Origin of the sequence: Pseudomonas sp. B23(2017), assembly GCF_002113725.1 — a bacterium.
Classification (GTDB): Bacteria; Pseudomonadota; Gammaproteobacteria; order Pseudomonadales; family Pseudomonadaceae; genus Aquipseudomonas; species Aquipseudomonas putida_Z.
Map to the genome: position 1 here is coordinate 1 of NZ_NEJM01000001.1, position 228,654 is coordinate 228,654.

General features: G+C 63.9%; 196 protein-coding genes, 2 tRNA genes, 1 pseudogene and 2 riboswitches (1 of these 201 only partly in view). Of the genes and pseudogenes, 81 read left to right on the forward strand and 118 right to left on the reverse strand.

Annotation, left to right across the window (positions count from 1 at the left end):
• On the forward strand, positions 1–1,206 hold a 1,206-nt coding region (locus CAG46_RS00005), incomplete at its 5' end, for a lytic murein transglycosylase (RefSeq protein ID WP_085707961.1).
• Positions 1,207–1,327: 121 nt separating this feature from the next.
• Here the strand turns inward: CAG46_RS00005 and CAG46_RS00010 are convergent.
• From CAG46_RS00010 to CAG46_RS00070, 13 genes are all read right to left on the reverse strand, one after another.
• The gene (locus CAG46_RS00010; RefSeq protein WP_085614817.1) at positions 1,328–2,266 is read right to left on the reverse strand and encodes an LD-carboxypeptidase; all 939 of its coding nucleotides are present in this window, start codon (positions 2,264–2,266) and stop codon (positions 1,328–1,330) included.
• A gap of 87 nt (positions 2,267–2,353) precedes the next feature.
• Positions 2,354–3,370 carry a lipoyl synthase gene (gene lipA, locus CAG46_RS00015; protein ID WP_003257574.1) on the reverse strand — a complete coding sequence of 339 codons (1,017 nt, stop codon included), beginning with the start codon at positions 3,368–3,370 and terminating at the stop codon, positions 2,354–2,356.
• 2 nt (positions 3,371–3,372) lie between these two features.
• Positions 3,373–4,020 carry a lipoyl(octanoyl) transferase LipB gene (gene lipB, locus CAG46_RS00020; protein WP_013974352.1) on the reverse strand — a complete coding sequence of 216 codons (648 nt, stop codon included), beginning with the start codon at positions 4,018–4,020 and terminating at the stop codon, positions 3,373–3,375.
• Complete coding sequence (locus CAG46_RS00025) at positions 4,020–4,295, reverse strand: DUF493 domain-containing protein (RefSeq protein WP_003249736.1); 276 nt, start codon at positions 4,293–4,295, stop codon at positions 4,020–4,022. Before CAG46_RS00025 ends, lipB begins: the two co-directional genes overlap by 1 nt.
• Before the next feature lie 73 nt (positions 4,296–4,368).
• The gene (locus tag CAG46_RS00030; protein WP_025340765.1) at positions 4,369–5,529 is read right to left on the reverse strand and encodes a D-alanyl-D-alanine carboxypeptidase family protein; all 1,161 of its coding nucleotides are present in this window, start codon (positions 5,527–5,529) and stop codon (positions 4,369–4,371) included.
• A 270-nt stretch (positions 5,530–5,799) separates the two neighbouring features.
• Positions 5,800–6,801, reverse strand: a complete 1,002-nt coding sequence (locus CAG46_RS00035; protein ID WP_046613225.1) for a septal ring lytic transglycosylase RlpA family protein — start codon at positions 6,799–6,801, stop codon at positions 5,800–5,802.
• Complete coding sequence (gene mltB, locus CAG46_RS00040; protein WP_025340767.1) at positions 6,801–7,811, reverse strand: lytic murein transglycosylase B; 1,011 nt, start codon at positions 7,809–7,811, stop codon at positions 6,801–6,803. The genes CAG46_RS00035 and mltB overlap by 1 nt, the downstream gene beginning before the upstream one ends.
• Before the next feature lie 17 nt (positions 7,812–7,828).
• Positions 7,829–8,932, reverse strand: coding sequence for a rod shape-determining protein RodA (rodA, locus tag CAG46_RS00045; RefSeq protein ID WP_015271941.1), 1,104 nt, complete (start codon positions 8,930–8,932; stop codon positions 7,829–7,831).
• Positions 8,933–8,970: 38 nt separating this feature from the next.
• Positions 8,971–10,860, reverse strand: coding sequence for a penicillin-binding protein 2 (gene mrdA, locus CAG46_RS00050; RefSeq protein WP_025340768.1), 1,890 nt, complete (start codon positions 10,858–10,860; stop codon positions 8,971–8,973).
• Positions 10,861–10,876: 16 nt separating this feature from the next.
• The gene (rlmH, locus tag CAG46_RS00055; protein ID WP_085614815.1) at positions 10,877–11,344 is read right to left on the reverse strand and encodes a 23S rRNA (pseudouridine(1915)-N(3))-methyltransferase RlmH; all 468 of its coding nucleotides are present in this window, start codon (positions 11,342–11,344) and stop codon (positions 10,877–10,879) included.
• 9 nt (positions 11,345–11,353) lie between these two features.
• Positions 11,354–11,773, reverse strand: a complete 420-nt coding sequence (gene rsfS / locus CAG46_RS00060; protein ID WP_013974359.1) for a ribosome silencing factor — start codon at positions 11,771–11,773, stop codon at positions 11,354–11,356.
• A gap of 43 nt (positions 11,774–11,816) precedes the next feature.
• The gene (gene nadD, locus CAG46_RS00065; protein WP_085614813.1) at positions 11,817–12,476 is read right to left on the reverse strand and encodes a nicotinate-nucleotide adenylyltransferase; all 660 of its coding nucleotides are present in this window, start codon (positions 12,474–12,476) and stop codon (positions 11,817–11,819) included.
• 1 nt (position 12,477) lies between these two features.
• Positions 12,478–13,749: a glutamate-5-semialdehyde dehydrogenase gene (locus CAG46_RS00070; protein WP_085614811.1), complete on the reverse strand. Its 1,272-nt coding sequence runs from the start codon at positions 13,747–13,749 to the stop codon at positions 12,478–12,480.
• 330 nt (positions 13,750–14,079) lie between these two features.
• Between CAG46_RS00070 and CAG46_RS00075 the strand changes: the two genes are divergently transcribed.
• Together CAG46_RS00075 and CAG46_RS00080 are read left to right on the forward strand one after the other, a co-directional pair.
• Complete coding sequence (locus tag CAG46_RS00075) at positions 14,080–14,748, forward strand: DNA-3-methyladenine glycosylase (protein WP_085614808.1); 669 nt, start codon at positions 14,080–14,082, stop codon at positions 14,746–14,748.
• Positions 14,749–14,751: 3 nt separating this feature from the next.
• The gene (locus CAG46_RS00080; protein ID WP_085614806.1) at positions 14,752–16,068 is read left to right on the forward strand and encodes a bifunctional DedA family/phosphatase PAP2 family protein; all 1,317 of its coding nucleotides are present in this window, start codon (positions 14,752–14,754) and stop codon (positions 16,066–16,068) included.
• Positions 16,069–16,196: 128 nt separating this feature from the next.
• Here the strand turns inward: CAG46_RS00080 and CAG46_RS00085 are convergent, their stop codons facing one another.
• From CAG46_RS00085 to CAG46_RS00095, 3 genes are read right to left on the reverse strand one after another with little or no spacing between them, the layout of a single operon-like run.
• On the reverse strand, positions 16,197–16,787 hold the full coding sequence (locus tag CAG46_RS00085; protein ID WP_085614804.1) for an LON peptidase substrate-binding domain-containing protein: 591 nt from the start codon (positions 16,785–16,787) through the stop codon (positions 16,197–16,199).
• 9 nt (positions 16,788–16,796) lie between these two features.
• A complete protein-coding gene (locus CAG46_RS00090) occupies positions 16,797–17,513 on the reverse strand; it encodes an LrgB family protein (RefSeq protein ID WP_013974365.1) in 717 nt (238 codons plus the stop codon).
• The gene (locus CAG46_RS00095; protein WP_084785276.1) at positions 17,510–17,872 is read right to left on the reverse strand and encodes a CidA/LrgA family protein; all 363 of its coding nucleotides are present in this window, start codon (positions 17,870–17,872) and stop codon (positions 17,510–17,512) included. The genes CAG46_RS00090 and CAG46_RS00095 overlap by 4 nt, the downstream gene beginning before the upstream one ends.
• Positions 17,873–18,015: 143 nt before the next feature.
• Here CAG46_RS00095 and CAG46_RS00100 point away from each other — a divergent pair, with 143 nt between their 5' ends.
• The 9 genes from CAG46_RS00100 to CAG46_RS00140 all read left to right on the forward strand — a co-directional run bounded on the left by CAG46_RS00100 (position 18,016) and on the right by CAG46_RS00140 (position 29,446).
• Positions 18,016–18,471 (forward strand): MaoC family dehydratase, encoded by a 456-nt coding sequence (locus tag CAG46_RS00100; RefSeq protein WP_085614802.1) that lies wholly within the window; start codon positions 18,016–18,018, stop codon positions 18,469–18,471.
• A gap of 249 nt (positions 18,472–18,720) precedes the next feature.
• Entirely contained in the window at positions 18,721–19,599 is an 879-nt protein-coding gene (prmA, locus tag CAG46_RS00105) for a 50S ribosomal protein L11 methyltransferase (protein ID WP_075046488.1), read from the forward strand.
• Positions 19,600–19,641: 42 nt separating this feature from the next.
• On the forward strand, positions 19,642–21,003 hold the full coding sequence (locus tag CAG46_RS00110; RefSeq protein ID WP_085614800.1) for a DUF3426 domain-containing protein: 1,362 nt from the start codon (positions 19,642–19,644) through the stop codon (positions 21,001–21,003).
• Positions 21,004–21,258: 255 nt separating this feature from the next.
• Positions 21,259–22,272, forward strand: coding sequence for a tRNA dihydrouridine synthase DusB (gene dusB, locus CAG46_RS00115; RefSeq protein ID WP_085614798.1), 1,014 nt, complete (start codon positions 21,259–21,261; stop codon positions 22,270–22,272).
• Positions 22,269–22,589, forward strand: a complete 321-nt coding sequence (gene fis, locus CAG46_RS00120; RefSeq protein WP_012274390.1) for a DNA-binding transcriptional regulator Fis — start codon at positions 22,269–22,271, stop codon at positions 22,587–22,589. Before dusB ends, fis begins: the two co-directional genes overlap by 4 nt.
• Positions 22,590–22,670: 81 nt before the next feature.
• Positions 22,671–24,278: a bifunctional phosphoribosylaminoimidazolecarboxamide formyltransferase/IMP cyclohydrolase gene (gene purH, locus CAG46_RS00125; RefSeq protein ID WP_063911866.1), complete on the forward strand. Its 1,608-nt coding sequence runs from the start codon at positions 22,671–22,673 to the stop codon at positions 24,276–24,278.
• 182 nt (positions 24,279–24,460) lie between these two features.
• A complete protein-coding gene (gene purD / locus CAG46_RS00130; protein WP_075046492.1) occupies positions 24,461–25,756 on the forward strand; it encodes a phosphoribosylamine--glycine ligase in 1,296 nt (431 codons plus the stop codon).
• A gap of 144 nt (positions 25,757–25,900) precedes the next feature.
• On the forward strand, positions 25,901–28,672 hold the full coding sequence (locus tag CAG46_RS00135) for a hybrid sensor histidine kinase/response regulator (RefSeq protein WP_085614796.1): 2,772 nt from the start codon (positions 25,901–25,903) through the stop codon (positions 28,670–28,672).
• Between the two features lie 177 nt (positions 28,673–28,849).
• On the forward strand, positions 28,850–29,446 hold the full coding sequence (locus tag CAG46_RS00140) for a MarC family protein (RefSeq protein ID WP_013974374.1): 597 nt from the start codon (positions 28,850–28,852) through the stop codon (positions 29,444–29,446).
• Here the strand turns inward: CAG46_RS00140 and CAG46_RS00145 are convergent.
• From CAG46_RS00145 to cobG, 6 genes are all read right to left on the reverse strand, one after another.
• Positions 29,424–30,107 (reverse strand): hypothetical protein, encoded by a 684-nt coding sequence (locus CAG46_RS00145; RefSeq protein WP_256575036.1) that lies wholly within the window; start codon positions 30,105–30,107, stop codon positions 29,424–29,426. The two genes, CAG46_RS00140 and CAG46_RS00145, sit on opposite strands and share 23 nt — an antisense overlap.
• A gap of 59 nt (positions 30,108–30,166) precedes the next feature.
• Positions 30,167–30,847 (reverse strand): hypothetical protein, encoded by a 681-nt coding sequence (locus tag CAG46_RS00150; protein ID WP_085614792.1) that lies wholly within the window; start codon positions 30,845–30,847, stop codon positions 30,167–30,169.
• A 93-nt stretch (positions 30,848–30,940) separates the two neighbouring features.
• Complete coding sequence (gene cobJ / locus CAG46_RS00155) at positions 30,941–32,638, reverse strand: precorrin-3B C(17)-methyltransferase (RefSeq protein WP_085614790.1); 1,698 nt, start codon at positions 32,636–32,638, stop codon at positions 30,941–30,943.
• Positions 32,626–33,360 carry a precorrin-2 C(20)-methyltransferase gene (locus tag CAG46_RS00160; protein ID WP_016712210.1) on the reverse strand — a complete coding sequence of 245 codons (735 nt, stop codon included), beginning with the start codon at positions 33,358–33,360 and terminating at the stop codon, positions 32,626–32,628. The genes cobJ and CAG46_RS00160 overlap by 13 nt, the downstream gene beginning before the upstream one ends.
• The gene (locus CAG46_RS00165; protein WP_003257545.1) at positions 33,357–33,983 is read right to left on the reverse strand and encodes a precorrin-8X methylmutase; all 627 of its coding nucleotides are present in this window, start codon (positions 33,981–33,983) and stop codon (positions 33,357–33,359) included. Before CAG46_RS00165 ends, CAG46_RS00160 begins: the two co-directional genes overlap by 4 nt.
• On the reverse strand, positions 33,976–35,307 hold the full coding sequence (cobG, locus tag CAG46_RS00170) for a precorrin-3B synthase (protein ID WP_178080666.1): 1,332 nt from the start codon (positions 35,305–35,307) through the stop codon (positions 33,976–33,978). The genes CAG46_RS00165 and cobG overlap by 8 nt, the downstream gene beginning before the upstream one ends.
• 243 nt (positions 35,308–35,550) lie before the next feature.
• Between cobG and cbiE the strand changes: the two genes are divergently transcribed.
• The 17 genes from cbiE (at position 35,551) to CAG46_RS00260 (ending at position 53,312) form a co-directional block, all read left to right on the forward strand.
• A complete protein-coding gene (gene cbiE / locus CAG46_RS00175; RefSeq protein ID WP_085614786.1) occupies positions 35,551–36,762 on the forward strand; it encodes a precorrin-6y C5,15-methyltransferase (decarboxylating) subunit CbiE in 1,212 nt (403 codons plus the stop codon).
• Positions 36,755–37,849 (forward strand): cobalt-precorrin-5B (C(1))-methyltransferase, encoded by a 1,095-nt coding sequence (locus CAG46_RS00180; protein WP_085614784.1) that lies wholly within the window; start codon positions 36,755–36,757, stop codon positions 37,847–37,849. Before cbiE ends, CAG46_RS00180 begins: the two co-directional genes overlap by 8 nt.
• Entirely contained in the window at positions 37,846–38,571 is a 726-nt protein-coding gene (locus CAG46_RS00185; protein ID WP_085614782.1) for a cobalt-precorrin-6A reductase, read from the forward strand. Before CAG46_RS00180 ends, CAG46_RS00185 begins: the two co-directional genes overlap by 4 nt.
• Before the next feature lie 253 nt (positions 38,572–38,824).
• On the forward strand, positions 38,825–39,262 hold the full coding sequence (locus tag CAG46_RS00195; protein ID WP_025340792.1) for an NfeD family protein: 438 nt from the start codon (positions 38,825–38,827) through the stop codon (positions 39,260–39,262).
• Between the two features lie 26 nt (positions 39,263–39,288).
• Positions 39,289–40,143: an SPFH domain-containing protein gene (locus CAG46_RS00200; RefSeq protein WP_075046500.1), complete on the forward strand. Its 855-nt coding sequence runs from the start codon at positions 39,289–39,291 to the stop codon at positions 40,141–40,143.
• A gap of 216 nt (positions 40,144–40,359) precedes the next feature.
• Positions 40,360–40,749: a DUF2946 domain-containing protein gene (locus CAG46_RS00205; protein WP_024087799.1), complete on the forward strand. Its 390-nt coding sequence runs from the start codon at positions 40,360–40,362 to the stop codon at positions 40,747–40,749.
• A 47-nt stretch (positions 40,750–40,796) separates the two neighbouring features.
• Positions 40,797–41,282 (forward strand): copper chaperone PCu(A)C, encoded by a 486-nt coding sequence (locus tag CAG46_RS00210; RefSeq protein WP_025340794.1) that lies wholly within the window; start codon positions 40,797–40,799, stop codon positions 41,280–41,282.
• 23 nt (positions 41,283–41,305) lie between these two features.
• The gene (locus tag CAG46_RS00215; RefSeq protein WP_025340795.1) at positions 41,306–41,737 is read left to right on the forward strand and encodes a DUF2946 domain-containing protein; all 432 of its coding nucleotides are present in this window, start codon (positions 41,306–41,308) and stop codon (positions 41,735–41,737) included.
• 68 nt (positions 41,738–41,805) lie between these two features.
• Positions 41,806–43,854 (forward strand): TonB-dependent copper receptor, encoded by a 2,049-nt coding sequence (locus tag CAG46_RS00220; protein WP_085614780.1) that lies wholly within the window; start codon positions 41,806–41,808, stop codon positions 43,852–43,854.
• A 58-nt stretch (positions 43,855–43,912) separates the two neighbouring features.
• On the forward strand, positions 43,913–45,280 hold the full coding sequence (locus CAG46_RS00225) for a PepSY domain-containing protein (protein ID WP_085614778.1): 1,368 nt from the start codon (positions 43,913–43,915) through the stop codon (positions 45,278–45,280).
• A gap of 233 nt (positions 45,281–45,513) precedes the next feature.
• Positions 45,514–46,920: a D-serine/D-alanine/glycine transporter gene (gene cycA, locus CAG46_RS00230; protein WP_025340798.1), complete on the forward strand. Its 1,407-nt coding sequence runs from the start codon at positions 45,514–45,516 to the stop codon at positions 46,918–46,920.
• Between the two features lie 186 nt (positions 46,921–47,106).
• Positions 47,107–48,372: an urea ABC transporter substrate-binding protein gene (gene urtA / locus CAG46_RS00235; protein WP_085614776.1), complete on the forward strand. Its 1,266-nt coding sequence runs from the start codon at positions 47,107–47,109 to the stop codon at positions 48,370–48,372.
• 86 nt (positions 48,373–48,458) lie between these two features.
• A complete protein-coding gene (gene urtB, locus CAG46_RS00240; protein ID WP_371917541.1) occupies positions 48,459–49,988 on the forward strand; it encodes an urea ABC transporter permease subunit UrtB in 1,530 nt (509 codons plus the stop codon).
• The gene (gene urtC / locus CAG46_RS00245; protein ID WP_085614772.1) at positions 49,988–51,067 is read left to right on the forward strand and encodes an urea ABC transporter permease subunit UrtC; all 1,080 of its coding nucleotides are present in this window, start codon (positions 49,988–49,990) and stop codon (positions 51,065–51,067) included. The genes urtB and urtC overlap by 1 nt, the downstream gene beginning before the upstream one ends.
• A complete protein-coding gene (gene urtD / locus CAG46_RS00250) occupies positions 51,064–51,921 on the forward strand; it encodes an urea ABC transporter ATP-binding protein UrtD (protein ID WP_085614770.1) in 858 nt (285 codons plus the stop codon). The genes urtC and urtD overlap by 4 nt, the downstream gene beginning before the upstream one ends.
• A 145-nt stretch (positions 51,922–52,066) precedes the next feature.
• Positions 52,067–52,765, forward strand: coding sequence for an urea ABC transporter ATP-binding subunit UrtE (gene urtE / locus CAG46_RS00255; RefSeq protein ID WP_085614768.1), 699 nt, complete (start codon positions 52,067–52,069; stop codon positions 52,763–52,765).
• 31 nt (positions 52,766–52,796) lie between these two features.
• Positions 52,797–53,312, forward strand: coding sequence for a GNAT family N-acetyltransferase (locus tag CAG46_RS00260; RefSeq protein WP_085614766.1), 516 nt, complete (start codon positions 52,797–52,799; stop codon positions 53,310–53,312).
• A 126-nt stretch (positions 53,313–53,438) separates the two neighbouring features.
• Here CAG46_RS00260 and CAG46_RS00265 read toward each other — a convergent pair whose 3' ends face one another.
• Together CAG46_RS00265 and cbpA are read right to left on the reverse strand one after the other, a co-directional pair.
• Complete coding sequence (locus CAG46_RS00265) at positions 53,439–53,744, reverse strand: chaperone modulator CbpM (protein WP_025340803.1); 306 nt, start codon at positions 53,742–53,744, stop codon at positions 53,439–53,441.
• A gap of 2 nt (positions 53,745–53,746) precedes the next feature.
• Complete coding sequence (gene cbpA, locus CAG46_RS00270) at positions 53,747–54,700, reverse strand: curved DNA-binding protein (protein WP_025340804.1); 954 nt, start codon at positions 54,698–54,700, stop codon at positions 53,747–53,749.
• Positions 54,701–54,864: 164 nt separating this feature from the next.
• Here cbpA and CAG46_RS00275 point away from each other — a divergent pair, with 164 nt between their 5' ends.
• The gene (locus CAG46_RS00275) at positions 54,865–56,136 is read left to right on the forward strand and encodes an Hsp70 family protein (protein WP_085614764.1); all 1,272 of its coding nucleotides are present in this window, start codon (positions 54,865–54,867) and stop codon (positions 56,134–56,136) included.
• 132 nt (positions 56,137–56,268) lie between these two features.
• On the opposite strand, the gene CAG46_RS00280 is transcribed toward CAG46_RS00275, so the two are convergent.
• From CAG46_RS00280 to CAG46_RS00290, 3 genes are all read right to left on the reverse strand, one after another.
• Entirely contained in the window at positions 56,269–57,276 is a 1,008-nt protein-coding gene (locus tag CAG46_RS00280) for an AI-2E family transporter (protein WP_025340806.1), read from the reverse strand.
• 71 nt (positions 57,277–57,347) lie between these two features.
• Positions 57,348–57,635: a PsiF family protein gene (locus CAG46_RS00285; protein ID WP_003258250.1), complete on the reverse strand. Its 288-nt coding sequence runs from the start codon at positions 57,633–57,635 to the stop codon at positions 57,348–57,350.
• 62 nt (positions 57,636–57,697) lie between these two features.
• Positions 57,698–58,486, reverse strand: a complete 789-nt coding sequence (locus CAG46_RS00290; RefSeq protein ID WP_085614763.1) for a helix-turn-helix transcriptional regulator — start codon at positions 58,484–58,486, stop codon at positions 57,698–57,700.
• Positions 58,487–58,648: 162 nt separating this feature from the next.
• Here CAG46_RS00290 and CAG46_RS00295 point away from each other — a divergent pair, with 162 nt between their 5' ends.
• Complete coding sequence (locus CAG46_RS00295; protein WP_085614762.1) at positions 58,649–59,521, forward strand: DMT family transporter; 873 nt, start codon at positions 58,649–58,651, stop codon at positions 59,519–59,521.
• Here the strand turns inward: CAG46_RS00295 and CAG46_RS00300 are convergent.
• A complete protein-coding gene (locus tag CAG46_RS00300) occupies positions 59,518–60,408 on the reverse strand; it encodes a triacylglycerol lipase (RefSeq protein WP_085614761.1) in 891 nt (296 codons plus the stop codon). The two genes, CAG46_RS00295 and CAG46_RS00300, sit on opposite strands and share 4 nt — an antisense overlap.
• Positions 60,409–60,531: 123 nt before the next feature.
• Here CAG46_RS00300 and osmE point away from each other — a divergent pair, with 123 nt between their 5' ends.
• Together osmE and CAG46_RS00310 are read left to right on the forward strand one after the other, a co-directional pair.
• Positions 60,532–60,873: an osmotically-inducible lipoprotein OsmE gene (osmE, locus tag CAG46_RS00305; RefSeq protein WP_015271980.1), complete on the forward strand. Its 342-nt coding sequence runs from the start codon at positions 60,532–60,534 to the stop codon at positions 60,871–60,873.
• Positions 60,874–60,921: 48 nt separating this feature from the next.
• Positions 60,922–61,452 (forward strand): bacterioferritin, encoded by a 531-nt coding sequence (locus CAG46_RS00310; protein ID WP_025340810.1) that lies wholly within the window; start codon positions 60,922–60,924, stop codon positions 61,450–61,452.
• Positions 61,453–61,581: 129 nt separating this feature from the next.
• On the opposite strand, the gene CAG46_RS00315 is transcribed toward CAG46_RS00310, so the two are convergent.
• Entirely contained in the window at positions 61,582–63,648 is a 2,067-nt protein-coding gene (locus CAG46_RS00315; protein WP_085614760.1) for an AsmA family protein, read from the reverse strand.
• 341 nt (positions 63,649–63,989) lie between these two features.
• On the opposite strand from CAG46_RS00315, the gene CAG46_RS00320 reads away from it, so the two are divergent.
• The 3 genes from CAG46_RS00320 to CAG46_RS00335 all read left to right on the forward strand — a co-directional run bounded on the left by CAG46_RS00320 (position 63,990) and on the right by CAG46_RS00335 (position 66,561).
• Positions 63,990–64,532, forward strand: a complete 543-nt coding sequence (locus CAG46_RS00320; RefSeq protein WP_085599702.1) for a phage infection protein — start codon at positions 63,990–63,992, stop codon at positions 64,530–64,532.
• 122 nt (positions 64,533–64,654) lie between these two features.
• Positions 64,655–65,287: an HTH-type transcriptional repressor FabR gene (gene fabR / locus CAG46_RS00325; protein ID WP_003259042.1), complete on the forward strand. Its 633-nt coding sequence runs from the start codon at positions 64,655–64,657 to the stop codon at positions 65,285–65,287.
• Between the two features lie 176 nt (positions 65,288–65,463).
• Complete coding sequence (locus CAG46_RS00335; protein ID WP_085614758.1) at positions 65,464–66,561, forward strand: AGE family epimerase/isomerase; 1,098 nt, start codon at positions 65,464–65,466, stop codon at positions 66,559–66,561.
• A gap of 98 nt (positions 66,562–66,659) precedes the next feature.
• Here the strand turns inward: CAG46_RS00335 and CAG46_RS00340 are convergent, their stop codons facing one another.
• The 6 genes from CAG46_RS00340 to CAG46_RS00365 form a co-directional block, all read right to left on the reverse strand.
• Positions 66,660–67,427: an SDR family oxidoreductase gene (locus CAG46_RS00340; protein WP_075046516.1), complete on the reverse strand. Its 768-nt coding sequence runs from the start codon at positions 67,425–67,427 to the stop codon at positions 66,660–66,662.
• A 637-nt stretch (positions 67,428–68,064) separates the two neighbouring features.
• Complete coding sequence (locus CAG46_RS00345; protein WP_015271986.1) at positions 68,065–68,781, reverse strand: ABC transporter ATP-binding protein; 717 nt, start codon at positions 68,779–68,781, stop codon at positions 68,065–68,067.
• Complete coding sequence (locus CAG46_RS00350; RefSeq protein ID WP_025340815.1) at positions 68,778–69,653, reverse strand: ATP-binding cassette domain-containing protein; 876 nt, start codon at positions 69,651–69,653, stop codon at positions 68,778–68,780. Before CAG46_RS00350 ends, CAG46_RS00345 begins: the two co-directional genes overlap by 4 nt.
• A complete protein-coding gene (gene livM, locus CAG46_RS00355) occupies positions 69,650–70,951 on the reverse strand; it encodes a high-affinity branched-chain amino acid ABC transporter permease LivM (RefSeq protein WP_025340816.1) in 1,302 nt (433 codons plus the stop codon). The genes CAG46_RS00350 and livM overlap by 4 nt, the downstream gene beginning before the upstream one ends.
• A 2-nt stretch (positions 70,952–70,953) precedes the next feature.
• Entirely contained in the window at positions 70,954–71,868 is a 915-nt protein-coding gene (locus CAG46_RS00360; RefSeq protein WP_013974411.1) for a branched-chain amino acid ABC transporter permease, read from the reverse strand.
• A 157-nt stretch (positions 71,869–72,025) separates the two neighbouring features.
• On the reverse strand, positions 72,026–73,162 hold the full coding sequence (locus tag CAG46_RS00365; protein ID WP_015271988.1) for a branched-chain amino acid ABC transporter substrate-binding protein: 1,137 nt from the start codon (positions 73,160–73,162) through the stop codon (positions 72,026–72,028).
• A gap of 524 nt (positions 73,163–73,686) precedes the next feature.
• On the opposite strand from CAG46_RS00365, the gene pncB reads away from it, so the two are divergent.
• Both pncB and nadE read left to right on the forward strand, forming a co-directional pair.
• Positions 73,687–74,892, forward strand: a complete 1,206-nt coding sequence (gene pncB, locus CAG46_RS00370; protein WP_025340817.1) for a nicotinate phosphoribosyltransferase — start codon at positions 73,687–73,689, stop codon at positions 74,890–74,892.
• Between the two features lie 3 nt (positions 74,893–74,895).
• On the forward strand, positions 74,896–75,723 hold the full coding sequence (gene nadE, locus CAG46_RS00375; protein WP_013974414.1) for an ammonia-dependent NAD(+) synthetase: 828 nt from the start codon (positions 74,896–74,898) through the stop codon (positions 75,721–75,723).
• Positions 75,724–75,834: 111 nt separating this feature from the next.
• Here the strand turns inward: nadE and azu are convergent, their stop codons facing one another.
• On the reverse strand, positions 75,835–76,284 hold the full coding sequence (azu, locus tag CAG46_RS00380; protein WP_015271990.1) for an azurin: 450 nt from the start codon (positions 76,282–76,284) through the stop codon (positions 75,835–75,837).
• 349 nt (positions 76,285–76,633) lie between these two features.
• On the opposite strand from azu, the gene CAG46_RS00385 reads away from it, so the two are divergent.
• Positions 76,634–77,221: a TIGR00730 family Rossman fold protein gene (locus CAG46_RS00385; RefSeq protein WP_025340819.1), complete on the forward strand. Its 588-nt coding sequence runs from the start codon at positions 76,634–76,636 to the stop codon at positions 77,219–77,221.
• 122 nt (positions 77,222–77,343) lie between these two features.
• On the opposite strand, the gene CAG46_RS00390 is transcribed toward CAG46_RS00385, so the two are convergent.
• The 8 genes from CAG46_RS00390 to rnr form a co-directional block, all read right to left on the reverse strand.
• The gene (locus CAG46_RS00390) at positions 77,344–79,644 is read right to left on the reverse strand and encodes a YgiQ family radical SAM protein (protein ID WP_025340820.1); all 2,301 of its coding nucleotides are present in this window, start codon (positions 79,642–79,644) and stop codon (positions 77,344–77,346) included.
• A 116-nt stretch (positions 79,645–79,760) separates the two neighbouring features.
• Positions 79,761–81,158, reverse strand: coding sequence for a replicative DNA helicase (gene dnaB / locus CAG46_RS00395; protein ID WP_009681285.1), 1,398 nt, complete (start codon positions 81,156–81,158; stop codon positions 79,761–79,763).
• A 113-nt stretch (positions 81,159–81,271) separates the two neighbouring features.
• Positions 81,272–81,718, reverse strand: a complete 447-nt coding sequence (gene rplI / locus CAG46_RS00400; protein ID WP_003249568.1) for a 50S ribosomal protein L9 — start codon at positions 81,716–81,718, stop codon at positions 81,272–81,274.
• A gap of 20 nt (positions 81,719–81,738) precedes the next feature.
• Positions 81,739–82,602: a hypothetical protein gene (locus tag CAG46_RS00405; RefSeq protein WP_003259010.1), complete on the reverse strand. Its 864-nt coding sequence runs from the start codon at positions 82,600–82,602 to the stop codon at positions 81,739–81,741.
• Between the two features lie 33 nt (positions 82,603–82,635).
• Entirely contained in the window at positions 82,636–82,866 is a 231-nt protein-coding gene (gene rpsR / locus CAG46_RS00410) for a 30S ribosomal protein S18 (RefSeq protein ID WP_003249563.1), read from the reverse strand.
• 28 nt (positions 82,867–82,894) lie between these two features.
• A complete protein-coding gene (gene rpsF / locus CAG46_RS00415) occupies positions 82,895–83,320 on the reverse strand; it encodes a 30S ribosomal protein S6 (RefSeq protein WP_013974420.1) in 426 nt (141 codons plus the stop codon).
• Between the two features lie 307 nt (positions 83,321–83,627).
• Positions 83,628–84,374, reverse strand: coding sequence for a 23S rRNA (guanosine(2251)-2'-O)-methyltransferase RlmB (gene rlmB / locus CAG46_RS00420; RefSeq protein ID WP_003259007.1), 747 nt, complete (start codon positions 84,372–84,374; stop codon positions 83,628–83,630).
• The gene (rnr, locus tag CAG46_RS00425; RefSeq protein ID WP_025340822.1) at positions 84,371–86,947 is read right to left on the reverse strand and encodes a ribonuclease R; all 2,577 of its coding nucleotides are present in this window, start codon (positions 86,945–86,947) and stop codon (positions 84,371–84,373) included. Before rnr ends, rlmB begins: the two co-directional genes overlap by 4 nt.
• A gap of 271 nt (positions 86,948–87,218) precedes the next feature.
• Between rnr and CAG46_RS00430 the strand changes: the two genes are divergently transcribed.
• The 4 genes from CAG46_RS00430 to CAG46_RS00445 all read left to right on the forward strand — a co-directional run bounded on the left by CAG46_RS00430 (position 87,219) and on the right by CAG46_RS00445 (position 90,373).
• Positions 87,219–87,305 (forward strand) — tRNA-Leu (locus CAG46_RS00430).
• Positions 87,306–87,393: 88 nt separating this feature from the next.
• Positions 87,394–87,480, forward strand: a tRNA-Leu gene (locus tag CAG46_RS00435).
• A 314-nt stretch (positions 87,481–87,794) separates the two neighbouring features.
• Entirely contained in the window at positions 87,795–88,808 is a 1,014-nt protein-coding gene (locus CAG46_RS00440) for an extracellular solute-binding protein (RefSeq protein ID WP_013974422.1), read from the forward strand.
• Positions 88,808–90,373 carry an iron ABC transporter permease gene (locus CAG46_RS00445; protein WP_085614757.1) on the forward strand — a complete coding sequence of 522 codons (1,566 nt, stop codon included), beginning with the start codon at positions 88,808–88,810 and terminating at the stop codon, positions 90,371–90,373. The genes CAG46_RS00440 and CAG46_RS00445 overlap by 1 nt, the downstream gene beginning before the upstream one ends.
• Before the next feature lie 176 nt (positions 90,374–90,549).
• Here CAG46_RS00445 and CAG46_RS29250 read toward each other — a convergent pair whose 3' ends face one another.
• The 13 genes and pseudogenes from CAG46_RS29250 to CAG46_RS00510 form a co-directional block, all read right to left on the reverse strand.
• Positions 90,550–91,434, reverse strand: a complete 885-nt coding sequence (locus CAG46_RS29250) for a methyl-accepting chemotaxis protein (protein WP_371034222.1) — start codon at positions 91,432–91,434, stop codon at positions 90,550–90,552.
• A gap of 21 nt (positions 91,435–91,455) precedes the next feature.
• Positions 91,456–92,148 (reverse strand): annotated as a pseudogene (locus tag CAG46_RS29255) (methyl-accepting chemotaxis protein); the annotation flags it as partial.
• Between the two features lie 632 nt (positions 92,149–92,780).
• A complete protein-coding gene (locus CAG46_RS00460) occupies positions 92,781–94,073 on the reverse strand; it encodes an adenylosuccinate synthase (RefSeq protein ID WP_013974430.1) in 1,293 nt (430 codons plus the stop codon).
• Between the two features lie 55 nt (positions 94,074–94,128).
• Positions 94,129–95,316 (reverse strand): ATP phosphoribosyltransferase regulatory subunit, encoded by a 1,188-nt coding sequence (locus CAG46_RS00465; protein WP_013974431.1) that lies wholly within the window; start codon positions 95,314–95,316, stop codon positions 94,129–94,131.
• A gap of 301 nt (positions 95,317–95,617) precedes the next feature.
• The gene (gene hflC, locus CAG46_RS00470; RefSeq protein ID WP_013974432.1) at positions 95,618–96,487 is read right to left on the reverse strand and encodes a protease modulator HflC; all 870 of its coding nucleotides are present in this window, start codon (positions 96,485–96,487) and stop codon (positions 95,618–95,620) included.
• Positions 96,487–97,668 carry an FtsH protease activity modulator HflK gene (gene hflK / locus CAG46_RS00475; RefSeq protein WP_025340824.1) on the reverse strand — a complete coding sequence of 394 codons (1,182 nt, stop codon included), beginning with the start codon at positions 97,666–97,668 and terminating at the stop codon, positions 96,487–96,489. Before hflK ends, hflC begins: the two co-directional genes overlap by 1 nt.
• A 96-nt stretch (positions 97,669–97,764) precedes the next feature.
• Positions 97,765–99,066, reverse strand: a complete 1,302-nt coding sequence (gene hflX, locus CAG46_RS00480; protein WP_015272005.1) for a ribosome rescue GTPase HflX — start codon at positions 99,064–99,066, stop codon at positions 97,765–97,767.
• A 12-nt stretch (positions 99,067–99,078) separates the two neighbouring features.
• Complete coding sequence (gene hfq / locus CAG46_RS00485) at positions 99,079–99,339, reverse strand: RNA chaperone Hfq (protein WP_003258160.1); 261 nt, start codon at positions 99,337–99,339, stop codon at positions 99,079–99,081.
• Between the two features lie 94 nt (positions 99,340–99,433).
• Complete coding sequence (gene miaA, locus CAG46_RS00490; RefSeq protein ID WP_085614755.1) at positions 99,434–100,405, reverse strand: tRNA (adenosine(37)-N6)-dimethylallyltransferase MiaA; 972 nt, start codon at positions 100,403–100,405, stop codon at positions 99,434–99,436.
• Between the two features lies 1 nt (position 100,406).
• Positions 100,407–102,302 carry a DNA mismatch repair endonuclease MutL gene (mutL, locus tag CAG46_RS00495; protein WP_085614754.1) on the reverse strand — a complete coding sequence of 632 codons (1,896 nt, stop codon included), beginning with the start codon at positions 102,300–102,302 and terminating at the stop codon, positions 100,407–100,409.
• Positions 102,299–103,729, reverse strand: a complete 1,431-nt coding sequence (locus CAG46_RS00500; RefSeq protein ID WP_075046528.1) for an N-acetylmuramoyl-L-alanine amidase — start codon at positions 103,727–103,729, stop codon at positions 102,299–102,301. The genes mutL and CAG46_RS00500 overlap by 4 nt, the downstream gene beginning before the upstream one ends.
• 11 nt (positions 103,730–103,740) lie before the next feature.
• Positions 103,741–104,199 (reverse strand): tRNA (adenosine(37)-N6)-threonylcarbamoyltransferase complex ATPase subunit type 1 TsaE, encoded by a 459-nt coding sequence (gene tsaE / locus CAG46_RS00505; RefSeq protein ID WP_153671421.1) that lies wholly within the window; start codon positions 104,197–104,199, stop codon positions 103,741–103,743.
• A gap of 2 nt (positions 104,200–104,201) precedes the next feature.
• A complete protein-coding gene (locus CAG46_RS00510; RefSeq protein ID WP_085614752.1) occupies positions 104,202–105,062 on the reverse strand; it encodes an NAD(P)H-hydrate dehydratase in 861 nt (286 codons plus the stop codon).
• 65 nt (positions 105,063–105,127) lie between these two features.
• Between CAG46_RS00510 and queG the strand changes: the two genes are divergently transcribed.
• A complete protein-coding gene (gene queG, locus CAG46_RS00515; RefSeq protein WP_085614750.1) occupies positions 105,128–106,192 on the forward strand; it encodes a tRNA epoxyqueuosine(34) reductase QueG in 1,065 nt (354 codons plus the stop codon).
• A gap of 290 nt (positions 106,193–106,482) precedes the next feature.
• Here the strand turns inward: queG and CAG46_RS00520 are convergent, their stop codons facing one another.
• Together CAG46_RS00520 and orn are read right to left on the reverse strand one after the other, a co-directional pair.
• Positions 106,483–107,094, reverse strand: a complete 612-nt coding sequence (locus tag CAG46_RS00520) for a trimeric intracellular cation channel family protein (protein WP_013974442.1) — start codon at positions 107,092–107,094, stop codon at positions 106,483–106,485.
• A gap of 99 nt (positions 107,095–107,193) precedes the next feature.
• Positions 107,194–107,736, reverse strand: a complete 543-nt coding sequence (gene orn / locus CAG46_RS00525; protein WP_025340831.1) for an oligoribonuclease — start codon at positions 107,734–107,736, stop codon at positions 107,194–107,196.
• A 143-nt stretch (positions 107,737–107,879) separates the two neighbouring features.
• On the opposite strand from orn, the gene rsgA reads away from it, so the two are divergent.
• A complete protein-coding gene (rsgA, locus tag CAG46_RS00530; RefSeq protein ID WP_025340832.1) occupies positions 107,880–108,911 on the forward strand; it encodes a small ribosomal subunit biogenesis GTPase RsgA in 1,032 nt (343 codons plus the stop codon).
• A gap of 184 nt (positions 108,912–109,095) precedes the next feature.
• Here the strand turns inward: rsgA and motB are convergent, their stop codons facing one another.
• A complete protein-coding gene (motB, locus tag CAG46_RS00535) occupies positions 109,096–110,109 on the reverse strand; it encodes a flagellar motor protein MotB (RefSeq protein ID WP_085587910.1) in 1,014 nt (337 codons plus the stop codon).
• A gap of 3 nt (positions 110,110–110,112) precedes the next feature.
• Positions 110,113–110,964, reverse strand: a complete 852-nt coding sequence (motA, locus tag CAG46_RS00540) for a flagellar motor stator protein MotA (protein ID WP_015272014.1) — start codon at positions 110,962–110,964, stop codon at positions 110,113–110,115.
• 130 nt (positions 110,965–111,094) lie between these two features.
• Between motA and CAG46_RS00545 the strand changes: the two genes are divergently transcribed.
• Genes CAG46_RS00545 through asd form a run of 3 tightly spaced genes read left to right on the forward strand, consistent with a single transcriptional unit; the run spans position 111,095 to position 114,357 of the window.
• Positions 111,095–112,630 carry an HDOD domain-containing protein gene (locus CAG46_RS00545; protein WP_085587908.1) on the forward strand — a complete coding sequence of 512 codons (1,536 nt, stop codon included), beginning with the start codon at positions 111,095–111,097 and terminating at the stop codon, positions 112,628–112,630.
• A gap of 44 nt (positions 112,631–112,674) precedes the next feature.
• Complete coding sequence (locus CAG46_RS00550; protein WP_085614748.1) at positions 112,675–113,484, forward strand: rhodanese-like domain-containing protein; 810 nt, start codon at positions 112,675–112,677, stop codon at positions 113,482–113,484.
• A 9-nt stretch (positions 113,485–113,493) separates the two neighbouring features.
• Positions 113,494–114,357, forward strand: coding sequence for an archaetidylserine decarboxylase (asd, locus tag CAG46_RS00555; RefSeq protein WP_085587903.1), 864 nt, complete (start codon positions 113,494–113,496; stop codon positions 114,355–114,357).
• Between the two features lie 131 nt (positions 114,358–114,488).
• Here the strand turns inward: asd and serB are convergent, their stop codons facing one another.
• A complete protein-coding gene (serB, locus tag CAG46_RS00560) occupies positions 114,489–115,703 on the reverse strand; it encodes a phosphoserine phosphatase SerB (protein WP_025340836.1) in 1,215 nt (404 codons plus the stop codon).
• Positions 115,704–115,838: 135 nt separating this feature from the next.
• On the opposite strand from serB, the gene CAG46_RS00565 reads away from it, so the two are divergent.
• Entirely contained in the window at positions 115,839–117,293 is a 1,455-nt protein-coding gene (locus CAG46_RS00565; protein WP_085614746.1) for an AhpA/YtjB family protein, read from the forward strand.
• A gap of 159 nt (positions 117,294–117,452) precedes the next feature.
• Here the strand turns inward: CAG46_RS00565 and CAG46_RS00570 are convergent, their stop codons facing one another.
• The 9 genes from CAG46_RS00570 to CAG46_RS00610 form a co-directional block, all read right to left on the reverse strand.
• Positions 117,453–118,163 carry a membrane integrity-associated transporter subunit PqiC gene (locus CAG46_RS00570; RefSeq protein ID WP_025340838.1) on the reverse strand — a complete coding sequence of 237 codons (711 nt, stop codon included), beginning with the start codon at positions 118,161–118,163 and terminating at the stop codon, positions 117,453–117,455.
• 172 nt (positions 118,164–118,335) lie between these two features.
• Positions 118,336–120,594: a DNA topoisomerase IV subunit A gene (parC, locus tag CAG46_RS00575; protein WP_075046538.1), complete on the reverse strand. Its 2,259-nt coding sequence runs from the start codon at positions 120,592–120,594 to the stop codon at positions 118,336–118,338.
• A gap of 10 nt (positions 120,595–120,604) precedes the next feature.
• Positions 120,605–121,123: a TIGR02281 family clan AA aspartic protease gene (locus CAG46_RS00580; RefSeq protein WP_025340840.1), complete on the reverse strand. Its 519-nt coding sequence runs from the start codon at positions 121,121–121,123 to the stop codon at positions 120,605–120,607.
• Positions 121,120–122,106 (reverse strand): esterase-like activity of phytase family protein, encoded by a 987-nt coding sequence (locus CAG46_RS00585; RefSeq protein ID WP_025340841.1) that lies wholly within the window; start codon positions 122,104–122,106, stop codon positions 121,120–121,122. Before CAG46_RS00585 ends, CAG46_RS00580 begins: the two co-directional genes overlap by 4 nt.
• Positions 122,103–124,007 (reverse strand): DNA topoisomerase IV subunit B, encoded by a 1,905-nt coding sequence (gene parE, locus CAG46_RS00590; protein ID WP_015272020.1) that lies wholly within the window; start codon positions 124,005–124,007, stop codon positions 122,103–122,105. The genes CAG46_RS00585 and parE overlap by 4 nt, the downstream gene beginning before the upstream one ends.
• Before the next feature lie 35 nt (positions 124,008–124,042).
• The gene (locus CAG46_RS00595) at positions 124,043–124,651 is read right to left on the reverse strand and encodes a YqiA/YcfP family alpha/beta fold hydrolase (RefSeq protein WP_025340842.1); all 609 of its coding nucleotides are present in this window, start codon (positions 124,649–124,651) and stop codon (positions 124,043–124,045) included.
• 241 nt (positions 124,652–124,892) lie between these two features.
• The gene (cpdA, locus tag CAG46_RS00600) at positions 124,893–125,693 is read right to left on the reverse strand and encodes a 3',5'-cyclic-AMP phosphodiesterase (protein ID WP_085614744.1); all 801 of its coding nucleotides are present in this window, start codon (positions 125,691–125,693) and stop codon (positions 124,893–124,895) included.
• 85 nt (positions 125,694–125,778) lie between these two features.
• Positions 125,779–126,231, reverse strand: coding sequence for a DUF1249 domain-containing protein (locus tag CAG46_RS00605; protein WP_016501905.1), 453 nt, complete (start codon positions 126,229–126,231; stop codon positions 125,779–125,781).
• The gene (locus tag CAG46_RS00610; protein ID WP_085614742.1) at positions 126,222–126,839 is read right to left on the reverse strand and encodes an NUDIX domain-containing protein; all 618 of its coding nucleotides are present in this window, start codon (positions 126,837–126,839) and stop codon (positions 126,222–126,224) included. Before CAG46_RS00610 ends, CAG46_RS00605 begins: the two co-directional genes overlap by 10 nt.
• A 185-nt stretch (positions 126,840–127,024) precedes the next feature.
• On the opposite strand from CAG46_RS00610, the gene CAG46_RS00615 reads away from it, so the two are divergent.
• The gene (locus CAG46_RS00615; protein WP_025340845.1) at positions 127,025–127,771 is read left to right on the forward strand and encodes an RsiV family protein; all 747 of its coding nucleotides are present in this window, start codon (positions 127,025–127,027) and stop codon (positions 127,769–127,771) included.
• On the opposite strand, the gene cytX is transcribed toward CAG46_RS00615, so the two are convergent.
• Both cytX and thiC read right to left on the reverse strand, forming a co-directional pair.
• Positions 127,740–129,023: a putative hydroxymethylpyrimidine transporter CytX gene (gene cytX / locus CAG46_RS00620; RefSeq protein WP_085614740.1), complete on the reverse strand. Its 1,284-nt coding sequence runs from the start codon at positions 129,021–129,023 to the stop codon at positions 127,740–127,742. The two genes, CAG46_RS00615 and cytX, sit on opposite strands and share 32 nt — an antisense overlap.
• A 165-nt stretch (positions 129,024–129,188) precedes the next feature.
• The gene (gene thiC, locus CAG46_RS00625; RefSeq protein WP_025340847.1) at positions 129,189–131,069 is read right to left on the reverse strand and encodes a phosphomethylpyrimidine synthase ThiC; all 1,881 of its coding nucleotides are present in this window, start codon (positions 131,067–131,069) and stop codon (positions 129,189–129,191) included.
• Between the two features lie 154 nt (positions 131,070–131,223).
• A riboswitch (TPP riboswitch) is annotated at positions 131,224–131,330 on the reverse strand.
• Positions 131,331–131,490: 160 nt separating this feature from the next.
• Here thiC and CAG46_RS00630 point away from each other — a divergent pair.
• A complete protein-coding gene (locus CAG46_RS00630) occupies positions 131,491–132,927 on the forward strand; it encodes a TolC family outer membrane protein (protein ID WP_025340848.1) in 1,437 nt (478 codons plus the stop codon).
• Between the two features lie 115 nt (positions 132,928–133,042).
• Here CAG46_RS00630 and CAG46_RS00635 read toward each other — a convergent pair whose 3' ends face one another.
• The 6 genes from CAG46_RS00635 to CAG46_RS00655 all read right to left on the reverse strand — a co-directional run bounded on the left by CAG46_RS00635 (position 133,043) and on the right by CAG46_RS00655 (position 145,211).
• Positions 133,043–138,397 (reverse strand): S8 family serine peptidase, encoded by a 5,355-nt coding sequence (locus tag CAG46_RS00635; RefSeq protein ID WP_256575038.1) that lies wholly within the window; start codon positions 138,395–138,397, stop codon positions 133,043–133,045.
• A gap of 71 nt (positions 138,398–138,468) precedes the next feature.
• Positions 138,469–139,236: a hypothetical protein gene (locus CAG46_RS27540; protein ID WP_143493365.1), complete on the reverse strand. Its 768-nt coding sequence runs from the start codon at positions 139,234–139,236 to the stop codon at positions 138,469–138,471.
• Positions 139,237–140,655, reverse strand: a complete 1,419-nt coding sequence (locus tag CAG46_RS00640) for an HlyD family type I secretion periplasmic adaptor subunit (RefSeq protein WP_085614736.1) — start codon at positions 140,653–140,655, stop codon at positions 139,237–139,239.
• Complete coding sequence (locus tag CAG46_RS00645; protein WP_085614829.1) at positions 140,652–142,799, reverse strand: type I secretion system permease/ATPase; 2,148 nt, start codon at positions 142,797–142,799, stop codon at positions 140,652–140,654. The genes CAG46_RS00640 and CAG46_RS00645 overlap by 4 nt, the downstream gene beginning before the upstream one ends.
• Before the next feature lie 238 nt (positions 142,800–143,037).
• Positions 143,038–144,309 (reverse strand): lipid IV(A) 3-deoxy-D-manno-octulosonic acid transferase, encoded by a 1,272-nt coding sequence (waaA, locus tag CAG46_RS00650; protein ID WP_085614734.1) that lies wholly within the window; start codon positions 144,307–144,309, stop codon positions 143,038–143,040.
• Positions 144,310–144,320: 11 nt separating this feature from the next.
• Positions 144,321–145,211, reverse strand: coding sequence for a LysR family transcriptional regulator (locus tag CAG46_RS00655; protein WP_085614732.1), 891 nt, complete (start codon positions 145,209–145,211; stop codon positions 144,321–144,323).
• A gap of 87 nt (positions 145,212–145,298) precedes the next feature.
• Here CAG46_RS00655 and CAG46_RS00660 point away from each other — a divergent pair, with 87 nt between their 5' ends.
• From CAG46_RS00660 to CAG46_RS00675, 4 genes are all read left to right on the forward strand, one after another.
• Complete coding sequence (locus CAG46_RS00660; RefSeq protein WP_008095055.1) at positions 145,299–145,631, forward strand: multidrug efflux SMR transporter; 333 nt, start codon at positions 145,299–145,301, stop codon at positions 145,629–145,631.
• Between the two features lie 199 nt (positions 145,632–145,830).
• Positions 145,831–147,006 carry an FAD-binding oxidoreductase gene (locus CAG46_RS00665; protein ID WP_085614730.1) on the forward strand — a complete coding sequence of 392 codons (1,176 nt, stop codon included), beginning with the start codon at positions 145,831–145,833 and terminating at the stop codon, positions 147,004–147,006.
• Entirely contained in the window at positions 147,003–147,815 is an 813-nt protein-coding gene (locus tag CAG46_RS00670) for an aldo/keto reductase (protein ID WP_085614728.1), read from the forward strand. Before CAG46_RS00665 ends, CAG46_RS00670 begins: the two co-directional genes overlap by 4 nt.
• A 50-nt stretch (positions 147,816–147,865) precedes the next feature.
• Complete coding sequence (locus tag CAG46_RS00675) at positions 147,866–148,834, forward strand: metal ABC transporter ATPase (protein WP_075046548.1); 969 nt, start codon at positions 147,866–147,868, stop codon at positions 148,832–148,834.
• Positions 148,835–148,970: 136 nt separating this feature from the next.
• On the opposite strand, the gene hldE is transcribed toward CAG46_RS00675, so the two are convergent.
• From hldE to CAG46_RS00690, 3 genes are all read right to left on the reverse strand, one after another.
• The gene (gene hldE, locus CAG46_RS00680; RefSeq protein WP_061550410.1) at positions 148,971–150,392 is read right to left on the reverse strand and encodes a bifunctional D-glycero-beta-D-manno-heptose-7-phosphate kinase/D-glycero-beta-D-manno-heptose 1-phosphate adenylyltransferase HldE; all 1,422 of its coding nucleotides are present in this window, start codon (positions 150,390–150,392) and stop codon (positions 148,971–148,973) included.
• A gap of 130 nt (positions 150,393–150,522) precedes the next feature.
• Positions 150,523–152,331 carry a lipid A export permease/ATP-binding protein MsbA gene (msbA, locus tag CAG46_RS00685; RefSeq protein WP_025340855.1) on the reverse strand — a complete coding sequence of 603 codons (1,809 nt, stop codon included), beginning with the start codon at positions 152,329–152,331 and terminating at the stop codon, positions 150,523–150,525.
• Between the two features lie 15 nt (positions 152,332–152,346).
• Positions 152,347–153,522, reverse strand: coding sequence for an O-antigen ligase (locus CAG46_RS00690; protein WP_085614726.1), 1,176 nt, complete (start codon positions 153,520–153,522; stop codon positions 152,347–152,349).
• 101 nt (positions 153,523–153,623) lie between these two features.
• On the opposite strand from CAG46_RS00690, the gene CAG46_RS00695 reads away from it, so the two are divergent.
• The gene (locus CAG46_RS00695; protein ID WP_015272032.1) at positions 153,624–154,229 is read left to right on the forward strand and encodes a toluene tolerance protein Ttg8; all 606 of its coding nucleotides are present in this window, start codon (positions 153,624–153,626) and stop codon (positions 154,227–154,229) included.
• A 3-nt stretch (positions 154,230–154,232) separates the two neighbouring features.
• On the opposite strand, the gene CAG46_RS00700 is transcribed toward CAG46_RS00695, so the two are convergent.
• From CAG46_RS00700 to putP, 9 genes are all read right to left on the reverse strand, one after another.
• A complete protein-coding gene (locus CAG46_RS00700; protein WP_085614724.1) occupies positions 154,233–155,324 on the reverse strand; it encodes a glycosyltransferase in 1,092 nt (363 codons plus the stop codon).
• 33 nt (positions 155,325–155,357) lie between these two features.
• Positions 155,358–156,131, reverse strand: coding sequence for a glycosyltransferase family 2 protein (locus tag CAG46_RS00705; RefSeq protein ID WP_085587870.1), 774 nt, complete (start codon positions 156,129–156,131; stop codon positions 155,358–155,360).
• A 66-nt stretch (positions 156,132–156,197) separates the two neighbouring features.
• A complete protein-coding gene (locus CAG46_RS00710; protein ID WP_025340859.1) occupies positions 156,198–157,154 on the reverse strand; it encodes a glycosyltransferase in 957 nt (318 codons plus the stop codon).
• 48 nt (positions 157,155–157,202) lie between these two features.
• Complete coding sequence (locus CAG46_RS00715) at positions 157,203–158,606, reverse strand: PIG-L deacetylase family protein (RefSeq protein ID WP_085614722.1); 1,404 nt, start codon at positions 158,604–158,606, stop codon at positions 157,203–157,205.
• On the reverse strand, positions 158,603–159,499 hold the full coding sequence (locus CAG46_RS00720; protein ID WP_085614720.1) for an antimicrobial resistance protein Mig-14: 897 nt from the start codon (positions 159,497–159,499) through the stop codon (positions 158,603–158,605). The genes CAG46_RS00715 and CAG46_RS00720 overlap by 4 nt, the downstream gene beginning before the upstream one ends.
• On the reverse strand, positions 159,499–160,629 hold the full coding sequence (locus tag CAG46_RS00725) for a glycosyltransferase (RefSeq protein ID WP_085614718.1): 1,131 nt from the start codon (positions 160,627–160,629) through the stop codon (positions 159,499–159,501). The genes CAG46_RS00720 and CAG46_RS00725 overlap by 1 nt, the downstream gene beginning before the upstream one ends.
• The gene (locus tag CAG46_RS00730; RefSeq protein ID WP_013974482.1) at positions 160,613–162,370 is read right to left on the reverse strand and encodes a carbamoyltransferase; all 1,758 of its coding nucleotides are present in this window, start codon (positions 162,368–162,370) and stop codon (positions 160,613–160,615) included. The genes CAG46_RS00725 and CAG46_RS00730 overlap by 17 nt, the downstream gene beginning before the upstream one ends.
• Positions 162,371–162,590: 220 nt before the next feature.
• Complete coding sequence (locus tag CAG46_RS00735; protein ID WP_085614716.1) at positions 162,591–163,427, reverse strand: 23S rRNA (adenine(2030)-N(6))-methyltransferase RlmJ; 837 nt, start codon at positions 163,425–163,427, stop codon at positions 162,591–162,593.
• A gap of 185 nt (positions 163,428–163,612) precedes the next feature.
• Positions 163,613–165,091 carry a sodium/proline symporter PutP gene (gene putP, locus CAG46_RS00740; RefSeq protein ID WP_015272040.1) on the reverse strand — a complete coding sequence of 493 codons (1,479 nt, stop codon included), beginning with the start codon at positions 165,089–165,091 and terminating at the stop codon, positions 163,613–163,615.
• A gap of 74 nt (positions 165,092–165,165) precedes the next feature.
• On the opposite strand from putP, the gene CAG46_RS27545 reads away from it, so the two are divergent.
• Positions 165,166–165,354 (forward strand): hypothetical protein, encoded by a 189-nt coding sequence (locus CAG46_RS27545; protein ID WP_143493363.1) that lies wholly within the window; start codon positions 165,166–165,168, stop codon positions 165,352–165,354.
• A 94-nt stretch (positions 165,355–165,448) separates the two neighbouring features.
• A complete protein-coding gene (gene putA, locus CAG46_RS00745) occupies positions 165,449–169,402 on the forward strand; it encodes a trifunctional transcriptional regulator/proline dehydrogenase/L-glutamate gamma-semialdehyde dehydrogenase (RefSeq protein ID WP_025340865.1) in 3,954 nt (1,317 codons plus the stop codon).
• Between the two features lie 101 nt (positions 169,403–169,503).
• Here the strand turns inward: putA and CAG46_RS00750 are convergent, their stop codons facing one another.
• The 3 genes from CAG46_RS00750 to CAG46_RS00760 form a co-directional block, all read right to left on the reverse strand.
• Complete coding sequence (locus tag CAG46_RS00750; RefSeq protein ID WP_085614827.1) at positions 169,504–169,755, reverse strand: DUF3077 domain-containing protein; 252 nt, start codon at positions 169,753–169,755, stop codon at positions 169,504–169,506.
• A gap of 268 nt (positions 169,756–170,023) precedes the next feature.
• Complete coding sequence (locus tag CAG46_RS00755) at positions 170,024–170,461, reverse strand: hypothetical protein (RefSeq protein ID WP_085614714.1); 438 nt, start codon at positions 170,459–170,461, stop codon at positions 170,024–170,026.
• Between the two features lie 105 nt (positions 170,462–170,566).
• Entirely contained in the window at positions 170,567–171,130 is a 564-nt protein-coding gene (locus tag CAG46_RS00760) for a hypothetical protein (protein WP_085614712.1), read from the reverse strand.
• 369 nt (positions 171,131–171,499) lie between these two features.
• On the opposite strand from CAG46_RS00760, the gene CAG46_RS00765 reads away from it, so the two are divergent.
• The 7 genes from CAG46_RS00765 (at position 171,500) to yccS (ending at position 182,800) form a co-directional block, all read left to right on the forward strand.
• Positions 171,500–173,302 (forward strand): acyl-CoA dehydrogenase, encoded by a 1,803-nt coding sequence (locus CAG46_RS00765; protein ID WP_085614710.1) that lies wholly within the window; start codon positions 171,500–171,502, stop codon positions 173,300–173,302.
• A gap of 32 nt (positions 173,303–173,334) precedes the next feature.
• A complete protein-coding gene (locus CAG46_RS00770; protein WP_085614708.1) occupies positions 173,335–174,777 on the forward strand; it encodes a TldD/PmbA family protein in 1,443 nt (480 codons plus the stop codon).
• Positions 174,777–176,096, forward strand: a complete 1,320-nt coding sequence (locus CAG46_RS00775) for a TldD/PmbA family protein (RefSeq protein WP_085614706.1) — start codon at positions 174,777–174,779, stop codon at positions 176,094–176,096. The genes CAG46_RS00770 and CAG46_RS00775 overlap by 1 nt, the downstream gene beginning before the upstream one ends.
• A 127-nt stretch (positions 176,097–176,223) precedes the next feature.
• Positions 176,224–177,651, forward strand: a complete 1,428-nt coding sequence (mdtD, locus tag CAG46_RS00780; RefSeq protein WP_085587851.1) for a multidrug transporter subunit MdtD — start codon at positions 176,224–176,226, stop codon at positions 177,649–177,651.
• 112 nt (positions 177,652–177,763) lie between these two features.
• Positions 177,764–179,101 (forward strand): ATP-dependent RNA helicase DbpA, encoded by a 1,338-nt coding sequence (dbpA, locus tag CAG46_RS00785; protein WP_233687397.1) that lies wholly within the window; start codon positions 177,764–177,766, stop codon positions 179,099–179,101.
• A 122-nt stretch (positions 179,102–179,223) separates the two neighbouring features.
• Complete coding sequence (locus CAG46_RS00790; RefSeq protein WP_039612469.1) at positions 179,224–180,405, forward strand: NAD(P)/FAD-dependent oxidoreductase; 1,182 nt, start codon at positions 179,224–179,226, stop codon at positions 180,403–180,405.
• A 211-nt stretch (positions 180,406–180,616) separates the two neighbouring features.
• On the forward strand, positions 180,617–182,800 hold the full coding sequence (yccS, locus tag CAG46_RS00795; protein WP_085614703.1) for a YccS family putative transporter: 2,184 nt from the start codon (positions 180,617–180,619) through the stop codon (positions 182,798–182,800).
• A 131-nt stretch (positions 182,801–182,931) separates the two neighbouring features.
• On the opposite strand, the gene CAG46_RS00800 is transcribed toward yccS, so the two are convergent.
• Positions 182,932–183,669 (reverse strand): ABC transporter substrate-binding protein, encoded by a 738-nt coding sequence (locus tag CAG46_RS00800; protein WP_085614701.1) that lies wholly within the window; start codon positions 183,667–183,669, stop codon positions 182,932–182,934.
• Positions 183,670–183,824: 155 nt separating this feature from the next.
• Between CAG46_RS00800 and CAG46_RS00805 the strand changes: the two genes are divergently transcribed.
• A complete protein-coding gene (locus tag CAG46_RS00805) occupies positions 183,825–184,277 on the forward strand; it encodes a GNAT family N-acetyltransferase (protein ID WP_085614699.1) in 453 nt (150 codons plus the stop codon).
• Positions 184,278–184,367: 90 nt separating this feature from the next.
• On the opposite strand, the gene CAG46_RS00810 is transcribed toward CAG46_RS00805, so the two are convergent.
• From CAG46_RS00810 to tkt, 9 genes are all read right to left on the reverse strand, one after another.
• Positions 184,368–184,664 (reverse strand): helix-turn-helix domain-containing protein, encoded by a 297-nt coding sequence (locus tag CAG46_RS00810; protein ID WP_075046570.1) that lies wholly within the window; start codon positions 184,662–184,664, stop codon positions 184,368–184,370.
• Positions 184,665–184,676: 12 nt separating this feature from the next.
• Positions 184,677–185,177: a M48 family metallopeptidase gene (locus CAG46_RS00815; RefSeq protein WP_085614697.1), complete on the reverse strand. Its 501-nt coding sequence runs from the start codon at positions 185,175–185,177 to the stop codon at positions 184,677–184,679.
• A gap of 39 nt (positions 185,178–185,216) precedes the next feature.
• Positions 185,217–187,349, reverse strand: coding sequence for a bifunctional diguanylate cyclase/phosphodiesterase (locus tag CAG46_RS00820; protein WP_085614695.1), 2,133 nt, complete (start codon positions 187,347–187,349; stop codon positions 185,217–185,219).
• Positions 187,350–187,657: 308 nt separating this feature from the next.
• On the reverse strand, positions 187,658–188,722 hold the full coding sequence (fba, locus tag CAG46_RS00825) for a class II fructose-bisphosphate aldolase (protein WP_016712383.1): 1,065 nt from the start codon (positions 188,720–188,722) through the stop codon (positions 187,658–187,660).
• A gap of 100 nt (positions 188,723–188,822) precedes the next feature.
• On the reverse strand, positions 188,823–189,152 hold the full coding sequence (locus CAG46_RS00830) for an MliC family protein (RefSeq protein ID WP_013974499.1): 330 nt from the start codon (positions 189,150–189,152) through the stop codon (positions 188,823–188,825).
• A 160-nt stretch (positions 189,153–189,312) separates the two neighbouring features.
• Entirely contained in the window at positions 189,313–189,564 is a 252-nt protein-coding gene (locus CAG46_RS00835) for a hypothetical protein (RefSeq protein WP_085614692.1), read from the reverse strand.
• The gene (locus tag CAG46_RS00840; RefSeq protein WP_075046574.1) at positions 189,564–190,727 is read right to left on the reverse strand and encodes a phosphoglycerate kinase; all 1,164 of its coding nucleotides are present in this window, start codon (positions 190,725–190,727) and stop codon (positions 189,564–189,566) included. Before CAG46_RS00840 ends, CAG46_RS00835 begins: the two co-directional genes overlap by 1 nt.
• Before the next feature lie 12 nt (positions 190,728–190,739).
• The gene (epd, locus tag CAG46_RS00845; RefSeq protein ID WP_013974502.1) at positions 190,740–191,801 is read right to left on the reverse strand and encodes an erythrose-4-phosphate dehydrogenase; all 1,062 of its coding nucleotides are present in this window, start codon (positions 191,799–191,801) and stop codon (positions 190,740–190,742) included.
• Between the two features lie 180 nt (positions 191,802–191,981).
• The gene (gene tkt / locus CAG46_RS00850) at positions 191,982–193,979 is read right to left on the reverse strand and encodes a transketolase (protein ID WP_085614690.1); all 1,998 of its coding nucleotides are present in this window, start codon (positions 193,977–193,979) and stop codon (positions 191,982–191,984) included.
• Positions 193,980–194,324: 345 nt separating this feature from the next.
• Between tkt and CAG46_RS00855 the strand changes: the two genes are divergently transcribed.
• The 4 genes from CAG46_RS00855 to CAG46_RS00870 all read left to right on the forward strand — a co-directional run bounded on the left by CAG46_RS00855 (position 194,325) and on the right by CAG46_RS00870 (position 198,897).
• A complete protein-coding gene (locus CAG46_RS00855; RefSeq protein ID WP_085614688.1) occupies positions 194,325–195,317 on the forward strand; it encodes a metalloregulator ArsR/SmtB family transcription factor in 993 nt (330 codons plus the stop codon).
• An 18-nt stretch (positions 195,318–195,335) separates the two neighbouring features.
• A complete protein-coding gene (gene metK, locus CAG46_RS00860) occupies positions 195,336–196,526 on the forward strand; it encodes a methionine adenosyltransferase (protein ID WP_015272060.1) in 1,191 nt (396 codons plus the stop codon).
• Positions 196,527–196,671: 145 nt separating this feature from the next.
• Positions 196,672–198,372, forward strand: coding sequence for an NAD-dependent DNA ligase LigB (gene ligB, locus CAG46_RS00865; protein WP_085614686.1), 1,701 nt, complete (start codon positions 196,672–196,674; stop codon positions 198,370–198,372).
• A 132-nt stretch (positions 198,373–198,504) separates the two neighbouring features.
• Positions 198,505–198,897, forward strand: a complete 393-nt coding sequence (locus tag CAG46_RS00870; protein ID WP_085614684.1) for a DUF1090 domain-containing protein — start codon at positions 198,505–198,507, stop codon at positions 198,895–198,897.
• A gap of 157 nt (positions 198,898–199,054) precedes the next feature.
• On the opposite strand, the gene CAG46_RS00875 is transcribed toward CAG46_RS00870, so the two are convergent.
• Positions 199,055–199,501 carry a cytochrome c gene (locus tag CAG46_RS00875; protein WP_085614825.1) on the reverse strand — a complete coding sequence of 149 codons (447 nt, stop codon included), beginning with the start codon at positions 199,499–199,501 and terminating at the stop codon, positions 199,055–199,057.
• A 119-nt stretch (positions 199,502–199,620) separates the two neighbouring features.
• On the opposite strand from CAG46_RS00875, the gene CAG46_RS00880 reads away from it, so the two are divergent.
• On the forward strand, positions 199,621–200,772 hold the full coding sequence (locus CAG46_RS00880) for a murein transglycosylase A (protein WP_085614682.1): 1,152 nt from the start codon (positions 199,621–199,623) through the stop codon (positions 200,770–200,772).
• A gap of 141 nt (positions 200,773–200,913) precedes the next feature.
• Here the strand turns inward: CAG46_RS00880 and CAG46_RS00885 are convergent, their stop codons facing one another.
• On the reverse strand, positions 200,914–201,300 hold the full coding sequence (locus CAG46_RS00885) for an MAPEG family protein (protein ID WP_025340889.1): 387 nt from the start codon (positions 201,298–201,300) through the stop codon (positions 200,914–200,916).
• 28 nt (positions 201,301–201,328) lie between these two features.
• Complete coding sequence (locus CAG46_RS00890; protein WP_025340890.1) at positions 201,329–202,162, reverse strand: EamA family transporter; 834 nt, start codon at positions 202,160–202,162, stop codon at positions 201,329–201,331.
• A 354-nt stretch (positions 202,163–202,516) separates the two neighbouring features.
• Between CAG46_RS00890 and CAG46_RS00895 the strand changes: the two genes are divergently transcribed.
• Together CAG46_RS00895 and CAG46_RS00900 are read left to right on the forward strand one after the other, a co-directional pair.
• Positions 202,517–203,332: a DUF3800 domain-containing protein gene (locus CAG46_RS00895; RefSeq protein WP_085614680.1), complete on the forward strand. Its 816-nt coding sequence runs from the start codon at positions 202,517–202,519 to the stop codon at positions 203,330–203,332.
• A gap of 142 nt (positions 203,333–203,474) precedes the next feature.
• A complete protein-coding gene (locus CAG46_RS00900; RefSeq protein ID WP_085614678.1) occupies positions 203,475–204,710 on the forward strand; it encodes a sodium:proton antiporter in 1,236 nt (411 codons plus the stop codon).
• A 110-nt stretch (positions 204,711–204,820) separates the two neighbouring features.
• Here CAG46_RS00900 and CAG46_RS00905 read toward each other — a convergent pair whose 3' ends face one another.
• Positions 204,821–205,222, reverse strand: a complete 402-nt coding sequence (locus tag CAG46_RS00905; protein ID WP_085614676.1) for an acyl-CoA thioesterase — start codon at positions 205,220–205,222, stop codon at positions 204,821–204,823.
• A 178-nt stretch (positions 205,223–205,400) separates the two neighbouring features.
• Positions 205,401–205,497, forward strand: a riboswitch (S-adenosyl-L-homocysteine riboswitch).
• 20 nt (positions 205,498–205,517) lie between these two features.
• On the opposite strand from CAG46_RS00905, the gene ahcY reads away from it, so the two are divergent.
• From ahcY to CAG46_RS00930, 5 genes are all read left to right on the forward strand, one after another.
• A complete protein-coding gene (gene ahcY, locus CAG46_RS00910) occupies positions 205,518–206,927 on the forward strand; it encodes an adenosylhomocysteinase (RefSeq protein ID WP_025340892.1) in 1,410 nt (469 codons plus the stop codon).
• 166 nt (positions 206,928–207,093) lie between these two features.
• The gene (gene metF, locus CAG46_RS00915) at positions 207,094–207,939 is read left to right on the forward strand and encodes a methylenetetrahydrofolate reductase [NAD(P)H] (protein WP_085614674.1); all 846 of its coding nucleotides are present in this window, start codon (positions 207,094–207,096) and stop codon (positions 207,937–207,939) included.
• 92 nt (positions 207,940–208,031) lie between these two features.
• Positions 208,032–209,108 carry a hypothetical protein gene (locus CAG46_RS00920; RefSeq protein ID WP_085614672.1) on the forward strand — a complete coding sequence of 359 codons (1,077 nt, stop codon included), beginning with the start codon at positions 208,032–208,034 and terminating at the stop codon, positions 209,106–209,108.
• A gap of 166 nt (positions 209,109–209,274) precedes the next feature.
• On the forward strand, positions 209,275–210,063 hold the full coding sequence (locus tag CAG46_RS00925) for an ABC transporter substrate-binding protein (RefSeq protein ID WP_085614670.1): 789 nt from the start codon (positions 209,275–209,277) through the stop codon (positions 210,061–210,063).
• Positions 210,064–210,282: 219 nt separating this feature from the next.
• Positions 210,283–212,178 (forward strand): DEAD/DEAH box helicase, encoded by a 1,896-nt coding sequence (locus CAG46_RS00930; protein ID WP_178080667.1) that lies wholly within the window; start codon positions 210,283–210,285, stop codon positions 212,176–212,178.
• Between the two features lie 139 nt (positions 212,179–212,317).
• Here the strand turns inward: CAG46_RS00930 and CAG46_RS00935 are convergent, their stop codons facing one another.
• The 3 genes from CAG46_RS00935 to CAG46_RS00945 all read right to left on the reverse strand — a co-directional run bounded on the left by CAG46_RS00935 (position 212,318) and on the right by CAG46_RS00945 (position 215,621).
• Positions 212,318–212,896 carry a YceI family protein gene (locus CAG46_RS00935; RefSeq protein ID WP_025340897.1) on the reverse strand — a complete coding sequence of 193 codons (579 nt, stop codon included), beginning with the start codon at positions 212,894–212,896 and terminating at the stop codon, positions 212,318–212,320.
• A 34-nt stretch (positions 212,897–212,930) separates the two neighbouring features.
• A complete protein-coding gene (locus CAG46_RS00940; RefSeq protein ID WP_025340898.1) occupies positions 212,931–213,482 on the reverse strand; it encodes a cytochrome b in 552 nt (183 codons plus the stop codon).
• 273 nt (positions 213,483–213,755) lie between these two features.
• Positions 213,756–215,621 carry a flavin monoamine oxidase family protein gene (locus CAG46_RS00945; protein WP_085614668.1) on the reverse strand — a complete coding sequence of 622 codons (1,866 nt, stop codon included), beginning with the start codon at positions 215,619–215,621 and terminating at the stop codon, positions 213,756–213,758.
• Positions 215,622–215,886: 265 nt separating this feature from the next.
• On the opposite strand from CAG46_RS00945, the gene CAG46_RS00950 reads away from it, so the two are divergent.
• Both CAG46_RS00950 and CAG46_RS00955 read left to right on the forward strand, forming a co-directional pair.
• Positions 215,887–217,293, forward strand: coding sequence for an adenosylmethionine--8-amino-7-oxononanoate transaminase (locus tag CAG46_RS00950; protein ID WP_025340900.1), 1,407 nt, complete (start codon positions 215,887–215,889; stop codon positions 217,291–217,293).
• Positions 217,294–217,422: 129 nt separating this feature from the next.
• Positions 217,423–218,142: a 16S rRNA (uracil(1498)-N(3))-methyltransferase gene (locus tag CAG46_RS00955; protein WP_085614666.1), complete on the forward strand. Its 720-nt coding sequence runs from the start codon at positions 217,423–217,425 to the stop codon at positions 218,140–218,142.
• Here the strand turns inward: CAG46_RS00955 and CAG46_RS00960 are convergent, their stop codons facing one another.
• From CAG46_RS00960 to CAG46_RS00990, 7 genes are all read right to left on the reverse strand, one after another.
• Positions 218,143–218,760 carry a hemolysin III family protein gene (locus CAG46_RS00960; RefSeq protein WP_013974522.1) on the reverse strand — a complete coding sequence of 206 codons (618 nt, stop codon included), beginning with the start codon at positions 218,758–218,760 and terminating at the stop codon, positions 218,143–218,145.
• A 158-nt stretch (positions 218,761–218,918) separates the two neighbouring features.
• Positions 218,919–219,392, reverse strand: a complete 474-nt coding sequence (locus CAG46_RS00965) for a chemotaxis protein CheW (protein WP_025340902.1) — start codon at positions 219,390–219,392, stop codon at positions 218,919–218,921.
• Positions 219,385–224,337, reverse strand: coding sequence for an Hpt domain-containing protein (locus tag CAG46_RS00970; protein WP_085614663.1), 4,953 nt, complete (start codon positions 224,335–224,337; stop codon positions 219,385–219,387). The genes CAG46_RS00965 and CAG46_RS00970 overlap by 8 nt, the downstream gene beginning before the upstream one ends.
• A gap of 48 nt (positions 224,338–224,385) precedes the next feature.
• Entirely contained in the window at positions 224,386–226,440 is a 2,055-nt protein-coding gene (locus CAG46_RS00975; RefSeq protein WP_025340904.1) for a methyl-accepting chemotaxis protein, read from the reverse strand.
• 11 nt (positions 226,441–226,451) lie between these two features.
• A complete protein-coding gene (locus CAG46_RS00980) occupies positions 226,452–227,006 on the reverse strand; it encodes a chemotaxis protein CheW (RefSeq protein ID WP_025340905.1) in 555 nt (184 codons plus the stop codon).
• A complete protein-coding gene (gene pilH, locus CAG46_RS00985; RefSeq protein ID WP_025340906.1) occupies positions 227,003–227,368 on the reverse strand; it encodes a twitching motility response regulator PilH in 366 nt (121 codons plus the stop codon). Before pilH ends, CAG46_RS00980 begins: the two co-directional genes overlap by 4 nt.
• Before the next feature lie 47 nt (positions 227,369–227,415).
• A complete protein-coding gene (locus CAG46_RS00990; protein ID WP_003257770.1) occupies positions 227,416–227,817 on the reverse strand; it encodes a PleD family two-component system response regulator in 402 nt (133 codons plus the stop codon).
• A 252-nt stretch (positions 227,818–228,069) separates the two neighbouring features.
• Here CAG46_RS00990 and gshB point away from each other — a divergent pair, with 252 nt between their 5' ends.
• On the forward strand, positions 228,070–228,654 hold the 5' portion of the coding sequence (gshB, locus tag CAG46_RS00995; RefSeq protein WP_085587811.1) for a glutathione synthase. Its footprint extends 369 nt past the window's final position; only the first 585 of its 954 coding nucleotides appear in the window; the start codon lies at positions 228,070–228,072; the stop codon falls past the right edge of the window.

Genomic DNA, 228,654 nt, shown 5'->3' on the forward strand with positions numbered 1-228,654 from the left:
CCGCTGGCCCCCGCCCAGCCCGCCCCGGTGGTGACCCTGCCCGGCACGACGCCCGACGCCAGCACTGAAATCCAGCCTCTGCAAACCTTCGCACAATGGCAAGCAGGCTTTCGCCAGCAAGCCCTGCAAGCCGGCATTTCGCAGGACACCTTCGACCGCGCCTTCCTCGGCGTCACCCCCGACATGGACGTGATCAAGGCCGATCGCAGCCAGCCGGAGTTCACCCGCCCGGTATGGGAATACCTCGAAGGCGCCCTGTCGCCCCTGCGTGTGCGCAACGGCAAGAAGCTGCTGGAGCAGAACGCCGAACTGCTGACCCGCATCGAGCAACGCTATGGCGTCGATCGCCAGGTGCTGGTCGCGGTATGGGGCATGGAAAGCAACTTCGGCCAGTTCCAGGGCAACAAGTCGGTGATCCGCTCGCTGGCTACCCTGGCCTATGAGGGCCGCCGCCCGCAGTTCGCCCAGGACCAGCTGATCGCTGCGCTGCAGATCATCCAGCATGGCGACATCCAGCCTGAGGCCATGCGTGGCTCGTGGGCCGGCGCCATGGGCCAGACCCAGTTCATCCCGACCACCTACAACACCCATGCCGTGGACTTCGACGGCGATGGCCGCCGTGACATCTGGAACAGCACGCCAGACGCCCTGGCATCGACCGCGCACTACCTGCAGAGCTCGGGCTGGAAACGTGGCCAGCCGTGGGGCTTCGAGGTCCAGGTGCCGCCTGGCTTCGATTACTGGCAGGCCGATGGCGCCCTGCGCAAGCCGGTGAGCGAGTGGCTGGCGATGGGCGTGAAACTGCCTGCCGGTACCCAGCTGCCAGTGGGCAGCAACCAGCTGTCTGCCGCCCTGCTGCTGCCAGCGGGCGCGCGTGGCCCGGCGTTCCTGGTGCTGGACAACTTCCGCGCCATCCTCAAGTACAACAACTCGTCATCCTACGCGCTGGCGGTAAGCCTGCTGGGTGATCGCTTCACGGGCTGGGGCTTCATTGCCGGCAGCTGGCCGAAAGAAGACCTGCCGCTCAGCCGCAGCGAGCGCATGGAGCTGCAGAACCTGCTGAACAGCAATGGGCACGAAGCCGGCAATGCCGATGGCATCATTGGCGCCAATACCCGCAAGGCGATCCGCAATGCCCAGCAGGGGTTGGGGTGGCCGGCGGATGGGTATCCGACCCACAAGCTGCTCGAGAGCCTGCGCAAATAGTGAGATTGCTGGGGGCGCGTTGCGCCCCTTTCGCGACACAAGGCCGCTCCCACAAGCGATAGCACTTCTCCTGTGGGAGCGGCCTTGTGTCGCGATGGGCTGCAAAGCAGCCCCGGCAATCTCAAGCCTTGAACAAATCCTGCTCCAACACCAATGTCTGCCTCCCGCTATCCAGCATTACCCGAGCCCCCAACGGCAAGCACACATTCGGGTCACAATGCCCACTGCGCCACCCGGCCAGCACCGGCACACCCAGCGGTGCGAAGATATCCTCCAGCAGGGGCGTCAACGCCGCAGTGGTAATCCCGGCAAAGTCCCCCACCAGCACACCCTTCACCCCCTCCAGCTTGCCCGCCAGGCGCAGTTGGGTCAGCAAGCGATCCACCCGGTACAGCGGCTCGTTGACGTCCTCGATGAACAGGATGCAACCCTGCGTATCCAGCTCGGCAATCGTCCCCAGGGTCGCGCCCAGCATCGACAGGTTGCCGCCCAGCAGCGGCCCGCTGGCCACCCCATGCAGCACGCTGCTCAAGGCGAAGTCAGCTGGGTGCACGATCTGCTCCCCTGCCCGCACATGCCCACCCAGCTGCGCCAGCAACGAAGTCTCGGTTGGCGGCAGCTTGGCCCCCAGCAGGTCGGCATTGAGCATCCCGCCATGGAAGGTGAGCAGCCCGGCATGCCGGTAGATCGCCGTGTGCAGCGCGGTGATGTCGCTGTAGCCGATCAGCGGCTTGGGGTTGCACCGGATAAGTTCGAAATCGAGCTGGTCGAGCAGGCGCATGCTGCCGTACCCCCCACGCATGCACAGAATGGCGTCGATGGCCGGGTCGGCAAAGGCATCATGCAGGTCCTGCAACCGCTGCCGGTCCGGCCCCGCCAGGTAGCCCTGAGCCTGAAGGGCACCCGGGTAGATGCGGCAACTGTAGCCTCGATCAACGAACCACTGGTTGACCTTGTGCGTATCCAGCCGCGCCGCGCCCGCCGGGGCGACAATGGCAAAACAGGCATCACGCGGCAGCGCGGCGGGCAGGCTGGGTTGGAAGGTTTCGGCGCAATTCATCGCGGCTCCTTGCAGCGCGTGTGGCACAAACAAAAATGCCGATGCCGCCCTTCGGCGCGCATCGGCATGCGTGGCTCTGTGCTTGGCTCAGAGCTTGATCTTGGCTTCGTGAGCCTGCTGGTCAGCGTGGTACGAAGAACGCACCAGCGGGCCGGAAGCGACGTTCTTGAAGCCCATCTTGTAACCTTCCTCGGCGAACCAGGCGAAGGTGTCCGGGTGGACGAAACGCTGCACCGGCAGGTGGCTGCGCGACGGCTGAAGGTACTGGCCGAGGGTGAGCATGTCGATGTCATGCTCGCGCATGCGGTGCATCACTTCGATCACTTCCTCGTCGGTTTCGCCCAGGCCGAGCATCAGGCCCGACTTGGTCGGTACGTGCGGCACCAGCTGCTTGAACTTCTGCAGCAGGTCCAGCGACCAGTCGTAGTCCGAACCCGGGCGTGCGGCCTTGTACAGGCGCGGTACGGTCTCGAGGTTGTGGTTGAACACATCCGGCGGCTCTTGCGCGGTGATCTCCAGGGCAATATCCATGCGCCCACGGTAGTCCGGCACCAGGGTTTCCAGCTGTACGCCCGGCGACAGCGCACGGATTTCGCGGATGCAGTCGGCAAAGTGCTGGGCACCACCGTCACGCAGGTCGTCGCGGTCCACCGAGGTGATCACCACGTACTTCAGGCGCAGGTCGGCGATGGCGATGGCCAGGTTCTTCGGCTCGTCCAGGTCCAGCGGTTTCGGCCGGCCATGGCCAACGTCGCAGAACGGGCAACGACGGGTGCAGATGTCACCCATGATCATGAAGGTGGCGGTACCACCGGAGAAGCACTCGCCCAGGTTCGGGCAGGATGCCTCTTCGCATACGCTGTGCAGCTTGTGCTTGCGCAGCAGCTGCTTGATTCGGTCTACCTCGGGCGACACCGGGATACGCACGCGGATCCAGTCGGGCTTCTTCGGCAGCTCTTCGGTGGGGATGATCTTCACCGGAATGCGCGCCACCTTTTCGGCACCACGCAGCTTGACCCCGGCTTCCACCTTCTTCGGCGCTGGGCGCGGGGTGGCATCCTGGGTAGGTATCAGGTTCGGCACGGCTTCTTGCACAGTTGTCATATTCAGTCGATTCCGCCCGTGAGGGTCGTCTGCTCAGCGTAGTCGAGGTGCTTGACCAGCTGTCCGCGCAGCCTTGTCCTGACCTCGTCGAGTTCGATCGGACCTGCCAGGTCGCGCAGCTGGGTCATCGCCAGCCCCGCATAGCCGCAGGGGTTGATTCGGCGGAATGGCGCGAGGTCCATGTCCACGTTCAGGGCAAGGCCGTGGAACGAACGGCCGTTGCGGATTCGCAGGCCGAGGGAGGCGATTTTCGCTCCGTCGACATAGACGCCCGGGGCATCGGGCTTGGCCGCGGCCTGGACATCGTAACTGGCGAGCAGGTCGATGAGGGTCTGCTCGATACGGCTGACCAGCTCACGCACGCCAAAGCCCAGCCGACGCACATCCAGCAGCAGGTAGGCCACCAACTGCCCGGGGCCATGGTAGGTCACCTGGCCACCGCGATCGGTCTGCACCACCGGGATGTCGCCCGGCACCAGCAGGTGCTCGGCCTTGCCGGCCTGGCCCTGGGTGAAGACCGCGGGGTGCTCGACCAGCCAGACTTCATCCTGGCTGTCCGGGCTGCGCTGCTCGGTGAAGCGACGCATGGCCTCCAGCACCGGTTCGTAGGGCTGCAGGCCAAGCTCGCGAAAACCGAGGCAGGCGGACATCAGAGCACCATTTTCACGATGCCGGTAGCGCGCAGGGCGCTGTTGATATCGTGAAGCTGGTTCTCGCTTTCGGCAACGATGTGCAATTGCACGGTGGTGTACTTGCCTTCCTTGCTCTGGCGCTCGGCCAGGGTGGAAAGGTCGACCTTGGCGTGCTTGCTCAGGATCTCGATCACCGTGTCCTTGAAGCCGACAACGGTGTCACCGATGACCTTGATCGGGTAATCGTCGCAGGGGAATTCGATCTTGTGCGACTTGACGTCTGGTTCGCTCATGGCGGAAACGGCCTCGTAAGCCGTGGCAACAACAACGCCCCCGCAGGATACGCGGGGGCATGCAGGTCACGTATCAGTTGAACAACCCGTAGAAGAATAGACGGATGCTATCCCACATACGGCGGAAGAAACCACCTTCCTCGACGCCATCGAGGGCGATCAGGTCGGCGCTGTGAACCACTTTCTCGTCCAGTTTGACTTCCACTTTGCCGATCACGTCACCTTTGGCGATTGGCGCGGTGAGCTGCGGGTTCATGGTCATCGAAGCCTGAAGGCGCTTCAATTGGCCTTTAGGCATAGTCAGGGTCAGGTCGTTGGCCAGGCCGGCTTTCACTTCGCCAGTCGCGCCCTTCCAGACCGGCGACTTGGTCAGCTCGGTACCCTTCTGGTAGAAGGTCTGGGTTTCGAAGAAGCGGAAGCCGTAAGTCAGCAGCTTCTGGGTCTCGGCAGCACGCGACTGCTCGCTGTTGGTGCCGAACACCACGGCGATCAGGCGCTGGCCATCGCGAACGGCTGAAGCCACCATGCAGTAGCCGGCTTCGTCGGTGTGGCCGGTCTTCAGGCCGTCGACGGTCTTGTCACGCCACAGCAGCAGGTTGCGGTTTGGCTGCTTGATGTTGTTCCAGAAGAACTCTTTCTGCGAGTAGATGGCGTAGTGGGCCGGGTCGACGTTGATGATCGCACGGGCCAGGGTAGCCATGTCGTGGGCCGACGAGTAGTGCTCCGGGTGCGGCAGGCCGGTCGGGTTCATGAAGTGGCTGTTGCCCATGCCCAGGTCGGCAGCGGTCTTGTTCATCATGTCGGCGAAGGCGTCTTCGCTGCCGGCGATGTGCTCGGCCAGGGCGACCGAGGCGTCGTTGCCGGACTGGATGATGATGCCGTGCAGCAGGTCGCTGACGGTCACCTGGCTGCCCACCTTGATGAACATGCGCGAACCGCCGGTACGCCAGGCGTTTTCGCTGACGGTAACCGGGTCGTTTTCACCGATCTGGCCGCGACGGATGTCCAGGGTGGCGATGTAGGCCGTCATCAGCTTGGTCAGGCTGGCTGGCGGCAGGCGCTCGTCACCGTTGTTCTCGACCAGCACGTTGCCGCTGGACGCATCCATGAGTACGTAGGACTTGGCTGCCAGTTGCGGTGGCGCCGGCGTCATCTGCTCAGCCGCGAAGGCGGCAGGCGTGATCATCAGCAGTACGGGCAGGCAAAGTCGTTTGGCAAGGTTGGTGATGTTCATCCGTCTCTCGAAAATCGCTAATGGTCTGATGTTCCCTGGGCAAGATCATGTGCCCAGCGCCAGTCAGTCTAGTTTTTGTGGCCGTAGGCCAGGCTCGCAAAGTGCGGCTTTATGTCGCTGCGGGCAAAAGCCGACATTGTACATGCCCACGCCCGGCAATTCATGACAAAACCGACAGTTTGGTGTTGCCTTCTTCGCGGGCGCGCCCGCTCCCACAGGGTTTCGCATGCCCCTGTGGGAGCGGGCGTGCCCGCGAAGAAGGCAACGCGGTCAGTCAGCTGTGACCAGCTTGGCCTGCCCAAGGTTCGCCAGGCGGATGCTGTCCTGCGCTTGCTGGATCTCGCCCTGGCTGTTGATCGGCCCAAGGCGCACGCGGTGCAGGGTCTGCTGGTTGCGCACGATCGAGCTGATGAACACTGGCGCGCTGACCATGCTGCTGAGCTTGGAGCGCAGCAGTTCGGCGGCGTCCGGGTTGGCGAAGGCGCCCACCTGCAGGAAGCTGCCGCCACTGCCGGCCGGCACGTTGTTGCCAGCCACCTGCACCGGCACCACCGGCGCCGCATGCTGCTGGGGCGGCGGAGTCCATTGCTCGACGCGCCCGGTACTGGCCGGGATTGCCTGGGTCTGGGCCACCTGCGGCTCTTTCAGCACCATCGGTGGCGTCTGGCCACGCTGGGCCCACCATTGCTGCGGGTCGATGCCTTCGACGCGCACGTGCGCGGTACCAATCTCGGCATAACCGAGCTTTTTCGCCGCGGCATAGGACAGGTCGATGATGCGGTCCGAATAGAACGGCCCACGGTCGTTCACCCGCAGGATCACGCTGCGGCCGTTGGCCAGGTTGGTCACCCGCACGTAGGCCGGCAGCGGCAGGGTCTTGTGCGCCGCGCTCATGCCGTACAGGTCATACAGCTCGCCGTTGGCGGTGTTCTGGCCGTGGAACTTGGTGCCGTACCACGACGCGGTGCCCTCCGCGCGATAGTTGCGCGAGTCCTGCATCGGGTAGTAGGTCTTGCCCAGCACCGTGTACGGGTTGGCCTTGTAGTTGCCGGTATGCACGGTTGGCGTGGCGTCGGGGATCTTGTTCACATCCACGTCCCACCACGGCGCGCCGTCCTTGTGCGCCCGGTTGATGTCCAGGCCCGGCTGGGTGCGCACCACGTTGCCACTGCTTTGCTGGGACGGGCGGTTGGACGAACAGCTGGCCAGCACCACGCCGACGGCGAGGCAGGTGAGCAGCTTGAAAGAGTTGCCAGAGAAGATTGCGCGCATTACTTGACGCCCCGTGCTTGAACCAGCTGTTCCGATAGCTGATGCACCGCCATGGCATACATCACGCTGCGGTTGTAGCGAGTGATCGCGTAGAAGTTCTTCAGGCCCATCCAGTACTCGGGGCCATTGTCGCCCTCGAGACGGAAGGCGGTAACCGGCAGATCATCGCGCAGCGAATCATGGACCGACCAGCCAAGCGTGCGCAACTCCCCAACGGTTTTTACCGGCTCGATGCCGGTAGTCAGGCCTTCGTCGGCGCGCCCACCGTCCACCCAGGCGCGGCTGACCACACCTTCGCCGGCCACCCAGCCGTGGCGCTTGAAGTAGCTGGCCACGCTGCCGATGGCATCGTCCGGGTTGTTCCAGATATTGATGTGGCCGTCGCCGTCGAAGTCCACCGCAAAGTTGCGGAAGCTGCTCGGCATGAACTGCGGCAGGCCCATGGCGCCGGCGTAGGAGCCCTTGAGCGTCAGCGGGTCGAGCTGCTCCTCACGGGCAAGCAGCAGGAACTCGCGCAGCTCCTTGCGGAAGAATTCGGCCCGTGGCGGGTAGTCGAAGCCCAGTGTCGACAAGGCATCGATCACCCGGTAGTTGCCGGTGTTGCGGCCAAAGAAGGTTTCCACGCCGATAATGGCGACGATGTACTGCGCCGGTACGCCGTATTCCTGCTCGGCACGGGCCAGCACCGCCTCGTGCTGGCGCCAGAAGTCCACACCGCGGGCGATGCGCGCGTCGGTGATGAACATCGGCCGGTAGTCCTTCCACGGCTTTACCCGTTCGGCCGGGCGCGAAATGGCGTCGAGGATCGACTGTTTGCGCTGCACCTCACTGAACACACCCATCAGCTGCTCAGGGGCAAAGCCATGGTCGCGGCTCATTTCGCCAACGAACTGGGCCACCTGGGGCGAGCCTTGGTAATCGCCGGCATGGGCCAGCTGTACAGCGCCGAACAGGCCCACCGCGCCGATCCACGGCGCACAACGGGCAGCCCAGTTACGCACTGCTTGCATGAAATTCTTCACCTTATTCAAACCTGAGCGATCCATTTGCGGTGCGTGTGGATCGACATCAGAACGCCAAACGCTGACAGCAGCGTCACCAACGAAGTTCCGCCATAGCTGATGAAGGGCAGCGGCACGCCCACCACGGGCAGAAGGCCGCTGACCATACCGATATTGACGAACACGTATACAAAGAAGGTCATGGTCAGGCTGCCCGCCAGCAGCTTGCCGAACAGGGTCTGCGCCTGGGCGGTGATCATCAGGCCACGGCCGATCAGCAGCAGGTAGACGATCAGCAGCAGGCAGATGCCGACCAGGCCGAACTCCTCGCCGAGCACGGCGATGATGAAGTCGGTATGGCTTTCCGGCAGGAAGTCCAGGTGCGACTGGGTGCCGAGCAGCCAGCCCTTGCCGAACACACCGCCCGAGCCGATCGCCGCCTTCGACTGGATGATGTTCCAGCCAGTGCCCAACGGGTCGCTTTCCGGGTCGAGGAAGGTCAGTACCCGCTGCTTCTGGTAGTCGTGCATGACGAAGAACCACATCGCCACCGCCACTGGCACCGCAGCCGCCAGTACGCTGAGGATCCAGCGCCAGCGCAGGCCGCCCATGAACAGCACGAAAGCCCCGGAGGCGAGGATCAGCAGCGCCGTGCCCAGGTCGGGCTGGCGCACGATCAGGATGAACGGCACGCCGATCAGCACCAGACTGATCGCCACATGTTTCAGATGCGGCGGCAACGTGCGCTTGGACAGGTACCAGGCGATGGTCGCCGGCATGATGATCTTCATGAACTCCGAGGGCTGGAAGCGGATCACCCCGGGGATGTTGATCCAGCGCGTGGCGCCCATGGCGTTGTGGCCCATCACGTCCACCACCACCAGCAACAGCACCCCGGCCAGGTAGGCCAGCGGCACCCAACGGGCCATGAAGCGCGGCTCCAGCTGGGCGATGATGAACATCGACACCAGGCCGATGCCGAACGAGGTGGCCTGCTTGAGCAGCAGGTCCCAGTTCTTGCCACTGGCCGAGTACAGGACAAACAGGCTGCCGGCCGCGAGGGTCAGCAGAATGATCAGCAAAGGGCCGTCGACGTGGATGCGCTGCAGAAAGCTGGCGCGCCGACGCATCACATCCTCGCTGGAGAGCATGCGATCGAAATTGTTCATCACAGGGCTGATTCCTGGGTAACGGTGGCAGGCGCGAACTCGGGCTTGAGCCGGCCGTTTTCGTCAAGCAGCCAGGCGTCCATCACCTGGCGCACCACCGGGGCGGCGACGCCCGAGCCGGACTCACCGTTCTCGACCATCACCGAAACCACGATCTTCGGGTCCTCGGCCGGGGCGAAGGCGACGAACAGGGCGTGGTCGCGGTGGCGCTCCTGGAGCTTGTTGCGGTCGTACTTCTCGCCCTGCTTGATCGCCACCACCTGGGCGGTACCGCTCTTGCCGGCAATGCGGTACTGCGAGCCGATGGCCGCCTTGCGTGCGGTACCACGGGCGTTGTGCATCACCTGCTCCATGCCATGGGTAACCTTGGCCCAGTCGGACTTGTCACGCAGCACGATGTTTTCCATGGGGTTGTCGTCCACCGGCGGCTGGCCTTCGATGGTCTTGGCCAGGTGCGGGCGGTTCCACACGCCCTTGTTGGCGATCAGCGCAGTGGCCTGGGCCAGTTGCAGCGGCGTGGTCTGCATGTAGCCCTGGCCGATGCCGAGGATCAGGGTTTCGCCGGGGAACCAGGCCTGGCGGCGAGTGGCGCGCTTCCATTCGCGCGACGGCATCAGCCCGGCGGATTCCTCGAACATGTCGAGGGAAACCCGCTGGCCGATGCCGAACTTGTTCATGTAGCTGGACAGCCGATCGATGCCCATCTTGTGGGCAAGGTCGTAGAAGTAGGTGTCGTTGGAGCGCATGATCGCGGTGTCCAGGTCGACCCAGCCATCGCCCGAGCGGTTCCAGTTACGGTATTTGTGGTCGTAGTTGGGCAGCTGGTAGTAGCCCGGGTCGAACACCCGGCTGCCGGCATTGACCACGCCGCTGTCCAGGCCGGCGATGGCCACCGCCGGCTTGATGGTCGAACCTGGCGGGTACAGGCCGCGCAGCACGCGGTTGAACAGCGGTCGGTCGATCGAGTCGCGCAGTTCGGCATAGGCCTTGAAGCCGATGCCGGTGACGAACAGGTTGGGGTCGAAGCTGGGCTGGCTGACCATCGCCAGCACCTCGCCGGTACGCGGGTCGAGCGCCACCACCGCGCCACGCCGGCCACCCAGGGCGGCCTCGGCGGCCTCCTGCAGCTTGATGTCCAGGCTCAGCACGATGTCCTTGCCCGGTTTCGGGTCGGTACGCTTGAGCACCCGCAGCACACGGCCACGGGCGTTGGTCTCGACTTCCTCGTAGCCCACCTGGCCATGCAGGTCGGCTTCGTAGAAGCGTTCGATGCCGGTCTTGCCGATGTGGTGGGTGCCGCTGTAGTTCACCGGGTCGAGGGTTTTCAGCTCTTTCTCGTTGATCCGCCCCACATACCCCACCGAATGGGCGAAGTGTGCGCCCTGCGGGTAATGGCGCACCAATTGGGCCACCACTTCCACGCCCGGCAGGCGGAACTGGTTCACCGCCACGCGGGCGATCTGCTCTTCGTTGAGTTCGAACAGGATCGGCACCGGCTCGAACGGCCGGCGGCCCTGGCGCATGCGCTTCTCGAACAGGGCGCGGTCGTCGGGTGTCAGTTCCAGCACTTCGACGATGGTATCCAGCACTTCCTGCCAGTTACCCGCACGTTCGCGGGTCATCGAAAGGCTGAAGCTGGGCCGGTTGTCGGCGACGATCACCCCGTTGCGGTCGAAGATCAGCCCGCGGGTCGGCGGGATCGGCTGCACATGCACCCGGTTGTTCTCCGACAGCGTCGAGTGATAGTCGTGCTGGATGACCTGCAGGTAGTACAGCCGCGCGATCAGCACGCAAATGAGCAGCATGATCGCCACTGCGCCGACCACGACGCGGTTGCGCACCAGACGGGCGTCTTTCTCGTGGTCCTTGAGACGGATCGGCTGCGACATCGGACTGCTTACAGGCTCATTTATGGTAAGGATGCCCGGACAACACGGTCCAGGCGCGGTAGATCTGCTCGCCGATGAGTATCCTTACCAATGGGTGCGGCAAGGTCAGCGGCGACAGCGACCAGCGTTGCTCGGCGCGCGCACAGACCTCGGGCGCCAGGCCTTCCGGGCCGCCCACCATCAAATTCACCGTGCGCGCATCCAGGCGCCAGCGGTCCAGCTCGGTCGCCAGTTGCTCGGTACTCCAGGGCTTGCCATGGACCTCGAGGGTGACGATGCGTTCCCCTGGCTGAACCTTGCTCAGCATGGCCTCGCCCTCCTGACGGATCAGGCGGGCGACGTCGGCATTCTTGCCACGGGTGTTCAGCGGGATTTCCAACAGCTCCAGCGACAGCTCGGCAGGCAGGCGCTTGGCATATTCATGCCAGCCTTCCTCGACCCACTTCGGCATGCGCGAGCCGACCGCGATCAGGCGCAGACGCACAGTGCTTCCTTATTCCCGGTCCTTGAGCTTGTCGGAGTACTCGTGGGCATGGTCCGGGCTGTGGTGCTTGCCATCGGCGGCACGGCTTTGCTCGGCACCCTGCCACAGGCGCTCCAGGTCGTAGAACTGGCGGGCAGCGGCGGTCATCATGTGCACGATGACGTCGTTCAGGTCCAGCAGCACCCAGTCGCTGTCGCCCTTGCCTTCTTCGCCCAGTGGCTGGGCACCCTTGGCCTTGACCGCTTCGCGGACCTTTTCCAGCATCGCGTTGATCTGGCGGTTGGAGGTACCGGTGGCAATGATCATGTAGTCGGTCAGGCTGTGCTTTTCGCGCACGTCGATGACCTGGATGTCCTGGGCCTTGACGTCTTCCAGCGCTGCCTTGGTCAGGGCGACCAGTTCTTCGCCGTGGATTTTCTGCTTGGTCATATAAAACTCGTTCAACTCGTTGGATGAGGCGCCAGAGGCACCGTCAGTTAGGTGCACGATACAGTTCGTGCGCCTCGATGTAGGCCAGTACGGCGTCCGGCACCAGGAACCTCACCGATTTGCCGCTGGCCAGCAGCTGTCGGATCTGTGTAGCCGACACCGCAAGCGGCGTCTGCCAGACGAACGAAATATTTCCCGCCGGGCCGGACATGGCGGTGGGATCGCTCTCCGAGCGCGCAGCCAGCAGGTTGCGCAGCTCGTCAGGGGGTTCTACGTCGGCATCCGGGCGTTGCAGCACCAGGATGTGACAGTGTTGCAGCAATTCTTCCCAGCGGTGCCAGCCGGGCAGGCCACAGAAGGCATCCCAGCCCAGCACCAGGAACAGCTGGTCGTTGGCGCCCAGTTCGGTGCGGATCGATTCCAGCGTGTCAATGGTGTACGACGGCTTGTCGCGCGCCAGCTCGCGGGCATCCACGCTCAGGCAGGGCACGCCCTGCACGGCGCCCTGCACCATGGCCAGGCGGTCCTGCGCGGCCACCTGCGGGGTGTCGCGGTGTGGCGGCCGGGCGTTGGGCAGCAGGCGCAGCTCGTCCAGCCCCATGAACTCGGCCACTTCCAGCGCGCTGCGCAGGTGGCCGATGTGCACGGGGTCGAAGGTGCCGCCAAGAATGCCGATGCGCCGGACTGCCTGGGCCTTGCTCAACTCAGCAGGACTCCTGGCCGCGCAGCTGGCCGTCGCCGATCACTACGTACTTCTCGCAGGTCAGGCCTTCCAGGCCGACCGGGCCACGGGCATGCAGCTTGTCGGTGGAAATGCCGATTTCCGCACCCAGGCCGTACTCGAAGCCGTCGGCGAAGCAGGTCGGGGTATTGAGCATGACCGACGCCGAGTCGACCTCGGCCATGAACTGGCGGGCTTCACCCTGGTATTCGCTGATGATCGAATCGGTGTGGTGCGAGCCATAGTGGTTGATGTGCTCGATGGCCTGGTCCAGGCCGTCGACCACACGGATCGACAGGATCGCGTCGAGGTACTCGGTGTGCCAGTCGGCCTCGGTGGCCGGTTTGGCCTCGATGATCGCCCGGGTGCGCTCGCAGCCACGCAATTCGACGCCCTTCTCCTGGAAGCGGCGGGCCATTTCCGGCAGGAAGCGCTCGGCCACCTGCTGGTCGACCAGCAGCGTTTCCATGGCACCACAGATGCCATAGCGGTAAGTCTTGGCGTTGAACGCCACGCGCCAGGCCTTGTCCAGGTCGGCATGCTGGCTGACGTAGACGTGGCAGATACCGTCCAGGTGCTTGATCACCGGCACGCGGGCATCGCGGCTGATGCGTTCGATCAGGCCACGGCCACCGCGCGGCACGATGACGTCGACGAATTCCGGCATGCTGATCAGCGCGCCCACGGCTTCGCGATCGGTAGTCTCGACCACCTGCACCACGGCTGCCGGCAGGCCGGCGGCGGCCAGGCCACGCTGGATGCAGGTGGCGATGGCGCGGTTGGAGTGGATGGCTTCGGAGCCGCCACGCAGGATAGTCGCGTTACCCGACTTCAGGCACAGGCTGGCGGCATCGATGGTCACGTTCGGGCGCGACTCGTAGATGATCCCGATCACCCCCAGCGGCGTACGCATCTTGCCAACCTGGATACCGGATGGGCGGTAGCTCATGTCGCGGATGGCACCGACCGGGTCCGGCAGGCTGGCCACCTGCCGCAGGCCGGTGATCATGCCGTCGATACGCGCCGGGGTCAGCGCCAGGCGGTCGAGCAGCGCCGGTTCCAGGCCGTTGGCACGGCCGGCGGCCAGGTCCAGCTCGTTGGCAGCGGTCAGCTCGGCACGAGCGGCGTCCAGTGCATCGGCGGCAGCTTGCAGGGCGCGGTTCTTCTGCGCGGTGCTGGCACGACCGATCACCCGGGAAGCCTCACGGGCAGCGCGACCCAGGCGGGTCATATAGTCAAGAACGGACTCAGTCATGGGTTCGGTGTCTTGGCGAAGGGGAAATCGGCTGATTATAACTGCCGCGCAGGTGTACGCCCAGCGGCGGGTGGCGGATGGTAGAAAATGGCTGGGGGCATTGTGTAGGAAAGATGTAACCGGGCTTATCGAAATTTCTATCTCCTGTTATGGCCCTTTCGCGGGTAAACCCGCTCCCACAGGGATTACACAAGGGCTGGGACCTCCGAGGTACCTGTGGGAGCGGGTTTACCCGCGAAGAGGCCGGCACTGCCAACATCCCACTCGATTCAGCCTCGATTAAGCCATTCATTGCTATCATCCCCGCCTTCCCAACCGCGAACCGCCCGCATGCCAGCCTTGCCCGACAGCTTTTTCGACCGCGACGCCCAGACCCTGGCCAAGGCCCTGCTGGGCAAGGTCATCCGCCATCGCCACGGCGATCTGTGGCTGGCCGCGCGCATCATCGAGACCGAGGCCTACTACCTCACCGACAAAGGCAGCCACGCCTCGCTCGGCTACACCGAGAAACGCAAGGCGTTGTTCCTCGATGGCGGGCACATCTATATGTACTACGCGCGCGGCGGCGACTCGCTGAACTTCAGCGCCCACGGGCCGGGTAACGCGGTGCTGATCAAGTCGGCCTATCCTTGGCAGGACGCCCGCTCGGGGCCGAACAGCCTGGCACAGATGCAACTGAACAACCCCGATGCCAGCGGCAACCTCCGCCCGGCCGAGCGCCTGTGCGCCGGCCAGACCTTGCTGTGCCGGGCCCTGGGCCTGAAGGTGCCACACTGGGACGCCCAGCGTTTCGACGCCGAGCGCCTGTACGTGGAGGATTGCGGCAACACCGTGCCACGGGTGATCCAGGCCGCCCGCCTGGGCATTCCGCATGGCCGCGACGAGCATCTGCCCTACCGTTTCGTCGATGCCGAATACGCCCGTTTCTGCACGCGGAACCCGTTACGTCGTGGCCAAGTCGAAGGCCGCGACTTCTTCATTCTCGAACAAGGAAGCTGAACCATGGGCCAATGGCTCGACAGCCTGACCGGCTGGCTCAGCGCCAACCCGCAGTGGCTTGGCCTGGCAATTTTCCTGGTGGCCTGCATCGAGTGCCTGGCCATTGCCGGCATCATCGTGCCAGGCACCGTGTTGCTGTTCGCGGTCGCGGTACTGGCCGGCAGCGGCGCCTTCAGCCTGGGCGAAACGCTGCTGCTGGGCTTTCTCGGCGGCCTGGTGGGCGATGCCTTGTCGTACACGGTGGGCAAGTACTTCCATCAGAATATCCGCCGCCTGCCCCTGCTGCGCCACCATCCGGAATGGATCGGCAGTGCCGAGGCCTACTTCCAGCGCTACGGCATCGCCAGCCTGCTGGTAGGGCGCTTCATCGGGCCGCTGCGGCCAATGCTGCCGATGGTCGCCGGCATGTTCGACATGCCACTGCCGCGCTTCATCGCCGTCAGCCTTGTGGCCGGTGCCGGCTGGGCGGTGGCCTACCTGCTGCCCGGCTGGGCTACCGGCGCGGCCATGCGCCTGCCCTTGCCGGAAGGCTTCTGGCTGGATGCCGGGATCATCGCCGGCACCCTGGCTGTCATCATCGGGCTGAGCCTGAACACCAGCATTCGCGATCAACGTCACGGCACCCGGCTGATCGCCGGCATGAGTTTCCTGGCCTTGGCCGGGGTCTTCCTCGGCTGGCCCTACCTGCACGAATTCGACCAGGGCGTGATGACACTGGTGCAGGAACACCGCAGCCAGGCCATCGATGGCGCCGTGGTGCTGGTGACCAGGCTGGGCGATTTCCGCACCCAGTTGTTCCTCGGCGGCCTGCTGACGGGCCTGCTGCTGCTTGCCCGGCAGTGGCGGCATGCCATGTTCGCTGCGGGCGCGCTGATGGGTACGGCGCTTGCCAACGGCGCGCTGAAGTGGCTGTTCGCCCGGGCCCGCCCGGAAGTGCTGAGTGACCCGCTGACCAGCTACAGCATGCCCAGCGGGCACAGTTCGGCGTCGTTTGCGTTCTTTCTGGTGATGGCGGTGCTGGCCGGGCGCGGGCAACCGCCGCGGATGCGCCTGACCTGGGTGATGCTGGGCTGTATTCCAGCGCTGGCGATTGCCTTGTCACGGGTGTACCTGGGGGCGCACTGGCCGACCGACATCCTCGCCGGGGCCTTGCTGGCGTGCTGTGTGTGCGCGCTCAGCCTGGCACTGGTGCAGCGTCACCAGACCCTGCCGGCCTTGCCGCTGCGGGTGTGGTGGCTGGTGTTGCCGGCGTGTGTCGCATTGCTGGCGTTCTTTGCCATGCATGCGCTGCCGCAGGCTTTGCTGCGGTATCAATATTGATACCGCCTGTACCGGCCTCTTCGCGGGTAAACCCGCTCCCACAGGTACTGCATCAAGCCTGAGAACGGCGCTATCTCTGTGGGAGCGGGTTTACCCGCGAAAAGGCCGGCACTGGCAACACATCACTATCAGGCAAACAATTCACCCTGAATCCGCTCCAGCAGCTTCTGGATTTCCCCCAACCGCTCCTGTGGCGAGTCGAGGGTCAGCAGATCCAGCTTGTCCTCCTCCATGAACGGCAGCAGGTACGCCAGCTGGTTGGCCAACGCCTGGCGCCCGTCCACCGGGCGCGGCATGTCCAGGGCTTCGACCATCGGGTGTTCGCCCAGGGCCACCAGCAACGCCAGCAGGTCTTCGTCCGCCTCGAGCAACGGGCTGTCCGCCTGCTCCGGCAGCCATTGCACCTGCCCCACCAGCAACTGGTCCTTCTGCACCTCGGTACTGTCCAGGCTGAAGCGCCGCACACCTTCGACGCGGATCCCCAGCAAGCCGTTATCCTGCTGCACGAAGTCACGGATCACCGCCTCGCAGCCGATCGAGGCAACCACCGGCGGCGCCTTGCCGACCTGCTCGCCTTCCAGGATGCACACCACACCAAAACCTTCGCCCCGTTTCATGCAGCGCCCGATCATGTCCAGGTAGCGTGCCTCGAAAATCTGCAAATCGAGGAAACAACCAGGAAACAGCACGGTATTGAGGGGAAACAGCGGTAGCGTCATCACAAGTCCTCAAGCCACCAGGCTGACCGCCAGCGGCAGGAACACCGCCGTGGCCACCCCCATCAGGCTCATCGCCAGCGCGGCAAAGGCGCCGCATTCGTCACTTTCCTGCAGGGCCACCGAAGTGCCCACCGCGTGCGCGGTCACGCCCAGAGACATGCCGCGCGCCTCGGGGCTATGCACGCCAAAACGGCTCAGCAGCGCCGGGCCGAAGATTGCCCCGATCACCCCGGTAATCAGCACGAACACCGCCGCCAGGGCCGCCACGCCGCCAATCTGCTCGGCCACCAGCATGGCGATCGGCGAGGTCACCGATTTCGGCGCCATGGTCATCAGGATCATGTGCTCGGCACCGAACCACCAGCCCAGCAACAGGCAGCACAGCGTGGCGAACAGGCCTCCGACTACCAGCGTAGTAAATGTGGGCCAGAACAGCTGCCGGATACGTCGCAGGTTGAGGTAGAGCGGCACGGCCAGGGCCACGGTGGCAGGCCCCAGCAGGATGTTCATGATTTCAGTGCTCTTGCGGTATTCGCTGTAGTCGATGCCACACACCAGCAACACGCCGATCACCAGCAGCATCGACACCAGTACCGGCTGCAGGAAGATCCAGCGGGTCTTCTCATAGGCCGCCAGCACCACCTGGTAGGCCCCAAGCGTGATGCCGATACCGAACAAGGGATGATGAACGACCGCATCCAGTGCGCCTTGCCAGTCGAGCATCATGGCTGCTCCTCGCGCCGGCCCTGGCGGTGGATGAGCTTTTGCATCAACACGCCGACGAACACCAGGGTCACCAGGCAGGAGATCAGCAAGGCACCGGCAATGGCCCAGAAGTCGGCGGCGATATCCCTGGCATACACCATCACCCCCACCGCTGGCGGCACCAGCAACAGCGGCAGGTAGCGCAGCAGGCTGCTGGCAGCCTCGTTCAGCGGCTTGCCCACCTCACCACGGGCCATGAGGAAGAACAACAGCAGCAACAGGCCGATGATCGGCCCCGGCAAAAACGGCACCAACAGGTGGTTGATTGCCGTCCCCAGCAGCTGGAACAGCACCAGCCAGGTCAAACCACGCAACAGCATAAGCATCTCCCTCGGGCATGGCCGCCATTATAAGCACGTGCCGCCATATACCGATATTCGTCGAAAAGCGCGCAACTTGACTGAAACGGTTCGCCGTGCTGATCTTGCACTTTCGTACCAACTGACAACCTGGAGAGTCCGCGATGCCCCATGTACCGGTTACAGAGCTTTCGCAGTACGTTGGTAAGGAACTGGGCCACTCGGCCTGGCTGAAGATCGACCAGCAGCGCATCAACCTGTTCGCCGAAGCCACGGGCGATTTCCAGTTCATCCATGTCGACCCGGAAAAGGCGGCGAAAACTCCGTTTGGCAGCACGATCGCTCACGGTTTCCTGACGTTGTCGCTGATTCCCAAGCTGATCGAGGACATCCTGGTCCTGCCGGAAGGGCTGAAGATGGTGGTGAACTACGGACTGGACAGCGTGCGGTTCATCCAGCCGGTCAAGGTCGACAGCCAGGTGCGGCTGAAGGTGGACCTGGCCGAGGTGACCGAGAAGAAGCCTGGGCAATGGTTGCTCAAGGCGATTGCCACGCTGGAGATCGAGGGAGAAGAGAAACCTGCTTATAGAGCTGAGTCGCTTTCCCTCTGTTTTGTCTGATGCACCACAGTTTCTGTGGGGGCGGGCAAGCCCGCGAAGCAAGCACCGCGGTGGATGGCACGGGCTTCGCCCGTGTTCGCGGGCGCGCCCGCTCCCACAGGGTGCATGCCAGGATTTCAATGTTGTGCAAGGCAGTAGCCCCAACCATGTCCGTGCCTGGCCTCCTCTACAAACCCACCGCACTCGCGTAAACTGCCAGCCTTCGCGCAGCCTAGGGCTGCCCCTGTCGATTTACCAAAGGTGCCCGCCATGCCCTGGCTGCAAGTACGCCTGGCCATCAGCCCGGAACAAGCCGAAACCTACGAAGATGCCCTGCTCGAAGTGGGTGCCGTCTCGGTCACGTTCATGGACGCCGAGGATCAACCGATCTTCGAGCCAGACCTCAACACCACCCCGCTGTGGTCGCACACCCACCTGCTGGCCCTGTTCGAGGCCGATGCCGACCCTGAGCAGGTATTCGCCCACCTGCGCCTGCTGACCGCTGCCGAGCTGCCCGAGCACCAGGCCGAGGTGATCGAGGACCAGGACTGGGAACGCAGCTGGATGGACAACTTCCAGCCGATGCGCTTCGGCCGCCGCCTGTGGATCGTGCCCAGCTGGCACGAGGCCCCGGAACAGGACGCGGTGAACCTGCTGCTCGACCCGGGCCTGGCATTCGGCACCGGCACCCACCCGACCACCGCCCTGTGCCTGGAATGGCTCGACGGTCAGCAACTCGAAGGCACCCAGGTACTGGACTTCGGCTGCGGCTCGGGCATTCTGGCCATCGCCGCGCTGCTGCTGGGCGCCCGTGAGGCGGTTGGTACCGACATCGACGTGCAGGCCATCGAGGCTTCGCGCGACAACGCCCAGCGCAACGGCATCGCCGATGAGAAGCTGGCGCTGTACCTGCCCGAGCACATGCCGGCCATGCAGGCCGACGTGCTGGTCGCCAACATCCTCGCCGGCCCGCTGGTGTCGCTGGCACCGCAACTGTCCGGCCTGGTCCGCCCAGGTGGCCTGCTGGCGCTGTCGGGCATCCTCGCCGAGCAGGGTGAGGAAGTGGCCGCGGCCTATGCCGCCGACTTCGAGCTGGACCCGATCGTCGTGCGCGACGGCTGGGTGCGCATCAGTGGTCGCCGCCGTTAAGCGGGCCTAGAATACTTTTCTGCACAGCTCCCGGATTGCCGCATGACCGACAGTTTCGTCACCCAGTGCCCGCATTGCCAGACCAGCTTTCGCGTCACCCACCACCAGTTGAGCGTGGCCCGCGGTGTAGTGCGCTGCGGCCACTGCCTGCAGGTGTTCAACGCCGCCAAGCAGCTGCTGGAGCAGAACCGCGCCGGCGGAGCCAGCGCACCTGCGGTGCCGGCACCGATGCCTGCCGCCCCTGCCGAGCCGCTGGCCGAACCGGTGATCGCACCCGAGCCTGTCGCCAGCGAACCCGGCACCACCCCGGACGAGGACTGGGCACTCACCAGCCAGGCGCTGGACGCGCTCGACCTCGACATGGAACTGGAGCGCCTGGAGCGCCGCGGCCAACCGGCCACGGCTCGCCCGGCCAGCCAGGATGACGGCCTGCAGGCGCGGCGTGACGAACTGCACCCGGACGAACATGCCGACGACCTGTTCGGTACGGCTACCGACGAACCGTTCGAACCGCAACCGGCGGTAGAAACCGCGCCCGTGCTGCGGGAGCCGGAGCCCTTGGAGCTGGACCTGGAGCCCGCCCCTGGCGAGCGTACCGAGCCGACGTTAGGTGGCAATCTGGACCTGGACATCGACGACGAGCCGCCGGTACACCGTGCCGCCGAAATCGATGACCACCCCGAATTCAACGAACCGCTGCGTGCCAGCGATGATGAAGCCCCGGAACAGGGCCTGAGCGCCCGCGACGACGAGCCGCTGGAGCTGCACCTGTCGGCGCGCGATGACGAGCCTGTCGAGCCGCTGCCCGGCGAACGCCTGGAACCAGGCCTTGCCGGCAAAGCCGAGCGCCCGGCGCGCAAGGAGCCGCTGGTCGACGTGGTCGACGACCCGCTGCAACTGGGCTGGGAAAAACCCGCACCCAACTGGGGCAAGCGCCTGCTGTGGGGCTTCCTGACCCTGCTGGCCGCTGGCTTGCTGGCGTTCCAGTACGTGTGGTTCCACTTCGACGAAATGGCCCGCCAGGACCAGTACCGGCCGCTCTTCCAGCAAGTCTGCCCGTTGGTCGGCTGCGAAGTGCCGACCCGCGTCGATATCGCCCGAATCAAGAGCAGCAACCTGGTGGTACGCAGCCACCCGGACTTCAAGGGCGCACTGATCGTCGATGCGATCATCTACAACCGCGCGCCGTTCGCCCAGCCGTTCCCGCTGCTGGAACTGCGCTTCGCCGACCTCAATGGCCAGCTGATCGCCAGCCGGCGCTTCAAGCCCAGCGAATACCTGTCTGGCGAACTGGCCGGGCGCGGCGAAATGCCCAGCCAGACCCCGATCCACATCGCCCTGGACATCCTCGACCCGGGGCCGAAGGCCGTCAATTACAGCCTGAGCTTCCGCTCGCCGGAATAACCACCAACCCTGTGGGAGCGGGCGTGCCCGCGAACACGGGCGAAGCCCGTGCCATCCATTGCGCCGCCTGCTTCGCGGGCACGCCCGCTCCCACAGGGGCCGCGCAAGGTCCTGGATCCTCCCCCCATACCAAATGTCATAAGCCGACAACTGTTCAGATTTTATCCAAATCCATCTTTATCCGGTCACCGAGAGCGGGTATCATGCCAACCCTTTTTCGAACTCCAAGATTCGGCCCCACAACAGGGATCACCTATGTCGGCGGTACGCATCGGCCCATACACACTACGTAACAACCTGATCCTCGCGCCCATGGCCGGGGTCACGGACCAGCCTTTCCGTACACTTTGCCAGCGCCTGGGCGCCGGCATGGTGGTGTCGGAAATGGTCTCCAGCGACATGAGCCTGTGGAACAGCCGCAAGTCGAGCCTGCGCCGCATCCATGAAGGTGATCCCGAGCCACGCTCGGTACAGATCGCCGGTGGTGATGCGCAGATGATGGCAGCGGCGGCAAAGGCCAACGTCGAAGCTGGCGCCCAGATCATTGATATCAACATGGGCTGCCCGGCAAAAAAAGTCTGCAACAAAGCCGCAGGCTCTGCTTTATTGAGAGATGAAGCCTTGGTCAGCGAGATTCTCCACGCCGTGGTCGGCGCCGTGGACGTCCCGGTGACCCTGAAGATCCGCACCGGCTGGGACCGGGCGAACAAGAACGGCCTGAACGTGGCGAGGATCGCCGAGCAGGCCGGCATCCAGGCGCTGGCGGTGCATGGCCGCACACGCGCCGACCTGTACACCGGCGAAGCCGAATACGACACCATCGCTTCCATCAAGCAGGCGGTGTCGATCCCGGTTTTTGCCAACGGCGATATCACCTCGCCAGAAAAGGCCCGGGCGGTGCTGGACGCCACCGGGGTAGACGGCCTGTTGATCGGCCGGGCCGCCCAGGGGCGGCCATGGATCTTTCGCGAGATCGAGCATTACCTGCGCACTGGCGAACACCTGCCAGCGCCGCAGCTGGACGAAGTGGAACGCATCCTGCTGGAGCACCTGGCCGCGCTGCATGCCTTCTATGGCGATGTGATGGGCGTACGTATCGCCCGCAAGCACGTTGGCTGGTACCTGGCAACACGACCCGGTGGCAAGGAGTTTCGCTCCCGGTTCAACGCTTTGGAAGACACACAAGCGCAGTGCGCCAACGTTCGCGCGTTTTTCAGCGAACGTCGACAGAGCCTTGAGACAGAGGACGGACAAGGGGTGGCCGCATGACGATGATGACCGAGACATTTGTGAGTGGAACAACGCCCGTGAGCGACAACGCCAACCTGAAACAGCACCTCAACACGCCGAGCGAAGAGGGCCAGACCCTTCGCGACAGCGTCGAGAAGGCGCTGCACAACTACTTCGCCCACCTGGAAGGCGCGACCGTGACGGACGTGTACAACCTGGTGCTCTCCGAAGTCGAGGCGCCCCTGCTCGAAAGCGTGATGAACTACGTGAAGGGCAACCAGACCAAGGCCAGCGAGATGCTCGGGCTGAACCGAGGCACCCTGCGCAAGAAGCTCAAGCAGTACGACTTGTTGTAAGCCAGAATCCCAACCAGAAAAGGCGGCTCCCTGAACAGAGGCGCCTTTTTTGCTGACTCCACCGCGTTATTGGAACCCGAAATGACCGACCAGACTACCCGCCTGCCAGTCCGCCGCGCCCTGATCAGCGTCTCCGACAAGACCGGTATCCTCGAATTCGCCCGTGAGCTGCAGCAGCTCGGTGTCGAGATCCTGTCCACCGGCGGCACCTACAAGCTGCTCAAGGACAACGGCGTCAACGCGGTGGAAGTGGCCGACTACACCGGCTTCGCCGAAATGATGGATGGCCGGGTCAAGACCCTGCACCCGAAAATCCACGGTGGCATCCTCGGCCGTCGCGGCACCGACGACGCCATCATGAACGAGCACGGCATCAAGCCGATCGACCTGGTAGCAGTCAACCTGTACCCGTTCGAAGCCACCATTTCCAAGCCTGGCTGTGATCTGCCGACCGCCATCGAGAACATCGACATCGGCGGCCCGACCATGGTCCGTTCGGCTGCCAAGAACCACAAGGACGTGGCCATCGTGGTCAACGCCAGCGACTACGCCGGCATCGTCGAAGGCCTCAAGGCCGGTGGCCTGACCTACGCCCAGCGCTTCGACCTGATGCTCAAGGCGTTCGAACACACCGCCGCCTACGACGGCATGATCGCCAACTACATGGGCACCATCGATCAGGCCAAAGAGACCCTGAGCACTGAAGGCCGCAGCGAATTCCCGCGCACCTTCAACAGCCAGTTCGTCAAGGCCCAGGAAATGCGCTACGGCGAGAACCCGCACCAGAGCGCGGCGTTCTACGTGGAAGCGAAAAAAGGCGAAGCCAGCGTTTCCACCGCCATCCAGCTGCAGGGCAAGGAACTGTCGTTCAACAACGTGGCCGACACCGACGCCGCACTGGAGTGCGTGAAGAGCTTCGTCAAGCCGGCCTGCGTCATCGTCAAGCACGCCAACCCATGCGGCGTGGCCGTGGTACCTGAAGACGAAGGCGGTATCCGCAAGGCCTACGACCTGGCCTATGCCACCGACACCGAGTCGGCGTTCGGCGGCATCATCGCCTTCAACCGCGAACTGGACGGCGAAACCGCCAAGGCCATCGTCGACCGCCAGTTCGTCGAAGTGATCATCGCCCCGAAAATCTCCCAGGCTGCCCGCGACGTGGTTGCCGCCAAGCAGAACGTACGCCTGCTGGAATGCGGCGAGTGGCCAGCCGAGCGCGCTGCCGGCTGGGACTTCAAGCGCGTCAACGGTGGCCTGCTGGTGCAGAGCCGCGATATCGGCATGATCACTGCCGATGACCTGAAGATCGTCACCAAGCGCGCGCCGACCGAGCAAGAGATCCACGACCTGGTGTTCGCCTGGAAAGTGGCCAAGTTCGTCAAGTCCAACGCCATTGTCTACGCCAAGCAGCGCCAGACCATCGGCGTCGGCGCCGGCCAGATGAGCCGCGTCAACTCCGCGCGCATTGCTGCAATCAAGGCCGAGCATGCCGGCCTGCAGGTGCAGGGCGCAGTCATGGCGTCGGACGCGTTCTTCCCGTTCCGTGATGGCATCGACAATGCGGCTAAAGTGGGTATCAGCGCCGTGATCCAGCCGGGTGGTTCGATGCGTGATGCCGAGGTGATTGCTGCTGCTGACGAAGCCGGCATCGCCATGGTCTTCACCGGTATGCGCCACTTCCGCCACTAAACAGATGCAGGGCCGATCGCCGGCCCTTGTAGGAGCGGCCTTGTGTCGCGATAGGGCCGCAAGGCGGCCCCGGCAATTTCTGCTGCGAAGCTGAAAACCTGGGGCCGCTACGCGCCCCTTTCGCGACACAAGGCCGCTCCTACAGGAAGCGGGATCGGCCAGACAGAATTCGAGGTTTTGACATGAAAGTTTTGATCATCGGCAGCGGCGGCCGTGAGCACGCCCTGGCCTGGAAAGTCGCCCAGGACCCACGCGTGGAAAAAGTCTTCGTTGCCCCGGGCAACGCCGGCACCGCCATTGAAGCCAAGTGCGAGAACGTCGCCATCGACGTGTGCGCCCTGGAGCAACTGGCTGACTTCGCCGAGAAGAACGTCGACCTGACCATCGTCGGCCCGGAAGCACCGCTGGTCATCGGCGTGGTCGACCTGTTCCGCAGCCGCGGCCTGGACTGCTTCGGTCCGACCAAGGGCGCGGCCCAGCTGGAAGGCTCCAAGGCCTTCACCAAGGACTTCCTGGCGCGTCACAAGATCCCGACCGCCGACTACCAGAACTTCACCGAAATCGAGCCGGCGCTGGCCTACCTGCAGGAAAAAGGCGCGCCGATCGTGATCAAGGCCGACGGCCTGGCCGCGGGCAAGGGCGTGATCGTCGCCATGACCCTGGAAGAAGCCGAAGCCGCCGTGCGTGACATGCTGGCCGGCAACGCCTTCGGCGATGCGGGCTCCCGCGTGGTGATCGAGGAGTTCCTCGACGGCGAGGAAGCCAGCTTCATCGTCATGGTCGACGGCCAGAACGTGCTGCCCATGGCCACCAGCCAGGACCACAAGCGCGTCGGCGACCAGGACACCGGCCCGAACACCGGCGGCATGGGTGCCTACTCCCCTGCCCCGGTGGTCACCGCCGAAGTGCACCAGCGCGTGATGGACCAGGTGATCTGGCCGACCGTGCGCGGCATGGCCGAGGAAGGCAACGTCTACACCGGCTTCCTCTACGCCGGCCTGATGATCGACAAGGCGGGCAACCCCAAGGTCATCGAGTTCAACTGCCGCTTCGGCGACCCTGAGACCCAGCCAGTCATGCTGCGCCTGGAGTCGAGCCTGGTGCTGCTGGTCGAGGCCGCATTCGCCAAGGCGCTGGACAAGGTCGAAGCACAGTGGGACCCGCGCCCGAGCCTGGGCGTGGTACTGGCTGCCGGCGGCTACCCGGGCGACTACGCCAAGGGTGACGTGATCAACGGCCTGGACGCTGCCGCGAAGATCGAAGGCAAGGTGTTCCACGCCGGTACTGCGCTCAAGGATGGCAAGGTGACCACCAACGGCGGCCGCGTGCTGTGTGCCACCGCCATGGGCAGCACCGTTGCCGACGCGCAGCAGCAGGCTTACCGCCTGGCCAAGGAAGTAAGCTGGAACGGCAGCTTCTACCGCACCGACATCGGCTACCGGGCCATCGCCCGCGAGCGCGGTGAGCACCAGCAGTAAGTTGTACCGGGCTGCCGCAGCGCGCTCCAGCACCTTGCGCCTGCGGCATCCGGCTCGTCGACAGGGCCCCGAGGGGCCTTGCCTTCGACTTGGCGCGCCGCGCATAGTTAATACCCGGCACCTTGGCTAAGAAGGGATTTCGTAGTGCGTCGGCTTCGGATTGCCTCAGCTCTGATCGTCAGCTTGCTGACCTTGCTCTGCATGTTCCCGGCTGCGGCCGAACATGACGGAGGCTGGGCCGTTCTGCTCGACGAACAGGCCAACCTGCAACTGAGCGACGTGCGCTCCGAGCGTTACCGCAACCAGTTCAGCCCGCTGGTACTCGCCGACCTGGATGCCGCCCCTGCGGAACAGGCCCTGTGGCTGCACTACCGCCTGGAGCCCGGCGAGCAGGAACAACTGCTGCGGGTTTTCGCCCCAGACCTTTCTGGCCTGGACCTCTACGCCCTCGAGGGCGACCAGCTTCTGCGTCAGCTGCACCACGGGCGCCAGGCCGGCAATGCCAGCCCGACCCTGCGTGGCAGCGACCATGTACTGCCCCTGCCCAACAGCAAGCAACCCCTGGATATCTACCTGCGCCTGGTTTCCGAGCACCAGCTGCGCCCGGCCATCAGCCTGGAGCCTGCGGCCGTGGCAGCCTCCGACCAGCGCCAGCCACTGCTGTTCGGCATGCTGTTCGGCGGCCTGGTGATGCTGATCATGCACAACCTGATCCGCTTCCTCTACAGCCGCTCCAGCACCACCCTGATCCTGGCGCTGTACCACGGCCTGATGCTGCTCAGCGGCCTGATCCTGCTGAACCTCAGCGGCCCCTGGTGGCACGTGTGGCACAGCGCGCAGACGCCCGCCGCATACCTGACGCTGGTCCTGGCCGGCCTGGCCGGGCTGTGTTTCACCCAGCATTTCTTCTCGCCATGCAACTCGCCACGGCTCAACCGCCTGCTGCAGGGCGAGATGCTGGTGGTCGGGTTGAGCGGGTTGGTGCTGCTGTTCGTCGACACCCTGCCCCTGAACCTGATGACCTACGCCCTGATGGCCCTGGGCAGCGTGAGCATGCTGCTGGTCAGCAGCTACCACTGGTACAAGGGCTATGCACCCGCACGCCTGTTCAGCCTGGCCATGGTGGTGTTCAACCTCGGTGGGCTGGTGCTGCTGCCAGCGCTGCTGGGCCTGACCCGTACCTCGACGCCCTGGCTGCTGTGCATCTTGCTGGGGCTGACCGTGACCAGCGGCCTGCTGCTCAACCTGGCAGTCAGCGAACGCCTGCGGCGCATGAGCGAAGAGCGCTTCAGCGCCAGCCGCGCCCTGGCCGCCAGCGATGCCGAAATCAACGCCAAGGCCGAGTTCCTGGCCAAGATCAGCCACGAAATCCGCACTCCCATGAACGGCGTGCTGGGCATGACCGAGCTGCTGCTGGGCACGCCGCTGTCGGTCAAGCAGCGCGACTACGTGCAGACCATTCACAGCGCCGGCAACGAACTGCTCACGCTGATCAACGAGATTCTCGACATTTCCAAGCTGGAATCCCGGCAGATCGAACTCGATGACGTGCAGTTCGACCTCAACGCGCTGATCGAGGATTGCCTGAACATCTTCCGCGCCAAGGCCGAACAGCAGAACATCGAACTGATCAGCTTCACTCAGCCGCAGGTACCACGGGTGATCAGCGGCGACCCGACGCGCCTGCGCCAGGCCTTGTCGAGCCTGCTGGAAAATGCCCTGAAAAACACCGACCAGGGCGAGATCCTGCTGGTAGTGGCGCTGGACCAGCGCGGCGAGGTACCGCGCCTGCGCATCGCCGTGCAGGACAGCGGCGAACCGTTGCCCGCCGCTGACCGCGAAGCCCTGCTGCAGGCCGAGTTGCACAGCCACCACTTCCTGTCCAGCAACAAGCTGGGCGGCCACCTGGGGCTGGTCATCGCCAAGCAGCTGATCGGCCTGATGCAGGGTGAGTTCGGCATCAAGAGCAGCACCGGCATGGGCAACACCCTGTGGCTGACCCTGCCACTGGACCCTTCGCGCCTGGAACAGCCACCGGCCGACCTGGACAGCCCGCTGCGCGATGCTCGTGTACTGGTGGTGGACGACAACGACACCTGCCGCAAGGTGCTGGTACAGCAGTGCAGTGCCTGGGGCATGAACGTCAGCGCGGTCCCGTCGGGCAAGGAAGCCCTGGCCCTGCTGCGCACCAAGGCCCACCTGCGCGACTACTTCGATGCCGTGCTGCTGGACCAGAACATGCCAGGCATGACCGGCATGCAGCTGGCCGCCAAGATCAAGGAAGACCCGAGCCTGAACCACGACATCCTGGTGGTGATGCTCACCGGCATCAGCAACGCGCCGAGCAAGGTCATTGCGCGCAACGCCGGGGTCAAGCGGATCCTCGCCAAGCCGGTGGCCGGCTACACGCTGAAAACCACCCTGGCCGAAGAACTGGCCCAGCGCGGCCGCGAGCAAGCCATACCAGCCAGTTTGCCCGGCATCCCCCAGGCACTGGACCTGCCCGGCGATTTCCGCGTGCTGGTCGCCGAGGACAACAGCATCTCGACCAAGGTGATCCGCGGCATGCTCGGCAAGCTCAACCTCGAGCCCGACACCGCCAGCAATGGCGAAGAGGCCTTGCAGGCGATGAAGGCGCAGCGCTATGACCTGGTGCTGATGGACTGCGAAATGCCGATACTGGACGGTTTCTCGGCCACCCAGCAGCTGCGCGCCTGGGAAGCCGCCAACCAGCGCCAGCGCACCCCGGTGGTGGCGCTGACCGCGCACATACTTGCCGAACACAAGGAACGCGCCCGCCTGGCGGGCATGGACGGGCACATGGCCAAACCGGTGGAACTGTCGCAGTTGCGAGAGCTGATCCAGTACTGGGCCAATCACCGGGAAGCCAAGGTGGATCCGGTGCATAGTTCCTGATCTGAGGCGCCTGTGCCGGCCTCTTCGCGGGTGAACCCGCTCCCACAGGGATAGCATTGCCTTCAGGCCTTATGCAGTACCTGTGGGAGCGGGTTCACCCGCGAAAAGGCCGGTACAGGCTATCAACAGAATCTGCTGATAAACTCTGCCCAGCCATAACTGCCTGGACTAGCCCCCATGCTCCATGAGTTGTTCAGCGTCTACCTGAAAATGCTCGTGCTCTACAGCCCGTTCTTCGTGCTGTCGTGCTTCATCAGCCTGACCCGCGGACACTCCAGCAAGGAGCGCAAGCAGCTGGCCTGGAAGGTGGCCATCGCCGCGCTGATCGCCAGTGTCCTGCTGTACCTGTTCGGGCGGGCGATCTTCGGCATCTTCGGCATCACCGCCGACGCCTTCCGCATCGGCGCTGGCAGCGTGCTGTTCATCTCGGCACTGGGCATGGCCCAAGGCAAGTCCGCGGTACAGGCCGACAACGTGCAGCAGGATGTCACCATCGTGCCGCTGACCATCCCGCTCACCGTCGGCCCCGGCACCATCGGTGCACTGCTGGTAATGGGCGTCGGCCACCCGCACTGGGACGACAAGCTGTTGGCCATCATCAGCATCGCCCTGGCCAGCTTTACCGTCGGCCTGGTGCTGTACCTGTCACACCGTATCGAGCGCATCCTCGGCGACCAGGGCCTGCAGATCGTCAGCCGGCTGATGGGACTGTTCGTCTGCGCCCTGGCTGCACAAATCATCTTTACCGGTATCAAAGGCTACCTGGCGCCCTGACCATCGCCGCATTGAGGTCGAACCGATACTCCCCCTGCGCATCCTTGGTTTTCATCAATGCCTGCAGTTCATCTCGCTGGTGTTGGAAGCGCCCGTTATCCAGCTGCAAGGAAACGCCATTGAACCCGGCTTCGCCCTCCAGCGCCTTTTCGACCAGCAGCATGTCCTGAGAGATGCCGGCGATCGGCTTGTCGAACTGCAGGGTGATACTGCAAAGGTCGAGCGCCGGCCCCGGCTTGAGCAGGCCAAGCTCGATCACCAGCTGCGAACCCTGCGTGCTGAACTTCAGCTGGTGGCGAAAACCTTCGATCGATCGGCCCAGGCCGCTTCTGACTGCAGCCAGCACGGCCTCATGACGGATCGAGCGCATCTTCAGCCACGCCTCGAGCGGCTGTATCTGCGCGCTGCGCGCGGGTTGCCCCAACTGTTTCAGGTCATGCGTACTGGCCAGCTTGATCCAGCCCAGTTGCCGATATGCCTCGCGATAGGCGTCATACCAGGCTTCATAGTTGTCAAAGCGTGACCCCGCATTCCTGTTGGCCACCAACTGGGCGTAAAGGATGGAGTCGAAGGCAGCCTGGCGTTGAGTCTGGCCAGCGTCCGCGCGATACAGTAATGCCGTCCCGCCAATCAACATCAGTTGTTCAGCTGTTCTGTCCATTGCGTTGCCTCGTCACAAAGAGCCGAACAAGGCGGCGTTGCAACAACGCCGCCTTGCAATCAGATGTCGTACTGGAGAACGTTCTCGACGCTGCGCACGCCGAGTTTGTTTTCCACGGTTTCGCGGACCTTGTCGTAGACGAAAGTGTTGAGGGTGAGCACAGCCATGCCGGCGTAGTACTCGGTCTTTTCCAGCTTCCACTGGATACCCAGGATGTCATCATCCAGTTGTGGGGCAGACGCCTGGATGCAGCTCACCACCATGACCACATCGTTGTTGTCGGTTTCGACGCAGGCGGCCATCCCGACCATGCCCCTGACCTTGTTCTTGCGCTTGTGATCGACCACCTTGAGGTCATTTTCGACGGTGGTGAGTTTGTCGAAGGCCGCCTTGGCCAGCACACCCAACTTGGTACCACCCAGCACCGCATTACCGACCGCACCAATCGCCCGTACAGCGACAGCACCTATGGTGACAGACAGCTCGGCAGAGGTTTCCAGCTCGAAGGTGCGACGAGGGATGGTAAAGCCAAGATCACGCATGACATCGATGAACCGGTCGTACCACTCCCTGCTCTGTTTTTCGGCATCGAAGGACTTGTCAGCCACCAAGGTGGCAAAGTGGAAGGCGTTCTTTACGTCATGACGGCTTTGCGAAGACATGCCTGCGCCGCAGGCCAGCAGGTTGCCTTCGACCAGGATGGCTGTGTCGGTTGCAGTGACTTGTGTTTCTGTGGACATGTGGAAACTCCTAGATAGTTGCCCCCCGAGTCAGGGGCGACCACCTTAGCCAGCGCGCCCAGGATGCAGCGCGCTGAAGGGTTTCCGGTGCAACTAGTCGGCCGACGGGTACCAACGCGGCGTGTAGGCCCACACCCCACCCGAGAGGCGAGGAAACACGCAGGTTGTAGATGAACCCACCAGCACCATGGTGCGCATGTCGACCATTTCCGGCAGCAGCTCGGCCAATGTGACGACCTTCAGCGTCTGCCCCGGCCTACCGATGTCACGGCCAAGGACTACAGGCGTGTTCCCCTCGCGGTGCCGACGCACGACCTCCAGCGCTACCCCGAGCTGGTACGGCCTTGCCTTGGAGATCGGGTTGTAGAACGCCAGCACCAGGTCGGCCTGGGCCGCCAGGTCCAGGCGCTTTTCAATGATCGACCATGGCTTGAGGTTGTCCGACAGCGACATCACGCAGAAGTCATGCCCCAGCGGCGCGCCCGCCTGGGCAGCGGTCGCGAGCGAGGCCGACACCCCCGGCAGGATCTCGAGATCCACCCGGTGCCAGGCCGGCTCAGTGGACTCGTGCAACGCTTCAAGTACCGCAGCTGCCATGGCGAACACACCCGGGTCACCCGACGACACCACCACCACCGAACGGCCCTGGGCTGCCAGTTCGAAGGCATGCCGGGCACGCTGCATCTCTTCACGGTTGTCGGTGCAGTGCAGCACCTGGTCGTCACGGAACGGGCCGGCCATGCGCACGTAGGTTTCGTAACCGAGCACATCCTCGGCTCGCGCCAGTTCGGCCTTGACCGCCGGCACCATCAGCTCGGCTGCACCCGGCCCCAGGCCGATGACCGCCAGGCGACCCCGACGACGACCGATCTGCGCCACCTCGACCGGGGCAGGCGCCACCGCGATGACCACGTCTGCCACCTCGATCAGCTGCGCAGCAGGCAATGCCGCAGCAACCATCCCGGCTAGATCATGCGTCTTGGCAGCAAAGCGCAAGGCAATCCCCAGGGCCTGTGCGGCCTCGTGCAGGGCATTGTCGGCCATGGCTTGCTCGTCGGCCAGCAGGCAGGCCACTGCCGGCTCGGCGATGCCGGCCTGCTGCAATGCCGCACGAATACTGGCCAGGCTGCCGCCAGCAACACCCACTACCACCGAACGCGGGTGGATCAGCAGCTCGTCGCGGCTGGCCGGGCGGGCCTGGTGCCCCACATGGATGGTACGCCGAGCCGCCTCGCTGGCAGGCAACTGCGCCTGTTGCAGCCACGGCGCGTCACCTTCGATGCGCACCGCCTCGCCAGCCAGCAGGTCGGAGACAAAGCGCTTGCCTTGCTCGATATCCGCCAGCGCATAGCCCTGTGGCGGGTTCAGCAGACAGGTGCCGAAACGCAGCTCGCCGCTGGTGGTGATGGCCGCAGCAACGCCCAGTGCTTCAGCGATTTCACGCGCCATCACGTTCACACCGCCAAGGCCACCGAGCAACGGCACTACGGCACTGCCGTCTTCGGCCACGGCCAGTACCGGTGGCTCGACACCTTTCTCGCTGAGCAGGCTGGCCAGGCTGCGGATGACGATACCCGCCGCGCACAGGGCGATGATCGGCGTGTTCTGCTGGTACAGCCCACGCAGGGTATCGCCGAACGCGGTGTAGCAAAGATCGGCACCCTCGACCCGGCCTTCCAGGCCATGGATCGATGCTTGTGGATAACACTGCTGGATACGCTGCGCCGTGGCCAGGCTGCCCTGGCCAAGGATGACGATCGCCGGTGCCTGATGCATGCTCAGCCCTGCCATTTTTCACCCGGCACGATGATCAGCGAGAAGTACGGCGACGACTGTGGGTCGACCTGGTCCAGCGGCACGATCTTCTGGTTGGCCATGGTCGCCCGCTCCACATACAGCGCGCGCCCGTCCAGGCCCAGTTCGGCCAGCACTTCGCGCACCTTGGGGAAGTTGCGGCCAAGCTTCATGATCACCGCCGCGTCGGCGTCGGCCAGGCGACGCTTGAGCTCTTCGGCTGGCAACACGCCAGACAGCACCGACAGGCTCTGGTTGCGGTAAACCAGCGGCGCGCCCAGTACCGAGGCGCCACCGAGCATCGAGCAGACGCCGGGGATCACTTCGGCCTCGTAGCGCTGCGCCAGGCGGTCGTGCAGGTACATGTAGGAACCATAGAAGAACGGGTCGCCTTCACAGATCACCGCCACGTCGCGGCCGGCATCCAGGTGCTCGGCTACCTGCACGCTGGCCTCGTCGTAGAAGTCGCTGATCACCTGTTCATAGGACAGCGGCGCTGGCAGCGCTTCGGTGGTTACCGGGTAGACCAGCGGCAGCAAGGTCTGCTCGGGCTGCAGGTGCGCCTCGATGATGCCGAAGGCGTTGCCGCGCTTGCCCTTGGCCACGAAGTAGCCGACCACGGGCGCTTCACGCAGCAGGCGCAGGGCCTTGAGGGTAATCAGTTCAGGGTCGCCAGGGCCCACGCCCAGGCCCAGCAGACGTCCACGCGGCGCCATCATTCCACCTCCGTGGCGAGGGCGTTGACCGCAGCGGCGGCCATCGCGCTGCCGCCCAGGCGGCCTTGCATGATCACGAACGGCACGCCACGGCTGTCGGCGGCGAGCATCGCCTTGGACTCGGCGGCACCGACGAAACCGACCGGGAAGCCGAGGATCAGTGCTGGTTTCGGGGCGCCGGCGTCGAGCATTTCCAGCAGGTAGAACAGTGCGGTAGGCGCGTTGCCGATCACCACCACACTGCCTTCCAGGTGCGGTCGCCACAGCTCCAGGGCCACGGCGGAACGGGTGTTGCCGGCGTCTTTCGCCAGGCCCGGTACGCTCGGGTCGCGCAGGGTGCAGATGACCTTGTTGTCGGCGGGCAGGCGGGCGCGGGTAATGCCTTCGGCGACCATGTGCGCATCACACAGGATCGGCGCGCCGTTCAGCAACGCCTCGCGCCCGGCCCGGCCGGCGCCTTCGGAGAACTGCAGGCCATCGATGGCGTCGACCATGCCACAGGCGTGGATCACGCGCACGGCGAGCTTTTCGAGGTCTGCGGGGATCCGCTCGAGTCGGGCTTCCTCGCGGATGATCCGGAAGGAATTGCGATAGATCTCCTGACCATCGCGGATGTAGTCAATCATCAAGGTGCTCCGTCGGCAGGTCGAGCATGGCGCCTGCTTCATTCAAGGTAAGGTCGGTGGCGCGCAGGGCGCCGAAGCCCGGCAGGCGCGCATCACGCAGGTACAGGTCGTAACGGCCCGGCGCGCGGGCCAGCAGGGTGGCCGGGGCAACATGGGCCACGGCGCAGGATCGGGGGCAACCGGACAAGTGCACGCTACCGGGCACGCCAGGGCCGAGCAGTGCAGCCAGGGTGACGGCGTCGGCCTTGGTCTCGCCCAGGGCCTTGGTACAGCCACTGGCGCCGGTACAGGCGCTTATGCGTGCCAGTGGCTCATGGTCGTGGCATAGCAGGCCCAGTGCGGACAACCCGGCCTGGGCGTGATCGATGTGTTGGGCTTGCAGGTTGGTCAGCACCAGGCTTTGCCAGGGGCTCAGGCGCAGGCTGCCATCGCCATGTTCACGGGCAACGCGCGCAGCGCCACGCAGCATGGCCGGGGTCAGGCGCCCCTGCGGCGGGGCAACGCCCAAGGCGACGCCCTGCGCCTGCGGCAGAACGCCCAGCCACGAGACGTTGCTGGGTGCACGCCGCCATGCGAGCACGGCGGCATCGCGGCGGATGGCCAGGCCGAGCCCGTCGATGAAATCGGTTGCCGAACACACCTCAAGCAACTGGCGCATGCGCGACTGTGCCGGGGTGGCCAGGTCGAGGAAGCGCTCCAGCACCGCACGCACCAGTGCCAGGCCTTGGTCCGCCGGCACCGCACCGAGCACCTGGCCGTCTGCCGGGCAACCCGCCAGGCCGAACGCCAGCCAGGTCTGCTGCTCCAGGCGCAGGGCCGACAGCCACAGGTCATGGGGGTGTTCAAGCATGGCCAGGTTTTCGCCGGCATCCAGCTGCACGGCGAACTTGGCCGACAACTGATGAAAACGCGGGGTGCCTTCCAGCAGGTCGAGGATCTGCCCGGCCAGCGGCCGAGCGTCCAGCAGCATCGCCGGGTCATGCCCGGCCAGCGGGCTGAGCATCAGGTTGCGTACATCGTCACCGGCGGCATCACGTGGGCCCAGGCCGGCAGCGAGCAGTGTCTCGACCAGGCCGCGATGCTCGCTGCCGATGCCGCGAATCTGCAGGTTGCCGCGGTTGGTGGCCTCGATCACGCCACCGGCGAAACGCTCGGCAGCCGCCGCCACTGCGTCGGCCTGGTCGGCCAGCAGCAGGCCGCCCGGCAGCTTGATGCGGCAGATGCCGCCATCACGGGCACTGACGATGCGCCACAACCCCGGGCAGGCCGAGGGACGGGGCGATACATGGGAGGCATGGGCCTGGGTCAAAGGGGCGTCCGGCAATCTGTGAAAATGCGCTTGAGTGTAGAAGGCGCGGTATTATGCCTGCTTTGTCCGGCGGCATGAAAAGCCGGTGGTCGAGCATCATCGACGATCGAGTAGAAATTCAGGACCGCGTCGCCTTCTTCGCGGGCTCGCCCGCTCCCACAGGATCACCGCTGCCCTCAACGGCTGCGCTGTACCTGTGGGAGCGGGCGAGCCCGCGAAGGGGCGCGCAGCGGCCCCAAAAATGGCGGAATGAAATACATGGCACCCTGGCTGACAGTTGTAGGTATCGGCGAAGACGGCTTCAGCGGCCTGGGCAAGCAGGCCCGGCGCGCGCTGCTGGGCGCTGCGCGGATCTTCGGCAGCCCGCGCCAGCTGGCCTTGCTGCCACGCTGCGTGGTCGGCGAACGGCTGGGCTGGCCAAGCCCGTTCTCGCTGGCCCCGGTACTGGCCCTGCGCGGCCAGCCGGTATGCGTGCTGGCCAGCGGCGACCCAATGTTCTACGGCGTCGGCGCCAGCCTGGCGCGCCAACTGCCCGCCGCTGAAATACGCGTGCTGTCGATGCCCTCCTCCTGCGCCCTGGCCGCCGCCCGCCTGGGCTGGCCACTGCAGGACGTACAGGTGGTATCGCTGGTCGCTCGGCCCCTGGCAGCGCTCAATGCCCACCTGCACAGCGGCGTGCGCCTGCTGGTGCTGAGCAACGACGGCGACAGCCCGGCAGCAATTGCCACGCAGCTGCGCGAGCGGGGCTTCGGGCCAAGCCGCCTGCGGGTCTTCGAACACTTGGGTGGCGTGGACGAACGTGAGTTGGCCGGCACCGCCCAGGACTGGCCGCACAGCGACGTCGCCGCGCTCAACCTGGTAGCCATCGAGTGCCTGGCCACACCCGAGGCGCCGCGCCTGCACCGGCTGGCCGGGTTGCCGGACAGCGCCTTCCGGCATGACGGCCAGCTGACCAAACGCGATGTCCGCGCCATCACCCTGGCCCGCCTGGCACCACAGCCCGGCGAGCTGCTGTGGGACGTGGGTGCCGGCTGCGGCTCGATCGGCATCGAATGGATGCGCGCCCACCCGGCCTGCCGCGCCTTGGCCATCGAGGCCGACGAAGGCCGCCAGGGCTTCATCGAACACAACCGCGATGCGCTGGGTGTACCCGGCCTGCAACTGGTCCGCGGCAAGGCACCGGCAGCGCTGGAGGGCCTGGAGCAACCGGATGCGATCTTCATCGGTGGCGGCGTCACCCGCGAAGGCGTGCTCGACCTGTGCTGGGCAAGCCTGCGCCCCGGCGGCCGGCTGGTAGCCAATGCGGTGACCCTGCAAAGCGAACTGGCCCTGGCGCATTTCCGTGAACGCCACGGTGGCGAGCTGACCCGCATCCATGTCGCCCATGCCCAGCCATTGGGCGCGTTCGACACTTGGCGCCAGGCGCTGCCGATCACCTTGCTGGACGTGGTGAAACCCGCCGATGCGTGAAGAAACCCGCGAACAGCCCGCTCCCCTGCGCAGCGGCCTGACCACCGGCAGCTGCGCCACCGCCACCAGCCTGGCGGCAGCACGCTTGCTGCTTGGTGGCGAGAGCAACGACGCCGTCAGCATCACCCTGCCCAAGGGCAAGGTGGTGCAGATGCGCCTGGAGTTCTGCCGCCTCACCAGCCAAGGTGCCGAAGCGGGCACGCTCAAGGACGCCGGCGACGACCCGGACGTGACCCACGGCGCCCTGCTCTATAGCCAGGTGCGCCTGCTGGCCGAACCGGGCATCCGTTTTGTCGCCGGCACCGGCGTCGGCACTGTGACCCGCCCGGGGCTGGTGCTGGCGGTGGGTGAGCCGGCCATCAACCCGGTGCCACGGCGCATGATCAGCGAACACCTGCAACGCCTGGCGGACGAATGCAGCTACCCCGGTGGCTTCGAGGTCACGGTCAATGTGCAGGGCGGCGAGCAACTGGCCCTGAAGACCATGAACCCGCGCCTGGGCATTCTCGGCGGGCTGTCGATCCTCGGCACCAGCGGCATCGTGCGGCCGTTTTCCTGCGCGGCCTACATCGCCTCGATCCACCAGGGCATCGACGTCGCCCACACCAACGGCTACACACATATCGCCGCATGCACCGGCAACGCCAGCGAGGACACCATGCGCCGCGTCTATGGCCTGCCGGAAATAGCCCTGATCGAAATGGGCGACTTCGTCGGTGCGGTGCTCAAGCACCTGCGCAAGGTGCCGGTGCCACGCCTGACCCTGTGCGGCGGTTTCGGCAAGATCAGCAAACTGGCTGCCGGGCACATGGACCTGCATAGCCGCCACTCCAGCATCGACCTGCCGCAACTGGCCGGCTGGGCGGCGGACATCGGCGCCGACGAGGCGCTGCAGGCATCGATCATTACTGCCAACACCAGCCAGCAGGCCCTGGCACTGGCCCATGCAGCCGGCATCCCCTTGGGTGACGCGGTGTGCGGCCACGCCCTGGCCTTTGCCCGCAGCGTGGTGCCAGCGCAGGTGCAGGTGGAGGTGTTCGCCATCGACCGCCAGGGTGGCATCGTCGGCCGGGCAGGTGTGCAATGAACGGGCGCATCCTGCTGCTGGGCGGCGTCACTGAAGCCCTGGCCATCGCTCGCCGCCTGGGCCCGCAGCACGTCTACAGCCTGGCGGGCATCGGCCGGGTGCCGCAGGACCTGCAATGCCAGGTTCGGGTCGGCGGCTTTGGCGGCGCCGAAGGGTTGGCCAGCTACCTGCACGAGGCAGGCGTCACGTTGCTGATCGATGCTACACATCCCTATGCCGCACAGATCAGCCGCAATGCGGCCAACGCCGCACGCATGGCCGGTATCCCGTGCTGGGCCTTGCGCCGCCCGGCCTGGCAGGCGCAAACGGGGGACGATTGGCGCGAGGTCGAGGACTGGGCGGGGTTGATCGAGGTACTCAAGCCGTTTCGCAGGCCATTGTTCACGCTGGGGCGTGAGCCGCTGCAACATCTGGACGAGATACCGCCGGAGCAGTTCTGGACCTTGCGTGCGCTGGAGGCGTGCCCTGGCAATGATCGCTGCGAAGTGATTGGCGCACGCGGGCCGTTCCATATCGAGGATGAGCGGGCGTTGTTCCAGCGCCGCAAGATCGATGTACTGATCAGCAAGAACAGCGGCAGCGTGGCGACCGAACCGAAGCTGGAAGTGGCGCGGGAGCTGGGGATACCTGTGCTGATCCTGAAGCGACCGGCGTTGCCGGATGTGGACCGGGCATTCGACTCGCCAGCCGACCTGGCTGCGGCACTCGACCTGCGCGGATAACAAATTCCGTAAGCGCACCGCAGATCCCTGTGGGAGCGGGTTTACCCGCGAAGAAATCAACGCGGTGCATGGCACCGGCTTCGCCGGTGTTCGCGGGTGAACCCGCTCCCACAGGGGACGCGGCAACTTTCATGTATTTGCACAAGACAGTTGCTCCTACAGCCATTTCGGACTTTTCTTGCAAACCATGAAGTGGCCATGTGCCGCACTGCTACCTTAAACTCGGCACTCTCTCCCGGAAGGCGCTACCCATATGGAAATGCAATGGTGGATCTGGCTGGTCTTCGGCATCGCGCTGATCCTGCTCGAACTGGTCCTGCCGACGTTCTTCATCCTCTGGTTCGGCATCGGCGCCGTGCTGGTGTCGCTCATTTCGCTGGCCGCCCCCAGCCTGCAACTGGACATGCAGGTGCTGCTGTGGGTGCTGATGTCGTCAGTCACCACGGCACTGTGGTTCAAGCTGTTCCGGCGCAAGCAACCAGACGTGCGCTGGACCGCCGAAAGCGTGATCGGTGAAGTAGGGCTGCTGACTGCTGGTGTGTCGGAGTTCCAGAAAGGCCGTGTGCGCTTCCAGAAGCCTATCCTCGGCAACGAGGAATGGACCTGCGTCGCCAACAGCGAGATCGCGGCCGGCGAGCGGGTACGCCTGACCGCCATCGAAGGGAACACCGCCCGGGTCATCCGGGCCTGAATCCGCACTAAAAGGAATTTCGCATCATGACCAGCCTCATCGTCGTCGTCGCCATCGCCCTGTTCGTCCTGATCACCGTGTTCAAGGGGGTGCGCATCGTGCCCCAGGGCGAGGAATGGGTCGTCGAGCGCCTGGGCCGCTACCAAAGCACGCTCAAGCCCGGCCTGAACATCGTCATCCCGTACATGGACGTGGTCGCCTACCGCCTGCCGACCAAGGACATCATCCTCGATGTGCAGCAGCAGGAAATCATCACCCGGGACAACGCGGTGATCGTCGCCAACGCCCTGTGCTTCGCCAAGGTGGTCGACCCGCAGAAGGCCTCCTATGGCGTGCAGGATTTCTCGTTCGCCGTCACCAGCCTGACCATGACCTCGCTGCGCGCCATCGTCGGCGCCATGGACCTGGACGAAGCGCTGTCCAGCCGCGAGCAGATCAAGGCGCGCCTGCGCGAGGCGATGTCCGAGCAGACCGAAGACTGGGGCGTGACCGTACGCTCGGTGGAAATCCAGGACATCAAGCCCTCGGAGAACATGCAACTGGCCATGGAGCGCCAGGCGGCAGCAGAGCGTGAGCGCAAGGCCGACGTGACCCGTGCCGAAGGGGCCAAGCAGGCGGCGATCCTGGAAGCAGAAGCACGCTTGCAGGCTGCCAGGCTGGATGCCGAAGCGCAGATCAGCCTGGCCGAGGCCTCGGCGCGGGCGATTACGCTGGTCAAGGACGCGGTCGGCAACGAGACCGTGCCGGCGATGTACCTGCTGGGCGAACGCTATGTGGGGGCGATGGAGAACCTGGCGGGCAGCAGCAATGCCAAGGTGGTGGTGCTGCCGGCGGACCTGCAGGAGACCGTGCGTGGGCTGATGGGGCGTGGCAAGGCTTGATAATGCTGGGGGCGCTTTGCGCCCCATCGCGACACAAGGCCGCTCCTACAGGTTACCCGCTGCCCTTGGGCCGGTGATAATCCTGTGGGAGCGGGCGTGCCCGCGAAGCAGGCGACACCGCTTCAACAGCATGCCTGCGTCACTTCACCGCACCCCGCCATTTTTACCTATACTCCGCCTTACAATACCCACCACGATTCCTGACCGGATCTCTCCATGCCCCCACGTCGGCACATCGCCTGGATAGCCTGCCTTGCAGTGCTGTTCAACCTGCTGGCCATGCCGCTGTCTTCCGCCGCGCCCAAGGGCCCGGCCGAGCAGCTGCTGTGGGGGGCCTTCTGTTCCAGCATGGCCAACAAGGCCAAGGTCGACGTCCAGGCCCTGGCCAAGATCGACCTCGGCCCGCAAAGCGACGACAGCGCCAGCATGATGAATTGCTGGTGCTGCTCCGGTGCCGCGCCGCTGCTGGCCCTGCCCGGTTACCCGCCGCAGCTGCACAACCCGCCGATACTGCTCGCCGGCCTGCTGCCGCCACCCGCCGACTACCACGCCACGCCGCGCCAACTCTGGCCGGCGCTCAATCCCCGTGCCTCTCCGCTGGCCTGAGTTCTTCACGCTGTCTGCCTGAACCTGAACAGAAACGGAGATTCACCATGCTCAAGCACGCCCTCGTCATGGCCGCCCTGCTGCTGCCCGGCGCCTTTGCCAATGCCCACGAATACAGCGTGGGTGACCTGCACATCGCCCACCCCTGGTCACTGCAGCTGCCCCCCAACGCCCCCAACGTCGCGGCGTATTTCGTGGTGCACAACAACGGCCAGGCCGACGACCGCCTGCTCAGCGTCGACAGCCCCATCAGCGATGACGCACAACTGCACGAGCATGCCATGAGCGCCAGCGGTGCCATGAAGATGCAGCAGGTGCCCAGCGTGGTGGTGCCCGCAGGCAAGGACCTGACCTTCGCCCCCAGCGCCTACCATGTGATGCTGATGCAGCCCAAGGACCGCAGCCTGCTCAGCGACGGCAAGCGCTTCCCGTTGACCCTGCACTTCGAAAAGGCCGGCGATATCACCGTCGATGTGGCCGTGCAGAAGCAGGCGCCGACGGACCAGCCGCAAGCCCACGAACACGCGCACTGATCACCCGCTGAAAGGCACTCGCCATGAGCCTGCCGCGCAACAGCATCAGCCGTACCACCCGCCCTGACCGCAGGCGCGCCGGTGGCGGATGGCTGAGCCTGTTCGCCATGTGGATGATCTTCATCGGCCCGCTGATTTCCCAGTCGATGCCGATGGACCACCACGCCGGCATGAGCATGCCGATGGACATGCCGATGGCCACCGCCCATCAGCATGGCGGCGACACCCATCACGGCCAGGCTGGCGATGGCCAGCTGCATGTGATGTGGGAAAAGTGCGGTTACTGCAGCCTGTTGTTCAACTGCCCGGCCCTGCCCCAGGCCCTCAGCCCGCTCAGTGCCGGCAGCGTCGTACCCACCACTCACCTGTTCGCACCCACGCGCCAGGGCCATGCCCGGCAGGCTGTATTCCCCGGCGCGCGCAGCCGCGCCCCACCTTCCTCGATCAACGTCTGAACCCACATTTTTTGCGCACGGAGCCAGGAGGCTTCGCGCTGACTCATGACTGATCGACTGGAATCATTATGTCCGGCTGCACCCCTGTTTTTGCCTTGTCCCTGCGTGGGACCATCGCCGCCGTGTGCGGCTCGCTGCTCGCGCCCGTGGCCCTGGCCGCCGACCCAGGCCATGAAGGCCATGCACACGACGCCCCCGAGCTAAACCCGACGGTGATCACCGCGGTGGCCCCGAGCTCGCCGCTGACCGTGGTCACCAACCCGAAAGACCCGCGCCAGCCGGTGCCGGCCAGCGATGGCGCCGACTACCTGAAGACCATCCCCGGCTTCTCGGCCATCCGCGCCGGCGGCACCAACGGCGACCCGGTACTGCGCGGCATGTTCGGCTCGCGCCTGAACATCCTCACCAATGGCGGCCTGATGCTGGGCGCCTGTCCCAACCGCATGGACGCCCCCACGTCGTACATTTCGCCGGAAACCTACGACCGCCTGACCGTCATCAAAGGCCCGCAAAGCGTAATCTGGGGCCCGGGCGGCTCGGCGGGCACCATCCTCTTCGAGCGCGAGCCGGAAAAGTTCGGCACCCTCGGCAGCCGGGTCAATGCCAGCCTGCTGGCCGGCTCCAACGGCCGCTTCGACAAGGTGCTGGACACTGCCGCCGGCAACGACCAGGCCTACGCCCGCTTCGTCGGCAACCAGTCGCGCTCGGACGACTACCACGACGGCGGTGACAACACAGTGCCGTCACGCTGGGACAAGTGGAACGGCGATGTCGCTCTCGGCTGGACCCCCGACCAGGACACCCTGCTGGAACTCACCGCCGGCAAGGGCGATGGCGAGGCCCGCTATGCCGGCCGCGGCATGGACGGCTCGCAGTTCAAGCGCGAAAGCCTGGGCCTGCGTTTCGAAAAGTCCAACCTCGGCGAGGTGCTCGACAAGGTCGAGGCGCAGGTCTACTACAACTACGCCGACCACGTGATGGACAACTACAGCCTGCGCACGCCTTCGGGCAGCGGCATGATGGGCATGCCGATGGTCAGCAACGTCGACCGCCGCACCATGGGCGCACGCATCAAGGCCACCTGGCGCTGGGCTGATGTTCAACTGATCGGCGGCATCGACGCGCAGACCAACGAACATCGCAAGCGCGGAGGCATGGGTGTGGACGCGCACAAGGGCCAGGCCTGGACCAAGGACGCCGACTTCCACAACTACGGTGCCTTCGGCGAGCTGACCTGGTACGTCAGCGGCGAGGACCGGTTGATCAGCGGTGCCCGCCTGGACCGCGCCTCGGCCCGCGACTTCCGCGCGACCAGCGCCACCAACGGCGACACCCGCGCCGACACCCTGCCCAGCGGCTTCGTACGCTACGAGCACGACCTGGCGGCGCTGCCAGCCACCACCTACATCGGCCTCGGCCATGCGCAACGCTTCCCCGACTACTGGGAGCTGTTCTCGGCGGGCGGCCCCACCGGCTCGGTCAATGCCTTTGACAGCATCAAGCCGGAGAAGACCACCCAGCTCGACTTCGGTGTCCAGTACCGCGACGAGCGCATGGAAGCCTGGGCTTCCGGCTACGTGGGGCAGATCCGCGACTACATCCTGTTCGACTACCAGGGGATGAGCTCCCGGGCCCGCAATATCGACGCCCGCATCATGGGCGGCGAACTGGGCGCGGCCTACCAACTGACGGAAAAATGGAAGGCCGACGCCACGCTGGCCTACGCATGGGGCAAGAACAGCAGTGACGGCACAGCACTACCGCAAATGCCGCCCCTGGAAAGCCGCCTGGGCCTGACCTACAGCCGCGATGTGTGGAGCGTCGGCGCACTGTGGCGGCTGGTGGCGGCGCAGAACCGCATCGCCGAGAACCAGGGCAACGTGGTCGGCAAGGACTACGACAAGAGCGCCGGCTTCGGCGTGTTCTCGCTCAATGGCGCCTACAAGGTAAGCAACCACCTCAAGCTCAGCGCAGGGGTCGACAACCTGTTCGACAAGACCTACGCCGAGCACTTGAACCTGGCCGGGAACGCCGGGTTCGGCTACCCGGCTACCGATCCACAGCCGGTCAACGAGCCAGGCAGGACCTTCTGGACCAAGGTCGACTTCAGCTTCTGACAACAACAACGGGCGCGGCGCAGGTCGCGCCCATCTGCTGGTCAAACAGGAGGTTCCCATGAGAGGAACACGCATCAACTTCTACAACCTGGCCTGGCGTTGGCACTTCTATGCGGGGCTGTTCGTGGCCCCGTTCATGATCCTGCTGGCAATTACCGGGATCATCTACCTGTTCAAGCCGCAGCTCGACCCGCTGCTGTACCGCGAGCTGATGGTGGTCGAAGCCGGCCACCACCGACAGGGCGCGGACACGATGCTGGCCGAGGTGCGCAAGGCCTACCCCAAGGGCCACGTTGGCCAGTACCTGCCGCCGCTGAACGCCGAACGCAGCGCACAATTCGTGGTGCATGACGCCGGGCGCGAACTGAACGTGTTCGTCGACCCCTACAGCGGCAAAGTCCTCGGCGAACAGGATGGCAAGCAGAACCTGCAGGCCATCGCCCGCGCCCTGCATGGCGAACTGATGGTCGGCACGGTCGGTGACCGTTTGGTGGAACTGGCTGCGGGCTGGGGCATCGTGCTGGTGGTGTCGGGCCTGTACTTGTGGTGGCCACGCGGGCGCAATGGTGCTGGCGTGCTGTGGCCACGGCTGTCGGCACGCGGCCGACTGTTCTGGCGCGACCTGCACGCGGTAACCGGTTTCTGGGGCTCGGCCTTGTTGCTGCTGATGCTGGTCAGCGGCATGACCTGGACCGGCCTGTGGGGCAAGCAGTACGCCGACTTGTGGAACCGCTTTCCGGCGGCCATGTGGAACGACGTGCCCAAGTCGGACCAGCAGGCGGGTGAACTCAACAGCGCGCACCGCCAGACCGTGCCTTGGGCGATTGAGAACACGCCGATGCCGCAGTCCGGTGCACACGCCGAACATGCCGGGCATCACATGATGTCGAGCGCGCCGGCAGCGCCGCAGATAAGCCTGCAGCAGGTCGAAGATATCGCTACCGCGCGCCAGGTCGAACCGGGTTACAGCATCACCGCGCCGACCACGGCCGATGGCGTGTTCACCATCGCCGTATTCGCCGACGACCCGCGCAACGACGCCACCCTGCATGTCGACCAGTACACCGGCAAGGTGCTGGCCGATGTGCGCTGGCAGGACTACAGCCCGGTCGCCCGGGCCACCGAGCTGGGTGTGATGCTGCATGAAGGCAAGATGTTCGGGGCGTTCAACCAGATCATCATCCTGCTGGTGTGCCTGATGATCTTGCTGGGCTCGGTGAGCGGGCTGGTGATGTGGTGGAAGCGCAGGCCAGCCGGCGGGCTGGGTGTGCCGCCGCTGCGCCATGACCTGCCGCGCTGGAAAGTAGCGGTGGGGGTGATGCTGGTGCTGGGGTTGATGTTCCCGCTGGTGGGGGTGTCGATGGTGGTGATGTGGCTGGTGGATAGCTTGGTGGTGAGGCGCGGCCGGGTGCTGGCCAGCGCTTGAGTCTTGGCCTGTACCGGCCTCTTCGCGGGCTTGCCCGCTCCCACAGGGTCACCACAGATTTCGAGGCCTGTGGTGTACCTGTGGGAGCGGGCAAGCCCGCGAAGAGGCCGGCACAGGCACAACACTGCTCCCCAAAAGTCGAGTCGATCTGTCGCGCCCCGAACTGGAACGCGCGTGTTAGCCTAGCCGGCTACCTCTGACAAGACGACCGACCGTCCAACGGAATGCAGCCTATGACGCAAACCTCACCCACAGCGCCAGATGAACAGCATCTGCAGCGCAACCTGACCAACCGCCACATCCAGCTGATCGCCATCGGTGGCGCGATCGGTACCGGCCTGTTCATGGGCTCGGGCAAGACCATCAGCCTGGCCGGGCCGTCGATCATCTTCGTCTACATGATCATCGGCTTCATGCTGTTCTTCGTCATGCGCGCCATGGGCGAACTGCTGCTGTCGAACCTCAACTACAAGTCCTTCATCGATTTCTCCGCCGACCTGCTCGGCCCCTGGGCGGGCTACTTCACCGGCTGGACCTACTGGTTCTGCTGGGTAGTCACCGGCATCGCCGACGTGGTCGCGATCGCGGCCTATACGCAGTTCTGGTTCCCCGAACTGCCGCAGTGGATACCGGCGCTGACCTGCGTAGGGCTGCTGCTGTCGCTGAACCTGGTGACGGTGAAGATGTTCGGTGAAATGGAGTTCTGGTTCGCCCTGATCAAGATCGTCGCCATCATCGGCCTGGTCGTCACCGGCCTGTACATGGTCATCACCGGTTTCACCTCGCCCAGCGGGCGCACCGCGCAACTGGCCAACCTGTGGAATGACGGTGGCATGTTCCCCAATGGCCTGATGGGCTTCTTCGCCGGCTTCCAGATCGCCGTGTTCGCCTTCGTCGGCATCGAGCTGGTAGGCACGACCGCCGCCGAAGCGAAGAACCCGGAACGCACCCTGCCACGGGCGATCAACTCGATCCCGGTACGGATCATCGTGTTCTACGTGCTGGCGCTGATCGCGATCATGGCCGTGACCCCATGGCGCGACGTGGTGCCAGGCAAGAGCCCGTTCGTGGAGCTGTTCGTGCTGGCCGGCCTGCCGGCGGCGGCGAGCATCATCAACTTCGTGGTGCTGACCTCGGCGGCCTCGTCGGCCAACAGCGGCGTGTTCTCCACCAGCCGCATGCTCTACGGCCTAAGCCAGGAGGGTGACGCACCCAAGGCCTTCGAGAAGCTGTCGAGCCGCTCGGTACCAGCCAACGGCCTGTACTTCTCCTGCACCTGCCTGCTGCTGGGCGCAGTGCTGATCTACCTGGTGCCGAACGTGGTCGAGGCATTCACCCTGGTCACCACCGTTTCGGCGGTGCTGTTCATGTTCGTCTGGACACTGATCCTGCTGTCGTACCTGAAGTACCGCAAACACCGCGCGGCACTGCACCAGGCCTCGAAGTACAAGATGCCGGGCGGGCGCTTCATGTGCTACGTGTGCCTGGTGTTCTTTGCCTTCATCCTGGTGTTGCTGAGCCTGGAGGACGATACCCGTGCGGCGTTGCTGGTGACGCCGATCTGGTTCGTGCTGCTGGCGGTGACCTATCAGGGTGTGCGCAGCAAGCGTCATCCGCGCACGGCTGTGCGTAACGGCTGATGGCCTCGGGGGCTGCTTTGCGGCCCCAATCCTGTGCACACAAATCCATCAGGCACCAACCTGGATCCAGCCAACGCCCCAACACCTCGCACAACCCCTCTATTGCGCACCTTCCGCCGTTAGGCACACCCCTTGCAACACCCCTCCCCGCTTGCCCAACACATAAAAACTCAGCGGAGAGAGCACATGAAGCGACGCAGTCTGATCAAGGCCTTCACCCTTAGCGCATCGATTGCCGCAATGGGCCTGAGCTGGAGCATCCAGGCCGCCGAAACCATCAAGGTCGGCATCCTGCATTCGCTGTCGGGGACCATGGCCATTTCCGAGACTTCGCTCAAGGACATGGCGCTGATGACCATCGAGCAGATCAACGCCAAGGGCGGCGTGAACGGCAAGCTGCTCGAACCGGTGGTGGTCGACCCGGCCTCCAACTGGCCGCTGTTCGCTGAAAAGAGCCGACAGCTGCTGACCCAGGACAAGGTGGCAGTGGTGTTCGGCTGCTGGACCTCGGTATCGCGCAAGTCGGTACTGCCAGTGTTCGAGGAACTGAACGGCCTGCTGTTCTACCCGGTGCAGTACGAAGGTGAAGAGATGTCGCCAAACGTGTTCTACACCGGCGCCGCGCCCAACCAGCAGGCCATCCCGGCCGTGGAGTACCTGTTGAGCGAAGACGGCGGCAGCGCCAAGCGCTTCTTCCTGCTGGGCACCGACTACGTCTACCCGCGCACCACCAACAAGATCCTGCGTGCCTTCCTGCACAGCAAGGGCGTGGCCGACAAGGACATCGAAGAGGTGTACACGCCGTTCGGCCACAGCGATTACCAGACCATCGTCGCCAACATCAAGAAGTTCTCCGCCGGCGGCAAGACCGCGGTCATCTCCACGGTCAACGGCGACTCCAACGTGCCGTTCTACAAGGAGCTGGCCAACCAGGGCCTGAAGGCCACCGACGTGCCGGTGGTGGCGTTCTCGGTGGGCGAAGAAGAACTGCGCGGCATCGACACCAAGCCGCTGGTGGGCCATCTGGCGGCGTGGAACTACTTCGAGTCGGTGGATAACCCGGTCAACCAGAAATTCGTCGCCGACTGGAAGGCCTACGCCAAGGCCAAGGGCCTGCCAGGCGCGGACAAGGCGGTGACCAACGACCCGATGGAGGCCACCTACGTGGGCATCCACATGTGGGCGCAGGCGGTGGAGAAAGCCAAGTCCACCGATGTCGACAAGGTGCGCGAGGCACTGGCCGGGCAAAGCTTCGAGGCGCCGTCCGGTTTCACCCTGACCATGGACAAGACCAACCACCACCTGCACAAGCCGGTGATGATCGGCGAGATCCAGGATGACGGGCAGTTCAGCGTGGTGTGGGAAACCGAGCAACCGCTACGGGCGCAGCCATGGAGCCCGTTCATTCCCGGCAACGACAAGCGCCCTGATTACGCCGTGAAAGGTAACTGAGTGCACTGGGGCTGCTTTGCAGCCCATTCGCGGGCACGCCCGCTCCCACAGGTTCGGTGCCAGGTTCGAAACCTGTGGGAGCGGGCATGCCCGCGAAGAATCCAACGCCGATTTTCAGGATTACTCGCATGCTCAGACTGCTGCTCACCCTGCTCCTGCTGATGCCCTTGGCAACCCAGGCCAGCGAGGGCGAATTCTTCCTCGCTGCCAAGCCCGCCGAGCAAGCCCGCCTGCTCGAAGGCTGGGCCGCGCAACCCGATGCCGCCCGCCTGCCGCTGCTGGACAACCTGCGCCAAGGCCGCATCGCCGCCGACGACACGCGCAAGGTGCGCCTGAACAACCGCCTGCGTGGCCTGATCGACAATGCCCTGGCCAGCCACCAGTTGCTCAGCGACAACAGCGACATCCGCCTGGCCGCTGCCCAACAACTACAGAAAAGCGCGCAACCGGCGCAAATGGCCTTCCTCGACCGGCGCTTCGCCAGCGAACCGGATGCCGCCGTGCACGCTGCCCTCGGCCTGGCCCTGGCCAACCTGCAACTGGGCGCCAGCGAACCGGCAGTACGCCTGGCCGCCGTTCGCCTGCTCGGCGAAACCGGTGACCCGCTGGCCCGCACCCGCCTCGAAGCCTTGCTGCAACCCAACGCGGAAACCGACCCGGGCGTGCGCACCGCCGCCGAAACCAGCCTAGCCCAGGTGCAGCGCAAGCTGCTGGTGGGCGAACTGCTCGGCCAGGCCTTCAGCGGCCTGTCGCTGGGCTCGATCCTGCTGCTGGCAGCCCTTGGCCTGGCCATCACCTTCGGCCTGCTCGGGGTGATCAACATGGCCCACGGCGAGATGCTGATGCTCGGCGCCTACAGCACCTACATGGTCCAGGTACTGCTGCAGCGCTACGCCCCCGGCGCCATCGAGTTCTACCCGCTGATCGCCCTGCCGGTGGCGTTCGCCATCAGTGCCGGGGTCGGCATGGCGTTGGAGCGCACGGTAATCCGCCACCTGTATGGCCGCCCACTGGAAACCCTGCTGGCGACCTGGGGCATCAGCCTGATCCTGATCCAGGCCATCCGCCTGCTGTTCGGCGCGCAGAACGTCGAAGTCAGCAACCCGGCCTGGCTGTCGGGGGGCATCCAGCTGCTGCCCAACCTGGTGCTGCCATACAACCGCCTGGTGATCATCGGCTTCGCCCTGGCCGTGGTACTGCTCACCTGGCTGCTGCTCAACCGCACACGGCTGGGCCTGAACGTGCGCGCAGTCACCCAGAACCGCAACATGGCCGCCTGCTGCGGCGTGTCCACCGGGCGCGTAGACATGCTCGCCTTCGGCCTCGGCTCGGGCATCGCCGGGCTAGGCGGCGTGGCCCTGAGCCAGGTCGGCAACGTCGGCCCGGACCTGGGCCAGAGCTACATCATCGACTCGTTCCTGGTGGTGGTGCTCGGCGGCGTCGGCCAGTTGGCCGGCAGCCTGTGGGCAGCCTTCGGCCTTGGCATCGCCAACAAGCTGCTGGAACCGCAGATCGGCGCCGTGCTCGGCAAGATCCTCATCCTTGCGTTGATCATTCTGTTCATCCAGAAGCGCCCGCAAGGCCTGTTCGCCCTCAAGGGACGGGGAATCGACTGATGAACCAGCCACTGCTTGTCACCGTTACGCAAAAGGCCGGGCCACGCCTGACCCTGGCCATCGGCGCCGTCGTCGTCCTGCTGCTGGTGGCCCTGCCGCTGCTGTCGTTGCTGCCGGCGGACCATGCCCTGCAAGTGTCGGCCTACACCCTGACCCTGGTCGGCAAGATCCTCTGCTACGCCATCGTCGCGCTGGCCCTGGACCTGGTCTGGGGCTACGCCGGGCTGCTGTCGCTGGGCCACGGGCTGTTCTTCGCCCTCGGTGGCTACGCCATGGGCATGTACCTGATGCGCCAGGCCGCCGGTGACGGCCTGCCGGGGTTCATGACCTTCCTGTCGTGGAGCGAGCTGCCCTGGTACTGGGCCGGCACCCAGCATTTCGCCTGGGCCCTGTGCCTGGTGGTGCTGGCGCCCGGGCTGCTGGCGCTGGTGTTCGGCTGGTTTGCCTTCCGCTCGCGGATCAAGGGCGTGTACTTCTCGATCATGACCCAGGCGCTGACCTTCGCCGGCATGTTGCTGTTCTTCCGCAACGAAACCGGCTTTGGCGGCAACAACGGCTTTACCAGCTTTCGCACCATCCTTGGCTTCGACATCGCCGCCCAAGGCACCCGCGCAGTGCTGTTCCTGCTCACCGTCGGCCTGCTGCTGGCCAGCCTGTACCTGTGCTGGCGCCTCACCCGCAGCAAGTTCGGCCGTTTGCTCACCGCCGTGCGCGACGCCGAAAACCGCCTGATGTTCTGTGGCTACGACCCGCGTGGCTTCAAGTTGCTGGTGTGGGTGCTCAGCGCCGTACTGTGCGGCCTGGCCGGTGCGCTGTACGTACCGCAGGTGGGCATCATCAACCCCAGCGAGATGTCGCCGACCAACTCCATCGAAGCCGCCGTGTGGGTGGCCCTGGGCGGGCGCGGCACCTTGATCGGCCCGCTGCTCGGCGCCGGCCTGGTCAATGGCATGAAAAGCTGGTTCACCGTGGCCTTCCCGGAGTTCTGGCTGTTCTTCCTCGGCGCGTTGTTCATCCTCGTCACCCTGTACCTGCCCAAGGGCGTGGTCGGCCTGTTGAAGAAAAGGAGCCAGCCATGAGAGGCGTGCCCCCGGTCCACCCGGAATTCATGCTCGAACCGGTGTTCGACAACCTCGGAGCCGGCCGCGACGCCATCGGCCTGGGCCACAGCCGCAAGGCCGGCCTCGATACCCGCCATGGCACCGTGCTGAGCCTGGAAGACATCAACGTCAGCTTCGATGGCTTCAAGGCGCTGAACGCGCTGAACCTGTACATCGGCGTGGGCGAGCTGCGCTGCATCATCGGTCCCAACGGGGCCGGCAAGACCACGATGATGGATGTGATCACCGGCAAGACCCGGCCCGACAGCGGTACGGCCTATTTCGGTGACACCCTCGACCTGACCCGCATGAGCGAATACCAGATTGCCCAGGCCGGCATAGGCCGCAAGTTCCAGAAGCCCACGGTGTTCGAGGCGCTGACGGTGTTCGAAAACCTGGAGCTGGCGCTGAAGACCGACAAGTCGGTATGGGCCAGCCTGGCAGCGCGCCTGGGTGGTGAGCAGCGCCAGCGCATCGAGGAGGTGCTGGGCACCTTGCGCCTGCTGCCGCTGGCCCAGCGCCAGGCGGGCTTGCTGTCGCATGGGCAGAAGCAGTTCCTGGAGATCGGCATGTTGCTGGTGCAGGAGCCGCAACTGCTGTTGCTGGACGAGCCGGTGGCAGGCATGACCGATGCCGAGACCGAGTTCACCGCCGAGCTGTTCAAGGGGTTGGCTGGCAAGCATTCGCTGATGGTGGTGGAGCATGACATGGGGTTTGTCGGCAGCATTGCCGACCATGTGACTGTGCTGCACCAGGGCAGCGTGCTGGCGGAAGGGTCGCTGGAGCAGGTGCAGGCGGATGAGCGGGTGGTCGAGGTGTATCTGGGCCGCTAGATATGGATACCTGTGCCGGCCTCTTCGCGGGTAAACCCGCTCCCACAGGTACGGCACAGGCCTGAAGAGCTGCGCGGTCCTTGTGGGAGCGGGTTTACCCGCGAAAGGGTCGGCACAGGCAAAGCAGATTTCCCAGGAACCACACATGCTGAAAATCGACACCCTGCACCAGTACTACGGCGGCAGCCATATCCTCCGGGGCCTGTCCTTCGAGGCCAAGGTCGGCGAAGTCACCTGCCTGCTGGGCCGCAACGGTGTGGGCAAGACCACCCTGCTGCGCTGCCTGATGGGCCTGGTCCCGGCCCGCGACGGCAACATCGAATGGGAAGGCAGGCCGATCACCAACCTCAAGCCCCAGCAACGGGTTCACGCCGGCATCGCCTACGTGCCCCAGGGCCGCGAGATCTTCCCGCGCCTCACTGTCGAGGAAAACCTGCTGATGGGCCTTTCGCGCTTCCCCGCCCGTGAAGCTCGGGAGGTACCGCCCTTCATCTACGAACTGTTCCCCGTGCTGGAACAGATGAAACAACGCCGTGGCGGTGACCTGTCCGGCGGCCAGCAGCAACAGCTGGCCATCGGCCGCGCCCTGGCCAGCCGCCCGCGCCTGCTGATCCTCGACGAGCCCACCGAGGGCATCCAGCCTTCGGTGATCAAGGAGATCGGCGCAGTCATCCGCCGCCTCGCCGAGCGTGGCGACATGGCAATCCTGCTGGTGGAGCAGTTCTACGACTTCGCCGAGGAGCTGGCCGACCAGTACCTGGTGATGGCCCGTGGCGAGATCATCCAGCGGGGGCGCGGTGAAAACATGCAGGCCGAAGGTGTGCGCGGGCTGGTAACCATTTAATCTGCAAGCAACAACCCTGCGAGACGCTGTCATGAGTCATGAAATCCGCGACGCCCTGCCTTCCGACGTGCCGGGCATCCTCGACATCTACAACGACGCGGTGCGCAACACCACGGCGATCTGGAACGAAACCCCGGTGGACCTGGCCAACCGCCAGGCCTGGTTCGATGCACGGGCGCAGCAGGGTTACCCGATCCTGGTGGCGGTGGATGAGAGTGGGGTGCTGGGCTATGCGTCGTTTGGCGACTGGCGGCCGTTCGAGGGTTTTCGCCTTACCGTTGAGCATTCGGTGTACATCCGCGGCGACCAGCGTGGCAAGGGGCTGGGGCCGGTGCTGATGGCGGCGCTGGTCGAGCGTGCGCGCGCGTGTGGCAAGCATGTGATGGTGGCGGCCATCGAGAGCGGCAATGCAGCGTCGGTGCGCCTGCACGAGCGGCTGGGCTTCGTGGTGACCGGGCAGATGCCGCAGGTGGGGGTGAAGTTTGGCCGGTGGCTGGACTTGACCTTCATGCAGCTGGTGCTGAACCCGGGGGCAGAACCAAGCTGAATTTGATTTTGCCTGTACTGGCCTCTTCGCGGGTAAACCCGCTCCCACAGGTACTGCACACATCTCAGGAATCGTGCGATCCCTGTGGGAGCGGGTTCACCCGCGAAGAGGCCGGGCCTGCAAACCTCACATCTGGGTAAACCTGCCCAACCGCTGCCTCAGCATGTTGTTCTCGCTGCGCAACTGCTGCACTTCCTGCAGCAGTTCCAGCGCCAGCGCCACCCCTTCCCACTCCAGTTCCAGCTCCTGATGCAGCTTCGCCGCGCGTTTGGCCAACAACGGCGCCTGATCGTCGAACAACCAGTCCTCCGGCGTTCGGCCGGAAGGTTCGACAATGCCGTGCTCGACGATTTCGATCACGCAGTCAGCCGTGATATCGGCCTCCTGACACAAGGTACGCATGTCCAGTTGAACGATCAGGGTGCTGCTCATGATCACTTACTCCATTGTGTCCTCGGGTTGAACGCAGCCTTCTCGGAAAGCTTGGTCCACAATTCGCGGGCAGACTCGTCGGATGCTGGCGGCATGACCACTTTCAGCTGCGCGTAAAGGTTGCCGCGCTCGCCACTCTTGTTGGCCAGGCCCTTGCCCGGCACGCGCAGGCGCTGGCCGCTCTGGCTGTCGGGGCGTATGGTGAGGTTGATCTTGCCGTCCAGGGTCGGCACGGCCACCTTGGCGCCCAGTGCTGCCTCCCACGGTGCCAGCGGCACGGTGATGATCAGGTCATGACCTTCGACATCGAACAGCGGGTGCGGTGCCATGCGAATGGTCAGGAACAGGTCGCCATTGGCCCCGCCACCACTGCCCGGCGCGCCCTGGCCCTTGAGGCGGATGCGCTCGCCGTCGGTCACCCCTGCCGGGATCTTCACGTTCAGGGTCTTGGTAGTGAAGCCGGTGCGCTGGCCCATGGCATTGGTCTGCGGCACCTGGAAGCTGATCTGCTTGGACTCCTTGCTCAGGGTCTCTTCAAGGAATACCGCCAGTTCTAGCTCCACGTCCTGCCCCCGCCTGCCGGCGCTGCGTTGCTGCTGCCGGGCACCACCGAACGGGTTGCCACCCCGGCCACCAAAGATCGAGCTGAAAAAGTCGGAAAAATCACCGCCTTCGAAACCACCGCCACCGCCGCGGCTTTCCCAGCCCGGTGGTGCCTGGAACGGCCGGCCATGCTGGCCGCCGTACTTGCGTATTTCGTCGAATTCGGCACGTTTCTGCGCGTCGCCCAGCACTTCGTAGGCCTCGTTGGCCTCCTTGAATTTTTCCTCGGCGTCGCGCTCCTTGCTGACATCGGGGTGATACTTGCGCGCCAGCTTGCGGTACGCGGCCTTGATCGCCTTGTCGTCCGCCGTGGGCTCTACGCCGAGTATCTTGTAATAGTCTTTGAAGTCCATCTATGGATCACCAATGTGAATGTGCGTGTTGCAAAAGAAGATAGGGGTCAAGCATAGCCTTTCAAGACCGCCTTGGGTTTGCTCCATGGCAGACGACCGGTCTTGATTCTGTAGCCAACTGGCATACACTGCGCGGCCGTTTTGCCTCCGGAAGCTCATTCCCCATGTCTGACGTATCCCCGGCCCGCGCCCTGGGCATCGACTTTGGCACCTCCAACTCCACGGTCGGCTGGCACCGCCCCGGCGTCGAGTCGCTGATTGCCCTGGAAGACGGCAAGATCACCTTGCCCTCGGTGGTGTTCTTCAACATCGAGGAGCGTCGCCCGGTATATGGCCGCCTGGCACTGCACGAGTACCTGGAAGGCTACGAAGGCCGCCTGATGCGTTCGCTGAAAAGCCTGCTGGGCTCCAAGCTGATCAAGCACGACACCAGCGTGCTGGGCAGCGCCCTGCCGTTCAAGGACCTGCTGGGCATGTTCATCGGCGAGCTGAAAAAACGCGCCGAGGCCGCTGCCGGGCATGAGTTCGAGCAGGTGGTGCTGGGCCGTCCGGTGTTCTTCGTCGACGAAGACCCGGCCGCCGACCAGGAGGCCGAGGACACCCTGGCCGAAGTGGCGCGCAAGATCGGCTTCAAGGATGTGTCGTTCCAGTACGAGCCGATTGCCGCGGCCTTCGACTACGAGTCGAGCATCAGCCGCGAAGAGCTGGTGCTGATCGTTGACATTGGCGGTGGTACCTCGGACTTCACCCTGATCCGCCTGTCGCCCGAGCGCCACCTGGTGGCCGAGCGCCAGAGCGACATCCTCGCCACCGGCGGCGTGCACATTGGCGGTACCGACTTCGACAAGCAGCTGAGCCTGCAGGGCGTGATGCCGCTGTTCGGCTACGGCAGCCGCATGAAGAGCGGCGCGCTGATGCCGACCAGCTATCACCTCAACCTCGCCACCTGGCACACCATCAACGCCCTGTACTCGCAGAAGTCGCAGCTGGCGCTGGGCAGCATGCGCTATGACATCGAGGACACGCTGGGCATCGACCGCCTGTTCAAGCTGATCGAAGAGCGTGCCGGGCACTGGTTGGCGATGGAAGTGGAGGCCAGCAAGATCGAGCTGACCGAGCAGCAGAGCCGCCACGTCGACCTCGGCCGCATCGAGCGCGAGCTGGGCGTGGACCTGTCACGGGCGCTGTTCGAGGGGGCTATCGAAGGGTTGCTGGAGCGGGTGCGTGGTAGCGTGAGCGAACTGCTGGTCAAGGCTGGAGTGAGCGAAACACAGGTCGATACGGTCTTCTTCACCGGCGGTTCCAGCGGGATTCCGGCGCTGCGCAACAGCGTGTCGGCGATGCTGCCGAATGCGCGGCATGTGGAAGGCAACATCTTTGGCAGCATTGGTAGCGGGCTGGCCATCGAGGCGCGCAAGCGTTACGGCGTAGCCTGAGCCATCCCTTTCACCTGTGCCGGCCTCTTCGCGGGTAAACCCGCACACAGGGTCCCCGCAAGTCTTGAGAGAAGTGGCGAACCTGTGGGAGCGGGTTTACCCGCGAAGAGGCCGGTACTGGTCAATAAAGAATCAGACCAGTTCGGCCCGCTTCAGCTCACTCTTCAGGTAGGCATAGTAGATCGGCCCCGCCACCACCCCCGGCAGCCCGAACGCCGCTTCGAACACCAGCATCGCCAGCAGCAGTTCCCACGACTTGGCACTGATCTGCCCGCCCACGATCCGCGCGTTGAGGAAGTACTCGACCTTGTGGATGACGATCAGGTAACCCAGCGCCGCCGCCGCCACCCAGATCGACAGCGACAGGCCGACGATGGTGATCAGGGTATTCGACATCAGGTTGCCGATCACCGGCAGCAGGCCCAGCAGGAAGGTCAGCACGATCAGCGTCTTGGTCAGCGGCAGGTGCACGTCGAACATCGGCAGCACCACGGCCAGGAAGATGCCGGTGAAGGTGGTGTTGAGCAGCGAAATCTTGATCTGCGCGAAGACGATGTTGCGAAACGCCTGCACCAGCAGGCTCAGGCGCTCGAACAGCGCCGCCGCCAGCGGCTTGCGCCGGGAGATGTCGGGGATGCGCTGCAAGGCGACGATGGCGCCAAGGATCATGCCGATCAACAGGGTGACGAACATGTGCGCCATGCCCTTGCCCACCAGCTGCAGGTCGCTCAGGTGGCTCTTGATCCAGTCACCGATGGCCACCTTGAACTCCGCCGCACTGGCCGGCAGGTAGCCTTCGATAAACGGCGGCAGCTGCCCGCGGGCGCGCTCCACCAGGGCCATGAACTTGTCCAGCGAAGCCCCGGGGTTTTCCGCCTCGTGCAGCAAAAAGCTGAAAGCACCGGCAAACAGCAGGGTCAGGGTGCTGACCACCAGCGTGCCGAGCAGCGCTACAGCCAACCAGCGGGCGCGCTGCCCGGCAATCAGCGGCTGCAGCCGCGGCGTGAGCATGTTGACCAGCTCGAACACCAGCAGGCCGGCCAGCAGGCTCGGCAGCAATTTCAGGGGCAACGCCAGCAACAGGCCGGCAAACACGATGATCCAGCTGGCCAGGGTGACCTGGCGGGGGGTGAAGGTCATACAGCCTCAACGGCAGACAACGGGAAAGACCCGCAGTCTGCCAGCCTTACGTCTGCAGGCATAGGCGCAGGTCATTTCTTCTTCAGGCAGTCGCTCATGAACGCTTTGCGCTCGTCACCCTTCAGGGCCTTGGTGGTGGCGTCGGCGTTGCAGGTTTTCATCTTTTCTTGCTGGGTTTGCGGCACATCCTTCTTCAGGCAGGTGCTCATGAAGGCTTTGCGCTCATCGCCCTTGAGGGCCTTGGCGGTGGCGTCGGCGTTGCAGGTTTTCATCTTTTCCTGCTGCGCGGTATTGGCGGCGAAGCCTTGGGCGCTGAACAACACCGCCAATACCAGTAAGGGGATTTGCAGCACTTTCATGGAGTAGTCTCCTTGGCTCCGCGCCCGATGCACGGGGGTCGAGCTGAGTGTAGCCAAGAATTTCAACGCCCTGCCCGTGCCTGGCGGCGGTATTGCTCGGGCGTGCACTGGGCCTGGCGCTGGAACATGGCGATGAACGCCGAGGCGCTACTGTAGCCCAGGTCGAAGGCGATGGCCTGGATCGGCTGGCCGGCCACCAGCGCTTCGATGGCGCGCAGAAAGCGCAGGCGCAGGCGCCATTCGCCAAAACTGATGCCCAGTTCACGCAGGAACTGGCGGGCCAGGGTACGTTCGCTGACATGCACCTTGGCGGCCCAGTCGGCTAGCGGGCGGTTGTCGCCCGGCTCGGCACCGAGGGCATCGAGCACCTGGCGCAAGCCTTCGCTGTGGGCAAACGGCAGGTAGCAGGCCTGGGTGGGCGCCAGCAGCAACTGGTCGAGCAGCACTTGCAGCAGGCGCTGGTCGCGCTCGCCCTCGGCCACCCGCAGGTCGCGCCGGGCGAAGTCGGCGAGGATGGCCTTGAGGATGTCGCTGATCATCAGGCTGCACGGTTGCTGCGGCAGTGCGGCGCACAGGCTGCGGTCCAGGTAGACCGAACGGTAGACGATGGCCTGCGGGTTGTAGCAGCCATGCTCGGTGTCGGGCGGCACCCACACGGCGTATTGCGGCGGCGACAGGAAGTGCTGGCCAGCGACCTCCAGGTGCATCACGCCGTGGGCGGTGTAGTTGAGCTGGCCCCAGGCGTGGCGATGCAGGGCGCTGCGGGTGTCGGCACCGAACTCGTCGTGACGGAAGTACACCGGGGCCGGGAGCCGGGTGAACTGGGGAATGTCGAGGTATTTGCGCGACATGCTGTCTGCTTTGCGGGGTGGGTTGTCTGGATAGGAGTATAGGCTTGTTGACAGACAGTTGATAATGGCTGCCATCGGGGCCTGCTGCGCAGGCCTTCGCGGGCAAGCCCGCGAAGGGCTGCAAAGCAGCCCCAACCCAAGCCCCAACGAGTAACCTGCTACATGAACTACCTGTTCCCCCTGACCGCCATCCTGATATGGGCCGGCAACACCGTGGTCACCAAGATGTCCGCCGGCGCCATCCACCCCGCCGAGATCGGCTTCTACCGCTGGCTGCTGGCCGCGCTGTTGTTCACCCCGTTCCTGCTGCCCGCCGTGTGGCGCAATCGCGCGGCCATTCGCCCGCACCTGGGCAAGGTTTTCGTGCTGGGCGTGCTGGGCATGGCGCTGTACCAGAGCCTGGCCTACTTCGCCGCCGGCATCACCAGCGCCACCAACATGGGCATCATCCTTTCGCTGATGCCACTGATGTCACTGGCACTGTCCATCGCCTGGCTGGGCCAGCGCCTGAGCTACGGCGCCCTGCTGGGCGCGCTGGTGTCATTTTTCGGCGTGCTTGAAGTGGTCAGCGCCGGCCACCCCGCCAGCCTGTTGCAACAAGGCCTGAACAGCGGCGACCTGCTGATGCTGGTGGCCACACTGGCCTACGCGCTGTACAGCTTCCTGCTGAAGAAATGGCAGCTGCGCCTGCCGCCGATGCAGCTGCTGTACCTGCAGGTGCTGGTAGCCATCGTCGTGCTGCTGCCGCTGTTCCTGCTGTCGGACAAGACTGGCCTGAACAGCCGCAACATCGGCCTGGTGCTGTACGCCTGCGTGCTGGCCTCGATGATCGCGCCCCTGGTATGGATGCAGGCCGTGCACCGCCTGGGGCCCAGCCGCACCACGCTGTTCTTCAACCTGCTGCCGCTGGTCACGGCACTGATCGCCGCCGTGGTGCTCGACGAGCAGCTGGCCCGCTATCACCTGGTCGGCGGCCTGCTGACCCTGGCGGGCGTGGTGCTGGCCGAGCGCTGGACCACACCGATCCGTCGTTAGAGCCCTGCCGCCTTGAGCCGGGCTGCATGTTCGGTGAACAGTCGCACCGGTTCGGCACCCTTGCCCACCGCACCAAGCGACTGGTTGACGATATCCAGGTGGTCGAGCGGGTAATCGTCGCCGATCACCTGCCCCAGGTGCGAACTGAAGCGCCCGACCATACCGTCGCAATGGCCCTTTTCCTTGACGAAACTGCGCGCGAACAGGCGGCAGAAGTGGCTGCTGCCGTCGAAACGGTTGCGCCGCTGGTCGGTCAGGCCGGGCTGCAAGGTGCCGGACCAGGAGTAATAGCGCACGCCATCGACCTCATAGGCCCCTTCCCCGCCCCAGGTGTCTGGCAACCCCTGTGGATAAGCCTGGTTGAACAGCGCCACCCCGGCGCTGGTCAACGACTGGTGCGAGGCGTGTACATCCAACGGCAGCGGGTCGCGGCGCCAGCCGGTTTCCAGCCACACCAGCAGCACGGCCAAGCCATGCAGCACAGCCTTCAGGATGCGCCCCTGCGGGGAATCGCCCGGTGCCGTACGCTCCAGGTAGTCGGCCAGTTCCGAGCCATGGTTGGGCCCCGCCACCGAAGTGACCGAAGCCACCCGCCCGGGCCGCCTGGCAGCCGCGTAGCGCGCGCTCAGGGCACCCTGGCTGTGGCCGATGAGGTTGACCTTTTCCGCTCCGGTGCGCAGGCAGATGTCTTCGATGATGGCCAGCAACTGCTCGCCGCGCACCTCACTGGAATGCAGTGGCGAAACCTGCACCGGGAACACCCGCGCCCCGCCCTTGCGCAGGGCCGGCACGATGCCGAACCAGTAAGGGTAGAGCACTACCCGGACAAAACCGAGCATGCCCGGCACCAGCACCAACGGGTATCGCGTGGCCAATTCCTGCTGCATTGCCCCAGCCCCTTTCCGTGGACGACCGGCCAACACTACAGCGGCCTTGATGACCATCGCAATCGAACTCCCGGCGCGCGCTGCGGTTCCAAACCACACATACCCTTTGCAAGGAGCGGGACCATGTACAAGCAGACCCTGGCAATCCTTCTGGCAAGCGCCACCCTCGCCGCCTGCGGCAGCCGCCCGGAAAACCCGGTGGACTACGTCACCTACCGCGACGAGCCGCTGGTCAAGCAGGTGGAAAAAGGCATGACCATGCAGAAAGTCATCGCCATCGGCGGCAGCCCGTCCAACGTGATCGACCTCCCCCATGGCGGCACCTGCAACGACTACATCCTCAACCACGATGGCCACCAGCAGCCCTACTACGTGCGCTTCGACGCCACCGGCCATGTCGACGCCAAGGGCTTCAAGACTTGCAAACAACGCGAAGAAGACAGCGACGCCGTCCACGGCGCCTGAGCCTTCCAGGCCATATCCATGACCACCCTGATGTTCCAGGAGATGAACATGAATGCGACTGAACTGACCGATGTGCAAACCCTGCGCGAACGTGCCCGCCAGCATGTCGAGCAAGGTGCGGTGACCGAGGGTTACGATGCTGATCGCCAACAGATCCTGCGCCTGCTCAATGATTCACTGGCCACCGAGCTGGTCTGCGTGCTGCGCTACAAGCGTCACTACTTCATGGCCAGCGGCATCAAGGCCAGCGTGGCTGCCGATGAATTCCTCGAGCATGCCAACCAGGAAGCCGAGCACGCCGACAAGCTTGCCGAACGGATCGTGCAGTTAGGTGGAGAGCCGGATTTCAACCCGGACAACCTGAGCAAGCGGTCTCATGCCCAATATGTGGCGGGTACTTCATTGAAGGAGATGGTGCTGGAAGACCTGGTGGCGGAGCGGATCGCCATCGATAGCTATCGCGAGATCATTCGGTACATTGGGGATAAAGATCCGACTACGCGGCGGATTTTTGAAGACATCCTCGCGCAGGAAGAAGAGCACGCGGACGATATGTCCGACCTGTTGCAAGGCTTGTGATTGCTGGGGGCGCTTTGCGCCCCATCGCGACACAAGGCCGCTCCTACAGAGGGATCGCGTCTCGGCAGATTTGCGCGATTCCCTGTAGGAGCGGCCTTGTGTCGCGATGGGCCGCGAAGCGGCCCCCTGCTATTTCCGCTCTTTCACCACCGCCGGCGCCTTGCCCGCCTTCATCTGCTGCAACAGCGGCGTGCACTGGTTGGGATCATCCCCGCTGCTAGGCGCAATCAGCGCCAGCAACCCCGCCGCCGGCCCGGCCACCACACCCAACGCCACCATCCCCGCCCCGCGCAACGCCAGCGGCACCGCCTGCACCCCGGCACTGGGCTTGGCGAACGGCCCGCGCACATACAGCGGCGAGCGCAGCGAGAACAGCCGCAGCCCTTTCGATTCAGGAGTAATTTTCAGGTCCAGCTGCTCCGTGGCGAAATTGGCCGTGCCGTTGATGTAGATAATCGCGTTCTCGGTATCGAAGATGAACAGGCGCGTGGTCGCCAGGCCATCCTTGATGCCCACGTCAGCCGCTGCACAGTTGATCTTCACATCCTCATCACCAAACAGCTTGCCGACCACATAGTTGCCCACGTTCAACCCGGCAATCTCCATCAGGCTGCGGCTGATGGCGCCATCGTTGATCAACATGCGCAGGTCGCCATTGGCCGTGCCCAGCAAGGCGGCCACCGAGTTGCCCCGGCCAGTGATATCGGCATCGCCATTCAACTCACCGAAGCTGGTCTGCATCGGCGCAAAGGAGGGGAACAACTGCTTGAGCTTGAAGCCCCGCGCCGTCAGCCGGGCACGCCCTTGCAACGGTACGTTGCGGCCATCCAGGCGGATCCTGGAAGCCAGGTTGCCGCCAGCCACGCCAAAACGCAGGGGCTCCAGGCGCAGCAGGCCGTCCTCCAGTATCACGTGGGCCGACAGGTCGTTGAACGGCAGTTGCGCGCTGTGCACGATGCGCTTGCCGGCGAAGGTGACGTCGGCGTCCATCGTGCGCCAGCGCTCGGTGCGGAACTCTTCCACCGGCAGCACCTTGCCCGCCGGCTGTTTGCTGGCACCCCCGCGGGCCTTCTGCTCGGCGTTGGAGTCGGCGCCGATCAGCGGCGCCAGGTCCTTGAACAGCAACTGGTTGGACACCAGGTTGCCGGACAGCTTGGGCCGTGGCTGGCTGGCAACGAAGGCCAGGTCGCCGTGGATATCGCTGTCACCGATCTTGCCGTTGAAGCCCTGGTAGTTGAAGGTCGCCCCTTGCTCCGCGTGCAGGTTGGCGCTGAGGTGGCCGTCGGTGGAATAGGCCGGGGTGTCAGGCAGGGTTACGCCGGTCAGCGGGTAGAGGTTGCCCAGGCTGGCCCCGGACAGGCGCAGGCGCAGGTCGAGGGCGCCGAGGTTGCGCGGGTCGGTCAGGGTGCCGGCGAGCACCACATGGGTGTCGGCGATGCGCACGTCAGCCTGCAGCGGGAACGGCTGGCTGGCGTCCTGCAGGGCCAGCAGGCCGCCGATCTTGCCGGTGCCGGACACTGGCTGGCCTTTGTAGCGGCCCTGGGCCTTGAGCCCGAAGGCGTAGTCCTGCGCGGCACCGGCCTTCTCGGCGCTGGCCTTGCCAACGATGTCGCTGAACGGGACAGGCTTGCCCAGCGGGTCGATCTGCACCTTCATGCTGGTTTTCAGGGTTTGGTCATCGAAGCTGACATTGCCCTGGTCGAAGCCGATGGCGCCAATGTCCAGCTGCCATTTGGAAGGCTCTGCGTTTTCATCCTTGGGGCCGAAGTCGAAGGCCCAGTTGGCGCGGCCATCGGCCAGGCGGGTGAGGCTGGCTGTAGGCTTGGTAAGGTCGATGCGCGGGATGCTGATCTGCTGGAACAGCAGCGGCAGCGGCGCCAGGCGGAACGCCACGCGCTCCAGGCCGACCATCTTCGGTTCCTTGAGCCACTCGGGGTTGCCCAGGGTCAGGTCTTCGGCAATGAAGTGCGGCCAGGGCACCCAGGCACGCCAGCCCCCCTCTTCTGGTTCGGTGCGCCAGTCCACGGCAAGGTTGCCATTGATCGCGAAGGGCCGCTGCAGGGCCTCGGATACTTTCTCGTTGAGCAGGGGCTTGACGCGGTTCCAGTCGAAGGTGGCGATCACCACCACCAGGATCGCCAGCAGGGTCAGCAGGCTGGTGAAGGTCCAGAGGAGGATTCTGGCGGGACGCGTCATTGCGTGATTCTCCTTGCGGTATGGCACAGAACAGGTGCAGCGGTGGCACTCAATATCTCGGACTGATGAAAACCCGTGGGGTTTTATCGATGGCGCCATGATAGCGAAGTTTTTCCTGGCCTTTTGCTCAGCAATTCGTCGCGCCAGGCTATACGTGTTACCCGTAATCTTCGCCATCAAATTGCCACCTTGCGGCCTGGAAAGTGCTGTCTAGAGCACCTTGAAACCTCTATCAATACGGTCGATTGTTACCATTACCCGTATGAACTTCTCTCTGGCGTTACCCGGCGTAGCATTGGCTCCGTACCCACTTTCCAGCCCCCGAGAGGAGCACCGAAATCATGAAACGCCATCTGCTGACCCTGACCCTGTCCATCCTGGCCGCCAACGCTTTTGCCCTGCCAGCCGACGAGCAACACCTGACCGCCGAATCGCGCTCCAGCGCTGCCGAAATCGCCCAGCCGCTGAAAACCGTTGCCGAAGGTGGCGCTGATCGCCTGATCGAACGTAGTGGCCGTGTTGCCGAAGGTGGCTCCGATCGCCTGATCGAACGTAGTGGCCGTGTTGCCGAAGGTGGCTCCGATCGCCTGATCGAACGTAGTGGCCGTGTTGCCGAAGGTGGCTCGGATCGCCTGATCGAACGGAGTGGCCGCGTTGCCGAAGGTGGCTCCGATCGCCTGATCGAACGTAGTGGCCGTGTTGCCGAAGGTGGTTCCGATCGCCTGATCGAACGTAGTGGCCGTGTTGCCGAAGGTGGCTCGGATCGCCTGATCGAACGGAGTGGCCGTGTTGCCGAAGGCGGCTCGGATCGCCTTATCGAACGTAGTGGCCGCGTTGCCGAAGGTGGCTCCGATCGCCTGGTTGAACTCAGCCGTGTGAGCTGATCACCATGGCCGAAAAGAACAACCTCTGTCACAACGCTTGCTCCCCTCCAGGCCCGGTCCATTGACCGGGCTTTGTTTTTTTAACTAGAGTGCCCAGCCTTACCGCCACAGAAGCCCGCACCATGCTGCCGCGCGCCGAACAGAAGCTACAGACCCGCCAGGCCCTGCTCGATGCCGCCTGCCAGCTCATGGAGAGTGGCCGTGGTTTCGGCAGTATCAGCCTGCGCGAAGTGGCGAAGACGGCCGGCATCGTACCCACCGGCTTCTACCGGCATTTTTCCGACATGGACGCCCTGGGCCTGGCCCTGGTTGCCGAGGTCGACACTACCTTCCGCCAGACCATCCGCCTGGTGCGCCAGAACGAATTCGAACTGGGTGGCATCACCGACGCCTCGGTGCGCATCTTCCTCGACGTGGTCGCCGCCCACCGTGCGCAGTTCCTGTTCCTCGCCCGTGAGCAGTACGGCGGTTCACAGGCCGTACGCCAGGCCATTGCCCGCCTGCGCCAGGACATCAGCGACGACCTGGCCACCGACCTGGCGCGGATGAAGCGCTGGCAGCACCTGGACAGCGCCGCGCTGGCGGTGATGGCCGATCTGGTGGTGAAAACCGTGTTCGCCACCCTGCCAGAGCTTATCGACAGCCCCGAAGCGGGTTATCCACAGGCGTTGACGCCGCAGGAAAAGATCACCCAGCAGTTGCGCTTCATCTTCGTGGGGGCGCGGCATTGGCAGGGGCTTGGCAACCCGAGCTGATCGGTAGCCTGTGCCGGCCTCTTCGCGGGCATGCCCGCTCCCACAGGTACCCCGCATTGCTCGAACCTTGTGGTGATCCTGTGGGAGCGGGCGTGCCCGCGAAGAGGCCGGCACAGACTACCCACAACCCCAGTTCTGCTACCATGGCGCCCTGCCCGACAGCGACGAGCGCCGAAATGTCCGACCCCCGCCCCACCCTGCCCGAACTGGCCCGCTTCAACCAGCACTTCGCCGAACGCATCGTGCCGTTGTGGCAAGGCCCGGGCTGGAACGCCGACATGGCCCTGCCCTACGAGGCCCTGGACGCCCAGCACCAGCCATTGCCGGTGCAGCGCTACCGGGCCATGGCCTGCGCGCGTCAGCTGTACCTGTTCAGCAGCCGCATCGGGCAACCGGGCGCAGCCGAGCGTGCGGCCGCCTTGTTCCGCTCGCTGCAGAAGCACTTCCACGACGCCGAACACGGCGGCTGGTTCTACAGCATCGACGCCCAGGGCAAACCGCTGGACCGGCGCAAGGACCTCTACACCCACGCCTTCATCGTCTTCGCCTGTGCACATTACTGGGGCAAGGTGCGTGAAAACCTGGTGGAGTCCACGCTGAACGCCGCGCTGGACATCATCGACCAGCAGTTTGCCCGCGACGACGGCCTGTACGAAGCCAGCCTCGCTGAAGACTGGGCCGACCTTGGCAGTGGCCCGCTGCAGAACCCGCAGATGCACCTGGCCGAAGCCTTCCTGCAGGTGCTGGCGGTGCGTGACGACGAGCATGCCCAGCAGTCGTTGCTGCACCTGTGCGCGGCGCTGCAGGAACACTTCATCGACCCCGCCCACGGCCTGATGCTGGAAAAGCCACGCGGCACTGTGGATAACTGGTTCGAGCCGGGGCACCAGTTCGAGTGGTTCTACCTGCTGCATACCTCGCCACTGCTGCGAGATACGCCGCTGCATGCGTCCATCGACCGGGCTTTCGGCTACGCCGAGCAGTACGGGGTGAAGGACACCGCGGTACTGGCGATGCTGGATGTGGATGGCCAGGTGCTCGACGCCACCCAGCGGATCTGGGCGCAGGCGGAATACCTGCGGGCGCTGGTGTTGCGGACAGGGGACGAGGCGAAGCTGGCCGGGCAGTTGCAGGCGCTGGAAGCGCGGTTCCTGCGTGAGGCGGGCTGGTATGAGTGCCGGGATGGGCAAGGTAGTGTCAGCCGGCATGATATGCCTTCTACTACGCCCTATCACTTGGCGACTTGCCTGGAAGGGTTGCAGCGCCTGAGCTGACGCATTCGCGGGTGAACCCGCTCCCACAGGGATAGCGCCTGCTCCGAAACCGGTGCAGTACCTGTGGGAGCGGGTTTACCCGCGAAGAGGCCCTCGGATCAGCCTTTGACCGATCGGTCGATCGAGAACCCTGCCCAGTCCTGGCTCACCGGCATCAGCTCCAGGCTGTTGATGTTGATATGCGCCGGCTGGTTGAGGATCCAGAAGATGGTCTCGGCAATGTCCTGCGGCTGGATCGGCTCGGCACCGGCATAGGTGGCGTCGTATTTGGCCTGGTCACCGCCGAAGCGCACCAGCGAGAACTCGCTCTCGCACAGGCCCGGCTCGATATTGCTCACGCGCACGCCCGTACCCCGCAGGTCGCAGCGCAGGCTCAACGAGAACTGGCCGACGAAGGCCTTGGTGCCGCCGTACACGTTGCTGCCCGGGTACGGGTAGTTGCCCGCCACCGAACCTACGTTGAGGATCGACGCCCCACGGCCATGGGCGATCAGCCGTGGCAGCAGCAGGCGGGTGGTGTACATCAGGCCCTTGATGTTGGTGTCGACCATGGTTTCCCAGTCGTCCAGGCTGCAGTTCTGCGCCGCGTCCACACCCAGCGCCAGGCCTGCGTTGTTGACCAGGCCGCGCAGCTTGTCGAAGCCGGCCGGCAGGCTGGCGATGGCCTGCTCCATGGCCTTGCGGTCACGCACGTCAAGCACCAGGCCATGTACTTCGGTCTTGGCCGACAATTCGGCGCACAGGGCGTCCAGGCGCTCCTTGCGGCGGCCAGTGAGCACCAGCTTCCAGCCGGCTTCGGCGAAGCGGCGGGCAGTGGCCTCGCCGAAACCGGAAGTCGCGCCAGTGATGAATACGGTGGACGTCATGCTCTGTTCCTCACGGTGGATTGTCATCGGCAGGCTTGCAGCATGCCCGCGCCGGGCGCTTGCAGCAACCCGCCCGGGGCACTGTTCATTTTTTGATCATATGCGGCAAACCCTTGCAGCAGAGGGCTCGGCACCAGCTATGCGCATGTTATCCACAAGGCTTTCCCCACGGATTGGGGGCAACTTGTCCACGGTGCGGAACCCTTTCAGCGACCTGTGGTCGGTGGATATCTTTTCGGTGATGGCGCAAGGCTTTCAAGCATGCCGTCTGCAGCGGTCTGTCCAAGGTTTTTTCACAGGGTTATCCACAGGTTTTGCGCGAGCCTTGGAATGAATGCAGGGCTTTGAAAAACCTGGGAAAATCATCCACAAGGTGCCTGTGATCAAAAAATGATCATGAAGCTGCAGGGCTTGGTATCAAAGGGCTTGAGCGAGATGCCACCATGTTTTCCACAGGCGGTTCCACATTATCCGTGGAAAAAAATGGTCCTGTGGAAACAAGGGTTTGTAGAGGGGTTGTGGAGTAATTGGGGAGAGGTGTTCAAAAGGTTGTCCACATTGGCTTCGGGGGCCGCTTTGCGGCCCATCGCGACGCAAGGCCGCTCCCACAGGCCGCAAAGCGGCCCCCGAATGCAACTCAATGCCCGCCGAGATAGGCGTTGCGCACTTCCTCGTTGACCAACAGCTCCTGCCCCGTGCCGCTCATGCGTATCTGCCCGTTGACCATCACATAAGCCCGGTCCGACAGTTTCAGCGCATGGTTGGCGTTCTGCTCCACCAGGAAGATGGTCATCCCGGTCTTGGCCAATTCACGCAAGGTCGAGAAGATCTGCTTGACCACGATTGGCGCCAGCCCCAGCGATGGCTCATCCAGCAGCAACAACTTTGGCCGGCTCATCAGCGCGCGGGCAATGGCCAGCATCTGCTGCTCGCCACCGGACATCGTCATGGCCCTCTGGTTACGCCGCTCTTTCAGACGCGGGAACAGCTCGTACATGCGCTGCATGTCTTCGTCGGCATGCTTGTCGCCGATGGGGATGGTACCCATCATCAGGTTCTCCTCGACGGTCATGTCGGGGAACACCCGGCGCCCTTCCGGCGACTGGGCGATGCCGTTGGAAGCGATGTAGTGCGACGACTTGCGAGTGATGTCGGTGCCGCGGTACACGATATGCCCCGACGCCGCCCGCGGCTGGCCGAAGATCGACATCAGCAGGGTCGACTTGCCGGCACCGTTGGCGCCGATCAGGCTGACCGTCTCGCCCTCGTTGATGTGCATCGAGACCTTTTTCAGCGCCTGGATCGGGCCGTAGAACACGTCCAGGTCCTTCAGTTCGAGAATGGGTGCACTCATACCAGTTCCTCTTCATCGGCACCCAGGTAGGCGGCGATCACCGTCGGGTTGTGGCGGATATCCTGCGGCGCGCCTTCGGCAATCACGTTGCCGTGGTCGAGCACCACGATATGGTCGGAAATGCTCATGACCATGCCCATGTCGTGTTCGATCAGCACCACGGTGATGTCGTGCTCGTCGCGCAGCACGCGGATCATGCGGCTGAGAGCTTCGGTTTCCTGTGGGTTCAGGCCAGCCGCCGGTTCGTCCAGGCAGATGATCTTCGGCCGCGTGCACATGGCCCGGGCGATTTCCAGGCGGCGCTGCTGGCCGTACGACAACTCGCCAGCCAGGCGGTTGGCGCAATCGACCAGGTCGACCACCTCCAGCCAGTAGAACGCGTGGTCCAGCGCGTCACTCTCGGCCTTGCGGTAGGCCTTGGTGTTGAGCACCCCGGCCAGCAGGTTGCGGTTGACCCACATGTGCTGGGCCACCAGCAGGTTCTCCACCACCGACATTTCCTTGAACAGGCGAATGTTCTGGAAGGTGCGTGCCAGGCCGGCGCGGTTGACCAGGTGGGTACCGCCGAACATCTTGTAGTACATGCGGTTGGCAAAGCGCGCCGGCGAGACGAAGTCCGCCACCTGGAAGCGCTCGCCGAGCAGCTGGATGACATTGGTGTGGCTGCCGCGCACGTTCAGCTCGATGCGCCCGCCACTGGCCTTGTAGAACCCGGTCAGGCAGTTGAACACGGTGGTCTTGCCCGCACCGTTGGGGCCGATCAGGGCGAAGATCTGGTTGCGCCGGACCTTCAGGCTGACATCGCTGAGCGCCTTGATGCCACCGAACTGCATCATCAGGTTGTCGACCGAGAGAATGATATCGTCGCTCATGGCGCCACTCCTTTACGCGGGGTCACACCGGTACGGCTGATGCGGATCAGCCCACGCGGTCGCCAGATCATCATCAGCACCATCAGCACACCGAACAGCAGCACGCGGTATTCGGAGAAGCTGCGCAGCAGCTCGGGCGCCACGGTCAGCACGAAGGCCGCGATCACCACACCTACGGTCGAGCCCATCCCACCGAGCACTACGATGGCGAGGATCAGCGCCGACTCGAAGAAGGTGAACGACGACGGGTTGACGAAGCCCTGGTAGGTGGCAAAGAACACCCCGGCCAGGCCGGCGGTGGAGGCACCCAGGGTAAACGCCGAAAGCTTGACCAGCACGTGGTTCAGGCCCATCGAGCGGCAGGCGATCTCGTCTTCGCGTAGCGCTTCCCAGGCACGGCCGACCGGCATGCGGGTCAGGCGATGCTTGATGTACAGCACGGCCAGCACAACGATGAACAGCACTGCGTAGATGAACACGAACTTGAGATTGGCGTTGTAATCGAAGCCGAAGAACTCGTGGATCGGTACCCCACCGTCCTTGGCCCTACGGCCGAACTCCAGGCCGAAGAAGGTCGGCGCCGGTGCCGGCATGCCGTTCGGGCCGCCGGTGAACGACAACCAGTTGTTCAGCACCAGGCGGATGATCTCGCCGAAGCCCAAGGTCACGATCGCCAGGTAGTCGCCGTGCATCCGCAACACCGGGAAGCCGAGTATGCACCCCGCCAGCGCCGCGGCGATGGCCGCCAGTGGCAGCACGCTCCAGAAGCCCAGGCCAAGGTACTGGTAACCCAGCGCCAGGCCGTACGCACCGATGGCATAGAACGCCACGTAGCCCAGGTCGAGCAGGCCGGCCAGGCCGACCACGATGTTCAGCCCCAGGCCCAGCAGCACGTAGATCAGACCGAGGATGACCACGGTCAGCAGGTACTTGTTGGCGAAGATCGGGAAGACGATGGCAATCACCACCAGCGCAGGGATGATATAGCGCAGCCGCGATACGTAGTCCGGCGCGCGTACATGCACGCCCGAGCCACCGCTTTCGAACCCCTGGAGCATGCGCGAGCCGGCGGCCGTCTGCAGGTACAGGCTGAGCAGGAAGCGCCCCAGCATCACCCCGCCGACCAGCCAGGCCACACGCCGCGGCTCGGCATTGAAGGTGTAGCCGTCGAGCACCACGCCGACCACAGGGCCAAACACGATGAGTGCCAGCAGGCCGGCGACGATGGTCTCCAGCAGGCTGCGTTTGATGTCGAAACTTCTGGTTTCAGTAACGGAGGCAGTTTTGGCAATGGACATGTTCACACCTTAGCCACGAGCGGGCGACCCAGCAGGCCTTGTGGGCGGAAGATAAGGATCATCACCAGCAGCGAGAAGCTGAACACGTCCTTGTAGTCGGAGTTGATCAGGCCAGAGAACAGCGACTCGGAAATACCCAGGATGATCCCGCCGAGCATGGCGCCAGGCAGCGAGCCGATACCGCCGAGCACCGCGGCGGTGAACGCCTTGATGCCGATGATGAAGCCGGCGTAGAAGTCGAAGGTGCCGTAGTTCATGGTGATCAGCACGCCGGCCAGGGCGGCCATCACCGCACCGATGACGAACACGTAGGAGATCACCCGGTCGGTGTTGATGCCCAGGATCGAGGCCATCTTGCGGTCTTGCTGGGTGGCACGGCACATGCGGCCGAGCTTGGTGTACTTGATCACGTAGGTGAGCAGGCCCATGCCAACGAAGGCTGCCACCAGGATGAAGATTTTGGTGTAGGTCAGTTGCACGAAGCCGGTGCCCACTTCGACACGCCAGGCACCTTCCAGCAGGGTTGGCACGCCTTGCTGGCGGGCGCCCTGGCTGATCTGCGCGTAGTTCTGCAGGATCAGCGAGATGCCGATGGCACTGATCAGCGGTGCCAGGCGGGTGGAGTTGCGCAGGGGTTTGTAGGCGATGCGTTCGATGGTGAAGCCGTACACGCCGGTGACGACGATGGTGAACAACAGGGTGCCCAGCATCAACAGGGGGAACGACTCGATACCGAAATATGCCAGCAATGCCAGGCTGATCGCCGCGAGGTACGCGGAAATCATATACACCTCGCCGTGCGCGAAGTTGATCATGCCGATGATGCCATAGACCATTGTGTAGCCGATGGCGATCAGGCCATAGACCGACCCGAGGGTCAGGCCGTTGACCAGTTGCTGCAGGAAAATACCATCCATAACGCAATCTCACCTGATTGAGATTGCACGAGCGCCGACCACGGCGGGCCTGGGACAAGGCGGCCCTCGCAGCGCAGTACTGTGCAGATCTACGGATAAAGACAGGTACCGCGGGGCTTTGGCCCGGGGGCTGACGCGCCCGGGCCGTGGGCCGTTGTTATTTTTGTTTTTCCAGCTGGTGGTACTTGCCTTGGGCATCCCACTGGTAGACCACATAGTCGGACACGGTCAGGTCACCCTTCGAGTCCCACTTTTTCTCGCCCATGACGGTCTGCACCGGGTTGGCCTTGAGCCACTTGGCAGCGTCTTCGCCCTTGTTCGACTTGGCGCCGTTGAACGCGGCAGCCAGGGCCTGCAGCGAGGCGTAGGCGTACAGGGTGTAGCCTTCAGGTTCGGTACCGGCCTTGCGGAACTCCTCCACCACCGCCTTGCTGTCCGGCAGCAGGCGCGGGTCGGCGCCGAAGGTCATGTACACACCATCGACGTACTGCGCGCCGCCGGCGGTGGACACCAGTTCGTCGGTGACGATGCCGTCATCGGACATGAACTTGACGTCCTTCAGGCCCTGCTCGCGCAGCTGGCGTACCAGCGGGCCGGCTTCCGGGTGCAGGCCGCCGAAGTAGACCACGTCGGCACCGGTGGAACGGATCTTGGTGACCACGGCGCTGAAGTCCTTCTCGCCGCGGGTCAGGCCTTCGTACAGCACCGGTTTGACGCCGCGTTTCTCCAGCTGTGCCTTGGTCGCGTCGGCCAGGCCCTGGCCGTAGGTGTCCTTGTCGTGCAGCACCGCGACTTTCTTGCCCTTGAGCACGTCGACGATGTAGTCGCCGGCGACGATGCCCTGCTGGTCGTCACGGCCACACATGCGGAACATGGCGCCCAAGCCGCGCTCGGTGACCTGTGGGTTGGTGGAGCCCGGGGTGATGGCGATGACGCCAGCCTCGTCATACACCTCGGAGGCCGGGATGGTGTTGGAGGAACAGAAGTGGCCGACCACGCCGATCACCTTGTCCTGGTCGACCAGACGGTTGGCCACGGCCACGGCCTGCTTCGGCTCGCAGGCGTCATCGCCCTTGACCAGCACGATTTTCTCGCCGTTCACGCCACCGGCGGCGTTGATCTTGTCGGCCGCTGCCTGCGCACCTTTCATGTACTGCTCGCCAAACGCTGCGTTAGCCCCGGTCATCGGGCCCGCTACACCGATCTTGACGTCGGCCTGAACATACGAAGAAACACCCAGTGCCGTAGCTACGGCCAGAGCCAGGAAACCTTTCTTGTAAAACGTCTGCGACATGAGGTGGTGCTCCTAGAGTTTTTTTGGTTGGCACTACAACTTCTCAGCCCTGTGCTCTGAGCAAGGGCCGTGCCATAGGTTTTGTCTTCCGGGAAAACACACTGTACAGGTTGCCGGCAGGCGACCGACGGCCTTTTCTTTATTGAGCGTGCAACCGTCTGCCACGCGGCAGGCGCCACCACACGTACAGACAAGGAGCAACCATCGAGTGCCATCATTGCAACCCTGGCAAGTGTTTACGTGCAACCGCCCTGTAACAGCGGACGTCACCGAACTGCACACAGCTGGTGCGCGACTGCTACAGGCGGCACCGTTTCAAGGCTAGCTGGTGCACGAAAAAACACCTCTGTTTTGGCAGTTCCGGCCCTATCGCCGGCAAGCCAGCTCCCACAGGAACACTGCAAATTTCGGCCGTGTGGGTTACTTGTGGGAGCTGGCTTGCCGGCGATAGGGCCGCAACAGGCACAACAAGGCCGAAAAGGCTGGCACAATGTCCGCCATTCGCCGCTTCCGGAGCCCCATTGATGAGCGAGAGCGCATTCGCCGAGCGCATCGTGCACAACCTGCTCGACACCGACTTCTACAAACTCACCATGATGCAGGGCGTGCTGCACAACTACCCGGACGCCGACGTCGAGTGGGAATTCCGCTGCCGCAACGGCGAGGACCTGCGCCCCTACCTCGGCGAGATCCGCAACCAGCTCGAACTGCTCAGCGACCTCACCCTGGATGACGGCCAGCTGGCCTTCCTCGAACGTATCAGCTTCCTCAAGCCTGACTTCCTGCGCTTTCTGCGCCTGTTCCGCTTCAACCTGCGCTACGTACGCCTGGGGATAGAAAACGACCAGCTGTTCCTGCGCCTGAAAGGCCCGTGGCTGCATGTGATCCTGTTCGAAGTGCCGCTGCTGGCGATCATCAGCGAAGTGCGCAACCGCCATCTGCACCCGCGCATGCGCCTGGCCGAGGCCCGCGACCAGCTGTACCGCAAGTTCGACTGGCTGCGCGCACATGCCAGCGACGATGAACTGGCCGAACTGCAGGTGGCAGACTTCGGCACCCGCCGGCGCTTTTCCAGCCGTGTGCAGGAAGAAGTGGTGCGTGTGCTGCGCGACGATTTCCCGGGCCGCTTCGTCGGCACCAGCAACGTCGACCTGGCATGGAAACTGGATATCAAGCCGCTGGGCACCATGGCCCATGAATGGATCATGGCCCACCAGCAACTCGGCCCGCGACTGATCGACAGCCAGATCGCCGCGCTGGACTGCTGGGTGCGCGAGTACCGCGGCCTGCTCGGCATCGCCCTGACCGACTGCATCACCATGGATGCCTTCCTCGGCGATTTCGACCTGTACTTTGCCAAGCTGTTCGATGGCCTGCGCCACGACTCGGGCGAACCGGTGGCCTGGGCGGAAAAGGCCATTGCCCATTACCAGAAACTGGGTATCGACCCGATGACCAAGACCCTGGTGTTTTCCGACGGTCTCAACCTGACCCGCTCGCTGGAAATCTTCCGTGCCCTGCGCGGTCGCATCAACGTCAGCTTTGGCATCGGCACCAACCTGACCTGTGATATCCCGGGCGTGGCCCCGATGAGCATCGTGCTTAAAATGACCGACTGCAACGGCGCGCCGGTGGCGAAGATCTCGGACGAAGCCGCCAAGACCCAATGCCGCGACGAGAACTTCGTCGCCTACATGCGCCATGTATTCAAAGTCCCCAGCAAGGAGTAACCCATGCAAGCGGTTCAGCAAGAGATTGCCCAGGCGCTGAAGGTACAGCCGCCATTCGCCGACGCCGCCGCGCTCGAGGCCGAAGTCGCCCGGCGCGTGGCGTTCATCAAGGATTGCCTGGCCAACGCCCGGCTCAAGACCCTGGTGCTGGGCATCAGCGGCGGCGTCGACTCGCTGACCGCCGCCCTGCTCGCCCAGCGCGCCATCAACGAGCTGCGCGCCGAAACCGGCGACAAGGCCTACACCTTCATCGCCGTGCGCCTGCCTTACCAGGTCCAGCATGACGAGCATGACGCCCAGGCGTGCCTGGAAGTGATCAAGGCCGACGAAGTACACACCGTGGATATCGCCCCGGCAGTACGGGCGCTGGCGGCTGAAGTGGTGGAGTTGAAGAACGGCTCGCCGACGCTGGTGGACTTCGTGGTCGGCAACGTCAAGGCGCGTACCCGCATGGTCGCCCAGTACACCATCGCCGGTGCCCGCGCGGGCCTGGTGATCGGCACCGACCACGCCGCCGAGGCGGTGATGGGGTTCTTTACCAAGTTCGGTGATGGTGCCTGCGACCTGGCGCCGCTGAGCGGGCTGGTGAAGAACCAGGTGCGGGCGATTGCGCGCAGCTTCGGTGCGCCGGAGTCACTGGTGGAGAAGGTGCCGACTGCGGACCTGGAAGACCTGGCGCCGGGCAAGCCGGACGAAGCCTCCCATGGCGTGACCTACCAGCAGATCGATGCCTTCCTGCATGGGCAGCCGGTTGACCAGGAAGCGTTCGATATCATCGTCGCCACCTACCGCAAGACCCAGCACAAGCGCGAACTGCCGTTCGCCCCTTGATAAGGCTATAGACGGACCTGTGGGAGCGGGTTCACCCGCGAATGCCATGGTGAAGCCACCGACGCATTCGCGGGTGAACCCGCTCCCACAGGGCTCACCGTCAGCCTTTGATTACTTGACGACGACCTTGCCCTTCATCATCGAGATGTGGCCCGGGAAGGTGCAGAAGAAGCTGTAGTCGCCACCGGCTTCCAGCTTGGTAGCGTCGAACTTCACCTCGGTCTCCTTCTCAGGAGCACCAATCATCTTGGTGTGGGCGATGATCGCGGCGTTGTCAGCTTTGATGTAGTCCTTTTCCAGCCCCTGGCTCATGCCTTCGGTGGCAATGCCCTGCATGTCGGCAGTCTTGCTGATCACCAGGTTGTGGCCCATTACGTTCTTCGGCAGGTTGCCGGAGTGGGTCAGTTTGACGGTGAATTCCTTGCAGCTCTTGTCGACAGTGATTTCCTTGGTGTTGTAGGACATCTGGTCGGTGGAGTCGACAGTCACCGAGCACTCGGCTGCGAAGACAGAAGCGCTGGCGAGGGTCAGCAGGGATACCGCTACAGCTTTCGCAAACATCATGAATCTCCTTGGCAGGGTTTTATCAATTGCGAGACTGCCTGAAACCGTTCAGCCCCTTGCTGATATGGGTCAAGGGGCTGTCAAGAGGCCAGCCAGTAGAATTGTTCAATGGATTGTATACAACCAATCTAAGGGCACATCATGCCCTTTTATTGGACGATGGGACAACCTCTCATTTAGGAGCAATACGAAATGACCCTTGGTAGCCTGATGAACAGCCTGCTGGCGGCCTACGCCCATGGAGCGACCGGCGCCATCTGCGAATTCTCCCGACCGGAGTGAAACCAGCCTTGGAACTGTAGGACATGGGCCTTACCCTGTCAGCCTGAGTGACTGGAGATGAGCAATGCCCGTACGTTCCGTTTGTGTGTTCTGCGGCGCCAGCATTGGTGCCAACCCTGCCTACCGTGAAGCAGCCATCGCCCTGGGCCAGGCGATTGCCCGTCGCGGCCTGACCCTGGTCTATGGCGGTGGCGCGGTCGGCCTGATGGGCACCGTCGCCGACGCGGCCATGGCGGCCGGTGGCGAAGTGATCGGGATCATCCCCCAGAGCCTGATGAATGCCGAAATCGGCCACAAGGGCCTCAGCCGCCTGGAAGTGGTCGACGGCATGCACGCGCGCAAGGCACGCATGGCCGAGCTGAGCGATGCCTTCATCGCCCTGCCCGGTGGGCTGGGTACGCTGGAGGAGTTGTTCGAGGTATGGACCTGGGGGCAATTGGGCTACCACGCCAAGCCGCTGGGGCTGCTGGATGTGAACGGCTTCTACGAGAAGCTGGGCGGGTTCCTCGACCATATCGTCGAAGAAGGCTTCGTGCGGCCGCAGCATCGGGCGATGTTGCTGCTGGGGCAGCAGCCTGATGAGCTGCTGGACGGGATGGACAGCTTTGTTGCGCCGGTGGCGCCGAAGTGGGTCGACAAGAAGCCCGACTGATCTCGATTGATGGGCCTGACACCTAACCTGTGGGAGCGGGTTTACCCGCGAATACGTCGGTAAATCCACCATCGCATTCGCGGGTAAACCCGCTCCCACAGGGTTCTATGCCAGGCTCTCGATCAACGCGGGATCACTGGCTGACGCGGCTTCTTGTTGCCCTTGCCACCCTTGGCCGCTTCCTTGCGCTCCTTGGCCGCCTGCTGGTTACGCGCAAACGCTTCGGCCTTGGCTTTTTCACGCTTGTCCCACGGCTTGCTGCCATCACTGCCACGCGGCGGCAGGCCGGTGTGCTGGGTAAGAACCTTCTGCTCCTTGCCCACCTTGTGGCTACCCGCAGGGGTCGAGTTCTTGCGGCGTGCACTCTGGTAGGTATCGGTCTGCGGCTGGTGCAGCGGGATCAGCTGGTGCTTGCCCGGCCCGATCAGGTCGGCGCGACCCATGCGCTGCAACGCCTCACGCAGCATCGGCCAGCCCTTCGGGTCGTGGTAACGCAAGAACGCCTTGTGCAGGCGGCGCTGCTCCTCGCTCTTGACGATATCCACACCTTCGCTCTTGTAGGTCACCTTGCGCAGCGGGTTCTTGCCCGAGTGGTACATGGCCGTGGCCGAGGCCATCGGCGACGGGTAGAACGCCTGCACCTGGTCGGCACGGAAGCCGTTGCCCTTCAGCCACAGGGCCAGGTTCATCATGTCTTCGTCGGTGGTGCCCGGGTGCGCGGCGATGAAGTACGGGATCAGGTACTGTTCCTTGCCCGCCTCTTTCGAGAACTTCTCGAACATGCGCTTGAAGCGGTCATAGGTGCCGATGCCCGGCTTCATCATCTTGTCCAGCGGGCCACGCTCGGTGTGCTCCGGGGCAATCTTCAGGTAACCGCCGACATGGTGGGTGACCAGTTCCTTGACGTACTCCGGCGACTCCACCGCCAAGTCATAACGCAGGCCAGAGGCAATCAGGATCTTCTTCACACCCGGCAGGGCACGAGCCTTGCGGTACAACTCGATCAGCGAGCTGTGGTCGGTGTTGAGGTTTTCGCAGATGCCCGGGAACACGCACGACGGCTTGCGGCAGTGCTTCTCGATGTCATGGCTCTTGCAGGCGATGCGGTACATGTTGGCAGTCGGGCCGCCAAGGTCGGAGACCACGCCGGTGAAGCCCGGCACCTTGTCACGCATCTCTTCGATTTCGTGCAGGATCGACTCGTGCGAGCGGTTCTGGATGATGCGGCCTTCGTGCTCGGTGATCGAGCAGAAGGTGCAGCCACCAAAGCAGCCACGCATGATGTTCACCGAGAAGCGGATCATCTCGTAGGCCGGGATGCGCTCCTTGCCGTAGGCCGGGTGCGGCACACGGGCATAGGGCATGCCGAACACGTAGTCCATTTCCTCGGTGCTCATGGGGATGGGTGGCGGGTTGAACCACACATCCACTTCGCCATGCTTCTGCACCAGGGCGCGGGCGTTGCCCGGGTTGGTCTCCAGGTGCAGCACCCGGTTGGCATGGGCATAGAGTACCGGGTCGTTACGCACCTTCTCGAACGACGGCAGGCGGATCACCGACTTTTCCCGGGTCATGCTCGGGCTGTCGAGAATCTGCACGACCTTGGCTTCGTTCGGGTCCTCCTGGTCGCCCTTGGCCTGCTCGATGGCACAGGCCTGGGTGTCCTGGGTATTCACGTACGGGTTGATGATCTTGTCGACGCGGCCCGGGCGGTCGATGCGGGTCGAATCGATCTCGTACCAGCCCTGAGGCGTGTCACGACGCACGAAAGCAGTGCCGCGCACATCGGTGATGGTCTCGATCTTCTCGCCGTTGGACAGGCGCTGGGCCACCTCGACCACCGCGCGCTCGGCGTTGCCGAACAGCAGGATGTCGGCGCTGGCATCGATCAGGATCGAGTGGCGGACCTTGTCCTGCCAGTAGTCGTAGTGGGCGATGCGGCGCAGCGAGGCCTCGATGCCGCCGAGCACGATCGGCACATGCTTGTAGGCTTCCTTGCAGCGCTGGCTGTACACCAGGCTGGCGCGGTCCGGTCGGCTGCCGGCCAGGCCACCAGGGGTGTAGGCGTCGTCGGAACGGATCTTCTTGTCCGCGGTGTAGCGGTTGATCATCGAGTCCATGTTGCCCGCGGCCACGCCGAAGAACAGGTTCGGCTCGCCGAGCTTCATGAAGTCGTCTTTCGACTGCCAGTTCGGCTGGGCGATGATGCCCACGCGGAAGCCCTGGGCCTCCAGCAGGCGGCCGATGATGGCCATGCCGAACGACGGGTGGTCGACGTAAGCATCACCGGTCACGATGATGATGTCGCAGGAATCCCAGCCGAGCAGATCCATCTCCTCCCTGCTCATCGGCAGGAAAGGTGCTGGCCCGAAGCATTCGGCCCAGTACTTGGGATAGTCGTAGAGTGGTTTGGCTGCTTGCATGTCAGTGACCGGTTCTGGTGTGCAGGGAAATCGCGGGCGCGGAATATAGCACAAATTTTGACCAAATCCGACGATGGTTGTCGGATTCATGGCTTGCCGGCGATGAGGCCGGTGGCTTATTCGTCGTCGTCGAAGTTGTACATGCCCGGCGCAAGGTTCTCGAAGCGGGTGTATTTGCCGATGAACGCCAGACGCACGAAGCCGATGGGGCCGTTACGCTGTTTACCGATGATGATTTCCGCCACGCCCTTGTGCTCGGTCTCAGGGTGGTACACCTCGTCGCGGTACACGAACATGATCACGTCGGCGTCCTGCTCGATCGCACCGGATTCACGCAAGTCGGAGTTCACCGGGCGTTTGTTCGGGCGCTGTTCCAGGGAGCGGTTCAGCTGCGACAGGGCGATGACCGGGCAGTTGAACTCCTTGGCCAGGGCCTTGAGCGAGCGGGAGATCTCGGAAATTTCGTTGGTCCGGTTGTCGCCGGCCGAACCCGGGATCTGCATCAGCTGCAGGTAGTCGACCATGATCATGGCGATCTCGCCATGCTCACGGGCCAGGCGGCGGGTACGGGCGCGCATTTCCGAAGGGCTGATACCGGCGGTATCGTCGATGAACAGCTTGCGGTCGTTGAGCAGGTTCACCGCCGAGGTCAGGCGCGGCCAGTCGTCGTCGTCCAGCTGGCCGGAACGCACCTTGGTCTGGTCGATACGGCCCAGGGACGAGAGCATACGCATGATCAGCGATTCACCTGGCATCTCGAGGGAGAACACCAGCACCGCCTTGTCGGTACGCAGTACGGCGTTTTCCACCAGGTTCATGGCGAAGGTGGTCTTACCCATCGACGGACGGCCCGCGACGATGATCAGGTCGGCAGCCTGCAGGCCACTGGTCTTCTCGTCGAGGTCGGTAAAGCCGGTGGACACGCCGGTGATGTCACTGTCGGAGTTGAACAGCGTGTCGATACGGTCGATGGCCATGGTCAACAGTTCGTTGACCCCCACCGGGCCGCCGGTTTTCGGGCGGGCCTCGGCGATCTGGAAGATCTGCCGCTCGGCGTCGTCGAGAATCTCTTCGGCGTTGCGCCCTTGCGGGTTGAACGCGTTGTCGGCGATATCGGTACTGATGCTGATCAGCTGGCGCAGGGTGGCGCGCTCGCGAATGATCGCGGCGTAGGCCTTGATGTTGGCTACCGACGGGGTGTTCTTGGCCAGCTCGGCCAGGTACGCCAACCCACCGACTTGCGAAGAAAGGCCTTCCTTGTCCAACTGCTCGTGCAGGGTCACCACGTCGAATGGCTGGTTGGCGTCGGCCAACTTGTGCACGGCACGGAAGATCAGGCGGTGGTCATGCCGGTAGAAGTCGCCATCCGATACCTGGTCCAGCACCCGCTCCCAGGCGTTGTTGTCCAGCATCAGGCCACCGAGCACGGCCTGTTCGGCCTCGATGGAATGCGGCGGCACCTTCAGGGCTGCGGTTTGCAGGTCTAGCTGTTCGGAGGTGGTGATCTCGTTCATGGCCACGAAAGAATTCTGGAGGATGAAAAAGACAAAGGGCACGGCCTGTCGAAAACAGGACCGTGCCCGATGTTAACCGCCTGACCCACAAGGAGCCAGCCAGTCAGCGCAGCTTAGGCAGCTACGACGACCACGCGTACGGTGGCTTCAACATCGCTGTGCAGGTGCACGGCTACGTCGTATTCGCCAACCTGACGGATGGTGCCGTTCGGCAGACGAACTTCAGCCTTGGCCACTTCAACGCCGGAGGCGGTCAGGGCGTCAGCGATGTCGTGGGTGCCGATCGAACCGAACAGCTTGCCTTCGTCGCCAGCGGTGGCAGTGATGGTCACTTCCAGCTCGGCCAGTTGGGCAGCGCGGCTTTCAGCCGAAGCTTTCTTGTCAGCAGCTGCTTTTTCCAGCTCGGCGCGACGCTCTTCGAACGCAGCCAGGTTGGCGGCGTTGGCAACGGTGGCCTTGCCGAATGGCAGCAGGAAGTTACGGCCGTAACCAGCCTTAACTTTTACTTTGTCGCCCAGGTTGCCCAGGTTAGCGACTTTTTCCAGCAGGATCAGTTCCATTTGGTAAAACCTCTTAACTTTTAACCTTCACCGTTCGCGGAGTCATTCCCCTTGGGGGACTTGCGACCGCGAAAATCAATCAGGCTGTCGACAATGGCCAAAACCACCAGCAACGGATAAATCAGCTGCATGATCAGCGGCAACGTCACGTACATGCCCACCAGCCAGAAACCGGCCAGTCGCCCCTGCGCCACCAGCCCGTGCATCAAGGCGATGCCGGCCAGCACCAGTACCAGGCTCGAGGCCGATGCCAGGACGATGAACTGCGGCCCGATGAACGGGGCCACCACCATCACTGCCACCAAGACCGCCATGGTCTGTTTCGGCAACTTCAGGGCGCGAAACTCGCGACCGAAGCCTCCAGGGTTGTACAACGCTGCCTGCCAGTAGCGCGCCAGCACCAGGGCCAGCACACTGAACAATTGCACCGTCACTGCTGTGGAAGCGACCAGCACAGGGCGGATCAGCTCACCGGAGAGCACCGGTTGCCCCTCGATTTTCGGCATGGCTTCGGCAAACGCCTTGGCCAGCACATCGAAGGTTTGCGCCAGCGCCAGATCGAGCACGAGGCTGAAAGCCACGGCGAACACGGCACTGACCAGCAACACCCGGCTCCAGGGATGCTCGGCGCGCAACAGCGCAGCCAGGCCCAGGGCACCCGCGATCACCAGAAAGGTGATGGGATCGCCCATGACCCACACGGCCAGCCCGGCCAGCAGGCCGCCGGCGATGACCGTTGTAGCATCCTTGAACCCACGCCGCAGCAGCACAAGGCTGCCGGCAGCGGCACTCAACCAGAACAGCAGCGGCAGTACCGCGCTGATGACCACCACCAGGGTGGCCTGCACACGACCGCGCATGATGAAACTTGCTAACGCTCGCATGCTAATCCCTTACTGCTTGTCGACGACCCGGTCTCAGCGGCCGTGGCTGTCGGTGTAGGGCAGCAGGGCCAGGAAGCGGGCGCGCTTGATAGCGGTAGCCAGCTGACGCTGATAACGAGCTTTGGTACCGGTGATACGGCTTGGAACGATCTTGCCGGTTTCGGATACGTAAGCTTTCAGGGTGTTGAGATCTTTGAAGTCGATCTCTTTCACGTCTTCAGCAGTGAAGCGGCAGAATTTACGACGACGGAAGAAACGTGCCATTTAATAGGCTCCTCTAAAGGTCCGTGGATTACTCGTCAGCGTTATCGCTGGAGTCGCTGTCATTGCTGTCGTCGCCGTCGGCGGATTCAGCATGCTCAGGACGCTCACGACGCTCACGGCGCTCGCTGCGGTTTTCTTCAGCCTTCAGCATCTCGGACTGGCCGGTAACGGCTTCGTCGCGACGGATGACCAGGTTACGGATAACGGCATCGTTGTAGCGGAAGTTGTCTTCCAGCTCGGCCAGGGCCTTGCCGGTGCACTCAACGTTCAGCATCACGTAGTGAGCCTTGTGAACATTGTTGATTGCGTAGGCCAGTTGACGACGGCCCCAGTCTTCCAGGCGGTGGATCTTGCCACCATCTTCTTCGATCAGCTTGGTGTAACGCTCAACCATGCCGCCGACTTGCTCGCTCTGGTCCGGGTGAACCAGGAAGATGATTTCGTAATGACGCATGAATGCTCCTTACGGGTTAGTAGTCTGCCAGCGAATCTGGTCAGACAAGGAGTGAATGACACTGTATGTCTTGCACGGAGGGGAGGCACATGTGCGCCTGCCAGCTCGGCAAGGGGCGCAATTGTAGAGAAGGCGAGGCGTACAAGCAAGGTGATTGGTGAATATTTGAACAGCCTGAAAAATATTCAGAATGTGTCAGGCCCGATTCGCGGGCACGCCCGCTCCCACAGATCAACTGCTGCCTTTGGCATTGCAGATTACCTGTGGGAGCGGGCGCGCCCGCGAAGAGGCCGGCGCAGGTTATAGATCAGCGCTTGGCCTGACGCTGACGCACAGCCTCGAACAGGCACACGCCAGTCGCCACCGACACGTTCAGGCTACTGACACTACCGCCCATCGGCAACTTCACCAGGAAATCGCAATGCTCGCGGGTCAGCCGGCGCATGCCCTTGCCTTCCGCGCCCATGATCATCACCAGCGGCCCGGTCAGGTCCTGCTGGTAGATTTCCTGCTCGGCCTCGCCGGCGGTACCTACCACCCACAGGCCACGCTGCTGCAGTTTTTCCAGGGTGCGCGCCAGGTTGGTCACGGCCACCAGCGGGATCACCTCCGCAGCGCCACAGGCCACCTTGCGCACGACCGGCGTCAGGGTTGCGGACTTGTCCTTGGGCACCACCACTGCCGTGGCACCGGCGGCATCGGCGGTACGCAGGCAGGCGCCAAGGTTGTGCGGGTCGGTCACGCCATCCAGCACCAGGATCAGCGGGGGTGTTTCGGTGCGTTCGAGCAATTCCTCGAGCATCAACTCGCCCCAGACCTGGCTCGGGCTCACCTCGGCGACCACACCCTGATGCACGCCCTCTACCCAGGCATCCATCTCACGGCGCTCGGCCTGGCCGACCGCCACGCGATTTTCCGCGGCCAGCGCCAGCAGCGCCTGCAGGCGCGGCTCGCTGCGCCCTTCCGACAGCCAGATCTGCTTGACCCGCTTCGGATGGTGCTGCAGCAATGCCTGCACGGCGTGCACGCCGTAGATCTTTTCCAGCTGACTCATGACTTGCTCTTGCTCTTGCGTGGCGCGCCGGACTTCGACGGGCCTTTACGGTGCTTGGTCGGCTTGCCGGAGGCCTTGCCACCCTTGTCCGACTTGCTGCTGGCATGGCCGCCACTGCGCGCCTCGCTCATCAGCGCCTTCTTCATTTCGCGGCTCTTGCGTACTTCGGCGTTACGCTGCACAGCGTCTTTCGGGAAGTACGCCTCGGCGGTCTCGCTCTTGCGGCTGCGCGGCTTCGGCGTGGCCTTGGCCTCGACCGGGGCCTGCTCGGCCTGGCCGGCAGCCGGTGCGGCACCACGCTGCTTGCGGCCGATCGGGGCGGCGAGGGTCTTTTCCGACACTTCGAAGTCGATCTTGCGCTCGTCCAGGTCGACGCGCATGACCTTGACCTCGATCGTGTCGCCCAGGCGGAAGCTGCGACCGGTACGCTCGCCAGACAGGCGGTGGTGCACCGGGTCGAAGTGGTAGTAGTCGCCCGGCAGCGCACTGACGTGCACCAGGCCTTCCACATAGATATCGGTCAGCTCGACGAACAGGCCGAAACCGGTCACCGCGGTGATCACACCCGGGAAGGTCTCGCCCACGCGGTCCTTCATGAACTCGCACTTGAGCCAGTTGACCACGTCACGGGTGGCTTCATCGGCCCGGCGCTCGGTCATCGAGCACTGCTCGCCGAGCTGTTCGAGGGTGTTCTCGTCGTACGGGTAGATGCGCGCCTTGGGGATGCTCATGGCGCCGGCACGCTTGACGTGCGGGGTTTCGACCCTGGAACGGATGATGCTGCGGATGGCGCGGTGCACCAGCAGGTCCGGGTAGCGACGGATCGGCGAGGTGAAGTGGGTGTACGCCTCGTAGTTCAGGCCGAAGTGGCCGTTGTTGTCGGTGCTGTACACCGCCTGGCTCAACGAACGCAGCATCACGGTCTGGATCAGGTGGAAGTCCGGGCGCCCGGCGATGCTCGCCAGCAGTGCCTGGTAATCCTTCGGCGACGGGTCCTTGCCCTTGTGCAGGGTCAGGCCCAGTTCGCCCAGGAAGGCGCGCAGCTTTTCCAGACGCTCCGGCGGCGGGCCGTCGTGCACGCGGTACAGGGCCGGCACGCCATGCTTCTGCAGGAACTCGGCGGTGGCCACGTTGGCCGCCAGCATGCATTCCTCGATCAGCTTGTGGGCGTCGTTGCGCACGGTCGGGCGGATTTCCGCGATCTTGCGCTCGTCACCGAAGATGATGCGGGTTTCCTGGGTCTCGAAGTCGATCGCGCCACGGGTGTGACGGGCCTCCACCAGCACCTTGTACAGGTTGTACAGGTTCTTCAGGTCCGGCACGACTGCCTTGTACTCCTCGCGCAGCGCCTTGCCCTCACGGGTGCGGGAGTGCTCGAGCATGCTGCTGACCTTGTTGTAGGTCAGGCGGGCGTGGGAGTGGATGACGCCTTCGTAGAACTGGTAGTCGACCATCTGGCCGGCTTTGTTCATGGTCATTTCACAGACCATGGCCAGGCGATCGACATGCGGGTTCAGCGAGCACAGGCCGTTGGACAGCTCTTCAGGGAGCATCGGCACCACGCGCTCGGGGAAGTACACCGAGTTGCCGCGCTGCTGGGCCTCGACGTCCAGGGCCGAGCCCAGGCGCACGTAGCTGGACACGTCGGCAATGGCCACATACAGGCGCCAGCCGCCGGAGAACAGGCGCAGCTTGCCCAGCGGCTCGCAATAGACGGCGTCGTCGAAGTCACGGGCGTCCTCGCCGTCGATGGTGACGAACGGCAGGTGGCGCAGGTCGACGCGCTTCTCCTTGTCCTTCTCTTCGACTTCGGAGCGGAACTTGCGCGCTTCCTTGATCACGTCCTTGGGCCAGACGTGCGGGATATCGTAGCTGCGCAGGGCAACGTCGATTTCCATGCCCGGCGCCATGTAGTTGCCGATGACCTCGACCACATCGCCTTGCGGCTGGAAGCGCGGGGTCGGCCAGTGGGTGATCTTGATCTCGACGAACTGGCCGATCTTGGCACCGCCGTTGCGCCCGGCGGTGACCAGCACTTCCTGCTGGATCTTCGGGTTGTCCGGGGTCACGTAGCCGATACCGCCTTCTTCGAAGTAACGGCCGACCACGCTTTCGTGGGCACGGGAGATGATTTCGACCAGCACGCCTTCACGGCGGCCACGGCGGTCGACGCCAGATACGCGAGCCAGGCCGCGGTCACCGTCGAACACCAGGCGCATCTGCGACGGGCTGAGGAACAGATCTTCGCTGCCGTCGTCCGGAATAAGGAAGCCGAAGCCGTCGCGGTGACCAGAGACGCGGCCGCAGATCAGGTCCAGCTTGTCTACCGGGGCATAAGTGCCGCGCCGGGTATAGATAAGCTGGCCATCGCGCTCCATTGCACGCAGACGGCGGCGCAGGGCTTCGATCTGGTCTTCGTCGTAAAGACCGAACTCGGCCGCCAGCTCCTCGCGTGCGGCCGGTTCGCCACGGTCGGCGAGGCGCTGCAGGATCAGCTCACGGCTGGGAATGGGGTTGTCGTATTTTTCCGCTTCGCGAGCGGCCTCGGGATCGAGGGATTGCCAATCGGCCATCAGAAGGGGTTCACCTTGGGGTATATAGATAGGAATTCTGGCATAGGCGTATTGAAACCGGAAATGTCAGCCTTGGACAGCCCCACCGGCGCCTCCGGCGAGCAGGAATAGGCCTGCGGAATCAACAAGTTGAATTTTTTGAAATTTTTTTCGCTTGGGGGGTTTACAGCCTCCCGGACCGTCCGTATAGTGCGCACCACAACGACGGACAACCCCGAAGTTGTAGTAGAGATGAGCGGCGCTGTAAAGCATCAAGTAATCTCGAATGTGTGCCCAGGTGGCGGAATTGGTAGACGCGCTGGTTTCAGGTATCAGTGGCTTAACGGCCGTGGAAGTTCGAGTCTTCTCCTGGGCACCAAATATTTTCAAGTAACAGATGACCAAGGATCTGTTACTACTGTGTGAAAGCGAACGATCGTCGCCTTCTCCAGATGATGTAAAGCTTTGCCCAGGTGGCGGAATTGGTAGACGCGCTGGTTTCAGGTATCAGTGACTTAACGGTCGTGGAAGTTCGAGTCTTCTCCTGGGCACCATACAAAAACCCACTAGCTTGCTAGTGGGTTTTTTCTTGCCTGCGATTTTTGTATCCCTCCTCTTTCGGTCATAGGTGCAAACCTGCACCGGCCTCTTCGCGGCTAAAGCCGCTCCCACAGGTATTTCACTCCCCTCAAGACCTGTGATGCCCCTGTGGGAGCGGGTTTACCCGCGAAGAGGCCAGCACAGCCAACACACCTTCAGCCTCTTGCACCATGGTCTGACCATGAATTTCTCGTCACCCGGCCACTTGAGAAACGATTTCGTTTACCATTGTTTCCAAATATGTAGCCGTAAGCGAGGAAGTACCCGCATGACGATCCGCCCGCAACCGCTGATGCGTACCTTGGCCGCCGCCGTGCTGAGCCTGGCCATCGGCGCTCCGGCCGCCATGGCAGACGCACCGGTCACCCTGACCATGTACAACGGTCAGCACAAGGAAATCGGCGAGGCCATCGCCAAGGCCTACGAGGCCAAGACCGGCATCCACATCGATATCCGCAAGGGCAGCAGCAACCAGCTGGCCAGCCAGATCATCGAGGAAGGCGAACGCTCGCCGGCCGACATCATCTATACCGAAGAGTCCCCTCCCCTGAACAACCTGGGCGAACTGGGCCTGTTGGCGAAGATCGACGACGCCACCGCGAACATGATGCCCAAGGAGTACGTTGGCGCCAACGGCACCTGGATGGGCATCACCGCCCGTACGCGCATCGTCGTATTCAACCCGAAGAAGGTCGACGAGAAAGACCTGCCGACCACAGTGATGGACTTTGCCAACCCCGAGTGGGAAGGCCGTGTCGGCTATGTGCCCACCAGCGGCGCCTTCCAGGAACAGGCCGTAGCCATCCTGAAGATGCACGGGCGAGAAGCCACCGAAGAATGGCTGACCGGCCTGAAGGCATTCGGCAAGACCTACACCAACAACATGGTCGCCCTCAAAGCCGTGGAAAAAGGCGAAGTGGCTGCGGTACTGGTGAACAACTACTACTGGTATGCGCTTGAGCGCGAGCGCGGCAAGCTGGACACCAAGCTCTACTACCTGGCCGATGGCGATGCCGGCAACCTGGTCACCATTTCCGGTGCAGCCGTGGTCAAGGCCAGCAAACACCCGAAAGAAGCCCAGGCCCTGCTCAACTGGATGGCCAGCGAAGAAGGCCAGCGCGTGATCACCCAGACCACCGCCGAGTACCCGCTGCACAAAGGCATGGTCTCCGACCGTGGCCTGAAGCCGTTCGAAGACCTGCGCCCACCGAAGATCTCACCAGCCGACCTGGGCAATGCCGAGGAAGCGATCGAGCTTGAGCGCGAGGTCGGCCTGCTCTGATGACTGCCGCCCTGTCCGAGCCGGTGCCGGTACGCTTCGTACCGCGCCGCAAGCGCCCCTCCGTCTGGGTGGTGCTGCCTGTGCTGTTCCTGGTAGCGATGAGCTTGCTGCCTTTGCTGTACGTTGCCATGAAAGCCTGGGAGGCCGGCTGGCGCGAAGCCCTGCACCTGCTGTGGCGGCCGTTTGTCTGGGGGCTGATGCGCAACACCCTGATGCTGATGGTCGGGGTGACGCTGACCTGCATGGTGGTCGGCCTGGCCCTGGCCTGGCTGCTTGAGCGCAGCAACCTGGCCGGCCGTCGGCTGTGGGGCGTGGTGCTGTGCCTGCCGTTCGCCGTGCCGTCGTTCGTCAGCAGCTTCACCTGGGTGTCGCTGAGTTCGGACTTCGAAGGGCTGGGCGGGGCGATCATGGTCATGGCCCTGTCCAAGTACCCACTGGTGTTCCTGCCGGTGGCCGCGACCCTGCGCAACCTCGATACCTCGCTGGAGGAATCGGCACGTACGCTGGGTTGCAGCCGCTGGGGTGTATTCATCAAGGTCACCCTGCCGCTGCTATGGCCATCGATGCTGGGCGGCGCGCTGCTGATCGCCCTGCACATGCTGGTGGAGTTCGGCGCCTTGTCGATCCTCGGCTTGCAAACCTTCACCACGGCGATTTACCAGCAGTTCGAACTGGAGTTCAGCAATGCCAACGCAGCCATGCTGTCCGCCGTACTGTTGGCGATGTGCCTGGTGATGCTGTGGCTTGAACTGCGGGTACGCGGCAAAGCCCGTCATGTGCGCATCGGCCAAGGTGTGGCGCGGCGAGCACAACCGGTGCGGCTGCGTGGCTGGGCAGTGCTGGCGCAACTGTTCTGCGTGGGCCTGGCGGTGTTGGGCAGCGGTATTCCGCTGGCCATGCTCGGCTACTGGTTGAGCGTGGGTTCATCGGCGGCATTCCCTGTGGCAGCCATTTCCAAGGCGCTGTTCACCTCGTTATCGGTGTCGCTGGGGGGGGCCAGTTTCTGCGTGTTGCTAGCCCTGCCAATCAGCTTCCTGGTGGTGCGCTACAAGGGCCGCCTGGCAATCTGGGCCGAGCGCCTGCCATACCTGTTGCACGCCCTGCCCGGCCTGGTGATTGCCCTGACCCTGGTATTCTTCGCCCTACATTACGTGCCGTCGCTGTACCAGACCACGGCACTGTTGCTGCTGGCCTATGCGCTGCTGTTCCTGCCGCTGGCGCAGTCGCCGGTGCGCACCGCACTGAACAAGGCTTCACCTACCCTGGAGGAAGCGGCACGAACCTTGGGCGCGAGCAGCTTTGCCGCGTTCTGCCGGGTGACCCTGCCGATCATCTTCCCGGCCATGGCGGCAGCCTTTGCCCTGGTGTTCCTGGATGCCATGAAGGAACTGACAGCTACCTTGCTGCTCAGCCCGACCGGCATGACCACCCTGGCCACCGAGGTGTGGGCGCACACGGCCAACGTCGAGTTCGCGGCGGCAGCGCCTTATGCGGCGTTGTTGATTGTGGTTTCGGGGTTGCCGGTGTATCTGCTGACTACGCGGATGTATCTGAACAAGGCGTAACCTTCTTCGCGGGCTTGCCCGCTCCCACAGATACCGCGCAGCCCTGCTGCCCACAGAGGCAAGGGCCCTGTGTCGCGATCGATGTGGGAGCGGGCATGCCCGCGAACACCGGCGAAGCCGGTGCCATCCACCGTGTCGCCTGCTTCGCGGGCACGCCCGCTCCCACAATGATCGGGTCAGGCTCTGAATTGGCCCAGGCTGGCACGCAGCTGTGCAGCCAGGTCATCCAGCACCTTGCTGCTGGCGGTGGTCTGCATCACCACCTCGGCCGAGCGTTCGGCCTGGGCGTGTATGGTTTCCACCCGTCCACGCACTGCCTGCGCCCCGCTCGCCTGCTGCTCGGCCGCCCGGGTGGCCAGGCCGATGGCCGCGTGCACCTGCTCCACCGCTGCCTGCACCGACTGCTGGCGGCGCTCGTTGTCACGCAGCACCAGCAGCCCTTCGCTGGCCTTGAGCCCGGCCTGGCTGATGGTGGCCACGGCCTCCTTGGCCCCCTTCTGCAGCGCGGCGATATGCGCCTGGATATCTCCCGTGGAACTTTGCGTCTTGCTCGCCAACGCCCGCACCTCATCGGCCACCACGGCAAACCCGCGCCCGGTTTCGCCAGCACGGGCGGCTTCGATGGCCGCGTTCAAGGCCAGCAGATTGGTCTGTTCGGCGATACCGTGGATAACCGTCAGCACCACTTCGATCTGCTCGCTCTGCTTGGCCAGGCGCTCGATCACCTGGGAGCCGGCCTCCACCTGCCCGGCCAGGTTTTCGATCAAACCAGCTAGCTGGGTCGATGTGCGGCTGTTTTCGTCAGTTGCCTGGCGGATATCCACCACCTGCTGCAGGGCTGCCTGCATCGCGTGGCTTTCAGCCTGGGCCTCGTCGGCCATGCTCGACAGGTCGCGCAGGCTGGCCGCCACTTCGTCGCGTTGCAGTGCAGCGGCAGCATCGGCGCCGGCATTGCGCTGGGCCATCGCGCCAATCTCAACGCCGGTGCGCTGCGCCACCTCGCCCGCCTCGCGCACGATGGGTTGCAGCTTGTCGACAAAGCGGTTCACCGCCGAAGCCATGTCGCCAATTTCGTCTCGGCTGTCGAGGGGCACACGCTTGGTCAGGTCGCCTTCGCCAGCCGCCAGGTCATCGAGGGCGGCAATAAGCAGGCGCAGCTTGCTCAGCACTCGGCGACCAAGTACCACAGCCACCACCACCAGCACACCCAGGCCGACCAGCATCAGGCCCAGGCCGATACGCCAGCGCAGTTCGGCGGCAGCATCGCGCACGGTCTGTGCGGTATTGGCCTGCATCGCGGCTGCGCTGCCCTGCGCCTTTTCCAGGCGCTCGCGCAAGGTCTTGCCACTGTCGGCTGCAGCACCGACCAGGCTGTCGCCGACCAGTTGCTCGCCGCTGGCGATCAGGGCGGCGAAGCGCTGGTCGAGGGCCTTGAGCTCCTGGTCAATGCCGGCGGTGGAAACGCCCATCACCACTTTGCCGATCTCTGCACCATTGGGGTTGATCGAGGCCTCGACGAAGTACACCGCCGGGTCGCGCCGGGCCGCGTCGATCACCTTGTCCAGCGCACGTTCGCCCTGGCCCTTGTCCATCAATGCCTGGTTGATCGGGTTTTGCCGGTTCAGGTAGCGAGTCAGGTGCTGGCCCTGGGCGTCATCGTAGACCACGAACAGGACGTTGGGGTTGCGCTGCGCACGCCGGGCGAAGTCGGAGAGCACCGGCACGTCGTTGTCCCATATCGCCCGCGGTGCGACCGACGCCAGCAGCTCGGCCATATCGTTGGCGGAGTCCTTGAGGTTCTTTTCCAACGTGCTGCGCAGCTGCTGCTGCTCGCTTTGCAGGCGCGCCGACAAACCTGCGCTCAAGCGCTGGCGGGTGCTGCTGGAGAGGCTGTCGAGGCCTGAGCGCACGTCTTGCCCGGCTTGCTCCAGCTCACTGGCGAGCTGGCGGCTGTCATTGCCCAGGCGTTCGCCCAGGTCGGCTTCCAAGGCGGTGACCGTGCTTCGGGTAAGCGCAACGGCGACCAGCACCTGCACCAAAAGAGCGATACCAAGGGCAACAAACACAGGCCGCAAAAGGCGGCTTCGTAACAGTGAGAGGATGGCAGACACGGTGTAACCCTCGTGTTTTCTGGCGCCACTATTTTGATGGCATCTTCAGAAACTTCTTACAGCAAGGGTTGTGCCGGGGTCAGCAGGGAAATGTGCCAAGGTCTAGCAATGAGGTTGCCCGCACGGGCCTCTTCGCGGGTGAACCCGCTCCCACATGGACCGCGCAGGTCCTGAGGACTGTGCGGTACCTGTGGGAGCGGGTTTACCCGCGAAAGGGCCGGGACAGGCATACCCCACAAATGAAAACGCCGCAGCCCCTTTCAGGGCCACGGCGTCAGATCAGCCTGGAAGGCAGATCAGGCGAACGGATGACGCAGAACGATGGTCTCGTTGCGGTCCGGGCCGGTGGAGATGATGTCGATCGGCGCGCCGATCAGCTCTTCGATGCGCTTGATGTAGGCGCGAGCGTTGGCTGGCAGTTCTTCCAGGGTTTTCACGCCCAGGGTCGACTCGCTCCAGCCTGGCATCTCTTCGTACACCGGCTCCAGGCCGATGTAGCTGTCGGCATCGGAAGGCGCGTCGATGACGGCACCGTTCTCGTTCTTGTAGCCAACGCAGATGTTGATGGTTTCCAGGCCATCCAGTACGTCCAGCTTGGTCAGGCAGATGCCCGAGATGCTGTTGACGTCGATGGCGCGACGCAGGATCACGGCATCGAACCAGCCGCAACGGCGCGCACGGCCGGTGGTGGAGCCGAACTCATGGCCACGCTTGGCCAGGGTAGCGCCAGTCTCGTCGAACAGTTCGGTCGGGAACGGACCGGAACCTACGCGAGTGGTGTAGGCCTTGGTGATACCCAGGATGTAGTCCAGGTACATCGGGCCAACGCCAGAACCGGTGGAGATGCCGCCAGCGGTGGTGTTGGAGCTGGTGACGTACGGGTAGGTACCGTGGTCGATGTCCAGCAGCGAGCCCTGGGCACCTTCGAACATGATGTCCTTGCCGGCGCGACGCAGGTTGTGCAGCTCGGCGGTGACGTCGAGCATCATCGGCTTGAGCTGTTCGGCGTAAGCCATGCATTCGTCCAGGGTCTGCTGGAAGTCGATGGCCGGCTCTTTGTAGTAGTTCACCAGCTGGAAGTTGTGGTAGTCCAGCAGCTCGCCCAGCTTGGCAGCGAAACGCTCGCGGTGGAACAGGTCGCCCACGCGCAGGCCGCGGCGTGCGACCTTGTCTTCGTAGGCTGGGCCGATACCACGGCCGGTGGTGCCGATCTTGGCTTCGCCACGGGCTTTTTCGCGGGCCTGGTCCAGGGCAACGTGGTACGACAGGATCAGCGGCGCAGCCGGGCTGATGCGCAGGCGCTCGCGCACCGGCACGCCCTTCTCTTCCAGCTTGGTGATTTCACGCATCAGGGCATCCGGGGCAACGACCACGCCGTTGCCGATCAGGCACTGTACGCCTTCACGCAGGATACCGGACGGAATCAGGTGCAGAACGGTCTTTTCACCGTTGATCACCAGGGTGTGACCCGCGTTGTGGCCACCCTGGTAGCGCACTACGGCGGCAGCATGTTCGGTCAGCAGATCGACGATCTTGCCTTTGCCCTCATCACCCCACTGGGTGCCCAGGACGACGACATTCTTACCCATTACATTGGTCCTCATTCACGCAACTTGGTTGCCGGCCTACTGCCGGCGCAGAAACTCACTGGGCCAGCGGCAGAACCTGCCAGCGCCCGTCTTGCTGAATCAATTGCCGATCACAATCCGCCTCGAGAGCAGCACTCAACGGCTGGCCAGGCAGGGCCTGGACCACACGCTGGCCCTCGTTGCGCAACTGGCAGACTTGCTGCCAGAGGGCCGCGTCGCCACTGTCCGGCATCCAGATGCCGCCAGTTGGCAATACGACCTCCGCTCGCCCCAGTGTGACCAGGGTCTTCAAATCCGTGGAGAAACCGGTGGCCGGGCGAGCCCGGCCGAAGTCGGCGCCGATGTCGTCATAGCGCCCGCCCTGGGCGATCGATTGACCTTCGCCCGGCACGAACACGGCGAACACCACGCCAGTGTGATAGTGGTAACCGCGCAGCTCGCCGAGGTCGAAGTACAGCGGCAGGTCCGGGAAGCGCGACGCCAGGCGATCGGCGATCGCCAGCAGGTCGTCCAGCGCCGCCAGCACGCTGGCCGGGGCACGGCCCAGGCGCACGCGGGCTTCGGCCAGCACTTCGCGGCCACCGCACAGCTCGACCAGCGCGCGCAGCATGTTGCCCAGGTCCTTCGGCAGGTCGGCGGTCAGCACCTGAACTTCATCCACGGCCTTGCGCTGCAGCGCGTCGAACAGCTGCTGCTCGACCGCACCGGACAGGCCGGCAGCACGGGCCAGGCCGCGGTAGATACCGACGTGGCCGAGGTCCATGTGCACATCCGGCACATCGGTCAGTTGCAGCGTGGCGAGCATCAGGCTGATGACTTCGACATCGCTGGTGGGGCTGGCGTCGCCGTACAGCTCGGCACCCAGCTGGATCGGGCTGCGCGAGGTGGACAGGGCACGCGGCTGGGCGTGCAGCACGCTGCCGGCATAGCACAGGCGGCTCGGGCCTTCACGGCGCAGGGTGTGGGCGTCGATACGCGCCACCTGCGGGGTGAAGTCGGCGCGGAAGCCCATCAGGCGGCCGGACTGCGGGTCCACTACCTTGAAGGTGCGCTGATCCAGGTCCTGGCCGGCGCCGGTGAGCAGCGACTCCAGGTACTCGATATGCGGGGTGACGACCAGTTCGTAGCCCCAACTCTGGAACAGGTCCAACACCTGGCGGCGCGCGATCTCGATACGCGCAGCCTCAGGTGGCAGTACTTCCTCGATGCCATCTGGCAGCAGCCAGCGGTCTACCGTTGCCATTACGCCATTTCCCCTCTGGTCCGGGCGGCTTGCCAGCAGGCTAGCCGTCAGTAAAGCCGGTATCGCGCACAGCAGCGGGCAGCACTGATCCCAGCGCAGCCACCGTACCCGACACCCTCGAATTGCCTTGCGACCTGACCAAACCGTCAACTGGCGGTTTGCCAATCAACCTTGCAGACGCAAAAAAGCCGGGAAATTTCCCGGCTGCCTCATCATACACCCCTTTTCATTCAGGATGCACCCCGCCTGGTGTTTTAGCTGCCAGGCGGGGCGCCGCTGCATGGAAATCAGGGCCTGAGCATCACGGCCTGCTCTTGTCCAGGAAGCGGAAGAACTCGTTCTTCGGGTCCAGGACCAGCACGTCGCTCTTGCTCGAGAAGCTCTCGCGGTACGCCTGCAGGCTACGGTAGAACGCATAGAAATCAGCGTCCTGGGTGTAGGCCTTGGCGTAGATGGCGGCCGCCTGGGCGTCGCCGTCACCGCGGGTTTCCTCTGCTTCGCGATAGGCCTCAGCCAGCAATACGCGGCGCTGACGGTCGGCATCGGCACGGATACCTTCAGCCAGCTCGTTACCCTTGGCGCGGTGCTCGCGGGCTTCACGCTCACGCTCGGTGCTCATGCGGTCGAACACGCTGCGGTTGACTTCCTTCGGCAGGTCGATGGCCTTGACGCGCACGTCGACCACCTCGATACCCAGCTCCTTGGCGGCCATGCGGTTCAGCGATGCAGTGATGTCAGCCATCAGCGCGTCACGTTCACCGGAAACCACTTCGTGCAGGGTACGTTTACCGAACTGGTCACGCAGGCCGCTTTCCAGACGACGCGACAGACGCTCGTCGGCGATCTGCTTCATGCCGGACGTGGCGGTGTAGAAGCGTTCGGCGTCCTTGACGCGCCACTTGGCGTAGGCGTCGACCATCACCGCTTTCTTCTCCAGGGTCAGGAACCGCTGGGTCGGGGCGTCGAGGGTCATCAGGCGGGCGTCGAACTTGCGCACCTGGTTCACGTACGGAATCTTCACGTGCATGCCAGGCTGGACATCCGCCTGGACCACCTTACCGAAGCGCAGCAGTACCGCACGCTCGGTCTGGGACACGATGTAGAAGCTGTTCCAGGCCACGATGGCCAGGACCACGGCGGCGATCAGGGCGATCAGCGATCTGTTGCTCATCAGCGGCTCTCCCTAGTGCGCAGCGGCTGCTGTTGCTGTTGCAGGTCCTGAGCCGCACGCGCGGCCGCATCGTTGACCGATGGCGACACACTGGCGGTCGGCGCGGACGGGTTGCGGCTGCCTTCGACCATCTTGTCCAGCGGCAGGTAGAGCAGGTTGTTCTGCCCGTCCTTGGTCGCCACCATGACCTTGCTCGAATTGCTGTAGACCTCTTGCATGGTCTCCAGGTACAGACGCTGACGGGTCACGTCAGGTGCCTTGCGGTACTCGGCGACCAGCTTGGTGAAGCGGTCGGCCTCACCCTTGGCGCGGGCGATGACTTCGTCGCGGTAACCGTTGGCGTCCTCGATGATGCGCTGGGCCTGACCACGGGCTTCCGGCACCACGCCATTGGCGTAGGACTCGGCCTGGTTGCGGGCACGCTGCTCGTCTTCGCGGGCACGGATCACGTCGTCGAAGGCTTCCTGCACTTCACGCGGGGCTGCCGCGCTCTGCACGTTGACCTGGGTAACGCTGATACCGGTGCGGTAGGTGTCGAGGAAGCGCTGCAGGCGTTCGCGGATATCCACGGCCATCTGCTCGCGGCCTTCGGTCAGCACCTGGTCCATCGAGGTGGAACCCACCACGTGGCGCAGGGCACTGTCGGTCGCGTGCTGCAGGCTGACCTCAGGCTGGTCGACGTTGAGCACGAAGTCCTGCAGGTTGCTGATCTTGTACTGGACGGTCAGCGGTACCTCGACGATGTTCTCGTCTTCGGTCAGCATCTGGCCCTGCTTGGTGTAGGCACGCTCGCGCGTGACGTTCTCCATGTACTTGCGATCGATCGGCGGGAAGTAGATGTTCAGGCCGGGACCGACCGTCTCATAGTACTTGCCGAAGCGCAGCACCACGGCCTGCTCCTGCTCGTCGACCACGTACACGGCGCTGTACAGCCAGATAGCAGCCAGCACAGCCAGGCCGATGCCCAGCAGGCCCAGGCCACCGCCCTTGCCGACATTGCGGTCACCGCCGCCACGTTTCTTGCCACTGCCGAACATGCCGTTCAGGCTGTCCTGCAATTTGCGGAAGGCCTCGTCCAGGTCCGGTGGACCTTTCTTGTCACCACCGCCGCCACCGCCATTCCGGCGACCGCCCCAGGGATCCTGATTGTTCGAGTTGCCACCCGGCTCGTTCCAAGCCATAGCGCTCTCCATCTGATAAAGCAAAGACGCGCCCACGGCGCGCCGTCCAATGCTACAGAATGCCTGTCACTGCTGCCCGGCGACCTCGACGAGCATTTATTGCAAAGTGTGTTGCTCGACAAACACTTGCGGCTCCATGCCTTCGCGGCTGACCAGGCGATTCAGTTCGACCATGGGCAGTCGCACGCTCAGCAGGCTGCGCCCTTCTTCATCATGCTCTTCACTCTGCACGGCACCCAGGGCAAAGAATTGCGCGCGCAAGCGGGCAAAACGCTGCTCCAGACACAGGGTACCGACAAACAGATCATCCCCCAGCAACTCGGCAATCGCCTGGCCGACCAGCTCCAGGCCACGCCCATCGCGTGCCGATACCCAGACCCGTTCCGGCTTGCCATCGGCATTGCGCTGGATCTGCGGCTCGACATCTTCGAGCAGGTCGAGTTTGTTATACACCTCGAGGATCGGCAACCCTTCGGCACCAATCTCGCCCAACACCGCCAATACCTGCTCGATCTGCTCCATGCGCTCAGGCTCATGGGCGTCGATCACATGCAGCAACAAGTCGGAGTTGCTCGACTCTTCGAGCGTAGCCCGAAATGCCTCGACCAGCTTGTGCGGCAGGTGGCGAATGAAGCCCACGGTGTCGGCCAGCACGATCGGCCCCAGGTCGTTCAGCTCGAGCCGGCGCAGGGTCGGGTCGAGGGTGGCGAACAGCTGGTCCGCGGCATACACCTCGGATTCGGTCAGGGCGTTGAACAGCGTGGACTTGCCGGCGTTGGTATAACCCACCAGCGATACCGACGGAATGTCCGCACGCTTGCGCCCACGGCGCGCCTGCTCGCGCTGGCTGCGCACCTTCTCCAGGCGTGACTTGATCTGGCGAATGCGCACCCGCAACAGGCGGCGGTCGGTTTCCAGCTGGGTTTCACCCGGGCCACGCAAGCCGATACCACCCTTCTGTCGCTCAAGGTGGGTCCAGCCGCGCACCAGCCGCGTGCTCATGTGCTCGAGCTGGGCCAGTTCGACCTGCAGCTTGCCTTCATGGGTACGCGCCCGTTGGGCGAAGATATCGAGGATCAGCCCGGTACGGTCGAGCACACGACACTCGAACACACGTTCGAGGTTGCGCTCCTGACTGGGCGTGAGGGTGTGATTGAAAATCACCAGGTCTACCTGTTCGGCATGGACCAGGTCGTGCAACTCTTCGACCTTGCCACTGCCAATCAGGTATTTGGCGGAAGGCTGATGCCTTGCCACCGTGACCAGCGAGACGATGTCGGCACCGGCCGACAATGCCAGCTCCTGGAACTCCTGCGGGTCTTCGCGCGCCTCAGGGTTCTGACCTTCCAAGTGAACGAGCAACGCCCGCTCACCACCACCGTGGCGCTCAAAGAACAATGCAGGCTCCTATCAGGCGTTGCCTGGCTCGCTGTCGCCGTGTTCGGAATCGGACGGGCTTGGCAGACGAACCGGACGGGCAGGAACCACGGTCGAGATGGCGTGCTTGTAGACCATCTGGCTGACGGTGTTCTTCAGCAGTACCACGAACTGGTCGAAGGACTCGATCGAACCCTGCAGTTTGATGCCGTTGACCAGGTAGATGGATACCGGGACCTTTTCTTTTCTCAAGGTGTTCAAGTAAGGGTCTTGTAGCGAATGCCCTTTTGACATATGCCGCACTCCTGTAAGGATAAATAATAGAAAATCAAGAAAATCGATAAATTAGGCCGCCCCTTCGCAAGAATAGACGGCAATCAGCAGGGACTCAGCTCAATATGGAGATGGCCCCAAGGTATTTCAAGGTGCGGGACAGATTGTCGCAGGCCAGGCTGTCAAGCCAGTGTACTTCGGGCCAGCCACGCAACCAGGTGAACTGCCGCTTGGCCAGCTGCCTGGTGGCAATGATACCGCGTTCACGCATCTCATTCTCAGTCAGCTTGCCGTCCAGGTAATCCCAGACCTGCCGATACCCCACTGCCCGTATAGACGGCAGCCCGGCGTGCAAGTCACTTCTGGCTCGCAGCGATCGGACCTCGTCGACGAAGCCCTGTTCCAGCATCTGTGAAAATCGTAACGCAATTCGCTGATGCAAAATGTGACGATCTGTAGGAGCAATCGCCAAACTCGCGACAGTATAGGGCAAATGTCCGCCAGCGCCTGCGTCTGCGCCGCGACTTTCCGCGAATTGACGCTGTCGATGTGCCGTCATGCTCTCGCCACTCACCCGGTACACCTCCAACGCCCGGATCAACCGCTGCGGGTCGTTGGGGTGGATGCGCGCCGCCGACTCAGGGTCAACCTCGGCCAACTGGCGGTGCAACTCGGCCAGGCCCAGCGCCTCGGCCTGGGCTTCCAGCTCGGCACGCACCGCGGCATCGGCCGCCGGCATGTCGGCCAGGCCATCGATCAACGCCTTGTAATAGAGCATGGTGCCGCCCACCAGCAGCGGGATCTTGCCGCGCGTGGTGATCTCGGCCATGGCCTCCAGGGCATCGGCACGGAACTGCGCAGCCGAATAGCTCTCGGCCGGGTCGCGAATATCGATCAACCGGTGCGGGTGAGCGGCGAGGATTTCTTTCGACGGCTTGGCCGAGCCGATGTCCATGCCGCGGTAGACCAGCGCCGAATCGACGCTGATCAGCTCGCACGGCAGTACTTTGGTCAGCTCGATGGCCAGGTCGGTCTTGCCGGCCGCCGTCGGGCCCATCAGGAATATTGCAGGGGGCTTGCCGCTCATTTCATCGACCGCGCAGGAAGAGTTTGTCCAGGTCATCCAGGCCCATCTGGGTCCAGGTGGGGCGACCATGGTTGCACTGGCCGCTGCGCTCGGTGTTTTCCATGTCACGCAGCAGGGCGTTCATCTCGGGGATCGCCAGGCGCCGGTTGGCGCGCACGGCGCCGTGGCAGGCCATGGTGCCGAGCAGCTCGTTGAGGTGCGCCTGGATACGGTCGCTGGTGCCGTATTCCATCAGGTCGGCGAGTACATCCTGCACCAGGCGATTGGCCTCGGCCTGCTTGAGCAAAGCCGGGATCTGGCGGATGGCCAGGGTCTCGGGGCCCAGCCGCTGCAGTTCGAAGCCCAGCCGCTGGAACCACTGCGCGTGCTCTTCGGCGCAGTCTGCTTCGCGCTGGCTCAAGGCAAGGGTCTCGGGCACCAGCAGCGGCTGGCCGCTGAGGCCTTCGCTGGCCATGGCTACCTTCAGGCGCTCGTACATGATGCGCTCATGGGCCGCATGCATGTCTACCAGCACCAGGCCGATGGCGTTCTCGGCCAGGATATAGATGCCCTTGAGCTGCGCCAGCGCGTAGCCCAGCGGAGGAATGTCACCCTGGCTTTCGGGCAACGCCGTCGGCGCCGCGCCTTCATCCAGCGGTTTGTAAAACTCGCGATACACCGCCTGTGCCTCGGCGGCTGGCAGCGGCTGCGAGGGGCGCGGGGTGTACTGGTACTGGTAACCCGCGCCACTGCCGCCACTGGAAAACGACTGCTGCGGGGCTCGCGACTGCTCGAGCACCGGCGAGGCCAGGCGCATTTCGCCCTGGGGGCCGAACTCACCGGCCTGCTGGCCCGTGGGGCGGACCACTTCGGGCACGGCAGCAGGCGCCGCCAACTGGTCTTCCGGGCGTACATCGGCCAGGGCGCGATGCAGGGTGCCATACAGGAAGTCGTGCACCGAGCGCCCCTCGCGGAAACGCACTTCGTGCTTGGTCGGGTGCACATTGACGTCGACGCCGTTGGGCTCCAGCTCCAGGAACAGCACGAAGGTCGGGTGCCGACCATTGAACAGCACGTCGCGGTAGGCCTGGCGCACGGCGTGGGCGACCAGCTTGTCGCGCACCGCACGGCCGTTGACGAAGAAATACTGCAGGTCTGCCTGGCTGCGCGAGAAGGTCGGCAGGCCGACCCAGCCCCACAGGCGCAGGCCATTGCGTTCCACGTCGATCGGCAGCGCCTGCTCCATGAAGCCCGGGCCGCAGATGGCGCCCACCCGCCGCGCACGGGCGGTTTCATCGTGGGCCTCGTGCAGGCTGAGGATGCTCTTGCCGTTGTGGCGCAGGTGGAAGCCGACATCGAAGCGCGCCAGCGCCAGGCGCCGTATCACTTCCTGCAGGTGATCGAATTCGGTTTTCTCAGCCTTGAGGAACTTGCGCCGGGCCGGGGTATTGAAGAACAGGTCGCGCACTTCCACCGAAGTACCCACCGGGTGCGCCGCCGGCTGCACCCGCGGGGTCATGTCGCGGCCTTCGGTTTCCACCTGCCAGGCCTCGGTAGCGCTGGCGGTACGTGAGGTCAGGGTCAGGCGCGCCACCGAGCTGATCGAGGCCAGGGCCTCACCACGGAAGCCCAGGCTCAATACCCCTTCCAGGTCTTCCAGCTCGCGGATCTTGCTGGTGGCGTGACGGGCCAGGGCCAGCGGCAGGTCGTCGGCGGAAATGCCGCTGCCATCGTCACGCACCCGCAGCAGCTTGACGCCGCCCTGCTCCACTTCCACGTCGATACGCCGGGCGCCGGAGTCCAGGCTGTTCTCCAGCAACTCCTTGGCGACAGAGGCCGGCCGCTCGACAACCTCACCGGCGGCAATCTGGTTGGCCAGCCGCGGGCTGAGCAGCTGGATGCGCGAACCGCCACTCATTGCGAGGCCAACGTGGTAGCGGGGATATCGAGGCGCTGGCCGACCTTCAGTTCATCGGTCTTGAGGCTGTTGGTGCTGCGCAGGCTGGTCACGCTGACCTGGTAGCGCACGGCAAGCATCGCCAGGGTCTCGCCAGGGCGTACCGTGTGCTCCCGCGGGCCAGCGGCGATCTTGCCGGTGTCGCGCAGCCAGGCGATGTAGGTGCCAGGCGGCGGGTTCTGCTGGAAGTACTGGCGCACACCGGTGTGGATCGAACGTGCCAGGGCCTGCTGATGGCTGGCGGTGGCCAGCTTGGCGGCTTCGTTGTTGTTCGAGATGAACCCGGTTTCAACGAGGATCGACGGAATATCCGGCGACTTCAGCACCATGAAGCCGGCCTGTTCAACCCGCTGCTTGTGCAGCGAGGTAATGCGGCCCATGTTGCCCAGCACCTTCTGCCCGACATTGAGGCTGGAGCTGAGCGTGGCGGTCATCGACAGGTCGAGCAGCACGCCGGCCAGCATGCGGTCCTTGTCGTCGAGGCTGACGTTACCGGCACCACCGATCAGGTCGGAACGGTTTTCCGTGTCGGCCAGCCAGCGCGCGGTCTCGGAGGTAGCGCCGCGGTCGGACAGGGCGAACACCGAGGCGCCAAAGGCGGCGCGGGACGGCGCGGCGTCGGCGTGGATCGAGATGAACAGGTCGGCGCCCTTCTTGCGGGCGATTTCCGTGCGCTTGCGCAGTGGGATGAAGTAGTCGCCGGTACGGGTCAGCTCGGCCCGGAAGCCTTTTTCGCTGTTGATCTGGCGCTGCAGTTCCTTGGCGATCTGCAGCACGATGTCTTTTTCATGCTGGCCACGCGAGCCGGACGCACCCGGGTCTTCGCCGCCGTGACCGGCGTCGATGGCAACCACGATGTCACGCTTGCCGTTGGGAACCGGCGGCAGCTTGATGGCAGGCTGGGCCGGGGTCACCGGCACTGCCGGCGTGGTTGCAGGCGTTGGTGCCGGAGTCGGGGCCGGCGCCGGCGCGCTGGCCGCAATGGCGTCAGCCTCCTGGTCGTACAGGTCGACCACCAGGCGGTTGCCGTACTGGGCGTTGGGCGCCAGGGTGAAGCTTTTTGGGGTGACCGACTTTTTCAGGTCGACCACCACGCGCAGGTCGGTCGGGGTGCGCTGAGCCGAACGCACGCTGCTGATCGGCGTATTGGAGGTAGCCACGTTCAGTGGCGCGGCCAAGGTCGCGCCATTGATGTCGATAACCAGGCGATCAGGTGCGCTCAGGGTGAAGACGCTGTGCTGCACGGGGCCAGACAGGTCGAAGACCAGCCGCGTGTTGTCCGGCGCGCGCCACAGGCGCATGCTCTTGACTTGAGTGACGGCCAGAGCGTCAACGGTCACCGTTGTCAGCAGCAGCCCAACGATGGCGACCAGTGCGCGTATGCGCATACCTACCCCACTTACTGTTTATAGTGTTCGGCCAGTGCAACGCACCAGGCCTCGCCGCGAGCCCCCTGCGGCGAAAGGATCAGCGAGCGTCCGCCCGCTTGGGGGCTTATGGTAATGGTCAGGTCGGGCTTTGGCAAAACGCCCGCACCCTTTTGTGGCCACTCGAACAGGCACAGCGGGTCGCCCTCGAAATAGTCACGAATGCCCATGAACTCCAGCTCTTCCGGATCGACCAGGCGATACAGGTCGAAATGGAACGCCCGCACCTCACCGATCTCGTAAGGCTCGACCACGGTGAAGGTCGGGCTTTTCACTGCACCAGTATGGCCCAGGCCACGAATCAGGCCACGCGACAGCGTGGTTTTGCCCGCGCCCAGGTCACCTTCCAGAAAAATCACGCCGTGACCGCCGGTCACCTCGGCCAGTTGTGCGCCGAATTTGACCGTGGCCGCTTCATCGGCCAGAAACAGGTTTAAGCCAGACACGCAGAATGCTCCTCCAACAACTCACGAATGACCGGCGCCAGATCGCTGGCAGCCAGGCCTCTACCTTTAACGCCCAGACGCTCGCCGGCACAGGCGTGCAGCCATACCCCCAGCCCCGCGGCATGCCAGGCATCCAGGCCCTGGGCCAGCAGCGCCGCCAATACACCGGTCAGCACATCGCCCAGGCCGGCACCGGCCATGGCAGGGTGGCCACGTTCGCACAGCAGCAGCTGCCCGGCTGGGTCGGCCACCAGAGTGCCAGCCCCCTTGAGCACGCAGACGCTGTTGTAACGGCGCGCCAGCTTGAGTGCGGCGCCCGCGCGGTCCGCCTGCACAGCCTCGGTGGAAATGCCCAGCAGCCGCGCCGCCTCCCCGGGGTGCGGGGTAAGGATGCTGCCACTGGGCAGGGCCAGCGGGGTGCGCGCCAGCAAATTCAGGGCATCGGCGTCCCACACCTGTGGGCGCTCGGCATTGGCCACCGCCGACAGCAGGCTGCGGCCCCAGGCTGCCTGGCCCAGGCCAGGGCCGACCACCAGCACCGAAGCGCGCTCCAGAACACCCATCAGCTGGTTGGCCGAAGTGGCGCCCAGGCACATTACCTCGGGCAGGCGCGCCAGGCTGGCAGTCACGTGTTCAGGCCGGGTCGCCACGCTGACCAGCCCCGCGCCACAGCGCAGGGCGGCCTCGGCACTGAGCAGCACGGCGCCGCCGGTACCGAGGTCGCCACCGACCACCAGTACATGGCCGAAGTCGCCTTTATGGGCATGCGCATGCCGTGCCGGCAGGTGCGCGACAGTCACGCTGCTGAGCAATTGAGGGGTATGGCCGGGGTGTTTGGTCTGCGGCATGGGGTCAAAGGCTCCAATGTCTGGCAGAATTATACGCACCTGAGCCCGTATTGCCTTGCCCATCCATGTCCGCCTGTACGCCTGACCTCGCCAAACTGGCCCAATCGATCAAGATTTGGGGCCAAGAACTCGGTTTTGCCCATGTTGGCATCGCCGGGGTCGACCTTGGCGAACACGAACACCACCTGCAGCGCTGGCTCGACGCCGGCTACCAGGGCGAGATGGATTACCTGGGCGCCCACGGCAGCAAACGCGCGCACCCCGAGCAACTGATCCCCGGCACGGTACGCGTGGTATCGCTGCGCATGGACTACCTGCCCGGCGACACGCAGATGGCGCAGCGCCTGGCGCAGCCGGAAAAAGCCTACGTATCGCGCTACGCCCTGGGCCGGGATTACCACAAGCTGGTGCGCAAGCGCGTGCAGTTCCTGGCCGATCGCATTCAGGAAGCCATCGGCCCCTTCGGCTACCGCGCCTTCGTCGACAGCGCTCCGGTGCTGGAAAAGGCCCTGGCCGAGCAGGCCGGGCTGGGCTGGATCGGCAAGAACACCCTGCTGCTCAACCGCAAGGCGGGCAGCTACTTCTTCCTCGCCGAGCTGTTCGTCGACCTGCCGCTGCCGGTGGACGAAGCCACCACCAGCGAACACTGCGGGCGCTGCCAGGCCTGCCTGGACATCTGCCCGACCCAGGCCTTCGTCGGGCCGTATGTGCTGGATGCACGGCGCTGCATCTCCTACCTGACCATCGAACTGCGGGGGCCGATCCCCGTCGAGTTGCGTTCGAAGATGGGCAACCGGGTGTTCGGTTGCGATGACTGCCAGATCGTCTGCCCGTGGAACCGCTTTGCCAGGCACAGCCAGGAACAGGACTTCCAGCCACGGCACGGGCTGGAGAATGCCGAGCTGGCGGAAATGTTCCTGTGGGATGAAAGGACCTTCCTGCGCAAGACCGAAGGCGGGCCATTGCGCCGGGCCGGGTATGAGCGCTGGTTGCGCAACCTGGCGGTGGGGCTTGGCAATGCGCCATCGACGATCCCGGTGATCGAAGCGCTGAAGGCGCGGCGCGAGGATGCCTCGGAGCTGGTGAGGGAGCATGTGGAGTGGGCGCTGGCGCAGCACGGCATTTCGTAGCCCCCCCTGAGGGAGTTTGCCCAGCCCTTTGGGCTGCGTTGTCGCACAGATAACTGAATTCGCAAGCGATCCTCGTACCCTGTGGGAGCGGCTTTAGCCGCGAAGAATCCAACGCGGTGCATGGCACCGGCTACGCCGGTGTTCGCGGCTAAAGCCGCTCCCACAGGGTCCCCGCTAATTCAATGAGTTATGTACAGTTCTATGAAAGCGGGTTTACCCGCGCGGTGGATGGCACGGGCTGCGCCCGTGTTCGCGGGTGAACCCGCTCCCACAGGGGGCGCATGTCAAGGCTACTGCTGGTCGTTGTAGTGGAACTTGGGCATTTCCCAATGGAACCGAATCGCCAGCAACCGCACCAGGAACCCGCCAAACAAGGTCAGCAGCATCGCCTGCTCCGCCGGCACCTTGAAATACACGCAGCCCAGATAGAACCACGCCGCGGCAAACGACACGCTGGCGTACAGCTCGCGGCGGAATACCAGGGGAATGTCGTTACAGAAGATATCTCGCAAGATCCCGCCAAATACCCCGGTGATGACCCCGCTGATCGACGCCACGAGCATGCCCTGCCCCATCTCCAGTGCGGTCATGCAACCGATCAGGGTAAAGGCCACCAGCCCCAGGGCATCGAGCACCAGGAACAGCGAGCGCAGGCGGCGCATCATTGGCGCGATGAAGATGGTCAGCAGCGCCGCACAACTGGTCAGCACCAGGTACTCCGGGTGCTTCACCCAAGTCAGCGGGTAATGCCCGAGCAGCACGTCACGCACCGAGCCGCCACCCAGGGCGGTGACGCAGGCGATCAGCACCACGCCGAACCAGTCCATGCCGCGGCGGCCAGCAGACAACGCGCCGGTCATGGCTTCGGCGGTGATGGCGATGAGGTAGAGCATCAACAACATGGTGCGGGGTCCGTGCGGGCGGGCGAGAAGGCGCGCAGTCTAACCAGTTGCCCATGGCACCAAAAGAGGGCGCAGATACAATATCTGCGCCTTTTCGGCTCATACCTTGATGAAGTGCTCGCGATAGTGGCGCAGTTCGGCGATGGATTCGCGGATGTCGTCCAGCGCCAGGTGGGTGTTGCCCTTCTTGAAGCTGTCACGCACATCAGGCGCCCAGCGTGCAGCCAGCTCCTTCAGGGTCGAGACATCCAGGTTGCGGTAGTGGAAGTAGTTTTCCAGGTTGCGCATGTGCCGGTAGAGGAAGCGGCGGTCCTGGCAGATGCTGTTGCCGCAGATCGGCGACTTGCCTTTCGGTACCCACTGCTCGAGGAAGGCAATGGTCTGCGCCTCGGCTGCGGCCATGTCGACCTTGCTCTCGCGTACGCGCTGGGTCAGGCCCGAAGCGCCATGGGTGCGGGTGTTCCACTCGTCCATGCGCGCCAGCACTTCGTCACTGTGGTGGATGGCGATCACCGGCCCTTCGGCCAGGGTGTTCAGTTCGCTGTCGGTGACGATGGTGGCCATCTCGATGATGACGTCGCTGTCCGGATCCAGGCCGGTCATTTCCAGGTCGATCCAGATCAGGTTCTGTGGGTTTTGCATGCGGGGGCTCCTCGTATAGGCCGTCATAGTAGCGTAGTGGCCAAGGCACGCCCATTCACGGCGCGAAGGTAAGCCAAATGGTCCGGCGCCTGGCGTGCTAAACTGCCTGCCGTTTTCAACCTGCCCCCACGCACGGAATCTTCATGGCCAAACGCCAGCTCAATCGCCGCCAGAACTGGCGCATCGAAAAAATCCAGAACGAGCGCGCCGCGCGTGCGGCCAAACGCGAACAGCACGTGCTGCAGGAACTGGAGGGTGGCGACCTGGGGCCGGAACAGCTGGGCCTGGTGATTGCGCACTTCGGTGTGCAGGTAGAAGTGGAAGCCCAGGACGGCGAAGCCGCGGGCCAGGTATTCCGCTGCCACTTGCGCGCCAACCTGCCGGCGCTGGTTACCGGCGACCGCGTGGTATGGCGCTCGGGCAACCAGGGCATTGGCGTGATCGTCGCGCAGATGCCGCGCAGTACCGAGCTGTGCCGGCCGAACAACCACGGCCAGCTGAAGCCGGTGGCGGCCAACGTCGACCTGATCGTGATCGTCTTCGCCCCCGCGCCCGAGCCGCACCCCAACCTCATCGACCGTTATCTGGTGGCGGCGGAGCACGCCGGCATTCGCCCGCTGCTGCTGCTGAACAAGGCCGACCTGATCAACGACGAGAACGGCCCGGGCCTGCATGCGCTGCTGGAGGTTTACCGCGAGCTGGGCTACCCGCTGCTGGAGGTCTCGGCCCACCACGGTGACGGCATGCAACGCCTGCAGCAGATGCTCGACGGCCACATCAGCGTGTTCGTCGGCCAGTCGGGGGTGGGCAAGTCGTCGCTGGTCAACAGCCTGCTGCCGGACGCCGGCACCCGTGTCGGCGACCTGTCGGAGTGGTCTGGCCAGGGCACCCACACCACCACCACCGCGCGGTTGTACCACTTCCCCAATGGTGGCGACCTGATCGACTCGCCGGGCATCCGCGAGTTCGGCCTGGGTCACGTCAGCCGCAGTGATGTGGAGGATGGTTTCATCGAGTTCCGCGACCTGTTCGGCACCTGCCGCTTCCGCGACTGCAAGCATGATCGCGAACCGGGCTGTGCGCTGCTCAAGGCGCTGGACGAGGGGCGTATCAAGCAGCAACGGATGAACAGCTACCGCTCGATCATTGCCAGTTTGCCGGAAGACGCTTACTGACCGCTTGCGCCACAGGTTCTGCGCCGGCTTCAGCTACGGCGCGATCCTGTGGGAGCGGCCTTGCGTCGCGAAAGGGGCGCGCAGCGGCCCCAGATATCAGCAGCAAATATTGCCGGGGCCGCGTTGCGGCCCTTTCGCGACACAAGGCCGCTCCCACAAGGGACCGCGCCGGACGAAAAACGGTTTACTGGTCCTTGGCCTCATCCATCTTCAGCGTCCCCTCTTCGAAGATGTTCAGCTTCTGGCGCAGTTCACGCGGCTGCATGGGGGCCTGCCCGGCCTCCCCTGGCGCCGCCGGTGCCGCAGCGGCCGGCGGCGCAGGCTCGGCAGCCGGTGCTTCCGGCGCGCCCTGCTCGCCTTCGATATTGCGCTGGGCCTTTTTGGTCAGCACGATGATGTCGATGCGGCGGTTGACCGGGTTGAACGGGTCCTTGCGATCGAACAGCGACGACGAGGCATAACCCACCACCCGCGCCACCTGGTCATCCGGGTAGCCGCCGGCCACGAGTGCACGGCGCGCGGCGTTGGCGCGGTTGGCCGACAGTTCCCAGTTGCCGAACTCGCCACTACCGGCATAAGGCTTGGCGTCGGTGTGGCCACTGATGCTGATCTTGTTCGGCACCGCCTTGATGGTGTCGGCCATGGCCAGCAGGATGTCCTCGAAGTACGGCTGCAGGCGCGCGCTGCCAATGTCGAACATCGGCCGGTTCTCGGCGTCCATGATCTGGATGCGCAGGCCGTCCTGGGTGATCTCGAACAGGATCTGGTCCTTGAACTTCTGCAGCTGCGGGTTCTCTTCCACCTTGTTCTGCAGTTCCTGCAGCAGCAACTCCAGGCGCTCACGCTCGACCTGCTCGGCCATGGTCTCCACCTGGTCCTTGTCCAGCTGGATGCTGGTATCAGGCGTCGGCTCCGACTTGGCTTCGGGGTTGATGGTCTTTTCCGGCGCCAGCTGAGGCGAGCCGCCCAGGTCGATGACGTAGGGCGTTCCGCTTTCCGAGAAGCCGATCGGGTCCTTGAAGTAGCCGGCAATGGCGATCTTCTGTTCCGGTGTGGCCGTGGACAACAGCCACAGCACCAGGAAGAACGCCATCATCGCCGTGGCGAAGTCGGCGAAGGCGATTTTCCAGGCGCCGCCGTGATGGCCGCCGCCAAAGCGCTTGACGCGCTTGACGATGATGGGCTGATTGTTCTCCATGACTCAGCGACCGCGAACCGCTTGTTCCAGTTCGGCGAAGCTTGGGCGGTGCTTGGGGTACAGCACCTTGCGCCCGAACTCGACCGCCAGCGAAGGCGGCATGCCCGAGGCCGAGGCCACCAGCGAAGCCTTGATCGATTCGTAGAGGTTCAGCTCTTCCTTGGCATCGTGTTCCAGGCACTTGGCCAACGGGCCGAAGAAGCCGTAGGCCGCCAGGATACCGAAGAAGGTACCCACCAGTGCCGCACCCACATGGAGGCCGATGGAGGCCTGGTCACCGTCGCCGAGCGAGGCCATGGTCACCACGATACCCAGTACCGCCGCAACGATACCGAAGCCGGGCATGCCGTCGGCAATGCCGGTCACCGCATGGGACGGGTGCTCCAGTTCTTCCTTCATGCTCAGCAGTTCCATGTCGAACAGGCCCTCGAGCTCGTGCGGGGCCATGTTGCCGGTGGACATGATGCGCAGGTAGTCGCAGACGAACGCGGTCATGCGCTCATCGGCCAGCACCGTCGGGTACTTGGCGAAGATCGGGCTGGCGGCGGCATCCTCGATGTCGGCCTCGATGGCCATCATGCCTTCGCGCCGGCTCTTGTTGAGGATCTCGTACACCAGGCCCAGCACTTCCAGGTAGAAGGCATGAGTGAAGCGCGAGCCGAACATCTTCATCGACTTCTTGATGACGTGCATGGTCATGTGGCCAGGGTTGGCCTGCAGGAATGCACCAAAGGCCGCACCGCCGATGATCAGTACTTCGAACGGCTGGATCAGCGCCGCAATCTTGCCGTGGGAAAGCACGTATCCGCCGAGCACGCTCGCGAATACGACGATGATGCCGATAATTTTAGCCATAGGTTCAAAGCACTTGCTGTCGTGGTCAGGGGAAGAGACGGGAGCTTTAAAACTCTTCTTCTACTTATCGGCAGAACTGCGCCAGACTATAGCCACTCAATGCGAAAAGCCAGTTCGGACTGATGTCAAAATGCCAATTGAAACCAAGGTGCCCGCTCAGGCTCCACGTACGCTAGAGGCCTGGGTAAAGCTGCTCGAGAGTGTTCGCATCCCCGTGCCGAAGCACAGCTACGACCGGGTCATGGCCGCCATCCACGATAGCCGCCGCTCGCTGCGCGATATCGCCGAACTGATGCAGGATAGCCCGGCACTGGTGCTGTCGGTGATGCGCGAAGCCAATCACCCCACCAATGCCAGCCTGGCAGAGCCCGCCGAAAGCCTGGAAGTCGCCCTCAACCGCCTGGGCCTGGAGCGCAGCGAACAGCTGCTCAAACGCCTGCCAGCTGTGCCCGTCGAAGAAATCCCACCGGTACTGTGCCAGTTCCAGCTGATCAGCCAGCACGCCTCGCAGCAGGCCAGCGGCCTGTTCGCCAGCCGCCTTGCACGGCTGTGGCAGGAAATCCACTGGGGCAGCCTGTTGTTCCTGTCGCCACTCTGGCCGCTGGCGCTGGCCTACCCCAAGCTGCTCGATACCTGGGAGCTGCGGGTTATCCACAAGGGCGAAGACGCCGCCCATGTCGAGGAAGAACTGTTTGGCGTGCGCATCATGGAGCTTTGCCAGACCATGGCGGAGTACTGGCGCCTGCCACAATGGGTGACCCAGGGTTACCGCCTGTTGCTGGAAGAACGCGAACAACTGGCCCAGGTGCTCAGTATCGCCCGCGACCCGGACCTGCTCAGCCAGCAACACCGCCTGGACGCCGAGCCTGGCCTGCGCCGCTGGTTCAACCAGCCGGCCAACACCGTGCTGCTGGCCAACAACCTGGCCCTGGCGGCACAGGTGGGCTGGGACAACCCACACCTGCTGCGCTGGCAGCTGTTGACCGCACTGTACCTGCAGACCTCGCTGGAAGACGTGCAGCAGCAGGTGCACCAGCAGGCTGCGGCCAGCGCCCGCCGCCATGCCCAGCATGCCCTGTTCCACCCTGCCGAAGCGCTGATCTGGCCCTGGCACCAGCGCCGCCCGCACCCAGACATGCTGGCTCCGCCACCGCCCACCAGCGACGAACTGGCGCGCTGGCGCAAGCTGTGCCAGGACCTTCTGGCCCAGCCCAGCCCGTTCACCAACAGCGTGCACCTGGCCACGCAGGTTATCGAGGCCCTTCTGGCCTCTGGCATGCAGCGGATCCTGCTGCTGAGCCTGGACAAGGCCAACGACCAGCTGCGCGTGCAGCAGATGGCCGGCCTGCCCAAGGAAGCCGGGGCGCTGGTACTGCCGGTGGCGCAGAACAAACTGCTGCAAAAGCTGCTGGCCAAGGCCGGGCAATTGCGTATCACCCCGGAAAACCACAGCCAGTTCTCGGCCCTGCTGCCGGCCCCGCTGCGTGCCTTGTTCCGCAGCGAACACGTGCTGCTGCGCTCGCTGGCGGTGGCGGACCAGGTGCTGATGCTGATGGTGGCTGACCAGGGCTGCCGGCCGCTGGCCGATATCAGCGTGCAAGCCTTCGGCAAGACCGCACAGTGCACCGAACGGGCGCTGTCGGTGTTTGCCAACCGCAAGGCCTGAGCCTTGCGCTACAATCGCCCCTCTTTCCACACTGGAGACCGTGGATGACTGACTTTTCCGGCCTGCCCCTGGTGATCGAAGCCGCGGACCTGCTGCCGCGCCTGGATTCGCCACAGCTGATCCTGGTCGACCTGAGCAGCGCCAACCGCTATGTCAGCGGGCATATCCCCGGCGCACGCTTTGTCGAAGGCAAGCGTACCCAGCTTGGCCAGCCCCCCGCCCCCGGCCTGCTGCCGGCCCTGGGCGAGCTGGAAAAACTGTTCAGCGAACTCGGCCACCGCGACGATGCCGTGTATGTGGTGTATGACGATGAGGGCGGCGGCTGGGCCGGGCGCTTCATCTGGCTGCTCGACGTGATCGGCCACAAGCGTTACCACTACCTCAATGGCGGCATCCAGGCCTGGCCCGCCGACAAACTCTCCACAGAAGTGCCCGCCAGCGGCAACACGCCGGTGCACCTGCGCATCGACAGTTCGCCCACCGCCACCCGCGAGTACCTGCAAAGCCGCCTGGGCGCCGACGACCTGGTCATCTGGGACGCCCGTGGCCCGCAGGAATTCAGCGGCGAGAAAGTGCTGGCAGCCAAGGGCGGCCACATCCCCGGCGCGATCAACTTCGAGTGGACCGCCGGCATGGACCTCAACGACCACCTGCGCATCCGCCAGGACATCGCCGAAGTCCTGCTGAACCTGGGCATCACCCCCGACAAGGAAGTGATCACCCACTGCCAGACCCACCGCCGCTCCGGTTTCACCTACCTGGTGGCCAAGGCCCTCGGCTACCCGCGCGTCAAGGCCTACGCCGGCTCGTGGAGCGAATGGGGCAACCACCCGGACACGCCTGTAGAAGTCTAAGGAACCTGCATGAAATCCCGTTTGTTCATCATCAGCCAGTACCTGCTGCCGCACCACCTGCTGTCGCGGCTGGCCGGCTGCATCGCCGAGTGCCGCGTGCGCTGGTTCAAGAACGCCTTCACCGCCTGGTTCGCCAAGCGTTACCAGGTCAACATGAGCGAAGCGCTGGTCGAGGACCTGAGCGCCTACGAGCACTTCAATGCATTCTTCACCCGCGCCCTGAAGCCGGGTGCCCGCCCGCTGGACGAGACCCCGGGCGCCATCCTGTGCCCGGCCGACGGTGCCGTCAGCCAGCTTGGCCCGATCGAGCACGGCCGCATCTTCCAGGCCAAGGGCCACGGTTTCAGCGCACAGGAGCTGCTGGGCGGCGACCCGGCCATGGCCGCGCCGTTCATGGGCGGCGAGTTCGCCACCATCTACCTGTCGCCCAAGGATTACCACCGCGTGCACATGCCGCTGGCCGGTACCCTGCGTGAAATGGTCTACGTGCCGGGCCGCCTGTTCTCGGTCAACCAGACCACCGCAGAGAACGTCCCCGAGCTGTTCGCCCGCAACGAGCGTGTGGTCTGCCTGTTCGATACCGAGCGCGGGCCGATGGCCGTGGTACTGGTTGGCGCGATGATCGTCGCTTCGATCGAAACCGTGTGGGCCGGGCTGGTGACGCCACCCAAGCGTGAACTGAAGACCTTCCGCTACGACGAAGCCAGCCGCGCGCCGATCCACCTGGAGAAAGGCGCCGAACTGGGCCGTTTCAAGCTTGGGTCGACTGCTATCGTGCTGTTCGGGCCGGAGCAGGTGAAGTGGGCGGAGAACCTGGGTGCTGGTTCCGCGGTGCGCATGGGCCAGCAGTTGGCGGTGCCTGTGCAGGCTTGATTGCCTGATGGAACCTGGGGCCGCTTCGCGGCCCTTTCGCGACACAAGGCCGCTCCTACAGGAGATATGCGATTCCCTGTAGGAGCGGCCTTGTGTCGCGATGGGCTGCGAAGCAGCCCCGGATTCTCAGATCAGCCGCGCGCGTCGCGGTCCCGCAGGCCCAGCAGATACAACACCCCATCCAGCCCCAGGGTAGAAATCGCCTGCTTGGCCGACTGGCGCACCAGCGGCTTGGCGCGGAACGCCACGCCCAGGCCGGCCAGCGACAGCATCGGCAGGTCGTTGGCACCGTCACCCACGGCAATGGTCTGCTCCAGCTGCAAGCCTTCTTCGCTGGCCAGTTTCTGCAGCAGCTCGGCCTTGCGCTGGGCATCGACGATCGGCTCCACAGCCACGCCGGTCACCTTGCCGTCGACCACTTCCAGCTCGTTGGCGAACACATAGTCGATGCCCAGGCGCGCCTGCACCTGGCGGGCAAAGTAAGTGAAGCCACCGGACAGGATCGCCGTCTTGTAACCCAGGCGCTTGAGCTCGGCAAACAGGTTCTCGGCACCCTCGGTCAGGCGCAGCGACGCACCGATCTCGTCCAGCACGCCCACATCCAGGCCCTTGAGCAGCGCCATGCGCTCCTTGAAGCTGGCGCGGAAGTCCAGCTCGCCACGCATGGCACGCTCGGTGATCGCGGCCACCTGCTCACCCACGCCAGCGGCCTTGGCCAGTTCGTCGATGACTTCGGCTTCGATCAGCGTCGAGTCCATGTCGAACACCGCCAGGCGGCGGTTGCGGCGGAACAGGTCGTCCTTCTGGAAGGCGATGTCGATGCTCAGCTCTTCAGCCAAGGCGAAGAAGTCGGCACGCAGCGCCTGGGCATCGCTCGGCACGCCGCGCACGGAAATCTCGATGGCCGCCTTGCCCTTGTCGGTCTCGGCATCCAGCGCCACACGGGCCGACAGGCGCTCGATGCGCTCGATGGTCAGGCCGTACTGACTGATCACCGCACTCACCCGCTGCAGCTGCTCGGGGGTGATCTTGCGGCTGAGCAAGGTGACGATGTGGCGCGCCTCGCCGTGGCCATCGGCCCAGTGCTGGTAGTCCGCCTCGGAAATCGGCGTGTAGCGGGCCTGCAGGTTCAGTTCGTGGGCCTTGGCCTGCACGCTCTGCAGCAGGGAGGTGGCCACTTCGTTGTCCGGGATATCGACCAGGATGCCGAACGACAAGGTACCGTGCATGACTGCCAGGCCAATGTCGAGGATGCTCACACCGCCCTGCAGCAGGACGCCGGTGATAGCCGCAGTGAGACCGGGACGGTCCTCACCGGTGATGTTGATCAGGACGATTTCGCGCACAACCTGGCTCCGACTTCGATGAAAAATGCGCATTCTACCGATTTTCCGTGACCGTCGGGCGCCAACGATACTTTGCCGACAAAACCCGGCTCGCTATACTGCCCCACACTTTCATGCCATTAAGAGCCGAGCTCAGTGAACCGGCCCACGCCCGTCAAAGCAGACAACTTCTTCCTGATGATCTATCGCGCCCTGAGTCAACGTCGCGTGCCGCTGGCACTGCGCATCGCCTGCACCAACATTTTCCTGGTGGCGCTGGCGTTGGTGATCTACGCCTGCGTGATGGGCCTGCAGTTCAAGCAGGCCATGCACGAGCAGGCCGATGCCCTGGGCCAGAGCCTGACCACCCAGACCGCCACCTCGGCGACCGAGCTGCTGGTGGCCAACGACATCCTCAGCCTCAACGTGCTGCTCGGCAACCTGGTGAAAAACCCGCTGGTGGCCCATGCGGCGATCTACAGCGTGGACAACCGTATCCTCGCCGAGGCCGGCCAGCGCCCGCGCAACAGCCTGCTGGGCGAGGCCGAAGGCCTGTACCAGACCAAGATCACCTTCCAGGACGTGACCGCCGGGCAACTGCGCATCAGCCTGGACATGAGCCAGTTCCAGCAGCCGATGCTGATCAGCCTGCAGAGCATGGGCATCCTTGCCGCCATCCTGCTGGTGCTGGCACTGACCCTGAGCCTGCGCCAGGGCCGCTTCATCACCCTGCCGCTGCTGCAGCTGCGGGTGTGGCTGCGCGACCCGCAACCCTATACCCCGGCCACCGACCGCCAGGACGAGATCGGCGACATCGCCCGCCAGCTGCACGCGCGCCTGGCCCCGCCGCCGCCACCTGAGCCGGAGCCCGAAGAAGAAGACGAGCAGTTCGACGACCTGCACGACGCCGCCCCGGCAGCCAAGGCCGCGCCGCGCGCCAAGCTTGCCGCCCAGGCGGACGAGGATGACGATGAAGCCTTCGCCGGCCTGCTGGACGACGAAAGCGCGCCCAAGGCCGCCGTGGTCGAATCTGACGAGCCGCAGTACAGCGCCGTGCTTGCCGTGCAACTGGGTTCACAGGAGCAGCTGCGTCGCCTGCCGCGCACGCGCCTGACCGAGCTGACCGAGCGCTACCGCGATTGCCTGGAGCACGCCGCCTCGCTCTACGACGGCGAAACCCACACACTCAACGACGGCAGCACTCTGGTGCTGTTCCACAGCCGCGACTGCGGCGAGGACTACCTGACCAACGCCATCTGCTGCGGCGAGCTGTTGCGCGCCCTGGGCCATGCCCTGCAGATCGAGGTTGCGGACAGCGGCATTACCCTGCAGCTGCAACTGGGCTTGGCCCTGGGCAACGACCTGCAAGGGCTGGAGCTGGTAGACCTGCTGATGGCCGAAAAGGCCCAGGACGCCCTGGCGCTGTCGCAGCACAGCCGCAACCTGTTGCTGGTGGAGCGGCAGATCAGCGATGACACGCTGATTCGCCAGCGCGCCCGCATTCGCCCGATTGCCAGCCCTGAGGGCGCCTGCTGCGTGGAGCGCCTGATGGAGCCCTACCCGTCGATGCTGGAGCGGCAGTTGGCGCGGATGCACGAACGCCGGGTCTGATATCGGGCTGGCCTCTTCGCGGGTAAACCCGCTCCCACAGGGCCTGCACCAACCTGTGGGAGCGGGTTTACCCGCGAAGAGGCCAGCACAGACAGTACAAAAACTGCAGATACGAAAAAGCCCGCATCGTTGCGGGCTTTTTCGTATCTGGCAGCTGGATCAGAACCGGTAGACTTCCATATCGGTTCGAATCGGCGCAGCCATCGGGATCTTGGATTTCTCCGGCGTCTTTTTCACCTGCACCGGAGCAGCCGGCTTTTTTGGCGACTCTTCGGCAATCGCCGGCTGGTTGGCCAACGGCTTGACCGCAGTGCTCAGCTGTTCGGCCAGCTTCTGCAGCAACTGGCCCTGGGCCTGTACCTGCGACGCCTCGCTGCCCGCGTGTGGCTGCTCGAGGTGAACGATGCGGTTGTCACGCACATGGCCACGGCGGTCCAACAAGCGCCACTGGGCATCCAGGACGGCCGGCTGGTCCTTGCCCGAGTCCAGGCGAGTAATCGACAGCAGTACTTGTACATCCGGGTTGAAACCGGTCGCCGCCGGGGCCAGCACCACGCGCTGGCTGTCCAGGCGCCAGGCGAGTTGGCGCACCAGCAGCTGGTCGATATCCGACGAAAGGCTGCCGGCCCAACGACCGTCGGTCGCCGAACTCAGGCTGCCATCGGCCTGACGTTGCAGGAACGTTTCACGTTGCAGGTAATCGGCAACCGATACCGGGCCGAGCACCACGGCCATGCCCGCACTCTGCGAAGGCTGGCCAGGATCACCACTGTCGAGCTGGTACAGGGCAACCGGCTGGTGCATGGTGCACCCGCCAAGGCCCAGCAGGCCAGTCATCAACAGCGCAAATGGAAGGCGCAGAAATTTCATCATCCCATCCAGGCGGTCGCCAAAAGGCCAACCGCAGTGATACACATAGATTCAAACGGGCACACGGCAACGCCGGCACCGCAAGGGCCATATCATCCGCGAAATAACCGTCCGACTCCAGCATTTCTGCCCGGAACGACGCTGAAATTGCCGTTCCAGACATTTCAACCGGTTACGCCGGCACTTCCACCTGCAACCCATCGACGCGCTGGAACCCGCGTGGCAGCTTGCTGCCGCGCCTTCCGCGCTCGCCCTTGTAATGCTCCAGGTCGTCCGCTTTCAGAGATAGGGTACGCTTGCCGGCTTGCAATACAAGTGTCGCGCCATCGGCAATCACAGCCAAATCGGTAACAAATTCTTCACGGCTGGCTACCCGGTCGCCCGGCACCCCGATGATCTTGTTGCCCTTGCCTTTGCCCAGCTGAGGCAGGTCGCTGACCTTGAACACCAGCAGACGGCCTTCGGTAGTCACCGCCGCCAGCCAGTCCTGCTCGCGGTTGGCCACCGGGCGCGGGGTCATGACCTTGGCACCGTTGGGCAGGCTGAGCAAGCCCTTGCCGGCCTTGTTCTTGGCCTGCAGGTCTTCACCCTTGACCACGAAGCCATAGCCGGCGTCCGAGGCCACCACGTACAACGCATCGTCGTCCGGCAACAGCACGCATTCGAAGGTGGCCCCCGGTGGTGGCGTCAGGCGGCCGGTCAGCGGTTCGCCCTGACCACGCGCCGACGGCAGGCTGTGAGCGGCCAGCGAGTAGCTGCGGCCAGTGGAGTCGATGAGCACGGCAAACTGGTTGGAGCGCCCGGCGGCGGCGGCCTTGAAGCCATCGCCGGCCTTGTACGACAGGCCGGTGGCATCGATGTCGTGGCCCTTGGCGCAGCGCACCCAGCCCTTCTCAGACAGCACCACGGTGACCGGCTCGGTCGGCATCAGTTCGTTTTCCGACAGCGCCTTGGCCTCGGCACGCTCGACGATCGGCGAGCGGCGGTCGTCGCCATAGGTTTCGGCATCCTTGATCAGCTCGCTGCGTACCAGTTTGCGCAGCTTGGCATCGCTGCCCAGCAGGGCGAGCAGTTTGGCCTGCTCTTTCAGCAGCTCGTCCTGCTCGCCACGGATCTTCATCTCTTCCAGGCGCGCCAGCTGCCGCAGGCGGGTCTCGAGGATGTAGTCGGCCTGGATTTCGGTCAGGTCGAAACGGGCGATCAGGGCTTGCTTGGGCTGGTCCTCGGTACGGATGATGTGGATAACTTCATCCAGGTTGAGGAACGCGGTCAGCAAACCTTCCAACAGGTGCAGGCGCTTCTCCACCTTGTCCAGGCGGTGCTGCAGCCGGCGACGGACGGTAGTGGTACGGAACTCCAGCCACTCCAGCAGCAGTGCTCGCAGGTTCTTCAGCTGTGGCCGGCCGTCCAGGCCGATGATGTTGACGTTGACTCGGTAGCTGCTTTCCAGGTCGGTGGTGGCAAACAGGTGCTGCATCAGTTCATCGGCATCCACGCGGTTGGAGCGCGGGATGATAACGATGCGGCACGGGTTCTCGTGGTCCGACTCGTCACGCAGGTCGGCGACCATCGGCAGCTTCTTGGCCTGCATCTGCGCGGCGATCTGCTCCAGCACCTTGGCCCCGGAGACCTGGTGCGGCAGCGCGGTGACGACGATGTCGCCATCCTCGACGCGGTACACGGCGCGCATGCGGATGGAGCCGCGGCCGCTTTCGTACATTTTGAGGATTTCTGCCCGCGGGGTGACGATCTCGGCCTCGGTCGGGTAGTCCGGCCCCTGAATGTGCTCGCACAGCTGCTCGATGGTGGCCTTGGGCTCGTCGAGCAGGCGCACACAGGCCGTGGCCACTTCACGCAGGTTGTGCGGCGGCACGTCGGTGGCCATGCCCACGGCGATACCCGTGGTGCCGTTGAGCAGGATGTTGGGCAGGCGCGCAGGCAGCACGGCCGGCTCCTGCAGGGTGCCGTCGAAGTTGGGCACCCAGTCCACGGTGCCCTGGCCGACTTCGCTGAGCAGCACTTCGGCGTAGCGCGAAAGACGCGCTTCGGTATAACGCATGGCAGCGAACGACTTCGGATCGTCCGGCGCACCCCAGTTGCCCTGGCCGTCGACCAGGGTATAGCGGTAGCTGAACGGCTGCGCCATCAGCACCATGGCCTCGTAGCAGGCCGAGTCGCCATGGGGGTGGAACTTGCCGAGCACGTCACCGACGGTACGCGCCGACTTCTTGTGCTTGGCATCGGCATCGAGCCCCAACTCGCTCATGGCATAGACGATGCGTCGCTGCACCGGCTTCAGGCCATCGCCGATGTGCGGCAGGGCGCGGTCCATGATCACGTACATGGAGTAGTTGAGGTAGGCCTGTTCGGTGAAGTCAGCCAGCGAGCGGCGTTCCACGCCATCCAGGCTGAGTTCCAGTGAGTCGCTCATGCGGGCCTCGTCATTTCAGGTTCTGGCGCAGCAGCATGGTGCCGCCGCGCTGGGTAAATTCAAGTTGTTTCAGGGCACTCATGCCCAGCAATACGGTCTGCCCGTCCAGGCCCGGCACCACGATGGCGCGCACGTCCTGCAGGCGGATATCCCCCAGCTGCAGGCTGGCCAGGCGCGTGCGGTAGCCTTCGGTACGGCCGTTGGCGGTACTGAGCTGCACCGGGCTGCCACGCTCCAGGCCCAGCTCGCGGCCCAGCGCCTCGGGGATGGCCACGTCGGTGGCACCGGTGTCGAGCATGAAGTGCACCACCTGACCGTTGATCGCGCCATCCATCACGAAGTGGCCCTGGCCGTTGCCCAGCAGGCGCACCTCGATAAAGCCTTCCCCATGCGACGACTGTACCTGGGCATTGGGGTTGCGCTGGCTGTCTTCCCATTGGCCGAAGAAACGCGTGGCAAGGAACAGCGCCGCCGCCCAGGCGACGATCATCAATACCTTGCCAGCCCGCTTGCCCGGTGCCTGGCTCATGGCTTGGCGCTCCATCCGCCTTCCGGCGCATCGAAGCGCCAGACGATCGGGCGTGCCTCGCCATCGGCGCGGGCGCCGTTGTTGTTGTCCACACCGATCCAGGCGCCCTTGGCATCGATCACCAGGGCCTCGGCCAGGCCGAACGGCTGTTGATAGCGGCGCGACTCGACCAGGGCATCGGCAGCGAACGACCAGCAGCGCTCGACTTTGCCACTGTCGGTATCCCGACGGCAGACCCGGTAGGCGTTGCGTTCGAGGGTGAACAGCTTGCCTTCGAACCAGGCAAGGTCAGCGAAGTCGCGCGACAGTGCCTGGGCATTGGGCATCTGCGCCGGCTGCATTTCGACGCCAGCCTCGCTCAGCAGCACGCAACTGCGGCCGCAGGTCCACACCGATTGCTGGCGCTCGATGGCCACCAGGCCCCGCCGCTCGCGCTCGGCGGCCAGCCACAGGCGGTCGCCCGCCGGGTTGATCGCCAGGCCTTCGAACAAGGCGTTGAAGTTCAGCAGCATGCCGCTGGCACGGGCCTGACGAACCATGGCCGGGTCGATCTTCAACCAGTCCGCTTCGCCTTCCAGCGGCAGTTGCAGCACTGCGGCATGCGCCTCGCTGACCAGGTACAGGTTACCCGCCTGGTCACAGCTGATGCCTTCGAAATCCAGCTCGCCACCACGAATATACGACGCCGCCCAGTTGCGCGACTTCAGGCCCCACGGCAGGCCACTTTCCGGCACCGCTGGCGGGGTGAAGGTGAGCGGCTGCGCGCGCCAGGTCGGGTTTTGCTGGTCGAAGCGGTAGATACGGTCGTCGTCGCGGTCGGACACACCCCACAGCCCGCCCCGGCATTCCACCAGGCCAGACAGGTTGCCACCGCGCATGCCTTCGATCGGGTGCTCGGCGCTCAGCTTCAACTCTGGCCAGTTGCCCGCCAGGCTCGGCAGGGCAACCAGCGCCAGACAGGCAGCCAGAAGCCGCCGAATCAAACCATGACCTCGGCCAGGTTACCCTTGGTTTCCAGCCAGCTCTTGCGGTCACCCGCGCGCTTCTTGGCCAGCAGCTTGTCCATCAGCTCGCAGGTGGCCTGCACATCGTCCAGGGTCAGCTGCACCAGGCGCCGGGTGTTCGGGTCCATGGTGGTCTCGCGCAGCTGTGGCGGGTTCATCTCGCCCAGGCCCTTGAAGCGGGTGACCTGTGGCTTGCCGCGTTTCTTCTCGGCCACCAGGCGATCGAGGATACCGTCACGCTCGGCCTCGTCGAGGGCGTAGTAGATTTCCTTGCCCAGGTCGATGCGGTACAGCGGCGGCATGGCCACGTACACATGCCCGGCCTCGACCAGCGCGCGGAAGTGCTGGACGAACAGCGCGCACAGCAGCGTGGCGATGTGCAGGCCGTCGGAGTCGGCGTCGGCGAGGATGCAGATCTTGCCGTAGCGCAGCTGCGCTAGGTCGGTGGCCCCCGGGTCGACGCCAATGGCCACGGCGATGTTGTGCACTTCCTGGCTGGCCAGGACTTCGCCACCGTCCACTTCCCAGGTGTTGAGGATCTTGCCGCGCAGCGGCAGGATCGCCTGGAATTCCTTGTCGCGTGCCTGCTTGGCCGAGCCACCGGCCGAATCACCCTCGACCAGGAACAGTTCGGCGCGCATCGGATCCTGGCCGGCGCAATCGGCCAGCTTGCCGGGGAGTGCCGGACCCTGGGTGATGCGCTTGCGCTCGACCTTCTTGCTGGCCTTGAGGCGACGCCCGGCGTTGCTGATGGCCAGCTCCGCCAGTTGCATGCCCAGCTCGGGGTGGGCGTTGAGCCACAGGCTGAAGGCGTCCTTGACCACGCCGGAAACGAAGGCAGCCGCCTCGCGCGACGACAGGCGCTCCTTGGTCTGCCCGGAGAACTGCGGGTCCTGCATCTTCATCGACAGCACGAAGGTGATGCGTTCCCAGACGTCTTCCGGCGCCAGCTTCACGCCGCGCGGCAGCAGGTTGCGGAACTCGCAGAACTCGCGCATGGCATCCAGCAGGCCCTGGCGCAGGCCATTGACGTGGGTGCCGCCCTGGGCGGTAGGGATCAGGTTGACGTAGCTTTCCTGGATGCTGTCGCCGCCTTCTGGCAGCCACAGCAAGGCCCAGTCCACCGCCTCCTTGTTACCGGCCAGGCTGCCGCAGAACGGCTCGTCGGGCAGGCGCTGGAACTCGTTGACCGAGTCGACCAGGTAGGAGCGCAGGCCGTCCTCGTAGTGCCATTCGACCTTCTCGCCGCTGGCCTTGTCCTCGAAGCTGACCAGCAGGCCCGGGCACAGCACGGCCTTGGCCTTGAGCACGTGCTTGAGGCGGCTGATGGAGAACTTCGGCGAATCGAAGTACTTGGGGTCGGGGCTGAAGTACACGCTGGTACCGGTGTTGCGCTTGCCGACCGAGCCGACCACTTCCAGCTCGCTGGCCTTGAAGCCATCGGCGAAGGTCATCTGGTATTCGTTGCCGTCACGTTTGACGCGCACGCGCACCTGGGTCGACAGGGCGTTTACTACCGAGATGCCCACGCCGTGAAGGCCACCGGAGAACTGGTAGTTCTTGTTGGAGAACTTGCCGCCGGCGTGCAGTTTGGTGAGGATCAGCTCGACCCCGGAAACGCCCTCTTCCGGGTGGATGTCCACCGGCATGCCGCGGCCATCGTCGCTGACTTCCAGCGAGTGGTCGGCATGGAGGATGACCTGCACCGAACGGGCGTGACCGGCCAGGGCTTCGTCGACACTGTTGTCGATGACTTCCTGGGCCAGGTGGTTGGGGCGGCTGGTATCGGTGTACATGCCCGGCCGCTTGCGGACCGGGTCAAGGCCCGAGAGGACTTCGATGGCGTCTGCGTTATAGGCGCTAGCGCTGGGAGTGGCCATAGGGTCTCGTCGTCAGTCTGGTGAATGCAAAAAAGTCAAAATACAGAAAAATCGAGCGCTGCGTACTGCCCACGGGCAATGCCGGCGAAGGCCAGCAGTGCCGGCAGGCGCTCGGCGAAGCCCTGGAAGCTGTGGTCGCCACCGGCCTGGATACGCAGGGCACAAGCACGGTAATAGCGCTCGGCGTGGCGATAGTCCAGGGTTTCATCGGCGGTCTGCAGCCACACTTGATAGCGGCTGGCGTCCACCGGCGCTGGTACTTCCAGCTCGGCCAGGGCCTGCACATGATCGTGGGTCAGCTCCCAGGCTTCACCGGTGTAGTGATTGTGCTGGGTGCCCAGGTAGCCGTCGAAATGCTTGTGCGGTGTTACCGCCGGGTTCACCAGCAGGGCCTTGAGGCCGTGGCGCTCGGCCAGACAGGTGGCATAGTAGCCGCCGAGCGAACTGCCCACCAGCAGTGGCGCGCCCAGCTCGGCGATGGCCGCTTCGAGCTGGGCGATGGCCTGCCGTGGGTGGTGGTGCAAAGCGGGCACCCGCAGTTGGGCCGACAGGCCCAGTTGCTGCATCACGGCCTCGAGTTGGCGCGCCTTGGTCGAAAGTGGCGAGCTGTTGAAGCCATGGATATAGAGGATGGAACCCGACATGCTGCCCCCGGAATCTGTGGCTTCGCGCCCGGTGATATGGGCGCAGGGACGCGCAGTGTAGCGCGTTCGCCGGGTTTTGGCGCCGCACAGGGGTTTTAGCAACAAATTCTTCAACAGCTTTGAGAGTGCCGGGGGCGCTTTGCGCCCCTATCGCGACACAAGGCCGCTCCCACAGGGATACGCGATCTCCTGTGGGAGCGGCCTTGTGTCGCGATAGGGGTGCGCAGCAGCCCCAAAATCCTCAATAACCAGGGCTATCGAAGTCGAGCTTCACTTCGAAGTCCAGTGCCCGCTCCACCCCGGTCTCCAACCGCCCGTCGGCGTGCAGGCGCAGCCAGCGGTATCCAGGCTGCTCCTCGCTCACTTGAAAATCCTCGCTACGCGCCGCGAACTGGATACAGGTCGACGGAGTGGCCAGCAGGCGCAGGCCGCCACGCACTTCATCCCATTCCTGGTGCACATGCCCCCACAGCAGCGCCCGCACCTGTGGATAACCCTCGACGATATCGAACAGCGCCTGGGCGTTGCGCAAGCCGATCGGCGCAATCCAGGCACAGCCGATATCCACCGGCTGATGGTGGAAGCACACCAGGCAATGCCGTTCGCGCGCCCCTTTCAAGGCTGCGTCCAGTACCGCCAACTGGTCATCCGCCAAAAAACCATGCGTCGCCCCGGGTACGGCCGTGTTGAGCATGACGATGCGCCACGCACCGATATCGGTCACCGCCTGTACCAGCTTCGGCGCCACTTGCGCCATGACTTGGGCCTCGTCATGGTTGCCAGGCAACCAGCGGGTGGGCACGGCAAACGGTGCGGTCAGCTCACGGAATGCTTCATAGGACGCCACGCTGGCGTCCTGGGACAGGTCGCCAGTGCACAGCAGCAGGTCGACAAGCGGTTGCTCCCGCCGCACCTGGGCCACTACATGGCGCAGGCTGTCACGGGTATTGAGGCCCAGCATGCTGCCGGCCGGGTCGGCGAACAGGTGGGCATCGGTCAGTTGCACCACATGCACGGGGCGCGATTGGTCTGGCTGCGGCAACGGCCGTCTCCTCGAACGGATTCAGCGCGAATTATGGCTGCACAAAGGGTGCGAGCAAACACCCACGAACGACCTGCGTCACACTTCAGCGAACGCTCGCCAGTTCGTGACCACAAGCCAGGCAGTGGCTCAGCCATTCACCGAGGAACAGGTTGAGCTGGGCCTTTTCGTCCGGCTGGTGCATGGCCTCGTTCGGATACGGGTAGATGCTGCGCAGGCGCCGGGTGTGTTCGGCACTGACCACTTCGGCCATGCGCGCATCGTGGTACACCTGCACTTCCAGGTGCGGCACCGGCAACCATGGCAGGCTGTGCTCCTGGCGCACGTGCAGGGTGGTGGTGTACGGGCAGGCCAGCACCACGTCGAGTACCAGCACGCCGAGCATCTGGTCGCCCTGGGTCATGCCGATGCGGCGCGAGCTCTGGGTGGTGCGCATGTCGGGCAACAGGCGCATCAGCCGGGCGTAGTTGGCCTCGCAGGCTGCCTGCAGCCCGACCAGGTCGACCCGATAACGCTCGCGCAGCAGGTTCACTTCCACATACCTCGTACTTCATCACGGTTCAGCGCCAGCCATTGCAGGCCGATGATGGTCGCCGCATTGCAGATGCGCCCGTCGCGCACCGCCTGCATGGCATCCTCGAACGACCACACGCGCACGCGAATGTCCTCGCCCTCTTCTTCCAGGCCATGCAGGCCGCCCGCCCCTTCGCTGCTGCAACGGCCGAGGAACAGGTGAACGTATTCGTCACTGCCGCCGGGCGACGGGAAGTAACGGGTCATCGGCCACAGGGCGCTGAAGGTCAGGCCGGCTTCTTCTTCGGCTTCGCGGTGGGCGACTTCCTCGGGTTGCTCGTCCTTGTCGATCAGCCCGGCCACCATCTCGATCAGCCAGGGGTTGTCGACCTTGTCCAGTGCACCGACGCGGAACTGCTCGATCAGCACCACTTCATCGCGCAACGGGTCGTACGGCAGCACGCACACCGCATCATGGCGCACGAACAGTTCGCGGCTGATCTCGCGGCCCATGCCCCCGGCAAACAACTCGTGGCGCAGGCGTAGCTTGTCGAGCTTGTAAAAGCCCTGGAAGCAGTTGGCCCGCTCGATGATTTCGAAGCCCTTGGGCACTGAGTTCAACGCGTCTGACATGGAAATCCTCATTACCTCGAATACCGCATCGCGCCATCCTACTCTGCACGCCTGCCGGTTTCATCCCTTTCCGGCAACCGTTCGCGCACTCGGGACAGCGCGCCTTCTCTCTGTTAGCTTAGTGGCGAACTGAAGGCCGCGCAGACGGTCAAAGGCCGACTTTTCCCTGTTCTGCAAGGATCCTCATGACACTTGTCAAACTGACTTCCGTGGCTGTGCTGGCCCTGGCCCTGGGTGCCTGCCAAAGCCTGTTCACGCCCAACTACCGGGCGCCGCTCGAGGTCAAGCGTGATGCCTGGGAGCATGTCAAACCCGGCTGCAGCGAAAGCGACTGCCCGCTGGTGAACATCGACATGATCCACTTCCCGGCCTTGCCCAAACTCGATGGCATCGTCGAGAAACGCCTGCTGCAACTGACCGAAGACAACCAGCGCGGCAACGCACCGACCAGCCTGCAAGCCTACGAGCAGCAGTACCTGGCCAGTGCCGACAAGCGCAACAGCAGCTACCTGCAGGCCAAGGTACGCGAGCAGCATGACGGACTGGTGATCATCGAACTGTCCAGCTACCTGGACAGCGGCGGCGCCCATGGCATGCCCGGGCGTGGTTTCATCAACTATTCGCGCAAGCTGGACAAGGTGCTGACCCTGCAGGACATGCTGGTGCCTGGCCAGGAAGACACCTTCTGGAAAACCGTCGAGGAGTCGCACCGCGCCTGGCTGATCAGCGTAGGCATGGACAAGGACGCCGAGTTCATCAAGACCTGGCCGTTCAAGCAGTCGCCGCACGTCGCCCTGACGTACGGCGCGGTGGTGGTCAAGTACGAGGTCTATTCCATCGCGCCCTACTCCATGGGCCACGTGGAGTTGAAGATCCCGTACCCACGCCTGAATGGCGTGCTCAAGCCCGAGCTGTTTCCCGGCCGCGGCTGAAGCTCAGCAGCCCGTGCAGTAGCCCTGCCAGCAGCAATGCCGGCAGGGTCGCACCCAGGTCGGGCGCTTGCGCGGCGATCAGATGGTACGCGGCAACGCCCACCGCCCAGGCCAGCAGTGCCTGCCAGTGCAAGCCATGCACCTGTGCCGGCAAGCGGCGGCGACGGATCACGTAATGGTCCATCAATACCACACCGAACAACGGTGCAAACACCGAGCCGATCAGCAGCAGGAAGTTCTCGTACTGTGCCAGTGGCGCCAGCAAGGCGATCAGCGTGCACAGCACGCCAATGGCCAGCGCCAGGTGCTCGACCTTCAGGCGCACCAGCACACCGGTGGAAACGGCTGCCGAGTGAATGTCGGCAAAAGCCTTTTCCGACTCGTCCAGCAGAATCAGCAGCAGTGGAATGCCCATGCCGGCGCCCGCCAGGGCCAGCAGCAGGGCGTTGGCTTCGCCATTGCCGGCGAAGGCCAAGGTGTAGCCCACGCCCAGGCTCATCAGCCAGGTGTTGCCGATGAAGTAGCCCACCACCGTACCGCCGAATACATGTTTGCCGTTACGGGCAAAACGCGAGTAGTCGGCGATCAGCGGCAACCAGGACAGCGGCATGGCGATGGCGATGTCGAAGCCCACGGCCAGCGACATCGAACCGTCACCGGCACGGTCCCACAGTGCCGCCAGGTCGGCCTTGGCGAACAGGTTCCAGGTCAGCCACAGGCAAGCGCCCAGCAGCAGCCAGATGCCCCAGGTGCGCAGCACCTTGCGCACGAACGCCAGCGGGCCACCGACCGCGAGCAGGGTGGCCAGGGCGCCGAAGCACAGGGTCCAGAGCATAGGGCTGTTCCAGGCGCTGGCTTCGCCGAACGCCCGCGCGCCCAGCAGGCTGGCGGCATCGCGCATGACGATGATCTCGAACGCGCCCCAGCCCACCAGTTGCAGCAGGTTGAGCATCGCCGGCAAACGCGCGCCATGGCCACCCAGGCTCAGTTTCAGGGTGCCCATGGCCGACAGGCCGGTATCGCTGCCGATGACACCGGCAGCCCCCAGCAGCAGCACACCCACACCGGTGCCCAGGGCGATAGCCAGCACCGCGCCGGCAAGGCCCAGGCCAGGGGCCAGCATGGCGCCGACCTGCAGCACCATCAGGCCGATGCCGAGGGAGAACCATAGCGAGAACAGGTCGCGCGCGCCGAAGATGCGCTGGACGGTGGGGACCGGGTGGTCGGGGGAGAATTGGCTGGGTGATGTCATGGTTGGCGCTCGCCGGCAATGTTGTTGGTGTTCCTGGCGAGGACTGCGTCCTCGTATCGCGACACAAGGCCGCTCCCACAAAAACCGCGCTGGCCTCAAGCCTTGCGCGGTCCCTGTGGGAGCGGCCTTGCGTCGCGAAAGGGCCGCAAAGCGGCCCCAGCGGTCTTAGACTTTGTGATACAGCTGGCTGCCTTCCTGGCGGAACCGCTCGGCCTGCTCACGCATGCCTTGCTCGACCGTCACATCCACGGTTTCGATCTTGGCGGCGTATTCACGCACTTCCTGGGTGATCTTCATCGAGCAGAACTTCGGCCCGCACATCGAGCAGAAGTGCGCGACCTTGGCCGATTCCTTTGGCAGGGTCTCGTCGTGGTAGGCACGGGCAGTGTCCGGGTCCAGGCCGAGGTTGAACTGGTCTTCCCAACGGAACTCGAAGCGTGCCTTGGACAAGGCGTTGTCACGAATCTGCGCACCTGGGTGGCCCTTGGCAAGGTCGGCGGCATGAGCGGCGATCTTGTAGGTGATGATGCCGGTCTTCACATCATCCTTGTTCGGCAGGCCCAGGTGCTCCTTGGGCGTGACGTAGCAGAGCATGGCGCAACCGAACCAGCCGATCATCGCCGCACCAATGCCCGAGGTGATGTGGTCGTAGCCAGGAGCGATATCGGTGGTCAGCGGGCCGAGGGTGTAGAACGGCGCCTCGTCGCAGCACTCCAGCTGCTTGTCCATGTTCTCCTTGATCAGCTGCATCGGCACGTGGCCGGGGCCTTCGATCATGCACTGCACGTCGTGCTTCCAGGCGATCTTGGTCAGCTCGCCAAGGGTTTCCAGCTCACCGAACTGCGCGGCATCGTTGGCGTCGGCAATCGAGCCGGGGCGCAGGCCGTCGCCCAGCGAGAAGCTGACGTCGTAGGCCTTCATGATTTCGCAGATTTCGTCGAAGTGGGTGTACAGGAAGTTTTCCTTGTGGTGCGCCAGGCACCACTTGGCCATGATCGAGCCACCACGGCTGACGATGCCGGTGACGCGCTTGGCGGTCAGCGGCACATAGCGCAGCAACACACCGGCGTGGATGGTGAAGTAGTCCACGCCCTGCTCGGCCTGCTCGATCAGGGTGTCGCGGAACAGCTCCCAGGTCAGGTCTTCGGCCACGCCGTTGACCTTTTCCAGGGCCTGGTAGATCGGCACGGTACCAATCGGCACCGGCGAGTTGCGGATGATCCACTCACGGGTTTCGTGAATGTGCTTGCCGGTGGACAGGTCCATGACCGTGTCCGAACCCCAGCGGATGCCCCAGGTCAACTTGGCCACTTCTTCCTCGATCGAGGAACCCAGGGCGCTGTTGCCAATGTTGCCGTTGATCTTCACCAGGAAGTTGCGACCGATGATCATCGGCTCCACTTCCGGGTGGTTGATGTTGGCAGGGATGATCGCGCGGCCACGGGCGATTTCCTGGCGAACGAACTCGGGGGTGATTTCTTTCGGGATGTTGGCCCCGAAGCTGTGGCCGGCGTGCTGCTCGTCGAGCAGGCCGGCGGCGCGTGCCTCTTGCAGCTTCATGTTTTCGCGGATGGCAACGTATTCCATCTCGGCGGTGATGATGCCCTGGCGGGCATAGTGCATCTGCGAGACGTTGGCGCCCGCCTTGGCACGGCGCGGGTTGCGAACGTGGGCGAAACGCAGCTTGGCCAGTTCGGCATCGTTCAGGCGCTGCTGGCCGAAGTCGGAGCTCAGGCCGGCCAGGCGCTCGGTGTCACCGCGTGCCTCGATCCACGCCGAACGCACGTCGGCCAGGCCCTTGCGCACGTCGATGACAACGTTGGGGTCGGTGTACGGGCCGGAAGTATCGTAGACCAGCACCGGGGCATTGGACTCGCCACCGAAATCGGTCGGGGTGTCGTCCAGGCTGATTTCACGCATGGGCACACGGATGTCCGGGCGCGAGCCTTCGACATACACCTTGCGCGAACGCGGGAACGGTTGCACGGACTGCTGATCGACTTGCGCCGATTCGCTGAGGTTGATCGCTTTTTCTTGTTTGGTCATCACAGGCTCTCCAGACGGCTTCCTAGCAGTGGAATGTCGGGGTGAACCTGAAAGGCGCGGACGCACCCTTGATGGGTGCAGTGCCGGATATGGGGGTGCCTGAAGCTGCATGCAGCTGCGACATTCCCGGACCTGGCACAAGAGGCTCCCCGGGAAGGCGAGCAATCTTGTTCCCTACGCAGGCGCTAACCTGATCAGGTTCAACGGGATCCGCAACTTTGCGATCTCAGCCTTTGCTTCAAGGCACCCCGACAAGAACATGCGCAGTCTAGACTGGAGTGGTCGGCAAAGCCAAGCAGGTAAATGCGCGGATGATGAAAGGCACCCCGAGCGATTGTTGCCGGGTGCGCATGGCACTACACTGGCCCATCGCTCGATACTCAACAGTTCAGTAATTCAATTTCGTACAAGGATTGCCTCTATGCTGCGCAAACTCTCACTGGCAATAGCCGTGTCTTGTGCGTCCAACGGAGTGGTCTGGGCAGCGGACGTGCCCACTACAGTGAAAACCGACCTGGTCAGCGTCTATCAGGAAGCGGTCGACAACAACGCTGACCTGGCTGCGGCCCGCGCCGATTACGGCGCCCGCCGTGAAGTGGTACCGCAGGCTCGCGCCGGGTTGCTGCCCAACCTTTCGGCCGGTGCCGAAATGCTGAACACCCGCACCAAGCTGGACGAACCATCGGCCACCAGCAACCGCAGCGGCAATACCTGGAGCGCGACCCTGGCGCAGCCTATCTTCCGCGCTGACCGCTGGTTCCAGTTGCAGGCGGCCGAGGCGGTCAACGAACAGGCAGCGCTGGAGCTGTCGGCGACCGAACAGAACCTGATCCTGCAAACCGCGCAGAATTACTTCGCCGTGCTCCGTGCCCAGGACAACCTGGCTGCGACCAAGGCCGAGGAAGCTGCCTTCAAGCGCCAGCTGGACCAGTCCAACGAACGATTCGACGTCGGCCTCTCCGACAAGACCGACGTGCTGCAATCCCAGGCCAGCTACGACACGGCGCGGGCCAACCGGATCATTGCCGAGCGCCAGGTACAGGATGCCTTCGAGGCCCTGGTGACCCTGACCAACCGGGAATACACGTCGATTCAAGGCGTGGTCCATACCTTGCCGGTGCAGGTCCCTACGCCCAACGACGCCAAGGCCTGGGTCGAAACCGCCGGGCGCCAGAACCTCAACCTGCTGGCCACCAACCACGCGGTCGTCGCTGCCGAGGAAACGCTGCGCCAGCGCAAGGCCGGCCACGCGCCGACCCTGGACGCAGTTGCCAAGTACCAGAAGGGTGACAACGACAACTTCGGTTTCACCAACCCCGCACCGGCCCCCGTTTCGCGCTATAGCGGCGACGTCGAGCAGACCAGCATCGGCCTGCAGTTGAACATCCCGATCTACAGCGGCGGCCTGACCAGTTCGCAGGTGCGCGAGGCCTACCAGCGCCTGAGCCAGAGCGAGCAGCAGCGTGAAAGCCTGCGCCGCCAGGTGGTGGAAAACACCCGCAACCTGCACCGCGCGGTAAACACCGACGTGGAACAGGTGCAGGCGCGCAAGCAGTCGATCATCTCCAACCAGAGCGCGCTGGAAGCCACCGAGATCGGCTACCAGGTGGGTACCCGCAATATCGTCGACGTGCTTGACGCCCAGCGTCAGCTGTACACCTCGGTGCGCGACTACAACAACAGCCGCTATGACTACATCCTCGACAACCTGAGCCTGAAGCAGGCAGCCGGCACCTTGAGCCCGCAGGACCTGCAGGACCTCAAGCGGTACCTGAAGCCAGACTACAACCCGGACAAGGACTTCCTGCCACCGGACCTGGCGGCTGCAGCGGCGAAGAACTTCGAGCGCAGGCCTTGAGATAGGTGTTGGATCAGTCGCGGGCAAGCCCGCTCCCACCGCGGGGTAACCTGGGGGAGTTGGCGTGCCGGCGATAGGGCCATCAAATATCACTCCAGCCGCTACAGGACAGCGACTAGGCCGCTACGGCAATCGTCGAGTCGATGCGTTGAACCGACATATCCCCGATCAGCGCAGAGCCAGCCGGCTCAGGGGCGAACGCAGCCATTGCATCAACAAGATTTCCCAGGCTCGGCAGCGAGTGCTCGACAGCAAACAGAGATGCCCCCGCTGAAAGGGCCAAGGCCTCAGGCATGGCAACCATTTCAGAGGTGACTATTGCCGGCTGCGCAAAGATGAAGTCCTCCGCTGTCACTTGCGCAACTTCGAGCGCATCCAGGTACAGTATATTCACGATACCTTCCTGCCCCGGCACTGCCTGGGTATCAACGGCCACACCATGAATCTGTGCAAAGTCATTTAGCATGAAGCGCTCGACTTTGCTGACCTGCAGATCCTCGAAGCGACTGATGCCTACCTGGCTGAGGTCAATCTTGTCGATACCGTGCCGGAACCCCCGCAGGGTGTTCTTGTAATCGCTCACACCTTCTTGTTTTGTCACCAGGAACACGCTGGGCGCAACCGTTGGCGGGGCATAGATCGTGCCTGTCAGAGAAGCCACCAACTGCCCCGATTCGTCGCTGGCAAGCGACACGCCATCTGCACCACCGGTAAGCAGAACATTCGCGTTGGCAGGCGGCGACGTCTGCACTTCAGGGTTGCCCTCGAAGTAACCTGGCGCAGCAGTGAATGCGTCAAGGAAGCGAAAGTTCGCTGGCTGCAGTTCGGCGATCGGTTTGTCCGCAAGCGTGAGCTTCTGCCCATCGCCAAGGTCTAGCACAGCCGCATTGCCGTCCTGTCGCATCTGCAGGTCAGCAAACCCTAAACCACCAAAACCGACCAGATCGATCACTTCACGCGAAGTTTCGAAGTGCTCGAGTACATCGTTTCCGGCTGCACGCCTGTGGATAACATAGCGGTCAGTACCCTCCCCGCCCTTGAGCAGGTTGTATCCACGGCCACCATCCAGTAATGCCCCGGCGGGCCCAGCGATCAAGGTATCGTCGCCGTCGCCACTGATGAGGTTCTGCACCGAACCAGAGGCTATGGTCAGCGCCACTCCGGCGATATTGGCACTGCCACTGGCCAAATCCACCGAAATACTGCGACTTACCGCAGCCGCATTCAACGTATTACGCCCGCCAGCGGTGCCGCTGATTGCGTCGTCAAGCAGCGCTCGCCCGGCGTTTTCTGCCACCAGGTTCGCATAGTCATCGGTGAAGTAATAAGTATCATCGATGGTGCCGGGGCTGCCAACGAGGCGCAACGTCCAGCGATCGAGTGTCAACGGCAAACCAGCATCGGCATTGCGCACCTCGAGTTTCCACTCCCCTGCTGAGCGCTCTGCGCGATGATGGGTCGACATGAACCCATATTTGAACGCTCCTGAGCGCGAATCGCCCAGATCGTCATCACCGGAGCCCGGTGCCTTGCCCGTGCGATCGAGCAGCACGCTCCTCGTGCCGCCAGGCGACACCAGCGTGAGCGTCATGTCACCCAGACGGCCCACCATCGAATGGATATCGACCTCCACATGCTCCACCAGCACATCAGCCGGCAGGGTCAAGGACAAAGTCGCGACCTGCCCCGCCGCAACTTGGTGGGCAAGCGGCTCACTGGCAGCGGTCAGCACCCGTTCATTGGCCTTGGTCGCCTGGCTACCCCATGACTCGGCAAGACGCACAGCCGCACGGGCGTCGACCATACCAAAACCGTAGTCGTGACTGGTGTGCATGCCACCGCCATTCCAGTTGCGCCCTGCGTTGTAGGCCCATTGGGTGGATGCGTCATCCACCTTGCGCGCAGACAGTGCGAGGATCTGCTGGACGTCCCGATAACCGAGCCCCGGATTGGCCTGCAGCATCAACGCCACCACGCCTGATACAATCGGCGCAGCGAAACTGGTGCCCTGGGTCGTGCTATAGGCGCTGCCCACCGATGCACCGCGCTCCGCTTCAAGGCTGACGCCAGTGGACAACACATGGCTTCCTGGTGCAGCGACCAGCAAGCTGGAACCTGGGTTGGAAAAGGGTGCAGTGGCAGCTTGCAGCACCGAGAGGTCTGCCTTTGCATTGATCGCCGCTACTTCGATGGCGTGGCGGTTGTTGTTGGTCAGCGAGCCCTGGGCACTACCACCTTTGTCGCGCTGGTTGCCGCCAGAGGCGACGACGATGGTGCCAAGCCCGCCACGACCATTGGTGGCCGCAAGCGTAGTACTGAAAGCGAGCGCCAGAGCGGTATCGACCTTGCCTTCCGGAACATTCCCCAATGCGAAGTCCTTTTTGAACCCCCAACTGTTGTTGGCAATGTCGTAGTTGACCATTTGCCCCAGGTTGGTCAGGTCGTCGCCTTTGTTGGCCAGGTAGTGCCCGCCGATCTTCGCATCGTATGCAATGCCGATTCCCCCTTGATCATTGCGCGCTCCAACCATGACACCCGCCACTTGGGTGGCATGATTGGACGCCAGGGCAGCCAGCGTGCCATTGGTACGTTGGGTTTGCAGCCAGATTGGGTCGATATTCGGCTTGAGATCGGGGTGCTCGATATCGAAGATTTCCGGCGCGACGGCAAATTCACCGCCAGGCTCGAACTGCCCGATCCTCACGCCCTTGCCCGTGAAGTCACGCCATACTGGCGCGACATCGATCTCGTCCAGATACCACTGCCGCCCAGAGAGCGGGTCACCAGGCGATTGCTCATGGCGCAACGTTACCGTCGCGTGCAAGGGTGCCGATGCACCGCTGCCCACCTCGGTAACACTCATGGAGGCGTTGCCGGCCGCATCGACCAGGTCGTAGCGGAAACTGACATCACCGTCATGGCCAGGCAACGGCGTGACCTCCACATCACCCTGCTCGTTCAGCCGCACTGTAGCGCCCTTGCCAGCACTGACCGACGCGATGCGCAACGGCCCACTGCTGTTGAATGGCTGGTCGTTGGCCAGCAGCGCCGTCGCAGGGACTATCAGCGCGGTGTCAGTGGTGGTGAAGGTAGCCAGTTGCTCAGGCGACAGCCTGTCGCCGATTGGCATGGCGCCCGCGCCGAGAAGATCGATAGCGGCAATATCGGCGAAGCTGAGCTTCTGGATGTTGCTCAGGGTCAGGCGGCCGTCTCGCCCCGCCACGGTGTCGGTGATCTGGTGACCCGATTCGGTACGCGTGATCAGGTACTCGTCGTGTGCACCATGCAAGCTGACCAAGTTGGTTCCCGCGCCTCCATCGATCGTGGCATCGCCCCGACCGGCTTCGATCACGTCATCGGCCGCCCCACCCGTAATCCGATCCGCCCCACCACCAGCGTAAATAATGCTGCCGCCCGCCGAGGCCTGGATGCGATCCCCATTTGGACCTGCGTAGATAACGGACTTGCCGGTACCACCAATGATGTCGTTGCGGCCGCTGCCACCGACGAGCACATCGTCGCCACCACCACCGATCAGCAAGCTATCGCCCGAGCCGCCCTTGATGAAAACTCCGCGTTGACCGCCGCTGGCGATGATGTCCCTACCCCGCCCTCCTTGCGCGATGGTCAACCCGGCCTTGGCCATGTTCAGCCCAACGCCCTGCTCCCCCACGATCAGCGCCGTGTCACGCCCGCCATTGCCGTGCATGTTCGCCCAGTCGTCACTGGCACTGATCACGAATACATCATCGCCCGCCCCGCCGTGATAGGTATTGCTGCCAGCGCCGCCGACCAGCCAGCTGCCGACCGGGGCTGCGGTCAAGACATCATCGCCTGCGGCGCCGTACAGCGTGTCCACGCCGAGCGCGGCGGCGTCCAGAGTGCTGCCTTGAGGACTCTGGCTGATGTAAGCCCGCCGGGAAGTGGGCCCGCTTGATGAAGTCAGTACCGTACCATCCCCCTGGGCCTCGATCCGATTGCCGACGGTATCGGCGAGGAACCTCACCGCCAGTACTTCCCGGTCCTCGCCATTGACGGTGAATGCACTGCGGGAGATGACCTGGTTACCCTGACGTGCCTCTCCCACCGGTTCGACCTGACCTAGCTTGATTTGGCTGATGCCATGTTCCTGCAATGCCTTCAATTCTCCGGCATCGGCACGCCCGTCGTGGTTGCCATCGACCCACACCTTCAATTGTGCCCAGACAGCATCTTCAACGTTGATAGCGCCATCGGCGTTGGCGTCCACGCTTGCCAGGGCGGTGAAGCCATCTTTGAACGGTGTTTCGCCGGAGTTGCCATCGCTACCGGCTTTGCCTCCGTAGTATTCGGAAAACAGTTGGCTGATGTTGCTCACCTGCCCGGTGCCGTTGTCATGTACCAGCATGCCGGTCACACGATCTGCCCAGCCTGTACGACGTAACGTACCGCTGTTATCGACATCGAACAGCACGCCGTCCTCGATACCGGCCAAGCCCACACCTTGCCCGCTCAGATCGAGTAACAGAGGATCGACGAAGGTGTTCACGGTAGTCATCGCCGCCAGCCCGTTGAGCACCACTGCGTTACGCAGGCTGAAGTCCGGCTGTTCGCTACCCTCCCGATAGAACTGGGCCAGATGCTGGTTCGGCCGCACGTTGGGGTCGAGCTGGATCTCGCCAGGGCGGATACCACCGGTGGCCAGGCTGCCCAACTGGGCGGAGGTGAAGTCGGTGTTGTCGAGGGTGCTGTCGGTGAAAGCGATGCTGTGGGTCAGGCGGCGGTTGACGTAGCCGCTGGAGACGTCGTTGCGGATGTCGTCTTGGCCTTGCAGGTCGCGACGGGATTCGGTTGCGGGGGTAATTTCGATTTTAAGGGATGGGTTTGTTGCGTCTGTTTCATTCGCATCTATAAAGTCGGATACTAGTCCGACAATACCGGTCCCTGTGGCCTCAGCAGCAGAATAAATAATCGATGCCAAGCCACTGAGTGAGTCAATGCGTTCTAGCCAGTACTTTGCCATAGGGCGTAAGTGTTGCGGAGCAATCGCCGAGGCTGTGGACAATTTCCTATCGGTTTCGATCGATAGCCAAACCTCGCCAGCGGGACTACCAGCCGAGTCAAGCACGCTTCTCCAGTATGTTTCACGATCGCTTGGCACCATCAACTCGAATACAGAATTCAGCGTCCAGGCATCTCGGGATCTGCCCAATTTCTCAAATACTTCATTGTGAAACCCCCAAACTTCCTTATGATCCAACGTGACACCAATCGAGTCACTCTTGACTTTATCTTCAAGCAAGCCCAAATAGGCTTTTGCCATCTCCACTCGCACAAGCTGAACGTCCCGTTCATCCATTACGCGTCCGGCATCACGCTCAGTGCGTTTCATAAACTCTAGCGCGGCAAGCCCAGCAATGGAGTTACCCTTAGCAACTCCATTGGCGAGCAGCGCGTATTTATCTCCCCTGCCTGCCAAGTAGTCATACATACCACCAGGCCCCTGAGATTCAAAAATCTCACGAGCACGCCTTACGTCACCCTCAACTAGAGCAGCCATTGCTACCTCGCTTTTTTACTATTCAATAGAAAACGTTCTAATGAAAACTTAATCTGCGACCAATACATTAACTTATCAGGCCGCATTATAACTCTAACCAATACATCACCCTCAAAAACGTAAATCATTTCGCAATAATAATAATGAGGCTTCCGAGGCCGCCAACTACAGTAACCCACCGAACCAAGGCTATCTAATTCTCCCTCCCAATAAAATAATTGCTCATCTTTCTCAAATACTCTATGACGCCCTTTCACCTTATACAATCCGACACTTTCATCAAACTTAGCAAGATCAACTAGTCCAGATGAACTGCTTCTCATCAGACTATCCAGTGTATTGCGCAAGTCGCCTTGCCTACCCACAACAGGAGAGTATGAGACCAACAGCCCTTCATGTTCTAAGCCCTGTCGAAAGATCAGACTGTCATCCGCCGGAGTAAGCCCAGGCCAGGTCATTGACAAAAAAACAGATACAAGATTTGCGTCACAGCCTTTCTTGTTATTCACAAATCCGGAATCAAAAGAACTTTTGCCCTCGTATTCCGGCCAGAACGGAAAATACGATCTAGGAAATTCATATACCACCCCCGATATTTTTCCGCATACTATCGGATCTGCCGTTATCCTCTCTCGCCTATTCCAAGGCTCACCTTGCCAAACCATATCAATTACAGCCAATACAGGAACCAGCAAGAGCACAGCGGCACAAACTCTTAGAGAACTCCAAACCAACACATACAAGCAATAGAACAGTCTCTTGATATTCATTCAGCGCTCCGTCAAACTTTCCTGCACATGCCGCTGCAAAGGACTTAGGAAGTAACTTATAATTTTGCGCTTATCTACAATAACCTCCGCACGCACTGACATGCCCGCCATCAACGGCATATCCTTTTTTCCTACACGCAATATTCCTTTACCCAAACGGACCCGAGCGCTATAAACCAACCCCCGCTTCTCATCTTCAATGGCATCATCAGAAACACTCTCCACCACCCCCGGCACAACCCCGTACTTGGTAAACGTGAACGTCTCGACTTTCACTTCCACTGGCTGCCCCGGATACACAAAGCCGATATCCTTGTTCTCGACTTTCACTTCCACTTCCACCGGCTGGCCCGTTGGCACAATGACCATCAATGTCTGCGCGGGTGTAACCACACCACCTTGGGTATGGATGGCCAGTTGCTGGACGGTACCGTCAACGGGTGATGTCAGAACCTTGAGGCGATGGCGCTGCTCGGCCTTGTTCAATTCTTGTTCAAGGGTTGCAATGCGCCGCTGCGCATCACCGTGAAGATCGAGCATGGCTCTGCGCAGCTGGGCAATGGCACCGCTTCGACGGTGCTGAGCAGCAAGCCGTGCAGCGTTCAACTCGTCGATGCGTGAGCGCTGGAGTGCCAGTTCGCGCTCTTGCTCCAGGCGGGCCTGTTCCTTTTCCAGGTAGGTGTGCTTGGCCACGGCCGATTCACTGAACAAAAGCTTGTAATCCGCCGTCAGTTGGCGGGTGATAACCAGCAGTTGCCGGAGCGCGTCAGCCCGGCCTTGGGCAGAACGGATTTCGGCAGCGCGTTGACCGATTTCGGCATCAGCCTGTTCCAACGTGGCCTGAAGCTCGAGGTACTGCCCTTCCAGCCAGCGTTGCGCGCTTGCCTGCTGCGCGGCCGTGGCCTGCGGTATCAGTGGTGCCAGGGAAGCAGGCGCGTCATCGCCGTCCAGCGCACTCAGCAGTGTGCTGGCTCGTGCCTGGTCGATCCGCGCCGCCAGCAGTTCGCTGCCCAAGCGCTTTACATCGGCCTCGGTCAACTGCCCTTCCAGCTCGACCAACGCATCGCCTTTGCGCACTGTCTGGCCATCGACGACGTGGATCGCCTGCACAACCGCGACCTCGCTGGCCTGGATCAGCTTGCTTCTGCCGCTGGGTACGATCTTGCCCTCGGCACTGGCAACGACGTCGATCTCACCGATGCAAGCCCAGACAAGTGCCAGCCCGATGAACGTCAGCAGACTCCACTGCAGGTAGCGCGGCAAGGGATGTACTGGTGTTTCCTGCAGGGACAGTGCCGCTGGTAAAAAGGCCAGCTCATCCGGCTCATGGATGGGACCATCCATGCGTCGGCGCTGTCGCCAGGCCCCTCGCCACGCTTCCCGATAGCGCTCGAAAAGCTCCTTGAAGGCCGTGCTCATACGGGAGCCCCAAGTTGCAGCCGATACAGATAGGCGTAGGTGCCTTGTGGCTTGCCCACCAACTCGTCATGAGGCCCTTGCTCGATGATCTGCCCGCGCTCCATGACCACGATACGGTCGGCGTGACGTACAGCCGAAAGCCGGTGGGCAATTATGATCACCGTGCGCTGCGCGCAGATCCGCGCCATGTTCTGCTGGATGATCCGTTCGGACTCATAGTCCAGCGCGCTGGTGGCCTCGTCGAAAATCAGGATGCGTGGGTTGCCGAACAGCGCCCGGGCGATGGCAATGCGCTGTCGCTGGCCACCTGACAGGCTGGCACCGTGCTCGCCGACCAAGGTTTCATAGCCATCCGGCAATTCGAGGATGAACTCGTGGGCCCCCGCCAGCGTCGCTGCGGCGATGACCTCTTCAAGCGGTGCCGCCGGCTTGCCAAGGGCGATGTTCTCGCGCACGGTGCGCCGAAAAAGCACGTTCTCCTGCAGCACCACACCGATCTGCCGACGCAGTGAAGCCACATCGGCTACCGCCAAGTCGGCACCGTCGAGCAATACCCGCCCCCGCTCGGGTGAGTACAACCTCTGGATCAGGCGTGTCAGCGTGCTCTTGCCTGACCCCGAGCGACCTACAATGCCAACCACTTCTCCGGCAGCAATCTTCAGGCTGACATCGCGCACGACTTCGCCCCCGTCCGGCCGGTAGCGAAAACACACACGATCGAGCTCGATCTGCCCGGCTAGTGCTGGCAGCACCGTACCCTTGCCCTGGTTGACCTCGGTACGGGTGTTGAGAATGTCGCCCAGGCGTTGAATCGATACGCCTGTCTGCTGGAAGCTGGTCCAGAGTTGAGCCAGCCGGATAATGGGTTGCGAGACGCGCCCTGCCAGCATGTTGAAGGCGATCAGTTCGCCCACCGTGAGTTCGCCGTCGATGACCAGGCGAGCCCCCAGCCACAACGTGGCGACCGTGACCAGCTTGCCGATCAGGCCTACGCTCTCATTCGCGAGGTTGGAAAGGTTCTGGGTCTTGAAGCTGGCCGATACATAAGCAGCCAACTGATTGTTCCAGCGCCGGGTAATCTGCGGTTCCACGGCCATCGACTTCAGCGTATCGATGCCGTTCACCGCCTCCACCAGAAATGCTTGATTCTCGGCGCCGCGCTGGAAACTCTGATCGATCCGCGCCCGCAACAGTGGGGTAACGACCAAGGATACGAGAAAATATAAAGGCAATGAGCCGACGACCACCAACGTCAACCAGCCGCTATAAAGGAACATGACAGCGATGAAGACCACCGTGAACACTGCATCCAGCAACAGCGTGACACTGTTGTTGGTCAGGAAACTTCTGATGTTCTCCAGTTCTCGTACTCGGGCAACCGAGTCACCGACTCGCCTGGCCTGAAAGTAGGCGGCGGGAAGATCGATCAAGTGCCTGAACAGTCTTGCACCTAGTTCGACATCAATCCTTGACGCTGTATGAGCTGCCACATAAGTACGCAAACCACTCAGCAATGTTTCAAATAGAACCACGACCAACAAGCCCAGGGCGATAACATCCAGTGTGGTCAACCCACGATGCACCAGTACTTTGTCCATTACCACCTGGAAGAACAGAGGTGTCAGCAACGCCAATATCTGAATGACCAAGGAGACAACAAGCACTTCGCCAAATAGCCGCCTGTACTTCACCACGGCCGGAATGAACCAGGTCAGATCGAAACGCGACAGCCCATGCGGCAACTGGGCATCGGAGCGAACCAGAATGAGTTCTCCCGACCAGCGCATGGCAAGTTCTGCCAAGGTCAGCGCTTGTGGTGCACGGGAACCTGGGTCTTGCACCAGAACCTGCTCACCTTCCGCGCGAGCAATGATGAAATACTCACCACGCGTATCCACGGCTATGGCAGGCAATGGCGCATGCTTAAGCCGATTCGGATCGATGCTGCGATGCTTGGCCTTGAGACCTAGTTGCTGAAATGCCCGGAGTATTGCGCCAGTCGAGAATCGCTCACCCGCTGGTGCATGGTCGTGCTGCAACTGCTCGGCAGAGACGGCTATATCATGATAACGCGCCAGCGTGATCAGACAGACCAGCCCACTTTCAATAGCGCTGGTATTACACCCATAAGACAAATCAGGCACCACGCCACCTCATATAAAAACTGAACATGAGGCGATACTAGCCTGAAGCAATAGGACAAGCGTCCTACAAGGCTCCGACAGATGCGTGGGACACTTCTGACTTTAAAGCAATATTCGTAGGAAATTTCCTATCGACAATAGATTCAATGTAGGAAGTTATACCTAGCGTCGTAGGAAAGAATGACTAAAATTAATCATATCCACTCTAGAATGGGCATTTGAGTGGATATGTCGGTAATCAACGGATCAAGGCACCCAACCCATCGAGCAACCGCTGCAAAGCCCCTTGATTGGCCCGCATTACCGCCCTGCCCGCCTCGCCCATGCGCTGCGCGTCCTGCGGCAACTCGACCAGCCGCCGCACCGCTTCGGCCAGCCCGTCGGCATCGTCCACCTGCTGCAACGCCCCCGCCTCGCGCAGCATCGCGCTGATTTCGAGGAAGTTGAACACATGCGGCCCCATCAGCACCGGCAAGGCCAGCGCCGCGGGCTCCAGCGGGTTGTGCCCGCCGGTCGCCACCAGGCTGCCACCGACGAAGGCAATGTCGGCCAGGGCATAGAGGAACAGCAGTTCGCCCATGGTATCGCCGAGCAATACGCGAGTCTGCGCATCAACCGGCGTGCCGGCAGAGCGCCGCACGGTGGTGAACTGTTCGCTGCACAGCGTATGCACCGCTGCGAATCGCTCGGGGTGGCGCGGCACCAGGATCAGCAGGGCATCGCCATGCACCTGCAACAACTGCCGATGTGCCTGCAGGATCAACGCATCTTCACCTTCGTGGGTGCTGGCGGCGATCCACACCGGGCGCTGTTCGGCCCCCCACTGTTCACGCAATGCCTTGGCACGCGGCAACAGTTGCTCATCGATCTTCAGGTCGAACTTGATCGAACCGGTGACCTGCACGCACTCCGGACGCGCGCCCAGGTCACGAAAACGCTGGGCCTCGGTTTCGGTCTGCACGGCAATCAGGCTCATCTCGGCCAGCATCGGCCGGGTCAGCCTGGCAAAGCGCCCATAGCCACGGGCCGAGCGCTCAGACAAGCGTGCGTTGGCCAGCGCTACTGGAATGCCGCGCTTCGCACACTGGTGAATGTGGTTGGGCCACAGCTCGGTTTCCATGATGATGCCCAACTTCGGCTGCACATGGTCGAGAAAGCGCCCTGCCGCCCAAGGCAGGTCGTAGGGCAGGTAGCAATGCTGCACGCGAGGTTCGTCAGCGAACATGGCGCGAATGCGCTCTGAACCGGTCGGGGTCATGCAGGTAAGCGTGATCGGCAATTCCGGGTAGGCCTTGAGCAAGGCACGCACCATCGGTGCCGCCGCAATGCTCTCGCCCACCGATACCGCATGTACCCAGATGCCGCCCCGGTGCATGGCCGGCAGCCTGAGAGCAAAGCGCTCGCCGATGCGTTGGCCATAGGCCGGCGCCTTGCGCGCGCGCAGGTACAGGCGCAGCGCAACCAGCGGCAGGCCCAGGTGAAACAACAAGGTATAGAGAGTTCTGTTCATGGCCGCGGAGTTTACCCGATCGCGCGCAGGTGCACCGCAAAGCGCTCGGCCAGCCACTGCGCGGCAGGCCCCAGTGGCTCGTCGCGGCGCCAGGCCAGTTCCACCACCAAGGCCGGTGGCCGCCACTCGCTGTCCAGTTCGACCATGTGCGCCTGATAGGTCGGATACTGCACCACGTGCCGCGGCAACCAGGCCCAGCCCAGGCCGCGCATCAGCAGTTCGGCCATGGCATAGAAGCTGTCGGCGCGCCATACCTGCGGGCTGATCGCTTCGCCGCCGGGGTAGCCGCTTTGCTGCGGGGCAATCAGCAATTGTCGGTGACGCGCCAATTGCTGCCGAGTAACCCGGCCTTCGCCGGCAAGCGGGTGGCCGACCGCGCACACCGTGACCATTTCCACACTGCCCAGGGCGCGCCGTTCCAGCGAGGCCGGGATACTCTCGTGGTGGAAGAACAGGCCAAGATCGGCGCGCCGCTCCACCAGCTTGCGCGCCACATCGCCCTGGGCACCGCTGGCCAGCTGCACCTCCAGGAACGGGTAGCGGCTGGCCAGCTCGTCGAGACTGTCAATGACCGGCTGGTAGGGCATGGCTTCGTCCTGGGCGACCCGCAACAAGGCCTCCTGCCCGCGCATCAGCGCCAACGCACGACCATCCAGGCGCTCGCACTGGCGCAACAGTTCGTGGGCATCTTCCAGCAGGGCGCTGCCGTTCTCGGTCAGCTTGGGTTGCCGGCCACTGCTGCGCTCGAACAAGGTGACCCCCAGGTCGGTTTCGAGCAGGGCGATCGCGCTGCTGATCGCCGACTGGGCCTTGCGCTGCTCGCGGGCCACAGCAGAGAACGAGCGCAGTTCTGCAACGCGCAGGAAGGTACGCAACTGTTCAAGGCTCCACTGCTCGGCCATCGACCTATCTCCAATAGTGATAGGTAATGACTTTACCCCATCCAGGTTACGTCTAGAATGCCCGACCAGTTACCGGAGGATCCCGCCATGAATGCCTACACCTACCTCGCGATCGCCATCTGCGCCGAAGTCATCGCCACCGCTTCCATGAAAGCGGTAAAAGGCTTGAGCACGCCCTTGCCGTTGCTGCTGATGGTGGTTGGCTATGGCATTGCGTTCTGGATGCTGACCCTGGTGGTGCGCAGCATTCCGGTGGGGATCGCCTATGCCATCTGGTCGGGGCTGGGGATTGTACTGATCAGTGTGGCGGCGCTGGTGATCTATGGGCAGAAGCTGGATGTGCCAGCGATGCTGGGGATGGCCATGATCGTGGGTGGGGTGGTGGTGATTCAGCTGTTTTCGAAGACTGCTGGGCATTGATGTTTGCCTGATGGATTTTGGGGCCGCTTCGCGGCCCTATCGCGACACAAGGCCGCTCCTACAGGGACCGAGGCATACGCGGGGCCTGTAGGAGCGGCCTTGTGTCGCGATAGGGCTGCGCAGCAGCCCCAGGATCGCAAAGCCCACATCGGCCCGACCCTGTATACTTGCCAGCTGTCCCAGTCTTCGAGGTACCGCCATGCCATCCGCCATTTCCACTGACGTGCTGATCGTCGGCGCCGGGGTCGCAGGCCTCTGGCTCAATGCCCGCCTGCGCCGGCTGGGCTACTCGACAGTACTGGTGGAACGCGCCAGCCTTGGCGGCGAGCAGACCATCAAGTCCCAAGGCATCATCCATGGCGGCACCAAGTACGCCCTGCACGGTGCCCTGACCGGCGCCTCGGAAGCCATCGCCGACATGCCGCGACGCTGGCGCGAAGCGCTGAGCGGCAGCGGCGAGCTGGACCTGACCCGCACCCACCTGCTGTCCGACGCCCACTACCTGTGGTCACCAGGCACCCTGGCCGGCAACCTCACCAGCTTCTTCGCCAGCAAGGCCGTGCGCGGCCGGGTCGACCAGGTGAAGGGCGAGCAACTGCCGCCGGCGCTGCAGGACCGCGCCTTCAAGGGCAAGGTCTATCGCCTGGCCGAACTGGTCATCGACGTACCCAGCCTGCTGGCCAACCTGGCCGAACTGGCAGGCGACAGCCTGCTGGCCGGTGAGCGCATCGAGCCACTGCGCGAGGGAGACGACCTGGTCGGCCTGCGCGTCGACGAGCGCGACATCCGCGCCCAGCGCATCGTGCTCAGCGCCGGCGCCGGCACCGAAGAGCTGCTGCATGCCCTGGGCCTGAACCAGCCAGCCATGCAGACACGCCCGCTACATATGGTGATGGCCAAGGGTGCCAACCTGAAACCGCTTTACGCCCATTGCCTGGGTGGCGGACCAAAGCCACGGATGACGGTTACCACCCACCCCGCCGCCGATGGCCAGTGGGTCTGGTACCTGGGCGGCGACCTGGCCGAAGCCGAAGGCGTTGCCCGCGAGCCGGCTGCGCAAATCGCCGCGGCACAGAAAGAAATCGCCAGCCTGCTGCCATGGGTCGACCAGAGCCAGGTGCGCTGGGCCACCCTGCGGGTCAACCGTGCGGAACCGGCGCAATCGGGCCTGGTACGCCCGGACAACGCCTTCCTCGCCGATCAGCAACGCCTGCTGGTCGGCTGGCCGACCAAGCTGGCCCTGGCACCGGACTTCAGCGACCGGGTCATCAGCCACCTGGAGCGCGACGGTATCCGCCCACAGGCGCAGGCCGACCTGGCCGACCTGCCACGCCCACCGCTGGGCGTACCGGCCTGGGAGCAACTGCTGCCATGAGCCTGCCGACCCTGCACGACTTCCATCGCCCCTTGGGCAACACCGGTTTCAAGGTTTCGCCGCTCGGCCTGGGCACGGTCAAGCTGGGCCGCGACCAGGCCGTGAAGTACCCCACCGGCTTCACCATCCCCGGCGATGACGAAGCCCGCCTGCTGCTGGCCCAGGCCCGCGAGCTGGGCATCAACCTGATCGACACCGCCCCGGCCTACGGCCGAAGCGAAGAGCGCCTGGGCCCGCTGCTGCGCGGCCAGCGCGATGAATGGGTGATCGTCAGCAAGGTTGGCGAAGAATTCGACAATGGCCAATCGCACTTCGATTTCAGCGCCGCCCACACCCGCCGCTCGGTGGAGCGCAGCCTGCGGCGCCTGGAAACCGACCGCATCGAGCTGGTGCTGGTGCATTCCGACGGCAACGACCTGGCGATCCTGGAACAGCAGGAGGTCTACCAGACCCTTGCCGAGCTCAAGCAGGAGGGCAAGATCCTCGGCTTCGGCCTGTCCGGCAAGACCGTCGCCGGCGGCCTGAAGGCGCTGGAGCAAGGCGACTGCGCCATGGTCACCTACAACCTCAACGAACAGGCAGAACGCCCGGTGCTGGACTACGCTGCCGAACACGGCAAGGCCATCCTGGTGAAGAAGGCCCTGGCCAGCGGGCATATCTGCCTGGCCCCCGGCGTTGACCCGGTGCAGGCCAGCTTCGAGCTGCTGTTCGCACACCCCGGCGTCAGCAGTGCTATCGTCGGCACCATCAATCCGTTGCACCTGGCCCACAACGTGGCCACCGTCGCCCGTATCCTGGGCCAGCATTGAGTTGCCCCAGGCCCGCGGGCCTGGACTGACCCGACGCAAGGAGGAGCCTCGTGGCGCGAACGCTGATCCGCAAGAACCCGAGCAACTTCAAGACACTGCCGCTGCATGTCGAGGCCACGCCCGAAGGGCTGATCTATCAGAGCATCGGCATGCCGCTGAACTTTGCCCAGATCCAACAACGGCGCAAGGCCATCCAGTTGCCCGACGTGCAGCGCTTCGTGATCGAACTGGCCAACCTGGGCGTGTCGGTGCGGCTGACCCTGCATTGGCAGAACCGCGATTATTGGGTGCTGGTACGTCAGCGCCGGCAAGACCGTGGCGATGTGGTGCTGAAACTGATTTCCGGCTATGTGCCGGCGCAGGAGCTGAACCTGCCATTGCACACGGCCGTGCAGGAAGTGGCCGAGGAATGCCTGCTGGAAACCCCGGAAGGCTGGCTGGGCGGGCGCTTCAACGACACCTGGTTGCCGGTGCCCTACGCTGCCGCCCTGCACTACCGCGAAACGCCGCACTTCGTGCTGGCCCCGGAGTCCGGTGCCGCGCGCCCGGTGCACTGCGGCAAGCTGATGCTGCTGGAACGGCCACGGGCGTATGTGCACCTGCCCACCGCCTCGCTGCAACTGATCTACGACATGCGCCTGCAGGTACCCCGGGACGCCAAGAAGCTCAGCCTGTTCCACGTTGATGAGCGGCTGGAGGGCGACCAACTGGTGGCGCGGCTAAACCGCAAACGGCCAGACCTGTACCTGATGCCATTGAAGGACGGCCAGCCACTGGCTGAGCTGTATACCGTAAAGAAGGATGAACTGGTGCCGGCGAGCACGCGCGGGCTGTACCTGGCCGAAAGTTTTGCAAGGCAGGAAGGCTGGGTGGTCACGGACGAGCGGGTGCGCTGGAAGGATTGGGTGAAGCAGCAGGGGTTGGTGGAGAACAAGCCGGTGCGGGCATCGCACCTGCAGCGGTTTGGCGACAAGGCGCGGGAACTGCTGGAGCGGGCGCGGACCTCATTGCACAAGTAAGACTCTGGGGCTGCTTCGCAGCCCATCGCGACACAAGGCCGCTCCTACAAAGGATCGCGCAAGCCTTGAAGTTGCGTGGCCTGGTGTAGGAGCGGCCTAGTGTCGCGATGGGCCGCAAAGCGGCCCCCGGGGTCGATCAGTTCTTGCGAATTTTCTCGACGATCGCCGTGGTCGAGCTGTTCTCGACCAGCCCCAGCACCTTCACGGTACCGCCATAGGCCTTGACGATATCGGCACCCACCACCTGATCGATGCCATAGTCGCCACCCTTGACCAGCACGTCCGGCTTGACCTGGCTCAGCAGGTTCTCCGGCGTGCCCTCGGGGAAGCTGATGACCCAATCCACTGCCCCCAGCCCGGCCAGTACGGCCATGCGCCGGTCGACGCTGTTGATCGGCCGGCCCGGCCCTTTCAGGCGGCTGACCGAGGCATCGTCGTTGACCGCGACGATCAGGCGATCGCCCTGGGCCCGCGCCTGCTCCAGGTAGGTGACATGCCCGGCATGCAGGATGTCGAAGCAGCCGTTGGTGAAGACGATCTTCTCTTTGTGCGCCCGCGCGTCGTCGATGGCCAGCAGCAGTTGCTCCAGGCCCAGCACGCCGCGCTCGGAGCCTTCCTCACGCTGGATCGCCCGGCGCAGCTCGGGGGCGCTGATCGCAGCCGTACCCAGCTTGCCGACCACGATGCCCGCCGCCAGGTTGGCCAGGGCCACGGCGTGGGGCAGGTCCTCGCCGGCAGCGATGGCCGCGGCGAGGGTGGAGATGACGGTATCACCGGCACCGGTCACATCGAACACTTCACGCGCCCGCGCCGGCAGGTGCAGCGCCGGCTGGCCGACGCGCAGCAGGGTCATGCCGTGCTCGCCACGGGTCACCAGCAAGGCGCCAAGGTCCAGGTCCTGCAGCAGCTGCAGGCCCTTGGCGACCAGCTCGGCCTCATCGGCGCAACGGCCGACGATGGTCTCGAACTCGCTGAGGTTGGGGGTGATCAGGCTGGCGCCACGGTAGATGGAAAAGTCCTTGCCCTTGGGGTCGGCCAGCACCGGAATACCTTTGGCCCGCGCCGCCTGGATCAGGCTCTGGTGGTTTTTCAGTGCGCCCTTGCCGTAGTCGGACAGGACCAGCACCTTGACGCCCTCGAGCAGGCTGTCGACCTCCGCACCCAGCGACAGCGGGTCGGTGGCGAACGGTTCTTCGAAATCGATGCGCAGCAACTGCTGGTGACGGCTCATGACCCGCAGCTTGACGATGGTCGGCTGGTGCGCGATGCGCTGGAACACCGAGCGCACGCCTGCAGCCTGCAGGCTGTTGGCCAGGCTGTCGGCGGCCTCGTCCTGGCCGGTGACGCCAATCAGCGAAGCCGGCGCGCCCAGGGCGGCGATGTTCAAGGCAACGTTGGCCGCGCCGCCGGGGCGATCCTCGATCTGATCGACCTTGACCACCGGGACTGGCGCTTCAGGCGAGATACGCGAAGTACCCCCATGCCAGTAGCGGTCGAGCATGACATCGCCGACCACCAGTACCGGGGCTTGATCGAAACGCGGCATGGACAACTTCATGGGCAACCCATATGGAAATAATGAACAGGGGCAGGATATTAGCACAGGGTAGACGACGGCTTTATGGCCAGATCACCCCAGGAAAATTCCCGTGACAATCGGGGCCGCGATGGCCCCGATCAACGAGGGGTCAGGTGATATCGGCCTTGGCCGGCTCATCCAGGCCCATGGCATGCAGGCGGGCATAATGGCCATTGGCCGCGAGCAGCTCGGCATGGGTGCCGCGCTCGACCAGCCGGCCCTGGTCCATGACCAGGATCTGGTCAGCCTTCTCGATGGTCGACAGGCGGTGGGCGATCACCAGCGTGGTACGGCCCTGCATCACATGGTCCAGGGCAGCCTGGATATGCCGCTCGGACTCGGTATCCAGCGCCGAGGTGGCTTCGTCGAGGATCAGCAGCGGCGCGTTCTTCAGCAGTGCCCGGGCGATGGCCAGGCGCTGGCGCTGACCGCCGGAGAGCAGCACGCCGTTTTCACCCACTTCGGTATCGAAGCCTTTTGGCAGCCGGTCGACGAACTCCTTGGCGTAGGCATCGGCCGCAGCGGCTTCGATGTCGGCGCGCGGGGCGCCGGCCAGGTCGCCATAGGCGATGTTGTTGGCCACGGTATCGTTGAACAGGGTGACATGCTGGGTCACCTGCGAAACGTGACGACGCAGGTTGCGCAGGCGATAGTTCTCGATCTCCACGCCATCGAGCAGGATCTGCCCCTGGTCGTGGTGATAGAAGCGCGGGATCAGCGCCGCCAGGGTCGACTTGCCGCTGCCGGAGCGGCCGACCAGGGCAATCATCTGGCCCGGCTCGGCCACGAAGCTGATATCGCTCAGCACCTCACGCTCGGTACCCGGGTAGGTGAAGCTCAGGTTGCGCACTTCCAGGCGCCCTTCCACCCGCTCCTTCTCGACGGTGCCGCTGTCCACTTCAGGCGCTTCGTCCAGCTGCTCGAAGATGCTTTCGGCACCGGCCAGGCCCTTCTGGATGGTCGAGCTGACTTCCGAAAGCTGACGAATCGGCTTGGGCAACAGGCCGGCAGCGGTGATGTAAGCCACCAGGTCACCGGCAGTGGAGTCACCGCGCAGGAACAACACCAGGAACATCAGCGCGGCCATGGCGGTGTAGATCACCAGTTGCAGCATCGGCGTGTACAGCGAGCCGGTCTTGGTCATTTGCAACTGCTTGTCGGTGTTGCTCTGGCTGGCCTTGCCGAAACGCTGCTCTTCGTAGGCCTCGCCGCCAAAGCTGCGCACCACGCGGTAGCCCTGGATGGTTTCCGAGGCAACGTGGGTGACGTCGCCCATGGCCACCTGGATCTTCTTGCTCTGCTTGCGGAATTTCTTGCTGGCGACGCTTACCATCACTGCAATCACCGGCAGGATGGCGACCATCACCAGGGTCAGGTGCCAGTTCATCCACAGCAGGTAGCCGAACAGGAACACCACGGTCAGGCCTTCGCGGATCACCACCTTGATCGCATCGGTGGCGGCACCGGTGACCATGGTCACGTTGAAGGTGATGCGCGAGATCAGGTGCCCGGAGTTGTGGTTGTCGAAGTAGCGGTTAGGCAGCACCAGCAGCTTGTTGAACAGTTCCACACGCAGGTCGTGCACCAGGCACAGGGAAACCTTGGCCAGGAAGTAGTTGCCGAGGAACGAGCCCAGGCCCTGCCACGCGGCGATCAGGATGATCAGCAGCGGTACAGCCTGCAGCAGTTGCAGGTCGCGCAGGTAGGGGACGTTGGGGAACAACACCGCTTCGGGGTTGCTCAGCCCATCGACGAAATATTTCAGGATCCCGGCCAGCATCGGCTGGGTCGAGGCAAAGATCACGAAACCGATGATGCTCAGCAGGAAAATGCCGACATAGGGTTTCACATAGCTCAGCAGCCGGAAGTAGATCTTCAGGCTGGAGGTGTGTTCCGCCGGTCGCGGTGTTTCGGCCATTATCAAGCTCGCTGTTCAGGTTGAACCGGAAATTTTACCACAGGCATCATTTTCGGCACGCCCCCATGGCAGCAACATGGCCAGGCCCACGGGCAGCCAGCTGATGAACCATTCGGCACGTGGCGTACCGGTAAGGCTGGCGGCATCGAACTGCATGGCCAGGGTGGAGTACACCCAGAAACCAAGCAGGATCTTGCCGAACAGCGTGCCGCGTGCGCGGACGATTTCGCCCAGGGTGTACAGCCACACCATGACCCACAGCAGCATACCGGGCAGGCCCATCTCCACTGCGATGTGCGTGAACATGTTGTGGGTATGGTCGAAGTGCTTGCCCACTGCACTCACGTCGTAGGCAGCGCCCAGGCCAAGGCCGGTCCAGGGATGCGCGGCGATCATGTCGACCACGGCATGGAAGATTTCCGGCCGGTAGGACGAACCGCGCTGGGCGATCAGGTCGTACACGAGATAGAAGGCCAGGCCGGTGGCGATGGCCGCCAGCACGGCAAACACCCGGCTGTGGCGGTCACGGAACCACAGCGGGGCCAGGATCACGGTGAGCACAAGGGCCAGGATTGCCCCACGGCTCTGGCTGAGCATGGCAAACAACCCCAGGCACGCCAGCGCTGCCAGCCACAACAACTGCAGGCCACGTTGCCGCGGCGGCTCGTAAAGCAGGAAGAGCACGGCCGCACCGATGACGTAGGCGCCCAGGATCGGGTGCGATATCTCGCCGATGCCCTCCAGGCGGGCCAGCAAAGGCATGCCCAGCACGCCGTAGAAATGGATGACCGAGACCAGCGCGGCAACGGCCAGCAAGGCGCTACCGGCCAGCAGCAGCTGACGAATGCGGGCCTGGCCAAGCTGGCCCAGCAGCGGGAACGCCAGCAGGAATACCAGGATGTAGAGCAGGCGCTTGGCCTCGCGCCCCGGGTTTTCTGCGGCCGACCAGACCAGGCTGAGCCCGCTCCAGGCCAGCAGCAACAACACACTCCCCCACAAGGCCGGCTGACGCCGCCAGGCCTGCACTATTACTTGCCTTGCGGACCACGCCATTACCAGCGTCGGCAACCACAGGAACAGCACCAGGCCTTGCTGATAGACCTTGTTGCTCGGTGCCAGGGCAATCGCTGCCAGGAACCAGACCAGACCAAACCCCAACCAGGCTTGCGCCCAGTTTTTTTGATACAACATCCTTTCCCCCGATGAATCAAAGACACCATCCAATGGTGCTACAACATTATTTTCGGCATTATTGCCGGTCATTCTGTTCGCCCGACGACAAGGCTCTATTCATGCAATGCTCCCGGCTCCCCCAGGTCGACTTCGATCAGCTGACACAAGGCGCACAGGTGCTTGAGGCAGATAGCCATGGCGCCAAAGTCTACCTGCTCGCGGATGGTAATTTCCTCAAGGTTTTTCGTAGGAAGCGGCTGATTTCATCTGCACTGCTACGCCCGTACTCGCAGCGCTTCGTCGACAACGCCGCACGCCTTGCACAACTGGGCATCCCCACCCTGGAGGTGATCAGCCAGCACAAGCTCGACCTGCCAGGGCGTACCGCCGTGCTGTACCGCCCGCTGCCAGGGCGCACCTTGCTGCAGATGTCGCGCGATGAGGGTTTCAGCTGGGACACCTACCTGCCGCGCCTGATCGAACTGATCCGCCAGCTGCATCGCAGCGGCGTGTACTTCCGCTCGTTGCACCTGGGTAATGTGGTAGTCACCCCCGACCAGCAACTGGGCCTGATCGACGTGGCCGACATGCGCTTCCTGCGCCCGCCGCTGTCGGCGCGCATGATTCGGCGCAATGTGCAGCATATGGTGCGCTACATCGAGCGGGAGAACCTGGGCGACCGCTTCCCCCTTGCCGCTTTCGAGGCAGCCCTGCTGGCGCGTTGAGCGTCAACTGCGCAGCAGGCTCTGCGAACCGCTGCAGAATGCCTGCCAGGCCTGCTCCGGGGCCAGCGCCTGGCGCTGCCGCGCGGCTACCGCCGGGGCACTGAGCGACGCACAACGCTCGATTGCCTCGGCCCAGGCATTTTCATTGGTAACGGGCAGGTAGCCACCGGTGTCCTGCAACTGCTCACGGAACACCTGCAGGTCGCTGCACACCACCGGCACGTCGGCCATGACCGCCTCCTGCACCACCAGCCCCAGGCCTTCGGAGCGCGAAGGCACCAATAGCCAGTCGAATGCCCGGTACAGCTGCTGCAGGTCGTCTCGGTGACCACTCAGGTGAACACGACCAGCCAGGCCAAGCGCATCGATACGAGCCTGCAGCACCGCACGCAGAGGGCCTTCGCCGATGATTGCCAACTGCAGGTCCGACTGGCGCGCACTGGCCTTGGCGAACGCCTCGATCAGCATCTCGAAACCTTTGCTCTCCACCAGCCGCCCGACCGCGCCCAGCATCACTCCTGCTACCTGTGGCAACTGCAGGGCCTGCCTGGCTGCGTCCCGACTCAACAACGGTTCGGCGAAAGCCAGCGGGTCGAGGGCCATGCGCAAGGTCTGCACCGGCCTGCCCAGGTCGTGTTCGAGTGACGTGGCAAGTGTCTGCGAAACGGCGGCGATGCTCAGCCGCTCGGCCGGGAACATGCGCAACAGGCGAACGTCGCTGGCACTCAGGCGCGTCTTGCCGTGGAACAGCACCTTGGCACGCACCTGCGGAACCTGCTGCAACAACGGCAACACCAACCGCGCCACACCGACACCGTCGAGCAGCACGACTTCAGCCTGGGCCTCGTTCAGCGCCTTGCGCAAGCGCATGCGCAACCATGGGCGCAACAGGCGCCAGAAGTGCCGCCCTTTCAGCGCCCGTGACGGCATATGCCACTCCCGGGTCGAGCCAAGCCCACAGCAGAGCCCGCTACCCAGCAGCAGCCAGTTACTGATCCGGGCATCGGCACCCGCATGCGACAGCACCTGCCGATGCACCTTGTGGATGGACATGTACGGCGTTCCACCCGCCCACATCATATTGACGATGTTCATGGGCCCTCTCCCGCTCATGTCAGGTGGGACACTTCATTGAACAAAAATGGTGATTCCCATGCCAATCACGGCACCCGCCACCAGCGTCAATGCCAACTTTATCCGATCACGTTTACGACGTTTGGCCTTGCGCTCCACTTCGATGGGCAAGGTCACGTGATTACCAAATCCAGTGTGCAATACTGCATCACCCTCCAAGGTGACCGCTGTCAGGTTTAACTCAGAATAGCGCCGGGAAAGTGCCTTCTCTCCAGCATAGGCGGCAAATGGCGCACAACGCTGGTAATCGCTCAAACGACGCAGCCCGGGGTTGAGCGAAAACGCCTGCCACTCGGCCTTGTCGGACAGCAGCGGGTAGCAAGGCACCCCGGCGATCACCTGGCGATCGCCCAGGTGGATGTAAGGGCTGTGGACGGCCAGGTCATGGGCATGGCTGCGCAGCCACACCTGCAACAGGTCGGGGCTGACCTCCAGGATGGCCCGGGAGTCTTCGACGAAGCCCTGGCGATAGAAGTGCCAGTCGTCCTCGCAGTGAAAGATGTAGGGCGTCTTGACGTGGCTGTAGGCCAGGTCGATAGACGGCAGCTGGCCCAGCTTGGGCCGGTTGACGAACACCTTGCAGTGCGGTTTCCAGTGCTCAGGCACAGCGGCATGCACGGCATCGTCACCGGAGTCTTCGGTGATGAATACTTCGCGAATGGGCGCGGTATTGTAGCGATCGAAACTCTCAAGGGTATCTTTGAGCAGATCGAACCGCCCACAACTGGTCACGACGAGCGTGACGTCACTCTCATTTGAAAAGCGCACCGGACTCCCTCCGCATTGCGACTATCGACTTTCAACGCCCGCTCCGCAGGCGCGAAAGTTCTTATGTTAGATGCCCAGCTTCAGGCGCAGCCGCTGCCATGCAGACAACGGCGGATGGGGCCTGAGCGCCGGGCGCATGTGGTCGACGATGCTACGTCCAACTGCGCCGAAACTGAAACGGGAAACCGCCAGGTGGCGGCCATTTTCTGCAATCTGCCGGGCAAGTTCAGGTTCCGCACGCAAGTGGCGAAGCTTTTCCTGGAGGGTCGGGATGCTGTCATAGAACACCACGTTGTGCATGTCCTGCAGGCCCAGCGCGCGGTTCTCTTCCTCGCCCTGATCATACGCCAGCAACACACAGCCACAGGCCATGGCTTCGAAGTTCTTGATCATGTATTCGCCCATGCCGACGTCGGCACTGACGAAGAAGCGGATCCGGTTGAGCGTGTTGCAGTAGTCCTCACCCGACTTGGTACGGGTCACCACCAGGTTCTCGACCCGGCCCAGCTCGTCCAGCAATGCCTTGCGGCCGCTGTAGGCCACGCTGTTGGTGCTGCCGACGAAGGCCAGTTCGATGTCGCGCTCACGCCCCTGGTCGGCCAGCAACTGCTCGTCGTAGCCCTTGGGCACGAACACGGCGTCGAAACCTTCCTGGCGCAGGCGCTCGCTGACCATGTAGCCGGAGCTGATCACCCGCGCCCAGGGCAGCTTGCGGTAATGGGCGCTGAACTTGCCGGTGTACTTGCACGGGATGTAGTTCTGGTAGGCATCGTGCTCGAGGATTACCAGGTTCGGCACGGTACGGATGAACGCCGCCTGGCGGATCTCCTGCTTGAAACGCAGGAAGAAGACAATGCGGTCATAGCGCTCGACCTGCACTTCACGCTTGAAATAGCGGCGCAGGTTGCGCTGGTCTTCGCTGGTCAACCAGCGCAGGTCGCACTCGCAGTTGGCCGCGACGCCATCGTACAGGCGGTCGAGAATCGCCCGCTGTTCCTTCTGCACCAGAAATAGGACTTTCATTGGGTTCCTTGGGCGCTCTGCGCCATCGCGGTCAACCATGGGGCGCGGCTACAGCTCACGCCGCCAGAACAGTTCATGTCGGCGCACGGCCTTGCGGAAGAATTCGTTCTCGCCGTAAGGCGACGGCCGCCGCCCGGCCAGCCAGCGCTGCAACAAGCGGCGCAGGCGGCGCTTGAACGGCGCCGGCGGCTGCAGGTCGTGCATCATGCCCAGGGCCATGGCCTTGTCGCGCTGGGTTGCCAGGTCCAGTACCAGGCTGCAAGGTGCCCACGCCTGGACAGCGCTCAGCTGCGGCGGCAAGGCCACGCCGTCACCACTGTCGCCCATCGGCCAGCGGTCGTTGTCATGCAGGTGGTTGGCGTAGCACAGCAGGGTTTGCGGCTGCCAGGCCAAGCCTTGCAAGGCTTCCAGCACCGCTGCCTGGGCACATATGTGGTCAGGGTGCGGGTCGAGCTGCGGGTGCGGCATCACCAGCACCTCTGGCCTGGCCATTTCCAGCAAGGCCCGCAGGTCGGCGAGCAGGTTACACCAGGTCGGCGCGCCATCGTCGTCGGCCGGCAGCGGGAACGGGTTGAACCGGCGGAATACGCGAATGTCGGCGAGCTCGGCCTCCCGGGAAGCGGCCGGCTGGTCTGGCGCAGCCTGCATGGCAGGTAGTTGCAGGCAGAAGTAGCCCAGCTGCACGCAACGCGATTCCGCCACACCGGCCCAGCGTGGCACGGCGATACTGTCCCAGGCCCGCAGGCGGCCCTTCAGGCGCGCGGCTTCGGCCTTTGCCAGGCCCATCTGCTGATAGTGTTCGGCCTCGATCTCACCGGCGGTCAGGGTCACTACCCAGGTTTCGTCGGCCTGGCTGTAGAGCCCGTAAGCGGCCAGTTCGGCATCATCGGCATGCGGCGCGATCACCATCACCCGGCGCCGTTGCAGCTCGACCGCCGGGGTTATCCACAAGCGCGGCTGGCCCGACAGCCGGCAATGCCGGCCACGCAGGCGCAACGCGCCAGCCTGCAGAGGTGCGGCGAGGCCGGTCAAGTTGAGGAAGCGCACGCCATCGACGCCGCGCTCGAAGGTTTGCCGATCGGCCTGCTCGCCAGCCATCAGCTCGACCTGCGGGTCGAGGAAGCGCCCCAGCCAGCTGCTTTTTACCCGTAGTTCGAGAATCAGGGTTTCGTTGCCCTGCAGCACGCAGTCAGCCTTGAGCAGGCCGCCGCTCAGGCTGGCAGGGGCTTGCCGGGTCTGCTCGCCGAAGTCGTAGGCGTAGTCCTCGCCAGGCGCATAGAACAGGTGGTCGGCAAACCAGGCTTCATGGGCCGCCCACAGCAGCGGCAACAGCAACAGTGGCAACCACCACCAGCTGAACACACCTACGGCCACCAGCGCTACCAGGCCCGCCAGCAGGCCCAGGCGCTTGTTGCGCCGGTGGCGCTTGAGCAGCTGCTGCTTGCGACTCACGCCTGATACACCGGCACGGGGTTGCACCAGCGGTCCTTGTACTCGCGGTCGGCACGGCCGAACGAGAACCGCAGCGGCTTGTTGCGCGCACGGGCGTCTTCCCAGGCGGCCTGGGTATTGAGGAAGCTCAGCACGCTGCCGGGGCTGAAGGCCTTGGTTTCAGGGTCGACACCGCCATTGATGTACTCGACGCTGATCCATTCCGGCGCTTCGACACGGTATACCAGCTGGATGGCAATCGGCTTGCCGTCCAACAGCAGCACCGAGCCGATCAGCAGCTCGCGCAGGCGTTCCAGCACCTCGGCCATGCGCTCGGCGCCGGTGGCAGGGAAGCCCCAGCGGCGCAGGAACAGGTCGCAGTACATGCTGGCGATTTCCTGCGCGCTGAAGTCGCTGATCGGGCGCACCACACCGCCCGCCTCTTCCAGCAGGCGCAGTTCGCGGCGCTGGTTGTAGCGGAACTTCTTCGACAGGTCTTCGTGGGCGCGGGCCATGGCCAACTGTTCCTTCTGCGCCTTGAGGCCGCTGAAGCGCCCCTGGTTCAGTTCGGATAGGTAGCGCGCGGCATGGCGCAACGGTGCAGCGGCATCGGCCGCCGCCGGCAGGATGATCTCGGCGTTGCCCAGGTCGAACAGGGCCTTTTTGCCGGCACGCTTGAGCACATCCTTGGACAGCGCAAGGTGGCGCCCCCAGGTGGGGATGGTGGCCTTCAGCTCGCCGGCCTGGTGCCAGCCCAGGTAACGCACCGGGATCTGTGCCAGGTCCGCCAGCTGCTCGACCACCAAAGGATGGGTGGCGACACTGCCACCAAAGCGGGCCCATGCCTCGGCGTAGGCCTTGGCGTCGATAACTTGCCAACCGCGTTCGCGGAAGGCCTGGATACGGTTGAACATCAGGCCTGCCCCACCAACGCACGGACTTGCGGCAGCTGCCAGAAGGCCTCGCGCACCGCCTGGTCGGAGAAGCGCTCACGCAGGCGCTGCAGCATGTGCTCGGCACAGGCCTGACGCTGCTGCCCATCGAGCACAACCATGTGTTTCAGGCCCTGGGCCAGTTGCCCTGCATCGCCCAGCGGGAACAGCACGCCAACACCCTCGACCACTTCGCGGGCACCACCACAGGCGGTGGCCAGTACCGGCACACCGGCGACCATGGCTTCGAGCAGGACCATGCCGAACGGCTCATGATCGGAGCTCAGTGCGAATACATCGAACGCCTGGAAGTAACGGCGCGCATCCGGCACCTGGCCAAGGAAGTCCACTTGCCCGGCAATGCCCAGCTCGGCGGCCAGGGCCTTGAGCTTGGCTTCCAGGCGCCCCTTGCCAAGAATTGCCAGGCGGGCGCCCGCCGGCAGCCCCGGTAGCGCTTCGGCAAAGCCACGCAGCAGGGTGGCCTGGTCCTTGTCCGGGTGCAGGCGCCCGACGTTACCGACAATCCACGCCTGCGCATCCAGGCCCAAGGCCTGGCGGGCCTCGGCGCGTGGCACCAGGGCCGCTTGCAGGGCGTCGATGTCGATGCGGTTGTACAAGGTCTGGATACGCTCTGCCGGCCACTGCGGCAGACAGCGGCGCATGTCGTCACGCACTGCATCCGACACGCCCAGCAAGCTCAGGCGTTTGCCGAACAGGTTGGCGAAGATGCGTCGCCCCTTGCGCTCGTAATCACCGAAAGCATGGTGCACGCCGATCACCGGCAAGCTGGTGCCCAGCAATGCCACGTAGATCGGCTTGAAGCGATGGGCAATGCAGAAGGCGAAATTGCGCTCGGCCGCGATCCGCCGCAACGCACGGATGGCGCCGAGTTTCAGGCCGCGCACGGCCTTGGAGCTGAACTCCAGGAACAGCACCTCGTCCGACGCGCAGCCAGCCGCTACCTGCGGGTCGGCGGCGCCGGTGAGGAACACCGTGGTGACCTGGTAGCCACGCCCCTGAAACAGGCTGGCGTACTGACGGGCGCAGTCCAGGAACGGCCCGTCATAGCCATGGCAGAACTGCAGGATGCGCGGTTCAGAGCGGCTGGTCATACGGGGCCGCGCCGTCCTTCACAACCAGGATGTCTTCCATGATCAAGTACTGCAGGTCCGAGCCGAAGAACATGTTCAGGGCGTCGGTCGGCGAGCAGATCATCGGTTCACCACGGCGGTTCAGTGAGGTGTTCAGCGACACGCCGTTGCCGGTCAGGTCTTCCAGCGCCTTCATCATGTCGTAGTAGCGCGGGTTGTACTCGCGCTTGAGCACCTGGGCACGCGAAGTGCCGTCCTCGTGGACCACTTCCGGCACGCGGGTCTTCCACTCTTCAGCCACTTCGAAGGTGAAGGTCATGAACGGCGCCGGGTGGTCGACCTTGATCATTTGCGGGGCGACGGTGTCGAGCATCGACGGGCAGAAAGGTCTCCAGCGTTCGCGGAACTTGATCTGCTCGTTGATGCGGTCGGCTACGCCAGGCACGCTCGGGCAACCAATGATCGAACGGCCGCCCAGGGCACGGGGGCCGAATTCCATGCGGCCCTGGAACCAGGCCACCGGGTTGCCATCGACCATGATTTTGGCGATGCGCTGCGGCATGTCGTCGAGCTTGCGCCACTTCGGCGCGTTCGGGTGACGGGCACAGGCAGCGATCACGTCTTCGTTGGAGTACGAAGGGCCGAGGTAGACGTGTTCCATCTTCTCGACCGGCACGCCACGGGCGTGGGAAACGTAGGCGGCAGCACCCACGGCGGTACCGGCGTCACCGGAAGCAGGCTGGACGAACAGCTCTTTCAGGTCTGGGCGGGCGATGATCTTCTGGTTGAGCTTGACGTTCAGCGCGCAACCGCCGGCAAAGGCCAGCTTGCCGGTTTCACGCAGGACGTCGCCCAGGTAGTGATCGATCATCTGCAGGGCGATCTTCTCGAACAGCGCCTGCATGCTGGCCGCGTAATGGATGTACGGCTCGTCGGCGATGTCGCCTTCGCGCTTGGGGCCCAGCCATTCGATCAGCTTCGGCGAGAAGTAGAAGCCCTTGCCCTTCTCTTTATAGCGGCGCAGGCCAATGACGTTGGCGTATTCGGTGTTGATCACCAGCTCGCCGTTTTCGAAGCTGGCCAGGCGCGAGAAGTCGTACTTGCTGGCGTCGCCATACGGCGCCATGCCCATGACCTTGAACTCGCCATCGAGCATCTCGAAGCCGAGGAACTCGGTGATTGCGCCGTACAGGCCGCCCAGCGAGTCCGGGTCGAAGAACTCCTTGATCTTGTGGATCTTGCCGTTTTCGCCGTAGCCAAAGAAGGTGGTGGCGTATTCGCCTTTACCGTCGATGCCGAGGATTGCGGTTTTTTCCTTGAAGCCGGAGCAGTGGTAGGCACTGGACGCGTGGGCCAGGTGGTGCTCGACCGGCTCGATCTTGACCTTTTTTGGGTCGAAGCCCAGTTGCTCCAGGCACCAGACGATCTTCTTGCGGTAGCGCTTGTAGCGACGGTTGCCCATCAGGATGGCGTCGAGGGCGCGGTCCGGGGCGTACCAGTAGCGCTTGGCATAGTGCCAGCGCGCCTTGCCGAACAGGCTGATCGGGGCGAACGGGATGGCTACCACGTCGACGTCGGATGGCTTGATGCCTGCCTGTTCCAGGCAGAACTTCGCCGACTCGTAGGGCATGCGGTTCTTCGCATGCTTGTCACGCACGAAGCGCTCTTCTTCGGCGGCGGCAATCAGTTTGCCGTCAATGTACAAGGCCGCGGAAGGGTCATGGCTAAGGGCGCCGGACAGGCCAAGAATCGTCAATGCCAAGGGATTAGCCTCTTCATTCGGTAGAAATGCGCCAGCGGCCTCTTGGGCGGGTGGCGGCTAAAGGGCGGGATTATAACGCAAACATGTGCGCAACGCGGCAACCTGTACTGGCCTCATCGCCGGCAAGCCAGCTCCCACAGGGACACCGCCGACCTTGAGGCCCGCGCTGTACCTGTGGGAGCTGGCTTGCCGGCGATGGGGCCGGTACAGGCAAGCAATATTATTCAGCGATCAGCCAGTCCATGCGGAAGCTGCCGGCGGTTTGCGCCAGCTCCTTGGCCAGCCATGGCAGCAGCTCCTTGAGTTCTTCTTCCAGCCCCCACGGCGGGTTGGCGATGGCCAGACCGGAGCCATTGAGCCCCTGCGGGCTGTCCTGGTGATGCACATACAACTCGACCCGCAACAGTTTCGGTGCGCCGGTGCTGGTCAGGTCTTGGTAGAAGCGGGTCAGCGAACGCTGGTCCTTGATCGGGTACCAGATGGCCACGACGGTCTGGCGCATGCGACTGATCGCCTCTTTCATGGCGGTAGTACAGCGTTTGAGCTCGTCAGCCTGCTCGAACGGCGGGTCGATCAGCATGATCGCGCGCTTTTCCTGCACGGGCAGCAAGGCCCGCGGCACATGCCAGCCTTCGCCCAGGTGCACGACCACGCGTGGGTCTTTCTTCATGTTCTCTTTGAGCAGCGGCCCGTCCTCGGGATGCTTCTCGTTGAGCAGGGCGCGGTCCTGCTGGCGCATCAGGCGGCGGGCCAGCTCGGGCGAACCAGGGTAGTAGCGCAGCTCGCCATCGGCATTCAGGCGCTTGATGATACGCAGATAGTCGTCGGCCATGGCCGACAGGTCATCGCGATTCCACATGCGAGCGACACCTTCCAGGTACTCGCCGGTGCGGGTTGCCTGGTCGCCCTGCAGGTCGTAAAGGCCAAGCCCTGCATGGGTATCGATATAGGCGAACGGCTGCTCCTTGCGCGACATCAGGGCGATGAGGCGGGTCAGCACGATATGTTTGAGGACGTCGGCGTGGTTGCCGGCGTGGAAGGCGTGACGATAGTTCATGGCAACTCCTGCGGGGGTGGCAAGTTTACCTTGCCTTGCAGGCGGAGTCAGGCCTGGCTGCTGATCGGCGACGGCATCTTCGCGGGTAAACCCGCTCCCGCAGGCACCTCACAGAATTTGAGTTCTGTGCAATCCCTGTGGGAGCGGGTTCACCCGCGAAGCAGGCGCCGCCGACTCAACGGGTATTACTTGTCAGCGTGATACGCCGCATCAGCAGTCTCGAAGCGCTTGACCATTGCCTGCGACGGGCTGCCCAGCTTGCTCACCACGAAGATGGCGATGCTGGCGAACAGGAAGCCCGGGATGATTTCGTACAGCCCGAGGGTGTCGAAGTTCTTCCACAGGATCACGGTCAGTGCACCCACCACGATACCGGCCAGTGCGCCGTTACGGGTCATGCCTTTCCACAGTACCGAAATCAGCACCACCGGACCAAAGGCAGCACCGAAGCCGGCCCAGGCGTAAGCCACCAGGCCCAGCACGCGGTTTTCCGGGTTGGAGGCCATGGCGATGGCGATCAGGGCGACGGCCAGCACCATCAGGCGGCCGACCCACACCAACTCGACCTGCGAAGCGTTCTTGCGCAGGAAGGACTTGTAGAAGTCTTCGGTCAGGGCGCTGGAGCACACCAGCAGCTGGCAGCTCAGGGTACTCATCACCGCCGCCAGGATGGCCGACAGCAGTACACCGGCGATCCATGGGTTGAACAGGATCTTGGCCAGCTCGATGAACACGCGCTCGTGGTTCTCGGTGACCGGGCCCGCCAGATCAGGGTGCGCCGAGAAGTAGGCGATGCCGAAGAAGCCCACGGCGCAGGTACCGGCCAGGCACAGGATCATCCAGGTCATGGAGATACGGCGGGCGTTGGCGATCGACTTCACCGAGTCGGCGGCCATGAAACGCGCCAGGATGTGCGGCTGGCCGAAGTAGCCCAGACCCCAGCCCATCAGCGAGATGATGCCGATGAAGGTGGCGCCCTTGAGCATGTCGAAGTTGGCCGGGTTGACCGCATCGATGGCAGCGAAGGTGGTATCGAAGCCGCCGGTGGAGATCAGCACGATCACCGGGGTGAGGATCAGCGCAAAGATCATCAGCGAAGCCTGCACGGTATCGGTCCAGCTCACCGCCAGGAAACCACCGACGAAGGTGTAGGCGATGGTCGCGGCGGCACCGGCCCACAGGGCGGTTTCGTACGGCATGCCGAAGGTGCTCTCGAACAGACGGGCACCGGCAACGATGCCGGAGGCGCAATAGATGGTGAAGAACACCAGGATCACGATGGCCGAGATGATCCGCAGCACGCCGCTGTTGTCTTCGAAGCGGCTGGAGAAGTAGTCCGGCAGGGTCAGTGCATCGCCGTTGTGCTCGGTCTGCACGCGCAGACGACCAGCGACGAACAACCAGTTCAGGTAGGCGCCGACGGTCAGGCCGATGGCAATCCAGGCTTCGGACAAGCCTGAGAAGTAGATGGCGCCCGGCAGGCCCATCAGCAGCCAGCCGCTCATGTCGGAAGCGCCGGCGGAAAGCGCGGTGACCACGCTACCCAGGCTGCGACCGCCGAGGATGTAGTCGGAAAGGTTATTGGTGGAGCGATAGGCGGCGAAGCCGATCAGCACCATTGCCGCGATATAGACCACGAAAGTGATCGTTAGTGGATTGCCCATGCGTGTGCCCTGGCGTTTGTTTTTATGTCATGCACAACCGCAGCCATGGCGGTTGCACCCAGGCGGCGAATCCTATGCAACAACGCAAAGCGGGTGCAACCATTTTTCATTTGCAAGTTGCACCTTCTCGTGCATTTTCAGACAAATCTGATTTTTTGCTCCTTTTGGGAGCAACACCCCCGCTTTTCAGAATAAAACGCACCGAAAACGACCCTTTTCCGGGCATGGAAATGACGGTCGGACGAGTTGCACCTTTTCCATGAAAAATTAGGGTTGCACCTGGTTGCACCCGAATTGTCCTACAGCTACTCTTGGCGCCAGCTTAGGCCACAACCGTGGCAATAACGAGGATAAGAAATGGCGACGACCACCCTTGGGGTCAAACTCGATGACCCGACCCGTGAGCGACTCAAGGCAGCTGCGCAGTCGATTGACCGCACCCCGCACTGGTTGATCAAGCAAGCGATCTTCAACTACCTGGAGAAGCTCGAGGGTGGTGCCACCCTGACCGAACTCAACGGCCATGCCAGCAACCTGGCCGACGACGCCGGTGAGGTCCAACCCGACCACAGCCACCAGTGCTTCCTCGAGTTCGCCGAGAGCATCCTGCCGCAGTCGGTGCTGCGCTCGGCGATCACCGCCGCCTACCGCCGTCCCGAGCAGGAAGTGGTACCGATGCTGCTGGAGCAGGCGCGCCTGAGCGCCCCGCTGGCCGAAGCGACCAACAAGATGGCCGCCGGCATCGCCGAAAAACTGCGTAACCAGAAGAGCGCTGGCGGTCGTGCCGGCATCGTTCAGGGCCTGCTGCAGGAATTCTCGCTGTCGTCCCAGGAAGGCGTGGCACTGATGTGCCTGGCCGAAGCCCTGCTGCGCATCCCCGACAAAGGCACCCGTGACGCGCTGATCCGCGACAAGATCAGCACCGGGAACTGGCAGCCGCACCTGGGCAACAGCCCGTCGCTGTTCGTCAACGCCGCCACCTGGGGCCTCCTGCTGACCGGCAAGCTGGTATCCACCCACAACGAATCCGGCCTCACCTCCTCGCTCACCCGCATCATCGGCAAGAGCGGGGAGCCGATGATCCGCAAGGGCGTCGATATGGCCATGCGCCTGATGGGCGAGCAGTTCGTCACCGGCGAAACCATCGCCGAAGCCCTGGCCAATGCCAGCCGCTTCGAGTCCAAGGGCTTCCGCTATTCCTACGACATGCTCGGCGAAGCCGCACTGACCGAGCACGACGCACAGAAGTACCTGGCGTCCTACGAGCAGGCCATCCACTCGATCGGCAAGGCCTCTCATGGCCGTGGCATCTATGAAGGCCCGGGCATCTCGATCAAGCTGTCGGCGCTGCACCCGCGCTACAGCCGCGCCCAGTACGAGCGCGTGATGGAAGAGCTGTACCCGCGCCTGCTGTCCCTGACCCTGCTGGCCAAGCAGTACGACATCGGCCTGAACATCGACGCCGAAGAAGCCGACCGCCTGGAGCTGTCGCTCGACCTGCTCGAGCGCCTGTGCTTCGAGCCTTCGCTGGCCGGCTGGAACGGTATCGGCTTCGTTATCCAGGCCTACCAGAAGCGCTGCCCGTATGTGATCGACTATGTCATCGACCTGGCCAAGCGCAGCCGCCACCGCCTGATGATCCGCCTGGTGAAAGGCGCCTACTGGGACAGCGAAATCAAGCGTGCCCAGGTCGAAGGCCTGGAAGGCTACCCGGTCTACACCCGCAAGGTGTACACCGACGTGTCCTACGTCGCCTGCGCCCGCAAGCTGCTGGCCGTGCCAGAAGCCATCTACCCGCAGTTCGCCACCCACAACGCCCACACCCTGTCGGCCATCTACCACATTGCCGGTCAGAACTATTACCCGGGCCAGTACGAGTTCCAGTGCCTGCACGGCATGGGCGAGCCACTGTACGAGCAGGTGGTCGGCAAGATTTCCGAAGGCAAGCTGAACCGTCCGTGCCGCGTCTATGCACCGGTCGGCACCCACGAAACGCTGCTGGCCTACCTGGTACGTCGCCTGCTGGAAAACGGCGCCAACACCTCGTTCGTCAACCGCATCGCCGACCACTCGATCTCCATCCAGGAACTGGTCGCCGACCCGGTCGCCAGCATCGAGCGCATGGGCACTCAGGAAGGCAGCATCGGCCTGCCGCACCCACGCATCCCGCTGCCGCGTGAACTGTATGGCAGCGAGCGGGCCAACTCGGCCGGCATCGACATGGCCAACGAACACCGCCTGGCGTCGCTGTCCTGCGCCATGCTGGCCACCGCTCACAACGACTGGAAAGCCACGCCACTGCTGGCCTGCGCTGCCAGCGAAAGCGCAGCCGCACCGGTGCTGAACCCGGCGGACCACCGCGACGTGGTCGGCCATGTTCAGGAAGCCACTGTCGCCGACGTCGACAACGCCATCCAGTGCGCACTGAATGCAGCACCGATCTGGCAGGCCACCCCACCAGCCGAGCGTGCTGCCATTCTGGAGCGCACCGCCGACCTGATGGAGGCCGAAATCCAGCCGCTGATGGGTCTGCTCATCCGCGAAGCGGGCAAGACCTTCGCCAACGCCATCGCCGAAGTGCGTGAAGCCGTGGACTTCCTGCGCTACTACGCGGTGCAGGCACGCAACGACTTCAGCAACGACGCCCACCGCCCTCTGGGCCCGGTGGTGTGCATCAGCCCGTGGAACTTCCCGCTGGCGATCTTCACCGGCCAGGTGGCCGCAGCGCTCGCCGCCGGCAACCCGGTACTGGCCAAGCCGGCCGAGCAAACCCCACTGATCGCTGCCCAGGCGGTGCGCCTGCTGCTGGAAGCCGGCATCCCTGAAGGCGTGCTGCAACTGCTGCCAGGCCGCGGTGAAACCGTCGGTGCCGGCCTGGTGGGTGACGAGCGCGTCAAGGGCGTGATGTTCACCGGTTCCACCGAAGTGGCCCGCCTGCTGCAGCGCAACGTCGCCGGCCGCCTGGACAACCAGGGCCGCCCGATCCCGCTGATCGCCGAAACCGGCGGCCAGAACGCGATGATCGTCGACTCCTCGGCATTGACCGAGCAGGTAGTGATCGATGTGGTGTCCTCGGCCTTCGACAGCGCCGGCCAGCGTTGCTCGGCACTGCGCGTGCTGTGCCTGCAGGAAGACTCCGCCGACCGCGTGATCGAAATGCTCAAGGGCGCCATGGCCGAAAGCCGCCTGGGCTGCCCGGACCGCCTTGCCGTGGACATTGGCCCGGTGATCGACGCCGAAGCCAAGGCCGGCATCGAGAAGCACATCCAGGGCATGCGCGAGAAAGGTCGCTCGGTCTACCAGGTGGCCATTGCCGATGCTGCCGAGCTCAAGCGCGGCACCTTCGTCATGCCGACCCTGATCGAGCTGGAAAGCTTCGACGAGCTCAAGCGTGAAATCTTCGGCCCGGTGCTGCACGTGGTGCGCTACAACCGTCGCAACCTGGACCAGCTGATCGAGCAGATCAACAACTCCGGCTACGGCCTGACCCTCGGCGTGCACACCCGCATCGACGAGACCATCGCCAAAGTGGTGGAAACCGCCAACGCCGGCAACATGTACGTCAACCGCAACATTGTTGGTGCAGTGGTGGGTGTGCAGCCGTTCGGTGGTGAAGGCCTGTCCGGCACCGGCCCGAAAGCCGGCGGCCCGCTGTACCTGTACCGCCTGTTGTCGACCCGCCCGGCCGACGCGATTGGCCGCCACTTCCAGCAGCAGGACGGCGAAGGCAAGCCTGACCGTGCCCTGCACGAACAGCTGATCAAGCCACTGCATGGCCTGAAGGCCTGGGCCGAGAGCAACCAGCTGGCCGACCTGGCCGCGCTGTGCAGCCAGTTCGCCAGCCAGTCGCAGAGCGGCATCGCCCGCCTGTTGCCAGGCCCGACCGGCGAGCGCAACAGCTACACCATCCTGCCGCGTGAACACGTGCTGTGCCTGGCCGACAACGAAGCCGACCTGCTGGCGCAGTTCGCCGCAGTGCTGGCCGTTGGCAGCTCGGCGGTATGGGCGGACGGCGAGCCGGGCAAAGCCCTGCGTGCCCGCCTGCCGCGAGAGCTGCAGGCCAAGGTCAAGCTGGTGGCGGACTGGAACAAGGATGAAGTGGCGTTCGACGCCGTGATCCACCATGGCGACTCGGATCAACTGCGTGGCGTGTGCCAGCAGGTGGCCAAGCGTGCCGGGGCGATCGTGGGTGTGCACGGGCTGTCCAGCGGCGACCACCAGATTGCGTTGGAGCGTCTGGTGATCGAGCGGGCAGTGAGTGTGAACACTGCTGCTGCCGGTGGTAATGCCAGCCTGATGACCATTGGCTAACGCTGAGGGTTGTTAACGAAAAAAGGAGAGCTTCGGCTCTCCTTTTTTTTTGGGGGCTGGGGTTGGGCTGACAGGTGTTCATTCAACCTGAAGCCAAACCCTCACTGCTTCATCCCCAACTCAGCATCATCCATCAGTGCCTTGGCCATCGCACTCAGGTAATGGGCAGCCCAGATCATCATCGGCTTCTCATCCATCAACCCGGTGATAGTCAGTTCGCGCACATAACCCATCAACTCCGAAGACTGCTCAAGGGCGTCCCTGCACGGGATGCCAGGCTCGATGCGGATTGGGTGTCTTCTGTTGTCATTGTTCAATCCCCTGATAATTCTCGAGTGCCTGGCCGGGCCTATTCGCGGGCGCGCCCGCTCCCACAGGATCACCACAAGCTTCATGACTTGCACCGTACCTGTGGGAGCGGGCATGCCCGCGAAAGGGCCGGCTCAGGCGACACATCATTAAGCCTCAGTGCGAAGTTCGCGACTTAGATTAGGATCTTCGAGTGAATCTGCGTTCAGGGGTGGATCAGGAACTATCACCACCTGCTGTCAAACAAGAGGGTGGCAGCTGTCCATGGGTTGACAGACCGGTAGGAAAATCCAGAAAACCCGGCGCACACCGTTACCCGCGCTTTCGCCAGAGCCACAATAGGCACCAGCCTTTCCCAGCCTCCGAAGTCAGCATCAGCCCAATCCACACCGAGTTACTGATACCGGAAGCCAGCATCGGCAACAACAGGAGTATGGATATCGAAGGAACGATAAAAAAGATGCGAAAGGGGATCTGCACCATCGCCAAGTAGACAGCCAACCGGCAACGCATAAGAAACAACGCGCAGGTCGCTATCAACGAAAGCTGCAGAACCAGGCCTAGCCAGACGATTAGCTCTAGCCCTCCTCCCCAGATCTGCATGTTGCTCAATGCGTCCTTGAAATCCGTCCAGAAAGGTATGGCACCTCGCTCCGTACTGCGGAAGACATAAAGGCAGATGTAGAACGCGTCCATGCCTCCCCAAAACAGGAAAGCGATCGCATGCCAGCTCAAGTTCGAGTTCTTCAATATGCTCCCTCTTCGAACCGCGCCGGAATACCGAGCTTTGTAGGAGCGGCCTTGCGCCGCGAAAGGGCCGCAAAGCGGCCCCGGCAAATTCTGCTGCGACGCTGCTCAAACCATGGACGAAAGTGTGACCAAAGCAAACAGCTGTGTTGCTGTAATTACGGCAGCCAGCAGCATCCACAACCAATTGGCCAGCGTGAAACGGCTGTTGGCCACCCCTGCCTCATCCCCCGCGCTGAAATTGGCGCCTTTCTGCATGGGCACCAGAATGACCAACCAAGCTGCTTGAATCACTACACCCGCAAAATACGCCGCCCACAACTGATCATCCAGAATCACACTGGCAGCCACCCAGGCAGCACACATACCGTAGTAGCCCAGCGTGAGCCGCAGAATGGACCAAGGGTAGGTTCTGCCTGACCCGCGAATATGATCATTCACCCTTCTCAATAACGGGTAGATGAAGAACACTGCAAAAGCGCTTCGCCAGAATGGGCTGACCTTTTCTCCTGTCCTCACTCCATGCAGCTTCCAGCTCTGATAAAAGCAATACAGCCAGTAAAAACCAAGGGTGAAGAAGGTCATTACGCCAAACTTCAGGGGCGAGACTACGAAGAAGGGAAATTGCTTGCCCTCGAAATCATTCAAGTCGTTCTTGTGGACATCACTCATCAGAAAAGCCTCATTGCGAACACCAAAGCACGCATTCAAGGCCAAATGGCATTCGATCCGCAGTAGTCCAGTTCCGCTATGACTTGTAGGAAACGTCTCTACATTTTTCCTGCGCCTGTTCCGGCCCTTTCGCGGGTAAACCCGCTCCTACAGGTGCAGCGTTGATGGCTGGGGCTGCGCAGTACTTGTGGGAGCGGGTTTACCCGCGAAAGGGCCCGAACAGGCAAAACAACAACTGCCCCCGCGTGAGCTGTGCGACCAACCACCAGACATCCCTGTGTTCTCAACCCATATCACCCAAACCTATTAACCTGTCCCCCACCCCACCACCCTCCTACACTCGCAGCATCCCGCCTCTGGACCGCGACCATGCCCGAGACCCTGCTCAGCCCCCGCAACCTCGCCTTCGAACTCTACGAAGTCCTCGACGCCGAGGCCCTGACCCAGCGCCCGCGCTTCGCCGAGCACAGCCGCGAAACCTTCGATGCAGCGCTATCAACTTCCCGCACCATCGCCGAAAAGTTCTTCGCCCCGCACAACCGCAAGGCCGACGAAAACGAGCCGCGCTACGTGGATGGCCGCGCCGAACTGATCCCCGAAGTGAAACCCGCCGTCGACGCCTTTCTCGAAGCCGGCTTCCTCAACGCCAACCGCGACTTCGAAGCCGGCGGCATGCAGCTGCCGAGCCTGGTCTCGCAGGCCTGCTTCGCCCACTTCCAGGCGGCCAACGCCGGCACCACGGCCTACCCGTTCCTGACCATGGGCGCGGCCAACCTGATCGAGAGCTTCGGCAGCGATGAACAGAAACGCCTGTTCCTGCAGCCGATGATCGAAGGCCGCTACTTCGGCACCATGGCCCTGACCGAACCCCACGCTGGCTCGTCACTGGCCGATATCCGCACCCGCGCCGAACCTGCCGGTGACGGCAGCTACCGGCTCAAGGGCAACAAGATTTTCATCTCCGGCGGTGATCACGAGTTGTCGGAAAACATCGTGCACATGGTGCTGGCCAAGCTGCCGGATGCTCCGCCCGGCGTGAAGGGCATCTCGCTGTTCATCGTGCCCAAGTACCTGGTCAGCGAAGATGGCAGCCGTGGCCCGCGTAACGATGTGCTGCTGGCCGGGCTGTTCCACAAGATGGGCTGGCGCGGTACCACCTCCACCGCGCTGAATTTCGGCGACAACGGCCAGTGCGTCGGCTACCTGGTCGGCCAGCCGCACCAGGGCCTGGCCTGCATGTTCCAGATGATGAACGAGGCACGCATCGGTGTCGGCATGGGCGCAGTGATGCTCGGCTACGCCGGCTACCTGTATTCGCTGGAGTACGCCCGCCAGCGCCCGCAGGGTCGGTTGCCGGACAACAAAGACCCGCACAGCCCCGCGGTGCCGATCATCGAGCACAGCGATGTGAAACGCATGCTGCTGGCACAGAAGGCCTACGTGGAGGGTGCCTTCGACCTGGGCCTGTATGCCGCGCGCCTGTTCGACGACACCCAGACTGCCAGCGACGACAGCGCCCGCAAGCAGGCGCAGGAGCTGCTCGACCTGCTGACCCCGATCGTCAAATCCTGGCCCTCGACGTTCTGCCTCAAGGCCAATGAACTGGCGATCCAGATCCTCGGCGGCCACGGCTACACCCGCGAATACCCGGTTGAACAGTATTACCGCGACAACCGCCTGAACCCGATCCATGAAGGCACCGAGGGCATCCAGTCGCTCGACCTGCTGGGCCGCAAGCTGGCGCAGAACAATGGCGCCGGCCTCAAGCAGTTGATCCGGTCGATCGCCGCCACCGGCGAGCGCGCCAGCCACCATCCGAACTTCGACCCGCTGCGCCAGCCGCTGGAGCAACTGGTCAACCGCCTGCAAGGTGTGACCCTGGCCTTGCTGGGTGACCTGGCCCAGGGCAAAGTCGCCGGAGCACTGGCCAACTCGGCCCTGTACCTCAAGGCCTTCGGCCACTGCGTGATCGGCTGGCGCTGGCTGGAACAGGCGATTCATGCCGAACTCGGCCTGCTCAAGGGCAACCCCGCCGACCGCGACTTCTACCTTGGCAAGCTGCAGGCCGCACGTTATTTCCTGACCTGGGAAGTACCTGGCTGCCATAATGAGCTGGCATTGCTCGAGGCACGCGACGACACTTGCCTCACCATGCGGGACGAGTGGTTCTAAGGGGGAGCCACCGTGTACACGGAGGCTTCCACATGTTCGATACCAGCGCCCTGCTGCGCCAGCGCTTTGCCGCGCTGCGCAGTACGGCCGAGTTGTTTTCCCTGCGCCATGTGAAACAGTCGCACCAGGCGCTGTCGGTTCGCCGCAACGTCGCGGAACCACCCTTCTTCAGCCAGGACGAGGGCGCCATGCTCACCGTGCGGGTGAATGGCGTGGAAGCCTATGCCGCCACCGCCGACCTGTCCCAGGCCGGCCTGCAGCGCGCCCTGGAGCACGCCGAAGCGCTGGCCCGGCAGATCGCCCAATACAACCTGCTGGACCTGCGCGAGCAACCGGTGACCAGCGCACGCCACGACCACATTTCGCCCAACTTCGACCAACCCGTGCCCAACCTCGCCGACTGCCTTGGCTTGCTCGCTGCCGAATCGGCCAGCGTGCCCAAGGACAGCCGCCTGGTGGACTGGCAGGCCAGCCTGGGCCTGAGCCTGGTCGAGCAGACCTACCTGAACTCGGCCGGCGCCGAGCTGCGCCACGCCCAGCGCTTCCTGTTCCCGGGCCTGGGCGTGACCGCCAGCGATGGCCAGGACAGCCAGAGCCGCAGCCTGGGTCGCGACAACTTCGGCCAGCAGGGCGGCTTCGAGATCATCGAGCGCTGTGGCCTGGTCGGCGCTGCCCGCCGGGTGGCCGACGAGGCGCTGCAACTGTTGCTGGCACCGAACACCCCCAGCGGCCCGCGCGACCTGCTGTTGATGCCGGACCAGATGATGCTGCAGATACACGAATCCATCGGCCACCCGCTGGAGATGGACCGCATTCTCGGCGACGAGCGCAACTACGCCGGCACCAGCTTCGTCAAGGCCGGTGACTTCGGCCACCTGCAGTACGGCTCCGCGCTGCTCAACGTGACCTTCGACCCGACCATCGGCGAAGAGCTGGCCAGCTACAGCTTCGATGATGACGGCACCCCGGCCAGCAAGCAGTTCCTGATCCGCGATGGCCTGCTGCTGCGCCCGCTGGGTGGTGCGCTGTCGCAGTTCCGCTCCGGCCTCGACGGCGTGGCCAACAGCCGCGCCTGCGGCTGGAACCGTGCGCCGATCGACCGCATGGCCAACCTCAACATCGAGCCGGGAGGCCAGAGCCTGGATCAGCTGGTGAAGGGCATCGAGCATGGCATCCTGATGCGCACCAACCGTTCCTGGTCCATCGACGATGCGCGCAACAAGTTCCAGTTCGGCTGTGAATGGGGGCAGTTGATCGAAAACGGCGAGCTCAAGGGCATCGTCAAGAACCCCAACTACCGCGGCATCTCCGCGCAGTTCTGGCGCAACCTGGCGGCGGTCGGCGACAGCAGTACCTTCCAGGTGCTGGGCACGCCCAACTGCGGCAAGGGCGAACCCAACCAGGTGGTGCGGGTCGGCCACGCCTCGCCGGCCTGCGTGTTCCGCCAGATCGACGTATTCGGAGGAGACGCCTGATGAAACACGCTTTCGAAACCCTGGTCGGGGATGTACGCAAAGCCCTGCAGACGGGCGAACAGTTCACCCTCGGCTACAGCGCCGAACAGTCGCAATTCGTGCGTTTCAACCATGCCAAGGTTCGCCAGGCCGGCACCGTGAACCAGGCCGGCGCGCAACTGCGGCTGATCCGCGATGGCCGCCAGGCAGAGCAACAGGTGACCTTGAGTGGTGACACGCAACTGGATAGCCAGCGCCTGTTCACGGCCCTGGAGCAACTGCGCCAGACCTTGCCACTGCTGGCGGTCGATCCGTACCTGCGCCTGGACGAAAGCGCCTGGCAAAGCCACAGCCAGCAGGAGCAGCCGCTGCCCGAACTGAGCGATGTGCTGACCTTGCTCGAGCGCGAAGCCGGCGACCTGGACCTTGTCGGCATCTACGCCGCCGGCCCCATCTGCCGGGGCTTCGCCAGCTCGTTCGGGGCCTTCGGCTGGCACCAGGCCAACAGCTTCAACTTCGACTGGAGCCTGTTCCACGAAAACGGCGAGGCGGTGAAGGCCAATTACGCCGGGCAAGTGTGGAGTGCCGACGACTTCACCGCACGCCTGCGCCAGGCGCGGGAACAGCTGGGTTTCCTTGGCCGCCCTGCCGTCACGCTGAAACCTGGCAGCTACCGTGCCTACCTGGCCCCGGCGGCCATGGACGAAATAGCCGGCATGCTGTGCTGGGGCGGTTTTTCCGCACAGGCCCTGGCCACTGGCAACAGCGCCCTGCAGCGCCTGTACAACGGCGATGCGCGGCTGAGCCCGCTGGTGAGCTTCACCGAGCAGGTCAGCGGTTCGCTGAGCCCGGCGTTTTCCGATGAAGGCTCGCCGCGCCTGGATGTGCCGTTGATCCAGCAAGGCGAGGCCCGGCAGCGATTGATCAGTGCGCGCAGTGCGGCCGAGTTCGAGCTGCTGGCCAATGGCGCCGATAGTTACGAGTCGCCGTGTGCGCTGAGCCTGGCAGCAGGTAGCCTGCCGAGCGAGCAGATCCTGGAGCGGCTCGGTACCGGGCTGTACATCAGCAACCTGTGGTACCTGAACTATTCCGACTTGCCGGCGGCACGCATGACCGGGCTGACCCGCTTCGCCACCTTCTGGGTGGAGAACGGGCAGATCCAGGGCCCGGTGAGCACCATGCGCTTCGATGACAGCCTGTACAGCTTGCTGGGTAGCCAACTGGAGGACCTGACGCAGGAGCGCGAGATGATTCTGTCGACCAGTACCTATGGACAGCGCAGTACCGGATCGAGTCATTTGCCAGGTGCACTGGTCAAAGGCCTGACCCTGACATTGTGACTGGACTTACCGGCCCTTTCGCGGCTAAAGCCGCTCCCACAGGATCTCCACTGCCCTTGAATGTGGTGATATCCCTGTGGGAGCGGGTTCACCCGCGAAAAGGCCGGCACTGACAAACGAGGAAGTCATGCCCGAACGCACCCCGCTGGACCCTGTCACCGCCCGCTGGATCCCTTGGGTGGTGGCCATCGCCTTCTTCATGCAGTCCCTGGACGGCACCATCCTCAACACCGCACTGCCAGCCATGGCCCGCTCGCTGGCCGAAGACCCGCTGCGCATGCAGGGCGTGATCATCGCCTACATGCTCACAGTAGCCCTGCTGATCCCCGCCTCAGGCTGGATCGCCGACCGATTCGGCACCAAGCGTATCTTCTTCAGCGCCATCCTGCTGTTCAGCTTCGGCTCGCTGCTGTGCGCCGCCGCCAACAGCCTCGGTTTCCTGATCTTTGCCCGTGTCGTGCAAGGGCTGGGCGGTGCGCTGATGCTGCCGGTCGGTCGGCTGGTGGTCCTGCGCGCCTACCCGCGCACCGAGCTGGTACGCATCATGAGCTTCATCACCATCCCCGGCCTGCTCGGGCCGCTACTGGGCCCTACGGTTGGCGGCTGGTTGGTGGAAATACTGAGCTGGCACTGGATCTTCCTGCTCAACCTGCCGGTCGGCCTGATCGGCTGCTACGCCGTGTGGAAGTTCATCCCCGACCTGCGCGGCGCCGAGCGCACCACGTTCGACGGCCCAGGGTTCCTGCTGTTTGGCGCAGCGATGGTATTGATCACCATCGCCATGGAAGGGCTGGGCGAACTGCACCTGCCGCACCTGCGGGTAATGTTGCTGCTGTTCGCAGGCATGGCCTGCCTGGCGGCCTACTGGCTGCGCGCCGGGCGCGACCCGGAGCCGCTGTTCTCGCCCAGCCTGTTCCGCGTGCGCACCTTTGCCATTGGTATCCTCGGCAACCTGTTCGCCCGCCTGGGCAGCGGCGCCCTGCCGTTCCTGGTGCCGTTGCTGCTGCAAGTGGCGCTGGGCTACTCGCCGGCCCAGGCCGGCATGAGCATGATCCCGCTGGCGGCTGCGGCGATGCTGGCCAAGTCCATTGCCCGACCACTGATCGAGCGCTTTGGCTACCGCATCATCCTCACCGGCAACACCCTGCTGCTGGGCCTGCTGCTGGCCAGCCTCGGGCTGGTCGACGAGCAGACACCCTATGCCGTGCTGCTGATTCAGCTGGGCCTGCTCGGCGCGGTCAACTCGATGCAGTTCACCGCGATGAACACGGTAACCCTGATCGACCTCGACGATGCCAGCGCCAGCAGCGGCAACAGCCTGCTGTCGGTGGTCGCGCAGCTGGCCCTGAGCCTGGGCGTGGCATGTGCCGGTGCATTGCTCGGCGGCTTTACCGCAGCCGGCAGCGCCGACGGCGTGGAAACCACCTTGGGCGCATTCCAGCTGACCTTCGTCACCATCGGCGTGATGGCCATGCTGGCGGCGGCGATCTTCCTGCAACTGTCGCCGACGGACGGAAGGCGTGCCCGTCGTCCGGAACAACACATGGAGTCGTAGGGCGAATGGCCACGAGGCTGGTAGACTGTGCGGCATTTTTCGCTTCGCAACGCAGGCCCGCCTCGTGACCACCGAATCCACCGCCTTTGCCACCTTGCCGCTGTCCACTGCCATGCTGGCCAACCTGGACGCCCTCGGCTATGCCTCGATGACACCAATCCAGGCCCAGAGCCTGCCGGTCATCCTCAAGGGGCAGGACCTGATCGCCCAGGCCAAGACCGGCAGCGGCAAGACCGCCGCCTTCGGCATCGGCCTGCTCAACCCGATCAACCCGCGCTACTTCGGTTGCCAGGCGCTGGTGCTGTGCCCCACCCGCGAGCTCGCCGACCAGGTGGCCAAGGAGCTGCGCCGCCTGGCCCGCGCCGAGGACAACATCAAGATCCTGACCCTGTGCGGCGGCGTTTCGCTGGGCCCGCAGATCGCTTCGCTGGAGCATGGCGCACACATCATCGTCGGCACCCCAGGGCGCATCCAGCAGCACCTGGACAAGGGCACCCTGGTGCTCGACGGGCTGAACACCCTGGTGCTGGACGAAGCCGACCGCATGCTCGACATGGGCTTCTTCGATGCCATCGCCAGCATCATCGGCAAGACCCCGTCGCGCCGCCAGACCCTGCTGTTCTCGGCCACCTACCCGGCCGGCATCAAGCAACTGGCAGCCGACTTCATGCGCAACCCGCAACAGGTCAAGGTCGAGAGCCTGCACGCCGACAACCAGATCGAGCAGCGCTTCATCGAAATCGACCCGCAACAGCGCCTCGAGGCCGTCACCCGCGTGCTCGGCCACTACCGCCCGCAGTCCTGCGTGGCGTTCTGCTTCACCAAGCAGCAGTGCGAGGATGTGGTCGCCCACCTGACCGCCAAGGGCATCGTTGCCCAGGCCCTGCATGGCGATCTGGAGCAGCGCGACCGCGACCAGGTGCTGACCATGTTCGCCAACCGCAGCAGCTCGGTGCTGGTGGCTACCGATGTGGCCGCGCGCGGCCTGGACATCGATGGCCTGGACATGGTCATCAACGTCGAACTGGCACGTGATGCGGAAATCCATGTGCACCGTGTGGGCCGCACCGGCCGTGCCGGCGAGAAAGGTATTGCGGTCAGCCTGGTGGCACCGGCCGAAGGCCACCGCGCCCAGGCCATCGAAGACCTGCAGAAGAGCCCGCTGCGCTGGGACCAGCTGGACAGCCTGAAGCACAAGGGCGGCGAGCCGCTGCTGCCGCTGATGAGCACCCTGTGCATCGCCGCCGGGCGCAAGGACAAGCTGCGCCCGGGTGACATCCTCGGGGCGCTGACCGGTGATGCCGGCATCCCCGGCAAGCAGGTGGGCAAGATTGCGATCTTCGATTTCCAGGCGTTCGTGGCCGTGGAGCGACCGCTGGCCAAGCAGGCCATGCAGCGTCTGAACAGCGGCAAGATCAAGGGGCGCTCCCTGAAAGTCCGCATTATCTAAAGCCATGCAAGGTCCCTGTGGGAGCGGGTTTACCCGCGAATGCGATAGTGGGCTCACTGCCGCCTTCGCGGGTGAACCCGCTCCCACAGGGTTCTGTGTTTCTTTCTTATAAGGTTTACACCGTGCACTCCACCGACGTGATCATCCTCGGCGCCGGCGCCGCCGGCCTGATGTGCGCCCAGCTCAGCGCCCGCCGTGGCCGCCGGGTACTGGTGCTCGACCACGCCAACAAACCGGGCAAGAAGATCCTCATGTCCGGCGGCGGCCGCTGCAACTTCACCAACATGTATACCGAGCCGGGCAACTTCCTCTCGCAGAACGCACACTTCTGCAAGTCGGCCCTGGCCCGCTACACCCAGTGGGACTTCATCGAGCTGGTGTGCAAGCACGGCGTGGCCTACCACGAGAAGAAGCTCGGCCAGCTGTTCTGCGACAACAAGGCCAGTGACATCCTCGACATGCTGCTGGCCGAATGCGATGAGGCCGGCGCAGAGATCCGCATGCACACCAGCATCGAGCAGATCGAGAAGACCGAAGGCGGCTACCTGCTGCAGACCAGCGGCGGCCAGTTCGCCTGCCAGTCGCTGGTGATCGCCACCGGCGGCCTGTCGATCCCGACCCTGGGTGCCACCGGCTTCGGCTACCAGGTGGCCCGCCAGTTCGGCCATACCCTGCTGCCAACCCGCGCCGGGCTGGTGCCGTTCACCATCACCGAGCCCCAACTGAAGGCACTGTGCACCGAGTTGTCCGGCACCTCGCTGGATTGCACCGCCAGCTGCAACGGCACCAGCTTCCGCGAGAACCTGCTGTTTACCCACCGCGGCCTCAGCGGCCCGGCGATTTTGCAGATCTCGTCGTTCTGGGAAGCCGGTGACACGGTCGAGATCAACCTGCTGCCCGACCGTGATGCACTGACCTGGCTGCAACAGATGCAGGCCGAACGCGCCAACGCCGAGCTCAAGACCGTGCTGGGCGAGGTGTTTACCCGCAAGTTGGCCAACCTGCTGGCCGAGCAGTGGTTCGAGTCCAGGCCGATGAAGCAGTACACCCCGGCGGAACTGGCACAGATCGCCGAAAAGCTGGCGAACTGGCAAGTGGTGCCGGCCGGCACCGAGGGCTACCGCACTGCCGAAGTGACCCTGGGCGGCGTGGATACCCGCGAGGTGTCGTCCAAGACCATGGAATCGCTGAAGAGCCCCGGGCTGTATTTCATTGGTGAAGTGCTCGATGTGACCGGCCACCTAGGCGGTTTCAATTTCCAGTGGGCCTGGGCCTCCGCCAACGCCGCGGCGCAGTTCGTGTAGAGTAGAATCCATTCAGCAGCACGGAACGCTTCTTGCTGGCCCGTGCTCAGTGTCGGAATTTGGGCCGCTTCGCGCCCCTTCGCGGGCACGCCCGCTCCCACAGAGTTCCGCGTATCCCCTGTGGGAGCGGGCGTGCCCGCGAAGGGGCGCGAAGCGGCCCCGGTAACCGTCTCTGAAAGGTATTTCTCTGATCACTGCCTAGCAGGCCATCATGTCATCGAGCTCGTTCCGTCAGTCACTGCGTCGCCTGTGGGGTCAAGACAAGTTCAGCTACAGCATCCGGGTCACCATCGCCCTCACCGGCAGCCTGGCCCTGTGCTGGTACCAGAACGAAATGGCCCTGCTGATTCCGCTGTTCCTCGGCATCATCGCCAGCGCCCTGGCCGAAACCGATGACAGCTGGCAGGGCCGCCTCAGCGCCCTGGCCGTCACCCTGGTGTGTTTTGCCATCGCCGCACTGGCGGTCGAACTGCTGTTCCCCTACCCGTGGGCATTCGTCATTGCCCTGGCCTTGGCGGCCTTCGGCCTGACCATGCTCGGTGCCCTGGGCGAGCGCTATGGCGCCATCGCTTCAGCGACCCTGATCACTGCGGTGTACACCATGATCGGCGTGGACCAGCGCGGCGGCCAGGTCACCGACTTCTGGCACGAACCACTGCTGCTGGTGGCGGGTGCGGCCTGGTACGGGCTGCTGTCGGTGCTGTGGCAGGCGCTGTTTTCCAATCAGCCGGTGCAGCAGAGCCTGGCCAAGCTGTTCTTCGAGCTGGGCAGCTACCTCAAGCTCAAGGCCAGCCTGTTCGAACCCGTCCGCACCCTTGACGTCGAAGCCCGGCGCCTGGAGCTGGCCCAGCAGAACGGCAAGGTGGTAGCGGCGCTCAACGCGGCCAAGGAAATCATCCTGCACCGGGTGGGCAACAGCCAGCCGAACTCCAAGGTCAGCCGCTACCTCAAGCTGTACTTCCTGGCCCAGGACATCCATGAACGGGTCAGTGCCTCGCACTATCCCTACAACGCCCTGACCGAGGCTTTTTTCCATAGCGACGTGATGTTCCGCTGCCAGCGCCTGCTGCGCAAGCAGGGCTCGTCCTGCCAGGAACTGGCCCGCTCGATCCGCCTGCGCCAGCCGTTCGTGCTGGCCAGCGGTTATCCCGAAGCCCTCGAAGACCTCAACGCATCGCTGGAACACCTGCGCATGCAGAACAACCCGGCCTGGCGTAGCCTGCTTCGCTCGCTGCGCGCGCTGGCGGCCAACCTGGCGACGCTCGACCGCCTGCTCAGCGCCGCCAGCAACCCGGACAGCCTTGCCGACACCAGCGATAGCAGCCTGCTCGACCGCTCGCCACGCTCGCTGAAGGATGTGTGGACCCGCCTGCGCACCCAATTGACTCCGACTTCGCTGCTGTTCCGCCATGCCCTGCGCCTGCCGCTGGCGCTGTCGATCGGCTATGGCATGGTGCACCTGATCCACCCCACCCAGGGCTACTGGATCATCCTCACCACGCTGTTCGTGTGCCAGCCCAACTACGGTGCGACCCGGCGCAAGCTGGTGCAGCGGATAGCCGGCACCGCCGTCGGCCTGACGGTGGGCTGGGCATTGTTCGACCTGTTCCCCAACCCGGTCATCCAGTCATTGTTCGCCGTGGTCGCCGGGGTGGTGTTCTTCGTCAACCGCACCACCCGCTACACCTTGGCCACGGCCGCGATCACCCTGATGGTGCTGTTCTGCTTCAACCAGATCGGCGATGGCTATGGCCTGTTCCTGCCGCGCCTGTTCGATACCCTGGTCGGCAGCCTGATCGCCATCCTCGCGGTGTTCCTGTTCCTCCCCGACTGGCAGGGGCGGCGGCTGAACAAGGCGCTGGCAAATACCCTGGCCTGCGCCAGCGTGTACCTGCGACAGATCATGCAGCAGTATGCCCACGGCAAGCGCGATGACCTGGCCTACCGCCTGGCCCGGCGCAACGCCCACAACGCCGACGCGGCGCTGTCCACCACCCTGGCCAACATGCTGATGGAGCCGGGGCATTTCCGGAAGGAGGCCGACGTCGGCTTCCGCTTCCTGGTGCTGTCGCATACCTTGCTCAGCTACCTCTCGGGGCTGGGCGCGCACCGCGACACGGCCTTGCCGGCGGAGGTGCAGGAACAGTTGATCGAAGGTGCCGGGCAAAGCCTGGCCAGCAGCCTGGACGAGATTGCCAACGGCCTGGCCGCGCGGCTGCCGGTGGCGATTCACAGTGATGCCGAAGAAGCGCTGGCCAATGCCCTGGAGCAGATGCCGGAAGAGCTGGACGAGCACCAGCGGCTGGTGCAGACGCAGTTGGCATTGATCTGCCGACAGTTGGGACCGCTGCGGACCCTGGCAGCGCATTTGATCAAGGAAGGTGCACCGGCCTGAGTTGTACTATCGCCTGTGCCGGCCTCTTCGCGGGTGAACCCGCTCCCACAGGAACCCCACAAGTTTCAAGACCTGTGTAATACCTGTGGGAGCGGGTTTACCCGCGAAGAGGCCAGAACAGGCGATATAGATCAGAAGCCATGCTGGCGCATGAGCCGCGCATAGCTGCCATCCGCCTTCATCGCCGCTATCGCCTGCTCGAACCGCTCGACGATCCGCGCATGCTCCGGGTTTTTCAGGCTGACCAGGATATGCAGGGTGTTCTCCCCCAACGGCGGCTCCACCAGCATCACCCCATCGCGTACCTCCGGCAGTTCGCGCTGCAAGTTGTAACGGGCCACGTACTCGTCCTCCACCGCCAGGTCCACCCGCCCCGCCGCCAGCATGCGTACCGCAGAGGGAAAGTTGCGCACCGCCACCTTGTGCAGGCGGGTGTCGCGGTCGAACTCGGGGGAATAGGCGTAATCACGCACCACAGCGATGCTGTAGGGGTACAAGTCTGACTGGCGCTTGTAGCGAAACGCCTCGCCCTTGCGTTGCAACAGGCGAATGCGGTTGACCAGGTAGGCTTTGGAAAACTGCCCGATGCTGGCGCGCGAGTCGTTGTACCAGGCGTTGATCAACACGTCGTAACGCCCCTCGCTCACCCCCAGCAGGGCCCGCGCCCACGGTGCCTCTTCGACCCCACTGGTGTACCCGGCCCGGGCCAGCGCCGTGGTGACGATGCTGGTCGCCAGGCCACCGCCCGGCATGCTGGCATCCGTGAAAGGCGGCCAATTGTCGGCCACCAGGCGTAGCTTTTCGTAACCCGGGGCGGGTGTTGCAAGCATCATTGCCAGCAACCCTAGAACACAAAGCAGTGGCCGCATGCTCACGTCCTTTCGCAATGGAGGGCACACATTGCCGACGAGATTACACAAAGCCGTCGCCGAGGGCAGCGGCCAATAGTGTCATTTAGCCTCTATTTTGGCCGTGACACATACATCATGCGATGATCGACGGCCCACTCAAGGAGTTCGCGCCAATGTCCATCGACTGGCTCTGCAAGCACCACACCGATCTCAGCAAGGATCAGCTCTACGCCATTCTGCAATTACGCACTGAAGTGTTCGTGGTCGAGCAGCGCTGCGCCTACCAAGAAGTCGATGGCCAGGACCTGACCGGCGATACCCTGCACCTGATGGGCTGGCAGGATGACAAGCTGGTGGCCTACCTGCGCCTGCTCGACCCGCAATCCCAGGGTGGGGATGTGGTGATCGGGCGGGTGGTGACTGCACCTGCGGCGCGCGAGCTGAAGCTGGGGCACCCCTTGCTGCTCAAGGGCTTGGAGGCAGCGGAGCACTGCTGGCCGGGGGTACCGGTTTACCTGTCGGCGCAGGCGCATTTGCAGGCGTTCTATGCCCGGCATGGGTTCGCTGTGGTGGGCGAGGAATATCTTGAGGATGACATTCCGCATATCGGGATGCGCAAGGGTTGAGATCGCCGGGGGTGCTTGGCACCCCTTTCGCGACACAAGGCCGCTCCTACAAGGAAATGCGATCACCTGTAGCAGCCGCCCCCCAGTGGATCAGGGATACCCCAGCACTTCGCGAACCTGCCGCAGGTGCCGGATGATCCACTGCTTGTCGATCGCTCCCCAGTCATGAATGCGGTAATGCCCGGCGTGGTTGCGCGCGCCTTCCTGCTGTTCGAACTCGCAGACGATATCCAGGTCGGCCAGCGCCGCAATGGTGTCCTGGGCGGTGCGCCGGGGCATGCCGGTGGCCTCCATCAGGGCCGGCACGCTGGTCGCGGTCTGGCTGTCGATCAGCCAGGCCACGTACAGGCGGCGGTAGAAGCTGCTCTTGGTCTTGCTCACTTCCATGCTGCGTGGTCCTTAACAGTTGCCCGGCAGCTCCCGATAGGTCAGGTAGACGCGCAGGTCGAATTCCAGTTGGTGGTAGTCCGGCTCCATGTGCTGGCAGAGCTGGTAGAACGCCTTGTTGTGGTCGCGCTCGCGCAGGTGTGCCAGTTCGTGCACCACGATCATGCGCAAGAATTGCGGCGCGGCCTCCTTGAACAGCGAGGCAATGCGGATTTCCTTCTTCGCCTTGAGCTTGCCGCCCTGCACCCTCGATATCGCCGTATTCAGGCCCAGGGCCCGATGGGTCAGGTCGAGACGATTGTCGAACAGCACCTTGTCCAGGTTCGGCGCGCTGCGCAGGTATTGCTGGCGCAAATCCTGGGCATAGCCATACAACGCCTTGTCGTTCTGCACGTCATGGCGGTCGGGGTAGCGGCGCTGCAGGTACTCGCCCAGGCGGTCGCTTTCGATCATCTCCCGCACCTGTTGCTGCAGGTGCGGGGGGTAGGCTTGCAAGTATCGTAATACGGTCATGGCGCTGCATTCGGTGTAACGAATGCCGATTCTAGCCAATCATGGCCCCGGCCAGGAGAAAATCACCGGGAAGCTGCTGGCATCCGTGGCGGTCATCGGGTATGCCACCAGGAACCCCTGCACGTACTCACAGCCATTGGCCTTGAGCCAGGCCGCCTGGGCCGGGGTTTCAACCCCCTCGGCGATCACCGTGATGCTGTAGTCGGCGCACAGGCCGATGACGCTGCGCACCAGCGCGGCATCCACCGCCGAGTCGGGCAGGCGCGCGACCAGGTGGCGGTCGAGCTTGAGGGTATCGATCGGCAGGTCGCGCAACATGCGCAACGAGCAGTCGCCCGCACCAAAGTCATCCAGCGCCACCCGCACACCCAGCTCGCGCAAGCGGTGTATCTGTTTCACCGCCGCATCGATGTTGTACATCAGCGAGGTTTCCGCCACCTCCACTTCCAGCTGCGCCGGGTCCAGCTGGTAAAGCTGGATGACCCGGTGCAGTTCGTCGACCAGGCTTGGCATGGCGAACTGCGCTCGGCTCAGGCTGATACCCAGCACCAGGTCCGCCGGGAAATGCTGGCACCAGGCCTGGCGCTGAGCCGCGCCCTGGCGGTAGATCCAGCTGGCCAGGCGGTTGATCAGACGCGCCTCTTCCAGCAACGGGATGAACAGCCCCGGCGGCACGTCGCCGACACTGGGATGCTGCCAACGCAGCAAGGCCTCGAAGCCACGCAGGTGGCCATCGTTGAAGCCAACCTGCGGCTGGTAAACCAGAGTGAAGTCTTGCTGCTCCACGGCCGTGCGTACGCTGTCCTCGAGCATCAGCCGCGAACGCGCCCGGCCGTTGAGCTCCTGATCGTAGAAGCGATACTGCTGGCGCCCCGCCTGCTTGGCCGCGTACATCGCCGCATCGGCCGCACGCAAGAGGCCTTCGACATTGGCGCCGCAATCCGGATAGGTGGCGATGCCGATGCTCACCCCAAGGCTCACATCCAGCCCTTCTACCTGGTGGCTGATGGAAATACGTTCCAGCAACCGCTCGGCATAGCGCCCGGCCTGCTCCGGGTAAGGCAGGCTGTCGAACAGTGCGGTGAACTCGTCCCCGCCCATGCGCGCCAGCAGCGCTTCACTGCCCAGGCAATCCTTGAGCTGTTCGGCTACCCAGTGCAGCACCCGGTCGCCCGCGTCGTGGCCGAGCGAGTCGTTGATGCGCTTGAAGCCATCCAGGTCCATGTACATCAGCGCCTGCGCCTTGTCCGAACGCTCGTTGCGCAGCAGCGCACCTTCGGCGGCCTGGTAGAACCCGCGGCGGTTGAGCAGGCCGGTAAGCGGGTCGGTGACGGCCTGGTACTCCAGCTGCTGGTGCAGGTTGCGCACCACCGACATGTCCAGCACGGTGACCACCATGGCCTGCTGTTCTGCCGGCAGTGGCGCACAGGACAACGCCACCGGCACCAGCTCGCCGCCCAGGGTGCGCAGCTGGGCATCATGCACGCGGAAGATGCGCCGCCCCAGGTAGGCCTGGTAGAAGTCCGATTCGTTCCACAGGCTGGCACTGGTCAGTTGCACCAGGTCGAGCAGATGGGCGCCCTGCAACTCCTGCACCGGCGCTGACAACAAACGGGAAATGGCCGGGTTGGCAAAGCTGATGATGCCTTGGGCATCCACCACCAGAATGCCCTCGGCGGCGTTCTCCAGGATCGATGCGTTGAAGGCCCTGGCCGCTTCCAGCTCGCGGGTCAGCCGCTGCAGCATGCGCCGGTTGCGCTGCTGGTCGAGCAGGGCCTGGACCTTGGGCTTGAGGATTTGCGGGTCGAACGGTTTGAACATGTAGTCCACGGCGCCGCTGGCGTAGCCCTTGAGCACGGCCGCTTCGGACTGTTCGTTGGCGGTGAGGAAAATGATCGGGGTCAGCCGGGTACGCTGGCTGCCGCGCATCAGCCGGGCGACTTCGAAGCCGTCCATCTCCGGCATCTGTACATCCAGCAAGACCAGGTCGACATCGTGCTCGAGCAACGCGCTCAGGGCTTCCATCCCCGAGTTTGCCGTCAGCACCTGCCAATCCTGACGGGCCAGCAATGCCCGCATGCTGATGAGGTTTTCGGGGTAATCGTCTACCACCAGAAGAACCGAGCTGCCATCCAGTGGCTGAGGTTGGGGGTGAGGGTGAGCGCCATCCATGCTGCTTCTCTATTATGTGACCGACTTCAAGATACGGTTGGATCCACTAGTACTCTAGACCTGAGCGGATAACACGCAATGCAATCAGAACGCTATCAGTGCCTCAACTATACGGTAGCCGACTAACGGTCGCTTTGCCGGGAATATGTGCCGCCCTCTTCGCGGGCATGCCCGCTCCCACATGGAGGGTTTGCATGCTCCCTGTGGGAGCGGGCGTGCCCGCGAAGAGGCCATCACAGATGCAAGGTTCTAACACCCAAAAATGAAAAAACCCGCATCGCTGCGGGCTTTTCATTAATGCCAGAAGATCAGTTGACCTTGGCGGCCAGCTCACCTTTCAGGTAGCGCTGGTACATGCCTTCCAGGGAGATCGGCTTGATCTTCGAGGCATTGCCAGCGGTGCCGAAGGCTTCGTAACGGGCGATGCACACGTCACGCATGGCCTTGACGGTTTCACCGAAGAACTTGCGCGGGTCGAACTCGCTCGGGTTCTGCGCCATCAGGCGGCGCATGGCACCGGTGGAAGCCAGACGCAGGTCGGTGTCGATGTTGACCTTGCGCACGCCGTACTTGATACCTTCGACGATTTCCTCGACCGGTACACCGTAGGTTTCCTTGATGTCGCCGCCGTACTGGTTGATGATCGCCAGCCACTCTTGCGGTACCGAGGACGAACCGTGCATCACCAGGTGGGTGTTGGGGATGCGCTTGTGGATTTCCTTGATGCGGTCGATGGCCAGCACGTCACCGGTTGGTGGCTTGGTGAACTTGTAGGCACCGTGGCTGGTACCGATGGCGATCGCCAGGGCGTCGACCTGGGTCTTCTTGACGAAGTCGGCAGCCTCTTCCGGGTCGGTCAGCATCTGGCTGTGGTCCAGCACGCCTTCGGCACCGATGCCGTCTTCTTCACCGGCCATGCCGGTTTCCAGCGAACCCAGGCAGCCCAGCTCGCCTTCTACCGAAACGCCGCAGGCATGGGCCATGGCAACGGTCTGCTGGGTAACGCGGACGTTGTACTCGTAGTCGGTCGGGGTCTTGCCGTCTTCACCCAGCGAGCCGTCCATCATCACCGAGCTGAAGCCCAGCTGGATCGAGCGCTGGCAGACGTCAGGGCTGGTGCCGTGGTCCTGGTGCATGCACACCGGGATATGCGGGAATTCTTCGATGGCCGCCAGGATCAGGTGACGCAGGAACGGGGCACCGGCGTATTTGCGGGCACCGGCCGAAGCCTGGACGATCACCGGGGAGTCGGTCTTGTCGGCCGCTTCCATGATGGCGCGCATCTGCTCGAGGTTGTTGACGTTGAAAGCTGGTACGCCGTAACCGAACTCGGCGGCGTGGTCCAGCATCTGGCGCATGCTAATGAGTGCCATTGTGTATCTCTCTCCCGACAAGCGTCGTTTGTTTCGTGCAAGCCTGCCGCAGGGGCGGTTGCTGTTCAAGTAGTGTGGGCCACCCTCGCGGCCCGGCCAGTCACGGTGCCTTGCAGCCCCGCCCAATCAGATCGTTGGTTGCCACCCAGTACACCAGGCCTTCTTCGCCCTTGGTATGGAAGGCCAGCATGCCATCGCTGTACAGCGCACCCGAGGCACCCGGCTCGGCCTTGAGCCGGTAGACCTGGTCGCCGCCACCAAGGCGCACATCGACCTGGTCGCGCTGCGCATCGGCGAAGCGCCACAGCACTTCAGCCTGGGTGTCGCAGACCCAACGGGTCCAGTCGTCTGCCGGGGCGGGTTGCGCCGGCTTCAGCAGCGAGCATCCTGCCAGTGTCGCCAGGGCCGTCACGGCCAAAAGCGCTTTCATTCAGTTTCCTCGATTGGGGGCTGCTGTGCAGCCCTTCGCGGGCTTGCCCGCTCCCACAGGTCAAGCGCTGTACCTGTGGGAGCGGGCAAGCCCGCGAAGGGCCGCACAGCGGCCCCTACCTCAAGACCACAAATCAGCCTTCAGGTTGCCTGTTACCCGATCAAGGGCAACCCGGCGCCTTGCGCTGGTGGTCTTCGTCGTATTTTTCCAGGCCTTCCGGGCCCACGCGCTTGCTGATGACCGGCACGGTCTCGGCCTGCCACTCGGACTGGTAACAACCGCCCCTGGGCGGCTGCGCCGGGTCGGCATCCGAGGCCGGGCCGCCGGCGCATGCGCTCAGCAGGCCAGCCAGCATCATCACAGGCAATTGCTTGACCATCAGGCCGCTCCCTTTGCCAAGCGCCGACGTCATCAGGCCTTGGCCCGCTCTTCCAGGATTGCCACGGCCGGCAGGACCTTGCCCTCGACGAACTCGAGGAAGGCGCCACCACCGGTAGAAATGTAGGAGATATCGGCGCCAACGCCATATTTGTCGATGGCTGCCAGGGTGTCACCGCCACCGGCGATGGAGAACGCGGCGCTGTCGGCGATGGCCTTGGCCAGCACCTTGGTGCCGTTGCCGAACTGGTCGAATTCGAACACGCCGACCGGGCCGTTCCACAGGATAGTCTTCGACGACTTCAGCAGCTCGGCGAAATTGGCTGCGGTTTGCGGGCCGATGTCCAGGATCATGTCGTCAGCGGCAACGTCGGCAATGGCCTTGACGGTGGCTTCGGCGCTCTCGGCGAACTCCTTGGCAACCACCACGTCGACCGGCAGAGGCACGCTGACCTTGGCGGCGATGGCCTTGGCGGTGTCGACCAGGTCAGGCTCGTACAGCGACTTGCCCACCGGGTGGCCGGCTGCGGCCAGGAAGGTGTTGGCAATGCCGCCACCGACGATCAGCTGATCGCAGACCGAGCTCAGGCTGTTCAGCACGTCCAGCTTGGTGGAGACCTTGGAGCCGGCAACGATGGCTGCCATCGGCTTGGCCGGGGCCTTCAGGGCCTTGCCCAGGGCATCCAGCTCGGCTGCCAGCAGCGGGCCGGCAGCAGCGACCTTGGCGAACTTGGCAACGCCATGGGTCGAACCTTCGGCACGGTGGGCAGTACCGAAAGCGTCCATGACGAACACGTCGCAGAGGGCGGCGTATTTCTGCGCCAGCTCGTCGGCGTTCTTCTTCTCGCCCTTGTTGAAGCGCACGTTCTCGAACAGCACCAGGTCACCAGCCTTGACCTCGACACCGTCCAGGTAGTCGGCAACCAGCGGCACCTCGCGGCCCAGGGCCTTGCTCAGGTAGTCGGCGACCGGCTTGAGGCTGTTCTCGGCAGAGAACTCACCCTCGGTCGGGCGGCCCAGGTGCGAGCAGACCATTACCGCCGCGCCCTTCTCCAGGGCCAGCTTGATGGTCGGCAGCGCTGCCAGGATACGCGCGTCGCTGGCTACCACACCGTCCTTCACAGGCACGTTGAGGTCTTCGCGGATCAGTACGCGCTTACCTTGCAGGTCGAGGTCGGTCATCTTCAACACGGTCATGAATGCAGTCCTTCAGGGCTGTTTGTTGCGGGTTGGGTGGACGACGTGCAGATAGTGTTCGGCAACGTCGAGCATACGGTTGGCGAACCCCCATTCGTTGTCGAACCAGGCCAGCAGGTTCACCAGGCGAGGGCCGGAAACACGGGTCTGGCTGGCATCGACGATCGCCGAATGCGGGTCATGGTTGAAATCACAGCTGGCGTGGGGCAACTCGGTGTAGGCCAGCAAGCCTTTCAGCGGGCCTTCCAGCGCCGCCTCGCGCAGCACCCGGTTGACTTCGGCCGCGCTGGTATCGCGGGCGGTCTGCAGGGTGATGTCCAGGCACGAGACGTTGACGGTCGGTACGCGTACCGCTTTGGCCTGGATTCGCCCGGCAAGTTCCGGAAGCAGGCGCTCGATGCCACGCGCCAGACCAGTGGACACCGGGATCACCGACTGGAAGGCCGAGCGCGTGCGGCGCAGGTCTTCGTGGTGGTAGGCGTCGATCACCGGCTGGTCGTTCATCGCCGAGTGGATGGTGGTGATCTGCACGTACTCGATGCCGAATGCCTGGTCCAGCACACGCAGCAGCGGCACGCCGCAGTTGGTGGTGCACGAGGCGTTGGACACCAGGCGCTCGTTGCCGGTCAGGCAGGCCTGGTTGACGCCGTAGACCACCGTGGCATCGACGTCGGCCTCGCTGGCCATTGGCTGCGAGAACAGCACCCGCGGCGCGCCGGCGTCGAGGAAACGCTGGCCATCGGCGCGGGTGTGGTAGGCGCCGGAGCACTCCAGCACCAGGTCGATGTCCAGGGCGGCCCAGTCGATGCCTTCGGGGGTGGCACTGCGCATCACCTTCACGCAGTCGCCATTGATATGCAGACAGTCGCCATCGACCTTCACCTCACCGGGGAAACGCCCGTGGGTGGAGTCGAAGCGTGTCAGGTATTCCAGGCTGGCCTGGTCGGCCAGGTCGTTCAGCGCGACGATCTCGAAACCGGCCTTTGCCCCCCGCTCGAACAGCGCGCGCAGGACACAGCGGCCGATACGGCCATAACCGTTGAGTGCAACTTTGTAGGGACGCAGGTGGGGCATTCGTTGGCTCGCTAACGCATGATGGCTGTTGGGGCCGCGTTGCGGCCCATCGCGACACAAGGCCGCTCCTACAAGGAGCTGCATGCGCAGTACCCTGTAGGAGCGGCCTTGTGTCGCGATGGAGGGCGAAGCCCTCCCCCTTGCACGACCTGGAGGGCGTCACTGCCCTCCATTGATTCATCAGTCTTCCAGCAGCTCTTCGGCAGTCCCGAGGATGTTCTCCAGGGTGAAGCCGAACTCTTCGAACAGTGCCGAAGCCGGCGCCGACTCACCGTAGGTGGTCATGCCGATGATACGACCTTCCAGGCCGACGTACTTGTACCAGAAGTCGGCGTGAGCGGCTTCGATGGCGATACGCGCACCTACTTCCAGCGGCAGCACGGACTGCTTGTAGGCAGCGTCCTGGGCATCGAACACGCTAGTGCACGGCATGGAAACCACGCGCACCTTGCGGCCTTGTTCGGTCAGCTTGGCGTGCGCCTGAACAGCCAGGCCCACTTCGGAACCGGTGGCGATCAGGATCAGCTCAGGCTCGCCGGCGCAGTCCTTGAGCACGTAGCCGCCGCGGCTGATGTCGGCGATCTGCTGGGCATCGCGGTCCTGGTGCTGCAGGTTCTGGCGCGAGAAGATCAGCGCCGAAGGGCCGTCCTTGCGCTCCAGGGCGTTTTTCCAGGACACGGCGGATTCCACCGCGTCGGCTGGGCGCCAGGTGTCCAGGTTCGGCGTGCTGCGCAGGCTGGTCAGTTGCTCGATCGGCTGGTGAGTCGGGCCGTCTTCGCCCAGGCCAATGGAGTCGTGGGTGTAGACGTGGATCACGCGCTGCTTCATCAGTGCCGACATGCGCACGGCGTTGCGAGCGTATTCCATGAACATCAGGAAGGTCGCGCCGTAAGGCACCAGGCCACCGTGCAGGGCAACGCCGTTCATGATGGCGGTCATGCCGAACTCGCGCACGCCGTAGAACACGTAGTTGCCGCTGGCGTCGTTGGCTTCGACACCCTTGCAGCCCTTCCACAGGGTCAGGTTGGAACCGGCCAGGTCGGCCGAACCACCGAGAAACTCTGGCAGCAGCGGGCCGAAGGCGTTCAGGGCGTTCTGGCTGGCCTTGCGGCTGGCGATTGTTTCGCCCTTGGCGGCCACTTCGTTGATGTAGGCCTGGGCCTTCTCGCTGAAGTCGGCCGGCAGCTCGCCGCTGTCACGGCGCTTGAACTCGGCAGCCAGCTCCGGGTAGGCCTTGGCGTAGGCGTCGAAGCGCTGGTTCCAGTCGGCTTCGGCCTTGGCACCGGCAGCCTTGGCGTCCCACTCGGCGTAGATCTCGGCCGGGATTTCGAACGGGCCGTGGTTCCAGTTCAGTTCCTTGCGGGCCAGGGCGATTTCGTCGTTGCCCAGCGGTGCGCCGTGGCAGTCTTCCTTGCCCTGCTTGTTCGGCGAGCCGAAACCGATGATGGTCTTGCAGCAGATCAGGGTCGGGCGATCGCTCTTGCGAGCGGTCTCGATAGCGGTCTTGATCTCGTCGGCGTCATGGCCGTCGACGTTGCGGATCACCTGCCAGTTGTAGGCTTCGAAGCGCGCCGGGGTGTTGTCGGTGAACCAGCCGTGCACTTCGCCGTCGATGGAAATGCCGTTGTCGTCGTAGAAGGCGATCAGCTTGTTCAGGCCCAGGGTGCCGGCCAGCGAGGCGACTTCGTGGGAGATACCTTCCATCATGCAGCCGTCGCCGAGGAACACGTAGGTGTTGTGGTCGACGATGTTGTGGCCGTCACGGTTGAACTGGGCAGCGAGCACTTTTTCGGCCAGGGCGAAGCCCACGGCGTTGGCGATACCCTGGCCGAGCGGGCCGGTGGTGGTCTCGACGCCTGGGGTGTAGCCGTATTCCGGGTGGCCCGGGGTGCGGCTGTGCAGCTGGCGGAAGCCTTTGATGTCATCGATGGTGACGTCGTAGCCGGTCAGGTGCAGCAGCGAGTAGATCAGCATCGAACCGTGGCCGTTGGACAGCACGAAGCGGTCACGGTCGGCGAAACTCGGGTTGCTCGGGTTGTGCTTCAGATAGTCGCGCCAAAGCACTTCGGCGATATCCGCCATGCCCATGGGGGCACCTGGGTGGCCGCTGTTGGCCTTTTGCACGGCATCCATGCTGAGGGCACGAATGGCGTTGGCACGTTCACGACGGCTGGGCATCGCTGATCTCCTGGGGGGCTTGAATAGGTGGTGTCACGAAAAAAGGCGGCCATTTTCGCCCACTGGGGGGGCTTGGGGCAATGACGTATGGTCGCAGTCGGGGGATTTTCCTCTGATTGGCACTGATTTCGGGTAAAAATCCGGGGAACGGTGCTGGCTTCTTCGCGGGCTCGCCCGCTCCCACAGATTCATCACGGGGCTTGGGAGCTGTGCCGAACCTGTGGGAGCGGGCGAGCCCGCGAAGAAGCCAGCAATGGCAACCCCGCACTCCGCCCATCAGCCAATATCAAAACTTTTTGATATTGGCCTTGCTAGGGCAACGATGCCTGTCTAGACTGCCGCACCATGAACCTCCGTGCGCAATCGATCCCCGAGCAACGCGAAGCATTGGCTGCCCTGTGCAAAGCCAGTGGCGACGAGTTGCGCCTGAACGTATTGCGCGCCCTGGCCAACGACTCGTTCGGCGTGCTGGAGCTGGCGCAGATCTTCGACGTGGGCCAGTCGGGCATGAGCCACCACCTGAAGGTGCTGGCCCAGGCCGAGCTGGTGGCGACCCGCCGCGAGGGCAATGCCATCTTCTACCGCCGCGCCCTGCCCGACAGCCTGCGCCTGGGCGGTCGGCTGCACGCGGCGCTGCTCGAAGAAGTGGACGACCTGGCCCTGCCGCCTGACGTGCAGGCGCGCATCGCCCAGGTGCAGCAACGCCGCGCAGCCACCAGCCAGGACTTCTTCCAGCGCGTGGAAGAGAAATTCCGCGCCCAGCAAGACCTGATCGCCGGCCTGCCGCAGTACCGCGAAAGCCTGCTGGCGCTGCTCGACAAACTGAATTTCGACCCGGCCGCCAGCGCCCTGGAGGTCGGCCCCGGTGACGGTGGCTTCCTGCCCGACCTGGCCCGGCGCTTCGCCCAGGTCACCGCCCTGGACAACAGCCCGACCATGCTCGAACTGGCGCGCCAGGTGTGCCAGCGCGAAGGGCTCGACAACGTGAACCTGCAGTTGGCCGATGCACTGGGTGCAACGGATGTGGCCGCCGACTGCGTTGTGCTGAACATGGTGCTGCACCATTTCAGCGACCCGGCCCTGGCCTTGCGCCAGCTGGCCAAACGGGTGAAGGCAGGCGGCAGCCTGCTGGTAACCGAACTGTGCAGCCATGACCAGGGGTGGGCGCGCGAAGCCTGCGGCGACCTGTGGCTTGGCTTCGAACAGGACGACCTGGCCCGTTGGGCCAACGCCGCCGGGCTGGCCCCCGGGGACAGCCTGTACGTGGGCTTGCGTAACGGTTTCCAGATTCAGGTCCGCCATTTCCAGCGGACGGCTGGCGACATACAACATCGGTAAATTTCAGGAACCTTCGAGATGAGCGAATACTCCCTTTTCACCTCCGAGTCCGTGTCCGAAGGGCATCCGGACAAGATCGCCGACCAGATTTCGGACGCCGTCCTTGATGCCATCATCGCCCAGGACAAATACGCCCGCGTAGCCTGCGAAACCCTGGTCAAGACCGGTGTCGCCATCATCGCCGGCGAAGTCACCACCTCCGCCTGGGTCGACCTGGAAGAGCTGGTGCGCAAGGTCATCATCGACATCGGCTACAACAGCTCCGACGTCGGTTTCGACGGCGCCACCTGCGCCGTGATGAACATCATCGGCAAGCAGTCGGTGGACATCGCCCAGGGCGTAGACCGCTCCCGCCCGGAAGACCAGGGCGCCGGCGACCAGGGCCTGATGTTCGGCTACGCCAGCAACGAGACCGACGTGCTGATGCCGGCACCGATCTGCTTCTCGCACCGTCTGGTCGAGCGCCAGGCCGAAGCGCGCAAATCGAAGCTGCTGCCATGGCTGCGCCCGGACGCCAAGTCGCAGGTCACCTGCCGTTACGAAAATGGCAAGGTGGTCGGCATCGACGCCGTGGTGCTGTCGACCCAGCACAACCCTGAGGTTTCGCAGAAAGACCTGCAGGAAGCCGTGATGGAGCTGATCGTCAAGCACACCCTGCCTGCCGAACTGCTGCACAAGGGCACCCAGTACCACATCAACCCGACCGGCAACTTCATCATCGGTGGCCCGGTGGGTGACTGCGGCCTGACCGGGCGCAAGATCATCGTCGACTCCTACGGCGGCATGGCCCGCCATGGTGGTGGCGCGTTCTCCGGCAAGGACCCGTCCAAGGTCGACCGTTCCGCCGCCTACGCCGGCCGCTACGTGGCCAAGAACATCGTCGCCGCCGGCCTGGCCGAGCGTTGCGAGATCCAGGTGTCGTACGCCATCGGCGTGGCCCAGCCGACCTCCATCTCGATCAACACCTTCGGTACCGGCAAGGTCTCCGACGACAAGATCATCCAGCTGGTGCGCGAGTGCTTCGACCTGCGTCCTTACGCCATCACCACCATGCTCGACCTGCTGCACCCGATGTACCAGGAAACCGCTGCCTACGGCCACTTCGGCCGTACCCCGCAGCAGAAGACGGTCGGCGACGACACCTTCACCACCTTCACCTGGGAGCGCACCGACCGCGCCCAGTCGCTGCGTGACGCTGCCGGCCTGTAAGTTTCCTACCGCGCTGGACGAAAGCCCCTGCCGAACAATCGGCAGGGGCTTTTTTGTGACATATGGGCTGACAAACGCTGCATGGCGACCCGCACGCTACCTGCCTAGGCTGAGGGCTCCCACCCGCCATGCAAGGATGCTGGCCATGCCGCTTATGCTGCTATTCGCCGTACTGCTCGCACTCCAGGCCCCATTGATTTGGGCCAGCCAATGCCCCAACTGGAACCCGCAACAAGTTGAAACTGAAGTGGCCCAACTGCGTGCCACGCTCGCCCACTGGGACGACCACTACCATCGCCAGGGCATTGCGCTCGTACCCGATGAGCTCTATGACCAGAGCCGCCAGCGCCTGGCGCACCTGCAGCAATGCTTTGGCATCGCGACCACCCCGTCCCCGCTGGCCAGCGCTGGCGGGCCAATCCCGCATCCGGTGCCACATACCGGCGTCGACAAGCTGGCCGACCGCCTGGCTGTAGAACGCTGGCTGGCCGGCAAGGCAGGTGTATGGGTGCAGCCAAAGGTCGATGGCGTAGCGGTATCCCTCATCTACCGACAGGGCCGACTGGTGCAGTTGATCAGCCGGGGGGACGGCGTGCAGGGGCACGACTGGAGCCGCCACATCCCCCTGCTCGACGCAATCAACCGGCAGCTGCCCCAGGCCATCGACCTGCAACTGCAGGGCGAACTTTACCTGCGCCTGGATGCGCATGTGCAAGCCCAGGCAGGCAGCGCCAACGCCCGAGGGACGGTTGCCGGGCTGCTGGCTCGCAAGCAACTGGGCCGTGAGCAAGGCGAGCGCATCGGCCTGTTCGTGTGGGACTGGCCGCAAGGCCCCGAGCAGCAGGCCGAACGCCTCGCGAAGCTGGCGGAACTGGGCTTTGCGCACAGCCAGGATTACAGCGTCGCCATAGAAACAGCGGACGATGCCGCGCACTGGCGTGAGTACTGGTACCGCTCACCCCTGCCCTTCGCCACCGATGGCGTGGTGTTGCGCCAAGGCGTCCGGCCGCCGGCCGAGCGCTGGCAGGCCAAGGCACCCTACTGGATCGCGGCGTGGAAGCACCCGTACACGCAGGCCCTGGCCGAAGTGCGCGAAGTACGCTTCCGCGTTGGCCGCACAGGCAGGGTCACGCCAGTGTTGCACGTGCTGCCGGTTACCCTGGATGACCGGCGAATCACCCAGGTGAGCCTGGGCTCGCTGGCTCGCTGGCTCAAGCTCGACATCCGCCCCGGTGACCAGGTGGCCGTCAGCCTTGCCGGGCTGACCATCCCGCGCCTGGAGCAAGTGGTGCACCGCGCCGCCGAACGCCAACCGGTAACCGCACCAGCGCCCGGCCAACATCATGCCCACAGTTGCTGGCAGGCCAGCGAAGGCTGCGAGGACCAATTCATTGCCCGCCTCACCTGGCTCAGCGGCAAGCATGGGCTGGCCCTGCCGCGCACCGGCCCCGGCACCTGGCGCCGACTGGTGGCTGCCGGGCTGGTGACCTCGATGACCGACTGGCTGCATCTGGATGCCGAGCGCCTGGGCCAGGTAGCGGGTATCAGTGACGCAACGGCTGCGCAGTTGCTGGGCAGTTTCGAGCAAGCCCGCTCACGGCCCTTTGCCCAGTGGCTGCGCGGGCTGGGCGCACCCACGCCCACCGGCATGCAGGTGACAGGCGACTGGCTGGAGCTTGCTGCCCGCACAAACCTTGAATGGCAAGCCATGCCCGGTATCGGCGAAAAGCGCGGGCAACAGCTTGCAGGATTTTTTGCGGCCACCGAGGTTCAAGCCATTGCAACGCAGCTGGCCACGGCAGGGATCGACGGATTCCGGATCGACAGGCAAAGCATCGAGCAATGATTGTTTACCAATTTACCTGTAGGAAAATCCCGAGATTAATCCGGAAAACCCGAACAAGGGTTTCTAAATGGGCAAAACCAAGGCAGGATTTCCCCCAACTTTTGCTGCCCCGCCCCGTCAAGGAGGCTTTTCATGAAACGTATTTCGACCCTTTTCCTGCTCGCGACACTGGGCCTGGCCGCTGGCGCCGTACAAGCCGCCCAGCCGGATGCCGGCCTGACCGGTTGCGCCGCCAAGCGTAGCGCCATCGAGAACCAGTTGAAGATTGCCCGTGACCACGGCAACAACGATCAGGCCGCGGGGCTTGAAGAGGCACTGCGAGGGGTCGACAACTGCACCGATGCCGGCCTGCGCAAGGAACGTGAGCAGAAGGTGCTCGACGCCCGTCACGAAGTGGCGCAGCGGGAAAAGGACTTGAAGAAAGCCGAGAAGAAAGGCGATTCGGAGAAGATCAACAAGCGCAAGGACAAGCTGGCAGAGTCGCGCAAGGAACTGCAGGAAGCGGTGGAAGATCTGGATCGCTGAGGCCCCGACCGGGCAAACGCGATCATTGTAGGAGCGGCCTTGTGTCGCGATGGGCCGCAAAGCGGCCCCGGCGATTTGTGCATCAGCTGAAATCCTGAGGCCGCTGCGCAGCCCTATCGCGACACAAGGCCGCTCCTACACAGGGCAATGCAGTCCATCAATGATTGCGGAATTCCGTATGACAGGCCTTGCAAGCCGCTTCGACCTTGTCCATTGGCACCTTCAGCTGATCAGCGTCCAGCGGCTGGCTGCGGGTGACATCGACCAGTTCGCCAGTGACGCCTTCCAGCTGCCGGGCCAGGTCATGAAAGCGTGCCTGACGCTCCCATACCTCGGCACGCGCGCTACTGTCGCCACCATCACGCGCCTGTGGGAAGTGCTGCCAGGGCTGGTGCGAAAGGTTGTCCAGCTTCAGCGCACCGTCGGCAAACTTCACCCCGTCGAACGGCAACCGCCCACGCAACATGCCGCCCAGGTCTTCGCTTGTCTTGAGCATGTCCTTGAAGATCACCTTGCGCTTGCCCAGCGGGGAGTTCGGGTCAACCCGGTCACAACCACCCAGGGCCAGCGTTGCCAGCAGAACAACGGTCAATCGCTTCAACATCACGGTCACTTCGGCCTACTCAAATGGGCGGCCAGTATCGCTGCCCAGCGGCCAAAGACCAATAGCCACATAAAAAACAGGGGCGAATATCCGTGTTCACCCATGACAGGAACGTACTCATGAAATCTGCCCTGCGCCATCTGGCCTGGACACTCCCGGCGCTGGCCCTGCTGGCCGGCTGCAACGGTGGCGAAAGCGCCAAACCCGAGCCCCATGCCATCGCCACCTACGCCAATGCCACCTGGCAGGACCTGCCTGCCGTCAGCGACAGCGACCTGGTGGCGGGCTTCCAGTCCTGGCGCAACGGCTGTGAAAAGCTCAAGCGCGACACCGTCTGGGCCAGCACCTGCGAAGCAGCCGCCAGCGTGCCCGACAATGCCTTGCAAGTGCGCGCCTTCCTGCAACAGAACCTGCAGGTATACGGCCTGCGTTCGGCCGAAAACAATGCCAACGGCCTGATCACCGGTTACTACGAACCGGTCTACCCTGGCAGCCTGAGCCAATCGGCAACCAACCACGTGGCGGTCTACGGCATCCCCGACGACATGATCGTGGTCGACCTGGCCAGCGTGTACCCCGAACTCAAGGGCAAGCGCCTGCGCGGTCGCCTCGATGGCCGGGTGCTAAAGCCTTACGACACCGCCGAGGTGATCAACCGTGACGGCGTCAAGGCACCGGTGCTGGCCTGGCTGACCGACCCGATGGACCTCCAGTTCCTGCAGATCCAAGGTTCCGGCCGGGTACAACTGGAAGATGGCCGCCAGCTGCGCCTGGGTTACGCCGACCAGAACGGTCACCCCTACCGGCCGATCGGGCGCTGGCTGGTGGAACAAGGCCAGTTGAAGAAGGAAGAAGTGAGCATGGGCGCCATTCATGCCTGGGCCCAGGCCAACCCGCAGCGGGTGCCGGAACTGCTCGCCAGCAACCCCAGCTACGTGTTCTTCAGCACCCGCCCGGACAGCAACGAAGGGCCGCGGGGTTCGCTGAACGTGCCGCTGACCGCTGGCTACAGCGTGGCCATCGACCGCAAGGTGATTCCGCTGGGCAGCTTGCTGTGGCTATCCACCACTCGCCCGGACGGTACGCCGGTGGTACGCCCGGTGGGGGCTCAGGATACCGGTGGGGCAATTACCGGCGAGGTGCGCGCGGACCTGTTCTGGGGCACCGGGCCGCAAGCCGGAGAACTGGCCGGGAACATGAAGCAACAGGGGCAGATCTGGATGCTGTGGCCCAAGGGCAAGCCGCTGCCTGAGGTGCCGAAAGTGCCTTGATCGGCGGTGGATTCTTCGCGGGCTCGTCGGACCGCCGCACCGCCGCTCCCACAGGTACACCACAGGATTCAAGGGCTGTGATGTACCTGTGGGAGCGGCGGTGCGGCGGTCCGACGAGCCCGCGAAGAAGGCGACGCGGTCTCAGATGGAAACCACGAAGAAGGCCACGATCATCGCCATCCCGGCAAACCACACCAGCGATCGCAGCATGGCCCAGTCGGCCAGGTAACAGATGATGTAGAGCAGCCGGCTGGTGATGTACATCACCCCCAGCACATCCTGGGTCACCTGCTCGGCATTGCCGACGATATCCGCCACCAGCACCGCCGCGGCAAATGCCGGGAAGGCCTCGAAACTGTTCTGCTGGGCAGCATGCGCGCGCCGCGGCAACCCCGACAGGGTATCCAGAAAGGCGCGCGGGTCGTGGTTGTCGCGCAAGCGGAAGCGGCCACTACCGACTTTGGCGATCAACGCACACAGTGGTGGCAAGAACAGCGCAATCAGGATGCACCACAGGGCAACAGTCATGGACAGGACTCCTTGTTCAGTCTTCGGGTCAAAGCTTCATTACCAGCATGCCGGCCAACACCAGCCCGCAAGCTAGGAGTCTCGGTCCGCCAAAAGGTTCTTTCAGGTAGCGCATGCCCAGCAGCACCACCAGGATCACGCTCAACTCCCGCAACGCCGCCGCTTCGGCCACCGACCCCAGGTGCATGGCCCACAGCACCAGCGCGTAACTGAGCAATACACACAGCCCCACTGCCAGCCCCAGGCGCCACTGCAGGCGCCAGAACAACACGAACGGCGCACGCCGCGCCACGCTGGCCAGCAACGGGAAGGGCCAGGCACTGAGCAAGGTCAGCCATACCAGGTAATCCCAGGGTTTGCCCCACAAGCGCACGGCCTGGCCGTCGAACCAGGTGTAGCAGCCAATACACAGGCCGATCAGGGCAACCACCGGCAGCATCGACCAGGGCAGCCGGTCACCGCCACCGCCCTGCCACAACAGGCAGGCCATGCCACAGGGGATCAACAGGATGCCGATGATCTGTTGCTGGCTCAGCGATTCGCCGGCAAAGGCCAGGGTCAGTCCCAGCACCACCAGCGGCGACAGCCCGCGCATCAGAGGATAGACCAGCCCCAGGTCGCCCACGCGGTAGGCCTGGATCAACAGGAAGCGGTACAGCTGCTCGGCCAGCGCCGACGCCAGCAGCCAGGGCCAGATGTTGGCCGGCGGTACCTCGACGAAGGGCACCGCCAGCACCGCGAAGGCCAACGCCACCGTATCCATGCTGGCGATCACCAGCAGGCGCTCGCCGCTGAATTTGATCAGGGTATTCCAGGTCGCATGCAGCAGGGCAGCGACCAACACCAGGGAAGTTGCCAGCACGCGAAATCGTCCTTGCCTTCGAGTCAGATTCGTTTGCAGCACTATACCTTGGGTAAAAGGTACGACTAAGGAAAAAGACTACAAACTCTGTGGAAGTTTCAATACGCCTTGCAAGCCGGGGCTTTCCCCAAAACGCAATACACTCATCGCTCGCTGTGCCGCATGGAAACGAGTGATACCTCAAGGCGGCTACCCAAACGGAAACACACTCGCTTACGAAACGCGATTGACGCTTCAGGCTTTGCAGGATTAGGATCGCCGTAACGCATGGGGTTACCCGTGCCTACCTTCCGAGGCCCGCGATGCGCAAGCATGCGGGCTTTCGTGTTTCTGGGCCAAGGACACCCAGAAATCATGACGCATTATGTGGCCTACCTCGACGAATTCGGCCATGTCGGGCAATACATCTCGCGCACTCATACCCAATTCAAGACCAGTCCAGTGTTCGGGCTGGGTGGGGTGCTACTACCTGCAGAAGAAGTACGGGAGTTCGCCATCTTCTTCTATCAGCTGAAATGCCAGTTACTTGCCTGGGACATAAACCATGAAAACCCCAGAAGCCTCCCTCCCTATCAATGGGAAAAGAAGGGCTCAAAGTTATTCACGACACGTAACGTCATACAATATCGATCATTGAGACAGGCAACGTTTCGCCTGCTCAACCACATCAGAAAGATTGGTGGGTATGTCATTTATGCGGGTGAACACAAGACCGGCCCGGCCAGGCAGCACGACGCGACCAAGACATTCAGACGCCAACTGCTGCATGCGGTGAGAACGATCGATCGTTACTGCACGCAGTCCCGCTCAACCTTCATGCTCCTGCTGGATGAACAGCGTGCTGGCAACGAGTGGCGCGAGCAAAATGTAGAAGCCTGCACCCTGGCAATGTTCGAGGACCCCGCAGAAAAATGTCGGAGCCTGATAGAGCCGCCGCTGCAGGGCGAAAGCCACCTCTTCCAGACCCTGCAATGCGCAGACTGGATCTGCGGCCTTGTAGGTCGCTTGATGGCAATGGCTGTCTCGCCCGAGGAATATCCCGACTGGGAGCCTTTCGACAGGTATTTCTCGACACGAATCGCCGAGGTCGCCCTACCGGGCTCCGGCTTGCAGCACCAACCAGTCGAGCCAGAAAGCCACGAGTGCTCGACAGCAAGAACCGAAGCATGAAAAAAACCGGTGGAAACCTCACAACAGAACCGCGGTCTACCTACACAGTCAAATAGTGTGTCCCGAACCCCGCGCCAGGTCATCAAAGAACTGCCCGAGCCATTCGGGTTACGACTTGGAAGCCACTGTTACAGGATTCGGGATGCTTGAACTAGTTGCCGCGTTTATCTGCCTTACCACCCTCCTCACCTATGTAAATTACCGTTTCATCGGCCTGCCCCCTGCCATCGGCGTGATGGTCACGGCGCTGCTGTTTTCCCTGATGCTGCAGGGCTTGAGCCTGATCGGCTTCCCTGGCCTGGAAGCGCGCGTCGAAGGGCTGATGAACCAGATCGACTTCAACGACCTGCTGATGCACTGGATGCTGGCGTTCCTGCTGTTCGCCGGCGCCTTGCACGTCAACCTCTCCGACCTGCGCAGCTACCGCTGGCCCATCGGCCTGCTGGCCACCGTCGGCGTACTGATTGCCACCGTGGTCATCGGCTACCTGTCGCACTGGGTGTTCGCCCTGTTCGGCTGGCAGGTGCCGCTGATCTACTGTCTGCTGTTCGGTGCGCTGATCTCGCCCACCGACCCGATTGCCGTGCTGGGCGCGCTACGTACCGCCAATGCCTCCAAACCGCTGAAAACCACTATCGTCGGCGAGTCGCTGTTCAACGACGGCACTGCGGTGGTGGTGTTCACCGTGTTGCTGGGCATCATCCAGCTGGGCGAGACGCCGAGCATGACAGACACCGCGATCCTGTTCGCCCGCGAGGCCATCGGCGGCGTGGTGTTCGGCGGCCTGATCGGCTACGCCACCTACCGCATGATCAAGAGCGTCGAGCAATATCAGGTGGAAGTGATGCTGACCCTGGCGCTGGTCATCGGCGGCTCGGCGATGTGCTACGAGCTGCACGTTTCGGCGCCGATCGCCATGGTGGTGGCCGGGCTGATCATCGGCAACCTGGGGCGCAACCTGGCAATGAACGACATGACCCGTCGCTACATGGACGGTTTCTGGGAACTGATCGACGACATGCTCAACGCCCTGCTGTTCGCGTTGATCGGCCTGGAACTGTTGCTGCTGCCATTCAACTGGATGCACCTGGCGGCCGGCAGCGTGCTGGCGCTGGCGGTGCTGCTGTCGCGGCTGCTGACCGTGGCCCCGGCGATCGTGCTGCTGCGGCGCTGGCGCCCGGTGCCCAAGGGCACGGTACGGGTGCTGACCTGGGGTGGCCTGCGCGGTGGGGTGTCGGTTGCCCTGGCACTGTCGCTGCCACTGGGCGAGGAACGTGACCTGCTGCTGTCGATCACCTACATCGTGGTGCTGTCGTCGATCCTGGTGCAGGGGTTGAGCATCGGGCGAGTGGTGCGCAAAGTCAGCACTCAGCCTTGAGATCCTGGGGCCGCTTTGCGGCCCTTTCGCGACACAAGGCCGCTCCCACAGAATGTATGCGATCTCCTGTGGGAGTGTCGCGAAAGGGCTGCAAAGCAGCCCCAGAATGTTCATTCCACTGCCGAATCCGGGAACTGGTCCTGGATGAACTTGATCTCGGTCCGCCCATGCGCCGCCGGCAGCCCATCCTCGCCAAGGTTGACGAAGACCATCTTGTCGACCGTGAGGATGGCCTTGCGGGTGATCTTGTTGCGCACTTCGCACTTGAGGGTGATCGAGGTGCGGCCGAACTCGGTGGCGGTGATGCCCAGCTCGATGATGTCGCCCTGGCGCGAGGCACTGACGAAGTTGATTTCCGATATGTACTTGGTCACCACGCGCTGGTTGCCCAGCTGGACGATGGCGTAGATCGCCGCCTCTTCGTCGATCCAGCGCAACAGGCTGCCACCGAACAAAGTGCCGTTTGGGTTGAGGTCTTCGGGTTTAACCCACTTGCGGGTATGAAAGTTCATCTGTACTCCTGACCTGCTTGGCTAACGTGTAGCAATGATGGCAGAGCGGCCGCTGTCGCTCCATTGAACATCGACTATCGTCGCGATTAATCGACAGAAAACCTTGGGCAAGCCGGCGGGCGCGGCTATAATCTCCGCCGCTTCACATGGCCGCCCACAGCGGCGCCATGCCCGCCACCCGTCCGAGGGGCGCTGCAGCAGGCTAGGCCTGTCAGGCTCGGATGGGGCGTTGCTCGCTCTCGCGGGCGCTTAACGCACAACGGCGCCCATTCGCACACTACGAATGGAGGCTCTCATGAGCGCTGCAAACATGCCTGCTGGTTTTACCGATTACAAAGTCGCCGACATCTCCCTGGCCGCCTGGGGTCGTCGCGAAACCATCATCGCCGAATCGGAAATGCCTGCACTGATGGGCCTGCGTCGCAAGTACCTGGCCGAGCAACCGCTCAAGGGTGCGAAGATCCTGGGCTGCATCCACATGACCATCCAGACCGCCGTGCTGATCGAAACCCTGGTTGCCCTGGGTGCCGAAGTGCGCTGGTCGTCCTGCAACATCTTCTCCACCCAGGACCAGGCCGCCGCGTCCATCGCCGCCGCCGGTATCCCGGTGTTCGCCTGGAAAGGTGAAACCGAGCAAGAGTACGAGTGGTGCCTGGAGCAGACCATCCTCAAGGATGGCCAGCCATGGGACGCCAACATGGTCCTCGACGACGGTGGCGACCTGACCGAGCTGCTGCACAAGAAGTACCCGCAAGTGCTGGAGCGCGTGCACGGCGTGACCGAAGAGACCACCACCGGCGTGCACCGCCTGCTGGACATGCTGGCCAAGGGCGAGCTGAAAGTCCCGGCGATCAACGTCAACGACTCGGTTACCAAGAGCAAGAACGACAACAAGTACGGCTGCCGTCACAGCCTGAACGACGCCATCAAGCGTGGTACCGACCACCTGCTGTCGGGCAAGCAGGCCCTGGTGATCGGCTACGGTGACGTGGGCAAGGGCTCGGCCCAGTCCCTGCGTCAGGAAGGCATGATCGTCAAGGTCACCGAAGTCGACCCGATCTGCGCCATGCAGGCCTGCATGGACGGTTTCGAAGTGGTTTCGCCGTTCATCGACGGTATCAACAACGGCACCGAAGCCAGCATCGACAAGGCCCTGCTGGGCAAGATCGACCTGATCGTGACCACCACCGGTAACGTCAACGTCTGCGACGCCAACATGCTCAAGGCGCTGAAGAAGCGTGCCGTGGTGTGCAACATCGGCCACTTCGACAACGAGATCGACACCGCCTTCATGCGCAAGAACTGGGCCTGGGAAGAGGTCAAGCCGCAGGTGCACAAGATCCATCGCACCGGCGCTGGCAGCTTCGACCCGCAGAACGACGACTACCTGATCCTGCTGGCCGAAGGCCGCCTGGTAAACCTGGGTAACGCCACTGGCCACCCAAGCCGCATCATGGACGGTTCGTTCGCCAACCAGGTACTGGCGCAGATCTTCCTGTTCGAGCAGAAGTTCGCCGACCTGTCGGCCGAGAAGAAAGCCGAGCGCCTGACCGTTGAAGTACTGCCGAAGAAGCTCGACGAAGAAGTGGCCCTGGAAATGGTCCGCGGCTTCGGCGGCGTGGTGACCCAGCTGACCAAGCAGCAGGCCGACTACATCGGTGTCACCGTCGAAGGCCCGTTCAAGCCGCACGCCTACCGCTACTAAGCGGCCAGCTTGAAGCTTCAAGCGGCAATCAAAGGCAGACCATGCCGTTGCCGCTTGCAGCTCAAGCATAAAGGATCTTGAACGATGCCCAAGCCAGGCCGGCCATAACCGATCTGGCTTTTACTTGCAGCCTGCCGCTTGAAGCTTGCTGCCAGAGGAACGCCTGATGTCCCAGGAACGCCGTTACAGTTTCGAGTTCTTCCCGACCAAGACCGATGCCGGTCACGAAAAGCTGATGGGCGTCGCCCGCCAGCTGGCCGCCTACAACCCGGACTTCTTCTCCTGCACCTACGGTGCCGGTGGCTCGACCCGCGACCGCACGCTGAACACCGTGCTGCAGCTGGAAAGCGAAGTGAAGGTACCTGCCGCACCGCACCTGTCGTGCGTAGGCGACACCAAGGCCGAACTGCGCGCCCTGCTGGCCGAATACAAGGCTGCAGGCATCAAGCGCATCGTCGCCCTGCGTGGCGACCTGCCATCGGGCATGGGCATGGCCAGTGGCGAACTGCGCTACGCCAGCGACCTGGTCGAATTCATTCGCCAGGAAACCGCCGATCACTTCCACCTGGAAGTGGCCGCCTACCCGGAGATGCACCCCCAGGCCCGCAACTTCGAGGCTGACCTGGCCAACTTCGTGCACAAGGTCAAGGCCGGTGCCGACAGCGCCATCACCCAGTACTTCTTCAACGCCGACAGCTACTTCTACTTCGTCGAGCGCGCGCAGAAGCTGGGCGTGGACATCCCGGTGGTACCCGGCATCATGCCGATCACCAACTACAGCAAGCTGGCGCGCTTCTCCGACGCCTGTGGCGCCGAGATCCCGCGCTGGATCCGCAAGCAGCTGGAAGCCTATGCCGACGACACCGCCAGCATCCAGGCATTCGGCGAAGAAGTGATCACCCGCATGTGCGAACAGCTGCTGCAAGGCGGCGCACCGGGCCTGCACTTCTACACCTTGAACCAGACCGAGCCGAGCCTGGCGATCTGGAACAATCTGAAGCTGCCGCGCTGAAATTTTTTGCAAAATCTGTTTAAGATTTGATTAAGGCTTTGGTCATAGACTAAAGCCTTAATCATTTTCCGGTTACACAGGTCTTGCCTGCCATGCAGCCCCTCCAGCCATCGCGTCCACAGCTCGTCTACCTGGCTTTTGGCCCGGCAACCTACCATCAGGAAGCCTGCTTCAGCATCGTCAGCGCCCTCGCCCATCTGGGCACGGCAGCAGGCGAAGCCATGGACATCCAGGTCTACACCGACAACCCGCAGCCCTATGCCGGACTGCCGGTCACCGTACACCTGCTGGACGAAGCCACGCGTCAGGCATGGAACGCCCCTCACGGTTATCACTTTCGCAGCAAGCATGTGCTGTTGCGTCAGGTGCTGCAGCAACACCCGCTGGCAGTGCTGATCGACACCGACACCTTCTTCCGCAAGTCGCCGCTGGAGCTGTTCGCCCGGGTGGCCCCAGGCCGCCTGCTGTGCAATGCCATCGGTGCGCGCTACGGCAGCAACCAGAAGTGCCTGCTGTACAAGAACCTGCTGGCCATCCTCGAGTCCAGGGGACTGGCCGATTGCCAGATGCCACTGGTCAACTCGGGGGTGATCGGCCTCAGCGCCGAAGACGCCGGCACCCTGGACCGCTCCATCGCCATGATGGACGAGTTCCACCCCCTGGCTCGCGAGGCTTATACCCTCGAGGAGTTCTGCCTGGCGGTGGCAGCCTACCGCACGCTGGAACTGGCCGAATGCACAGATGTCATCCACCACTACTGGAGCCGAAAGGCGCAGTTCCGCGCCAAGATCCAGGCCTGGCTGCGCAAGCACGGCCATGACCCGCTGAGTCACGCGGCGCTGGCCGACGTGTCCCTGGTCAATGACCAGCTGCCACGGCCGCCGGCCCTGCAACGCCTGGGTTACAAGGCGCTGAGCATGACCCTGCCCAGCCACGAGCGCCAGTTCGCCCGCGAGCTGCTGTATGGCTGCTACCCCTACCCCAATGAGTTCGACCGTGCCTGCGCGCCGGCCTGGTGGGACAAGGCCCTGGAAAACCTCAACGCCCGCCATGGCCACATGGAGCCCGAGCAACTGCGCCAGTGCCTGCGTCACCCGGGGTTGCGCCTGTCACTGGGCGAGCGGCGCAAGGATATCGAAGCGCATCTGCTGAGGTCATCCCACACTTGAGTGAACCTGTGCCGGGCTCTTCGCGGGTAAACCCGCTCCCACAGGATCTCTGCTGGCTTGCAGGCTCGTGCTGTACTTGTGGGAGCGGGTTTACCCGCGAAGAGGCCAGCACAGGAGAACATCATCCTCACTGGCCTTGAACAGGCCGAGCGCGTAATCTCCGGCCATGCCACACGTCGCCCGTCTGTTCTGGATCCTGTTGCTCGCCTGCCTGAGCCCGCTGGCCCTGGGCGAGCGCCTGCGCCTGGTGACCGACGACTGGGCACCCTATGCGTACCAGCACGACGGCCAGCCGCGCGGCATCGACTACGAAGTCACCACCCAGGTGTTCGAACGCCTTGGCGTCGAGGTGGAGTGGGAGTTCCTGCCATGGAAGCGCTGCCTGGCAATGATCGAGCAGGGCTTGGCCGACGGCATCATGGATATCTTCCAGACCGAGTCGCGCCAGCCCTACCTGGTGTACGCCCCCGAGCCCATGTCGGAGGTCGAGTTCGTCCTGTTCCAGGCCCGCGCACGTCCCCATGCCGTCAAGGCGCTGGATGACCTTGCCGGCCTCACCGTCGGCACCTCACCCGGCTACGCCTATGGTGCCGCGTTCAACGAGGCCGCACATTTCAGGCGCGAAGCCGCGCCTACCCATGAAGCCAACTTCGGCAAACTGATGCTGGGCCGCATCGACCTGGCAATCACCGACCGCAGGGTCGGCCATTACCTGCTGCGGCATCTGGGCCTGCAACAGCAGGTCGAGGAGCTGCCGCTGGTGATCAGCCGCCAGGCGCAGTACCTGGGGCTGGCGCGCAAGCCGGGGCGGGAGGCACTGGCCCAGGCCTTCGCCGTGGAACTGCGGCGCTTCAAGCAGGAACCGGCCTATGCAGCGATCAGCAGCCGCTACACAGGCGACATCGGAAACATTCTCAACGCCGTTGAGCAGCAGGAAAGCAGCACAGCGCGATAGCTCTGTTATACTCGGGCCTTCCCGCCCGGCTCACGCCCGGACGCTCGGCCTCGCAACAGGCATCCCGATCGGCATCGACGCGCCTTCGCGTCCACCCTCCGCTAACCGGATGTGCAGTGAAAGCCCAGCTGGACCGGACGCGATCGCATCCCACCGATGCCCGTCGCGCCAGGCAGAACATCCCAAACGGGCCCAGCCCACACGAGAACAGGATTGCCCATGTCCTTTGCTTCCCTCGGTCTCTCCGAGGCTCTTGTCCGCGCTATCGAGGCTGCGGGCTACACCCAGCCGACCCCCGTGCAACAGCGGGCGATTCCCGCCGTGTTGCAAGGCCGCGACCTGATGGTCGCCGCACAGACAGGTACTGGTAAAACCGGCGGTTTCGCCCTGCCGATCCTCGAGCGCCTGTTCCCGGCCGGCCACCCCGACAAGTCGCAGCGCCATGGCCCGCGCCAACCTCGCGTTCTGGTCCTGACCCCGACCCGCGAACTGGCAGCCCAGGTGCATGACAGCTTCAAGGTCTATGCCCGTGACCTGCCACTGGTCAGCGCCTGCATTTTCGGCGGCGTCGGCATGAACCCGCAGATCCAGGCCATTGCCAAGGGTGTGGACGTGCTGGTCGCCTGCCCGGGCCGCCTGCTCGACCTGGCCGGCCAAGGCAAGGTTGACCTGGCCCACGTGGAAATCCTGGTGCTGGACGAAGCCGACCGCATGCTCGACATGGGCTTCATCCATGACGTCAAGAAGGTCCTCGCCCGTCTGCCGGCCAAGCGCCAGAACCTGCTGTTCTCGGCCACCTTCTCCAAGGACATCACCGACCTCGCCGACAAGCTCCTGCACAACCCGGAGCGTATCGAGGTCACCCCGCCGAACACTACCGTCGAGCGTATCGAGCAGCGCGTCTACCGCCTGCCCGCCAGCCACAAGCGCGCGCTGCTGGCGCACCTGATCACCCAGGGTGCCTGGGAACAGGTACTGGTGTTCACCCGCACCAAGCACGGCGCCAACCGCCTGGCCGAGTACCTGGAAAAGCACGGCCTGACCGCCGCCGCGATCCACGGCAACAAGAGCCAGAACGCCCGCACCAAGGCTCTGGCCGACTTCAAGGCCAACAGCGTGCGCGTGCTGGTCGCCACCGACATCGCCGCCCGTGGCCTGGACATCGACCAGTTGCCACACGTGGTCAACTTCGAGCTGCCGAACGTCGAGGAAGACTACGTCCACCGTATCGGCCGTACCGGCCGTGCCGGGCGTTCGGGCGAGGCCATTTCCATGGTCGCGCCGGATGAAGAGAAGCTGCTCAAGAGCATCGAGCGGGTGACCAGGCAGAAGATCCCGGACGGCGACCTGATGGGCTTCGACGCCAGCCAGGTAGAGGCTGAAAAGCCTGAAGTACGCGAACGCCAGCAGAACAACGGCCGTGGTGGCCGCAACCAACAGGCCCGCGGCGAAGGCGGCAAAGACGCCAACGGCGGCCGCAAGGACAAGGGCAAGGATAAAGGCAAGGCCAAGCAACAGGCTGCTGACAAGCCGGCCGACAAGGAAAAGAGCGGCGACAAGCAACAGCAGCAACGCAAGCCGCGTGACAAGAAGCCGCGCCAGCAGCAACAGGCCAGCAACAGCAGCGCGCCGAAAGTGCCTGTCGACCGTGATCCGGAAGAGTTCCTGGACGACGATATCGACAACTTCGGCAACCGTGCCGACTATGTCAGCCCGTACCAGGGCAAGAACCAGGGCCGCAATCGCCGCCCGGGTGGCAATGCCGGCCAAGGTCAGGCCCAGGGTAATGGCCAGCGCAGCAACGCCGGTGGCCAGGGTCGCAATAGCGGCCAGCCGCGCAGTGGCGGTGGCGGTGGCGGTGGCGGCGAGAAACGTCCGGCCCGCGCCAACAATGGTGGCGGCGCCCGTCGTGATGGTGGTGGCCGCGGTCGCTCGGCCCGTGACGATGCTGCCCGGCAGGAACCGGCCGTGCGCAACCCGCGCCAGCCGGAAAAACAGCCAGTGATCATCCGCAAGGAATCCAAGCTCGACCGTTATCCGACGCCAGAGCAACTGGATGACCTGCCGAGCCGCCCGCGCGGTGAGCGCCCGGCGCTGTTGACCCGCAAGGGCTGACAAAAAGTATGAGGGGGCTGCTTCGCAGCCCTATCGCGACACAAGGCCGCTCCTACAGGGTTACGTAATTCCCTGTAGGAGCGGCCTTGTGTCGCGATAGGGCCGCAAAGCGGCCCCCTCAGTTTTCAGCAGGTAAGAATTACTTCTGCTTCACACCTTCAACACTGATATCCAGGTCCAGGGTCTGCGAGGTAGCCCCCGGGCCCTTGATGCCGAAGTCGTTCAGGTTCAGCGTGGTGGTGGCGTTGAAACCAGCGCGCTCGCCGCCCCATGGGTCCTTGCCTTCACCGTTGAAGGTGGCCTTGAAGGTGACCGGCTTGGTCACACCGTGCATGGTCAGGTCGCCAGTCACGTCAGCAGTCTTGTCGCCAGTCGACTTGACGCTGGTGGAGACGAACTTGGCTTCCGGGTACTTCTTCACATCGAGGAAGTCGGCGCTGGCAATGTGCTTGTCACGCTCGGCGTGGTTCGACCACAGGCTGGCGGTTTTCAGGTCGACATTGATCTTACTGGCTTCAGGCTTGGCGCTGTCCCAGGTGAAGTTACCGTCGAAATCCTTGAAGGTACCGTGAATGAAGCTGTAGCCCAGGTGGCTGATCTTCCAGTCAACGAACGCGTGCTGGCCTTCCTTGTCGATCTTGTACTCGGCAGCCATGGCCTGGCCGGCGGAGAGCAGAGCGGTACCGAGCGCCAGAGCGGCAAAAGTCTTTTTCAACATCCTTACTTCCTTCCTATGCAATTGAGGTTGAGAGTCAAGCTTTGCGGCCCAGCATGCGGGTCAGGGTCGCGTCACGGTCGATGAAATGGTGCTTGAGCGCTGCCAAGCCATGCAGCACGGCAAAAATCACCAAGCCCCAGGCCAGCCAGAGATGAATCACGCCAGCCAGGTCTGCCTGGTCGGGCAGGTCGCTGACCAGTGCCGGCACTTCGAACAGGCCGAACACCGGAATGCCGACACCGTCGGCGGTAGAAATCAGGTAACCGGCAATCATTACCGCGAACAGCCCCAGGTACAGGGCCAGGTGGCCCAACTTGGCTGCCAGGCGGGTAAGTGCGCCGTGGTTGGCCGGTGCCGGTGGTGGCGGGCTGATGAAGCGCCAGACCACCCGCAGCAGCATCACCGCCAGCAGCACCAGGCCGATGCTCTTGTGCAGGTCCGGGCCGGCCTTGCGCCAAGGGCTGTAGTAGTCGAGGCCGACCATCCACAGGCCCAGGCCGAACAGGCCGAAGACTGCCAGAGCCACGCCCCAGTGCAGGACGATGCTGACCACGCCGTAGCGAGAAGATGAATTGCGCAGTTGCATGTTGACGTGTTTCCCCGTGAAAGCTGTGCACAGACTAACGCGTAACGCATCGAATAAAAGCGTAAAAAATTGCTTTGGTTTATCGAGAAATCCGATATGTATTCTGTAAGCTTCCCATTAAGGAAACATTAACGATAGTTGGGTAATCAGCGGATGCCAGTGCCGGCCCTTTCGCGGGTAAACCCGCTCCCACAGGGTCGGCGCAGTTCCTGATACATGTGCCGGACCTGTGGGAGCGGGTTTACCCGCGAAAGGGCCGGCACTGTCAATAAATCAACCGGCCTTGGCTTGGGTATTGGCTACAGCTTTCTTGGCCGGTTCGGACTTGGCAGTCGCTTTCTTGGCCTCGGCAGGCTTGTGGGCCGGTTTGTGCGCCGGTGCATGCTTGCCAGATGCAGCCTTGGTAGCAGCAGGCTTGGCCGCCGCTTCCTTGACCACTGGTGCTGGTGCAACCGGGGCCGGCGCAGCTTGCGGGGCTGGCACAGGTGCTGGCGCCACTTCCTCGGCCTTGGCAATCGGCTCGGCCTTCACCTCAGGCTTGTCCGCCCCACCAAACAGGCGCTTGAAGAAGCCCGGCTTGTCCTGCTTGGCCTCATCGACCGGCTTCGGCTCGGCCTTGACCGGTGCCTTGTCAGCCTTGTCGCCCTTGTCGGAAGAACCACCGAACATGTTGGAGAAGAACCCGCCCTTGCTCTCCTTGGCCGCCACGGCGCCTGCTGCTGCTGCCGCCGCCACCGGTGCCGCCTTGGCCGGGTCGAACGACTTGCCGGCCAGCAGGTCCTGCACCTGGCTGGCCGCGCGCTGGCCACTGCGCAGGGCGCCTTCCAGGGTGCCTGGGTAGAGGGCGTCGGTATGCTCACCGGCAAAGGTGATGCGCTGCACCGGGCGCTCCCACAGGCGCCAGTACTTGCTGATCTGGCCCGGGCCATAGGCCAGGTAGGCGCCGCCGGTACCGGCGTCGGTGCTGTAGCGCTTGACCTCGTAGCCGGTGAACGAGCCACGGGCCTGTGGGTAGAACGCATGCAGGCGGATCAGTACCTGATCGACCATCTGCTTGTCGCCGAACGCCTGCAGCAGACGGGCGTTGTCGCCCGACAGGTTGATCACCACGTTGGCGCCACCCTTGAGCGCGGGTTCGATCCACAGCATGCCCAAGCCTGCGTTACTGAAGATTTCGCCCGACATGCGCGCGCGGCTTTCCCACACCGGCTTCTTGAACTTGAGCATCAGCTGGTCGCGCCAGCCATAGTTGGTGCCCTTCAACGCCGCCAGGTGCTGGCTGTCCAGGCCCGGGGTCATCTGGATCTTGGCCAGGGCGCGCAGGGGCACGGCCATGACCAGGTAATCCGCCTGGTAGCCGACGCTGCCGACCTTGACCGTGACACCGTCCTTGTCCTGAACGATGGAGGTCACCGGCGAACTGGTCTTGATGGTCTTCAGTTGCTTGACGAACGCCTGGGCCAGCACCGGGCTGCCGCCGGGCAGGCGCGCGGCACGCAGGTCACGGTCGCTGACGCCGCGATACACGCGGTTCTGCTGGGCGAAGTACAGCAGCGACAGGCGCGATGGCTCATCGTAGCGGGTACGGATCTGCTGGTTGACCAGCTGACGGGCGGTGGTCGGCAGTTGCAGCTTGTCCAGCCAGGTAGAGACGTTGATCTGGTCGAGGGCGAACAGCGTGCTGTTGGCTTGCGGGTTCAGCGGGTCGTCGATCGAACGGGCCAGGTCATCGAGGGTTTTCTCGTAACGTTTGAGCGCATCGGCAGTAGCCGGCTGCTTGGTGGCCAGGTCGGTGGCGCTGAAATACTCGCCGTCAATCAGGTAACCGGGGGTACGCACGAACTCCGGTGCCGGCAGTGTTTCAAGTTTGAAACGGTCGAGGTACTGGTTGAGCACCGGCTGCGCCTTGGCGTTGCCGATCCACTCGCTGGTGGCCAGGCCCGAGCGCCCGCCCATGCCCGCCTTGGCTTCCAGCAGCGTCACCTGCCAGCCTTTGTTCTGCAGCTCGTAGGCGGCCGTCAGGCCCGCCAGGCCGCCACCCACGACGATCGCCGAAGGTGTCTTGTCCTTTGCCAGCGCGGCGCCGCTGGACACACCAATCAATACCAACGCGCACAGGCGCACCCAAGCAGCAGCCATGTCGGCGAACTCCGAGTCAGGGGGTTACAGAAACGGGGAGAGGCAGGAATGCCCCGGGAGAGATGCGTTAAGAATACGTCAGGTCCGCCGACCCTGCCAGCGCAGTGACATCAAGTCCTTTTCGTCACTGACATTTTTGCCTGCAGCGATTCCACGCGGTGGCAAGCGCAGCTGGCAAGCCGATGAGAAGCGGCGGTTGTCCTGCCCTGCGGCATTGCTTAGGCTTACGCGGTCGAACCAAGCCGCAAAGCCAGGAGAAGTGCCCATGGGCCTCAATGATCAGTGGATGCAACGCGACCTCAAGGTCCTGTGGCACCCCTGCACCCAGATGAAAGACCACGAGCAGCTGCCGCTGATCCCGATCAGGCGCGGCGAAGGCGTGTGGCTGGAAGACTTCGAAGGCAAGCGCTACCTGGATGCGGTGAGCAGCTGGTGGGTCAACGTGTTTGGCCACGCCAACCCGCGTATCAACCAGCGCATCAAGGACCAGGTCGACCAGCTGGAGCACGTGATCCTGGCCGGTTTCAGCCACCAGCCGGTGATCGAGCTGTCCGAGCGCCTTGTAGCCATGACCCCGGCCGGCCTCGACCGGGTGTTCTACGCCGACAACGGTTCGTCGTGCATCGAAGTGGCGCTGAAGATGAGCTTCCACTACTGGCAGAACGTCGGCAAGCCGGGCAAGAAGCGCTTCGTCACCCTGACCAACAGCTACCACGGCGAAACCATCGCCGCCATGTCGGTCGGCGATGTGCCGCTGTTTACCGAAACCTACAAGGCGCTGCTGCTCGACACCCTCAAGGTGCCCAGCCCCGACTGCTACCTGCGCCCCGAGGGCACGAGCTGGGAAGAGCACTCGCGCACCATGTTCCAGGCCATGGAACAGACCCTGGCCGAGCACCACGCCTCGATCAGCGCGGTGATCGTCGAACCGCTGATCCAGGGTGCCGGCGGCATGCGCATGTACCACCCGGTGTACCTCAAGCTGCTGCGCGAGGCCTGCGACCGCTACGACGTGCACCTGATCCACGACGAGATCGCCGTGGGCTTCGGCCGCACCGGCACCATGTTCGCCTGTGAACAGGCCGGCATTCGCCCGGACTTCCTGTGCCTGTCCAAGGCCCTGACCGGCGGCTACCTGCCGCTGGCCGCCTGCCTGACCACCGACAAGGTGTACCAGGCGTTCTACGACGACTACCCGACCCTGCGCGCGTTCCTCCACTCGCACAGCTACACCGGCAACCCGCTGGCCTGCGCCGCGGCGCTGGCGACCCTGGACATCTTCGAGCAGGACAACGTGATCGAGGCCAACAAGGCCCTGGCCACCCGCATGGCCAGCGCCACCGCGCACCTGGCCGACCACGCGCATGTGGCCGAGATTCGCCAGACCGGCATGGCTCTGGCCATCGAGATGGTCCAGGACAAGGCCGGCAAGGTTGCCTACCCGTGGCAAGAGCGTCGTGGCCTGAAAGTGTTCGAGCATGCCCTGACGCGTGGCGCCCTGCTGCGCCCGCTGGGCAGCGTGGTGTACTTCCTGCCGCCGTATGTGATTACGCCAGAGCAGATCGACTTCCTGGCAGAAGTGGCCAGCGAAGGCATCGACATTGCCACCCGCGATAGCGTCAGCGTGGCCGTACCGGCCAACTTCCACCCCGACTTCCGCGACCCGGGCTAAGCCCGGAAGCCCGCCGCGTACCCTGTGGGAGCGGGTTCACCCGCGAATGCAATAGTGGAGTCACCGCCGCATTCGCGGGTGAACCCGCTCCCACAGGGACCACATTCTCCCTTTAGCTTGAGCTCAACCATGAGACTGTCCCGCTTTTTCATCGACGCCCCCCTGAGCCTTGGCGAGCATGACCTGCCCGAAGCCCAGGCCCACTATATCGGCCGCGTTCTGCGCATGGCCCCCGGCGACGCCGTGCAGCTGTTCGACGGCAGTGGCCAGGAATACCGCGGCCAGTTGCTCGAAGTGGGCAAGAAAACCGTGCGCGTCAGCCTCGACCAGGCCCTCGCCGGCCAGGCCGATTCACTACTGCACGTGCACCTCGGCCAAGGCCTGTCCCGTGGCGAGCGCATGGACTGGGCGATCCAGAAAGCCACCGAACTGGGCGCCAACGAAATCACCCCGATCGTCAGCGAACGCTGCGAAGTGCGGCTGAAGGACGAGCGCGCCGACAAGCGCCTGGCCCACTGGCGCCAGGTGGCGATCAGCGCCTGCGAACAATGCGGCCGCTCGACCTTGCCGGTCATCCACCCGCCAGTGACCCTGGCCGAGTGGCTGAACAGTGCCAAGGCCGACTTGAAACTGGTCCTGCACCCGGTGGCCGAACCGCTCACCAGCCATGCCAAGCCGGCCACCCTGGCCTTCCTGATCGGCCCCGAAGGCGGCCTGAGCGAAGCAGAGGTCGACCAGGCCAAAGCTGCCGGTTTCCACGCCGCACGCCTCGGCCCACGCGTGCTGCGCACCGAAACCGCACCGGTGGTGGCACTGTCGGTGGCACAGCAACTGTGGGGCGACTTTTAACTAACGCACGTAGAACGACACCGCCACGAAGTGCATGAGGCTGCCGGCGATCACGAACAGGTGCCAGATGCCATGCCAGTGGCGGAAGCGGCTGTCGAATGCGAAGAAGATGATGCCGACGGTGTAGAACACCCCGCCGGCGGCCAGCCAGGCAAAGCCTGCGCTGCCGAGCGAGTGCAGCAATGGCTTGACCGCCACCAGCACGATCCAGCCCATCACCGCATAGATGATGATCGACAGGATGCGCGCCTCGGATCGCGGCTTGATCTCCTGCAGCATGCCGATCACCGCCAGCCCCCACACCACCCCGAACAGGCTCCAGCCCCAGGGGCCGCGCAGGCTGACCAGGCAGAACGGCGTGTAGCTGCCGGCGATCAGCAGGTAGATCGACAGGTGATCGAGCTTGCGCATGATCACCTTCGCCCGCCCGCGAGTGCTGTGATACAGGGTAGAAATGCTGTACAGCAACAGCAAGGTGCTGCCGTAGATGGAGAAACTGACGATCTTCCACGGGTCGCCCTGCAGGCCCGCGACCACGATCAGCCAGATGGCACCGATACAGGCCAGGACGGCACCGACCAGGTGGGTCCAGGCGTTGAAGCGTTCACCGTAGTACATGCAAACACAGACCTCCTGAGGTGGGCTGGGTTCCTGCGTCCTTCTGTTCCGGCCTCTTCGCGGGTAAACCCGCTCCCACAGAGATCCCACAATGCCAGAGGGCGGTGCCCTACCTGTGGGAGCGGGTTTACCCGCGAAGAGGCCCTGTGCCTTGCATCCTACCCAAGCTCAGGTTGCAGTTCCGCGTCACGCACCAGCCGTTCCAGCGCAGCCAGGTCCGGCACCCGTGCCACCTGCTCACCCACCTGCACCGCCGCCAGCTCCAGGCGACCCAGCGCCACGTCCACGTAGTTCAGCTGGCTGTCGAGCTTGCACGAGCGCGGTATGTCCTGCAGCAACAACGCCAGGTAACGCAGGCCGGTATCACCCAGGGCATTGAGCACCACCACGCGGGCCCGCTCGCCGCAGGGCGTCTCGCCACCGCACGCGGCTTCGAAGCCGATCAGCGGCAGGCGCTGCTGGCGCCAGTCGATCCAGCCCAGGTGCCAGGCCGGCTCGCCGCGTTGGCACACCAGGTTGCGCTGGCCACTCAGTTCGGCCACCGCCACGTTGGGCAACACCAGGGTACGGTCGCCCAACGGCAGCAAAAGCCCGGTCAGGCTGCTGCGCTGGCCGGCGATCAGTTCAAGCATGGGTCTGGCTCCAGTGGGCAATGCTCTGCAACAGGACCGACTCCTGGTACGGCTTGCCCAGGTATTCGTTGACGCCGATGGCCATGGCACGGTCGCGGTGCTTCTGCCCGGTGCGCGAGGTGATCATGATGATCGGCAAGTCTTTCAAGCGCTCGTCACGGCGGATGCGTGTGGCCACCTCGAAGCCATCCATGCGCGGCATCTCGATGTCCAGCAGCAACACATCGGGGCGGTGTTCTTCCAGCAGTGCCATGGCATCGACCCCGTCCTTGGCCGTCAGCACACTCATGCCGTGGCGCTCCAGCAGGCGGCTGGTGACCTTGCGTACGGTCACCGAATCGTCCACCACCATTACCAGCAACGCCCGCCGTGGCGCCGGGCCGAACACCTGGCGCCGGGCCGCACCGCCACCCGGCAGGCGCGCCAGGCGCCGCTGCTGGCCACGCAACTGGCCCAGCAGGTCGAGAATCAGTACCACCCGGCCATCGCCCAGCAGCGTTGCCCCCGACAACCCGGCAACCGCGGCAAACTGCGGCCCCAGGCTCTTCACCACGATCTCGCGGCTGGGCGACAGGCTGTCGGCCTGGATGGCGAACGACTGCTCCTGGGAATGCACCAGCAGCACCGGCAGCGGCACGCTCTGCCCGAGCAATGCCGGGCGCGGCATGCCCTGCAGCAGTTCACCCAGGTAGCGCAGCTCGTATTCGTGGCCAGCGTACACATAACGCGGGGCGTCCAGCTGGTAGCACGCCGCCAGTTCGGCCGGCGGCACGCGGACGATGCCCTCGATGGTGTTCAGCGGAATGGCGTACTGCTCTTCGCCCAGGTGCACCATCAGCGCACGGTTGACCGACACGGTGAACGGCAGGCGGATCAGGAAGCGCGCGCCCTTGCCCTGGGCCGACTCGATACTCATCGAGCCACCCAGTTGCTTGACCTCTTCGTGTACCACGTCCATGCCCAGGCCACGCCCGGAAATCTGAGTGATCTTCTCGGCAGTGGAAAAGCCCGGGCGCAGGATGAACTGGAGGATCTCGTGATCGCTCAATTGCGCCTGCGGGTCCAGCAGGCCGCGCTTGATAGCCTTGCGGCGCACCGCTTCCAGTGGCACGCCGGCACCGTCGTCAGTCATTTCGATAACGATGTCCGCGCCTTCGTGCAGCAGATTCAGGTGAATGGTGCCCTGCTCCGGCTTGCCGGCGGCCAGGCGCATTTCGCGGCTTTCCAGGCCATGGTCGACGGCGTTGCGCAGCATGTGCTCCAGCGGCGCCACCATACGTTCGAGCACGCTGCGGTCCAGTTCGCCCTCGGCATTGCCCACCACCAGCTCCACCTGCTTGCCCAGTTCGCTGGCCACCTGCCGTACCACGCGCTGCAAGCGTGGCACCAGGCGCTCGAAGGGCACCATCAGGGTCGCGGTCAGGCCTTCCTGCAGCTGGCTGTTCACCCGCGCCTGCTGCTGCAGCAGGCTGTAGGCTTCCTGGGCGCGCTGTGCCAGGGTTTCCTTGAGGTCGAGCAAGTCCGAGGCAGACTCGAACAGGGCCCGCGACAGCTGCTGCAGTTGCGAGTGGCGGTCCATTTCCAGCGGGTCGAAGTCGTCATAGGCATCGCCTTCGAACTGCTGCCGGCTGGACATCCGCCCTTGGGTCTCGATATCCAGGCGCAGCAACTGGTCGCGCATGCGTTCGAGGGTGGTTTCCATCTCGTTGAGGGTGAACTGCGCATCGTTGACCTGCTGCTCGATGCGCCCACGGATGATCGAGTGCTCACCGGCCAGGTTGCCCAGCTCGTCGAGCAACTCGGCATCGACCTTCACCATGTCGCCCGGCGCCCGCTCCGGCGCCGCCGCCGGCGCCTCACTGGTCGCGGCCTCGACCGGCCCCTGGCCCGCGGCGCTGTCGGCCAGGGCCGAGAAGCTGAAGTTACGGATGTAGTCGATCAGCGCAGTGGCGGCATGCAACGGCTGCCCCAGGCGCACGGCATCGAGCATGTGCGCCAGGCGGTCATGGCAGTTCTGCAGCAAGGCGAACAGTGGCGCGCTCGGCGGCATACGGCCAGCGGCCAGCAGCTCGTAGAGGAACTCCAGTTCGTGGGCCAGATCGCCGATCGGCGCAATTTCGACCATGCGCGCCACACCCTTTAGGGTGTGCAGGTCGCGCATCAAGTTGTCCACCTCCACACTGTTGCGCGGGTCGGCCTGCCAGCGCGCCAAAGCTGCGGCGGCACTCTCGACGATGTCCGAGCTTTCTTCGAGGAAGACTTCCAGCAGCTCTTCGCCTGGGCTTTCCGGCTCTTCGATCAGCGGCTCGGCCACAGCCGGCAGCAGAGGGTTGTGCGCCGGCCCCAGGCCAAGGGTATCGGCCAGGTCCATGTCCGGGTGCAGCGGCGTGACCGTGTCGATGCCCACCAGGCCAGTGGCCTCCGGTGCCAGAGCCTGGCCCAGCAGGTTGCGCAGGCTGTCGACCAGCTCCGGCCTTGGCGGGATGTCCTGCCCGGCCGCCACTTCGTCGAGCATGTCCAGCAGGGCTTCATGGGCCCGCTGCACGTGGGCGAAGAAGCGCGCATCGGCGGGCAGGCTGCCCTCCTCCACGGCGCCGTACAGGTCGAGCAAGGCCTCGCACACGTCATCCATCTGCCACAGGTCGGCCAAGTGTGCGGCATGGCCCAGGGTGGTCAGTTCGTCGAGCAGGGTGTCCAGCGCATCGCGCTGGCCGGGCTGTTCCTGCCAGCGCGACAGCAACGACTCGGCATCCAGCAGGATATCCATGGCCTGGGCCAGGAAACTGGCGATCAACTGCGGGTCGCGCTTGCTGCGCCGCGCATGCTGCGGGTCGTCATGCAAGCTGGCCAGGTGCGCGTCCACCGCCTGGCCGACCTGCTCGATCAGCTCCGCGGCACCGGGGATGGCCGCCAGCGGCGTGCTGTCGAGTTGCGCCAGGCCCAGGTGGAACAGCGAGCGAGCAGCTTCCAGCCATTCGATCTCAGCCATTTGCAGGGGCAGTTGGTGGCCCTTGTATTCACGAGCCAGGCGGTCGAAGGCGGTGGCCAGTTCGGCGACCGGCATCACCCCGGCCATGGCGGCACTGCCCTTGAGCGTATGCAGGGCGCGCTGCAGGCCATCGCTGACCTGCGTATCGTGGCCGTCGGCGCCCTGCAGGAAAGCATCCAGGCTGGCCAGGTGGCCCTGCGCCTCGCTGCGGAAGATGTCGAGCAATTGCGGGTCTAGGCCGTCGATGTCGGCCGCCACCGGGGCATCGTTTTCGGCCAGGGCATGCAGGTGCCCGGCCAGTTGCTCGATTTCCGTCAGTTGTGGCAGCTGGCCGGCGGCAAAGTCGGCCAGCAGGTCGGGCAGGTAGACGAATGCCTGCTGCAGGGCCACCACGCCTTCCGGGCTGAGCACGCTACGGCCCTCGAGTACCCGGTTCAGCAGGTGCTCGGCGCCCCAGGCCAGCTCGGCCACCGCCTCGGCATGCACCATGCGGCCGCTGCCCTTGAGCGTATGCAAGGCGCGGCGCACTTCTCCCAGTGCCTCGCGCTGCTGGTTGTCGGCACGCCAGCGCAGCCAGTGGCGCTCGATTTCCGGCAGCAGCTCACCAGCCTCGTCGAGAAACACTTCACGCAACTCGTCATCGATGCCATCAGCGCTGCCATCGTGACCTGCGGTGGCCTCGACCAGCGAGCAGTGCACACCCAACGTCGCCAGGCTGGCGCGCGCCATGTCGATGAAGGGTTGGCCATCCGCCAATGGGTCCGCCACCCGCCATTGCAGGTAGCATTCGGCGGCGCTCAGGGCTTCGGCCAGGTGGGTCAGATCGTCGGCTGGCGGCTCCACTTCCAGGTGCTGCAGCCAGCGCTGTACATAGCTGGCGCAACCGGCAAACAGCTCGGCCACGGCCGGCAGCATCAACATCGCCAGCGCACCGCGAATCTGCTGCAACAGCCCTGGCAAGGGTTGCAGGCGTTGCCGCGGCCAGCCGGACTCCAGGCAATCGCCGATCAGGTCCTTGGCCTGCTGCAGCACGTTCAGCGACTCGTTCAACACCAGTTGGCGGATTTCGGCCAGGTCCGAGCCCGGCAGGCCGCCCTGGCCGTTTTCCTCCAGCGGGCCGACCATGCCATTGAGCGTGGCCTCCACGTACAGCAGGGCCCCCGCTACATCCATCAACACCGCGTCGTCCACGGCCCGCTCGCCCTGGGCCAGGGCCTGCAACGCCAGCACCTGGTCGATGATCACCCGGCGTGGCTGCTGGAAGCCAAGCACCGCCAGGGTGTCGGCCACGTGGCGCAGCGGTGCCAGCAGGGCATCGAGCTGCTCGCTGTGCTGGCGGTCACTGCGTACGAACTGGTCCAGGCGCTCCTTGATGCGCATCAGGTCGTCGCACAGCGCGGTCACCACCGAGCGCAGGGCATCGCGGCCCGGCCCGGCCTGCAACTGCTCGCGCCAGTTGCCCAGCGACAGGTCGAGGTTGGCCAGGTCGTCGGCACCGGCAAAGCGTTGAGTGGCGCCGCTGATCAGGCTGGCCTGGGCCAACGGCTCCTCGCCACGGCAGGCACGCAGCTGGTTGAGCAGCGGCAGCATCACCAGTGGCAGGTCGTGGCGGGCGCCGCGCAGGCGCTCCAGATACGACGGCAATTGCTCCAGGCCGCGGAACAACGCGCCCAGGCAATCACCGCGGGGGCTGACCTGGCCATCGGCCAGGGCCCTGGCGAACAGCTCCAGTTCTTCAGCCAGGCGCGTGGCGCCGCGCAGTTCGAGCATGCGCAGGCAGCCGTGCACCTGGTGCAGGTTGTCGACCACGAATGCCAGCATCGACAGGTCGCCAGGCTCGCCGGCAAAGCGCTCCAGCGCCTGGCGCGCCTGGCCCAGGCAGTCGAGGATGGCGGCCTTGGTCCAGGCCAGCGCCACTGTGTCGTGGCGCTCGGGGCTTACAGCTGCTACAGCCATGGGCACTCCTCGGCGCGGCTTTTCAGTAGAGCTCATCAGTAGGGCTATTCACTTGGGCTCTGCTGGTGGCGGCAGGGTGAACCCGGACACCGAACGGCGCATCTCGCTGGCCATGCGTGCCAGGTGGCGGATGCTGTCGGCGGTGGCGCCGGAGCCGGCGGAGGTCTGCGCGGTAATCTGCTGGATGACTGCCATGGTGTGGGAGATCTGCCCGGCAGACGAAGTCTGCAGCTGGGCGGCATCGGAGATGCTGTGGATAAGGTCGGCGAGGTTCTGCGATACGCCTTCGATCTCGGCCAGCGCCACCCCGGCATCCTGGGCCAGGCGGGCACCGCGCACCACTTCGGCGGTGGTCTGCTCCATGGAGATGACCGCCTCGTTGGTGTCGGCCTGGATGGTGCGCACCAGCGCTTCGATCTGCCGGGTGGCCGACGACGAGCGCTCGGCCAGGCGCTGCACTTCGTCGGCGACCACGGCGAACCCACGGCCGGCCTCGCCGGCCAGCGAGGCCTGAATCGCCGCGTTGAGGGCGAGGATGTTGGTCTGGTCGGCAATGTCGTCGATCAGGCTGACGATGTCGCCAATTTCCTGGGAAGACTCACCGAGGCGCTTGATCCGTTTGGCGGTGTCCTGGATCTGCTCGCGAATGTTGTCCATGCCGTTGATGGTGTTGTGCACCACCTCGTTGCCCTTGTTGGCGATCGCCACCGAGCGCTCGGCAACCTTGGCCGACTCGTAGGCATGTGCCGAAACCCGGTCGATCGACTCGACCATGTCGCCGACCGCCTCGGATGCCTCGCTGATCTGCTCGGCCTGGTGTTCAGAGGCCTTGGCCAGCTGGCGTGCGGTGTTCTGTGTGTCCTGCACGGCGGCAGCGACCTGCACGGCGCTGTGGTTGATGGTGGCGACCAGGTCGCGCAATTGGTCCACGGAATAGTTGATCGAATCGGCAATGGCGCCGGTGAAGTCTTCGGTCACCGATACGGTCACGGTCAGGTCGCCGTCAGCCAGCTCTTCGATTTCGTCGAGCAGGCGCATGATCGCCTGCTGGTTGCGTTCGTTCTTTTCCGCCGTCTCGCGCAGCTGTCGGTTGGTGGTGCGCACCATGACCAGGCCGATGAGGATGATCGAAGCCAGCGCCAGCAGGCCCAGGACATAGCCGCCGACAGTGTCGAGGGTGCGCCCGCCGGCCAGGTTCTCGAAACCGTTGGCCAGGTGCGAGGCCTCGTCGAGCAGGGTTTGCGACAGGCTGAAGATGTTGCCGGCAGCCTCGCGTACGCGGAACAGTTCTGGTGAGGTTTCGAGGATTTCATCCACCGAGCCGGCAACGAACTGGAACAGCTCGGCAATTTCAGCCAGGCGCGCACGGGCGTCGGCGTCCTCGACACGGGTCACCTGGATCGCCGCGCTGCCACTGAGCATGCCTTCCAGCACTTGGCCGAAGCGCCCGGCATCACGGCCAAAGGCATCCGCCGCCTGGGCCGCGGTGTCGTCACCGGCCAGCACAGTGTTGACCGAGCCGAGGATGCGTTCGGCCAGCAGCAACTGGCGCTGGGCCACCGCCACCTGGCTGGCCGGGGCGCCGCTCTGCAGCAGGATCTCGACCACTTTCTCGTATTCCACCTGCAATTGCGGCACGGTCTCGGCCAGGGTCGCCGCCACCTGGTGCAGCGACAGCACGGTCTGCTCGCTGGCCAGGATGGTATCGGTGTTCTTGCGCAGGTTTTCCCAGTCGCGGCGTACCGCTTCCATCTCGTCACGCACCATGGGCGGCGCGGGTGGCAGGCCGGTGGACTTGTCACCTTCACGCAGGTAGCCCCAGCGCCGTTCGAAATCGTTGCGCGCGTCCGACAGCAGCTTGAAGGCCAGGGCCTTGCCGGTGGCGGCTTCGGTGGCGTTCTTGGCGATGCGCTGCGACAGCACCCGCAGTTCGCCGGCGTGGCCGATGTACTGCTTGTCGTAGTTGGACTGGGTGTTCAGGTAGGCAAAGTTGGCGAACAGCAGGATGATCGACAGGATCAGGATCAGGAACAGCACGGTGATCTGCGCGATGCTGCGGGTACGTGGGGTCACGGTGGTGACGGGGGTGGCAGGCTTGTTCACGTTCGCAGGTCCTATAACGCCACATCGAGAAAGCCCGGCGCCTGGGCCAGGGCGAAGGGGCTGAAGATCGCCCAGTTGCGTTCACGCGGGAAGTGCCCCTGCACGAAACGTGCAGCGGCGCGAATCAGCGGCTGTGGTGGCGACAGTTGCAGGCTGTCCAGGGCAAAGTGCTGCAGGCCCAGCACCTCGTCCACCAGCAGGCCGACGAACAGGTCCTCGTGGTCCAGCACCAGCACCCGCCGCTGCTTGCCCGGGGCGGCGTGACCCAGGCCGAAGAAGCTGCTCAGGTCCATCACCGGCAACAGCCGGCCGCGCAGGTTGGCTACCCCGCACACCCACGGCTGCACGCCGGGGACGCGGCTGCTGCGCGGCTCGCGCAGCACCTCGGCCACCTCGCCCATGGGCGCGACGAACCATTGCCCGGCAATGCGAAAGCCGATGCCGCTCCACTGTTGCAGTCGGTTGTCCTGCGGCGGCTGGTCGGCGACCAGCAGGCGGCAGCGCCGGTCGATGTCCAGCAACAACTCGAAGGCGGTCAGCGACGCGCCCTGCGGGCGGGTGGTCAAGCCCCCAGCACTTCTTTGAGCTTGGCGATCAGCGCGTCCTCTTCCACCGGTTTGGTCAGGAAGTCACGAGCGCCCTGGCGCGTGGCCCAGATACGGTCGGTTTCCTGGTCCTTGGTGGTGACCACGATCACCGGGATGGCGCTGGTTTCCGGGTCCTTGCTGAGCTGGCGGGTGGCCTGGAAGCCGTTCATGCCGGGCATGACGATGTCCATCAGCACCGCGTCGGGCTTGTCCTGCCGGGCCAGGGCCACGCCATCGGCACCGTTGTTGGCCTTGAGCACCTGGTAGCCGTGCTTTTCCAGCCATTCGGTCAATCGGTACATCTCTGTCGGCGAGTCGTCGACAATCAGAACTCGGGCCATGCTGGTTCCCCATCAGGAAAGAAAGACCGTGCCATGGCGGGGCGCGGTCAGGGTGCGTGTTGTTGGGCTGCGGCAAAACCGGGCACGTGGGCGCGGATCGCGTCGAGCAGTTCTTCCTTGCTGAACGGTTTGGTCAGGAACTGGTCGGAGCCGACCACCCGGCCGCGGGCCTTGTCGAACAGGCCGTCACGTGACGACAGCAGAATGACCGGGGTGTCCTTGAAGGCACTGTTGTGCTTGATCACCGCGCAGGTCTGGTAGCCGTCCAGGCGCGGCATCAACACATCGACGAAGATGATGCTGGGCTGGTGGTCGACGATCTTGGCCAGGGCATCGAAGCCATCGCTGGCGGTGATCACCTCGCAGCCCGCTTCACCGAGCAACATCTGCGCGGTGCGGCGGATCGTGCGCGAATCGTCGATCACCATCACCTTCAGGGGTTGTTCCATCTGTTGGGCTACCATTTGCCGAAATCCTGGGGCCGTTGTGGGAGCGGCCTTGCCGGGGCGCCGGACCGGTCGGAAAGGGCTGCGCAGCAGCCCCCATGGGCCTGTCATTCAGCACTATGACTGGCATTTTTAGCACACTCCGGGTGGCCGTTCCATCTGCGGCGCCCCTTGACCGGCGGCGTTCACGGCGCCACCCTGAGCCACTTTTCTTTCGATCCATCGCGGCCACGCGCCGCCAAGAGGAACCACCCCATGAGCGTTCGCCTCGGCATTGTCATGGACCCCATCGCGTCCATCTCCTACAAGAAGGACAGCTCGCTGGCCATGCTGCTGGCCGCCCAGGCACGCGGCTGGAGCCTGTTCTACATGGAACAGCGCGATATGTACCTGGGCGCCGGCCAGGCGCGTGCGCAGATGCGCCCGCTGAAAGTGTTCGCCGACCCGGCCCGCTGGTTCGAGCTGGGCGAGGAGCAGGACAGCGCGCTGGCCGAGCTGGACGTGATCCTGATGCGCAAGGACCCGCCCTTCGACATGGAGTTCGTCTACAGCACCTACCTGCTGGAGCAGGCCGAGCGCGAAGGCGTGCTGGTGGTCAACCGCCCGCAGAGCCTGCGCGACTGCAACGAAAAACTGTTCGCCACCCAGTTCCCGCAGTGCATGGCGCCGACCCTGGTCAGCCGCCGTGTCGACATCCTGCGCGAGTTCGCCAACAGCCGTGGTGACGTGATCCTCAAGCCGCTGGACGGCATGGGCGGCGCCTCGGTGTTCCGCCACCGCAAGGACGACCCGAACCTGTCGGTGATCCTGGAAACCCTGACCCAGCACGGCAACCAGCAG

What these genes read in the sequence shown, in the direction of transcription:
- CAG46_RS00010 (WP_085614817.1), bottom strand. Translation starts at nt 2,266, where the DNA reads ATGAATTGCGCCGAAACCTTCCAACCCAGCCTGCCCGCCGCGCTGCCG.
- lipA (WP_003257574.1), bottom strand. Translation starts at nt 3,370, where the DNA reads ATGACAACTGTGCAAGAAGCCGTGCCGAACCTGATACCTACCCAGGAT.
- lipB (WP_013974352.1), bottom strand. Translation starts at nt 4,020, where the DNA reads ATGTCCGCCTGCCTCGGTTTTCGCGAGCTTGGCCTGCAGCCCTACGAA.
- CAG46_RS00025 (WP_003249736.1), bottom strand. Translation starts at nt 4,295, where the DNA reads ATGAGCGAACCAGACGTCAAGTCGCACAAGATCGAATTCCCCTGCGAC.
- CAG46_RS00030 (WP_025340765.1), bottom strand. Translation starts at nt 5,529, where the DNA reads ATGAACATCACCAACCTTGCCAAACGACTTTGCCTGCCCGTACTGCTG.
- CAG46_RS00035 (WP_046613225.1), bottom strand. Translation starts at nt 6,801, where the DNA reads ATGCGCGCAATCTTCTCTGGCAACTCTTTCAAGCTGCTCACCTGCCTC.
- mltB (WP_025340767.1), bottom strand. Translation starts at nt 7,811, where the DNA reads ATGCAAGCAGTGCGTAACTGGGCTGCCCGTTGTGCGCCGTGGATCGGC.
- rodA (WP_015271941.1), bottom strand. Translation starts at nt 8,932, where the DNA reads ATGCGTCGGCGCGCCAGCTTTCTGCAGCGCATCCACGTCGACGGCCCT.
- mrdA (WP_025340768.1), bottom strand. Translation starts at nt 10,860, where the DNA reads ATGTCGCAGCCGATCCGTCTCAAGGACCACGAGAAAGACGCCCGTCTG.
- rsfS (WP_013974359.1), bottom strand. Translation starts at nt 11,773, where the DNA reads ATGACCAAGCAGAAAATCCACGGCGAAGAACTGGTCGCCCTGACCAAG.
- CAG46_RS00070 (WP_085614811.1), bottom strand. Translation starts at nt 13,749, where the DNA reads ATGACTGAGTCCGTTCTTGACTATATGACCCGCCTGGGTCGCGCTGCC.
- CAG46_RS00075 (WP_085614808.1), top strand. Translation starts at nt 14,080, where the DNA reads ATGCCAGCCTTGCCCGACAGCTTTTTCGACCGCGACGCCCAGACCCTG.
- CAG46_RS00080 (WP_085614806.1), top strand. Translation starts at nt 14,752, where the DNA reads ATGGGCCAATGGCTCGACAGCCTGACCGGCTGGCTCAGCGCCAACCCG.
- CAG46_RS00085 (WP_085614804.1), bottom strand. Translation starts at nt 16,787, where the DNA reads ATGACGCTACCGCTGTTTCCCCTCAATACCGTGCTGTTTCCTGGTTGT.
- CAG46_RS00090 (WP_013974365.1), bottom strand. Translation starts at nt 17,513, where the DNA reads ATGATGCTCGACTGGCAAGGCGCACTGGATGCGGTCGTTCATCATCCC.
- CAG46_RS00095 (WP_084785276.1), bottom strand. Translation starts at nt 17,872, where the DNA reads ATGCTGTTGCGTGGTTTGACCTGGCTGGTGCTGTTCCAGCTGCTGGGG.
- CAG46_RS00100 (WP_085614802.1), top strand. Translation starts at nt 18,016, where the DNA reads ATGCCCCATGTACCGGTTACAGAGCTTTCGCAGTACGTTGGTAAGGAA.
- prmA (WP_075046488.1), top strand. Translation starts at nt 18,721, where the DNA reads ATGCCCTGGCTGCAAGTACGCCTGGCCATCAGCCCGGAACAAGCCGAA.
- CAG46_RS00110 (WP_085614800.1), top strand. Translation starts at nt 19,642, where the DNA reads ATGACCGACAGTTTCGTCACCCAGTGCCCGCATTGCCAGACCAGCTTT.
- dusB (WP_085614798.1), top strand. Translation starts at nt 21,259, where the DNA reads ATGTCGGCGGTACGCATCGGCCCATACACACTACGTAACAACCTGATC.
- fis (WP_012274390.1), top strand. Translation starts at nt 22,269, where the DNA reads ATGACGATGATGACCGAGACATTTGTGAGTGGAACAACGCCCGTGAGC.
- purH (WP_063911866.1), top strand. Translation starts at nt 22,671, where the DNA reads ATGACCGACCAGACTACCCGCCTGCCAGTCCGCCGCGCCCTGATCAGC.
- purD (WP_075046492.1), top strand. Translation starts at nt 24,461, where the DNA reads ATGAAAGTTTTGATCATCGGCAGCGGCGGCCGTGAGCACGCCCTGGCC.
- CAG46_RS00140 (WP_013974374.1), top strand. Translation starts at nt 28,850, where the DNA reads ATGCTCCATGAGTTGTTCAGCGTCTACCTGAAAATGCTCGTGCTCTAC.
- CAG46_RS00145 (WP_256575036.1), bottom strand. Translation starts at nt 30,107, where the DNA reads ATGGACAGAACAGCTGAACAACTGATGTTGATTGGCGGGACGGCATTA.
- CAG46_RS00150 (WP_085614792.1), bottom strand. Translation starts at nt 30,847, where the DNA reads ATGTCCACAGAAACACAAGTCACTGCAACCGACACAGCCATCCTGGTC.
- cobJ (WP_085614790.1), bottom strand. Translation starts at nt 32,638, where the DNA reads ATGGCAGGGCTGAGCATGCATCAGGCACCGGCGATCGTCATCCTTGGC.
- CAG46_RS00160 (WP_016712210.1), bottom strand. Translation starts at nt 33,360, where the DNA reads ATGATGGCGCCGCGTGGACGTCTGCTGGGCCTGGGCGTGGGCCCTGGC.
- CAG46_RS00165 (WP_003257545.1), bottom strand. Translation starts at nt 33,983, where the DNA reads ATGATTGACTACATCCGCGATGGTCAGGAGATCTATCGCAATTCCTTC.
- cbiE (WP_085614786.1), top strand. Translation starts at nt 35,551, where the DNA reads ATGGCACCCTGGCTGACAGTTGTAGGTATCGGCGAAGACGGCTTCAGC.
- CAG46_RS00180 (WP_085614784.1), top strand. Translation starts at nt 36,755, where the DNA reads ATGCGTGAAGAAACCCGCGAACAGCCCGCTCCCCTGCGCAGCGGCCTG.
- CAG46_RS00185 (WP_085614782.1), top strand. Translation starts at nt 37,846, where the DNA reads ATGAACGGGCGCATCCTGCTGCTGGGCGGCGTCACTGAAGCCCTGGCC.
- CAG46_RS00195 (WP_025340792.1), top strand. Translation starts at nt 38,825, where the DNA reads ATGGAAATGCAATGGTGGATCTGGCTGGTCTTCGGCATCGCGCTGATC.
- CAG46_RS00200 (WP_075046500.1), top strand. Translation starts at nt 39,289, where the DNA reads ATGACCAGCCTCATCGTCGTCGTCGCCATCGCCCTGTTCGTCCTGATC.
- CAG46_RS00205 (WP_024087799.1), top strand. Translation starts at nt 40,360, where the DNA reads ATGCCCCCACGTCGGCACATCGCCTGGATAGCCTGCCTTGCAGTGCTG.
- CAG46_RS00210 (WP_025340794.1), top strand. Translation starts at nt 40,797, where the DNA reads ATGCTCAAGCACGCCCTCGTCATGGCCGCCCTGCTGCTGCCCGGCGCC.
- CAG46_RS00215 (WP_025340795.1), top strand. Translation starts at nt 41,306, where the DNA reads ATGAGCCTGCCGCGCAACAGCATCAGCCGTACCACCCGCCCTGACCGC.
- CAG46_RS00220 (WP_085614780.1), top strand. Translation starts at nt 41,806, where the DNA reads ATGTCCGGCTGCACCCCTGTTTTTGCCTTGTCCCTGCGTGGGACCATC.
- CAG46_RS00225 (WP_085614778.1), top strand. Translation starts at nt 43,913, where the DNA reads ATGAGAGGAACACGCATCAACTTCTACAACCTGGCCTGGCGTTGGCAC.
- cycA (WP_025340798.1), top strand. Translation starts at nt 45,514, where the DNA reads ATGACGCAAACCTCACCCACAGCGCCAGATGAACAGCATCTGCAGCGC.
- urtA (WP_085614776.1), top strand. Translation starts at nt 47,107, where the DNA reads ATGAAGCGACGCAGTCTGATCAAGGCCTTCACCCTTAGCGCATCGATT.
- urtB (WP_371917541.1), top strand. Translation starts at nt 48,459, where the DNA reads ATGCCCGCGAAGAATCCAACGCCGATTTTCAGGATTACTCGCATGCTC.
- urtC (WP_085614772.1), top strand. Translation starts at nt 49,988, where the DNA reads ATGAACCAGCCACTGCTTGTCACCGTTACGCAAAAGGCCGGGCCACGC.
- urtD (WP_085614770.1), top strand. Translation starts at nt 51,064, where the DNA reads ATGAGAGGCGTGCCCCCGGTCCACCCGGAATTCATGCTCGAACCGGTG.
- urtE (WP_085614768.1), top strand. Translation starts at nt 52,067, where the DNA reads ATGCTGAAAATCGACACCCTGCACCAGTACTACGGCGGCAGCCATATC.
- CAG46_RS00260 (WP_085614766.1), top strand. Translation starts at nt 52,797, where the DNA reads ATGAGTCATGAAATCCGCGACGCCCTGCCTTCCGACGTGCCGGGCATC.
- CAG46_RS00265 (WP_025340803.1), bottom strand. Translation starts at nt 53,744, where the DNA reads ATGAGCAGCACCCTGATCGTTCAACTGGACATGCGTACCTTGTGTCAG.
- cbpA (WP_025340804.1), bottom strand. Translation starts at nt 54,700, where the DNA reads ATGGACTTCAAAGACTATTACAAGATACTCGGCGTAGAGCCCACGGCG.
- CAG46_RS00275 (WP_085614764.1), top strand. Translation starts at nt 54,865, where the DNA reads ATGTCTGACGTATCCCCGGCCCGCGCCCTGGGCATCGACTTTGGCACC.
- CAG46_RS00280 (WP_025340806.1), bottom strand. Translation starts at nt 57,276, where the DNA reads ATGACCTTCACCCCCCGCCAGGTCACCCTGGCCAGCTGGATCATCGTG.
- CAG46_RS00285 (WP_003258250.1), bottom strand. Translation starts at nt 57,635, where the DNA reads ATGAAAGTGCTGCAAATCCCCTTACTGGTATTGGCGGTGTTGTTCAGC.
- CAG46_RS00290 (WP_085614763.1), bottom strand. Translation starts at nt 58,486, where the DNA reads ATGTCGCGCAAATACCTCGACATTCCCCAGTTCACCCGGCTCCCGGCC.
- CAG46_RS00295 (WP_085614762.1), top strand. Translation starts at nt 58,649, where the DNA reads ATGAACTACCTGTTCCCCCTGACCGCCATCCTGATATGGGCCGGCAAC.
- CAG46_RS00300 (WP_085614761.1), bottom strand. Translation starts at nt 60,408, where the DNA reads ATGCAGCAGGAATTGGCCACGCGATACCCGTTGGTGCTGGTGCCGGGC.
- osmE (WP_015271980.1), top strand. Translation starts at nt 60,532, where the DNA reads ATGTACAAGCAGACCCTGGCAATCCTTCTGGCAAGCGCCACCCTCGCC.
- CAG46_RS00310 (WP_025340810.1), top strand. Translation starts at nt 60,922, where the DNA reads ATGAATGCGACTGAACTGACCGATGTGCAAACCCTGCGCGAACGTGCC.
- CAG46_RS00315 (WP_085614760.1), bottom strand. Translation starts at nt 63,648, where the DNA reads ATGACGCGTCCCGCCAGAATCCTCCTCTGGACCTTCACCAGCCTGCTG.
- CAG46_RS00320 (WP_085599702.1), top strand. Translation starts at nt 63,990, where the DNA reads ATGAAACGCCATCTGCTGACCCTGACCCTGTCCATCCTGGCCGCCAAC.
- fabR (WP_003259042.1), top strand. Translation starts at nt 64,655, where the DNA reads ATGCTGCCGCGCGCCGAACAGAAGCTACAGACCCGCCAGGCCCTGCTC.
- CAG46_RS00335 (WP_085614758.1), top strand. Translation starts at nt 65,464, where the DNA reads ATGTCCGACCCCCGCCCCACCCTGCCCGAACTGGCCCGCTTCAACCAG.
- CAG46_RS00340 (WP_075046516.1), bottom strand. Translation starts at nt 67,427, where the DNA reads ATGACGTCCACCGTATTCATCACTGGCGCGACTTCCGGTTTCGGCGAG.
- CAG46_RS00345 (WP_015271986.1), bottom strand. Translation starts at nt 68,781, where the DNA reads ATGAGTGCACCCATTCTCGAACTGAAGGACCTGGACGTGTTCTACGGC.
- CAG46_RS00350 (WP_025340815.1), bottom strand. Translation starts at nt 69,653, where the DNA reads ATGAGCGACGATATCATTCTCTCGGTCGACAACCTGATGATGCAGTTC.
- livM (WP_025340816.1), bottom strand. Translation starts at nt 70,951, where the DNA reads ATGTCCATTGCCAAAACTGCCTCCGTTACTGAAACCAGAAGTTTCGAC.
- CAG46_RS00360 (WP_013974411.1), bottom strand. Translation starts at nt 71,868, where the DNA reads ATGGATGGTATTTTCCTGCAGCAACTGGTCAACGGCCTGACCCTCGGG.
- CAG46_RS00365 (WP_015271988.1), bottom strand. Translation starts at nt 73,162, where the DNA reads ATGTCGCAGACGTTTTACAAGAAAGGTTTCCTGGCTCTGGCCGTAGCT.
- pncB (WP_025340817.1), top strand. Translation starts at nt 73,687, where the DNA reads ATGAGCGAGAGCGCATTCGCCGAGCGCATCGTGCACAACCTGCTCGAC.
- nadE (WP_013974414.1), top strand. Translation starts at nt 74,896, where the DNA reads ATGCAAGCGGTTCAGCAAGAGATTGCCCAGGCGCTGAAGGTACAGCCG.
- azu (WP_015271990.1), bottom strand. Translation starts at nt 76,284, where the DNA reads ATGTTTGCGAAAGCTGTAGCGGTATCCCTGCTGACCCTCGCCAGCGCT.
- CAG46_RS00385 (WP_025340819.1), top strand. Translation starts at nt 76,634, where the DNA reads ATGCCCGTACGTTCCGTTTGTGTGTTCTGCGGCGCCAGCATTGGTGCC.
- CAG46_RS00390 (WP_025340820.1), bottom strand. Translation starts at nt 79,644, where the DNA reads ATGCAAGCAGCCAAACCACTCTACGACTATCCCAAGTACTGGGCCGAA.
- dnaB (WP_009681285.1), bottom strand. Translation starts at nt 81,158, where the DNA reads ATGAACGAGATCACCACCTCCGAACAGCTAGACCTGCAAACCGCAGCC.
- rplI (WP_003249568.1), bottom strand. Translation starts at nt 81,718, where the DNA reads ATGGAACTGATCCTGCTGGAAAAAGTCGCTAACCTGGGCAACCTGGGC.
- CAG46_RS00405 (WP_003259010.1), bottom strand. Translation starts at nt 82,602, where the DNA reads ATGCGAGCGTTAGCAAGTTTCATCATGCGCGGTCGTGTGCAGGCCACC.
- rpsR (WP_003249563.1), bottom strand. Translation starts at nt 82,866, where the DNA reads ATGGCACGTTTCTTCCGTCGTCGTAAATTCTGCCGCTTCACTGCTGAA.
- rpsF (WP_013974420.1), bottom strand. Translation starts at nt 83,320, where the DNA reads ATGCGTCATTACGAAATCATCTTCCTGGTTCACCCGGACCAGAGCGAG.
- rlmB (WP_003259007.1), bottom strand. Translation starts at nt 84,374, where the DNA reads ATGAGTCAGCTGGAAAAGATCTACGGCGTGCACGCCGTGCAGGCATTG.
- rnr (WP_025340822.1), bottom strand. Translation starts at nt 86,947, where the DNA reads ATGGCCGATTGGCAATCCCTCGATCCCGAGGCCGCTCGCGAAGCGGAA.
- CAG46_RS00440 (WP_013974422.1), top strand. Translation starts at nt 87,795, where the DNA reads ATGACGATCCGCCCGCAACCGCTGATGCGTACCTTGGCCGCCGCCGTG.
- CAG46_RS00445 (WP_085614757.1), top strand. Translation starts at nt 88,808, where the DNA reads ATGACTGCCGCCCTGTCCGAGCCGGTGCCGGTACGCTTCGTACCGCGC.
- CAG46_RS29250 (WP_371034222.1), bottom strand. Translation starts at nt 91,434, where the DNA reads ATGGCTTCGGCGGTGAACCGCTTTGTCGACAAGCTGCAACCCATCGTG.
- CAG46_RS00460 (WP_013974430.1), bottom strand. Translation starts at nt 94,073, where the DNA reads ATGGGTAAGAATGTCGTCGTCCTGGGCACCCAGTGGGGTGATGAGGGC.
- CAG46_RS00465 (WP_013974431.1), bottom strand. Translation starts at nt 95,316, where the DNA reads ATGGCAACGGTAGACCGCTGGCTGCTGCCAGATGGCATCGAGGAAGTA.
- hflC (WP_013974432.1), bottom strand. Translation starts at nt 96,487, where the DNA reads ATGAGCAACAGATCGCTGATCGCCCTGATCGCCGCCGTGGTCCTGGCC.
- hflK (WP_025340824.1), bottom strand. Translation starts at nt 97,668, where the DNA reads ATGGCTTGGAACGAGCCGGGTGGCAACTCGAACAATCAGGATCCCTGG.
- hfq (WP_003258160.1), bottom strand. Translation starts at nt 99,339, where the DNA reads ATGTCAAAAGGGCATTCGCTACAAGACCCTTACTTGAACACCTTGAGA.
- miaA (WP_085614755.1), bottom strand. Translation starts at nt 100,405, where the DNA reads ATGAGCGGCAAGCCCCCTGCAATATTCCTGATGGGCCCGACGGCGGCC.
- mutL (WP_085614754.1), bottom strand. Translation starts at nt 102,302, where the DNA reads ATGAGTGGCGGTTCGCGCATCCAGCTGCTCAGCCCGCGGCTGGCCAAC.
- CAG46_RS00500 (WP_075046528.1), bottom strand. Translation starts at nt 103,729, where the DNA reads ATGCGCATACGCGCACTGGTCGCCATCGTTGGGCTGCTGCTGACAACG.
- CAG46_RS00510 (WP_085614752.1), bottom strand. Translation starts at nt 105,062, where the DNA reads ATGCCGCAGACCAAACACCCCGGCCATACCCCTCAATTGCTCAGCAGC.
- queG (WP_085614750.1), top strand. Translation starts at nt 105,128, where the DNA reads ATGTCCGCCTGTACGCCTGACCTCGCCAAACTGGCCCAATCGATCAAG.
- CAG46_RS00520 (WP_013974442.1), bottom strand. Translation starts at nt 107,094, where the DNA reads ATGTTGTTGATGCTCTACCTCATCGCCATCACCGCCGAAGCCATGACC.
- orn (WP_025340831.1), bottom strand. Translation starts at nt 107,736, where the DNA reads ATGCAAAACCCACAGAACCTGATCTGGATCGACCTGGAAATGACCGGC.
- rsgA (WP_025340832.1), top strand. Translation starts at nt 107,880, where the DNA reads ATGGCCAAACGCCAGCTCAATCGCCGCCAGAACTGGCGCATCGAAAAA.
- motB (WP_085587910.1), bottom strand. Translation starts at nt 110,109, where the DNA reads ATGGAGAACAATCAGCCCATCATCGTCAAGCGCGTCAAGCGCTTTGGC.
- motA (WP_015272014.1), bottom strand. Translation starts at nt 110,964, where the DNA reads ATGGCTAAAATTATCGGCATCATCGTCGTATTCGCGAGCGTGCTCGGC.
- CAG46_RS00545 (WP_085587908.1), top strand. Translation starts at nt 111,095, where the DNA reads ATGCCAATTGAAACCAAGGTGCCCGCTCAGGCTCCACGTACGCTAGAG.
- CAG46_RS00550 (WP_085614748.1), top strand. Translation starts at nt 112,675, where the DNA reads ATGACTGACTTTTCCGGCCTGCCCCTGGTGATCGAAGCCGCGGACCTG.
- asd (WP_085587903.1), top strand. Translation starts at nt 113,494, where the DNA reads ATGAAATCCCGTTTGTTCATCATCAGCCAGTACCTGCTGCCGCACCAC.
- CAG46_RS00570 (WP_025340838.1), bottom strand. Translation starts at nt 118,163, where the DNA reads ATGAAATTTCTGCGCCTTCCATTTGCGCTGTTGATGACTGGCCTGCTG.
- parC (WP_075046538.1), bottom strand. Translation starts at nt 120,594, where the DNA reads ATGAGCGACTCACTGGAACTCAGCCTGGATGGCGTGGAACGCCGCTCG.
- CAG46_RS00580 (WP_025340840.1), bottom strand. Translation starts at nt 121,123, where the DNA reads ATGAGCCAGGCACCGGGCAAGCGGGCTGGCAAGGTATTGATGATCGTC.
- parE (WP_015272020.1), bottom strand. Translation starts at nt 124,007, where the DNA reads ATGGCCACTCCCAGCGCTAGCGCCTATAACGCAGACGCCATCGAAGTC.
- CAG46_RS00595 (WP_025340842.1), bottom strand. Translation starts at nt 124,651, where the DNA reads ATGTCGGGTTCCATCCTCTATATCCATGGCTTCAACAGCTCGCCACTT.
- CAG46_RS00610 (WP_085614742.1), bottom strand. Translation starts at nt 126,839, where the DNA reads ATGTCAGACGCGTTGAACTCAGTGCCCAAGGGCTTCGAAATCATCGAG.
- CAG46_RS00615 (WP_025340845.1), top strand. Translation starts at nt 127,025, where the DNA reads ATGACACTTGTCAAACTGACTTCCGTGGCTGTGCTGGCCCTGGCCCTG.
- cytX (WP_085614740.1), bottom strand. Translation starts at nt 129,023, where the DNA reads ATGACATCACCCAGCCAATTCTCCCCCGACCACCCGGTCCCCACCGTC.
- thiC (WP_025340847.1), bottom strand. Translation starts at nt 131,069, where the DNA reads ATGACCAAACAAGAAAAAGCGATCAACCTCAGCGAATCGGCGCAAGTC.
- CAG46_RS00630 (WP_025340848.1), top strand. Translation starts at nt 131,491, where the DNA reads ATGCTGCGCAAACTCTCACTGGCAATAGCCGTGTCTTGTGCGTCCAAC.
- CAG46_RS00635 (WP_256575038.1), bottom strand. Translation starts at nt 138,397, where the DNA reads ATGTATGACTACTTGGCAGGCAGGGGAGATAAATACGCGCTGCTCGCC.
- CAG46_RS27540 (WP_143493365.1), bottom strand. Translation starts at nt 139,236, where the DNA reads ATGAATATCAAGAGACTGTTCTATTGCTTGTATGTGTTGGTTTGGAGT.
- CAG46_RS00640 (WP_085614736.1), bottom strand. Translation starts at nt 140,655, where the DNA reads ATGAGCACGGCCTTCAAGGAGCTTTTCGAGCGCTATCGGGAAGCGTGG.
- waaA (WP_085614734.1), bottom strand. Translation starts at nt 144,309, where the DNA reads ATGAACAGAACTCTCTATACCTTGTTGTTTCACCTGGGCCTGCCGCTG.
- CAG46_RS00655 (WP_085614732.1), bottom strand. Translation starts at nt 145,211, where the DNA reads ATGGCCGAGCAGTGGAGCCTTGAACAGTTGCGTACCTTCCTGCGCGTT.
- CAG46_RS00660 (WP_008095055.1), top strand. Translation starts at nt 145,299, where the DNA reads ATGAATGCCTACACCTACCTCGCGATCGCCATCTGCGCCGAAGTCATC.
- CAG46_RS00665 (WP_085614730.1), top strand. Translation starts at nt 145,831, where the DNA reads ATGCCATCCGCCATTTCCACTGACGTGCTGATCGTCGGCGCCGGGGTC.
- CAG46_RS00670 (WP_085614728.1), top strand. Translation starts at nt 147,003, where the DNA reads ATGAGCCTGCCGACCCTGCACGACTTCCATCGCCCCTTGGGCAACACC.
- hldE (WP_061550410.1), bottom strand. Translation starts at nt 150,392, where the DNA reads ATGAAGTTGTCCATGCCGCGTTTCGATCAAGCCCCGGTACTGGTGGTC.
- msbA (WP_025340855.1), bottom strand. Translation starts at nt 152,331, where the DNA reads ATGGCCGAAACACCGCGACCGGCGGAACACACCTCCAGCCTGAAGATC.
- CAG46_RS00690 (WP_085614726.1), bottom strand. Translation starts at nt 153,522, where the DNA reads ATGTTGTATCAAAAAAACTGGGCGCAAGCCTGGTTGGGGTTTGGTCTG.
- CAG46_RS00695 (WP_015272032.1), top strand. Translation starts at nt 153,624, where the DNA reads ATGCAATGCTCCCGGCTCCCCCAGGTCGACTTCGATCAGCTGACACAA.
- CAG46_RS00700 (WP_085614724.1), bottom strand. Translation starts at nt 155,324, where the DNA reads ATGAACATCGTCAATATGATGTGGGCGGGTGGAACGCCGTACATGTCC.
- CAG46_RS00710 (WP_025340859.1), bottom strand. Translation starts at nt 157,154, where the DNA reads ATGAAAGTCCTATTTCTGGTGCAGAAGGAACAGCGGGCGATTCTCGAC.
- CAG46_RS00720 (WP_085614720.1), bottom strand. Translation starts at nt 159,499, where the DNA reads ATGTTCAACCGTATCCAGGCCTTCCGCGAACGCGGTTGGCAAGTTATC.
- CAG46_RS00725 (WP_085614718.1), bottom strand. Translation starts at nt 160,629, where the DNA reads ATGACCAGCCGCTCTGAACCGCGCATCCTGCAGTTCTGCCATGGCTAT.
- CAG46_RS00735 (WP_085614716.1), bottom strand. Translation starts at nt 163,427, where the DNA reads ATGAACTATCGTCACGCCTTCCACGCCGGCAACCACGCCGACGTCCTC.
- putP (WP_015272040.1), bottom strand. Translation starts at nt 165,091, where the DNA reads ATGGGCAATCCACTAACGATCACTTTCGTGGTCTATATCGCGGCAATG.
- CAG46_RS27545 (WP_143493363.1), top strand. Translation starts at nt 165,166, where the DNA reads ATGCAACAACGCAAAGCGGGTGCAACCATTTTTCATTTGCAAGTTGCA.
- putA (WP_025340865.1), top strand. Translation starts at nt 165,449, where the DNA reads ATGGCGACGACCACCCTTGGGGTCAAACTCGATGACCCGACCCGTGAG.
- CAG46_RS00760 (WP_085614712.1), bottom strand. Translation starts at nt 171,130, where the DNA reads ATGAGTGATGTCCACAAGAACGACTTGAATGATTTCGAGGGCAAGCAA.
- CAG46_RS00765 (WP_085614710.1), top strand. Translation starts at nt 171,500, where the DNA reads ATGCCCGAGACCCTGCTCAGCCCCCGCAACCTCGCCTTCGAACTCTAC.
- CAG46_RS00770 (WP_085614708.1), top strand. Translation starts at nt 173,335, where the DNA reads ATGTTCGATACCAGCGCCCTGCTGCGCCAGCGCTTTGCCGCGCTGCGC.
- CAG46_RS00775 (WP_085614706.1), top strand. Translation starts at nt 174,777, where the DNA reads ATGAAACACGCTTTCGAAACCCTGGTCGGGGATGTACGCAAAGCCCTG.
- mdtD (WP_085587851.1), top strand. Translation starts at nt 176,224, where the DNA reads ATGCCCGAACGCACCCCGCTGGACCCTGTCACCGCCCGCTGGATCCCT.
- dbpA (WP_233687397.1), top strand. Translation starts at nt 177,764, where the DNA reads ATGCTGGCCAACCTGGACGCCCTCGGCTATGCCTCGATGACACCAATC.
- yccS (WP_085614703.1), top strand. Translation starts at nt 180,617, where the DNA reads ATGTCATCGAGCTCGTTCCGTCAGTCACTGCGTCGCCTGTGGGGTCAA.
- CAG46_RS00800 (WP_085614701.1), bottom strand. Translation starts at nt 183,669, where the DNA reads ATGCGGCCACTGCTTTGTGTTCTAGGGTTGCTGGCAATGATGCTTGCA.
- CAG46_RS00805 (WP_085614699.1), top strand. Translation starts at nt 183,825, where the DNA reads ATGTCCATCGACTGGCTCTGCAAGCACCACACCGATCTCAGCAAGGAT.
- CAG46_RS00810 (WP_075046570.1), bottom strand. Translation starts at nt 184,664, where the DNA reads ATGGAAGTGAGCAAGACCAAGAGCAGCTTCTACCGCCGCCTGTACGTG.
- CAG46_RS00815 (WP_085614697.1), bottom strand. Translation starts at nt 185,177, where the DNA reads ATGACCGTATTACGATACTTGCAAGCCTACCCCCCGCACCTGCAGCAA.
- CAG46_RS00820 (WP_085614695.1), bottom strand. Translation starts at nt 187,349, where the DNA reads ATGGATGGCGCTCACCCTCACCCCCAACCTCAGCCACTGGATGGCAGC.
- fba (WP_016712383.1), bottom strand. Translation starts at nt 188,722, where the DNA reads ATGGCACTCATTAGCATGCGCCAGATGCTGGACCACGCCGCCGAGTTC.
- CAG46_RS00830 (WP_013974499.1), bottom strand. Translation starts at nt 189,152, where the DNA reads ATGAAAGCGCTTTTGGCCGTGACGGCCCTGGCGACACTGGCAGGATGC.
- CAG46_RS00835 (WP_085614692.1), bottom strand. Translation starts at nt 189,564, where the DNA reads ATGACGTCGGCGCTTGGCAAAGGGAGCGGCCTGATGGTCAAGCAATTG.
- CAG46_RS00840 (WP_075046574.1), bottom strand. Translation starts at nt 190,727, where the DNA reads ATGACCGTGTTGAAGATGACCGACCTCGACCTGCAAGGTAAGCGCGTA.
- epd (WP_013974502.1), bottom strand. Translation starts at nt 191,801, where the DNA reads ATGCCCCACCTGCGTCCCTACAAAGTTGCACTCAACGGTTATGGCCGT.
- tkt (WP_085614690.1), bottom strand. Translation starts at nt 193,979, where the DNA reads ATGCCCAGCCGTCGTGAACGTGCCAACGCCATTCGTGCCCTCAGCATG.
- CAG46_RS00855 (WP_085614688.1), top strand. Translation starts at nt 194,325, where the DNA reads ATGAACCTCCGTGCGCAATCGATCCCCGAGCAACGCGAAGCATTGGCT.
- metK (WP_015272060.1), top strand. Translation starts at nt 195,336, where the DNA reads ATGAGCGAATACTCCCTTTTCACCTCCGAGTCCGTGTCCGAAGGGCAT.
- ligB (WP_085614686.1), top strand. Translation starts at nt 196,672, where the DNA reads ATGCCGCTTATGCTGCTATTCGCCGTACTGCTCGCACTCCAGGCCCCA.
- CAG46_RS00870 (WP_085614684.1), top strand. Translation starts at nt 198,505, where the DNA reads ATGAAACGTATTTCGACCCTTTTCCTGCTCGCGACACTGGGCCTGGCC.
- CAG46_RS00875 (WP_085614825.1), bottom strand. Translation starts at nt 199,501, where the DNA reads ATGTTGAAGCGATTGACCGTTGTTCTGCTGGCAACGCTGGCCCTGGGT.
- CAG46_RS00880 (WP_085614682.1), top strand. Translation starts at nt 199,621, where the DNA reads ATGAAATCTGCCCTGCGCCATCTGGCCTGGACACTCCCGGCGCTGGCC.
- CAG46_RS00885 (WP_025340889.1), bottom strand. Translation starts at nt 201,300, where the DNA reads ATGACTGTTGCCCTGTGGTGCATCCTGATTGCGCTGTTCTTGCCACCA.
- CAG46_RS00895 (WP_085614680.1), top strand. Translation starts at nt 202,517, where the DNA reads ATGACGCATTATGTGGCCTACCTCGACGAATTCGGCCATGTCGGGCAA.
- CAG46_RS00900 (WP_085614678.1), top strand. Translation starts at nt 203,475, where the DNA reads ATGCTTGAACTAGTTGCCGCGTTTATCTGCCTTACCACCCTCCTCACC.
- CAG46_RS00905 (WP_085614676.1), bottom strand. Translation starts at nt 205,222, where the DNA reads ATGAACTTTCATACCCGCAAGTGGGTTAAACCCGAAGACCTCAACCCA.
- ahcY (WP_025340892.1), top strand. Translation starts at nt 205,518, where the DNA reads ATGAGCGCTGCAAACATGCCTGCTGGTTTTACCGATTACAAAGTCGCC.
- metF (WP_085614674.1), top strand. Translation starts at nt 207,094, where the DNA reads ATGTCCCAGGAACGCCGTTACAGTTTCGAGTTCTTCCCGACCAAGACC.
- CAG46_RS00920 (WP_085614672.1), top strand. Translation starts at nt 208,032, where the DNA reads ATGCAGCCCCTCCAGCCATCGCGTCCACAGCTCGTCTACCTGGCTTTT.
- CAG46_RS00925 (WP_085614670.1), top strand. Translation starts at nt 209,275, where the DNA reads ATGCCACACGTCGCCCGTCTGTTCTGGATCCTGTTGCTCGCCTGCCTG.
- CAG46_RS00930 (WP_178080667.1), top strand. Translation starts at nt 210,283, where the DNA reads ATGTCCTTTGCTTCCCTCGGTCTCTCCGAGGCTCTTGTCCGCGCTATC.
- CAG46_RS00935 (WP_025340897.1), bottom strand. Translation starts at nt 212,896, where the DNA reads ATGTTGAAAAAGACTTTTGCCGCTCTGGCGCTCGGTACCGCTCTGCTC.
- CAG46_RS00940 (WP_025340898.1), bottom strand. Translation starts at nt 213,482, where the DNA reads ATGCAACTGCGCAATTCATCTTCTCGCTACGGCGTGGTCAGCATCGTC.
- CAG46_RS00945 (WP_085614668.1), bottom strand. Translation starts at nt 215,621, where the DNA reads ATGGCTGCTGCTTGGGTGCGCCTGTGCGCGTTGGTATTGATTGGTGTG.
- CAG46_RS00950 (WP_025340900.1), top strand. Translation starts at nt 215,887, where the DNA reads ATGGGCCTCAATGATCAGTGGATGCAACGCGACCTCAAGGTCCTGTGG.
- CAG46_RS00955 (WP_085614666.1), top strand. Translation starts at nt 217,423, where the DNA reads ATGAGACTGTCCCGCTTTTTCATCGACGCCCCCCTGAGCCTTGGCGAG.
- CAG46_RS00960 (WP_013974522.1), bottom strand. Translation starts at nt 218,760, where the DNA reads ATGTACTACGGTGAACGCTTCAACGCCTGGACCCACCTGGTCGGTGCC.
- CAG46_RS00965 (WP_025340902.1), bottom strand. Translation starts at nt 219,392, where the DNA reads ATGCTTGAACTGATCGCCGGCCAGCGCAGCAGCCTGACCGGGCTTTTG.
- CAG46_RS00970 (WP_085614663.1), bottom strand. Translation starts at nt 224,337, where the DNA reads ATGGCTGTAGCAGCTGTAAGCCCCGAGCGCCACGACACAGTGGCGCTG.
- pilH (WP_025340906.1), bottom strand. Translation starts at nt 227,368, where the DNA reads ATGGCCCGAGTTCTGATTGTCGACGACTCGCCGACAGAGATGTACCGA.
- CAG46_RS00990 (WP_003257770.1), bottom strand. Translation starts at nt 227,817, where the DNA reads ATGGAACAACCCCTGAAGGTGATGGTGATCGACGATTCGCGCACGATC.